Raw genomic sequence first — 230,686 nt, forward strand, 5'->3', positions numbered from 1 at the left:
AACTGCCTCATCATGGTGTTCAACATCATTGCCAGCCTTCGCCTCAACCGCCTGCACAACCGGTATAACTGGGTGCGGACGGCGCTTGTATATCCCCTGCTGGTCAAAAAGAAATTCTGGCAGTTCCGGCATCTGCAGTTATATGTGGTGTTCCGGAAACTGGCGCTGCCTATTTTGTTCACGGCCGTATGTTTTACCTTCTATACGCTGACGCGCGACGCGGCCCCGGCAGTTGTCCTCGACAACCGTAAAACACCCGGGGAAACGACTTTTTACACCGGCATCTACCACCCCGGAAATGTCAACGGCCTCAGCTCCGTGACGGAGGTTAAACAGCTGCAGGAGCGATACAACACCGGTTTTAATATCATCTCGCTGTACATTCCCTGGGGCGATGCGCCGCAGTGTTTTCCGCCGGCCGCGCTCATGGAGGATGTTTACCGCAACGGTTCCCTGCCGATGATTACCTGGGAACCCTGGACGGCATTGTTCCGGGATTCGGCGGCGCTGAACGAACAGCAGGTGATGGCGCGCATCGCTACTGGCACCTTCGATGCCTACCTTGAAACGTTTGCAGCGCAGATCAAAGCACTCGACCGGCCGGTGTTCCTGCGGTTCGCGCATGAACCGGAGAACCCCTCCTATCCATGGTCCGCAACGGGCGGCAATACGGCCGGCATGTACAAAGCAGCCTGGAAATACGTGCATACGTTCTTCATCCGCCGCAACGTGCATAATGCCATCTGGGTGTGGAACCCCTGGAGCGCGGAAACGGCGGAGGAATACTTTCCCGGCCATGCTTATGTGGACTGGATTGGCGTAACCTGCCTGAACTACGGCCCGCAGTTCGCCGACGGCCGCAGCCGCTCTTTCAGCCAGCTGTATAACCCCTTCCACCGCCTGCCGGTGTTCCGGTCCGGCCTGCCGGTGATGGTGGCGGAAATGGGCTCCCTGCCCACCGCAGATAACCAGCAAACATGGCTCGGCAACGCATTCCGCGACATCAGCGGCAATTTCAAAGAAATCCATGCCTGTATATTGTTCAACAGCGACAAGGATAAAAACACGCTGCGGCCATTGCCGGGCGGCGTGCTGAACTGGCGCCTGCAGGAACCCCGGCTGGTATTTGCCGCGCAAAAAAGTTATGCCCGCCTCGCCGATGCGAAACCGCAACATGCCGGGTTGCTGCACGACACCCTTACCCGCGACGTGCCCGCCGCTTACCTTCCATTGCCGGAAGGCATCCGCGGCATCAACTATCGCAAAGGCGACACCTGGTTCAGGAACCTGCATTCCCTTACCCGCCACGAAATTGCCAGCGATTTTCACAACATGAAAATCCTCGGCATCAACACCATCAAACGTTTCGGGCCTGGCGTGTACGACCGCAACCTGCTGGCGGAAGCGGCGGATAAAGAGATGGGCATCCACTACGGCTTCTGGCTGCCGGACATTACGGATATGGGAAAAGACGCCCGTCAGCTGGCGCGGGTAGAGAGAACCATCCTGCGAACCATTCGCGACCTCAAGCACAAGCCGCAGATCAAAGCCTGGAACATCGCCAACAACGGCTGGCAGCAGCTTGCCGGACAGTATTACAAACCTGCGCTGCTGTACCAGCAGAAACCTTTTATGGACTGGCTGCAACAACTCACCCGCCGCATCAAGGCCGCCGATCCTTCGCGGCCATTGACGGTCGACGTCAACCTCACCGACGATATGGACGGCACCCTCCGTTATTTCCGGCAACAGCTGCCGCTGGTGGATGCCTTCGGCGTGGTACAGACCGACAGTACCTCCCGGCTGCAGCAGATCGATTCCATCGGTGTGCCCGCTTTCATCAGCGAGGCGCCGGTGCGGACATTCGTGAAACTGCCGCCCAAACCACGAACTGCATTCCTCACGACCTGGCAGGATCTTGAAACGAGGGATTTTATCACCTTCAACGGCCTCACCGATCACTGGGGGCACTTCAAACCACCGTTTTACCAGCTGGGAGCTTACTGGGGCATACCGCTCGCGCAACCTCCCCTTCCCGAGGTCAGCATCCTGAAACCCGCGCTGACCCTTAATCCCGGCATCACGCTGGATTACCATGCCCTCATTTCGGTGAACGGCGAATGGAAACTCGCTGCCAAAGAAAAAACCGGGCTCCGCTACGAATGGCACCTGCTGAAAACGGACAAATACGGCAATGGTATTTTCCTGTCAAAACTCGGCGAAGGCCCGTCCGTTACCCTCACCGTCCCCGACGAACCGGAGTACTACCGGCTGTACCTGCTGGCAGTAAAGAACAACAATGTCCGTACCGCCAGAAGCACGCTCAATACCCTGCTGGTTGTGCTTTAGGGCTGTTCCCGGTGAAGCTTGCGCATATAAAGCGTCAGCAGCCGTAATACCGGCGCAATGAAGTACCGTGCAAACATGCTGGTGTTATCGATGGCGTACAGATTCCCGAAAATGGAAGTGGTCTCGATGTAAATCAGCAGGATCAGCAACCCGTCGTTCACATACTGCACCACCGGGTGCTCCTGCTGGAAAGTATTCATCAGGATCACGCTGACCATGATGCTGCCGATGTATTGCGTGAGCTTCCGCGCCGTTTTCCGGTAGCCCGACGAGGTGCGGGCATTGCGGTGGATGACGGCTTTGATGATGCCGGTGACCAGGTCGAGCACCATGGCTATGAATACCCAGGCGAGTAAGTTGTAGCTGGGATAAAAACTGATGGAAAAAGCGCTCCAGTCTGCTGCAAATAAAGTTTTCATAACAATCAATTTTTCAGTGACACAATTGCAATTCAAAAGTAGCAGGCCACTACCCCGCCCAATCTGCGTACTGAAAAAAATATACACTGTGGATAAAGATTCCGTTTCGCGCAGATAGGCTGCGCGGGCACATTACATAAAAAGCAGGCCCGTTGGAAGGTCTGCTTTTCTTATTGCCATGGGGCGGTGTATTCCGCCCGCTAAAAGTCCTGGAACTGCCGCGTTCGGTTTATCCGGAGGTCGCGCAGGATGCCGGCCTTGGGATTGATGGTGATGCTGAACTGGCGGTAGGTACCGAAAGGCACCAGGTTGATGCTCAACTGCCAGCAGTGCAGGTCGCGCGAAATCGTAAGGTTCGTATAGGCGATCTGTTTATTGACGAAATCGAAACCGCTGCTCATGATGATCTTCCATTTGGGCGTAAGGCTGAAATCGCCGCTGAAGCCCAGGTACTGGTTAAAGATGGTGGTATCGCGCAAGCGGTCCTGCGAGCGGCCGCGGGTATAGTTCAGGCTGTACGACAAGTCAAGGCGCCACGGAATATCGAAATCCACGTAGTCGCCGGGGTTGGCGCGCATCATCTGCGCCTGCCGCTGCTGCTCCAGGAGCATCGCGTCGGGCGACTGCTCCTCCTCTGCCAGTTCTTCTTTCTGCTGCTCCTTTTCCTTGCTTTTTTTATCCTGGCTCTGGAACGATGTGCTCATGGCGATATTGGCGTTGGTCAAACGGCCGATGCTGAACTTCTGGCCCTGCCATACATACTTGTCGATGCGGTATCCGTATTTGTCTACCTGGTATGGGTCGAGCGTGGCGCCGAAAGAAATGTTCACCTTGTCGAACAGGTTGGTGCGCGCGTTCAGCGCAAAAGGCGCGAGCCTGAAAGAATCCGCCACCAGGTTGTAACTGCTGGTGATGCCGAAACCGTCGAGCAGTTTGATCTTTTTCATGCCGGAGGTATCCTTGTCCGACTTCACCTTCATTTCCAGATTATTGTCGATCCCGAACGTAAGGCCGGCGAAGGTCTGCGAAGGTGATGGCCCGAAAGGCGCGCCGTCGTAGTACGAAAAGCGGGTCATGTGGCCCAGGGTATCGTTCTGCACCATGTAATAGTCCTTGCTGGCCAGGTCGGGCGAAAAGCTCATCCCGATGTTAGGCCGCATCACGTGGCGGATGGCCTGCACCTTCGCGTTTTTGTTTTTGAAAGTGTACATGCCGTACACGGCGGTGGCCAGCGACGCACCGGCGCTCATGGCGCTGCTGCGGTAGAAGCCGTTGTTATAGGAAGTGTCGTAATTGCGGTTTTTATTATCCCAGCTCAGCACCTGCTGACGGATGTACCACTTTTCCGTATAGTTGATGCTCGGGGAAAGGGTGAGATTCCGCGCCACGGGAATGGACAGGGTGATGGGTATCTGGTGCTGCACGCCGGCCTGCATATTGTCGAACATCGCAGGTTTGCCGAAAGTAGAGTCCACGAAACTCACGTTGTTCCGCAACAGGCCGTTGTAGCTGATGCCGATCTTCTCGAACCACCTGGGGGTACCCACCATTTCTTTTTTCTGGAAAGGATACAACGTGTTCACGTTGAACGACGCGTCCGGGAAATTGATATTCATTTTCCGGGTCTGGTTGTTCTGGTTATGCCCCGCCGCCAGCGTCAGGTTGTACGGTTTGCCCACCCAGCTTTTCGAGTAGTTGATGGAGGAGCTCATGTTATTGTTCAGCCTCGTGGCCGCGTCCGTTACGTTAAACTGGTTGTAGGAAGTGGTACCGAAGTTTACGCTGGCGCTGAAGTTGGTACCGGGCCTCGCCTTGCCGTCCATGCTGTGGCTCCAGGATACCCGGAAGTCTTTGGAGGTGCTGAACTCTTCCTTGATCTGCGGGTCGCCGCCGAACTTGCTGCTGGAAAACGCCAGGTTGAAGCCGCCGTTGTATTTATACCGTTTCCGGTAGGTGGGGCTGAAGGTGAGCCCCCAGCTGCCGTAAGAATATACTTCGCCACGCACCGTAAGGTCGAGGTACTCCCCCAGCCCGAAATAATAACCGCCGTTTTCGAGGCCGATGCCTTTTTGCTGGTTCACCACGTACTGCGGCGGCAAAAGGCCGGTACGCTGGCCGTGGCTGATCGGGAAAATGGCGAAGGGTATGAACAGCGGCGTGGGAATACCTTCGATTTCGAGGTTGGCCGGGCCGGAGACGATCAGTTTATCGGGGATTACCTTGATTTTGCGCGCCCGGAACGCAAAGTGCGGCGTATCCAGATTACAGGTGGTGTACCCGTTGCGGAAGCCGAACACGGTGTTGTCCGGCTGTTTTTTCACCTTGCGGCTGCTCACATAGCCTTCCCCGTACTGGGCACGGGTCTGGTAAATCATGGCCTTGGCCGAGTTAAAATTGTACTGCACGGAGTCCATTTCGGAACTGGTGGTACCATCGTTCAGCGCGGCCTTTTCAATTACCTTGCCGGCGGAATCAAGCCCCATCCGGGAAGTGAGAACGCCGGAAGCCTGGTTGAAATCCATGGTATGGCCCGTCAGCTGCGTTTGCTCGTATTTCACATCGGCCTTCGTATATAAATGGAATTCTTTCTTTTTGACGAACATCACGATGGAGTCCTGCGCCTTGTAATATACCGGGGCGGTCAGGCTGTCTTTCGAGATCCTCACCGGCCGGATGGTGGTGTCGGTCACCAGGCTATCGGCTCGGCTGGCAAGGCTGTCGGCCAGCGCCGCGGTGTCTGCCGCCCTCACGGGGATACTATCGTTGCCGGGCCGGGTGCGGCGGGGAAGCGTATCCTTCGCGGCAGGGGCCGGTACGGTTTTGGGTACGGTATCTGTGAAAATTTTGTTAAAGTAAAAGCCCGGAAGTACTGACGCATGCGCTATTTCGTCTTTTAAAAGGGCGGCTGCCGATAATAAAAGAAGAATCAAAGGCAGGAACAGCCGCCTTAAAAAGTTTTTATAATTATTTTTGCAGTGAGGGTCCATGTGTTAAGCGGGCACAAACCTACATGATTTTATACAATTTATTACATCGAAAGCTAATGCTTGAGGCAGGAAAAGTAGTATAAATCCAGTGTAGTCCGGCGATACCGACCTTTGCGGATTAGATACAACCCATTTAAAATAAAACGTTGACATGCGCTGGAAAAGAGTTTTACTTTCTGGACTGGGTATAGGATTACTCTATACTTTGTTCGTTCATGCAAAAACTACACCGGATTTCCCTGTACAGGACAAACCTATACGTACGATCGTGATTGATGCCGGCCACGGCGGAAGTGATGCAGGAGCGAAGGGCAGATATTCCTATGAAAAGGACATTGCGCTGGATGTGGCGCTGAAGCTGGGCAAGGTGCTGGAAGAGTCCATGCCCGATGTGAAGGTGGTCTATACGCGAAAAACAGACCGTTTTGATGAGGTGAAGCGCAAGGCCGCCATCGCCAACGAAGCCCAGGGCGACCTGTTCATTTCCATCCACTGTAACGCCGCCGCCCCCCTTTCCCGCGTGGTTGGGCATAAAACGGTGACTTACCGCGACAAGAGAAAAAAGAAACGGACCAAGAAGGTCCCCATCTACGAAAAGATCGCCAACCCCGCCAAAGGCACGGAAACGTATGTATGGGCCACCAGTAAGAATAACGCCAAGGCCGAAGCGCTGCGCAACAACTCCGTGATCGTGTTCGACGCCAATTCCGAGGAAACGCAGCAGCTGATGAACGCGGACGACCCGGAAACGCTCATCATGCTCAACACCCTTAAAAACGTGTATTTCGATCAGAGCCTCCGCCTGTCCGGCCTCGTGGAAGACGAATTCACCAAAGTGGGCCGCATCAGCCGCGGCGCGCGCCAGCGGAACGAAAAAGGCATCCTGGTACTGCATGCCACCGCCATGCCCAGCGTGCTGGTGGAACTGGGTTTCATCAGCAACCCGGAAGAAGAGGACTACCTGAACTCCAAGGACGGGCAGGAAGAAATGGCCAGCTGCATTTACCGCGCCGTGAAAAGATATAAGGAGCAGCTGGAAAAGGTCTATAACGCCGCCGAGGCCGTCCGCAAAAGCCAGGGGCCCGCAGCGGCGCCCCAGGCCCCTGCCCCCCAGCCCGCCCAAAATATACCCGCGGCCGTTAGCCTCCGGACCGAACAGCCGGCCGCTCCTCCGGCTGCCAACACCCACTACAAAATACAGCTCATGACCTCCGAAAAGGTGTATGCCCGCGGTTCTACCATGTTCAAAAAGCTCAACGGCACCATTGAACGGGAAGACGCCAAACAGGGCCGTAAAACCGTCCATAAATACATACTCGGTAACTTCCGCACCGAAGCGGAAGCCCATTCAGCCCTGAACAAAGCCCGCCAGCAAGGCTTCAAAGACGCCTTCGTGGTCACCTACCGCGACGGCGAGCGGGTAGACTGACCGTTCCGGCCCGCCTTTTGCATGATTTATGTTTTCCTACGACTGCGCACCGTTGTTTTTAACTATTTTTGCACGAACACCCTGAACCCGGTGAACGAAATGGATATCCGTTTGTCCATCGAAAAGACAAATAACTCAGATGAAAATATCTAACGAATCGAAAGTAGGCATTCTATCCGCAGTCGCCATCGTCTTGCTGGTCCTTGGGTTTAACATCCTCAAAGGCCGGAGCCTCTTTTCCAGTAAAAAAACAATCTACGCCATATACGGCCAGGTGAACGGCCTGGCGCCATCCAACGCCGTGATGGTGAACGGGCTGACCGTGGGCAACGTGTTGAGCCTCGAAGTGATGGACAAGCAGGCCGGCCGCATCCTGGTGACCCTGCAGATCAATAAAGACATCGAGATACCGAAGAACTCCGTGGCCCGCATCAGCTCCGACCTGCTGGGCACCCGCAAGGTGGAGATCGATTTCGGCAATACCACCGAAGTACTGAAGAATAAAGACACCATTTACGCGGCGGTAGACGGTTCCATCACCGATGCGCTGAAAGAGCAGCTCAGCCCGCTGGTGAAAAAACTGGAAGTGACCCTGGGCGCGGTGGATACCCTGCTCATCACCGTTAACTCCGTATTCGACACGACGACCAAAAACAACATCCGTACGGCGGTGGCCGGCCTCAACGGCACCATGCAGAACCTTTCCAGGGCCACCCATTCCATCAACGGCATGCTGGCCGAAAACGGGAAAATCGGCGGCACCTTCAGCAATTTCGAAGCCGTGTCTGCCAACCTGAAAAACAATAACGAAAAGATCTCCAACATACTCGGCAATTTCGACAAAGCCTCCGGCACGCTGGCAAACGGCGAGCTCGATACCGCCCTCTCCCAGTTGCGCAGCACCGTGTCGCAGCTGAACAGCGTGGTGGCGAAGGTGAACAGCACAGACGGTTCGCTGGGCTTGCTGATGAACGACAGAAAAGTGTACAACAACCTTCAGACTTCACTCGGCAGCCTCAACAAACTGCTGGAAGACCTCCGGTATAATCCCTGGAGATATGTGCACCTGAGCGTATTCGGAAGAAAAAATAAAGTGGTGCCCATCCCTTCAGATACGGCACAATTACAATAGACATGCTAAGAGTATTTATTCTGCTGGCAGGATTGGGCGCAACCGGGCTTTTGGCCGCCAATAGCCGGCACGCCGTTACATTACCTGCACAAACGCCGCAGCAAGACACCAGCAAAAGAATCCAGCTGGTGCAGGCGAAGTCGCTCATCAACATCACCAAAGACACCGTAGCGGAACGGCGCTTCCGCGGCGACGTGATCTTCCGGCAGGGCACCAGCCTGCTGTATTGCGACAGCGCCGTGCTGAACCAGAAAAAGAATATCATCGAAGCCTGGGGGCATGTGCACATCAACCAGGACGACAGCATTCATACTTATTCCGACGAACTGCTTTACATGGGCGATACCCGCATCGCCACCCTTACCGGCAACGCCAAACTTACCGATAACAAGATCGTGCTTACCAGCCCGCAGCTGAACTACGACATGAATACCAAGATCGGTACGTACGACAAAGGCGGCAAACTGGTCAACGGCGAATCCGTGCTTACCAGTAAAGAAGGATTCTATTACGCCGAAACCAAAGACGTTTATTTCAAGAAGGATGTGGTGATCGTGGATCCCGGTTTCACGCTCAGCACCGATACACTGCTGTACAACTCCACCACCAAAATAGCCACCATCATGGCCCCTACCACCATCAACGATGGCAAGGCGACCATGTACGTGAGCTCCGGTTTTTACAATACAGACAACGGGTACGGCAGCTTCGGGCAGCGGCCGGTGATCGAAGACAGCACCAACACCTTCACCGCCAACGAAATCCAGACCGATAAAGCCACCGGCATTTCCGTTGCCACGGGCAACATGATCTGGCGCGATACGGCGCAGAAAGTGGCCGTACTGGCCAACTACGGCATCGTGAACCAAAACCTCAAAACCGTACTGGCCACCCAGAAACCGGTGATGATGCTCGAAGGCAAAACGGATACCCTGTTCGTGGCGGCAGACACCCTGTTTTCCGGCATCGTCAAAAAACAGCCCGATACCGTGGCGGCCAAACCGGGTACCGCGAAGAAACCGGCCATCGCGGCCGCGGGCAAACCCTCTCCCGCCGACACTACCGGTCAGGCAGCGTTCAAACAACTGCTCGACTATTCTACCGACGAAAAAGATACCAGCAATATCATCGCGGCCAAAACGCAGCCCGATACCACCGGCCTCGCCGCAGTGAGAAGCGCGGCAGCCGTTGTGCCCGATACCGCGGCGCTGCTGAAGGCAGTAAAACCGCCAGACACCAGCCTCGTGGCCCGGACACCCGAGCTGAAAGCGCCTCCCGCCGCTCCCGCGGCTGAAAGGGACACTACCGAAAAAAGATACCTCATCGCCTATCACCACGTGAAAATCTATTCCGATTCTTTACAGGGCGTGGCAGACAGTGTGTATTATTCCGGCGTAGATTCCATTTTCCGCCTCTTCCGCGAGCCCGTGTTGTGGGCCAACGGCAACCAGCTGCTGGGCGATACCATCTTCCTGTTCACCAAAAACCAGAAGGCGGACCGGCTGCTGCTCGACCAGAACGCCCTCATCGTGAACGAAGCCGGGCCACAGATGTACAACCAGATCAAAGGCAACACCATCTTCGGTTACTTCGGCAATGAGAAACTCGATTCGATGTACGTGAACGGGAACGCAGAAAATATTTATTACGTGCAGGACGACGACAGTGCGTTCATATCCATCAACCGGCTGCAGTCGGCAGCCACCCGTGTGTATTTCCAGAACGGGGAGCTGGAGCGTGTAGTGTTCATCAAAGAGCCCGAGGCCACGATGTATCCCTTCACCCAGATGCCGGAAGACCAGAAGCTGCTGCAGGGCTTCCGCTGGGAGATACGCCGCAAACCAAAGTCCAAGTACGAACTGCTGGGACAATAATTTTTTCACCAAACCCTATGATGCATCATGGTATTCGGGAGAACGATCAACAAACTGCTTTCACCTATCTATCAATTTCTGAGTGACAGCCGGGCTGTCGGCATTATCCTGATCGTGTGCACCGTTCTTTCCCTTATCATCGCCAATTCTCCCTGGGAGACGGCGTATACCGGCTTTTTCAACACCCTCTTCGACCCGGCGGGCGGGCATCATTACGATTTCAACGGCCTGCACCTGCCCAATTCGTGGCTGCTGTGGATCAACGACGGGCTGATGGTGCTTTTCTTTTTCCTGGTAGGCATGGAGATCAAGCGGGAACTGACCACCGGCGAGCTCAAATCGTTCCGTAAATCGCTGCTGCCCGTATTGGGCGCCGTGGGCGGCATGCTGGCCCCTGCCCTGATCTATTCCATCTTTAACGCCGGTACGCCTTTCGGGCATGGCTGGGGCATTCCCATGGCCACCGACATCGCTTTTTCACTGGGCATCCTGTCGCTGCTCGGTAACCGCGTGCCGCTGCCCCTGAAAATATTCCTCACCGCGCTCGCCATCATCGACGACCTCGGCGCCATCCTGGCCATTGCCATTTTTTATACCGACGAACTGCACATGGCCTACCTGTACACCGGTGCGGGCATCCTTGTGGTGCTGGTGATACTGAATACACTGAAGGTCAGAAACCTCCTGTTTTATTTCATTCCCGGCATCATTCTCTGGTACTGCATCTTCAACTCCGGCATCCATGCCACCATTGCCGGTGTGCTGCTGGCCTTCTGCATACCGCTGAACAAGATCAATGCGCTGGAGCACCAGCTTCACGACCCGGTGAATTTCTTCATCATGCCTTTGTTCGCCCTGGCCAATACCGCCATCCACTTCCCCGCCGACATACTGCAGGCGTTTTCGCACAGCGTCAGTTTCGGCATCATCAGCGGGCTGGTGCTCGGCAAGCCGCTGGGGATTTTCGCTTTGTGTTTCATCGCCGTTAAACTGAAACTCGCCTCGCTGCCCTCCGGCGCCAGCTGGAAACAGCTTTGGGGTGTGGGCATGATCGCCGGCGTCGGTTTTACCATGAGCATATTCATTGCCACCCTCGCGTTTGATGAGGCCGAAACACAGATCGTGTCGATCATGTCGGTTATCGCCGCTTCGCTGATAGCCGGACTGGCCGGGTTCATTTTTTTGAAGGCGCTGCCTGCCCCGCAAAATAAAACACGCGGGTAACCGTTTCTGATCCGGCTTTTCCCCTGATCTGCCGCCCTCCATGCCTTTGGCATTGTTATTGCAAATATTTGTATTACATGAAACAACGCATTATTGCCGCTATGCTGACCATCTGCTGTGCAGGCGCCGCGCGTGCGCAACAGGCACCCGGTCAGCTGGAAGCGGGTGTAAGAGTAGGCCTGCCCCTTGGAGTAACCGGAAGGTATTTTTTTAACGAGCACAATGCCGTTGAGGGCATTGTGGGATTATATAACAGAACAGCGTCGCTGACCGCATTATACCAGTATCACTGGGATTTATCGGCGCTGACGTTTCCCGGCTTCGGCTGGTACGCGGGCGGAGGCGCCCACCTCGGCACCAGGCGGATAGACGGCAGCAGCAAGTTTCTTGCGGGCGTGGATGCGATAGCCGGTGTGAATTACGAATTTGAAAAGATACCGCTCAACCTGAGCCTCGACTGGAAGCCCGCCATCCATTTCACCACCTCTTCCGAACTGGCGGATTTCGGCGTATCGGCCCGGTATATTTTCGGGCGGAAGAAATAACACGAACGAATTTTTTCTAAATAAGACAATTATGAAAAGGATCCTGTTGCTCTTCGGAGTACTTTCTTTGATGGCCTTCCAGGCAAATGCACAACGCAGAAGCGGCGGCGGCGGTGGAAACCCCGGCGATTACAAAACAGCGCTGGGCCTCAGGGTGAACCCCTGGCTGGCTGGTTTCACCGTAAAGCATTTCCTGCAGGGGCCGCACGCCATCGAAGGCATCGTACACCATTACTTTGAAAACGGCGACGACGCGTCCAACGTGACCATCACCGGTTTGTATGAATACCACTGGAACGTATTCGGCAGATCCGAATGGAACATGTATGCCGGCGGCGGCGCCCATCTGGGTTTCTGGAACGACCGTTACTGGGACGACAATCGCCGGTACAACGACAATAAAGTGGTGGCCGGCCTCGACGGTATTTTCGGTGTGGAATACACCTTCAAAAACATTCCGCTTAACCTGAGCGCCGACCTCAAGCCGTACTTCAATTTTAACGGCTATAACGATTTCCTCGGTGAGCAGATCGGCGGTTTCTCTGTAAGGTATACCTTCAAATAAGCCCTGAAAGCTTTTTCAGACTGGGGTGCGCCATACCGGCGCACCCTTTTTTGTGCTGGCAATAAATCTTATATTTAGTTCCTATGAAAATACTGTCGGCCCAACAAATCCGCGAAGCAGACGCTTACACCATCGAACACGAACCGGTGAGCAGCCTGCAGCTCATGGAAAGAGCCGCTGCCGAATGCGCGGGCTGGCTGGTGCATACGTTTGGCGAAGCGCTCCCCTATTATATTTTCTGCGGCATGGGCAACAACGGCGGCGACGGGCTCGTGATCGCCCGGCTGCTGCACGAGGCCGGGTTGAGCGTGCATGCCTATATGGTGCATCATTCCGGCAAACCGTCGGCCGACAATGCGGCCAACCAGGAACGTTTCCCCGATGTATACCATATTCACGCCCTGCCCGAATTCCCCGATCTGCCTGAAGCAGGCATCATCGTGGACGCCATCTTCGGCACCGGCCTCTCGCGGCCCGTGGAAGGCTGGACGGCCGGCATCCTCCACAAGCTCAACGACCTCGGCACCAAACATACCATCGTATCGATCGATATGCCCTCCGGCCTGATGGCGGATCAAAGCAGCCTGCATGCCCCGTGTGTGCATGCCCGTTATACGCTCAGTTTCGAGTTTTACAAACTGGCATTCCTGCTGCCTGAAAATGCCGCGCGCGCGGGCAGCGTGGAAGTGCTGCGCATCGGCCTGCACCCAGATTATACGGCAACCGTGCAAACGCCTTACCACCTCACGGACGGGCACATTATCCGCACCATTTACCAGCCCCGCGACCCGTTCGCGCACAAAGGCACCTATGGCCATGCGCTCGTGATTGCCGGGAGCCATGGCAAAATGGGTGCGGCCATTCTCGCCACCAAAGCCTGTTTACGTGCAGGCGCGGGGCTCGTCAGCGTGCATGTGCCGCAGTGCGGATATAACATCCTGCAATCCACCGTGCCCGAAGCCATGTGCGTGACGGACGAAGAAATAACATTCAGCAGCCAGTTCCATGAGCCGTTCCGGCTGCACCAGGCGCCCGAATACGCCGCCATCGGCATCGGGCCCGGCATCGGCACCCACACCGCCACGGCCGGGGCGCTGGAAAAGCTGCTGCAGCTGTACCACAAACCCATGGTGCTGGATGCAGACGCGCTGAACATCATCAGCGCCTACCCCGCCCTGCTGGCGAAAATCCCTGAAGACTCCATCCTGACGCCGCATCCCAGGGAATTCGAGCGACTGTTCGGTGCTACGGACAACCAGTTCGACCGGCTGCGGCTGCTGTCCGCAAAAGCGGTGGAACTGCGGCTGTACATCCTGCTCAAAGGCCGCTACAGCGCCATGGCTTGTCCTGACGGCGCGGTGTATTTCAACCCCACCGGCAACCCCGGTATGGCCACCGGTGGCAGCGGCGATGTGCTCACCGGCATCCTGACCGGGCTGCTGAGCCAGGGGTACGCACCCAAAGCCGCCCTCCTTCTCGGTGCGTGGCTGCACGGCCTCGCGGGCGACCAGGCGGTCATCGACATCTCGGAAGAGGCACTGGTGGCTGAAGACATTGTTTATTACCTTGGCCAGGCCTGGCTAAACATTCAGAAATAATTCAATATGGCAGCACTAGTAAAATAAATTCTAATACATTATCTTCGTCAACCTTCTAACTTCAAAAGGCCAAATTCAAAGTATGAGTATAGTTTACATTGTTCCACTGTTCGGACTGATAGCACTGTTATTTACAGCCATCCAAAGCGCCTGGGTAACACGCCAGGATTCCGGTAATGAAAGGATGACGGAAATTGCCAAACATATTGCGGAAGGCGCTATGGCCTTTCTGAAGGCAGAGTACAAGATCCTCACTTATTTCGTAATTATAGCCGCCCTGCTGCTGGGTTACATGGGCTACTCCCATCCCAGTTCAGACTGGACGATCGCCGTTGCATTCATCATCGGCGCCATTTTCTCCGCCACGGCGGGTTTCATCGGAATGCGCATCGCCACCAAAGCCAACGTGCGCACGGCACAGGCCGCACGTACCAGCCTTGCCCGCGCACTGAAAGTATCTTTCACGGGCGGTTCCGTGATGGGCATGGGTGTGGCCGGATTGGCCGTACTGGGGCTCGGCGGGCTTTTTATCATCCTCAAGGCTTATTTCGGCGCCGAAGCCAATACCGCCGAAATGATCAAAACCATCGAAGTGCTCACGGGCTTTTCGCTGGGTGCTGAGAGCATCGCGCTGTTCGCACGCGTAGGCGGCGGTATCTATACCAAAGCAGCCGACGTAGGTGCCGACCTCGTAGGTAAAGTGGAAGCAGGCATCCCCGAGGACGACCCGCGTAACCCCGCTACCATCGCCGATAACGTGGGCGACAACGTGGGTGACGTGGCCGGTATGGGCGCCGACCTGTTCGGTTCTTACGTAGCCACGGTGCTGGCCACCATGGTGCTCGGCAGTGAAACCGTGGCAGCCGACAATTTCGGCGGGCTCTCGTTAGTGCTGCTGCCCATGCTGATCGCAGGCATCGGCATCGTATTTTCGATTTTAAGCACCTTTTTCGTGCGCATCAGTGAAAATGCAGGGCTGAACACCAACACCGTGCAGAAAGCGCTGAATATGGGCAACTGGGGCTCTATCGTGCTCACCGCCATCGCCAGTGCCGCGCTCGTGTATTATGTGCTACCCACCGAGGCGATTTACCTGAAACGTGACTATGCCGCAGACGGCAGCCTGAAAGAAGGCGTAAAAGCCATCACCCAGAACGGCGTCATGGGCGCCATTTTCGTGGGCCTGGGCGTAGGTACCCTCATGAGCATCATTACCGAATATTATACCGCCATGGGCAAACGCCCCGTGCTGTCAATCATCCGGCAGTCGTCCACCGGCCATGCCACCAACGTGATCGGCGGCCTGGCAGTGGGTATGGAATCCACCCTGCTGCCCATCATCGTGCTGGCAGCCGGCATCTACGGTTCTTTTGCCTGCGCCGGCCTGTACGGTGTAGCTATCGCAGCAGCCGGTATGATGGCCACCACGGCCATGCAGCTGGCGATCGACGCCTTCGGCCCGATTGCGGACAATGCCGGCGGTATCGCCGAAATGAGCGAACTGCCCAAAGAAGTGCGTGAAAAAACAGACATCCTCGATGCGGTGGGCAACACCACCGCCGCAACCGGTAAAGGTTTCGCCATCGCTTCCGCAGCCCTCACCGCCCTCGCGCTGTTTGCCGCGTTCGTAGGCGTTGCCGGCATCGACGGTATCGATATCTATCATGCGGACGTACTCGCCGGCCTGTTCATCGGCGCGATGATACCTTTCATCTTCTCTTCCCTGGCCATCCGCGCGGTGGGCGAGGCAGCGATGAGCATGGTGGAAGAAGTACGCCGCCAGTTCAGGACCATTCCCGGCATCATGGAAGGTACCGGCAAACCCGAATACGATAAATGCGTGGCGATTTCTACCGAGGCCTCCATCAAAAAAATGATGCTGCCCGGCGCCATCGCCCTCATCTCTCCCCTGCTGATGGGCTTTATTTTCGGCCCCGAGGTACTGGGCGGCTTCCTGGCCGGCGCTACCGTTAGCGGCGTGCTGATGGGCATGTTCCAGAACAACGCCGGCGGCGCCTGGGACAACGCCAAAAAATCGTTCGAAAAAGGCGTGGAGATCAACGGCGAGATGTATTACAAAAAATCAGAGCCGCACAAGGCTTCCGTAACCGGCGACACCGTAGGCGATCCGTTCAAAGACACCTCCGGCCCGTCTATGAACATCCTCATCAAACTGATGTCGATCGTATCGCTGGTAATTGCGCCAACCCTGGCTGAAATCCATCACGATAAAACAGCCGACGCCAAACCGGCGCCCAAAACCGAGCAGGTGGCTGTAGCCCCGGCTCCCGCTGAAGCGGCGGTAGCCGTGAAATAAGCTAAGCGGCTTTACCGATATAACAGCGGCCATTCCTTTCCGGAATGGCCGCTTTTTTTGTGCCTGTATGCCGGTTTGAGCGCTTATCCCGGTTGTCCCCTCAGGCTGCCTTCCCATGCTTTCAACACACCAATAATGCTGAAAACGGCATAAAATGGCCCGAAATCAGGGGCTGATCAGGCCACCACAAAGGGTTTCATTTGAGGATCGATACCCATACGCCACCCATACGCCATCTATACGCCACCTATACGTTACCTCCTATAGGGGTAACGTATCCGTATCGGAAGGGTAGCGAAGGGGTAGTGTTCGCCTATCGTGGTAAAAAAATCCGTTTTTTTGAAAGGCTTGGGGCTAGTCCTGATATAGGCTTACACCTTTGGTTAGAAAATCCTGTTATTGGTTGCCCCGTTTGGCTCGCTGTCCTAAAAGGGGTTTACAGGGTTGTTTTACAGCCCTCATCCGCTGCAGACGCCTGTTTAAAATTAATTTGGCCGGAATGTATCCCCTCCTTATCTTTGTACTGTAATCAAAAAAATTACAGAATTGATTCGCAGTAAATTTGCCACTTCCGTACATATTCTCAGTTTGCTGGTCGGCTTCCCGGAGCAATGGCTGTCGTCTGAGTTCATTGCCAGTTCGCTGAACAGCAATGCGGCCCTGGTGCGCAAGGAACTGAGCGCCCTGCGCGAGGCCGGGCTGGTGGAAAGCAAGGAAGGTAAAAACGGGGGGAACCGCCTCGCCAAACCGCCGTCACAAATCAAAATGTCCGACATCTTTGCCCTCGTCAAAAACGATCACGTATTCGGCTTCTCCCCCAACGAGCCCAACCCGAAATGCCCGGTAGGCGCACGGATCAAGGGAGCGCTGGACGGATTGTTCACTGAAATCGACGACGCCATCCTGCTGAAGCTCAAGCCGGTCACCCTGGAAGAGTTCGTCCGGCAGTACTTCTGATTTTTTTTATACTAAACTGTAACAATTTTCATAACAAATAAAGCAGCGGAAACGGATGGATTTTAACTGCTACATGGCAGTTCGACAGAAGCTGTATAGCATACACCCGTAGCGCATCAGGTCAATTACAGCAATCAAAGCACTCAAACTGTAACAATTTTCATAACAATACATCAAACGCCGGCTGCTGCCGGATGAATCGTTCAAATTATAACAAACAAAATCATCACACATGTCACAAACCATCCTGGTGCTCGGCGCCACCGGCATTGCCGGCAGAGAACTCGTCAAACTGCTGACCGCTGAAAACGTAACCGTAAAAGCCGCCACGCGGACGCCTGAAAAATATGCGGTGAAGGGCGCCACCGCGGTGCGCCTTGTGCAGGAAGACGCGTCTACCTTCGCTCCCGCGCTGAACGGCGTGGACAAGGTATTCCTCTCCGCCCTTCCGCTCGACGTGGACGCCCCTGCCAAACTGATCCCGTTTATCGATGTCGCCCAAAAAGCCGGCGTTAAAAAAATCGTGTTCCTCTCCGCTATCGGCGCGGAGCTCGACGAAAACTTCCCGCTCCGCAAAATCGAAAGGGCGGTGCAGGCATCCGGCATTGCGTATAACATCGTTCGCCCGAACTTCTTTATGGAGAACTTTTCCGAAGGGCCTTTCAGCGGCGCGGTGAAGGCGCAGGGGCAGATCATCGCCCCGGCGGAAGATGCAAAGGTGAGCATGATCTCTACGGAAGATATCGCCGCCGTGTCTGCCAGGCTGCTGCTCGACGATACCCTCAGCGGTAAGGAACTGGCACTGACCGGTCCCGCAGCGATCACGCATGAAGAAGCGGCCCAAACCATCACTGCGCTGGGCGGAAAGCCGGTGCAATACATCGCCGTTTCAGAAAACGACCTGATCAACGCGATGACCAGCCATGGTGCGCCGGAAAGCGCGGCGAATTACCTCGCGGGGCTGTTCCGCAACGTGAGAGCGGGGCACGCCGCTGTGGTGAATAATCATGTTGAAGCGTTTGCCGGCAGGCCGGCCCGCAGCTTCGAATATTTCGCCCAAGCGAACAGGCAGCATTTTCAATAAACCGCATTATGCCATCAAAAAGGCGCCGCAGTGATGACTGCGGCGCCTTTGCGTATTTATTGCACGTAATGTTACTGGACGGTGATAACCCGGTTTTATCAGCTGCTATTGCACGTAGATTTATTGGATGATGATAACCTGGTTCTATCAGCTGCGGTCTTCTTACGGGATGGGACCCTGCCCGTGGAACCAACTGCCATAGCGGGTTAATCATGTTCTATCTACACATGAAACTATACCCCGCAAACGGGCATTACAACGCCTTTTTGATCTCGCTCGGGCTAATCCCGAACTTCTTCCTGAACGCATTGCTGAAATGCTGTAACGACGAATATCCCAGCTCGCCGGCGATTTCGGTGAACGACATCCTCCCCTCCCGCACCATCTGGCGGCCCTGTTCGAGCCGGTAATCGCTCAGGTAACCGAACACCGTATTATCGAATACTTTCTTGAAACCGCTCTTCAGCTTGAATTCATTGATGCCCGCCTTACGCGCCAGTTCGCTGAGCGACAGCGGTTCCTGGGCATTGGCTAGCAGCAGGTCGCGCGCATGGACGATCCTTTCTTCATCCGACCTCGTTACCTTTCCTGCGTCCTGGCTGCGGCGGGTTTCCTGCTCGATCTGCTCGCATTGCAGCGCCAGCAACTCGATCGCTTTGGATTGCAGGAACAGTTTCTTCAACCCGCCGGTGAAATGACAATGGTTGACTTCCTCGATCACCTGCATCATTTTCGGTGTGATGCGGTACCCGCGCTTCAGGTACACCGGCAGTTTATTGACGACGCGCTCGGCGTACTTATCGAGTATGGGCCCATTGTTGGCCGCCAGTTCCACGAACCTGTCCGTGCAGAAGCTCAGCCCGAACACTTTCATGTCCGACTGTTTCTCCAGCTGCATATACTCCTGGGAGTCTGGGTTATAGACGATATTATGCTCGAAGTTGGAGGTGACCACATTGTCCGCCACACCTTTCAGATGGGAGGTGATTTCGCCCTGCAGCATGAAGTGCATGCCGATCAGGCTGAATTTTTCGTTGGCTTCCACATGCAGCCGCTGTTTGATCTCCATGGTGCCGTACCCCATGATGAACCCGTCGAAATGCATTTCACGGAACTTGCCGCTGCCGCAGGACAGGTCTATATGATGGTCCGTTTCCACCAACTGAGGAGCGGTGAATTGTTCCTCGGTGTGATGTTCCTCATAATGGTAGAGCACCTGCTTCAGATCGTTCTTGATGGTAACCGGCATAAAAATCCGTTATGTGTAAATAATAATCCGTTTAATATAAGCCGGAGTAACCGGGGGAAACGAATTTTGCTTAAAATTATCAATTAAAGGCACATGATCGGCATTTTCAAAACAAATATCAGCACCTTGCGGGATAAACAGGCAGTCGTTACCGCCATTGCCGGCCAATTCCGTCCTACTGCCTGCACCATCGACCTGGAAGACTGCGACAAGGTACTGCGCGTGGTTTGCCAGCAACTGGAAGAAAACCAGGTGATTGCGTTTGTCCGCAGCCTTGGTTACCAGTGCGCCAACCTCGACTGACGCCATATTGAAGTTGCGCTGTTTTTCACTGATAAAACATGATATTCATCAGTTAACCCCTTATTTTTCCCATTTATGTGATTTATTTCTTCCACATAGGGGTATCCTCTATTTTGCACGTCATATTCCCGGAAACACACAAGGCAAAATTCTAAAACACACGAACCAATATGAAAACAACAACAAAAGCGCTTATTTGCGCCTGCCTGTTGCTGCTGAGCACCCTGGGTGCCATGGCGCAGCAACAGCAGCGGTTCACCGTAAGCGGCTATGTTAAAGACGAACAATCCGGGGAATCCCTGATTGGCATTTCCATCGGCAAACCCGGCACCACGGTCGGCACCGTGACCAACGAATACGGATTTTATTCCCTCACCCTCCCCGCCGGCACCCACGAGCTGCAGTATTCCTACATGGGATATGCGCCTACGAGGATGACGATAGACCTCCGCAGCAACAAGCGGATCGACATCAAACTGGCCGCTTCCGACACCAAACTGAACGAAGTGGTGGTAACCGGCAAACACCAGGAAAAGAATATCAACACCCTCAGCACCAGCCTCAACAAGCTCGATATCGCCGAGATCAAAAAGCTGCCTACCCTCATGGGTGAGGTGGACGTGCTGCGCACCATCCAGACGCTGCCCGGTGTGAACACCGTGGGCGAAGGGGCCGCCAGCTTCAACGTACGGGGCGGTAACGGCGACGAGAACCTCATTCTGCTCGATGAGGCGCCGGTATACAACTCCACCCACATGCTCGGTTTCTTTTCCGTATTCAACCCCGACGCGGTAAAGAACATCAACCTGCTCAAAGGCGGCTTCCCCGCTGAATACGGCGGCAGAACCGCTTCCGTGCTCGACATCCGGATGAAAGACGGTAACAACCAGCGTTTCGGCGTTACCGGCGGCATCGGCAACATCTTCAGCCGCCTCGCCGTGGAAGGGCCGCTGAAAAAAGACAAAGCTTCCTTCATCGTGGCCGCCCGCCGCTCGTATATGGACGTGATCATGAAACCTTTCCTGAAAGGCGATATGAAAGACACGAAGCTCTACTTCTACGACCTGACCGCGAAAGTGAACTTCAACCTCAACAAAAACAACAGCCTCTTCGTGAGCACCTACCTGGGCCGCGACGTGTTCGGCTTCGGCAACCAGGCCAACCTGAACTGGGGTAACAATACCGCGTCCATCCGCTGGAACCACATCTTCAACGACCGCCTGTTCATGAACCTCTCCACGTATTACACCAAATACGACTACAGCCTGGAGTTCAAAAGCAAACCCGAAGAAGAGGTGAAACAGCGGTTCAAGTGGACGTCCAACATCATCAACTACGGCGTTAAACCGGCGTTCACCTATTACCTGAACGCCAGCAACACCCTGCACTTCGGCCTCCAGGGCACCTATTACACCTTCAAGCCCGGTACCGGCACCACGCAGGAAGACGACCGGCATGCGGCGATCACGGTGAAAGACAAACATGCGATCGAAGGCGGCGCTTACCTCGATCATGAGTGGAAAGCCGGCGACAAATTCGGTGTGCAATACGGCGTACGCCTGTCCGGCTTCCAGTTCCGCGGCAAAAGCACGGCGTATTATTATGCAGACACCACGCCCGGCATCCGCAAGCGTCTCGTTTCCGCGCAGGAGTTCGCGGCCGGTAAAAACATCGCCGATTATTATTTCCTGGAGCCCCGCCTCTCCGCCAAATATTCGCTCAACAGCACATCCGCCATCAAGGTGGCTTACAGCCGCTCCGCGCAGTATATGCACCAGCTGAGCAACACGGCTTCCCCTACCCCGGTGGATATCTGGACGCCCGTGACCAACAACGTCAAACCGCAGCTGACCGACCAGGTGACCGCCGGTTATTTCTACAGCGCGCCCGACGGACAGTTCGAAATATCGGGAGAGGTGTTCTACAAAACCATGAAAGACCAGCTCGACTATATCGACAATGCCGACCTGGATTTGAATGAACTGATCGAGGCCGACCTCCTGGCCGCCAAAGGCCGCGCTTACGGCCTGGAGCTGTACGCCAAAAAAGACGTGGGCAAAACGACCGGCTGGGTGAGCTACACCCTCTCCCGCTCTGAGCGCCAGACGCCCGGCATCAGTCTCAACGAATGGTTCCTGAACCGTTACGACCGTACGCACAACGTGAACATCGTGGTGAGCCACGAATTCTCCAAACGCGCCAGCCTCGGCGCCAACTGGGTATTCGCTTCGGGCACGCCCGCCACGTTCGCAGACAGCCGCCTCGAATACCAGGGCTGGGACATTCCTTACAACACCACCGAAAAAAGGAACAACTACCGTCTCAAACCCTTCCACCGCCTCGACCTGTCGTTTACCTACAAAGGCAAACAGACGAAACGCTGGAAAGGTGAATGGGTATTCTCATTGTACAACGTATATGCCCGCAGAAACGCTTACACCGTGTATTTCAGGCAGAACCAGGATGACTCCAGCAAAAAAGAAGCCGTGCGCCTGTCGATCATCGGCTCCATCATCCCCGGTATCACTTACAATTTCAAATTCTAACCGAACAGACCATTCATCATGAAAAAGATACTCAACATAGCCATCGTACTTGCAGCAGCAGCGGCTTTCACCGCCTGTGAAGATGTCATCGACCTGGAGGTGCCGAAAGGGAAAGTACTGCCGGTGGTAGACGCCTGGCTTACCGACGAGCCCGGCGCCCAACACATCCGCATCACCGAAACCGTGCCTTACACCAGCCAGGCCCCTGCTCCCGTGATAGGCGATGCGGTGGTGACTCTCACCGACCTCACCGACGGCAAGGTATATCCTTTCACCTTCGCCAACGGCCAGTACACCCACGACCCCGGCGCCGGTGTGCGCATCGGGAAGCTGAACCATGCGTACAAACTGCGCGTGGAGATCAAATCCAATGTGTTTGAAGCCATCGATACGGTGAAGCGTGTGCCGGAAATTGATTCCATCACTTACGAATACAAGTCCAAAGAAAACGACGGCGCTGAAGAAGACGGTTACCTGGCCCGTTTCCATGGCCGCGACCTCGCCGGCGCCACCGATTACTACTGGATCCGCAGCTTCCGCAATACCCGCGAGAACAAAAACAGGCTGGTGGATATGACCGCCATCGACGGTTCTTTCGCCGAAAACGTGTCTGACAGTTCCATCTTCATCCTGCCGCTCAGCGAAGGCATCACGCGGTACGACAAACCTTTCCAGCTCGATGAAACGGTGATCGTGCGGCTGTCGTCCTGCACCAAGGCCAGCCATGAATTCATCGGGCAGGTGAACAGCCAGTTGTCGAACGGCGGCCTGTTCGCCAAGATTCTTGAGAACGTAAAAAGTAATATCATCAACACCAACAACACCGGCAAAGAGCGCGTGCTGGGTTGGTTCGGCGCATCTTCGGTGCGGTATAAGGAAAAAAAGATAGCGCGCTAATAACATACTTCATCTAAAAAAACTTTTATGAAACTCCGTCAATTATGCCTGCTGGCAGCTGCCATGCTGCTGGCCCAGTACAGCTTTGCCCAGGATGCGGGTATCGAAAGCCTCGCCGGCAAAGGTCGTGGTAAAATAAGGGTGGGCGGTTTCGGCGCGCCTACCATCAAATACACCACCTTCGATAAAAAATCCGCGCTCATGCTGGGCGGCTACGCCGGCGTGATGCTCAACAGCCGGCTGATGCTGGGTGCGGGCGCCTATGGGCTGACCAACAATATCGATGCGCCACGCGCCAATGCGGCGGACCCGGAGCTTTTCTGGAACATGTGGTACACCGGTTTTGTGCCCGAATACACGATCAAATCCAACAAGCTGATACATGCTGCCGTAGGCGCTCTGATCGGCGGCGGCGGCGTGTACAAGAGCGCGCGCTGGTGGAGAGACGGCGACATCGACATCGATGATTCCATCGATCACAGCGGCTTTTTTGTGGCCGAGCCGCATGCCAGCGTGGAAGTGAACATTACCTCGTTTTTACGCATCGGCGTAGGCGGGTCGTACCGTTTTGTACAGGGCTCCAACACGCCCGGCATCACCGACGGGCGGCTGAGCGGACCCGCCGCCCATTTCACGATCAAGGCCGGCCGCTTCTAGCCGGCGGCGCATTACGGGTCACGAATGGTTACTTCGGGAAAATTCAGTAACTTTTGGCAAAGAGAATACCATCCCGTAACCGAACGTGATCCGTAATGCGCAATTGATTGAAGTATGCCAGATCTTATCCACTATGCAATCCCGGGCTTCGTACTGCTGCTGCTGGCAGAAATCATTTTCTCCGCCTGGGATAGACGACACCTCTACGAAACCAAAGACGCCGCCGGCAGCATCGCCATGGGCCTGGGCAACGTAGCCATCGGCCTCGTCACCAAAGGCGTGATCTACCTCGTATATGATTTTGTGTACCGCTTCCGCCTCTTCACCCTCGACGCCGGCCTCTGGTGGGTATGGGTGGCCTGTTTTTTTGCAGACGATTTCACCTATTACTGGTTCCACCGCATCAGCCACAACGTGCGCTTTTTCTGGGCTTCGCACGTGATACATCACTCCTCGCAGAAATATAACCTGTCTACCGCCCTCCGCCAGACCTGGACCGGCAATCTCTCCGGCACTTTCCTCTTCTGGTGCTGGATGCCGCTGATCGGCTTCCACCCTGCCATGGTGATGAGCATGCAGGCCATCAGTCTTATTTACCAGTTCTGGATACATACCGAGGCCATCCGCAAACTGCCGAAACCGTTGGAGTTTGTGCTCAACACGCCCTCCCATCACCGCGTACATCATGCCTCCGACCTCCAGTACCTCGATAAGAACCACGCCGGCGTGCTGATCATCTGGGACCGGCTGTTCGGCACCTTCCAGCCCGAGAAGGAAAAACCCACGTTCGGCCTCACCAGCAACATCCGGACGTATAATCCCCTCCGGATAGCCACCCACGAATGGGCCGCCATTTTCGGCGACCTGCGCAGGAGCCGCAGCTGGCGCCATGTGGTGCGTTACCTTTTCGGCCCGCCCGGCTGGAGCCACGATGGGAGCCGCCGTACCACCCGGCAGCTAAGGGAAGAAGCCTCCCGTAATTCATAAGCCTTAACCGCCGTTCATCCTTTTTTTCTAATCTTGATATTGTATTTACGAAAACTGTCGTACATTCGTTTACGAAGATATTCGTACAACAGGACATCATAATAAGAACAGATCATGAACAAGCACATCAAACCCACGGAAAGTGAATTGGAAATACTGGGGATCCTTTGGGAAAAGGGGGCCAGTACGGTAAGGGAAGTGCATGAGATACTGGAGCAAAGCAAAGAGGCCGGTTACACCACCACTTTGAAGCTGATGCAGATCATGCATGAAAAGGGTTTACTGACCCGGGATGCCAGTGCTAAAACACATATTTACGTAGCCGCCGTTTCCCGTGAGAACACGCAGCAGCAGTTGCTGAACAAGATGATCGACACGGTGTACAACGGTTCCGCCACGCAACTGGTGATGCAGGCATTGGGGCACCACCGCTCCTCTCCCGAGGAACTGGATCAGATTCGCCGTTACCTGAACGAAATGGAAAAAAAGCAGTCATAAAACTAGTACCATGACATCGTTGCTTCCTTTAACGCAAGACCTTATCCGCGCTTTCGGCTGGACGCTGCTGCATTCTTTCTGGCAGGCGTTCTGTATCTATGCCTGCCTGCGCATCGTGTTGAAAATATGGCCTCAGGCGAGTGCCGCCATCAAGTATCACTTGTCGTATCTCTCCCTGGCCGGTATTGCCGGGTGGTTCGGCGCTACATTTTTCAACCAGCTGCAGGCGATCAGGGAAACGAAAGAAATCATCGTAACGGCCGCCGGGTGGGATGCCGCCGCTATGGAAGCTGCGATGCGGCAGGCAGCTGTACCGCCCGCTTCAGGGCTGCAGACGCTGCTGCCCGGCATGGAAGCTTATTTTCCGTTTATCGTGGCGATCTACATTGCAGGTGTGGTGTTCATGACCATCAAACTCTGCATCGATCTCAGCCAGCTGCGGCTGATGCGCCGGCAGGGCGTAAGCTCCCCCGGCATGGAATGGGAACAGTATATGAAGGCGCTGGCCCTGCGCATGGGGATAACCCGCAAAGTGCAGCTCTTCATTTCACAGCATCTGCAGGTGCCCGTGATGATCGGTTTCCTCCGCCCCGTTATCCTGCTGCCGGCCGCCATGTTCACCAACCTGAGCCCCGAACAGCTGGAGGCCATCCTGCTGCATGAGCTGGCGCATGTCAAACGCAATGATTACCTGTTGAATATCTTCCAGTCCATTGTAGAAACCATCCTGTTCTTTAATCCTTTTGTATGGTGGATCAGCAAAAACATCCGCCTGGAAAGGGAGCACTGCTGCGACGACCTTGTTATTGCAGGCACCGTACAGCCGCTGCATTACGCCAGAGCCCTGGTTGCGCTGGAAGAATACCGCTTGACAGTCAACCCGATGGCCATGGCTGCGGCTGATGATAAACACCATTTATTTCATCGCATCAAACGCATCATGGAAATGAAAACAAAACATCTTAACTATAGCCAACGATTACTTGCACTGCTCATCATCGTGACCGGCCTGGTGTCTATCGCCTGGCTCAATCCCGCCCGCAAAGCGGACGAGAAAAAAAAGGAGGAGAAAAAGGAGGCACTGGCTGTAAAACCGCATCTGACCAACACTCCCGTAGCCGCACAGACGACCGCCACGATCTGCAGCGACACGGTTCCACCAGCACCACCGGTGCCGCCGGTAGCTCCCGCCCCCGCGCCTGAAGCACCGCCGGTACCGCCCGCTGCGCCCGACGTAGCTGCACTGCCTGCGCCGCCGCCGGCTCCCCTTCCGCCGTTGCCTGCCGCTACCCCGATACCGCCGCTGCCGCCCATGGCGCCTCTCCCACCCCTTGCCCCTATGTATTGGGATGGCGACACCACGAAGCCCATGCATAAAATCGTGATCAAAGATGAGAACGGCGAGCGCACGTACAAAAGCGTGGATGAAATGCCTGCGGCAGAACGCGAAAAATACCAGAAGCTGATGCAACAGCACAAAGCGCTGCAACAGAACCGGCACGAGCTTGCGCTGAAAATGAAAGCCGCGCAGGATGCCGTGAAAGACATCGACTGGAGCAAAATGAACGCGCAGGTCCAGGAAGCAATGAAGAAGGTGAACTGGAGCAAGATCAACGCGGACATGCGTGAATCCATGAAACACATGAACAAGGAAATGGCCGCCAAAATGAAAGAGGTGGACTGGGAAAAGATCAGCGCCGACGTCAATAAAAGCCTGAAGGAAGTGCAGTGGGAAAAGATTTCCGAGGAAGTGAAACAGAGCCTGAAAAACACCGACTGGCAGAAGGTTGAAAAAGAAATCAAGGAAAAAATCGACAAAATAGACTGGAAGAAGATCGAGGAAGACATCAAAAAGAATCCCGACGCCTATCACCAGGCTGAACGCGAAAAAGCGCTGGCCCGGGCCCATGAGCAACAGGAAAGGGCTGCCCGCCACCGCGAGCAGGCTATGGCCAGAAGCCGCGAAGCACGCGAACATGCGGAGCGTGATGGGGCTAAGGCCCGTGAAATGGCCGCGCGTGAAGGCGAAAGAGCCCGCCGTGAAGCCGAACGTGAAGGACAAAGAGCCAGGGCAAACGCGGAACGCGACGCAACCAGGGCCCGCCGTGAAGCTGAACGCCATGCGCAGCATGCCCAGGAACAGGCCCAGATTGCCCGTCGCCATGCGGCCGACGCAAAGGTGCATGCCGCCGAAGCAAAGGCCAACACCGACCGCTACAACGAGCTGATCGACAAAATGCAGGCCGACAACCTGCTCAACCGCAACGAAAACTTCGAGATCAACAAACAGGGAAATGATCTCTACATCAATGGTAAAAAACAATCAGATGATGTAAAAAAGAAGTATGAACAATATCTTAAAAACGATAACGTTAGTATAAAGGGTAATAAGGATAATCTGAATATCCATGCCCGGGACAACCGTTAAGCAGCAGCTTTTGGCTCTTTAACCGTCCGTGCTAACCATTTTTAGCCGCCATTCTATCAACTAAAAAACCGCTCACCTGCCCGGTGGCGGTTTTTTGTTATATTTGCTCCTCGTTTATTCACCATTAAAAACCCGTATATGCCCTCTTTCGACATTGTGAGCAAAGTAGATCTGCAAACCCTGGATAACGCCATCAATACAGTCAAGAAAGAAATCACCAACCGGTACGATTTTAAAGGGTCGCCGGTCAATATCGAGCTCGACAAAAAGGAGCTGGTGCTGAAACTGGAAGTGGAAACCGACATGAAGCTGGGCCAGGTGCTGGACGTGCTGATCAGCCAGACCATGCGCAAGGGCATGGACGCGTCGATTTATGACCTGAGCAAGGAACCCTACCAGAGCGGAAAAGTGTACAAGAAGGACGTGCCGGTACGCAACGGCATCAAACAGGAAGACGCCAAAAAGATCGTAAAACTCATCAAAGACGCCGGTTTAAAAGTGCAGGCCGCCATTATGGACGATATTGTACGGGTAACAGGCAAGAAAATAGATGATTTACAGGAAGTTATACAAAAGTGCAAAGAGGCCAACCTGGGTATTCCCCTGCAGTACCAGAATATGAAAAGTTAGATTTTTCTTGGCCGTTTTAAAAATATCTGTTACCTTTGCGCTCTGTATTTATTAACTTATTGATATGAAACAGGGAATTCATCCGGAAAATTATAGATTCGTAGTGTTTAAAGATATGTCAAACGGGCATAGCTTTCTGAGCCGTTCCACTACCCCCACCCGCGAAACCGTGAAATGGGAAGATGGTAACGAGTATCCGTTGATCAAGCTTGAGATCTCCAACACCTCTCACCCGTTTTATACTGGTAAGAACGTACTGGTGGATACTGCAGGCCGTATCGACAAGTTCAACAAACGTTACAAGAAAGACGCTAAATAAGCTGTCTGTAAATATTTGGAAGTCCCGCCGGTCAATAATCGGCGGGATTTCTTTATTTTAGCCGGTTATGAACCCGCATTACATCCTGTTCGACACGCCTGAGCGTGATCAGTTATACCCTTTCACACATACCCGCCCCGTAGCTGCCTGCCGGGTAGGGCTGCTGACCATCCGCGAAAAATGGGAGAAATGGCTGAAAGTAGCCCCTATCGGGTATTTCACGATGGACTACCTGCAGGAAAAATTTCCCTTCTTCAAAGCCCCCCAGAACGCTGTGACGATACTGGTGAACGGGCACCTGCTGCCTTCCGCGGGCCTCGTCAAGACCATCCGGAATATGCAGGCCGGGCAGGAACTGTATAAAAACGGCCGCCTACTGGCCAAAGCCGTGAGCGGCGACGACTTTTTCCTTCCAGCCGAACAGGCGCGCATTGATTATGAAGGCGATATCGTCCGTATCGACCAGCCCTGGCACATCGCCCAATATAACGATGCCGCCCTGCGCGACGACTTCGAACTGCTGACCAAAGGCCGCAAATCCGCCACAGCTACCGAAGGCAACACACTCCTGAACCACAAACAGATATTCATAGAGCCCGGCGCCCGGGTGAGCTGCAGCGTCCTCAATGCAGAAACCGGCCCCATTTACATCGGCAAAAACGCCGAAGTGATGGAGGGCTGCCTGATCCGCGGGCCCTTCGGGATGGGCACCGGCGCGGTGCTGAAAATGGGCGCGCGCGTGTATGGCGCCACCAGCCTCGGGGACCATTGCGTGGCCGGGGGCGAGATCAAGAATTCCGTATTCTTTGACCATTCCAACAAGGCGCACGACGGGTATCTCGGCGATGCCGTGATCGGCGAATGGTGCAACCTGGGGGCCAATACCAGCTGTTCCAACCTGAAAAACAATACCAGCGACGTAAAGGTGTGGATGGAAGCTAAAAACGAAGCCTGGAGCGCTGGTAAAAAATGCGGACTGCTGATGGGCGACTACAGCCGCTGCGGCATCAATACCATGTTCAATACAGGCACCGTGGTGGGCGTGAGTTGCAATGTGTTCGGGGGCGATTTTCCGCCCAAATACCTGCCTTCTTTCAGCTGGGGCGGCCGGGAGCTCACCGAAAAATACAGGCTGACGGAGGCCCTCCGTGATGCCGGCGCGTGGATGCAGTTAAAAGGAAAAGAACTGACGGCGGCGGACGAAAACATATTAACCCGGATTTTTAACGGGTAATTGTGTATTTTTCGCGCTCCTTTAAAAAAACAGTGTTACATATATGAGAAAAAAGATCGTAGCCGCCAACTGGAAAATGAACCTCACGCTCGATAAGGGCGAACAACTGGTCAACGACATCCTGGCTGCCGGCCTCAAACTGGCGGAGGGCCATGAAGTGGTGATTGCGCCTCCTTTCCCCTACCTGGTGAAGATAAAACAGCTGATCCGGAACTACCCCGGTATTTCTCTCGCAGCACAGAACTGCTACAGCGAAAAATCAGGCGCTTATACCGGTGAGGTATCTGCCGAGATGCTGCAGTCCATCGGCGTAGACTACGTTATCCTGGGCCACTCCGAGCGCAGGGAATATTTCGCGGAGAGCAACGCGCAGCTCGCTAAAAAAATCGACCTGGCGCTGGCCAACGGCATCAAGCCGATCTTTTGCTGCGGCGAGCCGCTGGAGATCCGGCAGGCTGAAACGCAGAATGATTATGTGTCCAAACAGCTCGAAGAAAGTCTTTTCCATCTGGATGCGGCGGCCCTGAAAAATATTGTGATCGCCTATGAGCCCATCTGGGCGATCGGCACCGGCTTAACGGCGAGCGCACAGCAGGCGCAGGACATGCATGCATTTATCCGCGCGAAGATTGCGGAGAAGTACGGGCGTGAGGCGGCACTGGGCCTGACTATCCTGTATGGCGGCAGCGCCAAGCCTTCCAACGCAAAGGAACTGTTTGCGTGCGCCGATGTGGACGGCGGGCTGATCGGCGGGGCATCGCTGGTGGCGGCCGACTTTACGGCGATCGTACAAAGCTTTTAATATTGTGTGAAGGTGGCTCCGGTAAAGCGGGGCCATTTTTTTTAGTATTTTTTGCTAATTTTATTAGTAAATCCAAAAAAGTTAGTATATTCGTGTTGTGAAAGAAGGGGTCATTATTGTTGATGCTGTAAATGATAATGATTGTTTCAATTTGATGGTTGCATAATCAAAAAGACATGGAAAACGAAGTATTCAATGATTACATGCTGGTGATACATCCCGATGCGCAGACGTTGCATGACATCAGTATATTCAGGCATCTGATATCGGAGGAGCTGGGTATTGACCAGGCTGCTTTTTCGCAGGCGCACATTGCGTTGTTCCGGTCGGAGTTTCCTGAAAAATATGAAGCGGATTTCATCAGCATGGTAGAAGAGATGGTGCAGGAGCAATCGGCTTTTACGATTTACACCTCCCGGATAGACCACAGCAAGCAGGGTGATTCAAAGCACCTCTTTTATGTGAATGTGGCGAACCCGAAACCGGTGGAAGAGTTGCATAAAAAGATCATGCACACCTTTGAGGTGAAACCGGGTACGTTCAGGCCGCACATTGCTCTGGCGCGGGCGGTCAACAGCCAGCAGTTCAATCAGCTGGCCCCCTACTTCGCCAACAAGATGTTTGTACGCAGCTTTCACTGCCACAGTTTCAGCCTGTTGAAGAAACAGCCGGACGGACGGCGCTACGAGGTGGTACGGGAGTTCCAGTTCGGCAAAGACAATGCGTCCGAGCATCCCCTGTTCACCCACGCGGCATAATGCATCCGGTGGCTTAAATGGGTGCCATACGGCATCGCTTAAGCTGGTTGCGGCTCCGATTAAGCTGGTTTTGTCTGCAGTCGACCGCAATTAAGCCCGGGCATTTGCAAACCGGTATTTAAGCAGCAAACGTGCCTGGATTTAATCTGATGCATAAAGCTGCTGATACATAGGGATTTAATCCGATGATTGAAGCCGGTGACATAGACCAGGATTTAGCGCGGTGTTTGAAATCGGTGATAAAGATCCAGATCCAGTCCGGTCGTTGAAGTGGCGACAAAAGCTGAAATTTAATCCAGTGTTTGAAACCGGTGATAGGGGCCAAGATTTAACTCAGTGTTTGAAGCTGTTGATAAAGCCCCGGAGCTAATCCGGTAGTTGAAGCGGCGACAAAAGCTAGGATCTGATATAGTGTTTGCAAAGACTAGGATTTAACCCAATGTTTGATGCTGGTGGCAAAGCTAGAATTAATCCGGTGTTTGAAGCCGGTGATAAAACCGATATTCACCCGCATTAGATCCACGGTCAAACGGTATTTTAAAAAGCCTTTTCAAGAGTCAGTATCAAATATCACTTGTATTGTCGGGGCGGGCGTTCGTCGCCCGGCCTCTTTCAAACTACTTACCCACCCCTGCTTACTACCCGACATTAAATTCAATTCGATGGCCCCGGTATCGCTGTATGAGCATGCTGGAGGAGAAGCGTGTGCTTCTGGCCTAGCATGCCTTTATTGTGGCAGTGCCAAGGCGTGACATGTGCAGTGTGGCATAGCCCTTCCGATGCAAACATGCTTGTTTGCGGGCATAGTTCTTTGCTATAAGGCGTGGCATATGCATCATAGAGCGTAGCCCATCCGGTGCGAGAATGTATGCTCGCCGACATGGTGCTTTGCCATAGCTGGCCGGCAATGCTATCATCGTGCTGTTGTTTGCCCGTTCATGTGGCTGGGCCACCATCAGACACCGCCACAATATTGTTTGCGCAAAACCGCATACAGCTGCGCTCCGGCAACCCGCCGGCCCACATCTGCGTAAACAAACACATGGTGCCATACATCCGACATACCTGCATGGAATGTTCGACGAATATCCGCAGGCAATATCAGGCTTTAAACAATTGTAACATGGAATGGATGTCTGTCAAACCAGTTTATCATAACGGAAGAATGCAGCATAACCCCGGGCAGGCGGTATTCTCCCTGTTAACCAAAGCCGGCTTCCAGCTGGAACAGGTGCGCAGGAACGTATCCCCCGCCGTCACAGAATATTTTTACTTTCATCCAGGTTTGCATATACAGGTGCATGAGGTGAGCGAATCGCCTCATCACCCATCCCGGTTCTTTATCTTTTACCCCGGAGGCAGCACGGCATACGCTGAAGGACACGACCAACTTCGGCTATGCTTTGCCGCCGGGTGAAAGCCCGCTGCCATCTTTGTTATATCTTTACATATATCTTCATTTAGCGTCATTTTATGATCCACAGGAAAATTACAGTCAAGGGAAAAGTACAGGGCGTGTATTTCAGGGCAACGGCACGTTCCATTGCCGTTAAACTCGGGCTTAAAGGAGCCGTAAAAAACCTCCCCGACGGCAACGTATGGATTGCTGCGGAAGGCCCGGAGACCGCCGTGCGGGAGTTTATCGACTGGTGCCGCATTGGTCCCACCGGTGCGGTGGTCACCTCCCTCGACATCACCGAAGGCACGCCCGAAAACTACCAGCAATTCGACATCCTCCATGAATAACCCCATAAAAAAAGCGGGGCGAATGCCCCGCTTTTACAAACCTATTTCGAAACCTTAATTAACCTGTTCGATTTTCCCCTTGCCGGAGATCATCTGGTTCACACGCGCACTGCCTTTATATTTGACATTGCCGGAGCCAGACACTGCGACATCGAGTTTCTTACTGGCATTCACAAAAGCGCTGCCGCTGCCGGAAATGCTCACTTCCATTTCCTCCGATTTCATCTCGGGCGCATCGATATCGCCGCTGCCGGAAATCGCGAATTCGGTATTGTCGGCGCGACCGGCCAGCTTCGCTTTACCGGTGCCCGAAATTGCCACTTCGAGCTTTTTGTATTGCAGATCCATTTCAGCGTCGCCCTTACCGCTCAGCGCGATTTCGAGTTTTTCGCCTTTAATGCTGCCCTGGGAATAAAAGCCCGTAGTACCGCTACCTGCAAGACTTTCCAACTGTCTTACCGTAACCCGCACGATAATATCGTTGGAGGGTTTGATGTTGAAACCGCGTTTCGGGTGGAGCCGCAGCTCATCGCCTTCTATTACGGTTTCGATGTAAGGCAGCAGGTTTTCGTCTGCTTCCACTTCGATCGAAGGGTTGTTACCTTGCGTAACGTACACCTTAAACTTGCCGGAGGTGCTGATCTCATCAACTTCGGCGCTGGCGTTGCGCTTTTCTTTTTTGATGCTGCCATTGCCTGCGATAGTTTCGCTGCGCTGTGCCTGGCCGGCAAACGGCGCGAGCAACAGCATTGCGAAGGACAGGGATGCTATCAGCCTGCATGTTGTTTTCATTCGTCAGAATTTTTTTCGGTTAGATGATTATTCTCCTGTCAATTTTACATCGCAGTAGGAGCCGTCGATTTTAATGACCCCTGACGCATCTGTAGCATTTGACGTTATGGCGGAAAAGGAGAGGCTACTGTTTTTGCGGACGTTCGAGATGTTTTTCCATTCGAACGAACCGGTATTGATATCACCGTGCCGGATGTTGGCGATCAGCCGGAAAGGTGTACTGCGCCCCACTCCCAGCCTCACATCGGAGTAACGAAGTACCGCGGTGATGGAAGTAAAGGAAGGCGCTATCTGCCGGAAGCTGACGTCGGTGTAATTCACGTTGATCACTGCATTCTTTTTCAGCAACTCGGCACGCAGGCTGGAATAATTACCGGATAGCGACACGTCACTCACACCTGCCAGGCGATACTCGTCGTAATTGGAATTCAGCCGCATGCTGCCGGCGTCGCCGAAGTTATAGGAACTGTTGTTGGAATTAACCTTCAGCTCTTTGGTGGCACCGCACCGGAGTGAGGAATAATTCGCATTCAGATCGAGTTTTTCCGCCTGCGAAATCCTTGCCTTATCGGTATAATTCATCGTTACACGCAGCACTTCCGCATTGCCGATATCGAAGAAACCGTAGTTCACATTGATGCTGGCTTCGAAGGGGAGTTCCCTTGCCAGGATGTCGCCGAACTGGTTCTCCAGCGCCACCCCTTTCATATTACGGGGCACATTCACCACGTAATTGATATTCACATAATCTTTCGAATCCTTTTTATTGAACGAAAACCATTTGCCGCTGCCTGCAGCGTTGTAGCGGGTTTCGAGCTTGATATTATTCCCGGACTCGGAGCCGTCGATGTTGACCATCTCCGCCATACTGCGGGCCTGTTCTTCGTTTTTACCGAAGCCCGTCACTTCCACTTCCGCGCGCACCATCGGTTTATCCCAGATGTTGATCACGATTTTGCCGTACTTGTTCTGTACTGAAAGCCTGGAAGAGGAGCCGGCCTTGAACTCTTTCACGATGCGGATCTTGTGCTCCTGATCTCCCTTCGCCGCCCATGCAGCCAAAGGAAACAATAACAATAAAAGGATGGTAGATTTACAGTACATCTTTTTTATTTGAAGGTGTGACGTTATGGTATTTGTCCTGCTCGGTCAGAATTTTATCCAACAACTCCAGCTTCATCTGGTAATAGCGTACCATCGCGGCGCGGATGCGCTCGTTGCCGGGATTGCTCATCAGTTCTTTTTCCAGCAGCAGGTATGTTTCATTTCTTAATTTCAGCTCTTCGCGGGTGGTGCTGTCGAGCCCCAGCTGTTCAGCGGGGTATTTATTCAGCTCTTCGAGCTTCTGCTCGATTTTGGATGTGTAGTACACCTGCATTTCTTCCATTTCAGGCACTACATACGCCACTTCCTGTTTGGCGTTGAGGAATTTTACAAGCAGCCCCGCGTTCACCACCAGCGCTACGATAATAGCGGCCTTCCACCAGTGCTTTGCCATCATGGAAACGATGCGGGCAGGTTGTTTTGCCGGCAGCTCTTTTTCCAATGCCGCCCATACCCGGGGCCCGGGCCCCTCCTCTTCAAATGCACTGCGGTTTTGATGTATAAAATCTTCCAGTTTCATCGTGTTGATCTTTTCGAGGGACTGACACACGTGCATCAGTTCCTGTGTATTATTTGAAAGTGCATCTCAATGCACTGTCTATTTTTTTATAGAATGATGAATATGCCATCATCAGTTCCGTTTCAATGGGCGTCTCAACAAATCATTCACACTGCTTTGATGAATGTGCTGTTGTCTGTTCTGTTTCAAAGCACCTCCCAACAAATTGTCCATGCGGTCTTTCATTGGAATGATGAATTTGTTGTCATCCGTCCCCTTTGAAGCGCGCCCGGCACCCGGTTTATTCTTTCAAAGCATGAAAACTCACACTTCTTTCGTTTTCACTTTTACCAGTTGCCGCACCTTTTCTTTTGCCCGCATGAACTGGGTTTTGGCGGTTGATTCCGAAATGCCCAGCATCTCCGCGATTTCCCGGTGGGAATACTCTTCAAAGATGTACAGGTTCAGCACGGTGCGGTAACCATCCGGCAGCTGGCCGATGGCCTCCTTAACCGCCGAAACGGTGAAGGCGTAGGCCCCTTCGTCCACCACGGCTTCTTCCGCCGCATCCATCTCTCCCACTTCTTCGAAGTATACCTTCTTTTTACGCAGGTAACTCAGGCAATGATTCACCACGATCCTTTTGATCCAGGCGGTCAGGCTACTGTCTGACGTGAGTTTTTCCAGGTTTTTGAACACCTGCACAAATGCCTCCTGCAGCACATCCTCCGCATCGGCGGCATGCCCCGTCATACGCAGGCAGATGTTATACATTGCCCTGGAATATGCCTCATACAGCTCACGGAAAGCCCGGACGTCGCCCTTGCGGCAGCGTACCACGATTTGATCTGTTACAGGCATATTTTCCAAAGTGTCAGGGTATAAACTCATATAAAAGACGGCGAAGGGGGAAAATGGTTGCACCGGGGGAACAACTTATTTTGAAAATACTGAAAATCATAGAGATATAAAAACAGAACGCGGCCCACAAGTGGCCGCGTCCCTTCCATCCTTATATACCTAAAACATGATTAGGTACGTGTTTGTACTACTTCACCCTGCTCTGCTCGTCTTCCAGGCCGGTTTTACGGTTGCGGGCCTCTTTTACGTTGGAGTTGCCGAAGCGGTAGGTGAAGGATGCCCTGAACTGGCGGCTATCCCAACGGGTAGCCAGGTTCACGTGGCGGTTGTTCACGTTATACGTGCCGCTGAAACGCTGGGTGTTGAAGACGTCGTTCACATTGAAGCGGATGGTGCCTTTTTTGTTCAGTACCTGCTTCTGCAGGCCGACGTTAAAGGCATACATATGGTTCATGCGGAACAGGCCTTCCTGTGAAATCTGCGGGGAAGTGTAGAAGAACGATGCTTCTGCGGAATACCCCTTATTAAAGGTAAACGTATGCTGGGTTTGCCCGAAAAAGCCGCCGGATGCACGTTTGATGTGCTCGTTGTTCACCGTGGTTTCGAAGGCGTTGTAGAATACAGACACCGTGGTGAAGCTTCTCCACCATTTGGTGATAGGCAGAGGCGCAGACACATTCAGGTTGATGTTGTCTTTTTTAGCCACGTTCATGTATTTGTATACTACGATGGTGGTGTCGCCGGTAGCGGGGTCTACCCCGTTTTCGAGGATGCGGGACAACATATCCGTTGTACGGCTATACCCGATAGCGGTCGTCAGGAATGATTTAAACGTATGGGTGAGGTCGAAATTGTGTGAATACTGCGGGCGCAGGTAAGGGTTGCCGCCGGCTTTGGTGTACCTGTCGAGGAAAAACTCGAACGGGTTCAGGTCGTCGTAGCTCGGGCGCTGCAGCCTGCGGCTGTAAGAAATGCCCCACTGGTTGTTCTTGTTGGCCGCATAACTCAGGAACACGCTCGGGAAGAAGTTGAGGTAACTGGTGTCGTTCACCTGCTTCATCGTCACGGAGTTCCCTTCCACATTGGTTTGCTCGGCACGCAGCCCGGCCTGGATCCCGAACTTCTTGAATTGTTTGGAGAAGTTCACATAGGCGGCATTCACGTTTTCCTTATAGATAAAGTAGTTGGAACGGTTGGCATCGTATTCCCAATTGGACCGTTTCAGGGAATCGAAGCGGGAATCGTTGTCGGAATCCACGAAACTCAGTTTGATGCCGGCCTCGATCTTCGCCTCCTTTTTCAGGGGATGGGTATAATCGATCTTCACGGTTTTGATGTTGATCACCGAAGGCTGCAGGCTGCGGGTGGTATCCCCTCTCCAGTACTGCTTGCCGGTACCGTCCATGTAGGCGGAAAAGAGGCGGCTGCCCTGATCTTCCGCATTGCGGGAATAATCCAGGTCGATGTTGAGCTCTTTACCGGTGGAGTCCAGCTTGCCTTTGTAGTTGATGTTGTACGACTGGCGGTTCCATTTGTTGTCGTTGTCGGTTTTGGTCCGCAGGGAGGAGTCGACAGACTCGCCGTTGCCGATGAACGTGTTGCTGATGCCCTTGCCCAGCCAGGTACTGGCGCCCAAGTTCACCATCACGCCTACCGTATGGTTTTTGTTGACGAAATAATCGACTCCGAATTTACCTCCATGGTAGTGGGACTCCTTGTCGAGATAAGTATTCTGGTCGAACGTGACACGCCCGGATTTTTCGAGGTTGTCCCTGAAAATGCCCAGCTGCTCGTAGTTGCGGTTGTAGTTATAGTTATACGAACCGTAAATATTCACGTTTTTGTTGCGATGGTTCAGGTTAAGGCCGCCGTTGAAACGGGGCAGCTTGCCCTGAATGTAACCCGCAGTCACGTTCCCGTTGGTACCGTAACTGGAATTCTTTTTCAATTTGATGTTGATAATCCCGGCGTTGCCCGCTGCATCGTATTTGGCGGAAGGATTGGCGATCAGCTCTATCTGGTCGATGTTGGAGCTGGGCATATTTTTCAGCAGCTGGGCAACGTCCTGGGGAGACATGTTCGTGACTTTGCCGTCGATCATAATGATCACACCGTTCTTGCCACGCATGGATATATTATCGTCTTTATCTACCTGTATTCCGGGCGACTGTTGCAGTACCTCGAGGGCGGTACCACCGGCGGCCACGATACTGTTTTCAACATTCACCACCATTTTATCTGCTTTCTGTTCGATGAACGGGCGTTTGGCCGTTACATTCACTTCTTTCAGGTTGCGGGATACTTCTTCGAGGGTGATGACCGGTACCTGCACCGGGGCCCCGTTTACGGTAAAGGGCTTGCTGAAAGCTTTTTTCATGCCCATGTTCACCGCGGCCACCAGGTACTGCCCTTCCCGGATGCCTTCAAACTCATATTTGCCTTCCACATTGGCCACCGCTCCTTTTACGAGGGTGGAGTCTTTTGCTTTTAAAAGGGTCACTGTGGCAAATTCTACGGGTTTATTGTCGGCGCGGGACACGAGACCGTTAATCTTTCCCTTCTGGCTGACGGAGCCGTTTTCATTCTGGGCCTGAGCCATGTTGCTTGCACTAATCAGTAAAGCGCTCAGGGTCAACAATTTAGAAATTGATTTCATATAAGGCGGAGGTTTAGAATCAGATGCTTTATGTGTGTTTTAAATTTATACAGTTCCTTTCTTACTTTAGTTCCTTTCTTTAACAACTACAGTGTAAAGGTAGGTAGTATGCTTTACATAGTACATAATTATACACAAGTGGTCGTATAATAGTGATGATTGGTAAAAAATAAAAAGGTGAACCGTTAGTTAGGTGATTGAAGGCGATTTTTCCGCTTTGCCATATATAGACGCGTGTGCAATCATTTTGTTACAAACTTTTTTCAAAGCTATGGCGGATGGGTGATACGGCGGGTTAAATGGGACGAAAAGCTCCCATATCGTTATAAAAAAGGCGGCGCCGGTGATGACCGGCGCCGCCTCGCTATATTAACATATACGGATTATGCTTTGGGCTCATCCTCTGGCTCCCCGCCTGCCGCGGCAACAGGCGCCGGTTCAGGTTGCACCTCTTCCTCTTTTCTGCGGCGGCCGGTAATGTACTTGTACGCAGCCGCACCAACACCGATAAGCCCCATCACGATGAACTTGCCGAATTTGGCGATGATGGCGAAGAAGCCCACTTTAGCCAGTACCTTGCCTGCCACGAGGCCGCCGATCGTCCAGGCTGCTACCTCGTCTACCTTGGGATCGAAGTCGGCATACGCATGCCCTGCTTCAAAGGTGGTGCTTTTGAGGATGGCGGGGATGTGCTGTTTGATTTCCGGCAGCTGGTTCATGACGCCGATCGCGTTCATCGACAGTACGCCCTTCCGGCCGAGTATCCGCACATTGTAATTCAGGGTATGCTCTTCCGACTCACCGAACTTGATTTCTTTCGCCCAGTGGAGGGTTTTGTTGGCTTTATCATAAAAAGGAGCGGCGGCCCAACCGATGAACTCGACGGAGGGATAACCTTCTTTAATCCGATCTGGGTTGGCTTCGGCGGTTTCTTTTTTCAGCTGCTTCAGCATGTCGTCATAGTCGATTTTGTCTGCATCTTCGTCTTTCACAAACCCGATGTCTTCAAAATCGATATTGAAAGCCCAGCCACTTTCGTCCATGGGCCCACGGTCTGCCGGGAAAAGCATGCCCAGGGTTTCGTTTTTCGGGTTGCCCCAGATTTCTTCGAGCACCCGGTGACTCTGCGGCACGTCGAGGTAGCGGAAACCTGCGGGCACTTCCAGCACCACGCCATTGCCGAGGATCACTTTGCCTGTTTTGTAGGTGAAGCTGGCGTTAATGGAATCGGTGAGTGCTTTCAGTTGGGCTTCGGTGAGTTCCGGCTCTTCTTCCGTTGCTGCTTCGGTGGCAGTACGGGGGCCGGTGGTGTCCAGCTGCGCATGGGCAGTGGTAAAGATGGCCAGGAAGGCGGCCAGGAGGGTCCAAATTTTCATGTTATATAGGTATTATAGGTAAATAGCGTTTATTCAAACCGGATGGCGGCAACAATAGCCGGTAATTCTTCCTGCATCCTTTCAAATACCACCCGCTCCTCTTTCCTGATATGGGCTTCAAGACTGCGGGCCAGCTGGTCCATGGCCTCCACAGGGTTGGCACTATCTACCAACGCACTGTACATGGCCGATATGGCACGGTGCTCTGCAATCAGTTCGTCGAGCAGGGTGTCGATTTCCGGATGGTGGCCGCGGCACTGCTCGAACAGGTAATCTTCTTTCTGGATGTGCGGCACCATGATTTCCTGGAACACCTTCACCATGTAGGCCATTTTGGACGGTGCATCCAGCGGGTAACCTTCAAACTCGGCCGCATCTTTTTTCAGGTACCTGCAAACGAACAGGAGGCTTTTATGCTCGTGCGAGAGCGGTACCAGGTTGGGATGGCGCTGCATCAAACTGTTTTTTGTACCGGTTGCGTTTTACGGGCGTACCAGATAAGGGCCGCACCGCCGATCACCAGCAGGCTCGCAATGATCTCCGCCTGTGTGGGATGGAAACCGAAGATATCATATTTTGTGTTGACCCGTATCTTCTCCACGAAAAATCGCTCAACACCATTAAGTATCAGGTAGATGCCGAAAATTACGCCGGGCGTGGTCACCTTTCTGCGAAGCCCCATCAGCACAAAAAAGAATATGCCGCATACAATGATCTCATACAACGGGGTAGGATACACGCCAATGGGAAGGGCGTTGCAATATTCACCCTGGCAGCCCTGGATCTGGATACCATCGTTCACCACGTTGTGCGGATAACTATAGGCAAAAAACCAGTCGGGCAGAAAGTTGAGAGAAGCGGGTTTTTCGTACCGCGCGTGTGGCACTTGGTCAATGCCGCCGAAGTGCCGGGTGAAATAGGCGGAGTCGCGGTGCAGCACATCCTGGTACTGCGCCTCGGAAATGATCTGCACTTTGCCGGTGGCGTTGGTGGCATAGGCGCTGTTATTAATACCCCAGTCGCCGTCGCCGGAAAACTGGCAGCCCATCCTGCCGATGGCATACGCCAGCATCAGTGCGGGCGCAGCACTGTCTACCAGGTGCTTCCAGTTAATATGTTTTTTATGGGCATACCGGATGATGACATACGCAGCCACGATGAGCCCACCGTAGAAAGTGAGCCCGCTGGCGGAGAAGATAGACCCCCAGGGATCGGCAACAAATTCGCCCCAGTTCTCGAGGTTATGAAACACCTTGGCCCCTATCAGTCCGGCTACAGCTGCCATGATCGTGAAATCCGGCACACGCTGGTGCGGCCATACTTTTACTTTCGCTTCTTTGGGTTTGGGTAACGCGGCTTTCTTTTTCGTATAGTACTTCCAGTAAGCCATGGCCGCAGCCGCCAGCAAACCGCCGATGATGCTCCCCTGCCCCGACAAAAAATAGGCGCGCAGATCGTCGTACTCGGCGCCAATCAACCCGATGAGTTTAAAACCCAGGATAAAACCGATCACCCCGCTGATGAGCATGTCGCCCACCGACGCCGGTGTGCCCGTCACCATGGTTTCCTCTACCGGCGCAAGCCAGCCCAGTTTTTCCCGCCGGCGCAATTCCGACGTCAACACGTAAGCCGCCGCCAGAAAGGCGAGCGCCACAAAAAAGCCAAACGTTTGTACAATCTTCAGAAAAGGTATCTCTATTCCAAACAGATCCTTAAATGCGTAATATAAATTAGGATACATAGGCAAAAAAAAATGGTGATCTGAGTTTTCCTATGAACAAAGCCGAATTATATCAAAAGGAAAATCAAACCACCAAGTTACATTTCAATTATGAATTACGAATTATTTTTTCGGGCCTTTTGCCCCGTAATTCATCCTGTGCTTAACAGTATTCGTCGAACGCAGCGAGCAGGTTGGTCGCGATCAGCTGCGCAGAACGCCCTTCGATCATATGGCGCTCTATGAAGTGAACCAGCTGCCCGTCTTTAAACAGCGCGATAGAAGGAGACGACGGCGGGTAAGGCATCAGATGTGTCCGGAGCTGGGTAACCGCATCTTTATCGAAACCGGCGAAGCTGGTAGCCAGCCTGTCGGGTTTCTTTTCGCTGGTAGCCACGGCCATCAGCACACCGGGGCGCGCAGTACCGGCCGAGCAGCCGCATACAGAGTTAATTACCACCAGGGTTGTGCCTTCCTTTGCCAGCACCTCATCCACCTTTGCAGGGGTGAGCAATTCTTCAAATCCATTATCTGTGAGTTCTGCCTTCATCGGCATCACGAGTTCCGCAGGGTACATAATAATTCTTTTTTGCAAAGTTAGTAATATATCGACATACTTAAATAAATAATACAAAACAGCCATTCTGTCTCACAAAATTAAGCAAGACTGCCTATTTGTCCTAATACAGCCCTCCTTTTCTGGCGAAATTTCAGCAAAACGGCATTGGTATCCCGTTTGATTCATACCCCATGTAACCGAAAAAAATGGTTTAACGCTAAAAAATATAACACTATGACACTCGTAAAATTTAATCATCAACCGGCCAGAACCTTCAGCAGCCTTGTAGACGACATTTTCAACGGCAAATTCATCAACAGGGATTTCGCCACCTCCGACTTCTTCGGCCAGCATGCCCCGGTGAACATCCACGAAAACAAAGAAAGTTATGTGCTGGATGTGGTAGCGCCCGGCTTCGACAAGGGCGATTTCAAAATCAACCTCGACGGCCAAACGCTGACCCTCAGCGCCGAAAAGAAAACGGAACAAACCGCTGAAGGCGACAAACAAATCCGCCGCGAGTTCAGCTTCCGCTCCTTCTCCCGTTCATTTACGGTGGACGAAAACATTGATGCGGACAAGATTAATGCGAAATACGAAAACGGCGTCCTGAAAGTAACCCTGCCTAAAAAAGAGGCAAAACAGGAAACCGTAAAAGAGATTACAGTTGCATAAGGGTTAGGAATAGGCACAGAGCCGCTCCGTTCGGGGCGGCTTTTTTTATGCAGTAAATTACCACAAACGTTGAATGTGCGGCAGCAGGGAGGATAGTACCTTGCTGGTATTATATCTTATTAAAGCCTGATGATTCCCGGTAGCCAAATATTAAAGAATTTTTCCATCTACATCTACAGGAGCACCGAGAAAGCGGTAACGGGCAGGCTAATATTAAGATCTACAGGCGCCTTTGAGCAGGCCCGGATCAAAATGCTGTTCGACTACCTGTTTTTCTTCGGCCTCACCATGCTGCCGATGCTATTCGTCCTGCTATACCTGCAGGACTATGTGAACCTGGCCATTACCGCCAGCTTCGTGGGTATATTCATGATGTGTGCCCTGGCGATGAGCTGGGGAGTGGGCACCGCCGCCACCGGCACCATTACCGCACTGAACACGCTGCTCATTCCCATGTTGTCTTCTTTTGCCAACGACCTCGACGTATCCCCCATATATGCCATGCCCTGGATGATGGCCTGCATGCTGGGGTACTTTGCGGTGAACCTGCGGACGGCACTCGGGCTCGGGGCATTGCTCTTCTTATACCTGGGCTTGGTGGCCTATATGAAAATCAATCACCTCGCGGTTTTCCTGCCGTCCAGCTACTCCGCGCCCGACCGGTACGTGGCCACCCCCTTCCTGATGGTGGGCTACCTGATCGTATTCCTGCGGGTATGGGGCGTATACTACCGGAACATCACCCGGCTGGAACAAAAACTCACGCTTGAAAAACAGCAACAATTTTCCGCCCTGATCAACCAGAACCTCACCAAACAGTTCCTTTTACTCAAAGGCCTATCGCGCTCCGGGAAAAATGAATACCTGGAAGGCAACCTGGAACTGCTCGACGCCTGCTTCTCCGAGATCGAAAAACAGTGCGACTCCGCCATCCACTTCCTGGATACCACAAAAAAGGAGGATTAATCCGTATTCAGACAATTGTCCTTCCGCCGGGTATCGATCAGGTACACGATCTTCCACCCTTTCTGCGATTTGACGAGCTGGAAAGAATTCACCCCGCAATGGCTGAACCGGTCGCCAACGTAAAAACGGTATGGGGTCCATACACTTGCGAGGTCTCCGTCGATGAGAATCTTATCAAATGCGATCCGCTCATCCCACACGTCCGTGTGAGGCGCCCCTACAGCTGTAAGGAACTTTTCGAGGCTGACAGTGCGTACCTCAGCCACCCCGCCGGAAGGCTGTGCAATGGTTTGCAGAACCGCCTTAACATCAAACACATCCTTTACCATGGCGCTATCACCTTTCCTCATCCCGTCAAACAGTTGACGGATGGCACTTTTTACCTCTTCTTCGCCTGAAGTCTGTGCTGACACTGGGCTAAAACATATGAGTAATAAACAGAACGGAATTAAATATAGTATTCTCATAAAGTTAAACAGGGAATAATTAGTAACTCATTTTAATATGGCGCAAGGGGTTGTAACGCGTTTTTTGTTAAAAAGTTGCAAAAAGATACAACTAATTGGTATTTGCCATCGATGCGGATAGACCTACTTTTACACTGAGCAGATTATCGTAACCTATTGCCACCTATACCGAGAATTATGCCTTTTTCCTTATGCCTTGAATTTTTCCTTTTACCTTATGCCTAGAAATTACCTGTATGGACTGCTCCCTACAGGTGTAATTCCCTTGCCATGAATGTTGGATCCGTCTATCCTATGAAATTATGGGCTCTCCCGCAAAGGAGGGCCTTATTTTATGTAAATGATGACTGCTTATGACAGACGGCAAAAAAGAAACCCCTCGGAGAACCGAGGGGTTTTTAAGTGGATTACTAACCCATTTTTTTAATAACCCAAAATTTTAAGCATGCTTTGGGAGGTTTGCTCCTTAGCGTATAGCCAGTCTTTTAATTGTCCGTTTTTGTCGTACCCCACTATCACATGTTTGGGGGATGGAATCAGGCAATGTTTGATACCACCGTACCCGCTCAACTGGTCCTGGTAAGCCCCGGTATGGAAGAACCCGATATAAAGCGGTTCGCCATTGGTGAGCTTGGGAAGGAACACGGCGTTGATGTGCTCTTCCGAGGTGTAGAAGTCGTAACCGTCACAGGTAAGTCCTCCCAAGTGCACCTCCTGATACTCCTGATCCCATTTGTTGATGGGCAGCATCAGGAACTTTTCCCCGATGCCCCAGGTGTCCGGCAGCGTTGTAATGAAAGAGCTGTCGATCATGTACCAGTTTTCCCGGTCGTTCTGCATCTTCTCGCCCAGCACGCTGTAAATTACTGCGCCGCTCTCTCCCACCGTAAACGAACCGAATTCCGTATAGATGTCCGGAACGGGTACTTTGTTCTTTTTACATACACTCTTGATGTTGGCCACGATCTCGTTCACGATGTAAGCGTAATCGTAGTCGAACCCGAGGGAGTGTTTGATCGGGAAGCCGCCGCCGAGGTTGATGCTCTCCAGTTCGGGACAGATCTTCTTCAGCTGGCAATAAAGGTTCAGCACCTTATTGAACTGGCTCCAGTAAAATATGTCGTCTTTGATCCCCTTGTTCATAAAGAAGTGGAGCATTTTCAGCTCGAACTTCGGATTGCCCTTCAGCTTGTCCACGTAAAACTCGAGGATGTCGCGGGAGGCGATGCCCAAACGGGAGGTATAAAAGTCGAATGTTGGCTCCTCTTCCGCGGCGATACGGATACCGAGTTTAACCGGCCCCTTGGCGCGCACGAACTTGGAATAGTCATCCAGCTCTTCCTTATTGTCCAGCACCGGCAGTACGTTGGTAAAACCGCTGTTGATCAGTTTGGCGATGCTGCGGGTATAGGTCTTTGTTTTATACCCGTTGCAGATGACGAATGTATCTTTTGTGATCTTCTTGCGTTCGTACAGTTTATGAATAATATCTATATCGTACGCAAAGGAAGTTTCGATATGCACGTTATGCTTCAACGTCTCCTCCATAATAAAGGAGAAGTGAGAACTTTTGGTACAGTAGCAATAATAGTAATTGCCATCGTACTTGTTTTTCTTGATCGCATCCTGGAACATTTTTTTCGCCCGGTTAACCTGCATCCCTATTTTGGGTAGATAGGTCAGCTTGAAAGGCGTTCCATACTTGTCGATCAAGGCCCGGATATCCAACCCGTTAAAAATAAGGTTGTTATCCTTCACTTCGAAACCCTCCTGGGGAAATTCGAAGGTTTGGTTAACGAGGTCGGTGTAGGTGTTGTTCATTTAACGCTGTGAATGAATTTTAGAGTTAGTAAAAAACTTAAACTACAGTATAAATGAGCTGGAAACTTCTGGTTTTAAGTTGATAGCAAATACAACACACCTACGTAAGTCGTCTGACCAGCAAAATCGGTTGCAAATCTACTATTTTGTTCCAATGCATTTCCAAAAAATTTCCATCTTTTTTATGGAAGGTGGAAAGTTTCTTTTTATAATTGAAAATTAATCAGTTAGACTCATTCAACTAAAGTATTAATTACAGTCACCCTACACCGCCGGCATCTATCCGGCTTCATTTACAACCCCTTCATTATCACTTCAGTAGTTCCAATGCCCTTTTTCCTTCACAGAATAACAGATCGAGGATGCTAAGGTTCGGGACAAACCCGGTTCTTTCTCCAAATACCTGGGCGTATACCGGTGAGCCTTCCGGCACGTGGCCCGGCTGCTGGTGGTCGCGCTTGTCGACAATCCCCAGGACCGGGTCATAGGTTTTCTCAAAGCGATCGGTGAAAGTGATCTCCGGCGAAATACCCAGTACGCCGTTGGCCCATTCGAGGCAGGCCATGTTCCAGTCGAGCAGGAAATCGAACTTTTTCTCATACAGCGCTTCCAGGTCGCTTTCGAAATATTCGAACCAGGGGGAACGGCGGTAAGCCGAAGTCAAAGTTTTCCAATGGAGGGCCTGCCAGTTTTCGAGGTTGCTGATGCGGACGTCCTTCATGATCGTGCGCTGATTTTTTCCTTTGGATAGGGGAACGCTCAAAAGGATGGTTCCGTTCGGCCCTGCGATGTAACAGCGATTGCGAAAACTTACCTTCTGGTAGTGTTCATATCTCTCAATCTTTAATATATTGACTTCAATTAAAGTTTTATAAAAGTAAATTGGCGGAAAATATTGAGATTCAATCAATAAAGTCTTGTTTTCGTATGGTTCTGTCATGTCGTCATAATTAAAGTTAAAAAGGTTCAAAATCTATCAAAAACGACCGTCTAACATTAAATATTAAGCTACAGTTATAACTCGTTAATTTATTGAAAAACAGTTCATAGAATGATTCAAAATATGCTATTTACTTTAGCAGAAAGCTGTTTTATGTTGAATATTAAAAGTTAACAAAAATACTAAAGTTATTAGTTCTAAAAATGACTGTTTTTGGGCCTGTTTCATTTAAAGTAAAATTTCAAATAAAAGGCCTCCTCCCAGCCTTCCGGCGATCATACTTTAACTTCGTTTTTGGTTAGAGTTTTGTAGGTTTGAGGGAATTTTAAAAAACCGCTATTCATGAAAAGGTACAGATGGGGCCTCCTGGTTTTCCTGCTTTGGGGGGCGATGAGTTCCTGCGACAAGATGAAAGACCTGGAATTTCTCCGGGTGGCCAGCTTCGATTTTGACAATCTGGGGTTCTCAAAAAGCATCGTCCGGATGGAGCTCGCCTACTTCAATCCCAATAATTTCTCCCTTTGGCTGAAGGACGCCGAGTTCGATATTTACCTGGACGACACCAAAGTGGGCCATTCGTTGCAGGATACCCTGATCGACATTCCGGCCCGGGATACTTTCTATTTTCCGGTAAAACTGGAGGTTGAAATGGGGAATGTTTTCAAGAATATGCTGGGCGCCCTCACCAACAAAGAGGTCACGATCAAGGCAGCGGGCAACTGTAAAGTGGGTAAAAAGGGCGTGTTTTTCCCCTTCCCGATCCGTTGTGAAACGAAACAAAAACTTGATTTTTTCTGATCGGCGGGTAAAAATATCATGATTTCAACGCGAAGATATTTTTCAATTTCACCATATAAGAGGTCGGTTTGACCTCTTTTTTGTTGCTCTTTTTTGAAGGGTCAGCGCGCTTTTCGATGAGATTTTTGAGGATCAGATGAGATGTTCGGGGTGATTTTACGGTCTGATTTGCGGAATTCTGCATGCCTGAAAAAGTAAATTTCGGCGAATTCTTTCCTTTTTTCGGCGGATAACGATCGTGATTTTGAGTCCCCGATATTTAATAAATCATTTATATGATGAGGCCATTTTGGTTGATTTTTGGGTTCATCAATGGCATTTCGGACGACCAGGTATCAGTGAAATTTTCCATTTGATGAGGCGATTTTTGGGTGGTTATGGGGTTGCTTTTTAGTCTGGCGAGGGCCTTTTGAGCGGCTGGACATTATAACAATTCAACATTTGATGAGGCTATTTGAGTGATTTTGGACTCCTCTTTTTAGTCCGTTGATGGCGTTTGGGCGCCTTCGCATTATCATAATTCCACATTTTACAAATCAATTTGTGGGGTTTTGGTTCTCCTTTTAGTTGGTCCATGGCGTTTTTGGTTGGCTTGATATTAGATGAATTTCCCATTTGATGAATCATTTTGGGGGGATTTTGGGGCCTTTTTTTGTCCGCCGATGGCGTTTTGGATGGCGCGATATTAGCAGAATTTTCCATTTGATGAGGTAAATGGAGATGATTTTGGCCTTTTTTTAGTCCGTCAATGAGGTTTAAGGCAACTTGATATTAGAGTCATTTTATACTTGATGAAGTAAATTGGGATGATTTCTCATTCATTTTTTTATATCTAAGAGTTATTCTCGAGTGTTGAATTAGACGTTTTGAGGCCGTTTAACCGCTACTTTAGGAAGTCTTAGATATCGATTCGACGATATTCCTCCCTCCATTCATATTAAATAAATATCCTGACCGTTAGAACCAAAACAGCATAATTTACTGCTGAAATGTGGTGGTTGCAGCGTTAATGAATGGTTAAGATCAGGTGAAACCGGCCACCTCTGCCAGCCGAATCTGTCCGGCTTCTTCCTCCAAGGCACTCCATTTCACTCAACAATTAAACGATCATCCTGATAATTGTCATCGCAACCCGGCTGTTGGTGCCCTCAAGATAACAGCGTCAGTTTCAAAATAAGCATCCAAACGAAGACCTTTCCAGCGGTAATATTTACAAAACAGCGCTCAACGATTACTTTCCGGCCTTGCCCGGCCATTTTTTGCTATCCAAAAAACGCAATCAGCCCCTCCGGGCACAAAAAACCGCCCCGGTATCCGGGGCGGTCATGTATAAATACGAACATCACTGATATTATCCTTTTTTCTTGGGCGGCGGGCCTCCCCCGTCTTCCGGCTTCTGGCAGCATTTCGGCAGCGCCTTGTAAGAATCCTCATTAGCCGTCACTTCATCCGCATCATACCCTACATTGGCGATGGAGGTTTTGATATTTTCAATATTGGTGCGGTCGGTATAATATTTAACGGTCGCTTCCTTCTTTTTCACGTCCACCACCATGGATTTGACGCCTTCTTCCCGCAGAAAATAGCGCTGGATAGCATCCTTGCACATATTACACTGCACCGTCGGCACCTTGATCTTGGCAGTAGCCAGCGTGCCTTTTTTCGCCTGGCCCATTGTTACACCGGTCCCGGCCAGCAACAGCACCAACATTAATTGAATGATACGCATAACAAGTCTTTTTTAACCCACACAATATACGATAAAATTAAATATATCGGCTATTTTCCCCACACATCCGGAGCGGCGCGCCAGGCTTGCAAAGTACCCAGTTCCGCTTCGGTTACCTGCCCTTTTTCAACCGCCAGTTCGATGAGCGCGCTATAATTACTCAGGGACTTGAACGGCACTCCGGCTGCTTCGAACGCCTTCACCGCCACATCAAACCCATAATTAAATATAGACACCATCCCGATCACCTCACCGCCGGCGGCGCGGATAGCCTGCACGGCCTCCAGGCTGCTTTTACCGGTAGAGATCAGGTCTTCCACCACTACCACAGGCTGTCCGGGTTGCAGCACCCCTTCAATCATATTGCCCATACCATGCTCTTTCGGCTTGGAACGTACATATATAAAAGGCAGCTTCAGCTGATCGGCCACCAGGGCGCCATGAGGGATACCTGCAGTGGCTACGCCCGCTATCACGGCTGCATCAGGGAAAGTCTCAAACACCACATTGCTCAGTTCGGACTTGATGAAGTCGCGGATATACGGAAAAGACAGCACCTTTCGGTTGTCGCAGTAAATGGGTGATTTCCATCCGGAAGCCCAGGTGAAGGGCTGGGCCGGGCTTAACTTTACGGCCTGTACCTGGAGCAGTTTCTCTGCTACCTGTTTTTCGCTGATATTGTTCATAACGGCGCAAAAGTACGATGAATAATGCAAAGGATTATTTTTGCAGCATGGAAATGCCCGTTATTATATATATCAGCGACAGACCGTTAATACTGACCGGAGAAAAAAGCACGCTGCCTCCCGAATATATCAATGCCGCCACCCTTTTTTCGCCAACGGACGAGGAAATCGCCCAAACCATTTCCCTGCTCGACAGAAACGAATTGCCACTGGCCGTATTCCGCCATCACAGCGTACCCGCCTTATTTGAAACGGTAAAAGGGCACTTTACGGTATACGAGGCGGCCGGTGGCCTGATCACCAACGACGCAGATGAAGTATTACTGATGTTCCGCCGTGGCAAATGGGACCTGCCCAAAGGCAAGCTCGACGACGGCGAAACGCTGGAAGCCTGCGCCCTGCGCGAAGTACAGGAAGAAACAGGCCTGCAGAACGTAAGCCTCAGCCATAAAATCACGGAAACCTTTCATTATTACCCGTTAAAGGACAAAAGAATCCTGAAACACAGCCACTGGTACCGCATGTTTTTCACCGGTACGGAGCTGACGGTGCCACAGATCGAAGAAGACATCCTCGATATCCAGTGGATACGCCCCGAAAACCTCGGCAAATACATGGCGTATTCATATGAGAATATCCGGGAAGTGTTCCTGAAGGCGGACTATAAACTATAACCTATGAGCGTGCAATCCCACTACGACAACCATCTGGCGGCTTTCTACGCCTGGATGACCGGCAATTTCGACACCAAACAGAAGGAACAGGAAACCTATTTCACCAGCAAACACATTGCACCGGCAGGCAATGGCCTGGCGCTCGACCTCGGCGCGGGGCACGGGTTACAAACGGTATCGCTGGCCAACCTGGGGTTTTCGGTGTTTGCGGTCGACTTCAACCAGCATCTCCTCTCCGAACTTAACGCCCGAACCAAAGGCCTTCCCGTCAGAACCATCCTGGCCAACCTCGCTAACACCGCCCAATACACCATGGATGCGGAACTGATCGTGTGTATGGGCGATACGCTCACGCACCTCGACAGTGTGGAGCAGGTTACCACCCTTATCGGCGAATGGTATAAGATGCTCTCCCCCAAAGGCAAGCTGGTATTGTCTTTCCGTGATCTGACGCAGGAACTGGTGCAGGAAGAACGGTTTATCCCGGTAAGGGCGGAAGATGACCGCATCCACTCCTGCTTCCTGGAGTATTTTCCGGGTTATGTGAAGGTGTTCGATATTTTGCTCGAAAAGCAGCAGGGACAGTGGATCCAGAAAGTGAGCAGTTACAGGAAACTGCGCCTGGGCATAGAACAGGTAAAAATGATGCTGACCGCCGCAGGATTTGCAGTGCAGGATCATGAGGTGATCAGCCGCATGCATTATGTGGTGGCGGCTAAGCCGGGCGCTTAACCAGGATGGCTACGGTGAGCCGGCTTACACAGACCAGCTTATGTTCGTCGTCAGTGATGCGGATGTCCCACACATGCGTGGTAGCGCCGATGTGCAGGGGTCTGGCAATGGCGTGCACATATCCTTCACGCACCCCGCGCAAGTGGTTGGCGTTGATCTCAAGGCCCACGCATATCTGTTTTGCCGGATCGATGATCAGCGCAGAAGCCACACTGCCCACGGTTTCTGCCAGGGCAGCGGAAGCGCCGCCGTGCAGCAGGCCGTAAGGCTGCACCGTCCGATGGTCTACCGGCATCATGGCCCGCAGATAATCGGGCCCGATTTCGGTGAATTCAATGCCCAGGTAACCGCCCATCGTGTTCTGGGCATTTTCGTTGAGCTGATCCAGTGATATATCCAGCGAAAACCAGATTGCCTTCATGATATTGCAGTTTTAACTCTTTTGCTGTTGGATGGTTCGGGCCACTTCCGCCGGCAGGAACTGCGCCGCATCTCCCCCGTTCCGGATCACATCGCGCACCAGCGTGGATGCGATCGTCGAGAACTCCGGTGAACAGGTCAGGAAGATGGTTTCCACTTCGGGATCCATTTTCCGGTTGATGTCTGCAATCGCCTTCTCATATTCAAAATCGGCCACATACCGGATGCCTCTTAAAATAAAATGCGCGTTCACCTTTTTACAGTACTGCACGGTAAGGCCTTCATAGGAGGTCACCTTTATTTTGGGCTCGTTTTTATAGATCTCCCGGATCCAATCCACCCGCTGCTCTACGGAATACATGGGCACTTTGCCGGAGTTGATGCCGATGCCGATGATCAGTTCGTCGAAAAGCGGCAGTGCACGGTCAATGATGTCGGTATGGCCAAGCGTTACCGGGTCGAAAGTGCCGGGAAATAAACAGATACGATGCATGGTATAAGTTATTATTGACCGGCGGCGGAGGGTTTCCTCAGCTCTTCCCGGTTAATGAATATGGAAAATATGGTGGTGCCGTAATTCCTTTCGGTGCGGTAGTAACTGAATTGCTGGTAGTTATTCCGTGGTGTGTGCTCCAGTACAAACCAGCCTTCGGGCCTGAGCAGCTGCTTCTCGAAAATGATCTTCGGCAACTCGTCGATAGTGCCCAGCGCGTAAGGCGGGCCGGCGAATATAAAGTCGAACTGCTCGGTGCACTGCTGCAGGTATTTGAACACATCCATCCGCACGAGCTTCAGCTTCACATCGAGCATGTCGGCCGTTTTGCTGATAAAATCGGCCATGGCCGGGTCTTTTTCCACGATGGTCTGATCGGTGGCGCCGCGCGAGGCCAGCTCGTAGCTGATGCTGCCGGTACCGCCGAATATGTCCAGGGTTTTGAGCGTGGATATGTCGAGATTGTTTTCTATGATGTTGAACAGCCCACCTTTTGCGATATCCGTAGTAGGGCGCGTGTGCGGCATGTTAGCCGGCGGGTTGATGCGGCGGCCGCTCATGGAACCTCCTATTATACGCATAAAGCCAGGGCATAAAGATTATGAAAATGATGCGCAGGCACTTCGTTCATGCGGGGAATGTACAGGAACCCGTCGGGTTTATGCACCCAGTCGAGCCGCGGCAGGAAGCGGTGCAGTTCATGATATACCTGTGAGTCCTGTGTGAGGGCGCCGCCCAGTTTTACCTTGGCCTGCAGCTCGTTGAGCCCCAGCTGGCGCAGGGAATTGACGATATAATATACGATGTCGAGGCCGCTGCGGTAGCTCAATTGCTGCTGCAGCAACAGTTTACCGGATGCAAAAATGGTGAGCGCAAACTGATTGGGTTGCACTTCCACATACACGATGCCATCGGAAAACTGCGTTTCACTGTCTTTCCGGTAAGCCTTCAGCAGGCCCGTATAGGCGTGCATCACACTGTCCGACGAGAATTCTTTCCGCAGGAAGCCCAGTACGTCTTTGTCTACGGCATACACATTCACCAGGCCCATATCGGGAATGGTGTCGAACAGCACGGCTTCCTGCATTTTTTCCAGCTGCGCCAGGTGCAGGTAGTCTTTTTTCAGCTGCGGCTGGAAAAGCGGCTCCGGCACGAGCGTGGTTTCGGGCGAGTCGAAAGCCAGCAATACCTGTTTGAACGCGGTAAAGAGCAGCTTATCCGCATCAAAAATCTCTTCAATCATCTCCAGATCGGCCATAGCCACCGTTTTAGGCTGGTAGCTATAACTTTTCAGCGCCAGGAACTTGCGATGAAGCGGTGATAATACGGCATAACTGAAAGTGCCGCTGCCCACCAGCACCAGCAGGGTGCAGGTAGTCAGATCCGTTTCCAGCAAAGTGGCGTCATCTATCGCGTACGTCGGTTGTATGGTATATGCCACGGGCATGTGTTTCAGTATTGTAAAGCACAATAATAATTAAAATAGTTGAGTTTGGACAAGAACGGGGGGACGGGGTATTTTCGTATTTTTGCGCACCTTTCTGTATGCAGGTCAGTCTTACCAACAAACAGGTCATCGCCATCGCCGCTCCCATCAGTCTTTCGCTGGTACTGCCGCAGATCAATCATATGACCAATGCCGCTTTCCTGGGCCACCTGGGAGAGTTCCCCTTTGCCGTCAACGGCATTGCGGGGATTTATTACCTCGTGATGCATATGATTGCTTACGGACTCAACAACGGCCTGCAGGTACTGTTTGCGCGCCGGGCGGGCGAGCTCAACTACGCAGGGATGGGACGGTATTTTTTCAATGGTTTCCTGCTGGCGCTGTTTTTTTCTTTTTTCGCCATTGCCATCACTTATACGCTGGCCCCGCTTTTTTTCGGCGGCAGCCTGCACGACCCACAGATCAGGGAGGCGGCGGTTTCGTTCATCCGCATCCGCATATGGGGCCTTCCCTTTCTCATGCTGATGGGCCTCTGCAACGCCTTTTATATAGGAACGGGCAACACGAAGCTGCTGGCCATCACTTCCCTTTTCCAGGAAATCACCAACATAGTGCTCGATTACGGGCTCATCTTCGGTAAAATGGGCCTGCCGGCCATGGGCCTCAACGGCGCCGCCGTAGCCTCCATCATCGCGGAGGGCGTGGGTTTCCTCGCGGCATACAGCATCCTGTTTGCGCTGAAGTTCCAGTTCAAATACCAGCTGTTCGCCCGCCTGAAACCCGACTTCGCCGCCATGCGCAACATTCTCACCATTGCGGCCCCGCTGATCATCCAGTTTCTCTTTGGCATCGGCAGCTGGCTGGTGTTTTTTATATTTATCGAACATCTCGGCCAAAGGCCGCTCGCCGTGTCGAATATGATGCGCAGCGTGTTCGGGCTGTTCGGCATCTTCACCTGGGCGCTGGCCGCCACCTGTAACACGATGGTGAGCAACCTCATCGGCCAGCAGCGGGAAGGCGATGTGCTGAAAATCGTCCGAAAAATCGCCGTTTTTGCATTCCTGTGCGCAGCTGTGGTGAGTCTGCTGATCAACCTGCTGCCGTACCAGCTGCTGCGGGTTTACACGGCAGACGCCTCTCTGATTACGGCGGCTATCCCTTCCATCCGTGTATGCACGGCCGTTACCCTGCTATCGTCCGTGACCGCCATCATATTTAATGGTGTAACAGGCACCGGCAATACACGTGTGAATTTGATGATAGAAGTAACGGCAGTAAGCATTTACCTCGTTTATTGCGTGGTGGTGGTGGAACGCTGGCGCAGCCCGCTGCATTGGGCCTGGGGCGCCGAATTCGTGTATTGGATCGTCATGGGAGGATTGGCCTTCTGGTACCTCAGAAGCGGCCGCTGGAAAGGAAAGGTGTTGAATTAACGGAGGGAGATATTTTTGGAACTGTGCAACCCCAGCCGTGATGTCGCACTGTTTTACTACTGCCGGAACAATTAACCGACCAGCCGGGCCTACTGCATCGCTTCCAGCATCTTTTTCATCTCCGCTTTGTAACCGGGGTCGTCCTGGTAAATGGGGCGCATCCGCAGGCCTTTGTTCAGTACCTCCATCGCCAGTGTTTCCTGGTTGTTCTGACGGTAGGCCAGTGCGAGGTCGTAATAATTCACCACAAAGGCAGGTTTCAGCTTGAGGCATTTCTCATACGCGGCAATGGCCTCTTCCATGGTGCCGGGCGGTACGCCGCCGAACAATACTTTGGCCGCCGCTTTTTCAATCGTGCTTAGGTTGTACAGGTCAAAGTTCCAGCGGCCGATGAGATGCCAGGCTTCCGCGTAATCCGGTTTGAATTTGAGCGCGAGGTCCGCATACTTTTTAACTTCCTTGGCCGCCGCTACTTTTTCCTTCGCCCCCGAAATCTGCCCGATGCGGTTCAGCGCCATGGCCATGGCATAGTTGGCTTCGGCGTTTTCCGGTTCCACCTTCAGCGCTTCGTAAGCATATACCTTGGCGTTGTTGTAAAATTCCTGTTTGGCTGCTTTGTCTTTCTGACGCGCCCCTTCCCTGCCGGCCAGCAGACTTGCCTGGGTAAAGGCCAGTACATGACCGGGCGACACCTGCACGGCTTCCCTGTATTTTTCGAGCGCCTCGCCTTCTTTCATCTGTTTGTCCAGCTGCTGCGCCTGTGCAATGATTTCTTCAATCGACTGTGCCTGCGCGCAAAGAGAAGCCCAGCAGGCGAAAAAGAGTATGATGGCTTTCTTAAGCATGGGATGAATTATATGGGTATCCAAAAATAAGTCATATTCTTTTACATCACATATTGTTTTTCGAGGGTCACGGCCGAGAAAGCCACGTCGCCGCCGAAGGGGGGCGACTGTTTGCGGAGCGCTACAGAGGAGGTCTGCACGCCGGGGTATTGTTGTTTGATGGCGACCGTGATATCGTGCACCACCTGTTCCAGTAGTGCCTGCGGCGTTTGCATCACCTTTTCGGCGATGGCGTACAGGCCTTCGTAGTTTACGGATTCGGTGAGCTGCGAGGGGTGCTCCGGCTCGTGGATGCTTACTTTGATATCCAGGATGAAGTGGTTGCCGATCACCTGTTCTTCTTTGTAAAAACCATGATAGGCATAAAACTTAACGCCTTCCAGTGCGATATGCAGCATAATAAACGGATTGCCTGAATAAAACAAACCGGCCACATCGGCGCTGCTGCGCCCTTCGCGACCGGTTTGCAAAAATGATATTAATGACCTTTCGCGGAAAGGTATCTTTCAGCATCCAGTGCGGCCATACAACCGCTGCCCGCGGCCGTTACAGCCTGACGGTAGTTTTTGTCCTGCACGTCGCCGCAGGCGAATACGCCTTCCACGCTGGTTTTGGTGGTGCCGGGGATAGTTTTGATGTATCCCTGCTCATCCATGTCCAGCTGGCCGGCAAAGATGCCGGAGTTCGGCTGGTGGCCGATGGCCACGAAGAAAGCGCTCACGGGGATCACTTTTTCCTCTTTGGTTTGGGTATTCAGGATACGGACCCCGTCCACCTTGTTTTCACCGGTTACTTCCAGCGTTTCGGTATTCCAGTACACCATGATGTTGGATGTTTTCAGCACACGGTCCTGCATTACCTTGGACGCTCTCATTTCGTGGCGGCGCACCAGCATATGCACGTTGGAGCATATTTTGGAGAGGTACAGCGCTTCTTCGGCGGCGGTATCGCCCGCACCTACGATCGCTGCTTCTTTGCCTCGGAAGAAAAAGCCGTCGCACACCGCGCAGGCAGATACGCCGCTGCCGTTGAGACGCTGCTCCGAGGGCAGGCCCAGCCATTTGGCGGAAGCCCCGGTGGCAATGATGATCGCGTCCGCGGTGATTGTTTTTTCTTCGTCGATTTCTACTGTATAAGGTTGGGAAGAAAAGTCCACTTTAGTGGCCATCCCGTAACGGATGTCCGCGCCCATGCGGCTAGCCTGCTTTTCGAAATCCACCATCATTTCCGGGCCCTGAATACCTTCGGGATAACCGGGATAGTTTTCAACTTCTGTAGTGATGGTCAGTTGACCGCCGGGCTGGATGCCCTGGTATAGAACGGGTTTCAGGTTGGCACGGGCTGCGTATATGGCTGCTGTGTATCCTGCGGGGCCCGAACCGATGATCAATACGTGAACATGTTCGGGTGTTGTGTTGTTTTCCATGCTGTTGTTGACTGTTGTTGGTTTTGATTTTGATTATTTTGGTATAGTAATGGTCTTGTATGTTACGCTGTACCCGCCCCAGTATCCCAATGCGCCCTGCACGTTCCCCTGTGTCCGGGTGGGCGTGGCGAAGGGATTGCCGGTGGCCGTAAAGGCGAAATCGGCCGTGCGCCAGAAATCGTAGGTGTTATGATCCACGTTACAGAATTTGAGGGTGACGGTGTCGCCCTTTTTAAAGTATCCGTAAGTGTCGAAGTCGATTTTCTGGTTTTTGTCGACACCCGCATCCAGCGGCACGTCGAAGGTAGTACCGTTGACGATGTGATCGTCGAACACCGAGTTCAGGCCGGGTAAAAACCGGTCGCCGTTGCGCGAGGTGAAATAACGTACATAATTCCCCCTCTCCGGCGGGTCCGTCACTTTCACCAGTACCCTGGCTTTTTCGGTGCTGCTGTTCCCCGAATCCATCCACCACATCGAATCCAGCCTGAGCTTGGGCTCGGGGATGGTGGTGACGGCGTGCAGCGTTTTTCCTTCCACTTCGATTTTGAGCGTGTAGCTGTTGCCCGGTTGTCCTGTAAAAGCCGTATGAAACTGCGCGGTATCTGCGGAATAGAAATACAGGGCGATGCCGTTGGTGGTATCTGTTCTGTACTCCCTCAGCTGGTGGGTACGCACGCCGTTAGATACGGTGACCACCGCATCATGTACGAACGACTCCAGCAGTTGCGCCGGTGTGATTTTGGAGAAGTAATTGAGGCTGCGGCTGATGGTGACCATCGGAAACCGCCCGTCTTCAATAATCCCTTCCACCACCAGGCGGTCTTCCTTGCTTTGCAGATCGACCGTTATTTCTTTTTCACACGCTGTGCAGGCCAGTACAACCATCAACAGCGGAAAGTATGCCTTTTGCATAGGATTGCAAAAATAAAGGGTTGAGAGGAGAAATTCGAATCGGGTATGATGAAAGGCATCTATATGCGTATAAACGCAGCCTATAGGCATAAAAAAAGCATCCCGCCCAGATTCATAGGGCGGGATGCTTCTATCCCAGATTCGAAAGAATTAAAATTTAAACCAATTATCCCAGATAGGATTTCAGTGCACCGCTGTAGCGGGCCTTCTGCAGCCGTTTAATGGCTCTTTCCTTGATTTGGCGGATACGTTCCTTCGTCAAATCGTATTTCTGTCCTATTTGTTCAATTGTTGCGCCGTTTTCACCATCCAGACCAAAGTACGCGTTCACGATTTCCGCTTCACGGGGGCTCAGGGACTTGAGCACGCGGCGGATCTCTTCACGAAGGGAGTCCTGCATGACATCGTCGTCGGTCACATCGCCGCCTTCCAGCAGATCCCCCATGGCAACATCTTCCGCTTCGTGCACGGGTGCATCGAGGGACATGTGGCGGGTATTGCTCTGGAAAATGTTGTTGATTTCCGATTCGGACATTTCCAGGATTTCGGCCAGTTCCTCGGTAGAAGGTTCCCGCTCGTTCTCCTGTTCAAATGCCATGTAAGCTTTATTCGCTTTATTATAAGTGCCAATTTTGTTTTGCGGCAGGCGAACCAGACGGCCCTGCTCTGCCAACGCCTGTAAAATGGACTGGCGAATCCACCATACTGCGTAAGAGATGAATTTAAAACCTTTGGTTTCGTCGAAACGCTGTGCAGCCTTGATCAACCCTAAATTGCCCTCATTGATGAGGTCGCTGAGGCTTAAGCCCTGGTGCTGATATTGTTTGGCCACGGAAACAACGAAACGAAGGTTTCCTGTAGTTAATCTTTCGAGAGCCCGCTGGTCGCCCATTTTGATGCGCTGTGCCAGAATGGTCTCTTCCTCTGGAGTTAACAAAGGGATCTTCGAGATTTCCTGCAGGTATTTTTCTACCGCCTGCGAATCACGATTGGTGATCTGGGTGGCAATTTTAAGTTGCCTCATATTTTAAAAGTATTGGTTTACGAATATATTAACAGCCGAAAGATAATTTTGTTGTAACATTTAAATGGTATATCTTACACGGTTGCGAAATAGCCTGCAAAGATCGTGCTAATCCCCCACTCTTCCAAATATCCGGATACGGTTAAAGATTGGGTTACAGCCACCGGGGCAAGACGCGCGTTACTCGTTCACTATCAATGGGTGCGCATTGTTTTAAGACAATCTCGATGCCTGTCTTATCAAACAAAGTACTCCATATAAACGGATTATTATAGCGTTTTCGTCAGTATTTCCGGTGCTTTATCTAAATTTTAACAATTGAAAAATAATCATATTCAGATTAAAAACTTCTCTAATTTATCTCACTCCTTATTGCAAATTATTTAATGGATTACAGAAGCGACACTTTTACGAAACCCACGCAGGCCATGCTGGAAGCCATGCTGCAGGCAGAAACGGGAGACGATGTTTTTGGGGAAGATCCCTCAGTGAACAAACTGGAAGCCATCATGTCAGCGCTTTTTGGCATGGAGGCAGCACTTTACTGCCCTTCCGGCACAATGAGCAACCAGATCGCCATCAAAGTGCATACGCAGCCCGGCGATGAAGTGATCTGCAGTTCCCTCGCCCACGTATACATCTATGAAGGCGGCGGCATCGCTTTCAACGCCGGCGCACAGGTGCGCCCGCTGGAAGGCGACCGCGGCATGATCACCGCAGCGGCCGTGGAAGCTGCCATCAACCCGGACGATGTGCACAAAGCCCGCACCTCCCTGGTGTGCCTGGAAAACACCGCCAACCGCGGCGGCGGCTGCTGTTACGACTTCGAAGAAATCCTGAAAATCCGCGAAGTCTGCAACAGCCATCAGCTCAAACTGCACCTCGACGGCGCCCGGCTGTTCAACGCGCTCCTGGCCACGGAACAGACCGCCCGCCAATTCGGCGAAGTATTCGACAGTATTTCCGTATGCCTGAATAAAGGGCTGGGCTGCCCCATGGGCTCCATACTGCTCGGCAGCAAAGCCTTCATCCGCGAAGCGCGCCGCGTGCGCAAAAAACTCGGCGGAGGCCTGCGCCAGGCCGGTTATATGGCCGCCACAGGGCTGTATGCGCTGGAACATCATGTAGACCGGCTCGCGGAAGACCACGCCCACGCCAAACGCATCGCCCACGTACTGTTGGAGCGGGAATTCACCGGCCACATGCTGCCCGTGGAAACGAACATCCTCATTTTTGAAGTGCTGGCGCCCTGGAGCCCGGTCACTTTCCGGGACTATCTCGCCAAAGAAGGCATCGCGGTGATGGCCATTTCACCTACGCAGGTACGGATGGTGACACATCTCGGCATTACGCCCGCCATGGTGGACAAAACAGTGGAGGTTATCCGCACGATGTCATAACCGGATGCATGACTCGTCACAACAACAAAGCGGTCGCTCATCCTCGGATGCGACCGCTTTGTTGTTGCTGTTCACCGGCCGGCAAGCAACCGGAGAACCGTTATTCGCTGAAGCCGTAATATTTCCGCACCGCTTCATAATCGTTCACATCGGGCCCGCCGGCGTGTTTCCCTCCCGGGAGAATTGAAGACGCAGGCACGATGAATATCCGGAACCTTGGCCAGGTCACCGGCTGGGGATACAGCGCAGAGTTGTCCGGCTTCATCACCCTCACACGATAGTAGTATGGCCAGGTGGGGCCGGGTTGATAGAACACCCCGTTTGTTTCGTACGCGCTCATCGGGCCGGGGCCGGGCACCAGGCGCCAGGCGCTGGGAATTTCCGTGCTGGCGTTAAAGTACGCGAGTACGATGCTGGAATCCGCCTTGCCTTTTGAAAGCCCGGTGATCAAATAGTCAGTCTCGCCGCTGAAGCTCACTGAGCCGTACGTATACTGCACCACGTTGGCATTTCCCGGCGCGCCCTGCACACCCTGCGGGCCAGTGGCGCCTACAGGACCTTGTGGCCCCTGCGGTCCCTGTGCACCGGTAGCGCCGGTTGCCCCCGCGGGGCCGGCCGGACCACCGGGCCCCTGCGCACCGCCCGGTCCTGGCGCGCCCGTTTCGCCGGGATTGCCCTGCGGGCCGGCAGGCCCTTCTTTCCTGCAGCCTGTCACGATCAGACAGGCCGATAAAATACCCAGGCAAATAATGTTCGAAAGTTTCATGGTAGTGACTTGCATTTTGAGGTTATAGTTGATGACGCGGCAAAACTAGTATCGGCCCTTCTGCCTGTTCCCGGCGGATTAACCATTGGAAGTTCTGGATTAATAAAAGCCGCTTTTCACTCATTCCTGCCGTGTTTTCCCCGATTTTTCGAAATGCAGCCCAGAATCAATATTTTTGCAATCCTGTAAAGAAATAGCATATATTAAAACAGCATGGAACTTTCGAAGAATTATATTCCTGCCACGGCAGAAGACAAATGGTACAAATATTGGCTCGACCAGCAATATTTCCGCTCCGTTCCCGACGAGCGGCCTCCCTTCACCATCGTCATTCCCCCGCCTAACGTCACCGGCGTGCTCCATATGGGCCACACCCTGAACGAAACGGTGCAGGATATCCTCGTCCGCCACGCCCGCATGAGCGGCTTCAACGCCTGCTGGGTGCCCGGCTCCGACCATGCTTCCATCGCCACCGAAACCAAGGTGGTGAATATGCTCAAAGAAGAAAAAGGAATAGAAAAAAGCCAGCTCAGCCGGGAAGAATTCCTGCGCTACGCCCATGAGTGGAAAGACAAATACGGCGGCATCATCTATCACCAGATCAAAAAACTGGGCTGCTCCGTAGACTGGGACCGGGTGAATTTCACCATGGACGACCATTATTATAAAGCGGTGATCAAAGTATTTGTGGACCTCTACAACAAGGGCCTCATCTACCGCGGCGCCCGTATGATCAACTGGGATCCCAAAGCCAAAACCGCGCTCAGCGACGAGGAGGTGGAATACAAAGAGCTCAACGGCAAACTCTATCATGTGAAATACGCCGTGGTCAACGCCGCCGGCGAAGCCACCGGGGAGTTCATCACCATCGCCACCCAGCGCCCCGAAACCATCATGGGCGATACGGCGATCTGCGTGAACCCGGACGATGAGCGGTATGCCCACCTGAAAGGCCACTTCGCCGTGGTGCCGCTGGTGAACCGCAAAGTACCCGTGATCTTCGACAGCTATGTAGATAAGGAATTCGGTACCGGTGCCCTCAAAGTGACGCCGGCGCACGATATCAACGACTACAACCTCGGTCTCAAACACAACCTGGAAGTGGTGGATACCCTCAACGAAGACGGTACCCTCAGCGCCGCAGCCGTGGTGTTCGTGGGCGAAGACCGCTTCCGCGCCAGGAAAAAAGTAGTGGCCGCGCTCCAGGAGCAGGGCCTGCTGGTAAAAGAGCAGGAATACGCCACCCGCCTCGGTTACAGCCAACGTAACCCCGACACGGTGGTGGAACCGCGCATTTCCACGCAGTGGTTCGTAAAAATGGCCGACCTCGCGCAACCTGCACTGGACGCGGTGGTGAACGGCGACGTAAAAATCCATCCCGGCGACCGTTTTATGGCCACCTATAAATACTGGATGGAGAACGTGAAAGACTGGTGTATTTCCCGCCAGCTCTGGTGGGGCCAGCAAATCCCCGCCTGGTACGACGATAACGGCCAGTTCGTAGTAGCCGCCACGCACGAAGAAGCGCTGGCGCTTTACGAGCAGCAGTTCGGCGTGACGCGGACATCCCTCCGCCAGGACGATGACTGCCTTGATACCTGGTTCTCTTCCTGGCTCTGGCCCGTGGAAGTGTTCCATGGCATCAGCCGGCCCGATAACGAAGACATCAACTACTACTACCCCACTTCCGTACTGGTAACGGGGCAGGATATCATTTTCTTCTGGGTGGCCCGTATGATCATGGCCGGCCTGGAATACAAACATGTAAAACCTTTCAGCGACGTATATTTCACCGGCATGGTGCGCGACAAGCTGGGCCGCAAGATGAGCAAGCAGCTGGGCAACTCGCCCGATCTGCTGGAGCTGATCGAACGTTTCGGCGCCGATGCCGTGCGTTTCGGCATCATGATTTCTTCGCCCGCCGGCAACGACCTGCTGTTCGACGAAGCCAGCTGTGAGCAGGGCCGCAACTTCAACAACAAGATGTGGAACGCGCTGAAGCTGGTGAAAATGTGGACGCCTGTTGAAAACACCGGCGCTCCCGTGCCGGAATTCGCGGTAGAGTGGTTCGAAAACAGGCTCAACGAAGTGCATGCCGAGGTGGAAAAACTGTTTAAGGACTTCCGTTTGAGCGAGGCCCTCAAAGCCATCTATAGCCTCATCTGGGACGATTTCTGCAGCTGGTACCTCGAATGGATCAAACCGGGCTTCGAACAACCTATCGACGCCGGGGTATATGAAAAGACCATCGGTTTCTACGAGCGTCTCGTGCAGCTGCTGCACCCCTTCATGCCGTTCGTTACGGAAGAACTGTACCACCTGCTGCGCGACCGTGAGGCCGGCGACGACCTGGTGATACGCCAGTTCCCCGCTCCCGCGCCTGCCCACCACGCCATTCTCGTAGAAGGCGCGCTGGCCAAAGAAGTGATCAGCAGCATCCGCGATGCCCGCAACAAAAACCAGGTCAAACCGAAAGACACCGTCGGCCTGCATATCGAAACCCGCCACGAGAATGCCTTCCACCGGATCGAGAGCATCATCGCCAAACAGGTGAATGCCAACGCCGTTGCATACACGAAAGAAGCCGTGAACGGCGCCATTGCGCTGGTAGTACAGAAAGACAAGTTCTACCTCGTAACGGAACGGGAAGTGGATACGGCCGCCCAGAAAGAACAGCTGCTGAAAGACCTGGAATACCAGAAAGGGTTCCTGAAATCAGTGGAAAACAAACTGGCGAACGAACGTTTTGTGCAGAATGCCAAACCCGAGATCGTGGAAGCGGAGCGCCGCAAACAATCCGACTGCCTCGCCAAAATACAGGCCATCGAAGAAAGTTTGAAAACTTTATAATTTTAAAGATCGTCCGGCGTTCAATAACCGGACGATCTTTTTTTCGCCTATGACCAAAAAACTCTTATATATCGCCCTGTTGCTCGGTTGCGCCACCACCGCGTTTGCACAAAACAAACCCGCGAGAAAATCCGCGCCGGCCAAACAGCAGGCAGCGGAGAAAAAACCGTTGCGTTTCACCACTTCCTGGCACATCTTCCTCAGCGACTCCATTCCCCGCCCGGAACTGTTGAAAATACTGGATTCCGGACTGGTGGTGAGAGACCATCAGAAAAACAAATTCCCCGTCGTTTCCTTTGATTTTACTTACGAAAAGAAAGAGCCCTACGTTAACGATACCACCCAGGAAGTGACCATCGCCACCGATCTTACCGGCGATTCGTTTAAATCCGACCGCCTCACCCCCGTATGGGTAAAGCGCCTCACGGAAGCGCTGGAAAAGGGCGATGTGCTGTTTTTCAACAACATCGTCATCCGTTACACCGGCGACAAACTTTATCGTGCGCCGGAATTAAAGATCATCGTGCGGTAATTATTCCCCCGAGCCCATCAGTATTCCCCAGGGTTTCATATTCGGTATGCGGTCGAAGATGATTTTCAGCAGCGCCATGGCCGGAATGGAAATGAACATGCCGGCAATGCCCCAAATCATGCTGCCGACAAACACGCCGAGCAGCGTGATCATCGCGTTGATGGATACTTTCGAGCCTACGATCCGCGGCAGCAGCACATTGGCGTCTACCAGGTGAATCCCGAACAGCGACACGGCCGCCCAGAAGGCCAGCGCAGGCGTACCGGTAGTAAGCGTCACCATCAGTACGATGATGATCGTCATCACCATGCCGAGATAAGGAATGATATTAAAAATCGCGCCCAGCGTACCCAAAAGGATGGCGTACTGCACACCCAGCAACAACAGCGCCGTGATATTCAGCACGGCCACCACCAGCATTTCGATAAACAAGCCCACCACATAACTTTTGATCACCGACCGTCCATGCGCGATCACTTCATGCACTTCTTCCGCATCCTCGCGGCGGAAAAGGCGCAGCAGGAACCGCACCAGCAGCCGGCGGTAGTACAGCAGGAAAAACGTGTACAGCGGGATGAATACAAGGAATATGAGAATGGAAGAGACGGACGACACGGCGTTCACCACGAACTGCGACACCGTGCTGATGCTCTTGGCCGCCGTTTCGTTGATCCAGGCCATCTGCTGGTCTGAATCGATCTTGAACTTTTCATCTATCCACAGGGTGAGATTGTTGGCCTGCAGCATCAGCCGCTTTTCCAACGAAGGCAGGTCGGTGAGGAACGACGAGGTTTGCCAGGAAATAAAATAGATCAACCCGAACATGCAGAGGATAAACAGTACCACCGAGAGCGTGGCCGCCAGGCCCCGCGACAGGCGCAGCTTTTCAAGCCCCTGTGCTACCGGCAGCAGCAGGATCGAGAATATAAAACCGAAGGCTACCGGCGCCAGGATGTCTTTCGTAGTACGGAGTATCACCACGATCAGCACCAGGCTCAACAGCGTATGACTGAGTTTGATGTAAAACGGCGGCTTGTTGCTCACTGGTTTCATTACAGGTAGTTTAATAAGCGAATAATTGTTGCAACGGCACGATCACCTCAAAACGGTTGCTCCGCGCAGGATCGACCGGATCGGTATCGAACAGGCGACTGTACCGCACGCCGAAACTGAAGGGCAACACGTTCCCCAGTTTGGTATCAAAAAACAGTTCCCCTCCCGCCGATGCATAAGTAACATCTTTACGGCTCCTAAAGTTGTACGCCACGCTGTGATCGTAAAACACATTGCCTCTCAGCCGCATGAAGTACAGGAGGTTGGCGAAACCCCAGTCGGGGTAACAGATGGGAAAATGATAGTTGGCGCCTGCCTTGTAGATGTGCTCGTAGAAAGGTTTTTCATACCCTCTTGCATAAACGAAATGATCGGTGAACGCATACCGCAGCATGGTATCGCGCTGCTGGTAGGCGCCCTGCAGCACCAGGCTGTGATTTGCTGAAAAGCCCGGCAGGTAAAGGTCTAACCGGCCGGTAAACTGTTCGCCCGGCACATTGTTTACCGTTTTATTATACCGCAGCACGAGCGATTGCGCGAAGTGCGAATAGATATTCTGCACCGCCCTTATCCGCTGGTTGCTGAACGTAAAGGCGGCATCCACGTATTGGATGTTATCATCCCGGAAGCGGTATTTGGAACTGGCCGTACGGGCGCGGGTAAGATGATGGAAATTGGCGCCCAGGCTGACGGACCGGAAATATTTACCGGCCGTGAAATTCAGGGGAACGGAGAAACCGGCGTACCAGTCGAGCTCATTCCATTCCAGGCTGATGGTATCGTTCACCCGCAGTTTGCGCTGCATCCGGTAATCCACGCCCGCGCGCAGATATGGGAACCAGGCGCCATACAGCACGCTCGCGCCCACTTCCGGGCTGTTTTCGTTGATGTTGTACGACGCGCCCACAGCGGTCTGCAGCGTTCCCAGCACGTTTTCGCCGTAGAGGTACAGCCCGTAATCCGGATCGTCGATGCGGGGAAGCCAGCTGTGGAAATTAAACAGGCGATGCGCTTTCGGGTATTTCCGCACCTCGTAGTCGCGGGCCGGCACTTTATCGAGAATATCTCCCCCTTCCCCGAAATCGGGCCGTAACCAGGCGCTGTGGCGGGGTTGCGACGCCACGGGCTGCAGCGGGCTTTTTAATAATTTATGACCGGAAGCCGTAAACTCACTGTAAATGATGCCCCCATCCGTCACCGCCATATGCTGCACGCCGTTGGGGCGGCGGGTGACCTGCTGAAGGGTGTTGTCGTCGAGGGTAACGCGGTACACGTTGTCCGCGTCACCGAAAGCAGCCGTGAAATAAACCGCGTTGCCTTCCACGCTGGCGATGCCGATGGTGGGCACGCCGAAAGGCACCAGCACTTTCGATTCCCCGGTTTCGACCGACTGGCTGATGAGGCCCATCCGGCCCGCTTTATCGCGCACCGCGCTGATCATCAGCCGGTCGCCCGCCGCGAATTTCGGATAGGTATAATACCAGTTTTCCGGGTTCGGCAGGCTTTGCAGGACGGCGCCCGATTGTGCATCAAGTATTTCCACCCGGTACGCCTGTTCGGGCGTAACCGCCACCACCGCTACTTTGCGCCCGTCGGCGGAAAGGTCGGGCGAAAAACAGCGGCGCTCGTGCCGCAGGCTGCGGGTTTGGCCGGACGCCCGGTCGTGGATTTTCACGATCGAATAATCCTTCCAGCCCCAGCGCGGGCTATAGCGGCTTTCCGTCCAGAGCAGCTGACCGTTCCGGTAGCTGAAATAGTCATCGAAACCCAGGCCGGGTGCGGTAATCCGCGATTCTTTCCCGTCGGGGCCTATTTCGTAGAAAGCCGGGATGGCTTTGAATGAGCTTTTCGATACGATGAGGCGGCCATTACCCGCAGCGTACACGTATTTGTAGTCGGTGTAGTGCTTCCCCACGGGCGTAAGCGTATCCGCCGCCTGTTCAGTTGCGGCGGGCCAATGCTGCGCATAACTGCCGAGCGCCGCCCTGAAGAAACCCGCGGCATTTTTACCCGTGCGGTGCTTCAGGCTTTGGGAGAAAGGATAAAACACCCGCCGGTAGCGCACGGCATCGTCGGTGACCCCGTTCCAGAACTGCGGCCCGTATTGCAGGCGGCCATAACTGGTCATAAGGTAACCCGTAGCGTAATGATCGGGCATATAACGGCGATAGGAGCCGTTTCTGAGTTGCATGTAGGTGTATGGCCTCCCGGCCAGTTGCAGGGCCCTGAAGCCGTTAAAAAAGGCCGGCAAACGCCCCCTGCCCTGGTTGCTCAACGCCGTTTCCGTCACCACGGCATCTCCCTCCCAGAACCAGTTGGGAACGGCGATATTCGTGGCGGCGGCCTGCCCCAGTTCACCGGAGAGGTAAAACACCACCTTGCTGATGCCTTTGCGGAAATTGCTGTTTTGCAGCACATGCCGGTATTCATGGAGCGCCAGCTGGTCGGCCCAGTTCAGGGAACCCACGTCGTTGCTGGAGGGCGGCGGCGTCATGAAGAACTCGGAACGGAAAGGCCCCAGCTGCACGTAGCCGTTCGACTGCAGCGTCTGGTTCTGCAGCACGATGTTCACCTTGCGCTGCAACGGCCCGATGGTGGCGCGGTGGTAACGGCTCACGTACCCGGTGATATCGGCTACCCGCCTGCCGTAGGCCTCCATGCCACGGGGGAAAATAACACGCACCGTGTCTGTATTTATCTGCTGCCATCTGAGGGAGGGCGGATTCCCGCCGAACTGCTGGGCGCCTGCCTGTTGAGCAAAGCCGGCCGCCAATACGAGGCCTAGTATTCTGCGCATATAAGTAACAAATTACATACATTTTTGAAGTATGCCCATTAAATTTCATATCTCCCCTGCCATATGGTTGTGGCAACATCCATCCGTGATTTTTTCGTATTTTTGTACGGATATAAACGTTTAAAGCATGGAAACAATCACACAATCTCCTATAAAATTGACCACCGGCGCCATCCAGGAGCTGCAACGCCTCCGTTCCGAAGAAGGTTTTGACCACTCACAGTACCTCCGCATCGGCGTAAAGGGCGGCGGTTGCTCCGGACTGTCTTACATCCTCGGTTTCGATGCCAGAATGGAAGACGATGAGGTGTACGAGATCGAAGGCATCCCGGTAGTAATGAAAAAAGCGCACGGCATGTATCTGCTGGGCATGGAAGTGGATTTTGCGCAGGGACTGAACGCCCGCGGGTTTACTTTCTCCAACCCCAACGCATCATCCAGCTGCGGCTGCGGTACGTCTTTCGCGGTGTAAACAGATTGAAAATCTTTTCCGAAAGCCTCTCCGGTACGGAGGGGCTTTTTTTTGCGCTACCCTGACAGGTTTTCCCGCGACGTATTCCTTTTACCGTTTCCACAGGAGAACCGGTTTCCCCCGGCAGGCTACTCCTTGCGGCTATTGGGGATAAATAGCTTGATCATGCTCTCTGCCAGGCCAGATTAACAATCAGCTCAGTACTATGCTGATACCCCGGCTGAATCCGTGACGTCCATGTCAAAAAAACTCTTTCGCCAGCATACATGGCTGATGCAAATAAAAAACGGCCGTCTATATGAGACGGCCGTTTTCAATATGCTGAACGAAAGGTTTATTTACCACCCACTAACGGCGGCGCCTTTTCGATTTTTACGGCTTCTTTCTCCTGGGAGAGCGTATTCTTCCGGTCGAAGTCTACCAGGATGGGGGCCGCTACGAAGATGGAAGAGTATGCACCGGTGAGCACGCCGATCAGCATTGCGAAGGCAAAGCCGCGGGTTACTTCACCGCCGAAGATGAAGAGGATGAGGATGGTGAGGAACACCGTTACAGAGGTCATGATCGTACGGCTCAGCGTTTCGTTGATCGCACGGTTGATCACTGTTTTGGTATCCCCGCCTTTGGTCAGGCGGAAGTTCTCACGGATCCTGTCGAACACGATCACGGTATCGTTCATCGAGAAACCGATCACGGTGAGGATGGCCGCAATGAAGTGCTGGTCGATTTCCAGCGCAAAAGGCACCCAGTTGCGGCAGAACGAGAACACGATCAATGTTACCAGTACGTCGTGCAGCAGCGATACGATGGTACCGATGGAGTACTGCCATTTGTTGAATCGCAGCAGGATGTACAGGAACACCACCAGCAGGGACAGGATGGTGGCTTTCACCGCACCCTGGCGAAGGTCGTCGGAGATAGTGGGTGCTACTGTCTGGGAACCCACCAGGTATTTGCTGACGAACGTCTGCTGGTCGATACTCCCATCGTAGTAAGGTTTCAGGCTGTTGTACAGTTTACCCAGTACTTCTGCGGATGCTTCGTCTGTATTTTCTTCCACTTTGTAAGAAGTGGTGATGTTCAGCTGGTTGTTTTCGCCGATGGTCTTTACAAAGGTTTCCGATTCGAACTCTTTGTTCAGCGCTTCGTGCACGGCAGTGCGGTTCACCGCTTTGTCGAAACGCACGGTGTAGCTGCGGCCGCCGCTGAAGTCCACGCCGCGGTCAAATCCGTTGAAGAAAGAACCGATACCGAGTACCAGCACGATCGCGGAGATGATGTAAGTGTATTTGCGCATGCCCACGAAATCGTATTTGGCATGTTTGAAAATACGGCGGCTGAGGGGGGTGAAATACTCCAGGTGCCTTTTTTTGCCGGTCCACCAGTCGGTGATCATACGGGATACGAGGATACCGCAGAACAGGGACAGCAACAGACCGATGATCTGCGTGGTGGCGAAGCCCAGTACGGGGCCGAGGCCGAAGTAGAACAGGATGCAGGCGGTGAGCAGGGAGGTGATGTGACCGTCCAGTACAGGTGCGTAAGACCGTTTATAACCGTCTTCCACGGCCTGCTGGTAAGTTTTACCACGGCTCAGCTCATCCTTGATCCTTTCAAAGATGATTACGTTCGTATCCACAGCCATACCGATGGTAAGCACCAGACCGGCGATACCAGGCATGGTGAGCGTGGCGCCCAGCGAAGCGAGGATACCTACGGTAAACAGCAGGTTGAGGATAAGTGCGATATTGGCTACCCAACCGCCGGTGTTGAAGTACACCAGCATCAGGATGAAGATCACGACAAAGGAAATGATGAATGATTTGGCGCCTGCTTCGATCGATTCCTGACCGAGCGTGGGGCCTACCACCTGTTCCTGTACGATCTTGGCGGGGGCAGGCATTCTGCCGCTCATCAGGATGTTCGCCAGGTCATCGGCTTCTTCCGTGGTGAAGTTACCGCTGATGGAAGAGTTGCCGTTCGGGATTTCGGTGTTGATGGAAGGCGCGGTGTACACCACGTTGTCCAGCACGATGGCTACGTAGTTGAACGTGCGGGGATCCTGCGGATTGGTGGGTTTCAGCGCGCGGGTGAGGTTCCTCCAGTCGCGGGTACCGGTGGGGTCCATGCTCATGGAAACTTCCACCTGGTTGTCCTGGCCGAAGTCGGCTTTCGCCCTGATCACCCTTTCACCGGTGATTTTAGCTTTCGGGTTGGCCGGGTTCACTTTGATACCGTATACCTGCAGGGGCTGGTTGCGGTCTTCTTTGTTGGACGGGCCGTATACGAACACGAGGTCTTTCGGGATCACTGCTTTCACAGCCGGTGTTTCCAGGTATTTCCGGAAAGTGGCGGTATCCCTGGGGGCCATGTAACCGAGCGTGGAGCTGGGTACGATGCCCTGTTGGGTGGCGTTCGGCATGAAGATGGTGAACAGCGGGTTTTCTTTGGCGGCCTGTGCTTCCAGCAGTTTGGCGGAATCACCGGCGCCTGCCAGTGTACCTTTGCCGGAATCTTTCGCCAGCAGGCTGTTCAGGCTGGCCGTAGAATCTGCGGATGCAGGCGCCGCGGCGGCGGTAGCGGTGGAATCGGCTTTTTTAGCGGTGGTATCCACTTTAGGCGCGTTGCCCTGGGAAGCTTTGATGGCTTCGTTCATGGGCTGCAGCACCGTTACATAAAACTCTTCGCTGCTTTTGTAGGTTTCGCGGAACTCGAGGTTCGCGCTGGCCTGCAGGTATTTACGAACACGCTCGGCATCGTCCACACCGGCCAGTTCCACGGAAATGATGCCGCGGTTCTCGTCGAGGTTGATGGAGGGAGATGCTACGCCGAACTTGTCGATACGGTTCTGCAGTACTTTATAGGTATTCCTGATCGCTGCTTTCGCTTCGTTGCGGATGATCGTCAGCACCTGGTCGTTGGTGCTGTTGAAAGTGATCTGCTTCTGGGCGGCGCTGGCGAAAATGGAAGACAGTTTGCCGGTGGGGGCCTCTTCTTTATAGGCCTCTCCGAAAAGGGTCACAAAATCAGACTGGCTGTTTTTCTTGCGCTCTCTCGCTTTCTCGATGGCTTTGTTGAATGCCGGATCTTTGGACTGGCCGGAAAGGCTCCGCACCACATCTTCCACGCTTACCTCCAGCACCACGTTCATACCGCCCTGGAGGTCGAGGCCCAGGTTCAGCTGTTTTTCTTTTGCTTTGGTGTAGGTGGTAAACCAGGGAAATCCAAAAATCTGCTTGCCGCTGGTGCTGTCGAGCACGGATTCCATTCTCTCTTTGACCAGGGAATTCAGCGTGTCCCTGTAATAAGATTGTAACTCTTTGTTACCGGGATACTTCTGTTCGGCAGAGGGATATTGTTTGGCCACAAAATCTTCTGCCTGGCTCTTAGTCTTTTTCTCATAGTTCTGCACCACAAACGTGAAGGACAATTGATACAAAGAGATAAGGATTAGTGCGACAGCAAAAAATCTAACCAGTCCTTTTAGTTGCATTTTCTTTACGGATTATGAATATAAATTTTTTAAGAGTTGCAAAGATAGAATTTAAATTGATATATTAAAGCCCGGTTTAAAACAGCTACAAATCCAATATGTACTTGGTTTTGAGCAGGATTTTGGCCTTAAAAATTTACCCCCTATGGTGCAACGCTGTTTATTGGCAGCTGCAATATTGGTTTTTTTTGCGAACTGCCAAACTTCCCGGACGATTAATTCTGCTGCCATGCACAAAAAAAACAACGGCCGGCTCGATTCGCTGCTGCAGGCCAATGCAGCCCGGCTGGGGCCGGTAATGGCTGATCCGGAGGCTTACCGGCTGCAGATCATCTATACGCAGATAGACCGGGATGCCCGTAACCGACCGGTTTTCACGGATTATTATTACCGCGATCTGCCCGCGGAGTACTTCTACCCCGCCTCTACCGTCAAAATGCCGGCGGCCCTGCTGGCACTGGAAAAGCTCAACCGGCTGGGCATCGACAAAAATACGCCCCTCCATACCGACAGCCTGTCAGGTATTTCGGCGGCGGTAACGGCCGACAGCAGCGCGGAAAACCTCGAGCCTTCCGTGGCGCATTACATTAAAAAAATCTTTCTGGTCAGTGATAACGACGCCTTTAACCGGCTGTACGAACTGCTGGGACAGGAGGAATTCAACCGCGGGCTCTGGGAAAAGGGCTACCCTTCCTCCCAAATCCGCCACCGCCTGGATGTGGCCCTCCCACAGGAAGCCAACCGCCGCACCAACCCCGTGAAATTCATGAGGAACGGTACGGTTGTTTACAGCCAGCCGGAACAGGTCAGCCGCCTCGAATTTCCGCCCCGGCACGATTCCGTGGGCCGCGCCCATTACGCCGGTAATCAGCTTGTGCGGGCGCCGTTCGACTTCTCCGTCAAAAACCGGCTGTTACTCAAAGACCTCCACCAGATACTCAGGAGTATAATTTTTCCGGAAAGTGTAACATCCGGGCAGTCATTTCGTTTAAAGGAGGATGACTACCGGTTTTTATACCGGTACATGTCGCAGCTGCCAACGGAAACCACCTTCCCGGTATACGATACCGCAGAATTCCACCGGAATTACGTGAAATACCTGATGGGCGGGGCAGATGCGGCAACGGCACTGCCCGCGGGGTTACGCATTTTCAACAAACCGGGCTGGGCATATGGCTTTTTGACGGACGTAGCCTATTTTGCGGATTTTGCCAACGGGGTGGAGTTTATGCTCTCGGCAACCTTGTACGCCAACTCTGACGGCATCATCGGCGACAATAAATACGACTTTGAAACCGCAGGCAAGCCTTTCCTGAAAGAACTGGGATGGCTGATTTACGAGGCGGAGCTGCAGCGGGCCAGGAAACATAAACCGGATTTGCAACGTTACAAAGTGACTTATGAAAAAGAACAACAACCGTAAACCAATATTTAAATTCATAAAACAAGAGAGCATGATCCTAGCAAAAAAGAACCGAATTCTCGCAGTATTGATGGCCGTAGCAGTTGTAACCGGTCTTTCTTCCTGTCTGAAAAACAACAACAACCCGGCGCCTGAAGCGTTTACGTATGCGTTTTTCGCCAACCTGGCCACCCCTACTTATAAGATCAGCGTTTTTCAGAACAATGCCGATCTGCTGGGCGGTGAAGGCATGGAATTCGGTACCGTACGCGCCGGCCGCCTGAAACCGGGCCCCGCGAAGTTCGATTTTAAAAGACTGGGCTCCGATACCCTCCTGAGCAGCTACAACACCACCCTCGATACGCTCCGGTATTTTTCCACCTTCATTTACGGTTCACAAACCTCCGGTGTTGAAACCTATCACTTCCGCGAAGATTTTTCCAACAACTCCACCTCCAAAGCGCACGTGCGTTTCTTTAACATGGTGGAAGGCTCCGAGCCCGTTGATTTCTATATCGGCGAAACCAAACTCAGCTCCAGCCGGATGTATGAAGACTTCCTGAGCGGTAGTTACAACAGCTTCACCCAGATCGATCCGAACGAAGTGAGCATCACCGTGAAGAATGCCGCAGGCACCGAACTGGCGAAAATAAGCAACGTTTCCCTGGCTGTCGCCGGCGGTGTGTACACCGTGGTATATGCAGGCACACAGGGCGATACCGGCAACAGAAAGCCCGCTATCAAAACATTCTCCCACTAATTTCCAGACACGAGAATATTTTTGAATGTCCCGGCCCGTCAAAGGCGCCGGGACATTTTATTTTATCCAACTTTTTGCAGTAGGTTTGCCCCGGTCAATCCAAAAAAAACCTATTGAGCATGCAATTAGCAGACAGATTAACGCGGATATCCGTACCGCAAACCATCAGGATGGCAAAACTCAGCCGGGAGCTGAAAGCACAGGGAATAGACATCGTAGACCTCAGCATCGGTGAACCGGATTTCGATACGCCCGCGCACATCCGCGAGGCCGCCAAAAAAGCCATAGATGAAGGGTATACGCATTATACCCCGGTAGCCGGGTACCTCGACCTGAAGCAGGCCGTGGCCTATAAGCTGAAAAGGGACAACGGGCTGGAATACAGCCCCGACGAAATCGTGGTCTCCACCGGCGCCAAACAAAGCATTGCCAACGCCGTGCTGAGCATCGTCAATCCCGGCGACGAAGTCATTATCCCTACCCCCTATTGGGTAACTTATTCGGAGTTGGTGAAACTCTGCCAGGGCGAAGTAAAATTCGTGACCTGCGGCATCGAGAACGATTACAAAATCACACCGGAGCAGCTCGAAGCGGCCATCACGCCGAAAACGAAACTGTTCATGTTTTCATCTCCCTGCAACCCTACCGGCTCCGTGTATTCGAAAGAAGAACTGGAAGCGCTGGCAGCCGTATTCGAAAAACACCCGCAGATCTTCATCATTTCCGACGAGATTTATGAATACATCAATTACGTAGGCGAACATACCAGCATTGCCACCATCGGCACGCTCAAAAACAGGACGGTGATCATCAACGGCCTGAGCAAGGGTTTTGCCATGACCGGCTGGCGCCTTGGCTACATGGCCGCCCCGCTGGAGATCGCCAAAGCGGCGGACATGGTGCAGAGCCAGTTCACCTCCGCCACCTGCTCCATCACCCAACGCTGCGCCATCACGGCCCTGCGCGGCGAGCTCGACACCGCCCGCGAGATGGTGGCCGCCTTCCGCGAGCGCCGCGCGTTTATTTTCCAGGCGCTCAAAGGCATTCCCGGCCTGCAGGTGAACGAACCAGACGGTGCTTTTTATATGTTCCCGAACGTCAGCGCGTTTTTCGGGAAATCGTACGAAGGCGAGAAAATCAATAATGCGGACGATCTCTGCATGTTCCTGCTGCACAAGGCCAACGTAACCGTGGTATCCGGCGCGGCTTTCCGCCAGCCGGAATGTATCCGCATATCGTATGCCACCGGCATGCCGCGGATAGAGGAAGGCATGAAAAGAATGAAAGAATGGCTGGGGAAACTCAGTTAAAATAACGAAAGGGCCGGTGGTTGCACCGGCCTTTTTTATTATGCCCTATCCATTCAGGAAAAAGCCAGGAATTGTTTGTGCAGCGAAAGCACCTGGGGTATCACCATCTGCTGTTCATCGTTATACACCACATAATCGGCGAGCTTCAATTTGATCTTCTCGTCGATCTGTTTGTGCATCCTTGCCAGCACCGCGTTCCGGTCCACGCCGTCGCGCTGCATCACCCGGTGGATGCGCAGGGCCTGCGGGGCGTACACCATAATCACCTTGTCTACATGATGGAACGATTCCGTTTCAAACATCAGCGCCGCTTCCTTGATCACATAAGGCGCCTGCTGCCGGCGGGCCCACTCTTCGGAGTCCCGGATGGTTGCGGGGTGCACGAGCTCGTTGAGCGCAGCCAGCTGGTCTTTGTCGTTGAAAACGATGTTGGAAAGAAAGGAACGGTTGAGGGTGCCGTCGTCGAAATAGGCCTCCCGGCCAAAATGGTCCTTGATCTGCTGCACGAGCAGGGGGTCTTTGACCATGATTTCCTTCGCGGCATCGTCTGCCGAATAAACGGGGATGCCAAGCAATGCGAATAATTTGGCTACCGTGGTTTTACCGGAGCCGATTCCGCCTGTTATGCCGATAATGCGCATGTCTAATGGAGTAAAAACTAAATATAAAAAATAAAACCGGTATCGATACACGAAGTTCCTTCATATATGGGTCGGGTTTAGCTACACCTGTATTTGCCTCCCGGTGGAACAGGGGCACATGAACGCTCAGGATAATGAAACAACTCACTTCAACGAAGGTTCAACGAAGCTTCCCTTTATGTTGAACGAACCTTCCCCGATGTTTTCATCCTTCGTTGGAGGTTCGTTGGTCCTTCGTTGAAGCTTCGTTGAACACCTACCATGCTCCCTGCAGGTAAGGGTTTCCGGGGCAATAGAAGGGCTATATCCGCTACAGTGAATGGTTTTCCGGTATAAAACAAACATATTTGTGGGTACATATAACAAAAAGAGGCGCTCCGGCAGATGCGGAGCGCCTCTTTTAAAAAAAGTGGAGGCTGTTATTTGGTTTCAGCGGCCTTGTTCACGGCACTGGTATATTCCATGCTAACGGCGGAGCGTTCGATGGTGATATAGGTACCGGCGCTTACTTCCAGTTGCAAAGTATTGTTATCGTTGATTTTCTTTACTTTACCGTGGATACCCGCGATGGTCACCACTTTATCCCCTTCTTTGAGGTTGTCGATAAACTGTTTCTGCAGTTTGGCTTTTTTAGTCTGGGGGCGAATCATGAACAGCCACATTACCAGGATCATACCGCCGAAGAACAGCAGGGAGCCCATTCCGCCGAAACCGCCCTGACCACCGCCAGCCTGCGGTGTCATCAATAAAACATTTAATAAGTTGTACATCGTATGTAGTTTGTTGATTTGAAGCTTGTAAAGTTACTATTTCTTGGCAACGATCACGCATTGAATTCTGGGACCGGTCACCAGGGGAGGATTGGTATTGGCCTGGATGAACAATTCCTTTTCGGTATAGCCTTCCGGCCGGCCATGGCTGTCGAATTTCACCTTCATGTAGCCGCTTTCGCCGGGTTTGATGGGCTCTTTGGGCCACTCCGGCACGGTGCAGCCGCAGCTGGCTTCCGCTTTCTGGATAAGCAGGTCTTTATTGCCGGTGTTGGTGAATTTAAAGGAGTATTCCACCACTTCGCCCTGCGTTACGTTCCCGAAATCGTGTGTTTGTTTTTCGAAGGTCATGCGGGCCACTTTGGTAGTGTCGTTCGCATCGGTGGCGGCCGCAGCCGGCTTTTTGCCGCCTCCGCCGTTACAGGCCGCCATGAGCAGGCCGGCAGCGAGGATGGGATATAAAAATAGTTTCATACTGAAAACTGCTTTATTTCTTGGTTCGGTCTACTTTCTGCACCAGGTTGGCCTGCTGCAGGTCCTTCAGGATGTTATCGAGTATGCCGTTCACGAACTGCCCGCTCTGGGGGGTGCTGTAAGCTTTGGCCAGGTCGATGTATTCGTTGATGGTCACTTTGGTGGGGATGGTGGGGAAATACAGGAATTCGCACACGCCCATTTCCATCAGCAGCATGTCTACCGCCGCGATCCGCTCGGGGTCCCAGTTCTGCAGTTTGGGTTTGATCAGCTCCAGGCAATAGTCCTTTTTATTGATGGCGGTGCTGAGCAGGTCCCTCGCATATTCCAGTTTTTCCCTGCTGATCAGCTGTAAGAAGTTGAACAGCTGCGGTTTAGAGAGGTAGTTACCTACCAGGATGCCCATCATCTCCTCGTCGTCGCCCCAGTGCAGGAAGCTGTCTTCCATATGCTGGCGGAACAATTCGTTCTTTTCCAGGATGTCCTTGTAGATATATTCGATAATCTGCTTTTCGGAGGCTTTTTCGCGGGAGGGCTCGGCGATGTATTTTTTATATATTTCGCTGTCTGCCAGCTGGTTGTACAGCTTCCGGGTCAGTTCCACATCTTCCAGGCGGCGCAGCTTCCACGTCTCCAGGTTGACCTGGAACCCTTTGTCGCCCAGCACCTGGAAAACAAAGTCGTTGCCGGCAATTTTGGTATTAACCGCCAGATCCTCCGCGCTGGGCAGGTGTTTGGAAGCCCTCGCCTGTGCATCTGTTTCGGCGTACTGGGCCACACGTGCGATCGTGTAGAGCAGATACGTGAAAATCTGACTGGTCTGGTCCAATTTCTCATTCAGCAAACTCGTGGCAGTGCCCGGTTTCACGGTGCCCTGCTCCATGGTGTCCATGGCATACAGTGTTTGCATAACTTTTACCCGGATGTTTCTTCTACTGATCATTGTACGCTTAGGAAAATGGCCGCAAATCTACTGTTTTACAGGGACTTTTAAAAAAATACTTCCGGAAGGCGTTCCCTGACAGTTGCGGAATCTGCCATGCGAGGGGCTTCTGACAGGTAAAAATGAAAAAATGTCATTTATTGACAGTCCCCCGGAAGTTTGTTTATATTTGCTTCCTGCAAATTTGACCCGATTCCCCGGTTGGCATAATCTTCGTAAAGGGAAACTCCGTCAATTGACAGCCTAATCACATCATATCAAGTCTTTAAAAATAGATCTACAATGGCAAAACAATTAAGTATTAAACCTCTGGCAGACAGGGTGATTGTAAAACCCGCAGCAGCAGAAGAAAAAACAGCAGGCGGCATCATCATCCCAGACACAGCAAAGGAAAAACCGCAGCGTGGTACAGTAGTAGCAGCAGGTCCCGGTAAAAAAGACGAGCCTGTGAGCGTAAAAGTAGGCGATACTGTATTGTATGGCAAATATTCCGGTACTGAAATCAGCCTGGAAGGAGACGATTACTTAATCATGCGCGAGTCTGACATCCTGGCTGTACTCTAAGCCCCTCCTGTAACGCAGCTTTTTTTCTAAAAACGACCAAGAAAAACTAATACTATTATGGCAAAGCAAATTTTCTTCAATACCGACGCCCGCAACAAAATGAAAAAAGGCGTTGACACCCTGGCAAACGCGGTGAAAGTGACCCTGGGCCCCAAAGGCCGTAACGTGGTGATTGAAAAGAAATTCGGCGCTCCCGGCGTAACCAAAGACGGTGTAACTGTAGCGAAAGAAATTGAACTGGAAGACCCTATCGAGAACATGGGCGCACAGATGGTGAAAGAAGTAGCCTCCAAAACCGCGGACATCGCAGGTGACGGTACTACCACTGCAACCGTGCTGGCACAGTCCATCATCGGCGAAGGCCTCAAAAACGTAGCCGCCGGTGCAAACCCGATGGACCTGAAACGCGGTATCGACAAAGCGGTTAAATCCGTGGTGGAGAACCTGCAGAAACAATCCGAAAAAGTTGGCAGCGACAACAAAAAGATCGAACAGGTTGCCGCTATCTCCGCTAATAACGACGCTGCGATCGGTAAACTGATCGCCGAAGCGATGCAGAAAGTGACCAAAGACGGTGTTATCACCGTTGAAGAAGCGAAAGGCACCGAAACTACCGTAGAAGTAGTGGAAGGTATGCAGTTCGACCGCGGTTACCTCTCCCCTTACTTCATCACCAACAGCGAAAAAATGCAGGCTGAACTGCAGAATCCTTACATCCTGATCTACGACAAAAAGATCAGCACCATGAAAGACATTCTGCACATCCTGGAGAAAGTGGCCCAGCAAGGCGCTCCCCTGCTAATCATTTCTGAAGACCTGGAAGGTGAAGCACTGGCTACCCTGGTGGTAAACAAACTCCGTGGTACCCTGAAAGTGGCGGCTGTGAAAGCTCCCGGCTTCGGCGACAGAAGGAAGGAAATGCTGCAGGACATCGCTACCCTCACCGCAGGTGTGGTAATCAGCGAAGAACAGGGTTTCAAACTGGAAAATGCCGACCTCACTTACCTGGGCCGCGCAGAATCCGTGACCATCGATAAAGACAACACCACTGTAGTAGGCGGTAAAGGCAAGAAAGAAGACATTTCTGCCCGTATCGGCCAGATCAAGGCGCAGATCGAAGTGACCACTTCCGACTACGACCGTGAGAAACTGCAGGAGCGCCTGGCGAAACTGAGCGGCGGTGTAGCCGTACTGTACGTTGGTGCCGCTACCGAAGTGGAAATGAAAGAAAAGAAAGACCGTGTTGACGACGCCCTGCACGCAACCCGCGCTGCCGTTGAAGAAGGTATCGTAGCTGGTGGCGGCGTAGCCTTCATCCGCTCTATCGAAAGCCTCGACAAGCTGAAAGGCGAAAACGAAGACGAACAAACCGGCATTGCCATCGTTAAACGCGCGATCGAAGAGCCCCTGCGCCAGATCACCGAAAACGCCGGCATCGAAGGTTCCATCGTGGTACAGAAAGTGAAGGAAGGTAAAGCCGATTTCGGTTTCAACGCCCGCACCGAAACTTACGAAAACATGCTGGCCGCCGGTGTAATCGACCCGACCAAAGTAACACGCATCGCCCTGGAAAACGCCGCATCCATCGCTGGTATGCTGCTCACCACCGAATGTGTGATTGCCGATAAACCGGAACCTAAATCCGCAGCCCCTGCAATGCCGGGCGGCCACGGGATGGGTATGGACTACTAGTCGCACCCGGTTATCCGATATTGCTGTCCCGCCCCGGTATTCCCGGGGCGGGATTTTTTTTGTAACATTATTTCCCTTCCGGCCGTTTAACTGTTGTATTTTTGACAAACTTTTTGTGAATTACGGCATGATGATCAAACGCCTGTTATATTTTTTCCTGCTTACCGCCTGTACCGCGCTGGTATTCAGCTCCTGCGCAAAGGAAGACAGCGATACGGGCTCGTACATGAACATGGACGGGCTTAACAAGGAAAACAGCGCCATCCGCGATTTCCTCCGGGAAAAGAAGCAGGATTCGGGACTGGTGATACATCCCAGCGGCATGTGCTACCGGATCATCGACAGGGGCACCGGCAGCCAGTACATCACCCGCGAAAACGTGCCAGTGGTGATTTACACCCGCCACCTGCTGCCCAGCGAAAAATTCGTGGAATCGTCCCTCAATCTGCCTACTTCGTTCGACGGGCGCCAGCTCAAGAACCACATCCTGGGTTGGCAGATCGGGTTGCCCCTCATCCCCAAGGGCGGCCGGATTATCATGTATATCCCTTCCTCCCTGGCCTTCGGTTCCACCGGCATCCCCGGCACCATTCCTCCCAACGCCATCCTGATTTGTGACGTAACCCTTGTGGATTTCAAATAATTAAACCAGTATAGTATAATGAGAATGAGACACTACTTTGGGCTGTTAAGCCTCCTGGCCGTAACTTTTTTCGCCGCCTGCAACAAAAACGACAAACCGGCGCAACCCTTCGACCCGGCCAAACAGGCCGAAACCGATGAACAGCTGATCCGGGAATACATCGCCAAAAATAACATCACCGGCACCGTCAAAGACGCCACCAGTGCCCTGCATTATAAAGTATTGGCGCCCGGCATCGGCGGCGATACCATGAAGCTCAACGACCGCATGAACGTCAGCTACAAAGGCACCCTGCTCAACGGCACCGTGTTCGACGAAGGCGATAAAACCAGACTGAGCGAGGCCCGCCTCGACCAGTTGATCGAAGGCTGGAAAATCGGGCTGCGCAAAATCACCAAAGAAGGCAAAATCCAGCTGTTCGTGCCCTCCGCCCTGGGGTATAAAAACTCGGCAACGGGTAAAATCCCGGCCAATTCCGTGCTCATTTTCGAAGTCACCCTCCACAATTATTATTACTAGCATCTGCTGTACGATAGAAAAATGCCCGCCCGTCACAAGGCGGGCATTTTTTATGGTCAGGGAATGATTTTTTTGTTATTTTTAATTGCCCCGCATCAGAATTACAGCGATCAACCAAAATGAGTGAGCGAATACCACATACCACCGCCGAAAACAGTGAGAAAACGCTCGAACTGATTTTTGTGGACATCTTCAGGCAGCACGAAAGCCGCCTGTATGCGCTTGCCCGCAAACTCACCAAATCGGACCTTTTCGCCGGCGACATCATCCAGGAAGTGTTTATCAAACTCTGGGAACAGCGCGGCCAGCTGTCAGAGATCGACAACATGGAAGCCTGGCTGTACCGCCTCACGGAAAACAAAGTCATTGATTTCCTGCGCAAAGCGGCGGCCGACGACCGCCTGCGCGAAGCCCTCTGGCAATCGCTCGCCCACAACGCCCAGGAAACGGAAAGCCAGGTGGCCACCCGCGAATACCACCGCATGCTCCAGAAAGCCATTAACAGCCTGCCGCCCCAGCGCCGCCTCATTTACCAATTGAACCGCGAAAAAGGCCTCAATTACCGCCAGATCGCCGAAGAGCTCCGGATCTCCCGGCACACCGTCAAAAACCAGCTGTCCACCGCCCTGCAATCCATCCGAAGCTTCATTCTCAAAACCTCCGGACCGCTGTCACTCCTTTTTGTAAAATATTTTTCAGGCGAATAGGAACATCTTCTTTTTGCTTCGTCTCCCCTATTGAAGGTTACAACTTTTCTAATCCACGTACACCAACACAAGCCCCGCGAGATGGAAGAACGGATCAAATATCTATTCAGGCAGTACGCTGCCGGCAAATGCTCCCGGAAGGAGTATGAAGAGTTTTTTGCGTACATCCGCCGGTCGTCGCACGATGATTCCATCCGGGCCCTCATACAGGAGGCTTATGCGGCAGACGGGCAGGTGCCCGCCGCTCCGCCTTATGTAGACGGCAACGGGGCGCTGGTGCTGAAAAAAACGAAGCGCAGCCTGCGCTGGAGCATGGCCGCGGCCGCGGTACTCGTACTGGGACTGGTGTTCTGGTGGAACAGCAGCCCGGAACTGAAACGCAATTTCACCGCCCGCTCCGAGTTCAAATACCTGCTGCTGCCGGACAGTACGCAGGTGTGGCTCAACGCCGCCAGCACGCTCGAGTATCCGCCGCAGTTCAAACCCGGCATCCGGGAAGTGTACCTGTCCGGCGAGGCCTATTTCGATGTGCAGCACGCCGATAAAGTACCGTTCGTGATCCACACCGGCACTGTATCTACCACCGTACTGGGCACCGCTTTTAATATCAAGGCCTACCCCGGCCTGAAGAATATCATCGTGGCGGTGAACCGCGGCAAGGTGAGCGTGCGCTACGGCAAACAGCAGGCCGCCACGCTCACGGAAGGCCAGCGGCTGAAAGTGGACCGGGAAGAAACCGTTGCGCCCGCGGCCGTTAAAACCCTCGTGACGGAAGCCGCTCCCTGGAAGCTGGGCAACCTCGCATACGACAACGAAACGCTGGACGACATCGTGAAAGACCTGGAGCGGGTGTACAACGTGCATATCCGAATTCTCGACGCAGGTGTGGGACAGACAAAAATATCGACTTCCTTCCGGCGCGACATCGGCGCCGAAAAAGCGCTCGAAGTGCTTTGCAGGCTGACGGACACGGACCTGAAACGTTCGGAAGGAATTTATCATATTCAGTAGTAGCAATCGGTATCATCAACCAAAATTCAAGTCATGAATACGTACCAACAATCCGGTTACGGATAATGGGCTGTTAAATGAAAAGAGCCGCTCCTGTTGCGACCAGGGTGCGGCTCTGTTTGCGTTAATAATCCCTGTTTTCAGAATCATTAAACTTACCAAAGCTATGAATTTGTATGCAAAACTGCATGGCGTTTCCGTGCTATGCTGTAAATCCAAAAGGTTATTTATGAGAATATCCATTCTGGCGGTATTGCTGACGATCAACGGGCTTTTAATGGCCGCATCCGGAACCGGCCAGGACCTGCGTAAACCCGTTTCCATAGAGCTTAAGAACGCCAGCCTGAAAACGGCGCTGCGCAAAATCGAATCACTCGGCAGGTTGTCGTTTACCTACAAAACGGCCGACATTGCGGCTTACGACAACATCACTTACCAGGCCACCGACAAACCGCTGGCCCTGATACTCGACGACCTGCTGCGCTCCACCGGCCTGCGGTACGAGCAGGTAGAGGCCAACATCATCATCAAAAAACAGGCCCCCGCAGGTACCCCTGCCGCGGCTGATGATAAGACCGCGACGCAGCCCGCGGCCGTTTATGACGGCGGCATCAAAGGCGTGGTGAAAGACCAGACCGGCGCGCCCGTTCCGTTCGCCACCATCACCGTCGTGGGCACCACCCGCGGCACCGTGGCCAACGCCAACGGCGAGTTCACCATTACCGGCCTGAAAGCCGGCGCTTACCAGCTGCAGGCCTCCGCCATGGGCTTCAGCGCCATGCAGCAGAACGTGACCGTGCAGGACAATGCCAACGCCACCCTTAATTTCCAGCTCAGCCTTGGCGACACCAACCTTAGCGAGGTAGTGGTGACCGCCCTGGGCATCAACAGGAACCAGCGCTCGCTGGGATACGCCACCCAACAGGTAGACGGCGATAACCTTACCCTCACCAAAGAACAGAACGTGCTCGGCTCCCTCGCCGGGAAAGTGGCCGGCGTGCAGGTGACAGGCTCGTCAGGCTCCAGCATGGGCGGTACGCAGAAGATCAAGATCAGGGGCGTCAACTCCATTTCCGGGGCAGACCAGCCGCTGATCGTTATCGACGGCACCCCTATCTCCAACGCCAACTTCGCCGCCAGCGACCGGGCCGACTATGGCAATATCGGACAGGACGTGAACCCTGAAGACATTGAAACCATCAACGTACTCAAAGGCCCCGCCGCGTCCGCCCTCTACGGTATCCGCGGGCAGTACGGCGTGATCATGATCACCACCAAAAAAGGAAAACGCGGCGCCAAAAAAGTGGACGTGCAGCTCAATAGCGCTTACTCCATCGAAAAAGCCGCCAATTTCATGGAGCTGCAAAACCTTTACGGTGCAGGCTCCACACAAACTTGGCGCACGCTCGCCAACGGACAGAAGTTCGTGCAGCTCGATTACGACGAAAGCTGGGGCCCGAAAATGGACGGCACGCCCGTTCGCCAGGTGTTCAGCTTTTACCCGCAGGATCCCGAGTATGGCAAAGAAACCCCCTTCGTGCCCCACCCCAGCAACATCGAGGATTTCTATGAAACCGGCCATACGTTCAACAACGGCATCAACGTTTCCGGCGGCAGCGAAAGCGCTTCTTTCCGGGTGAGTTACAACAATACCAACATCTCCGGCGTGGAGCCCAATACCTGGCTGAAAAGGAACAACCTCGGCATCAACGCTTCGCTCGACCTCACCCCGAAATGGACGGTATCCACCAATATCAACTACGCCAACAACAGCGCCCAGCGGCCCTCGCAGGGTTCCGAATGGGGTGCGCGCTACCTGGTGCAATGGTTCCAGCGCAACCTGGATATGAAACGCATGAAGGACTACCGGTATGCAGACGGTACCGTCAAACACTGGAACCTCGACCCGCCCGCCACCGGCAGCAGCGGCGTACTCACCGATTTCGGCGCGCTGTACTGGGACAACCCTTATTTCGACGCATTTGAAAATACCAGCAACGACAGCCGCGACCGCTTTTTCGGCGATCTCGGCCTCACCTGGAAAGTAACGCCCGAACTGAAGATCAGCGGTTTTGTGAGAGGCGATATGTACACCCAGAACATCGAAAGCCGCATCGCTTACGGCAGCCGGCGCGTGGCGCAGTATGCCACTGGTAAATACCAGAACCGCGAGCTCAACTACGAATTCCTGGCGCAATACACCAAAAACTGGGACGACTTTTCCTTTAACGCCAACCTCGGCGGCAACATCTACAGCCGCCGCTACAGCTATGTGACCGGCACCACACAGGGCGGCCTTTCCAGCCCCGGTTACTACAGCCTCGACGCTTCCGTAGACCGGCCCCTCAGCAGCTCTTACCTGCTCCGCAAACAAATCCGCAGCGGCTACGGCATGGCCTCGCTCGGTTATAAAAACACGTATTTCGCAGACGTCTCTTTAAGAAACGACAACTCTTCCGCCCTTCCGGCAAATAACAATTCTTACTGGTACCCGTCTATATCCGGCAGCTTTATTTTCAGCGAGGTGATGAAGTGGAAACCATTGTCGTACGGCAAGCTGCGCCTCAGCTACGCACAGGCCGGCTCCGACCTCGGCGTGTATGAAACATCCCTCAACTACGGGCAGGGCAATTATTACAAAGACGGCCCCAACCCCACCATCAACACGCTGTACATCCTCGACGACCTGGTGAATGAAAACATCAAACCCTCCTTCGCACATTCCTACGAAGCGGGCATCGACCTGAAGTTCCTCGACGGCAGGCTGGGTGCGGAATTCACCTATTACGTGCAGAAAAACAAAAACCAGATCATCCCCCTCGGCCTTTCCGGCACCAGCGGTTTTGCCCGCACCACCATCAACGCGGGGCTGATCGAAAACAAAGGGTTCGAGGTAACGCTAACGGCAACGCCCGTACGCAGCCAGTTCTTTACCTGGAACACCATCTTCAACCTGAACAGGAACCGCAGCATGGTAGTAGAGCTCGGTCCCGGCCAGGATGTGTACCCCCTGTATTCCACCACCTACTCGCAGGTAACCTCGTACCTGAACGCGTATAAGGGCCAGCCTTTCGGCAGCCTCATCGGCAAGGCTTACCAGCGCGATTCCGCCACCGGGCAGATTCTGCTGGGCGCCAACAACCAGCCGCTGTACACTTCCGAAACGCATAATTTCGGCAGCGTGCTGCCCGATGTGACGGGCGGTTTCCAGAACATGTTCCAGATCTGGAAATTCGACCTGGGCGTGATGATCGATTACCAGATCGGCGGGCAGTTCTTCAGCCGCTCCGCCATGCTGGCCGCCAAAACGGGGATGGCCGCAGAAACGGCGGCGTTCAACGACAAGGGCAAGAATGTAAGGGATCCGCTGGCCGACGGCGGAGGCGTAAAAGTGAGCGGCATTTCGTCCGTCACCAAACAGCCGGTTACTGCTTACGTGGATGCGCGTACCTATTACCGCACCACGCTCGGCACGCATGTGTATGAAGAATGGCTGTATGGCGCCGACTATATCAAGCTCCGCGAGATCCGGCTGGGATATACGCTGGACAAAGCGGCGCTCGGCAGACTGCCCTTCTCCAAAATCAACATCGCGCTGATCGCCCGCAACCCGGTCATGATTTGGCAGAAGGCGCCGAAGGGGCTCGACCCCACGGAGCTGTCCACCGGCGCACAGGCCATCAGCTGGTATGAGTCCGGGCAGTCCAACACCGTTCGTTCATTTGGCGCAAACCTTACTGTCAATTTCTAAAGTTACGATCATGAAAAAATCCTTCATCATAGCAGGTATCTGCATCGCACTGGGGGCCTGCAATAAATTCGGCGACATCAACGTAAACCCGAACCTGCCGCAGCAGGCGTCCAATACACAGCTGATCGCCAGCGCACAGCTGTACCTGCCCGTACTGGCGGAATCGCCCCAGGGCGAATATCTCGGCCAGTACCTGTCTGAAACGCAGTATCCCAACCTCTCCCTTTTCAACCAGGTGAGCGCGAGCTTTTACGGCATTTACTACGGGCCGCTGATGAACCTCGATTCGGTGCTGCGCGCCAAAGTGCACAATCCCGCCGAAGGGCCCGCCGCCAACCAGGTAGCCGTCGCGAAAATCCTGAAATCGTATTATTTCTGGCATATCACCGACCGTTGGGGCGATGTACCCTATTCCGCCGCATTGCAGGGGAAGAACGATTTTACGCCGGTATACGACAGGCAGGAGGCTATCTATACCGACCTGTTCCTGCGGCTGGATGAGGCTGTGAAAATGATCGTACCCGGCAGTATCACCAACGATATCAATTTCAAGGGGAACATGGACCAGTGGAAAAAATTCGCCAACACCATCCGTATGCTGATGGCGCTGCGTTTGTCCGAAGCCGCTCCCGAAAAGGCAAAAGCCGAATTCAACGCCGCGCTCGCCGGCGGTATCATGACCAGCAATGCCGACAACCTCGTATTCAAACACCTCGCCGAACAGGCCAACGAAAGTTACTGGTACGACCAGGTTACCGATCAGAACCGGAAATGGTGGGCCATCAGCCTTACCCTCATGAATAAAATGAAACCGGTGGATGATCCCCGCCTGCCCGTTTATGCCGACAAAAATTCCGGCGGCAACTATGTGGGGCTTGAATTCGGTAAAACCGAAGGCCTGAGCACCAGCGCATTTTCGCTGCTGGGTTTTGAAAACCGCAAGCAGGACGCCAGCGTGTACCTCGTTACCTACGCCCAGGCCCTGTTCGCGAAAGCCGAAGCCGCCAAACGCGGCTGGATAACCGGTGGCGAAGCCGAAGCAGAGAAGAACTACAAACTCGCCATCGAACATTCCGTGCGCCAGTGGAAAAACAACGACACCACCGGTTACGGCGTGATGATGTCCAAACCCGGCATGCCTTACAATGCGGCCACCGGGATGGAGCAGATCGCCACCCAGCGCTGGGTGCACCTGTTCCTGCACGGATACGAGGCCTGGGCCGAATGGAGAAGGACCGGTTTCCCCGTACTGCACAAACCCCAGGGTAAAGAAATACCCACGCGCCAGGGCTATCCCAGCGACGAGGTGTTCAACAACCGCGAAAATTACCTGAACGCCGTTAATACCCAGTTCGGCAGCGCCGGCGACGGCCTGTACGGTAAACTGTGGTGGGACAAATAACACTGGAAAACCCGTTTTATACACAACAAAGGGTGCATCAACAGCTGATGCACCCTTGTTTTTGAATGTTATTGCCCAGAACCCTTACCTTTGAAAATTAAATCATCTATTTGTGCCAAACGAGTGCATTTCCGTATTTGACATTTTCAAGATAGGCATAGGGCCTTCCAGTTCCCATACCCTTGGCCCCTGGCGCGCCGCCATGCGTTTCTGCGACGAACTGCAGGCCATGGGCATGCTGCAGATGGTCACCCAGGTAAAAGTGCTGCTGTACGGCTCGCTGGCCAAAACCGGCCACGGCCACGGCACCGATATTGCCGTGCAGCTGGGTCTTTCCGGCGACGATCCGGTGACATTCGACGTGAACAACATCCACTCCAAGATAGACGATATCCGCCGCCACCGCCTTCTTCAACTGCATGGCAGCCATACCGTTACATTCGACCCCGTTGAAGATATCGAATTCCTGTTCGAAGCTTCCCTTCCTTTCCACCCGAACGCTCTTACTTTCCTGGTAACGTTGTCTGACGGCGAACAGCTGGCTGCCACGTACTATTCCATCGGCGGCGGCTTTGTAGTGAAAGAAGGCGAATCTAACAGCGGCACCGGCGGCGTGGAGCTGCCCTTCCCGATCGACACCGCGCGGCAGTTGCTGCAATGGTGCATCAAAACCGGTTATTCCATTTCGGAGCTCGTGATGGAAAATGAACATGCGTGGCGCAGTGAGGCCGAGACGCGCGCCGGTGTGATGAAGATCTGGCAGGTGATGCAGGAATGTATTTACCGCGGCTGCCATACCACCGGCGAACTGCCCGGCGGCTTGCGCGTGGGCCGCAGAGCTGCGGCGCTCAATAAAAAATTGTTACAGGGCCGCGGTTACACCGATTACAACAGCTGGGTGAACGCCATCCGCGAAGGCGGCAGCCATTTTTCGTATACGCTCGACTGGGTGAGCTGTTTCGCACTGGCCGTGAATGAAGAAAACGCTTCGTTCGGCCGCGTGGTGACCGCCCCCACCAACGGCGCCGCGGGCGTGATACCTGCCGTATTGCAATACTACATTGCATTTTGCGACGGGCTGCATGATGAAAAAATCCTCCAGTTCATTCTCACTGCTTCCGAAATAGGCAGCATCTTTAAAAAACGCGCCACCATTTCAGCCGCAATGGGCGGTTGCCAGGCGGAGATCGGCGTGTCTTCCGCCATGGCCGCAGCCGCGCTCACAGAATGTTTGGGCGGCTCGCAGCGCCAGGTGCTGATGGCAGCCGAAATTGCGATGGAACATCACCTGGGCCTTACCTGCGACCCGATCGGCGGGCTGGTGCAGGTGCCTTGCATCGAGCGCAATACGATGGGCGCCATCAAAGCCATCACGGCATCACAGCTCGCGCTGCAGAGTAACCCCGAGCTGGCGAAAGTATCGCTCGACGCGGTGGTGAAAACCATGTGGGACACTGCGCTCGATATGAATTCCAAATACAAGGAAACCTCCGACGGCGGCCTCGCTGTGAATATCCCGATCAGTTTGCCGGAATGCTGATCAGGTCCGGTTTTCGGGTTAGCATATTTTGGCGGGAAATGATGTTCTTCATAAATTGTGTGAAACCCCATTTTATGAAATCATCAAAACCCAGTTTCGCAAAGGAAATATTAAAAGGGTACGGGGCCGCAGAGGCAATAATGGATGCTATCGACAAGAACAGGGAGGATTTCTTTAAAGGAAAAAAGATCATAGTTAAGATACCCGCTACCGAAACACGGCCAGAAAGGCTGATCACCATTAACAACAACCCTCCGGAATTCCGCTAGAAGCGGTAACTGCCGCCATTGTTTAATTGTAAAGTGTTAACCCATATGAATGTCGCCATCGGTGCCTTCATGCTCACGCTCCTTTTAATTCCTGCTATTTCGCTCAGACTGGCTTTATACCGCCACCGTTATTTAAAAGAAATGCTGCATACGCTTTCCGTGATGGATACCATGTGGCTGTTCATTATCGTTCCGGTAATGACCCACACCATTCTGCTGACCGGTTTTCACCTGCTGGATTATGAAGTAAATATGATCTGATCCTTCACATCATAAGCGGACACAAAGAACTGAACGTCCATCAGCAGGGTTTGGGGACGGACATCATTTGTTTTCTGTCGTACAATCTTCTGGCATTCGCGCTTTCCATGATGTTATGCTTTTGGGTGGCGAACGGCCGGGCATCCGGCCGGTATATAATGACTTTGCTGGGAGCAGATAATGAATGGCATGAGCTGCTCAATGGGAATTGTAGCGCATTGCATAAACATACCATAATACTCGATATGCTCACCGCCACCGGGGAATTTACATGCCTGTATTCCGGTATCCGGAACAACTATCATTTCCGGTCGAAATCGATGGAACTGGAATACCTGGTGCTCACCAAAGTAAAACGGAGGGACTTCGGCAGGCCTGGCAGCACGGTCATGCTATCGTCCAACTTTATCGTCATACCGGCAAAAGAGATCCTGAATATCAGTATTGCCTATGTAAATATGGATGACTATTTACAATCCGGGCTTGAACAAATACCAGACAGCCACCACATTACTCCTGTTGAGGAAACGCTTGCCCCTGCCTGACACAAAAAATAAACAGCTATTACAAATATAAAAATACCACTATATTTGTATTTCTAAAATCCATACAATTATGCCTTCCAGCCAGGAATTGCTGTTTATTCTGATTATTGCAGGCGCCGTAGTGCTCGTTATCTGGACGTTGAAAGACACCCTGAAAAAAAACGGCAAATCAGCAGACCCCGCCAAAGGGGATACCGCCGCCAAAGCCGGCCGGCAGGAAGTGGTGCTGCCCCTGCAGCTGCAGGCCTACGAAAGGCTGGTATTGTTCGTGGAAAGAATCAACCCGCAAAGCCTGATCAGCCGTGTCAACCAGCCGGGCTTTTCCGTGCTCGACATGCAGATCGGCATGGTATCGAATATCAAATCGGAATATGACCATAACGTTTCCCAGCAGATCTATGTAACACCCGCTGCCTGGGAAGCCGTAAAAACAGTGAAGGAACAAACCATCTCCATCATCAACCAGATAGCGCTGAAACTGCCGCCGGATGCACCTTCCATCGAGCTGAACAAACAAATCCTCGAGCTCTTCATGCACCAGCGCGAATCCCCTGCCGATATCGCGGCGGAGATCATCAATGCGGAAGCGCGTAAACTGATGAGGGAGCAGTAGGAATTACCACAGTATGCAATACGGGTAAAAGTGTGACGGCAGTAGCCTGTGACAAGTGTTCTCAGACCGAAAGTTTTTATAGAAAACGACGGTGTGGCAGGACAATCACATGCTGTTACATGATGCCCTCACGGAAAATGGCTGCTGTGCAGTGGGCAATTACGCTGATCCACAACGCCTTCATGAAAATCACGGCGTTTGCGATTTCCTCAGGGAAAATAGCCGTGCGAATTGGAAACTTCTCAAAGATCCTTCCGCTTGATCATCTCGTTCAACAAATACCCTTTCCCGTTAAAGTGAATATACAGGGGCGTTGAGCTATACCAGGGCTTCCCGTTTTCCCGCGCATGCACCTGGATGTGCAGGTGCGGCTCCGAACTGAAACCCGAATTACCGACCCGGCCCAACGGGTAGCCGGTTTTAACGGTATCGCCTTCTTTCACGAATACGCTCCCTTTTTTCAGGTGGGCCATGAATACGTAGTAATCCGGCGTTTCAATCAGTACAAGGTTGGTATTCTTGGGGCCGCGCTGCATGTTGGGCGGTATATTGTCCGGGTTGTCGCCGTAGGCGCGCGTCACCACTCCATCACAGGGAGCATATATCGTATCTCCGAAAATCGCATAATCTTCCAGCCGCCGCGAGAATACCGTGTTGGCCCGGCGGCCGAGGTCGTCCAGCTTCACGATGTCCATGGCATACACCGCGCCGCGCAGGCTGAAGTGAAAGAGGTTGGTGGGTAATCCCTTCCCGCCCTGCAAAACGAAATAACGGCCCTTTTTAAGCGGAAAATCCAGCTCTACCGTTCCCGGCTTGCCCATGGTGCCCGTGAAATACAAAACACAGCCCAGCGCCAGCAATAGGGTAAAAAACACCTTCACCGGTATCCACCCGTTACCGAGCGTCACTTTCCGCCGCAGCAGGAACAACAGCCCCAGCAACACGTACAGGCCGCCGAACACATATTTCGCGTAAATGGTGAGAAATACCCAGGTACCGTAGAGGTAGATAAACAGGCCCATCGACAGCGACAGCAGCGCCGTAAACACAGCCCCCGGAACGGGTTTGCGCGTAGCGCGGAAAAACAGCAGGATGCTCCATAAACCAATTCCCATCGTCAGTATCAGCAACAGGTACGTTATCATAACCAGGCAACAAAATTTGTCACAATTTATCGTTTTTAAAGTAACATTGTAAATATGGAAAAGAAGATCAGGACCGATTCGGGTATCGAGATACAGCCCCTGTACACCCGTCCCGTACCGATGGATGAAGTGCCGGGCAGCTTCCCTTTTACAAGGGGTATTCACGCCTCCATGTACCGCGATAAACTGTGGACCATGCGGCAGTATGCCGGCTTCAGCACCGCGGAGGAATCGAACAAACGTTACCATTACCTGCTCGGTCAGGGCGTGATGGGCCTCAGCGTGGCGTTCGATCTGCCTACCCAGATCGGTTACGATTCGGACCATGCCATGGCGGAAGGCGAAGTTGGCAAAGTAGGCGTGGCCATCGACTCCCTCGAAGATATGGAAGTGCTCTTTTCCAGGATCGACCTCGAAAAAGTGTCGACTTCCATGACCATCAACGCCACCGCCTATATCCTGCTGGCGCTCTACATCGCCCTTGCCAAAAAACAGGGGGCCGACCTGAAAAAGATCTCGGGCACCATTCAGAACGACATTCTCAAAGAATATGCCGCCAGGGGCACTTTCATTTATCCGCCCAAACCCTCCATGCGGCTCATCACCGATATTTTCGACTATTGCAGCCGCGAGGTGCCCAAATGGAATACCATTTCCATCAGCGGATATCACATCCGTGAAGCGGGCGCCAATGCGGTGCAGGAACTGGCGTTCACCCTCTCTAACGGCAAAGCCTACCTGCAGGCGGCGCTGGAAAAGGGGCTCGACATCAACGTATTCGCCAAAAGGCTCAGCTTTTTCTTCAACGCCCACAACCACCTTTTCGAAGAGGTGGCCAAATTCAGGGCGGCCCGCAACATGTGGGCCCACATCACCAAAAGCCTGGGCGCTACCGATCCCAAGGCGCAGATGCTTCGCTTCCACACCCAAACCGGCGGCAGCACCCTTACGGCGCAACAGCCGCATAACAACATTGTACGGGTAGCCGTTCAAACGCTGGCGGCTACACTCGGCGGTACGCAAAGCCTGCACACCAACGGGTTCGACGAAGCGATCTCCCTGCCCACCGAATCCGCCGCGCGCATTGCGCTGCGCACCCAGCAGATCATCGGCTACGAAAGCGGGGTGGCTGACACCGTAGACCCGCTCGGCGGCTCCTACTACGTGGAAGCGCTCACCCGCGAAGTGGAAACCCGCGCCTGGGAACTGATCGAGAAGATCGATGCCATGGGCGGCGCCGTGAGCGCCATCGAACAGGGGTTCGTACAGGACGAGATCGCCCGCAGCGCCTACCAGTACCAGAAAGAAATCGAAACGGGCGAAAGGGTGATCGTGGGGGTGAACAAATTCACCGTTAAGGAAGAAGCGGATACGGAAGTGTTCCGCATCGACGACAGCATCCGCAAACTGCAGTCGGAGAAACTGCAGTCGCTCCGCAGCCGCCGCGATAACGCCAAAGCCGCCGCCGCTCTCTCCGCCCTGGAAGCCGCCGCCGGCACCACGGCCAACCTGATGCCGCTGGTGGTGGACGCGGTGGAAGCTTATTGCACGCTCGGGGAAATTGCCGATACCCTCCGCAAAGTATGGGGAGAGTACAGCGGTATTTAAAATGGATGCTTATCTTGCAGCAGCTTTAACTACAACATGAGTCGAATTCATTACCAGCAATGCCCGTTGTGCGGTTCAGACCGGATTAGCAAAAAATTGACCGCGCGGGACCATACCGTATCGCAGGAAACATTTGACATCTGGGAATGCGCCACCTGCACCGGCCGCTTCACCCAGGATGTACCCGCAGTGACTGAAATCGGCCGCTATTACCAGTCGGCCGAATATATTTCCCACACCGAAACCCGCGAAGGCCTCATCAACCGCATGTACCACAGCGTGCGCAAAATCACCATGCGCTCGAAACAGAACTGGGTGAAAACCGCGGCGGGCGTCAAACAGGGCAAACTGCTCGACATCGGCAGCGGCACGGGCGCCTTCCTCTCCCACATGAAACAGCTGGGCTGGGATGTGACGGGCCTCGAACCGGATGCCACCGCCCGCGAAAACGCTTTCAAACACTACAAAATAGAAAGCAGCTCGGTGGAAGACCTCTTCCGGCTGGAACCGGCGCAATTCGACTGCATCACCATGTGGCACGTGCTGGAACATGTGCACGACCTGCACGCCTACCTCGACCAGATACGCACGCTGCTCAAACCGGGCGGCGCGCTGCTGATAGCGGTGCCCAACTACACCTCCACCGACGCCCGCATCTACGGCGCGGAATGGGCGGCGTACGATGTGCCCCGCCACCTGTACCACTTCTCCCCCGTTTCGATGGACATGCTCATGCAGCAACACGGTTTCAACATCGCGGCCAAACACCCGATGGTGTTCGACGCGTTTTACGTGAGCCTCCTCAGCGAAAAATATAAAACGGGTAAAAGCGGCCTGCTGGCAGGCGGTTTCAAAGGCCTCCGCTCCTACTGGAAGGCCTGGCGGCATGTTGATAAATGCAGCTCCATCGTCTACGAATGTAAACTGTTATAAGCGCAACGATTTTTGTCATACATAGAAAACGGGCCGGGAACTGACTTCCGGCCCGTTTTCTATGTATGAACGTTTGTTTAAGAAGCTTTCTTCAGCACCGGTTTCGCACCTTTTTTCGGGTGCACCAGTTTCATCTCATCCACGAGATGTTTCGCGCCCGCGAATTTATCGACGATGAACAGCACATACCGTATGTCTACCATGATGTTGCGGCAGATGGCGGCATCGTAGTTGATGTCGCTCATGGTGCCCTCCCAGGTACGGTCGAAGTTCAGGCCGATGAGGTTGCCGTACGCATCGAGCGCCGGGCTGCCGGAATTGCCGCCGGTGGTGTGGTTGGAGGCGATGAAACATACCGGCATTTTCCCGTTGGCGCCGTACGGGCCGTAATCTTTCGAGGCGTGTAGCTGGCGCAGTTTCTCCGGCACGTCAAACTCGTAATCGCCGGGTTTGTATTTTTCCATCACCCCGTCGAGCGTGGTGGCGAAATCATATTCCACCGCATCGCGGGGCGCATAACCGTTCACTTTGCCGTAAGTGAGGCGCAGTGTGCTGTTGGCATCGGGGTAAAAACGTTTGTCTTTCACCAGGTCCATCTGCGCCTGCATATAGCGGCGCTGCAGGCGGTTGATCTCCGGCTGGAGTTCGTCGTACGGCTTGTTCACAAAATCCGTGTACCCGTTCCGCAGGCCGATGAGCAGCTTCGTGGCAGGGTCTTTCCAGACGTCTGCCGATACCTGCTGGAAAGGGCGGTTCACAAACGCCTCCAGCTTTTCGTACGAAACGAGGGCCGACTGGCTGTACAGCTTCCCGGCGGTGGTTTTTCCGTCTTTGTTCGTTTCCATCCATACCTGGTACCCTTCTCCGCCGATGCGGCTGGAAGGCACCCCTTCAAAATAAATATCGAGCAGTACGGCCGCCACTTCGCGGTCTACGTCGTTGTTATAGTCCTTGTACGATGCTTTTGCTTTTTTGAGGAACTGCTCGCGGATGGTTTCCCACTGGTCCGCGCCTTTCAGGCGGGTGTCATGGAGCGCGGTAATGAGATTATTGGCAAACCCCAGCATCTCCGTATTGCGGAGCAGTTCGCTGTAATAATCGCGGCTGACGGCATAAGGGCCCTGTTGTTTGTACAGGTTGTTCAGCGAATCGAGGAGGCCGCGGTATTCCGGACGGCCCTGCGCCAGCTGCTGAAAACGTTTTTCGAAGTCGAGTTTGCGCTGGATGCCGTTGGTCTGTTTCACGCCCTGCATCTCGCCGATCCATTTTTTCCAGGCGTTGGCGGTGCTGGCGAATTTGGCGGCATACTGGATCTTGATCTTTTCATCTTTGCGCATAAAACCGTCGATCACTTTGAGCGCCGCGTCGCGCATTTTTACACGGGCGGGGTCCTGCCCTTCCACCGTCAGCTTAACGGCTTCCGAAGGCAGGTATTCGTTGGTGCGGCCGGGGAAGCCGAATACCATGGTGAAATCATCTTCCCGGATACCGTCGAGCGAAATGGGCAGGAAATGTTTCGGTTTTAAGGGCACATTGTCCTTCGAATATTCCGCCGGCAGATTGTCTTTTCCGGCGTAGATGCGGAAGATGGAGAAGTCGCCCGTATGGCGGGGCCACACCCAGTTATCCGTATCGGCGCCGAACTTCCCGATGGAAGAGGGCGGCGCGCCTACGAGGCGGACGTCCTTATAGGTTTCGGTGATGAACAGGAAGTACTGGTTACCGTCGAAGAACGGTTTGATGAGCGCATCCTGGTAGGTTTCTTTTTTCGCGTTGGCTTTGATGGCGTTGAGGTTTTTGTCGATGGCGCTCTGGCGGGCGCTTTCGCTCAGGTTGCCGGCTACTCCGCGGAGGGCTTCGGCGGTCACATCGTCGATCCGCACGATGAAAGTAGCTGTCAGGCCCGCGTTGGGCAGCTCTTCCGCTTTGTTTTTGGCCCAGAAGCCGTTGTCGAGGTAATTATGTTCTACCGAAGAATGCGTCTGGATGGCCGAATAGCCGCAGTGGTGGTTGGTGAGCAGCAGGCCCTGGGAGGAAATGATTTCGCCGGTGCAGAAACCGCCGAAACTCACGATGGCGTCTTTCAGGCTGCCTTTGTTCAGGTTATAGATATCGGCGGCGCTGATTTTCATGCCCATGCCCTTCATTTCCTTTTCATTCAGCTTCGTCAGCAGCTGCGGCAGCCACATGCCTTCCGTGGCGTAAACGGACAGGTGGCCGGCAAGCAACGCTGCCATCAGAAAAATCTTCCTCATAAGTAAGTGATGCTTTGGTGATTAGAAGGGGCAATTTAGGGAAATCCGCGGGGTTGGCAATAAAAGAAAGGATGTAAGGAAAAGCTCCTTACATCCCTTTCATACACAATTAGCACATCAATAGAGATATTTCAAAGCGATAATGTCGTTGGCGTTAAAGGTGCGGTCGCCGCCGTTGGAGCAGGCGAGCATCCAGGAACCCGCATCCGGACCGGTGGGGGTGCCGGGGATATGCACGGCGCCGATGTTGCTGGCGCCTTCGTTACCGCCGCTGCCGCAGCTGAACGCGCGGTTCATATAGTCGGTATGGCGGAAGCCGATGCAATGGCCCATTTCGTGCTGGATCACCGAGCCCACGTAAGTTACGCTCGGGTTTTCGCCGTACGCCTGCGGATGGGTGTTCATTTTGATGGTTTTGTAAGGATTCCCGTTACGGGTGGGGAAACCTGCAGAACCGAGGGTGATGAAGCCGCCGCTGGGGCCTTCATAGAACCCCTGAATGGTAATGTCCGCACGGCCGCTGGTAATGCGCTGGAACGTAAGGTCGAGGCCCTGCGCGTTGTACCGCTGGATGGCCAGGTCGGTGCCCTGCACATAAGCGCTGCCCAGGTCGGATACCATCACCGTGATCACACGGGGCAGACTTTTAACGAGGTTGTTGGTCCGGTACTGTTCCACCTCGGCGATACGCAGGTTGGGGGTAACGGATGCGTTGGCCAGGTTTTCCTCGTCGAGGAAAATATCCCCTTCCACCACCCAGCCGCCGTCGCGGGCCTGCACGTTCGCCGTGCTGAAACCCTGGGCTTTGATCTGGGCCAGTACATGTTCAGGTACCGCTTGCTGGTCGTTGCCGGTGGATGCCGCTTCTTTCTGGCAGGCGGAAAGACCGATGCCGAATGCGATGCTCATACAATAAAGAACAGATTTTGCTTGTTGCTTCATAGCGCTCTGATTTTGGATTTTTGGGTTTAGAAATAAAATGATTCATTCCCGCAGGAACGGAAAACAGTTTGACGCAGATCATTTCAGGATCGTTGAAAACAGATTGCATAGCACGTTGTTTTTTCGTACTTCGGGTCGATGCATCTGATAGTAAAAAATTCGAAAACGATTTGCTCTCTATACGGTTATTCAGATATAGTCGATTGCTCTGATGGTTTAGATTTGGTCTGTTATCCAATAATACTATTTTTTTGGTGATAAAAAAAATCGATAGTTTTAGTATATGCGCGTTACGCTTTCGCCCAGACTTTTTTTCACCGTTTCCTGCATCGTTGCCATACTCGCCACATGCAGGCTCAGCGCGCAATCCGACCCGTTCGTGCAACGCTACGCCGCCCCTGTTCCCGACACGCAGGAGCACCGTAAAAAACCCGATTTTTTTCTCGTCCGTTTTCCCGCTTTTCCCGGTGAAACGAATTTAAACCGATTGCAAAGAAAACGCTCCCTCTCCCCGCTATATCATATCGTCGGGACCATACCGGCAGACACCAGCGTAAAAAGCTGGCCGGCGAACGGTAACTGGAAAGCCACCGAAGCGGTGCTGGACAAACTGGACCAGCTCGCCGCGCGCGACAGCATCACCGTACTGGCCAACGCCGCGCCGCCCCCCGCCCGGCTGCTGCGCTGGGAAACACCGGATAAGCTCGCCTTCCTGAGAGTCGCCAAAAAAGACTGGGCCGCGTTCATTTCCCATCCGTCCGTCATCATTGTGGACCTGCAACGCCGCCCCCGCACGGAAACCGTGCTGAACACCGCCAATTACACCCTCAACCGCATTACCACGCTCCAGGCGCGGCTGCCCGCCTTGCGCGGCGAAAACATGCGCGTGTCGTTAAAAGAAACGCTGTACGACACGGCAGACATCGACCTGGTGCAACGCCATATTCCCACGGCCAATGAGCCCGCTGAAACCGCCGTGCACGCCACCATCATGGCCACCCTCATGGCCGGCGCCGGCAATTCCGGCACGAGCGGCAAAGGCGTGGCGCCCGCAGCCCGTATCGCCAGCGCCGATTTCCTGCGGCTGCTGCCGGATGCGCCGGGTTATTTCGCACAGTACAACCTGCATGCGCAAAACCATTCCTACGGCACCGGCCTCGAAAATTATTACGGACTGGAAGCGGTCGCATACGATGAACAGGTACATGCGGCCGACACGCTGGTGCATGTATTCTCTTCCGGCAATAGCGGCGCCGCCACTCCTACCGCCGGCCTCTATACGGGCCTGGCCGGTTTCGCAAACCTGACGGGCACTTTCAAACAGGCTAAAAACGTGATCGTGGTGGGCGGAACGGACAGTATCAATAATGTACCTGCCCTCAGTTCCGGCGGCCCGGCATACGACGGGCGCATCAAACCGGAGCTGGTGGCTTTCGGGGAAGAAGGCACTTCCGGCGCCGCGGCGCTCACCACCGGCGCGGTGCTGCTGCTGCAGGAAAGCTACCGCAGCACCCACGGCCAAATGCCACCCGCCGCGTTGATCAAGGCCGTGCTCGTCAACAGCGCGGACGATACCGGCGCACCCGGCCCGGGTTACCGCACCGGCTACGGTGCACTCAATGCCTGGGAAGCCGTGCAGACGATCCGCGAACAGCGTTTTTCTTCCGGCGCCGTTACTAACGGCAGCACCTATACGCAAACAATACCCGTACCCGCCGGACAGCAACTATTGAAAGTAACGATGAGTTACGCGGATGTGCCCGCCGCCGCCAACGCCGCCAAAGCGCTGGTGAACGATCTCGACCTGGAAATCACAGACGCCGCCGGCAACCGTTACGCGCCCTGGGTGCTGAGCACGGCGCCCTTCCGCGACTCCCTGCTGAAAGCCGCCCGCACGGGCCGCGACAGCCTGAACAATACCGAACAGGTCGGCATCATGTTACCGGCCGCCGGAAATTACACGGTCACCGTCCACGGCCGCGCCGTCGCCGCCGGCAGCCAGCGTTTCCACCTCGCCTGGCAAATGGTCCCCGCCGCGCACTTCGACTGGCAATACCCCGCCGCCAACGAGATCCTGCCCGCCCGCGAACCGGTTACCCTCCGCTGGCGCAGTACCTTCGGCGGTACGGGGCGGCTGCTCTACAGCCTGGATAAAGGCGCCAACTGGCGGCTGATCAACGGCAACGCCGATCTGGCGCAGGGATACGCCACCTGGGAAACACCCGATGTATTCGGCGAGGCGCTCCTCAAAATGGAACAGGGCGCCACCGCGGTGGTCAGCGCACCTTTCCTGGTTTCACCACGCATTCAGGTACAAACGGGGTTTAATTGCACCGATTCCGCGCTGCTGTACTGGAACAGGATACCGGGCGCCCGTTATTACCAGGTTTATGCCCTCAACGGGGCTTATTTTTCGCCTTTCAGTCAAACGGCGGACACTGTGCTGATCCTGAAGAAAAACGCCGCATTACCGCAGGTATTTGCCGTGAGCCCCGTTGCAGCGATGGAAGGTGCCCGCAGCCGGGGGATCGATTACACCAAACAGGGGCTCGACTGTTATATCCGCACCTTCACGGCCGACCTCGACAACAACGGCCAGGTGCAGCTCAGGCTGACGCTCGGCAGCACCTGGCAGCTCAAAAGCATTACCTGGGAAAGGCAGGGCGCAGCCCTGGCGCAAACACCCGTCAGCGGCGGACTCATCTATCAACACAACGATGCCGCGCCGCCCCAGGGTATTGTGTATTACCGCGTAAAACTGGAAACGGCGAACGGTCAGTTCATTTACTCGGCCGCGATCCCGGTGCGGGTGCTCACCGAAAGCGCCTATCTGCTCTTCCCCAACCCAGCCGCTGCAACGTTGCAGATACTGGCCGCGCGCCTGGAAGCACAGGAAATACGAATCATGGATGTACAGGGCCGCGTGGTGCGCACCTTGCTGCTGCAAAACCTGCTGCAGCCCGTCAGCCTCCAGGGCCTCAGCGCCGGCACTTACTGGTGCATCATCTACCGGAACGGGGAAAAAATATTCACGGGGCAATTCGTGAAGTTGTAAACAGAAGGGCAGACCTTGGGGGGGTTACTGCTCCGGGAGAAAATGTTCAACGGATAGTAAGTGAAGCACGGATGCCGGAACTCCATCTACCACGCACTTCATGCAGCCCTACAACGAAAAGGGCCACCCTGTGAGGACTTAAGGCTACGGATAGAAACAATCAGTAAAGCGCTGAAGCCGGCTCCATCCACCGAACATTTCATGCATAAAACGAAAAAAGGCCACTCCTGTGAGGAGCGGCCCGTTTCCGGTAAAAAACGCGTTTCGTTATTAAAGGTGAATCGCTTCGCCGTAAGCCACTTCGATGGCATCTTTCACCGCTTCGCTCATGGTCGGGTGCGGGTGGATGCTGTTGAGCACTTCCAGGTAAGTGGTTTCCAGGGTGCGGGCCGTTACGGTCTGCACGATGGCTTCGGTCACGTTCATGCCGATCATGTGCGTACCCAGCCACTCGCCGTATTTGGCGTCGAAGATCACTTTTACGAAACCTTCGGTAGCACCTGCGCCCACTGCCTTGCCGGAAGCGCTGAAGGGGAATTTGCCCACTTTCACTTCGTAACCGGCTTCTTTGGCCTGTTTCTCGGTGTAACCCACAGATGCGATCTCAGGCGTGCAATAAGTACAGCCGGGGATGTTGTTGTAATCGATGGGGGTGGGTTTGTGATGGAATTTCTTTTCGTTGTAAGCAATGGCTTCCACGCAAACGATGGCTTCTTTGGAAGCAACGTGGGCCAGTGCCTGACCGGGAACGATGTCGCCGATGGCGTAGATGCCCGGTACATTGGTGGCATAGAATTTATCAACGGGCACTTTGCCTTTTTCGGTTTTTACGCCGAGGGCTTCCAGGCCGATGTTTTCGATGTTGGCGGCAATGCCCACGGCGCTCAGCACCACGTCGGCTTCCAGGAAAATTTCGCCGGTGGCGGTTTTCACTTTGGCCTTCACGCCGGTTTTGGTCGCTTCCACCGCTTCCACGCTGGCGTTGGTCATTACTTCGATGCCTTTTTTCTTGTAGATTTTTTCGAGCTCCTTGGAGATGTCTTCATCTTCCACCGGAACGATGCGCGGCATGAATTCCACGATGGTCACCTTGGTGCCCATGGTCGCGTAGAAATAAGCGAATTCCACGCCGATGGCGCCGGAACCCACCACGATCATGCTTTTGGGCTGTGTGGGCAGGTTCATCGCCTCGCGGTAACCGATGATGGTTTTGCCGTCGATTTTCAGGTTCGGCAGTTCGCGTGAGCGCGCGCCGGTTGCCAGAATGATATGTTTAGCCTCATGCACGGCTGTTTTTCCGTCTTTATCCGTTACTTCCACCTGGCCTTTGGCTTTCAGCTTGCCGGAGCCCATGATCACGTCGATCTTGTTCTTCTTCATGAGGAACTGAACGCCCTTGCTCATTTTATCGGCAGCGCCACGGCTGCGTTTGATCACTGCAGGAAAATCCGCTTTGGCATCACCCACCGTTACACCGTAATCTTTGGAATGCTGAATGTATTCCATTACCTGTGCTGATTTTAACAATGCCTTGGTCGGGATACAGCCCCAGTTCAAACAGATACCGCCCAAACTCTCTCTTTCTACTATAGCTGTTTTAAATCCCAGTTGAGAAGCCCGGATAGCTGCCACGTATCCTCCGGGGCCACTACCAATTACGATTACGTCGTATGCCATATTGCTTGATTTTTAGAATAAAACTTGGCAAATGTAATAAAACTAAGAAGCAAAACGTAAAAACTAATATGATTGGGGTGTATTGAATTGATTCTTACTTGTTTAAAGGTTAAAAAAAAGGAGATCACCTTCGCGGTCATCTCCTTTTTATAGCTGGTGAATATCGTTGTTATCGCAGGTCCACCACTTCCACACCGGGGTGTTTCTTGGCGTCGAAAGTGAACATATCGTCCGTCACCGCGCCGTTGGGCGTAAAGCTGCTGATTTCGTAAGTGTAGCGGTTGCCGTTCTTTTCAAACACTTTCATGCGGGCCAGGGTCTGGTTCTTTTTGTCCACATCCACCAGCACCTTGAAGAAAGTCTTCGATTTGTCGGTCGGCGTCAGCTCGATGTTCTGCAGCACCTTGCCTTTTTCGGTGGTTTCACCGTTGAGGCGGTACAGGAAGTCCTTGTCGTAGAAATTGGTGAAGATCTTCGCGGGCGTCATGCTGTTGCCGCTCTGGTCCACGTTATTGATGGTCACCTCGTTCACGTCTTTGGCGTACGTCCAGGATGTTTTATTGTCGCTGATAATTTCCTGATCGCCCATCACCACTTTATACTTGGCGCCTTTGAGGTACACGGAGCCTTTTTTGGAATCGGAAACGCTGTTGTTGGCGCCTTCCACTTTCAGTACGAAATTAGCTATGACAGATTTCAGGGATTTGAATTTTTTGCTGACATTATCCAGTACTACTTTGGCTTTAGGGTCGCTCTGCCCGAGGGAACCGCGGGTCTGAGCCGTTGTGCCGAATGCCATTCCACACAAAATCAGGCCCATGCATACCGTTTTCTTCATCATCATAATTTTTAGTGTTACAGTTATAGGTAATTAGACAAATGTTGTGCCGTACCGTTTAAGCGGCCATGTTAAATAAATCCCAAATTTATCTAATATTCCAAAAGGTGCGATTATAGTCTTAAAGCGGCGAAATTATAACATACTGTTGAGAATTTCCTCGAGATCGGCCTCCGTTTTCACATTCACATCCCGGGCCTTGCTGCCCATGTTCGGCCCCACTATCCCGGCGGCTTCGAGCTGGTCCATCAGCCTGCCGGCCCTGTTGTAGCCGAGTTTCATCCGGCGCTGCAGCAGCGAGGTGGAGCCCTGCTGGTTCTGCACGATCACGCGGGCGGCTTCCTCGAACAGCGGATCGCGGTCGGCCAGACTGAAATCCTTGCCCTCCATGTCCTTTTCGTCGATGTACTCCGGCAGTAAAAACGCATCGGGATAACCGCGCTGGCCCCCGATGAATTCCGCCACGCCTTCCACTTCGGGCGTGTCCACGAATGCGCACTGGAGGCGCACCAGTTCGCCGTTGAAGGAAATGAGCATGTCGCCCTGCCCGATCAGCTGCTCTGCGCCGCCGATGTCGAGAATGGTGCGGGAGTCTATCTTAGACGACACTTTAAAGGCAATACGTGCGGGGAAGTTGGCTTTGATGGTACCGGTAATGATGTTCACGGACGGGCGCTGGGTGGCGATGATCAGGTGGATGCCCACGGCGCGCGCCAGCTGGGCAAGGCGGGCGATCGGCATTTCCACTTCCTTGCCGGCCGTCATGATCAGGTCGGCGAACTCGTCCACCACCAGCACGATGAACGGCAGGTAACGGTGCCCTTTCTGCGGGTTGAGGCGGCGCTGCGTGAACTTGCCGTTGTACTCGCGGATGTTACGGGTGCCGGCTTCCTTCAGCAGATCGTACCGCAGGTCCATTTCGATACACAGGGCGTTGAGGGTGTGCACCACCTTCTTCGTGTCTGTGATGATGGCGTCTTCTTCGCCGGGGAGTTTGGCGAGGAAGTGTTTTTCGATGAGTTTGTAGAGCGACAGCTCCACTTTCTTCGGATCCACCAGCACGAACTTCAGCTGCGACGGGTGTTTTTTATACAGCAACGACACCAGCAGGGTGTTGATGCCCACGGATTTACCCTGGCCGGTAGCCCCCGCCATCAGCAGGTGCGGCATTTTGGCCAGGTCCACGATAAAGTTCTCGTTGTCGATTTTTTTACCGATCGCGATGGGCAGGTCCATCTGGCTGTGCTGGAACTTGTCGGACGCCAGGATGTTGCGCAGCGACACGATCGTTTTCTTTACGTTCGGCACCTCGATGCCGATGGTGCCCCTGCCGGGGATAGGCGCGATGATACGGATGCCGAGGGCCGACAGGCTGAGGGCGATATCGTCTTCCAGGTTCTTGATCCGCGAAATACGCACGCCCGCCGCCGGTACGATCTCGTACAGGGTAACGGTGGGCCCCACGGTGGCGCTGATTTTCTGGATGGAGATATCGTAGTTCTTCAGCGTGTCGATGATCTGGTTTTTGTTCTTTTCCAGTTCGGTATTGTCCTGTACGATCTTGTCGGAACCATGGTTCTCGAGCAGGTCGAGCGCGGGATATTTGTAATCGCGGAGATCGAGGGTGGGCTCGTACGGATCAACCAGTACGGGCTCGCGCACGGGCTCGATCTGCTCTATTTCGTCCTCCGCCGGATCTTCATACACGGGTTTGATCTCGAACGCCACCTCGTTGGCCGCGCTGCTTTTCTTCGGCGGCGTCACTTCCCGGATGGGCTCTGGTTCAGGCTCTGGTTCAGGCTCCAACTCCGGTTCAGGTTCCGGCTCCGGTTCACGAACAGGCACGGGCTCCGGTTTCGGCGGGATGTATGCCACGTTGGGCGTGGTATCTTCTTTTTCGATGAGCTGCAGGCCGGCGTCGAATTCTTCTTCCTCCATCATCGGCAATACCGTGATGTTACCCGCCGCTTCGTTGTACTTGTTCAGCGCTCCCGCTGTTACCGGCGCGGCGCCGGGTCTGGCGAACGGCTCTTCGTCCTCTTCCGGCTCATCATCCCCGTCTTCTTCAACAGGCGCAAACGCTTTGGCCGGTTTCGGCTTCTTCTCGGGCCATTTGAAATCGACGTTGAATTTCCAGATGATCCAGGTGAGGCCGGCGAGCAGCAGCAGCAGCCCCTCTCCCGTTTTACCGAGGAATCCGCCCGTCCACCGGTTGAGTGCGTCGCCCATGGCGCCGCCCCAGGGGAAGACGGATTTGCCGGAAAGGAAAGAAAAACTCATGCTGATGAACAGCAGGCCGAAGAGGATGTATTTGACATTGCGCCAGAAGCGGAACACGCGGCGGCCGACAATGAAATTGATACCGATGATAAAAAAGAAATAGCAGAACAGGTACGAGGCCAGCCCGAAACCCTTGTAAAAAAACCAGTGGGAGGTATAAGCGCCGAGGCGGCCCAGAAGGTTATCGACCTCTATTTCGTGCATGAACAGCACGCGGGAAGAATAGCGGAACACCTTATCCTGGTCTTCTTCCCAGGTAAAGAGATAAGACGTGAAGGCAATAAAGGTATACAGCGCCAGCAGCAGGAAAAAAGCGCCCAGTACTTTATGGGTGCGCTCGTCCCTCACCAGCTCCTTTACCTTCACTTCCGGCTCTTTATCGGGCCGCAGAACGTCCGGGTTGGGTTGTTGTTCCTTTTTCTTTTTAGGTTCTTTCTTTTCTGATTTCAGTTTGTTACCTGCCATAATCGAAATCAAAATTAACTATTGCCCCGGCAATCGCAGAAAATTATTTCGCGGCCGCGGCGGTGAAACCTGCCCATGCGGTTATTTTTTCCGCAGGGCGGTCGATATGGTTGCTTTAAAGGCCCGGTATTCCCGCGGCATGCAGGTGCTGCACGACTGGAAAAGTTGGCCCGTCCCGGCTATTCCGGGCATCATCACTTTTTCAATATTCCCAGCAGCAGGCTCACCCAGCCGGCGATGAACAGCAGCCCGCCGATGGGCGTAATGGCGCCGATGCCGCGGAGGCCCACCGTTTCGGTGGCTTTCAGAAGGGTCAGTACGTACAGGGAACCGGAAAACAGCAGGATGCCGAACAGGAAAAAGCGGCCGGCCCATACCAGTTGCGGTGCAGGGATATGCGCGTACAGGATGCCTACGGCCAGCAGGGCGAACACATGGTAAAACTGGTACGTTACCCCGGTCTGGAAAGTGCTCACGGTTTCCGGGGGAACCAGTTCTTTCAGTTTATGCGCACCGAACGCGCCCAGTACCACCGCCAGGGCGCCTAACAGTGCCGCCCACACGAGAAATGATTTATGCATGCCTGATCAGTTTTTCAAATGTCTCCAAAGTTATTTCATCGTCGCTGATGATCACCTGACTTTGCTCATAAAAGGGCTGGCGCTCCGCTAATTTTTTCTCCGTGAAGGCGGTCAGCTCCTCCGTACCGAGGTCCTGGATGAGCGGCCGTTTGTACTGCTTGCGCTGCAAACGCTCCACCATCAGGGGAATGGAAGGGTTGAGCCATACGGTGACACCGTTGGCGTTCATGAAGTCCATGGTATCGGAAAAACAGGGGGTGCCGCCGCCGCAGGAAATGAGAAACCGGTCGTTTTCGGCGGCCAGCTCACGGAGCACGGCCGCTTCCCTTTTCCGGAAATAATCTTCCCCTTTGGTATTGAAGATATCCGCTACGGGCATGCCTTCCCGCTCAACGATCACCTCGTCGAGGTCGAAGTACGGGAGGTCCCAGTGCGCCGCCAGTTGTTTGCCCCAATAGGATTTGCCGGCTCCCATAAAACCGAGAAGAAATAATTTCAATATATAACGGTTTATAAATGTTAAAGCTAAATTTCTTAAAAGTACAAAATGCGGGGGAAATGGGAAAGAAAAGGAAGGGGAATCATGGGAAGTCTGCGGATTAGTACACCAACGGGTCCATTTTGGTATGGCGTACCCGGATTACAGTAACCTGATCTTCAGATACATGATATGTAATTCTATACTTTAAAAGTTCGTAAGCACGATAGGAACCATCGTTTTGCTGTCGGTATTTGTCAGGGGGATAAAAATGCGGGTTTATAGCAAGGGCCTTTATGGAAGCTAACAATTTATCTCTTACTTTTTCAGCACTCTTAACTGAATCTTTTTTAATATGTTCATATGCGTCCTTTAAGGCGCGCTTTGCTTTATCGGCGATTATTACCTTCACAGGGCCTTTCACCATGAACGCATCTCCTTTTCCAAGTCTTCCAAAGTGGTGAATTTCCCCTCTTTTACACGCACCATTGCTTCATCCAATTCTTCATTGTATTCCTTCAGTGTTTGACGGGAATGGGTGATTTCCCCACCCTTCAGAAAGCTTTTCAACATCTGGATAACACTTTTTTTCTGTGTGTCGTCCAAACGGGAAAAATGCTCAAACATCTCCTGATCCAAAGCTTTACCCATATGTATGGTTTTTATACAAATTTAAGGTATTATTCTTAATCAGAGTGGTCTCGCCCCTACCCCTTCCTTTCCCCTACCACCCACACCAGGCACAGTTCCCCGTCCATGAGATACTGCAGATCCAGGCAGGCCATCCGCTCGTCTTTCAGGAAGTCGCAGGTGATCATGCCGGCGTTCTGAAAGGGGAAAGCCTGCAGCTGCATGTTGGCCTTAAAATCCAGCCCGCCCATGCCGTACCATTTGTAAACCGCCTCCTTGGCGCTCCAGCAAACGGTCTGATGCGGCAGTTTATGGGTTCTGGAGATGAATTCGGCCTCCCGCAGCGCCAGGAACTTGTGCGCCACCCGCCCGATCTTGGGCTGCACCAGCTCGATGTCGATGCCCACATGCTCGCGGCGGCTCACGATGGCGGCGGCATAGTCGCCGCAATGGGAAATGGAAAAATAATAAGGATTACCGGGGATATAGGGCTTGCGGCTGTCCATGATGCGGATGTCGTTCACCGGCAGCTCCGGGAAGAGCTCCACCAGCAGGTAACGCCCGGCGAAATGCTGCAGCCGTTTATGAGGATGGTGCACTTCGGGCTCTATCGTAACGGTTTTCCTGAAAAAGGCTTCTTCTTCACCAATTTTCCACACTCCGAGCTTCGTATCCCGATCTATTTGAATTGTACGTATTAAAGCCATAAATTCGCCGCATTAAACGCGAATTTAACGGGAAATACCCAACTGGCCTAACCTAAACAAACACATCATGATTCTGTCGGATAAACGGATACTGGAGGAAATCGAAAAGGGCACGATCGTGATCAGCCCTTATGATCGCAAATATTTGGGGACCAACTCCTACGACGTACACCTCGGCAAACACCTGGCCACGTATGCAGACAGGGTGCTGGATGCCCGCAAACACAACGAAATCGTACACTTCGAAATACCGGAAGAGGGCTTCGTGCTGCAGCCGAATACCCTTTACCTCGGCGTAACGCTGGAATACACCGAAACGCACGCCCATGTGCCCTTCCTCGAAGGCAAATCGAGCACGGGCCGCCTGGGTATCGACATCCACGCCACCGCAGGCAAAGGCGACGTGGGTTTCTGCAACACCTGGACGCTCGAGATCTCCTGCGCCCAGCCGGTGAAAATCTACGCGGGCATGCCGATCGGACAACTCATCTACTTCGCCGTGGAAGGAGAAATCGAAACTTTCTACAACAAAAAAGGCAACGCCAAATACAACGGCAGAACGGTTCGCCCCGTAGAAAGCATGATGTGGAAAAACGAGTTCTAAAATAAAAAGCCCGGAGTGTGCAATACTCCAGGCCCGGATCTTAATGAAACGAATCAAAAAGATCCTTCAGTTTTTGCAAGAGGCCCGTTATGCGGGACAAACCATCCAGGATAACCGAAAACCTGGATGGTTTCTTTTTTCCATTCCCCATACTTCAACATGGACGTTTTTGAAAAGCCCACCATCTGCGTTTCATGCCTTGCATATCGAACGGGAGCATCAATATTAAGAGTTTCTCCCGGTATAAAAATCAAACCACGACACCCCGCCTCGCAGGTTGCAAAAGCGGGTCTCAACTATTTTTCAAACCGGCCATGGTAAAGGATTACAGCCATGAAATTTTTCTGTTAAAGGCATGAAAAAAGGCGTGGAGATACACGGTATGCATCTCCACGCCTCACTATACCGAAGCCGCTTGTTAACTCTCCTTCAATAACTCGTCCATCAACGCATTGAACTCATGTTTGTATTCCTCATAATGCTCGCCCGTACCCGGCCCGTTGAACCCGGTGTGCACCTTGCGCACGCGGCCCTGCCTGTCGAGGTAAATGGTGGTGGGGAAGCCCTTGATGGCCGTGATCTGCGGCAGCGTTTTTTCCGTTTTCTGCGGGTCTGCCGGTGTTACGCCGGTGATCAGGATGGGATACGCGATGTCGAACCGTTTGGTGAAACTTTCGAGCGCCTTCTTTGATTTCTCAAAATCGGTGGTGCGCTCATAGCTGAGCATCACGATCTCCGCGCCGCGGTCTTTATTCTGTTTATACCACTCGCTCAGGTACCTGGTTTCATCCATGCAGTTGGGGCACCAGGAACCGGAGATCTGTATCACCACGGCTTTGTTTTTGAAACGTTCGTCTTTGATCGACACGGGCTTGCCGTTGAGGTCGGGGAAGCTGAAATCGAGCGTGGCGTTCGCTTCCCTGACGGTCGAAATGGTGGTAGCGTCCTGCAAACGGGCGCTGCTGTCTTTCCGGGCGGTGAACGCCAGCCTGTTGGTGATGCCCTGCAGGAACACGCCGTTGCCGAGGGTGGAATCGTTCTCGATTCTGGCGGTGAACACATAGGCGAACGAGCCGTCGAAGGTGGAGATCTTCAGCGTATCGCCGTCTACCACGCCTTGCAGGTAACGGTAGTCGCCGGTGGTGGTGAGGAACGTGCCTTTCACGGCGCTGCCTTCCTGCACGAACTCACCGATGGCGAAAGTGGAATCTGCCTTGCCGGGGGCGGTGAAATGCGTGGGCCAGCGGCCGGTGATGTTGAATTTCGGCGGGTTCTTCGCGGGGAAACGTTCGGCGATGCCGGGCAATCCCTTAAAGGCGATGCTCACATCTTTGTCTGCCAGGTGCCGTATCCAGCGGCCTTCGAGGCTGCCGTCGGGTTGCAGCGCGGTGCGGAACTCGGAGTCGTAAAAAGGCATGCGGATGAAAACGGAGTCTCCCTCCTGCCGCACATCATCCACCAGCAAACGTTCGCCGGCGTTGAGGATGTGAATGGTCTTTTTGCCGGCGCTGTCCTGCACTTCGAAGTTGAACACGATATCGCCGCCGTCTTCGCGCAGCAGGTGGCCCTGCCAGTTGCCGGCGGTCAGATGTCCGGGTTGTTGTGCGCCGCAGGCCGCCAGGGCCAGCGCCGCACCGAATAAGAATACTGATTTCATGTGATTCGTAGTTTCCTGCGCGGGTGAAAGGCATCCCTTCATCCTGCGCTATTTTATGATCACCGCGTACGGTGGTTTAAGCATAGTTTCTTGCCCCGAACAGCAGGCTGCCGATACGCACCAGCGTACTGCCTTCTTCGAGGGCTATCGGGTAATCACCGCTCATGCCGGTGGATAATTCCTTAAACGTGCCGCTGCCGGCGAAATACTTTTCCGCCACGGCGGCGTGCAGTGTTTTCAGTGTACGGAACTCCGCCCGGATGCGGGCTTCATCGTCCGTATTGCTGGCCATGCCCATCAGGCCGGCGATGCGTACATGCTGCAGTTCCTTCGCACCGTCGAGCACCCCGTACAGCTCCGCTTCGTCAAGGCCGAACTTCGTTTCTTCGGTGGCGATGAACACCTGCAGCAGGCAGTCGATCACGCGGCCGTTCTTCGCAGCCTGTTTATTGATCTCCTGGAGCAGCTTCAGGCTGTCGACCCCATGGATCATGCTCACGAACGGCGCGATGTATTTAACCTTGTTGCTTTGCAGGTGGCCGATGAAATGCCATTGGATGTCTTTGGGCAGCTGGTTTTCCTTGTCCACCATTTCCTGCACGTAGTTCTCTCCGAATATGCGCTGGCCTGCATCGTACAGCGCCCGTATATCCTGTACGGGTTTGATTTTCGATACGGCTACCAGGCGGGCATGGTATGGTTCGATCGTTGAAAGCACCTGCCGGTAGTTCGCTAAATTCACTGCCATATTCCTACAAAAGTAATAGACTTTTCCCATTTCTGAGCAGTCTGTGTTTGTGAATTAACACATATTAAATGCCTCATTCATGCAAAATATTCAACAATAGGCAGAAAATGCTTGATAATGTCAAATCATTTTTTTACATCCTCATTTTAAAATAGGTTTGTAAGCACCAACAATCTTTTTTAAAACCAAATACGTATGCATTTTCAGTTAACGGAAGAACACCTGATGATTCAGAAGGCAGCACGGGATTTTGCGGTGAATGAACTGCTCCCCGGCGTGATTGAAAGGGACGAACAGCAGAAATTCCCCGCGGAACAAATTAAAAAACTGGGCGAACTGGGCTTTATGGGCATGATGGTAGACCCTCAATATGGTGGCGCCGGACTGGACACGGTTTCTTATGTACTGGCGATGGAAGAGATTTCAAAAATAGACGCATCGGCGTCTGTGGTGATGAGCGTGAACAACTCGCTCGTATGCTGGGGCCTCGAAGCCTTCGGCAATGAAGAACAGAAACAGAAATACCTCGTACCGCTGGCCAAAGGCGAGATCATCGGCGCCTTTCTGCTGAGCGAGCCGGAAGCGGGCTCCGACGCTACGTCGCAGCGCACCATCGGGGAAGACAAAGGCGACCATTACCTCGTGAACGGCACCAAAAACTGGATCACCAACGGCAACTCCGCCAGCGTGTACCTGGTGATGGTGCAAACGCATCCCGAAAAAGGCAGCAAAGGCATCAACGCCCTCATCATCGAAAAAAACACGCCGGGCGTGAGCATCGGCGCGAAGGAAAATAAACTCGGCATCCGCGGCAGCGATACGCACAGCGTGATGTTCCAGGACGTGAAAGTGCCCAAGGAAAACCGCATCGGCGAAGACGGCTTCGGTTTCAAGTTCGCGATGAAAACCCTGGGCGGCGGCCGCATCGGCATCGCCTCGCAGGCCCTCGGCATCGCCAGCGGCGCGTACGAACTGGCGCTGAAATATTCCAAAACGCGCAAGGCCTTCGGCAAGGAAATCAGCCAGCACCAGGCCATACAGTTCAAGCTGGCCGACATGGCCACCCGCATCGAAGCATCCCGCCTGCTGTGCCTGCGCGCGGCGTGGGAGAAAGATAACCACCTCGACTATACGCTCAGCGGCTCCATGGCCAAGGTGTATGCGTCCGAAACCGCCATGTGGGTCACCACCGAAGCGGTGCAGGTGCACGGCGGTTATGGGTACGTAAAGGAATACCACGTGGAAAGACTGATGCGCGACGCCAAGATCACGCAGATATACGAAGGCACCTCCGAAGTGCAGCGTATCGTGATCAGCCGCAGCATACTCGGCCACTAAAAAGACTACACCGCCGTACGGCGCCCTATCCGTGCGGCTGGTTACAACACCAGAACAATATGAAGAATATCAAGATCATTGAGGTTAAGTCCGAAATCGGGGCCGGTACCCGCGGGGCCAGCCTCGGCGTGGAAGCGATCAAGATCGCGGCGCTCGATTTCATGAGCAACTTCTTTGTACACTTTCCTACGGAATCGGTAGAAACGGAAAACAGGCTGCTGTTTGAGCCCATCGAAAGCCCTTACGCCAAACGCATCAAAGGCACCTATACCATGTACGAAAGAGTGAGCAAAGCCGTGTGCGATACCGTCAAGGCCAACTGGTTCCCCGTTGTACTGTCCGGCGACCACAGCACCGCCGGCGCCACCATTGCCGGTCTCAAAATAGCGCGGCCCAAAGCCAAACTCGGCGTCATCTGGATAGACGCGCACGCCGACCTCCACACCCCTTACACCACGCCTTCCGGCAACATGCACGGCATGCCGCTGGCAGTGTCCATCGCGGAAGACAATAAAGACCATATGGTGCATGAGGTGGACGATAACACCGTCCGGATGTGGAACGCCCTGAAGAACATCGGCAAGATCGCTCCCAAGGTACTGCCGGAAGATATCGTGTTCATTTCCCTGCGCGACTACGAAAAGGAAGAGGAGCACCTCATCAAGAAACACGGCATGAAGGTGATCACTACCGGCGAAGTGCGGCGCAAGGGCGCGGAAAGCGTGGCCCGCAGCATATTCCGGTACCTGAGCGACTGTGAGTACATCTATGTATCGTTCGATGTGGACAGCCTCGACGCATCCATCTCCCGCGGCACCGGCACCCCTGTCAGCAACGGCCTGCGGGAAAGGGAGGCGGAAGATCTCATCTCCAAATTCATGCAGCACCGCAAAATCTGCTGCTTCGAAATCACGGAAGTCAATCCCACCCTCGACCGCGAGAACCTCATGGCGGAGATCGCCTTTAACATCCTGCAGCGCAGCGTGAACGTGCTGATGATGAATTAAAGTTTGTAATACGCCATAAGCCAGCCCACCACTTCACTGTAACTGCGGATGCCCTGCTCCTGCCGGTTGGCCTTCAGGTACTGGTCGTACAGCACGGCGGAATAATCGTCCATCGGGCCCTCGTATTCCCGGTAGAACAGGATCACCGCGCGGGTATCTTCCCGGATGGCCGGCAGCGTGCGGCTCCACACCAGGCGGGCCAGGTAACCGTTGCGGCGCGCCAGCTGGCGGATGGTATAAGAAAGCATTTCAAAATTGGCGGCATAACGGAAACGCGGGTCCGGAGAGCGGCTCGCGGTAATATACCCCACGAAGTTCGCATCTTCTTCCGGCGCAAAACCCAGCTGGTGGGCAATTTCATGGCAGGTGGTAAAAGGCTGCAGGAAAGCGGGCACCGTCGTATTCACCTGCGCCTCGTTGGTGAAGGGGTTCAGGTAGCCGGTAACGCCGATGTAATTGAGGTATTCCCCGAACAGCGCCGGTTTGAGCGAAGGCGGCGTGTAGGTCAGCGAAGGCCAGGTGCGGGCGGCATCGGCATAACAGCCGGCCGCCGTTTTGAAGGTAATGCCGGGTAACGAATCCGGTTGGGCCGGCAGCGCCAGTTTATCGCGGTTGGTGAGCTGCACCAGCGTATCGGCCAGCAGGTACAGATCCGCGGTGGTGTATTTTTCCACCCCGAAACCCATCTCCTTCACATAGGTATGGCGGCGGTAATGGCCGCCCCAGAACAGCAGGAAAATAAAATAAAGTACCAGTACGGACTTCACCCCTTTGAGGGACAGCAGCAGCAGTTCGCTCCATCGCCCGCGCACCAGGCTGTACAACATTCTTAATAAAAATACTACACTGATTATTATCCAGACGCTGTATATTACATCGCCGATACTAAAGGGTATCTTGCCCAGTAATTTTCTTAAGACTGTACTGATGAAATGGTACCACCTATGAAAATACAAGTCAGCCAGCCAGCCTCCCGCTGCAAATACCGCATTCAGGATCAGAATGGCCAGTATGCTGACGGCTATACCTGTTAGTTGTTTTTTAACCGGGTCGGTTGTTTCCAATTTAACCTGACGGAACATGATAGATGACATTATAAAACGGGAATTGAGCGAAACCCTGTCCGCGCAATTATCGGTGAAAATACAGATTAATCGCGCTGAGCGGATACAGGGAGGCGATATTAATGAAACATTCCGGCTGGACACGAACGAGGGCAAATGGTTCCTGAAAATGAACGATGCCCGCAAATACCCCGATATGTTCGTGCGGGAGCACGACGGGCTGGAGGAGCTGCGCCACGCCGCCGCGCTGTTCGTACCGAAACCCCTCTGCACGGGCACGGCCGGCCACCGGGCGTTCCTCGTCACGGAGTTCGTTGAAAAAGGCGGCGCCGCGCCCGATTTCTGGGAGAGCTTCGCGGCCGGCATGGCCCGGCTGCACCAGCATACCAAACCTTTCTACGGCCTGCAGTCCGCCAACTATATCGGTTCCATCAAACAATACAACACACCCTACAGCACCTGGCCGGTGTTTTATGCGTTCAACCGCCTGACGCCGCTGGCGAAGATGGCGTATGACCGGCACCGGATGGACAAAGACATGCTGAAGCAGCTGGAATCGCTGTGCCGCCGCCTGCCGGAGCTGTTCCCCGACGAGCCGCCCGCATTGCTGCACGGCGATCTGTGGAGCGGTAATTTTTTGGTGGGGGCTAACGGCAAGGCCTGTATTTTCGACCCCGCCGTGTATTACGGCCATCGCGAAATGGACCTCGCCATGACGAGGCTGTTCGGGGGATTCGATACCCGTTTCTACTACACCTACCAGGCCATCCGCCCGCTGGAGAGCGGCTGGCAGCAACGCATAGGGCTATGCCAGCTGTACCCCCTGCTGGTACACCTGAACCTGTTCGGCGGCAGTTACTACAATGATGTAAAAGAGATTCTCGCTGTTACAAATTAAACGGGACGGGCTTATTGCTCCTGTCCTTTCACAAATGCCTGCATTTTCTGCAGCTCGCTTTCAATAGTGGGGAACTGTTTGTTCAGTTCGGTGGAAATTTCCTGCAGCATACCGGGAATCATATGCAGCTCATCCGCTTTGCGCAGATGGCCTTCCAGCTGTTCCATCCTGGCGGTTATCCAGGTAAGGCCCACCATCGAAAAGTTAGGTTTGATTTTATGTACCTGGAACTTCAGCTTCTCCCAGTCGTTATCTTTGGCTACGGCTTCCAGTTTGGCCATTTCTTCCCGGATGGTCATCACAAAAATCTCGAACAGGTCGATCGCGTAACCGATATTGCTTTCATACAGCGTGTTCAGGTATCTCACATCCAATGCAGGATGGAATTCGTATCCACTTATATTTTGCACTTCCATAATAATTTCTGTTTCGTCTTCATTGAGGTATTTGTTCAATACCTGCAACAGCTGATCAGGCGTATAGGGCTTGGTAAGGATGTCCGTGATGCCGATGCTGCGCGCCAGCGTCACCGTGCTCGGCATGGCCGCCGCCGTAGTGGCGATCACCGGTGTGGCCACATTGGGCCGGCTTTCATCTTCCCTGATCTTCCTGGCCAGCTCGAACCCGTCCATACCCGGTATCCGGATGTCCATCAGCACCAGGTCGTACTGCCTCGATTCGAGGAAATACAGCGCATCGGGACCGTTGGTGGCCAGCTGGTAATCTATTTTGTATTTCTCGAGCAGGCTGAGGATGTACTTCAGGTTCATCGGGTTGTCTTCCACCACCAGTACTCTCGACTGACCGAAGTCGATCCGGGAATACTTGTTTTCCATGTCCGGGTCTGCCGTGCCGGCAAGCGGCTTGCGGGTGTCGATGAAGGGCAGGTTGAAGCTGAAACAGGTCCGGAATTCCGGTCCTTCCTCTTCCACGCTGATCTGTCCGCCCTGCAGTTCTACCAGCTGTTTGGCGATGGCCAGGCCGAGGCCCGTGCCCCCGTACCGTTCGCGGATGTCTTTTTCCGCCTGCTTGTAGTTCTGGAATACCAGTTCCAGTTTATCCTTTTCAATTCCTATGCCGGTATCGCATACCTGGAATTTGAGCCAGAGCGTGTTCCCCTGCATATTGTCGAGGTACACGCGGATGGCAATTTCGCCTTCTTTGGTGAATTTCTCTGCATTTCCTAACAAATTCATCAGTATCTGGTTCAAAATCATATCATCACCAATCAGCAGTGAATCGATGCGTTTGTCCAGTTCCACCGTCAGTTTGACCGGTTTTTGCCCCAGTTTCAGCTGGAAGGTGTGGCGCATGCTCTGGATAAGCTCGCGCAGGTCGAACTCCCGGGGGTGCAGTTCCTGTTTGCCGGCCTCGATCTTGGAAATGTCGAGGATGTCGGTGATCAGGCCGTGCAGGATGCCGGAGGAATGTTTGAGTATTTTGATGTATTCTTTCTGTTCGTCGCTGAGGGCCGTTTCATCGAGCAGGTGAGCCATGCCGATGATGGCGTTGAGGGGCGTGCGGATTTCGTGGCTCATATTGGCCAGGAACTCCTTCTGGGTGCGCTGGGCGTCTTCCGCCGCCTGTTTGGCCGCCTCCAGCTCCTTTTGCAGGGCTTTCTGGGGGGTGATGTCCATATGGAGCCCCACCCCGCCGACGGGCACGCCGTCGCGGTCGTAAATGTTCCCCGAGCTGGCGAGCACCCATTTGCGGGTGCCGTCTTTCAGCACGATCTCCATATCATAGAGGAGGGCCACCTTTTTCTCCACCCGGTACCGGCGGAGGTTGCGGGCATATTCCCGGTTTTCCTCCGGTACGAATATATCGGTGATGTTGCGGCCGAGCAGTTCTTCCTCCGTGTAGCCGGACAGGCGGCAGAAACTCTCGTAAACCTTCACGATGTTGCCTTCCAAGTCCGTTTCGCAGAGGCCGGCGTTGAGATTGTCGAGGATGGTGCGGTATTTTTCATCCGTCCGGCGCAGTTCCTCCTGCCAGAGGCGGTGCCGGGTCACGTCCACGATCTGCCAGATGCTGCCGGCGAATGTGGCGCCGTCGAACACCGGTATATAGCTCACTTCCCGGATTTCGCCTGTTTTAAAGGTGAGTTCCCAGCCGAAGAATGGTTTTTTACGTTTACGCAACTCCTTCATTTTCACCTCAAAACCCGCCGGATCGGACAGGTAGGGCGCACAATAGTCGATCATGGCCCGGAAAGTTTTGTCGATGAGGTTACCTTTGTAGGGACGGCCGGTGTTGAAATAGCTCATGAACACGTCGTTTCCCCAGATGAAGCGGTGACGTTCATCGGAAACCAGCACGCCGGCGTTGGTATTCTGTAAATAAACGGCAATAGGCAGGGCAAAGATAGGCGGCAACCCTTCAGTTGGGGCAGCAGGTGACTTCAGCGTGTTTTTCGTCGTCCGTCCTATTCTTCCTTTGGGTGTCATATTATCTGCGGAATAGGGGGCTTTATAGGATTTCATCCGTTAGGTTCATATTTGATTGATTTTCAAGGGTCGGATGGAGCCCGGCACCAACTCGTCTGTCGAAACAGCTGCGCTAATGCTTGGCTTCATAAGGCATCGCGGTCTAATTTATTTATTTTGGAGTATGAAGGTAATCTATTTTGTGCTAAGTGGCTATCTGTAAATATCTGACATTTTTATAAATTTTTATATATAAAAATCAGATGAGAATCAGCAAAAGTAGGAAATTTTTGCTTTTGCAAATATTTGTTTACCTTTGCATCCCTCTAAAAGTGAGGTTTTTGATATGAAGCAACTCCGCGAATTCGACATAGCTTTTGTAGGTCTGACGCCCGGAGTGCATACATTCCAATACCAGATCACGGATAGTTTCTTTGAAAACTACGGCCAGCAGGATTTTTCGAACTGTAATGCCACCGTAAAGTTACAATTTGACAAGAAAAATAACCTTTTCCTGTTAAAATTCGAGGTGGGCGGTACGGTGACGGTTACCTGCGACCGGTGCGGACAGCCGTTCGAGATGCAGCTGTGGGACGATTTCAACCAGGTGGTAAAGCTGGTGGAGAATCCCGACGAGCTGAGCGGGGATGAAGATCCGGACATTACCTACATTTCCAGGACGGAATCGCACCTGAATGTGGCAGATTTTGTTTATGAATTCATCAACCTGAGCATTCCGATGCAAAGGATCCACCCGGACGATGCCAACGGCAAAAGCGGCTGCGACCCGAAAGTGCTCGAGATGCTGGAAAAATTGAACAAACAGGGCGAAGACACCACTAATCCGATCTGGAAAGGGTTGGAGAAGTTCCGGGACAATTAATTTAAGAACAAGTACAATTTAAAATTTAAATAAGATGCCGAATCCTAAACGTAGACATTCGCAGCAAAGATCAGCAAAAAGAAGAACGCACTACAAGGCTTTTGCTGAAACATTAAGCACAGACAGCGCTACGGGCGAAGTGCACCTGAGACACCGTGCTCATTGGGTAGAGAACAAACTGTTCTATAAAGGAAAAGTTGTTTTGGAAAAACAAGCTGCCGTTAAATAATAATTTTTACTAATTTTACACCCGAGAATAAGACAAAATACAGTTCATGAGAATCGGGCTTGATATGATGGGTGGCGATTACGCGCCCGCAGAAGCAGTAAAAGGAGTTAAATTATTTTTAGACAGTGTTGCAACAGATGTGCATCTGGTTTTAATTGGTGACGAGCAGGCCTTGACACCTTTACTGGCCGATGCGCAACTGGACCAATCAAGATATTCAGTTGTTCATTCATCCCAGCTCATCGGGATGAATGAACACCCTACCAAAGCGCTCAAAGAGAAGCCGCATTCTTCCATCGCTATCGGCTTTCATCTCCTGCACAACAAAAAGATTGGAGCTTTCATCAGCGCCGGTAACACCGGGGCCATGATGGTAGGCGCCATTTATTCCATTAAACTCATCGACGGGGTACAACGCCCCACCATTTCCACCATTTTACCACGGGAAAACGGTAACCCGGGCCTTTTGCTCGACGTTGGCATCAACGCCGACTGCAAACCCGAAAACCTGGTGCAGTTCGCCGTGCTCGGCTCCCTTTATTCCCAGTACGTGATGGGCACTCCCAACCCTAAAGTGGGCCTGCTCAATATCGGGGAAGAAGAAGGCAAGGGCAACCTGCTGGCACAGGCCACCTATCCCCTGCTGAAAGAATCCAGGCAGATCAACTTCATCGGTAACGTGGAAGGCCGCGACGCCTTCAAAGACACCGCCGACGTGATCGTTTGCGAGGGCTTCACCGGCAACGTGGTGCTCAAAATGGCGGAATCGTTCCATGATATTATGGTCCGCCGCAATATCAAAGACGAGTACATGGATAAATTCGACTTCGAGCAATACGGCGGAACGCCCGTACTCGGGGTGTCCGAACCGGTGATCATCGGCCACGGCATCTCCGGGGCCCGCGCTTTCTCCAACATGATCGTGCTGGCGCAGCGGATGATCGAAAGCAAACTCCTCGACAAAATCAAAGAAAGCTTTGTAGCGGTACAGGAAGGGTAAACCTCCCCCGCTGAAGATACCCGAACGGGCCGACCTCTTGGTCGGCCCGTTTTTTTTACCCGTACCCATCAGCCTGCCATACTGTCGTTTTATGGGTGGTAAGGCAGTGCTGCAACGGAATTATAACACTGCTTCCCCACAGATGTCCCACATCTTGTAAGAAGTGGAACATCTGTGGGACATTAGTGGCTTATCAGTGGGACATCTGTGGGACATCCTTCTGAAAAACAATACCAGTAACAGTTTCAGCCCAAATAAAGACCATAGTGCGCACGGTGAGCATCCGGTAAAAAGGTTTACGCCCAAGCCTGATGACCGGCCTGAAACACCGATGGCAGGCTATATCAGCCTGCCATCGGTGCAAACATGTATCAATAAATTACTTTACAAGCGGCAATCTCACAAAGAAAGTGGTGCCGATACCGGGGGAAGTTTCAAACCAGATTTCGCCGCCGGCCTGCTCCACGATGTTTTTACACATGGCGAGGCCCAGCCCGGTGCCGGACGATTTGGTGGTGAAGTTGGGCACAAAGATCTTCGGCCGCACCTCGGGCGGAATGCCCGTGCCATTATCGGTAACCTCCACGGTCACCTGCCCGTCTTCGTCCTTCATACTGATCGAAATATGCCCTTCCCGGCCCTCGGGGATGGCCTGGATGGCATTCTGCAGCAGGTTGGTGAAAAGGCGGTTGATCTGCGTCTTGTCCGCGGCGATGGGGTAGGGTTTGTCTTGCCGCCCGAAATAGATATGGCACTCCGGGCTGCTCATGTACAGGGCGGTGACCGACTGCAGCACCTCCCCCAGGGAAAACACCTCATTGTTCCCCTTGCTGATATAGGCAAAGGCCGCAAAATCGGAGGCGATGTTGGACAGGTGCTCGATCTGCTCCACCAGCGTGTTGGCCACGTTCCGGGAAAGGGCTTTCACATCGGGCGAATCATTGGCGATGGCCCGTTGCAGGTACTGGATGCTGAGTTTCATGGGGGTGAGGGGGTTCTTGATCTCGTGGGCCACCTGCCGTGCCATTTCGCGCCAGGCCCCTTCCCTTTCGCTTTTGGCCAGCATGGCCGCGCTCACTTCCAGCTTCTGCACCATCTTGTTGTATTCCTTCACCAGCAGGCCGATCTCGTCGTCTTTATCCCAGAGGATCTCTTCGTTATGCTGCCCCAGGTTCACATGGCGCAGCTTGTCGGTAATGAGCGAGAACGATTTGGTGATGGTATTGGAGATCAGCAGCACCAGCAGGCCCGCGATGAGGAAAATGAACGCGTTGATGGTGATGAGCGCCACCAGGAAGGTGGAGATCTGCTGGTTCAGCTCCGTCTGCGTCGCGAAATACGGCACGTTGAGGTAAGCGAACACGTTGCCTTTGTTGCGCAGGGGAATGTACCCGCTGATGTATTTCATATCGCCGATGCGCTCTTCCTGGATGTACTGTATCTTATCGAGCCGGGAGAGCTGGTAATAGGCCAGCGGGTTCATCACTTCGGAAAGCAGCCCCTTTTCGATCATCAGCGGCTGCGCGGATAATTCCAGCAGGCCGTTGACGTTGTACACGTTGATGTCTACGTTGTGCTCGGTGGCGATTTCGCCGATGGCGGACGAGAGGTCTTTCACGAAAATGGAATCGAAGATCATTTCCATTTCATCGAACTCGCGCTGCACGTGGAAGGCGCTTTCGATTTCGCGGCCGATGCCGTGTACGGTATTGCTCAGTTTCTCCGCGTTCTCCACGCGGTAACGGCCGATGAAAAAGAGGATCGTGGTGAGGCCCAGCGCCAGGAACGCGAAGGTGACCGCGAATATGATGGTGCCCTGCACCTTGCTGCGGATGCTCAGTTTGACGAGGTTGCGCAGGTTGGAAATGCGCATGCGCGCCTTGATGAGCAGGTCGAAAAGACTGTACAGGCCGATGATCAGCAGAAAGAGGCAGAACATGTAGGCGAACAGCGTGATGAACTCGAGGAAATTGCGCGTGGGTTTGGCGACCACCACCAGTTTGTCTTTCGACGCGCGGTAATACAACAGCGAATAACCGTCCACTTCCTCCACCACCAGGTCGGCCGCCGGTATTTCACGCGGGGCCAGCACGGTTTTAAAAGGATAGCTGCTGTGGTTGAGCACCAGCGCCCCCTTGTCGTACACGGCGGTGGAATACTGGTCCGCGTACGCCGCATCCACATCCTGCATGCCGCTTTCGATCAGCAGTTCGGGGTAAAGGCGGTCGCGCTGCGCGATCTCCGGTTCGGATCGCACTTCATAAAACAGGTATCCCGATACAAAATCGTTATAGCCGGTAAATTCCTTTTTGCCGATGTAGCTGTAATCGTTGAAGCTGCGCTCGTCGTAATACAGGTCGCGGCCCATGACATGCGGCAGTTCGCTCCCGGTCATGATGCGGGCGTTGAACTGTTCCAGCGTATCGAGCGAGCGGTTAAAGAGCGGGCGGCCTTCCGCGTCGAACGTATGGAAGGAGATGTTGAAACGGTTGAGGTAGCGCGAGAAATATTTTTCTTCCAGCGTTCTTTCGAGCACGCGTTTGCTTTCGAGCGTGGGCTGCACGAAAAACTGCCGTACTTCCGGGTCTTTCGCGAGGCGGTCGCCCACATCCGTCAGCAGCGTTTCGAGGTAGAGATCGCGCTGTTTGGAGAGGTTCCTCGCTACGTTGAGGCGGGTATCGAGCTCTTTCTGGTTATTGTAATAAATGAGCACGGCCGAGGTGGTCACCGTCATCATGAGCATCCACATGATAAACGGCAGCGAGGCCGATCCCTGGCTGAAGCGCAGCTCCAGCAGGTCGAGGATCACCACGTAGGCCAGCAGCCAGAAGAAGAGCACCACGGAAGCGCTGAAATCCGGCTGGTTGAAGCGGAAGGCCAGCCATACGAGGCCCACGGCCGCCAGCGCGATGTATTTGGAGCGGTACTGGAAATCGGTGAGCTGGTTGAGCAGGTAATTGACGATCTGTGAGAAGAACAGGAAGCTGATGGCGATGAAACCGAGGCACATGCTGCCGATCACGCTGTATTCGTTCAGGCTGAAGAAGTTCGTTACATCGTACGAGATCTTGGAGTCGATCACGAGGCTCCGGATAAGATCGAGCAGGAACTGCCCGGCGATGAACATCACAAGGCCCGCCGCGCCGATGATGAAGCGGCTCTGCCATTTCTTGCGGACCACGGGCGGGTGGATGGTGCGCACATGCTGGCGGAAAAACAGGATGAGCCAGAAGGTGAACAGCACGTTCAGCATCAGGTCGCCGAGCGAGCGGAACACATCGTCCTTTGCGTAAATCGTGGGCTGGAAAAGGTTGAGCGTGCCCAGGTCGATCGGGAACGCGTACAGGTAACTCAGCACCCGGAAAGTAAGCACGATGACCAGCAGGAAAACGAACCCCTTTACCGGCGATAATTTTTTGGCGATGAGGGTGGCGAACAGGTTGATGAAAATGAATACGCAGATGCAGCCCAGCGTGAGCAGCAGCACGCTCATAAGGCTGGGCGAGGCTTCGGATTTGGCCGGATCGTAATGCAGGTAAAACAGGATGGTATTGGCCGAATTGAGCACCGGCAGGCCCGGCGGGCGGCTGTTGATGGTATATTCCCGGCCGATGGCGGGGCGGCCGTAAAAATGCCCCGGCAGGTATTCGTTGTTGATGGCGTACTCCTGCTTCACGGGAATGAGCCCCACGAGGTAGCGGCCGGAGGAATACGGATGCGCCACCACCACGTAATAACCGTTGGCCAGTTTCCGGAAACTGGTGCCCGGCCGCAGTTCTTCGTGCAGGGGCGGCTGCACGGTATTGGTGCTCCAGAACACCATTTTATGCCCGTTCTCGACCGTATCGAAGGCGAACACGAAGTAGTTCTCGCGGTAGATGTCGTTGAGCGACGCCTCGCTGTACCGCCCGCTGAACAGCGTTCTGACGGCCGCCGTGTCGGTCGCGAGCTCCTGGAAAGACTGCTCCCGGGTACGGATGTCGCTTTCCAGGCTGCGCTGCACGCCATGGGGCGAGGAATAATAACTCCAGTAATTGTTGAACAGGAACGCGAACGTGAACAGCCATGCCGCTACGATGAGCAGGTAACCGTTCCGGAGGATGAACAATCTTATTTCCTTACTGTCGAGCATATTTTATTCGCCCTTTTTTATTTCGTTCCACAGGCCGTCCATTTCCATGAGGCTCATTTCATCGAGCGTTCTGCCGCTTTGGGCGGCCAGTGTTTCCATCGCCTTGAAGCGGCGGATGAACTTCTTATTCGTGCGTTCGAGGGCGTTTTCGGCGTCCACTTTCAGGAAACGGCTGTAATTGACCAGGGCGAACATCAGATCGCCGAATTCGGCCTCTATTTCGTTTTGATCACCCTTGGCCACGGCCTCTTCCAGCTCGCGGGTCTCTTCCTTCACTTTTTCCAGCACCTGGGCCGTATCGTCCCACTCAAACCCCACGGTTTTGGCTTTCGTTTGCAGCCGCATCGCTTTCACGAGGGCGGGCAGCGACACGGGCACCCCGCTCAGCACGGATTCCTTGCCTTCCTTCAGCTTCAGCTTCTCCCAGTTCTGTTTGACGTCTTCTTCGTTCTCCACTTTCACATCGCCGTAGATATGCGGGTGGCGGGCGATGAGTTTTTCGCAGATGCCGTTGAGCACGTCGGTGATGGTGAACGCCTGCTTCTCCGAGCCGATCTTGGCGTAAAACACGATATGCAGCATCAGGTCGCCCAGCTCTTCCCGGATGCTTTTATAGTCTTCCTCGGTGATCGCGTCCGTCAGTTCATACAATTCTTCGATGGTTTGCTGGCGGAGCGACTGAAGGGTCTGCTTCCTGTCCCAGGGGCATTTTTCCCGCAAATCGTCCATAATCTGCAATAACCGGCTAAAGGCTTTTTCGGGCTGCATAACATTAAATATTAAAGTTCCAGTGCTAAGAAACGGAAAAATAATGCAAATCCGGGATATCCCCGATTCCCCCCGGCAGCGGGGGGCTGGTGTTAATTTCTTTTTCTTGGCAGAAAAGCCAATTTAATTAGCTTTGCGGCCTTAGCAAAATCACAAAAGAAACGCATATGAATCCGAAACACGTGGCGCTCATTTCTGCTGAGCTGGGCATTTCGATGAAGCAGGCTGAGAGTACCATGGGCTTACTGGCCGAAGGCTCTACCGTACCGTTCATCAGCCGTTACCGCAAGGAGCAGACCGGCAGCCTGGACGAGGTACAGATCGGTAAAGTGGAAGACCTCTCCAAACGTTACCAGGAGGTGGACGACCGCCGTGCCTTCATTATCAAGACCATCACGGAGCAGGATAAAATGACGCCTGAGCTGCTGGAGAAACTGGAGGCCAGCTGGGTGCTGGCGGAGCTGGAGGACATGTACCTCCCCTACAAACCCAAGCGTAAGACCCGCGCTACCGTGGCCATCGAAAAAGGCCTGGAGCCCCTCGCCAGACTGATCTTCGAGCAGGATAATAACGAAGTGGCGGCGGCCGCCGAAACGTTCATCAACGAACAGGTGGCCAGCGGCGATGAAGCCCTCAAAGGCGCCCGCGACATCATCGCGGAATGGATCAATGAAAATGCGGAGCTGCGCGACAAACTGCGCAAGCTCTTTACCAATACCGGCGTGTTCACTTCCAAGGTGATCGAAGGCAAAGAAGCCGAGGGTGTGAAGTACAAGGATTATTTCGACTTCAACGAGCCCCTGCACAGCATTCCTTCCCACCGCGTACTGGCCATCCTGCGCGCGGAATCGGAAGGCATCCTGTTCGGCAACATCGCTCCCGCGGAAGAAGATGCCTCGGAGATCATCCACAAACAATTCGTAAAAGGCAACGGCGCCGCCGCCGAACAGGTGAGCAAGGCCGCCGCGGATGCCTACAAGCGCCTGCTGCGCCCCTCGCTCGAAAACGAGTTCAGGGCCACCGCCAAAGAACGCGCCGATACCGAGGCCATCGAAGTATTCGCCGAAAACCTGCGCCAGCTGCTGCTGGCCGCACCGCTCGGGCCCAAAGCCGTGATCGCCATCGACCCCGGATACCGTACCGGCTGTAAAACCGTGGCGCTCGACGAACAGGGCAACATGCTCGCGCACGACGTCATCTTCCCCCTTGAAAAGAACTACAAGAGCCAGGACGCGGAAAACCTGCTGCGCAACTGGGTGAACAAATATGAGACCGCGGCCATCGCCGTAGGCAACGGCACCGCCGGCCGCGAAACAGAAGAGTTCGTGAAAAAGATCGACTTCGGGCGCAAGGTGAACGTGTTCATGGTGAACGAAAGCGGCGCCTCCGTGTATTCCGCTTCCGAAGTGGCCCGTGAGGAATTCCCCAACGAGGACGTGACCGTGCGCGGCTCCGTATCCATCGGCCGCCGCCTCATCGACCCGCTGGCCGAACTGGTGAAGATCGACCCGAAAGCCATCGGCGTGGGCCAGTACCAGCACGACGTGAACCAGAGCCACCTCAAACAGAGCCTCGACCGCGTGGTGGTGAGCTGCGTGAACAACGTGGGCGTGAACCTGAACACCGCCTCCAAACACCTGCTGGCGTACGTTTCCGGCCTCGGCCCTTCCCTCGCGGAAAACATCGTGAAATACCGCAAGGAAAACGGCGCTTTCAAAAACAGGAAAGAACTGAAAAAAGTAAGCCGCCTCGGCGAAAAAGCATTCGAACAATGCGCCGGCTTCCTCCGTATCGAGAACGGCGACAACCCGCTCGATAACTCCGCCGTACACCCCGAACGTTATCCGCTGGTAGAGGCCATCGCCGCCAAACAGCAATGTTCCATCGAAGAACTGCTCGGCAAGGACGACCTCCGCAAACAGATCAATATCAAGGAATTCATCAGCGAAGAAGTAGGTCAGCTCACCATCGAAGACATTCTCAAGGAACTGGCCAAACCCAGCCGCGACCCGCGCGACGAGATCGCCATCTTCGAATATGCCGAAGGCATCAAGAGCATGGAAGACGTGAAACCCGGCATGACGCTGCCCGGCGTGGTGACCAACATCACCGCCTTCGGCGCCTTCGTCGACATCGGGGTGAAACAGGACGGCCTGGTGCACATCTCCCACCTGTCCAACAAATTCATCAGCAACCCCAACGAAGCCGTGAAACTGAACCAGAAGGTGATGGTAACGGTGCTGGAAGTGGACATCGCGCGCAAACGCATTTCACTCTCCATGAAAACCAACGAGCCCGCCACCGGCGGCGGCGGACAGCGCAGGGAACAACGCAAAGAGCAGAAACCCGCGAAAGAAGCGCCGCTGAACGACTTCCAGGCGAAACTGCTGGCGCTGAAGTCGAAGTTCAAATAGTGAAATTCAGGTAAACGATGCGAAGGATCATGCGGATGAATGGAGACGTGAGCGCAGTCATGGAATGAAGGATGAGTTTAGTCAATCAGCACATCGTACTACTCGAAATACAAGGGCCTGCCGGTTGGCGGGCCCTTTTTTAATGCCTCAAAGCGATACGGTATGGCGTTGATGTCTTTCGTGCCGCCGGGAAACCGTCTGTTACACCTTTTTGGCCCGGAGCATGTTGCGAATGACGCTTACGGCCCGGTCCGCCCCGCTTGGTGGAAGTTTAGCCCGATGAGCGTCTGTCAGCAACTGCGGGTTAAGCGTTACACGGATACTTTCGCCGCTGGAAACCGACAGGCGGAACTCCTGGAAATGCACGAATTTTTGGCCGTCAGGTAAATGAAAATTGGAAGAAGCCTCCACCGTGGCCACAGAAACCACATCTTTGTAATGGTATTCGTTGGTGGCCTCATTAAGCGAAGTGCCCCTCAGGAAATTGTAATCACAGCGGTAAGAAGCCAAAATGTATTCGTCAAGGTGAAAGATGGTGATATGATATACGGAAAATCTAAGCATTTTGTCCTTCCCCTTCCGCATTCCCAGGTCCTTAAAATCGACGCCTCTCGTGGACCAGTAAACAGGCGAGATGATAACCAGCGGATCGGGCATTTTTTCCGAAGGCGCTATACCAACCTTGTCGTAAGACTGCCGTACGAGCCGGTCAATGTCGTCTGCAAGCCATGCGTCAACAGATTCATCATCCGGGACGCTAAAATAACGATAGAGTTGGTAGCAGATAACCGCCAGGCTGCCGAGGGAAACTATTAGGCTAAGCTGACGTATCCCATTGAACTGGCTACCGATCATGATTAAAAAAGTGAAAAATGAGATGGCAAAAATAATAAGCGGGTTCTTGAGCCGCAGATGGTAAAAGTAGTTTTCCAGTTGTTTTCTTCTGTTTTGTTGCATGGGAATTAACGTTTGTTTATAAGCGTTGTCGGAGGAAATCAATGACGGGTGAGTCAGGGTTGTTGGTGTGCCGCAGCATTTCTTCGCATTGAGCAATGTCCAGCGGCAATGAAGCTGCCCTGCGCAGCAGCTGTTCGACTTCATCAACATTCCCACCAAAGCCATTCATGATATAGAAATCGTACTTCACGAGGGCAAGCAGGTAAAAATAATGAGCATGTCCGCTCTCCAGGCTGATAGCAGCCGACAGATCCCGACAGGCTTTGTCTGCGGTTGGCAGGATCGTTGCCTTTGGCCGCCTGCCCTCCAGAGCAGCTAATGCGCGGTAATAATATGCGTTAGGTATTTCCTCATCGGCCAGCAGCACTTTGTCGAGCAATTGGAGTGCTTCGTTATAGTGCCCCGTATGCAGCAGCCGCACCGCCTTTCCCAGCATAGCGGCCACATTTTCCGTAGCATGCACCTGCAGCACGATGCTGCCGATGTTAATCTGGAAATCCACTTTCTGTTGCTGTTGATGGAAAGTGTTCATATGAACCAGTCGGCAATGGATTTGACAAGTGACTTAATAGTACTGGCAATGCTTTCCGCTGCGGTGACTCCTTTCAGCATTTCGCCGGCTTTGTTGAGATGTTCTATGATGGATTTTCTTTCACCATTAGCGGCGCTTTCCAGTTCCCGTTGCAAAGTTTCCGCCGTCGGCTGATCAAACATACCCTGAGAAGTGGCCTGCTCCACCATACGGGAGATCTCGGCAATACATTTATTAAGCTCCTGCTGTTGTAAAGTGTTCAGGTGGATATCGCCGCCTGCATTATATTGATGCTGGACATGCTGGCCTTGCTGGTTGAAGATCGTCATATATATGGCGTTTTGAGGTGAATAAGGGTTAGGGTAACGTATGATTTGAAAACTCTTCGAGTTATTCTAAGATAACAAAAATATCGGAAAAGCCTGATGTCTGCAATTTTACGCAAATATGTTGGTGCCCTCGCGGTTTCAGTGATTATGACCCTGCTCGACGAACTTTCATTTATCCGTACGATTTGATTGACGAATTTATCAATAATTTACATTTTTGTTAATTATTTTTCGTATTTTCGTTAAAAGAATAAACATAGATGAATGACGGTAGAAAATCCATTGACAGGAGAGAAACTTGAGGTGATCATAGAGCCGGCGGCCAAGGAAGATTTTAAAGTTATCAGCAAGGATAAAATCCGGTTTAGTGCATTTGATTGGAATAAATATAAAGAAAAAGAGGTATATAAATTAAGATTAAAGACAGATCAGACAATACAAGGCTTAATGTGTTTAAGAGATTTTCCACCAGAAATGGGGGTCAATGCCTTGGAAATTGAATTATTGGAAGTGAGCGCAGAAAACAGGCAAGCAGGAAAGAAGCTGAGTGGAGTTGCGGGGTGCATGATCGCGTTCGCTTGCCGGGAGTCATTTAAGCGGGGATACCAGGGGTGGGTATTCCTGATCCCTAAAACCTATCTAATAGAGCATTATTCCAGCGCTTATGGATTTATTCATTTCCCTTTAATTACACCTGATCGGCCGGAAGGAATAATGGAACTGGATACTATCGGTGCTCACCTGCTGATAAAGAAATATCTGGCTTAATCCATGATATAAAGATTGTTTCACGCGCTCTGCAAGCGCACATGAAAACCGTGCATAGTATGAAATCGTTAAAAAATATAGAAAAAGAGCTTACTCCCAAAGAAATCGCTGAATCGTTGATTTTTCCTGATACCAGGTCTCCAAAACAAAGAGAGGCCTTATTGGAAGCATATAGCGAACATAGGAAAAAGGGTTCCGCCAAACAATCGGAGAAAGCTAAACTGATTGCATTGCTACTGCAATTGAAATTCTTGATTGAGGATTATATTGCTTCAGATAAGTTTAATAAAGAACTCTACTTCGGCTATTTTCTGAAAGAATATATACAACGGCTGGAAAAGAAAAATAAAGAATTCGCACAAGAAATAGATGTTGATCCGGCGGAGCTAAGTCAAATAATTAATCGGCATCGGAAGCCGACGGAAAAACTAATTTTCAGATTGGAAATCCATTCTAACAGAAATTTTCCGGCCCTTCTGTGGTTTAAAATACTGGAAAAAGAAAGAGCATATGAATTACAGCATAATAGGAATATTATAGAAGACGAGAAAAGACATGTAAAGCAAAGGCTAGAGTTTTCTTTTTAGTAAGTAGTTATTTAAAATACAAGGGCGTGCCGGTGGGCGTGCCCTTTTTTAATGCCGTTATCCGGTGCGCATACAGGCCGGGTATACGAGGCAGGCGGCAAAAAATACCTAGTTGTTGGTATTTGCCGTGGCTGCGGGCGCTGGTACTTTTAGCCCTCCGTAAAGCACCTGTCATGACCTATCGCCTGCTGACCAGCGCCCTTGCCTTTCTGCTGGTTCTCCTCTATACCACCGCCGCCGCGCAAACGGCCGGCACATCCATACTCGTCAGTATTGAATCCAAAGCCAGCCAGATTGCCGCCAACGATGAAAAGGTGGCCGAACTGAACCGTAAACGGATGGATTCTTACGCCGCGGAAACCGAAAAGCTGCAACAGCTCAAACAACAGCTGAAGGATTTGCAGGCGGAAAAAGTCAGGGCGCTGTACGAGCTGGAAAACGGTTTCTACTGCAGCCAGTGCAATACGCCGAAATCACAGTTCGAAGCCCGCGGCGAAAGTTTTACCGCCCACCTCCGTTCGGTGAACGGCCGCGCCGTACCGGCAAAGCCGGAAGTCGTAAAAGCGAAAATGGACGAATACGACCGGCGCATCAGCGACCTCGAAGCAGCCATCAAAAAATTCGAAACGGAAGAGAACGAATTTACCCGCAAGCGCGCGGACCTCGACCGGCAGATCAACGACCTGAAAGCCGCCAGTGAAAAACTGTGCGAGGAAATCGTTTCCCTCAGCAAATCGTACAAAGAAAAAGTACTGGAGGAAGCCAAATCCATGCACCTGTTCTGGGCCGGCGACCTGATGCGCACCGCCGCGGAAAAACACTTCGTGGAAGACCGCATCAACATCCTGCAGGTAAAACTGAACGACCTCGCCGCCGAAGAGTCCAAAGCCGTTTCGGAGCTGAAAGACAAAGTCGCCAGAAAGGTGGAAGAAGAAAAGAATAACCTGCGCAATAAAGTGGCCGCCAACAACCAGCGGTTGCCCGAGCTGGACAGAACGTACCGCGACCGCGCCGCCCGCCTGAACACGGAGCTGACGCAATGGAACACCCGCCTGCAGGCTGTGAATACGGAACTCGCCGCCAACAAATTCACCGCCGACGATTTGCCGAAGCTGCAGGCGGAAAAAAGCGACCTGGAAACGAAAATCTCCGCGGGCCGCGAGCAGCTCGCGGCATATGAAGCAGCATACAATAAAGAGCACCAGGCCATCCTCGACGAGAACAAATCGATGAACGACAGGATATGGGACCTGACGGTGAACCTGTCCAAAGCACAGGACGCCGCCCTGGAAGGTTTGCGGAACGCCTTCGCCGCCAAACGCAAGATCCTGCAGGACGGCATCGCCGGGCGCAGTGCTTATTTACAGTCGCTCGGCAGCACCCTGCTCAGTAAAAAGGAAGCCAGCCGGCAGAAGCACCTGCAATATGCGTCCAAAGTTGATGCGGAGCGCATCCGGTTGCTGCGCGCATGCCAGAAAGGCGGCTGCTCCTGCTACGGAACAGACACGCACGGCGAGGTGAACGCCAACTGGAACCGCACCATGGGCTGCATCGGCGAAATGGAAGGCGCCCATTTCAGCGGCGATCCCGTGTACGGCTGCATCGAAGAAGGCGCGCTATACAAACAGCATTACAACTCCCTGCTGGGCGGCCTTTCAGACTCCGATCTCGAAGCCCTGCAACGCACCAATTCCAAAGTGCGCTACGACCTGATCCTGAAAAAAGTAACCAATTAACGCCCTGTACATATGAAACCACTGTTCATTTCGCTGTTGCTGCTTTCCTGCAGCTTTGCTTACGGCCAGTCGAAAACTTTCCTGCAGCTGGAAAAGAAGATCAAGGAACACATTGCCGGCGGTCAATGGGACGAAGTGCTGGTAGCCGCGCCCGACCTGCTGATCGAAGACCCTGCGAAGGGCGACGGGTATTATTACACCGCCCTCGCCTTCCTGAAACTGAACCAGCCCGAAAAAGCCACCGAATACCTGGCCAAGGCCGAGTCGCTGGCCGACGACCGGCTCAAAAAGGAAACCGCCGCGCTGAGAACGGAAATCGACCGGCACAAGCAGGCCCATGCCGTGATGGAAAACGCGCAGAAGGAAGAACAAAGCGGCAGTAAAAAAGCCGCGGACGAATGGCAGAAACTCTGGGAAATAGACAAGACCCAGACAGCCTATGCCCTGAATGCCGTGGAGCTGTACGTGGAACAGAAAAACTATCCGCAGGCGCTGGAGATCCTCAACGATCCGGCACTGGCGAATGACGAAGGCGCGAAAACCCTCCGCTCCCGTATCAACCAGACGCCCGAAATGTACAAGATCAACGGCTATAACGATGCCATGGCGCTCGGGAAAAATAACATCAGCAAAGGCAACTACAAAACCGCCATCACGAACTTCGACGCGGCGCTGAAATTCAGTGCCGGCGATGCCGACGCCATACAGCAGAAAAAGACCGCGCAGGACGAACTGGCCTGGCAGGCGGCCCGCAACGAAAACACCATCGAATCGATTGAAGCGTACATCAAAGGCAATACCATCGGCCGGCACAAGGAACAGGGGAAAAAGATCGTGAAGGATGCCCTGATCCGTTTCGGACAACAATACGCGGACAAGAACGATATTCCGCAGATGGAATACTTCCTGTTCAAGTACCTCAAAGATTATCCCGGCGATGCCGATGCCCCGACAGTGAAAGCCGCCCTGTGCGCCGCCTACCTCAAAGCCGCCGACATCGAAAAACAGAAGAAATACGCCTCCTCGCAGGAGCAGGCGCTGACTTATTACAACAACATCAACCAGTACTGCCCCGGCACCTATTCGCTTAACGACGCCATCCGCACCGCCAAACGGAAAAAACTCCGGTACGGCCGGCCGGACCGTTTTTTCCTGTCGTACGTATACGACAGCCTGGCCCCTATCGGTCTTTCCCTCGGCACGCTGAACAATCGCGCCGTGGGCATGTACCTCACCTTCAGGATGAGCGAATCCTTCCTCACCAAATCCGCCTACTTCACCGTGAACAACCAGGGTGAGCTGGAAGGGAACGTATACAAGGATATCCGCCCCACCGGCGAAACCCTTAAGGGAAATGCAGACCTCATGCTCGGCCTCACCAAAAAGCTCACCTACCCGCTGTGGGTGTACGGCGGAGGCGGCGCAACGCTGCACCGGCATTGGGAGGAGATGTCCTCCTACCACGACAACGGCGCCCTCTATGAAACCGAATGGGTGAAGAACACGGACGAGCAATACATCAAACCCGTGGTGGAAGCCGGCCTCATCATAGACCTCAGCGGCTTCAACATCCGTGCGGGCGGCAAGATGATCGATTTCAAGGATATCTACTATTCGCTGGGGGTGGGATTTTCGTTTAAGCGATAGCAGCGTTTCTTGAGGCGGAAAAGTTTAAGTAACTGACATGCCGGTTCCGCGCACACGTATGAACAGGACACCGGCAGCGCTGAAATGATGTGGCGGGATGAGGTGCCGACTTCATGAAATGCCAGCCCGGTATTAGTCCTGGGGAATTCCACTTACCTGATATTCCCGCCTACGGGCAAGCCGCTCGGCACGGAAGCGGGCATCCTTTTGTCGTAGTTGGCATCGTTGAGCGTGTTCAGGAATTCCACAATTGTATTGACGTCATTAAACTCCACCCGTACCGCAGCGGCCAGGGGATCGAGCTGCGCGCATTCGACGTGCGGGTTGCGCAGTGGTTTGCCATGCAGGTCTTCGTAAAAAAGGAGCACTTCGTTGAGGGTTTGCAATTTACCACTGTGCATGTACGGCCTGGTGAACCGCAGGTTCCGAAGCGTCGGCGTGCGGAAGCCGTAACTGCGCTGAATGCCGGAATCGGATACCGGCAACTTTTCATTGTCGGGCGCTCCCAGTACATGCGATTGAAAATCAGACAGCATGGGCCCGCTGTGGCAACGTGCGCAGCCGGATTTAATAAACAGCCGCATGCCTTCCTGTTCCCTTGCCGAAAGGGCGGAGCGGTCGCCGCGCATAAACTGGTCGAACCGCGAGTTCACGGCCGTCAGCGAACGCTGGAACGCGCCGAGCGCTTTGGTGATATCGGTGAGCGTGACCGCATTGCTTTCCGGGAACGCTGTTTTGAAAAGCCGCCGGTATTGGGCAATGCCGTTCACACGTTTCACCACTTCTTCCGTAATACGCTCTTCACTGAAACCATGCCCGCGCATTTCTTCGAAAGTTTTTATCGGCATGGCAGCCTGCTCTTCAAGGCCCTTGGCGCGAAGGTCCCAGAACATGGGCGCCTCTTCGGGCGTATATTGCCCGTCTGAACGAATGCCGTTGAATGCCGTATTGAGAAGCGATTGGGAATTGCGTTTGGTGAAAGGGATATTGTTGCCCTCGTTGAAACGCCGCATTTCCCCCAGGCCTTTCCCGTTTACGCCGATGGACAGGTCGATGCTTTCCGCATAACCGAAATCCGGATGATGACAGGTGGCGCAGGCTACATCTTTTCCGCCGGACAATACCGGGTCGTAAAACAGCAATCGCCCCAGCTCCACTTTTTCGGGCGTGGACGGATTATCGGCGGGAGAACGGTAAGTAAGCGGCAATGCGTCTATCGACCCCAGGCCGGGCAGTTCTTTTTTTGCGGCGCCGGCAGTTTGGCCGGCCGGTTTGTCGGGCGAGTGGCAGGCATGCACAGTTACAATGCCGGCCAACAGGAATAGTATGACATGAGTAACACCCGGGCGCATAGGTTTGCTTATCATTAATTCCCGTCAAGATAATAAATAACGAGAAAATTATCCTTTATTTCCCACCGGATTGTTTTGCGATGGCCATATGGATAGGGCGCGATTTAGCGGGCGGGCATGTGAAATCCGGTACAACGAAAATACTTTCATATCTTTCAGTACAGGGAACCTGGATTGTAAATAAAAATGTGAACTTTGTCAATAAATGGTAAACGGTATGTCCGATAGCCGAAATCTCCTCTCCGGGAAACGCAGGTACCTGGCCGGATTGATATTACTCTCGTTTATCGCAGTAATCTGCGCGGCTTTCAGTATGACCGGCAGTGACGATTTTGTTACCGCCAGAAGGGAAGTTCTGCTCCGCCAGATCGGACATGAAATACTCCTGCAGTCGGGCGACAGTACCTCGAGGGTACTCCCGGTTAAAAAGATCGCGGAAAATGAATACCAGATCAGGTTTGAGAAAGATCTTACTTTTCAACCGGCATCCCTGGTGAATACGACCCGGCGTTTGCTGGCCAAAGATCCCCTCGCCAGTGATTATGTAGTTAATGTGCTGAATGCCGGCAACTCCAGCGTAACCTATGCATACGCTATATCCAAAAATAAAAAGGATGATATTGTAACATGCCTGGGCAGAAAGCAGCCCCGGGCATCCTACATGATCAACATCAAATTCAAACCGGCAGGAATACATACAGCAAGGAATGTATATCTTCTGGGAGGCCTGCCATTGTTGGCATTTGTGGGCTTTATTTTTTTGAGGTCTGTTAAGCCGCGAAAAGCTTTACCTGCTGATCAGGATACAGCAGCTACAAGTGATACCGAGCTATTCACTTTGGGCTCGGTGTTGTTCGATGTGAAGAACCGGCGTCTCATCATCAACGGAGAGACAACAGACCTGACCGAAACGGAAACCCGTGTATTGCACATTTTCGCATTATCTCCCAACGAGACCATCGCGCGAAGCCGGCTGCAAAAAGAGATATGGGAAGATGAAGGTGTTATTGTGGGGCGCAGCCTGGATATGTTCATATCAAAACTCAGAAAGAAACTGGAACCCGATCCGAACATCAGCATTGTTGTTATACGCGGAAAAGGATATAGGCTCGAAATTGGTGGTTAAGAGGAGTAGAATACGGCGGTTTATAAACGAAACTGCCCTTGTGGGACGAAGCAATGGTTTTTTTCTTTGATTATCCTCATAAGGAATATAGTCAACTGTATAAGCGAGAGTTTTACCAATGTGAAGTTGGTAATTGCTGGCTTTGACAAGAACGAGATTCTTAAAGATAAGATTCAGAATGACAGGATTTTTCATTTTGGTGAATTAAGTAAGGTTGCGCTTTTTGAACTCTATGCCATATCGGAGCTAGGCATTATTCCCTCCTTGTATGAGCAATGTAGCTATGTTGCACTGGAAATGATGATGCATGGACTTCCAACAATCGCAACGGACATTCCTGGGTTAAGTGAATTATTTTGCAATAATTTATCAGCTAAACTCGTTAATATAAAATTCGATAAGAGTGGATACGAATTTGAGCCAACTTGTATTACACAAGAGGTACTCAAACTTCTAAATGATCGAAATTTGGCCGCACGTTATAGGCGAAATGCATGTTTGCAGTTCCGTAAGCGCTTCTCTGCAAAAAGAATGGTAAACTTTACCTTTAGAACGTATGACCAAGTTGCCAATAAAAGCAGCTATAATGATTAATTTGAAATTCATATTCTGCATTTGCACCCTCACTTATTGCACCCAAGCAGCTTTATGCCAGAATTTAGTTGTGAATGGTGATTTCAATAGAGCCAACCTTTGCGAATTAAACTCACCATGTAGCCCCAAAGGATGGTATACATCATATGATATCGACTGGGCATATCAGAGGATTCACAACTTCGGCGTGGATGGAACTCATTGTATATTTGTTTCTGTAGGTGGCATATACTTTAACTACTGGCAGAGTGAATTAATGGCTCCGCTTTCTAAAGATCATACTTATAAACTTGACTATTATATCAAAAATGTGCAGGGAGTTACTGATATAAATGCGATTCAAGTAGGTTTCACTAGCTCGAGGACCCACCTCCTGGGGACTAAACAACTTCCTATTGGCAGAATTATTGACTATAAAACTGCCCGCTCAAGAAAGAAGAAAGAGGGCTGGATCAAGATGTCGATACAATTTCAGGCGGATGGTAGTGAAAAATGGATAATAATTGGAAGGAGCGCGGACAGAGGAAGTGTGGAAACAGATTCGAATCGTTACTTGTATGCGTTGGATGAATTGACACTTACCTCTGTACGAGAAATGGCTCTGGACGAGAATTTTATTCAGCAGAGAACAATGGAGTTAACAAGCAACAGGAAACGACATGAATTAGGAAATAAATCAGAAAAAAGCCAATCAGCTTCATTGAATGGTGGATTTTCTGATACGATTAAATATGCCAAATCATTGTCAATTACGGATACAATACGAATTTCGAATATTTTATTCGACGTTGATAGTTTTAAACTAAAGGTCAATGGTGATTTGTTTATTTTGGACAGCCTCGCAAGAGTGTTAAGGAGTCAGCGCTTTGTTAGAATATTCGTTAATGGACATACCGATGATTCGGGGGGGGACGAATACAATCTTAGCCTATCTGTAAAAAGAGCAGATGTAGTTCGCGAGTACCTTATACGCGCTGGTTTGCCGGCCGATAGAATAGAGGCTAAAGGATATGGGAGCAGAATGCCGCTAAATGAAAATACGTCCGAACATGGAAGAATAAAAAATCGCCGCGTGGAAATCCTGATATTGCGTGAATAGTTTTGGTATTTTCCTTCTGAATAAGTTCTTTACTTACCGCCGGAATCCACCAAACTATTTGTTTGCAAATTGTTTGCAAATCTCCTGAAAACAATAAAGGCCTCCTAACGGAAGCCTTTATAACGCCTTGGTATTCAGTACCCGGGACGGGAGTCGAACCCGTACGAGCCTTGCAGCTCACAGGATTTTAAGTCCGGCGTGTCTACCAATTCCACCACCCGGGTATCCTGCCTTGTAAATGTAGCCATTCACAAAGAACTTTAAACAAAAATTCCAAACCGCTTGCGACAGTTTGGAATACCTGTTTTTGAGCGGAAGACCGGGCTCGAACCGGCCACCCCGACCTTGGCAAGGTCGTGCTCTACCAAATGAGCTACTTCCGCTGATGTGTAAGAACTTTTTTCGTTGGGATTGCAAAGATATGAATTGTTTTAAATCTGCAAAGTATTTTTTTACCACTATTGAAAATACTCATACGTATACCGTATCATTCCCAACAGCTCCTGCCCTTTCCCATAGCACTCCTCCCGCGCGGGAAGCCCCTTGGCGTCGTAGCTGTATTTCCAGATCAGGTAATCGCCTTTCTCGATATTGATCACCGTCATCTGCGCAAGGCGGCCGTCGGCCCCATACTCGAAACTGTAATCGGGCAGCATGCGCTTGCGCACGGGATGGTACCGCAGCACGTCCGTCAGGCGGCCCTGGGCATCATAGTTATAATACACGCGGCTGCGCCCGGGGGCGGCCTCTTCCGTTACCCTGCCGGCCGTATCGGTTTTGAACTGCACCAGGGTGGAATCCAGCCCGCCTTTTTTAATGACCAGGCGCTGCAGGCGGCCGGTGGTGTCGTATTCGTAACGGCGGGTCTCGGTCATCCGGAACTTGTCTTCCCGGCCTTTGGACAGGGTCTGTATTTCCCCTAACCGCCCGTCGGCCGTATATTGATATTGCACCGTCCCGATCGTATTCACCGCACTGTCGACCGTTTTGGTAAGCCGGCCGGCGGTGTTGAACGTCGAAATCAGCACGGAACGCCCGCTCACACTGCTTTGCGTCACGGCCCGCATCTGCCGGTGACTGGGGTTCATGCCCCGGATACATACAAAATCATTGTCGGTTTGCTGGTTGGCGTCGAGCGACTTCACATGCTGGAAACTGACCTTATTGGCCTTGAAGCCGGCCATGGTGGCCGCCGTCTGACCGGTGCTGTAAATGTCCTGGTAATAATACTGCGCGCTGGCCCCGTGCAGCAACAGCAGCAGGGCGGCGGATAAAAGTGTGCTCAGTTTGATCATATATATCATCGGCTGTTCGCAAAAGTACTAACGTTCGGATCAATTCAAAACGTATGTTCATATAAATCTATATCTTTATCGCATCCAAAATCGCATTCCTGCTCGTGAAAACACAACACCTTAGAAAAGACAAAAACTGCCTGAACTGCGGAACCGAAGTGCCCGACCGCTTTTGTTCCCACTGCGGACAGGAAAACGTCGATACCAAAGAGTCGTTCGGGCACCTGGTAAGCCACTTCTTCCAGGATATCACCCACTACGACTCCAAACTGCTGCTGACCTTAAAATCGCTTTTTTTCTACCCCGGCCAGCTTACCAGGAAGTATGTGGCCGGCCACCGGGCGGATTACGTGAACCCTATCCGCCTGTACGTTTTTACCTCTTTCCTGTTTTTCCTCATGCTGGGCTCGCTGAACCACAGCGAAAGCCCGTACCTGCGTAAAAAACCGCACGAAATCAGCAAGGAGGAAAGCGATCGTAAAAAAGTAGTCAAAACGCTGGGCGCCGCCGGGGAAAGGCTCCGCGATACCGCCGGCAAGGTGCAGTCGGAAGACTCACTGGAATATAAAACGGCATCTGATGTGCTGCTCACTTTCAAAGACCTGGAGGAAGACACTACCGGGCGCTCGGCCATCCTGTACGACTCCCTCCAGGAGCTTAAACCGGAGTCCGCCCGGGACGCCTTCCTTCTCCGCAAGGTAATGCGCCGCCGCTTCGAAATGCGCGACAAATACGGCGATAACGCCAATGCCGTGCTCAAGGAAAAGATGTGGCACCATTACCCGAAACTGATGTTCCTGCTGCTGCCTTTCTTTGCGCTGCTCATGAAATGGATATACCGGCGCAAAGAGCTGTATTATGCGGACCATGCGATCTTCGCCATCCACATACACACGTTCATTTTTATGCTGTATATCCTCGGGATGCTGCTGAACATGCTCCTTCACAACGACGAAATATACGGCTGGCTGATGCTGATCGTATTCCTTTATTTTGTGCTGGCGTCGAGGAACATGTACAGCGTCAGCTGGGGAGGCGCCATCGGCCGCTCCATGCTGGTAGCGACGCTGTACGCGTTCGGAACTTTACTGGTAGGATTGCTGTTTCTCTTTTTGATGTTCGCAATTGTTTAAACGAAAATTATGGCCCCCGAATTCATTATCGTACACCCACAGGTTTTACCGCATATCGCGCATATCCAGCTGAACCGCCCGCAGGAGCTGAACGCGCTTAACCTGCAGCTGATGCTGGAGCTGCGCGACGCGCTCAGGGCGCTGGATGAAGACGAACAGGTGCGCTGCATCGTGCTCAGCGGCAACGAAAAAGCTTTCGCGGCCGGGGCAGACATCAAGCAGATGGCGGGCAAAACGGCCATCGACATGTACAATACCGACCAGTTCAGCACCTGGGATGCGATCAAAAAAATCAAAAAGCCTATTATTGCAGCGGTAAGCGGCTTCGCCCTCGGCGGCGGCTGCGAGCTGGCCATGCTCTGCGACATGATCGTGGCCAGCGAAACGGCGAAGTTCGGGCAGCCGGAAATCAAGATCGGCGTAATGCCGGGAGCGGGCGGCACCCAACGCCTCACCAGGGCCGTCGGCAAAGCGCTGGCCATGGAAATGGTGCTCACGGGGAAATTCATCACCGCGGAAGAAGCATTGCGCGCAGGGCTCATCAACCGGGTAGTGCCGCCGGACCTCTTCCTCAGTGAAGCGTTCCGCCTCGCCGAAACGATCGCCCAGCAAAGCCCGCTGGCCGTTAAAATGGCGAAAGAAGCGGTGCTCCGGGCCTTCGACAGCACCCTGGAAGAAGGGCTGCACTTCGAAAGAAAAAACTTTTACCTGCTCTTCGCCTCCGACGATCAGAAGGAAGGCATGCAGGCTTTTATAGAAAAACGCACACCGGTCTTTACAGGAAAATAATCGACATATGAATCCATTTGAACAGTTGCTGGAAAATAACAAAGTATGGGCCGCGCAGAAAGTGGCGGAGGACAAAGACTTTTTTAAACGGCTGCAGGACCAGCAGGCGCCGAAGTTCCTCTGGATTGGCTGCTCGGACAGCCGCGTGCCGGCCAACGAGATCACCAACACCGAACCGGGCGAAATATTCGTGCACCGCAACGTGGCCAACATGGTGGTGCATACGGACATGAACCTGCTCACCGTGCTGGAATACGCCATCAAGGTGCTGAAGGTGGAGCACATCCTCGTAGTGGGCCATTACGGTTGCGGCGGGGTGAAAGCGGCCATGACGAACCAGAACTACGGCATCATCAACCCCTGGCTGAAACATATCAAGGACGTGTATCGCTTCCATCGCGATGAGATCAACGCCCTGGAAACGGAAGAAGAACAGGTCAACCGCCTGACTGAACTGAACGTGAAGGAACAGGTCATGAACCTGGCCAAAACCAACACCATCCAGGAAGCCTGGCGCAAGGAAAACCGCCCGCATCTGCACGGCTGGGTATACGGCCTCAGCAACGGCCTCATCAACCCGGTATTCCACATGCCGCCGGACACGCACATCGACCCGATCTACGAATACGATATCCAATGAAAAACTGCCTGACGGGCCTGCTGCTGCTTGCCGTTGCCGCGTGCAACGCGCCGGAAAGCAACAAGGCCAAACAAAACAAACCGGACTCCGTGACCATGATTCCCGCGGATACGATGATCCACACCACGGATACGACCATCTCGCCGTCGCTGGTGGAGTCCTGGAAATCCTATGAGCATTACAACGGCAAATACGCGGCCGACGTGCGGCTGCTGGTACAACCGCCGCTGCGGCAGCGCCTGAAACAGATGCTGGGCGCGGAGGAAGCGGAGTTCGCCAAACGGTACAAAGTGATGCCGCCCATCGAGGTGGAAAACGGCGTGCTGTTCAACGAAGGCTGCAAACCGCACGACTGTTCGGTGGAGGAAGCGGCCATCGCCATCGATATGAAGCGGGATGTGATTTACATCGGCATCGCGCGCAGCCGGTCGGTGAAGCTGTATGGGGAAAGAGGCGACAGCGCCTACCCGGAGAAACTGCTGAAATGGATGATGAAGTTTGAAGAAACAACGAACTGATAAAGAAGAAAGCCGGTCATAGCGACCGGCTTTTTTTTTGCACCAGAATAGAAAGGCCGCAATTGCGACCAGGCGCTTCCATAAAGCGTCACCAAAGCGGGTTTTGCACCAGCAGCCTGCTTTTTTGAATTTCATCCAGGGGGATAGGATACAGGTACATGGCTTTCATGAATACCCTGTTTTCAACAAATGTTCTTTTGTAGAATCCTCCGATCGTAAGATCCGATGAATTCATGTTCATGCCGGTTGACGGCCCGCCTTGTCCACCCTGGCCTGCGGGCTTATCGGCAATCATCCATCTTCTCACATCAAAATACCTTTGCCCTTCCGTTGCCAGTTCAACACGGCGCTCATGCCGAATGGCTTCCCGTAATTGTTCCTGGTTGCCCAGCAATCCTGGCTTAATATTAGCCAGTTTAGGAATACCGGCTCTTTCTCTCACCTTATCCAGGTAGTCAAGAATTTTGGGATCGGCCGGTTCCACCTCATTGCATGCCTCTGCATACAGCAGGTAGAACTCAGCCAGGCGAAAAATAATGGCAGGCCGGAATTGCGAGCGGGGATAGGTACCTTCGTTGCGGATATTGCGGGCGAGGCGTTTATACAGCAGGTAACCTGTATAAGGATTATCGCCGGCGCTATTATCGTTTCCGCTCCCTTTCTGAAACTGTATGATATTATTGCTGATAGGCCAGCGTCTGTTCTGGAAGAAAACGGTCTGGTAAAACCGCGGCTCCCTGTTCACCCACATTTTAAATGTACCAGGTTCCGTTCGGCCTGAAGGGTCGTCGCCGGCAACAGAAAAGGACTGCTCATTGTACAAAGGCGACTCTTTGATTGGCAGGCCATCTATCATGAAGAAGTCGTCTACCAGTTCCTGTGTAACGCCTATTGAAGCGAAACCCGCCCTTTCGCTTCTGGGGGTTGCCCGCCGGTCGGTGCCCTCTTCGTTAACTGCGCCCCAGGATGTTACCGGGTTGGCCCAGATAATCTCCTTGTTGTTTTCCACGTCAATAAACAAGCGATACAAGCTCTCATCAGGATTGTACGAGCCCCCCGGCCCGGTATACAGCTTGAACAGTTCATATTTGCCATTGGCGAAACTCAGAAATTCTTCGAGCGCTGTTTTTGCCAGCTTCCATTTATTAGTATTCTTAGCGGGGAACAACTGCTTGCCATCGGTGTTGCTAAGCGTCAGCGCTTCAGGAAAGCCCCCGTTGAACAATGGGCTGGCAGCATATACCAGCAATTTTGCTTTCACTGCCATGGCAACTCCTTTGGTAGGGACCGTTCTTTCTTCGGGGCGTGGGGGAATTTCATCCAAAACAGGAATTACTGCCGTCAATTCGTCGTTGATAAATTTCACCACTTCATCCACGCTGTTCCGTGGAAAGTCCAGGCTGGTTTCCGCCGGATCAATAACTTTCGACATAATCGGTATGGGGCCATATAACTCAAAGAGCAAATAGTGATAATAGGCCCTGAAAAACCTTGCTACGTTCTTCATGCGCGTCATCTCCTCTTCATTGATGAAATCTGAAAGCCCGGTGTGCGGTATTGGATGTGCCTTGTCTATGAAAACATTTGTCTGCCTGATTAACCGATATAACGTCACCCATCTGCCTAATGTCGCATCGCCGGGATTATAACCGTTGCTTGCCAGCGATCGTACATTGTTCCAGGCTACCTTCAGCTCGTCGGACACGGCGGGCCAGGGGTTATCGAGCCCGTTCAGCGACCTGTAACTATCATCCAGTACCAAAAGGGATGAATTTGGTATCCCTGAAAAGATATTTGCGTAGAATTGCCTGGTAAGCGTGGGATCGGAAAACACTTTCTCCGTGGTGAGCTCCGGGGCCAGCTGATCAGAAACACCCAGGAAATTTTTTTTGCACGATACCAGCGTGCCCACCATGAACAGAAAGGCCAGTGCCGGGAAGTATATATATTGCTTTTTCATTTGTTTCTATTTTCAATTCATTAAAATGTAAACTCTGCACCGGCTGTGAAGGACCTGGATTGTGGATAAGTCAGTCCTGCCGTACCATTTCCCTGTTCGGGATCCCAGTATTTGAGTTTGTCCCAGGTTAACAGGTTGTAACCCAGCAGATAAACACGGGCATTGCTTATTCTCAGTCTGTTCAACATTTTTCTAGGGATGCTGTAACCTAATTCAGCGTTTTTCAAGCGCATGAAACCGGCATCACGCAACCACCATGTACTGGGTACTACATTGTTGGTAAATTTCTGGCTTCTCAGGCGCGGGAACAGCACCTGCTGGTTGTCTCCTTTTCCTTCCCGCCACCTGTCACGCGCCATAGTGCGTACATTTGATTCATCCATCCCCCGTTCATAGGGAAAAAGCAATCCTTCACCGTTTTCCAAAACGACGGAAGTGTTAGCGATCCCGGTAAAGAAACAGTTAATGCTAAAGCCTTTGCACTCATAACCAACGCCAAAACCGTAAGTGATTTCAGGGGTATAGGGATGACTTTCATATTTGGACTGATCAAACTGGTTAATTAATCCATCCCCGTTCAGGTCTTTGTACTTAATGTCTCCCGGGCGCACATCAGGGTTAAAGTAATTCTGGTTAGCCACGTCTTTCTTTAACTGGTAAACGGGATTGCCGCCCGGAACGGTAGTAATATCGAAATCACTGTCCCGGAACAAACGTTCCGCCACCCAGATATTGGGCATATTTAAGCGATTGCCGGTAGATGCCATCCACGGGAAAAGCGGCATGAGCTCATCCATCTCAATGACCTTGTTGCGGGCATAGGTAAAGTTGCCTCTGAATGTCACCATTGAAGATTGTCCCAGTGACTGACGGAAATTAATATTCGCCTCAACGCCTTTGTTCGTCACTTTCCCGAAATTCTGAAAAGGTGATTGCCGGAATCCCGCTGCCGCGGACACCGAGCGGCGCTGTACCAGTATATCGTACCTGTTGTTATCAAAATAGTCTGCGTTGATGTTCAGTTTGTTACCGAAAAATCCCAGTTCAATGCCGTAGTTCCTTTTGGTTTCGGTTTCCCAGGAAAGATGCGGGGCGCTGAAGCGATCTTCGGCGAGGCCGGAATAGCTGTTCAAACGGCCTCCTGCATTGTATCCAAAGGTGGCGCCGCGGATATCCGAGCTGGTGAATCCGCCTCTGTACAGAAACCGCTGGTTGCCATAATAATCGTTTCCGGTTAGCCCATACGAAAAGCGGAGTTTCATGTTCGAAAGCACATTCCTCAATGCTTCCGGGTAAAACGGTTCGTTGCTGGCTATCCAGGCGACACCGGCAGCGGGGAACACACCGTACCGGTAACCTTCAGCAAAGGCTTCGGAGCCGGTTATCCCTACGTTTACTTCTATGGAGTAGCGCCTGTCATAAGCATACGTTAACCGGCCCACATAGGCCATTTTTCTGAAGGGAAGGCGATCGCTGCTTACCTGCGATTCCTTTTGGTAGGCCAGGGCCATGCCTGTTACATCATGCTTCTGCGCAAATTGCCTGGTATAATTCAGCGATGCCTCCAAATAAATATTTTTAGTGGAACTCTGGCTTGTACCGGCATCCGTCAACTGGTCGGTACCCGATTTAATTTGCGTATACTTCAATTTGTCGTTGGCATCCCTGCCGGTAGCAAAGTAGGTATTGATCGATTTACCGGAACGGACGTTATAGTTTCCATAGAAATCATAACTCGCGCTTACTTTCGCTGAAAGCCCCGGAGTGATCATGTTGAGCTTTTGCTCCAGATCCACTCTTGATTGAATATTGGTTCGGAACTCATTGGTATACCCGGAATGATTTAACTGGTTAAAGGGGTTAACCCGGTTGTTACTGGAACGTGGATGATCGGCCAGTTTTCCATCCGAATAGACTGCGGGAAACAAATAAGAAGGGGTGATGGTTGCGCTGGTAAAGATAGTGCCGGCGCCTACGCCCGGATAATTTGTTTCGAGGTACTGGCCGCTTAGGTCGACCCGCAATAAAGTGGAAGGAGATACGTCAATGTCGATGTTACTCCTGAGATTATACCGCTTCAGATCAATATTGCTGCTGTACTGCGCTAACGCATTATTCTTAAACAATCCGCTTTCTTTGTAATAACTGCCCGCGACAAAAAAACGCGCTTTACTGGTGCCACCCCGGAAGGTCAGGTTATGGCGCATATTGTTCGTATGATCGCGCATCAGCATATCCAGCCAGTTTACGTCCGGATAGAGATCGGGATCAGCATGGTTCCTGTATTTTTCGATTAGTTGCTCATCAATAATAGGCGCTTTCCCTTCGTTGCGAAGCGCCTCGTTGTAAGTAGACAAATACTCGGCCGAGCCAACGAATTCAGGCATTCTTAATGGCGTTAAAACGCTGTATTCCCCGCGGTACGTAATCTCAGTCTTCTGAATACGGCCTCTTTTAGTTGTGACCAGGATCACCCCGTTGGCGCCCTCAGCACCAAACACCGCGGTAGCCGCAGCATCTTTCAAAATGCTGAAAGTGGCTATCTCGTTCGGATCAATATCGTTGAAGTTGCGCGGTACGCCGTCTACAAGGATCAACGGATTTTGAGCGCCATTGTAGGTACTGATACCCCTGATCCAAAAGGTAGCATTGTCATAACCCGGCTCTCCGCTCCGTTGAAACGAAATAATGCCGGGCAATTGCCCTTGCAGGTTATTGCTCAGATTGCGGCCGCCGAATTTCAGTTCTTCCCCGCTGACAGTGCTGACCGAACTGACCACGCTTGTCTTTTTCTGTGTGGCATACCCCACTACGACCACATCCGTATTAAGCGTTACGACCTTTTGCGCCAGTTTTATAAAAATATCGTCATTGTTTTTAACCTCGTAGTTGATATTTTCATAATTCATGTGCGTAATGACCAATTTATCGTCCAGCGACACTTTCAGGGTAAACCGCCCCTCCGGGTTGGTCTGGGTGCCTATCCCGGAATTGCGGTTTAAAATGGAAACGCCGGGGATGGGGGTATTGTCTTCCGCATTGGTGATCGTCCCTTTGATGGTAAACGTATCGGCTGCATGGTGTGGCGGCTGGTAACCCGGAGCCCTTATTTTGATGATTGTAATGGTCTTGTTTTGTACGGCGAAATCCAATCCCTCATATTTCAGGATTCTTTTCAAAACGTCCGCTATGTCTGCATCCTGCACCCGCATAGTGACCGGCTTCGCATTTTTTAGAATAGCGGCATCATAGAAAAATACATAACCGGTTTGCCGTTTGATCTCTAGTAATACCTTCTCAATTCTGGCATTCTTCTCCCGCAACGTGACTTTCTGGGCGAAGCCGTTGGCGCTTGCGGTAAGACAGGCAGAGATAAGAAAAAATGCGGCGATTTTCATACACAGCAATAATTTTGGCGGTACCGCAACATATTTGCGGTAAAGAGCGCTTAAATTCATAACTTGGTTTTGGTTTTAGGTGATACTGTTCATAGTCTTTTCCGGGACTTATTTTAATGGGGTCGCCTAAACTATTCGCAGGGAAGTGCGTCCAACACTTTCCTGTTTTTATTTTGACAGCCCTGATTTTGGTCGTTTAAATCGCCTGCTTTTAACTCAGCGGAGCACAATAATTTTCCTGCCCTGAATTTTAAAATGGATATTATTCTGTTCTAATATCTTCAGCACCTGTGAAAGGTGTAAATCTCTTTCTATTTCTCCAACAAACTCCCTGGATGGAATGTCACTGCCATACATCACTTCCACATCATACCACCTGGCCAGCTGCCGCATAACGGCCTTGATATCCGAGTTTTCAAACATGAATTTTCCGCTTGTCCAGGCAACAACGTTGTCCACATTCACAGACCTGACGGTTACCTCGTTGCTGGCATATTGCGTGGCCAATTGCTCCCCGGGCTTCAGCAACCTGGTAACATTGCCGGAAACTATTCTCACGGCGCCGTTCAGCAGTGTTGTGCTCACCATTGGCTCATCCGCATAGGCATTCACATTGAAGCGGGTACCCAGTACTTTGATCTCCTGTCTGGCAGCTTTTACGATAAATGGCGCAGTAGCATCATCGGCCACTTCAAAGTAAGTTTCACCCGTTACTTCCACCACCCGTTCATGCCCGGCAAAGGTAACGGGATATCGGATGGAAGAGCCCGCATTCAGCCAGACTTTCGTGCCATCCGACAGGACTATCCGGAACTGCCCACCGAGCGGGGTGCTCAGGGTATTATAAGCGACTGCCGGCCCCCGTTCTTCCTCATCATACTGCAAACTCCCGCCCTGTTTGCGCACGACCGTCGCTCCCTGCCGGATCACCTGGTTTCCGGCGCTGTCCAATGTAACTTTGGAGCCGTCTGATAAGATAAGAACGGCTTTGTTCTGGCCGGGCGGGACATCCTGTAGCCGGGCAACCGCTTCTGCGGGTTGGGCCCTATTGCGATAAACGGGGAAATAAATACTTCCCAAGACCATCACTCCAGCTAATATGGCCGCTGCGGCCCATCCCCAGCGGCGTAAAGATGGCTTGCCGCGCATTGGGTAGGATAAGTCTGCATCACTGTGAGCCGTTAATTGAATCGCATTATATATGATGTCCCGTGTAGCCTCATCACCCAGCGGCTGAATGGCAGGATCATGCAAATCCCTGTCCAGCTGCTCCGCCAGCTGTTTTTCATATACAGGCAGCCACTTAAAAAAAAGGGCTTTGTCCACCGGAGCAAGGGTCCCCTCCCTGTATGCTATTAAAAGTTGCTGAAATTCTTCTTGCGTCATTTTCCCACATTTTGATGCTTTCCTGTATTATAGACGCATTCAGATAGGAGTTGTAGGGATATGCCTCAAAAAAAACTTAATAGGGGTTAAAGAATAAAAAGAGCTATGATAGCCGGCAATTCATGCAGGTGCGCTGCCAGGTATTTACGGATAGATTTCAGGGCCAGGCTCATATATTCCCTGGCCGTAGCATAGGAGATGTTCATTTGAGCAGCAATTTCCTTTAAGGGCATTTCTTCTTTCCGGCTGAGTTGAAACACCTTTTTCTGCTGTGCCGGGAGCGCTTGTACCGCCTTTTCAATAGCTTCTGTCACCTCCTTGATATGCAGCAAACCGTCTGGGGAGGCGCCCCGTTCAGGTATATGTAACATCGCCTCCGTATTGTAACTACATTCAGCGGCTTTTTTGCGAAGGCGGGAAATGAGATAATTCCTGGCGGTTACATACAGGTACCCTCCGGGGTTTTCAATGTGCTGCATCGAAGTGCGGCTTGCCCAGAATTTCTCAAAAATATCCTGCACGGCGTCCTGTGCTACCAATACACTTTTCAGGTATTGCAAGGCCATCGTATAAACATTGTTCCAATGCGCATTATAAAATTCACGGAAGGCCCTCTCATCTCCACCCGCTATCCGCAAAAGCAATTGCTGCTCGTTATGTACCACGCTGTTTGGCAATTAGGTAGTCTGTTTTCGGTTTTGGATAAATTTAAACAAAAGGTTCGTATTGGTGTATGTTATTTCAAGCATTGCAGGATTAGCATGAAGCCGATACGATTTTGTTCGCTCCTGATATTTTCTTCTCCAATTTACATCCTGTTGAATGATAAAGTAGACGACACCACTGCATCTTTCTGTGGAATCACTTAAAATGTCCCCGAAAAGTCGGTCACTCCTTGGGGACATTACAGAAAAACGGACCCGACTCCCGCTGGAATGACCAGAATGTGATCAGGCCGCACAAGTTGCACTACCGATTGTTGATAACGTTGGCATAAAAACAACGGGGCGACGGATCGGTCATATTAACTAAAACCGGCACAAACAGCTATTTCGCGTAACCCATCGTACATCGCCCTGAAAATGGTCGCAAACTCCCCTTTTAAAGTCGCTTCCGTACCCCAGCTATCTCACCATCCCACGGTAACTTCGTTGTTAACTAAAAAGCATAGATATGAACCCGAAAATGATATGGGCCAATTTAACTGTCAGCGACCTGGACCGGACAACGAAATTTTATACGGCATTGGGATTTAAACCCAACGGGAGATCTGACGAGCTGACCAGCTTTTTTGCAGGCGGTAACAACTTCATCATGCACTTCTTTTTGAAAGACAAGCTGAAAGCGAATGTGGAGATTGAAATTTCCGATGCGCACATTGCGAACGAAATCATCTTTACCCTTTCCGCCGAAAGCAAAGACGAGGTGAACGAATGGGAGCAGGAAGTCCAGAACGCCGGCGGAAAAATCGTGTCAAAAGCCAAAGCGTTTGGAGCGGGATATTACGGCCTTGTATTTGCCGACCCCGACGGGCATAAATTCAACGTGTTTCATATGTGAATACGCCGCTGGAGCATGACAGGCGATCACTTTCAACCGGCAGCTGCCTTCGGGCGGATAAGCGCGAAATCAGTGCCGTGTTGAAGATCGACGTAAATTCCGTGAATGGTTTGAGGATGGAATATTGCGTGGTGTTGATCGCTATTGCTTTTCCTTTACACGCCTCAGAAGTGATATAGAAATACGACATCGCCGGTATAGGCCGGCTTTGTTTTGCCTTTAATACTGAGCGTGGCGGCGATCACCACTTTCGTAACACCTCTTAAATCCACTATGGATTTGAGTTTCGCTGATAATTGCACTTCATCGTTCACCAGCACCGCCTGGCCAAACTTGAACTGCTCTATGCCGTAGTTTATTTCCATTTTAACATTACGGATGTCTGCGATCTGCTTCCATAAATATGGAATCAACGCCAGGGTCAGGTAGCCGTGGGCGATAGTGCTTTTGAAAGGCCCTTCGTTTTTGGCTCTTTCTTCGTCCGTATGGATCCATTGATGATCAATTGTTGCATCTGCGAACTTGTTGATCTGCTCCTGGTCTATTTTATGCCACTGGGAGCTGCCTATTTCTTTACCCTCGTATGCTTGATACTCCGCGAAACTATTAATGATTACCATATTTTATTGATTGTTCAAATTTACAAACACCCGGCGATACAATGTAGACCATCAGGACAACGAATTTAACCTACTCCTATTTCCTCAAATATCCAAAGATTATTTGCTTTTTCATATTTAATATTCATTATCCGGTCATTTGATCAACCCGTACCACTCCCCTTTGCCGGTACACAAAAGCATCCCGCCGGATAAAGTTGTATTATCGAACAGCCCCAAAAAACAGGCCGGCCTTTCTGCGCGGATGGCATTGGGCCGGCCCTGTTAACGGTGCTGGAATGGTATCGCGGCTACGACTTGTCCTGTGAGCCGCCGCGTGCTTTCGCGCGGTTCTTTTTCTTTTGTTCCCTGTAGTTTGTATACTGTTCTTCGGTCAGTATCTTTTTTAATGCCTTCTCCAGGTCTTCGTCCATGGCCTTGAACTTCTTCAGCTTCGACAGCCGGCTGCCGCCGCCGTCTTTCAGCGCGGCCACCTGCGCGGCAAACTGCTCGTTGGCGGCCAGCACCCTGGGATATTGTTCTTCGGTCAGCGACAGTTCGGTCTTCATTTTGTCCGTCATCTTCTGCGCGTGGCTTTTTTCCTGCGCATGCCCGCTCAAAGCGGCAAACAGGATGGTTACGGTTAAAATGAACGGGCAGATGGACAGCTGTTTTCTTTTTTGCATGTTGACAGGATTTACGGTAATGTATAATGATGAAAAAAATCCCAGATCACGTTGGTGGCGTTGATGGCGGTCGACGGCGCATCGGCGCCCGGCCTGCTTTTGGGGCCGCCGGGCCAGGAGTGGCCACCGTCTTTGGTGAGGTAACGGATCACGGTGGTCCCCTCACGGCAGTCCTTCCACCGGACAGCCGTATATTTTTCGTTGTCCGTCAAGGTCTCCGGCGCCTGCGCGCAGCCGTCAACGCCGGCCCATACCCGCAGGGCGGAATCTGCCGGCGGAAAATAATACCCGCCGATACCGATGCCGCCCCGGTAAGGCACGATCGTATCCAGTGCGGAATGTATGTGCAGCACCGGCACCGGCCTGGAGGGGGTGCAGGGCGCGGTAGTGATGAGCGTTCCGCTGACGGGCGCAATGGCGGCGATCTTCCCGGGTATTTCGCAGGCCAGGCGGTAGCTCAGCATGGCGCCGTTGGACATGCCGGTTACATACACCCTTTTGGGATTGACGCGATAACGGGCTACCAGGTCATCGATCAGGGTGCTGATGAACCTGACGTCGTCGATCCGGTTTTCCTCCGCATAACCGCAGCAGCCGCCGGCATTCCACGTCCTGATACCCAACGCGCCCCTGCTGCGTACACCGTCGGGGTAGGCTACTATGAACCCTGCCTGCGCGGCTTTCTGCGACCACCCGTAATCCTTTTTGCATTGTTCGCCGCTGCCGCCTGTTCCGTGCAAAGCAATGACCAGGTCAAAGCCGCTGCTGTCGTAATAACCGGACGGCAGGTCCAGGAGGAATGTGCGCTCCAGCCCGTCTACCGTGATCTGTTCGCGCAGGCTGAACGGGCGTTCCCCGTCGCTCTTTTCACAGCTCATGAAAACAACGGGCACGCATGCCAGCAAAAGTTGAAATACTAAACGTTTCATTATTCGTGTTTTGATTTTTTATTGACATGGTTTAATCCGGGCGGTAAGCAAACAGGAGCCCGTTGAAGGTGGGCACGTAGACGTTGCCTTCCGGACCGATGGTGGTGCCGACGGTGAACAGGCCCTTTCCCGGCAGGCGTTCCCGGTCGAGCTCCCGGCCTGTGAGCACATCCACCACCAGCAGGTCGTAGCTGAACCTTTCGCTGCCGGCGGCCACCGTCGGATACACCAGTTTGCCGGCTACCTGTGTGGCCACGCCGCGGTTCTGCAGCGCCTCGTTACGCCATACCAGCGCTGCATGGTCGCCGGCATCCCGGATGCATAACAATGGGGCGTTACCCCCTCCTGCCGGCATGATGTATCCGTCGGGTGAAGTGGACTGGCTACCGCCGGGCTCATAGCCGATATCGTATTCCCAGATGGTGGCGCCCGTTTCCGCGTTCATGGCAAACAGGCCGCCCGTGTTGGCATTGACGTATATGCGCGAGCCGTCAGCGGAGATGTCCGGACTGGAAGCGCTGCCTCCCGGCAGTGCGCTGGTTTCCCATAACTTTTTTACAGCCGGGCCGCCTTCTTCCGTATACCGCATGCCCCATAAGGCGGCCTGCGGCGTGCCCGGTTTCCAGTAGGTAAAGAAAAAGCGGCCGCTCCGCTGGTCGAAAGCCAGGGTGTTGGCGCAGGGGCAGGCCTCGGTGCCGCGCATGCAGGCCTGCGGGTCGAAAGTGGAATCGGCGGGCATCCCGCCGGCCAGGCTGTACCGGTCGATCACCGCTTTGCCGGTATGCCTGTCGAGCACATACAGCAAACCGATATGGGTAATGAAGATCACCTTCCCGGTTTGCGTGAACTGCGCAGACAGGGGGAAGCCCGTGATGGGGGTTTCCCACAGCAGGCGGCCGGTATTGTCAAAGGCATGCATGGCCTCGTCGTCGGCCAGGTAGATGCGCCCTTCTTCGTCCAGCAGGGCGGAAGAAGCAACGGCGTATTGATTAACCGCGTCGGTACACCAGCGGGTGGCGCCGGTGCGGGCGTCCAGGGCATACAGGTGGCATCCTTCGGCGCTGGTGGTGACGTACACCTGCCCGTCCATGCCCGTGGTAGGGCCCAGGTTGATGGTGCCTTCGAATTTCCGCTGCCAGGCAAAGGCGATGTTCCTGGCGCCTTTCACCGGTGAGTAATCCGAGTTGTGGCCGTCTGCATGCGCCGCCGGCCAGCCGGGGCCGTATGCGGGGTCGCCGCTCCCGCCGTCTCCGCATCCCATCAGCCGCATGGAGGCCATCACGATGCAGGGCATGGCATAAAACAAAAATTTGTTCGTTCTCATAACTGTTCATTCGGGTTTAAACTTTTCAACGTATCACTATCCGGCGCCTTACGACCACCTTGGGCGCCACCACCGGCCCGGGTGCTATAACGACGCGCGGGGCCACGGTTATACGAACGGGAGGAGCCGCTACGATTACCCTGGGAACCGGCGGCCTTACCACCACCCACTGGGCTTTGACTGTTCCTGTGAAACTGCCTGACAGGAAGATCAGGGAGATGAATACTTTTTGCATGAGCATTTTCTTTTTAAGACGTTCCGGGAGGAAAGAAAGCAGGGCTCCGCAGATGAAAGGGACATTTTCGGGGATGAAGCGCCACGGCTACCGGCGGCTTCAACCGGGGCACGGTCGGTTCATGGGTCGGATTGTCCGTTTCATCCCGGCCATACCATACCTTACCGGTCTTTTCGATATTTTTGTGACATGACGCGATTTTATCCGCTTAAAGGCGCCGTGATCGCCGTTTTCATCGCCCTGCTGGGGCAGGTGCTGCGGGCGCACCGGGAAGAGATGTTATCTTCCTGGTCCACTTTCCCGGCTTCTTTCGCCAATGCTTTCTTCAGCTGGTTATGGATACAGTATATCATTCAACGGAACCGGCCGGCCGGCTACGGATGGAAAGCCCTGGTGTCGGTAACCGGTTGTATCGTCATCTCGATAGCGCTCTTTTACCTGTTGCGCGACGTGGCGGAGGTCAGGAACCGTATAGAAGCGCTGCAAATGGGCATGCGGGCCGTTTACGGCGTACTGGCCGCCAGGGGGTTGGTGGTGGGCGGTTTTTTATACTTCATCGCTTTCCTGCTACAGATGGCTGCCGTGAGCCAGCAGCCCAAACTGGAAAATGAACGCCTGAAGCAGGAGAACCTCCAGGCGCGGCTGAGCCTTTTGCAGGAGCAGATCAGTCCACACTTCCTGTTCAATTCCCTCGGCACCTTGCGCAGTATGGTGGAGGAACCGGCGGCCAGGGAGTTCATCCAGCGGCTCTCTGAAGTGTACCGTTACCTGCTGGGCAGCCGTATGGCCGACCTGGTGGAGCTGCGGGTAGAGCTGGATTTCATCGGGGCCTACCTCCATATACTCCGGGAACGTTTTGAAGACGCCCTGGTGGCGGACATCCGGATCCCCCCGCAGTATCACCACAAAAAAATTCCGCCTGCCACCCTGCAACTGCTGATCGAGAACGCCGTGAAGCACAACGTAGCCACCGCCGAAACGCCCCTGCGAATCAGCATACATGCGGAAGCACCCGACCGGCTGGTGGTCAGCAATTCCCTGCAACGGAAAACCGCGGCCGGTGAAAACACGGGCACCGGCACCGGCCTGAGCAATATCCGTGAACGATACAGGATACTCGCCGGCCGCGACATCAACATAACCGAACAGTCCCGTGAATTTTCAGTAAGCGTTTTTTTATTAGATGGCAAACCATGAACATCCTGATCATTGAAGACGAAGCCAAAACGGCCAGAGAGCTGAAGGCCATGGCGCAGCGCCTGCATAAAGGCTTGCAGGTCACCGACATCCTGCCTACCGTAAAAGCCGCCGTAGCGTGGTTCCAAAACCATCCGCCGCCGGACCTCGTGCTTTCCGATATCCAGCTGGCAGACGGGCTTTGTTTCGAGATCTTCCGGAGCGTGACGGTTACATGTCCGGTCATTTTCTGCACCGCATTCGACCAATACGCCATACAGGCCTTCGAGGCGAATGGTATCGATTATCTGCTGAAACCGGTAGACGAAAGCCGGCTGGCCGGCAGCCTCCGCAAATACGAGCAACTGAAACAGGTCCTGGGCGGCCAGGGCGCGACCGCGAATGACCGCCTCTCTGCGCTGATGGCCCAACTGCAACCCCATTATAAAGGCAGCCTGCTCGTGTTCAGGAATGACAAGATCATCCCCGTAAAAACAGCAGACATGGCCTTCATCCATTCCGCCGGCGGCACGGTAACCGTATACACACGCGACCTGCAGACCTACCTCCTGAAGGAAACGCTGGACGAGCTGGAGCCGCAGCTCGACCCGCAACTGTTCTTCAGAGCCAACCGCCAGTTCATCATTCACCGTGATGCGCTGGTAATGGCCGAGCATTTTTTCAACAGGCGGCTGGTGGTGAAGCTGGATGTAGGCACTCCCGAGCGCATCGTGGTAAGCAAAACAAAGGCCCCGGCGTTACTGGCCTGGATGGAAGGGAAACCATTACACTGAAGGAAGGCGCCCGCCATGAGGAGCATTACTATTCAAGCCCGTTTCTACAAAGTTCCCTTCCCCGCATCCCCACCGGGTTGTTAATCGCCGGAATACCAAATAAAGAACACCGCAAACCCGAAACTCTTTATTACATTTGCACCCATAATTGGTTCCCAGCCTGTCAACGCGGGCCGGGATTAAAAGGGAAACCGGTGTAAATCCGGTGCTATCCCCGTAGCTGTAAGTTTCATCAAGCTGTTCATTCTCCACACCACTGTCCTCTCAAACCGGACGGGAAGGTCATGAACAAGGAAACGAGCCAGAAGACCTGCCGGTTATCGTCAACAACATCAACGAGCTTTCGGGTGAAAGGCCGGGGTGAAACCGTCTTACTGCAGGAGACATTTCATTTCTGTTTCGTATTCATTTTTTTTCCGAAGGCTCATAGTTCGTCAATTCAAAAACTATGAGCATGACAAAAAGGTTACTCACGTTATCGGCCCTGCTGGCGGCAATGCACGCGCAGGCGCAGGATTCAACCGCAACAAGAGCGCTGGATGAAGTAGTGGTCACCGCTACGAAGTATCCCAAAAAAACATCGGAAACGGGCAAGGTGATCTCCGTGATCACCCGCGAGCAGCTCGACCGGAGCGGCGGCAAAGACCTCTCCCAGCTATTGAATGAACAAACCGGCTTGTCTGTCAGCGGCGCCAACAGCAATCCCGGGAAAGACAAATCGATCTTCCTCCGTGGTGCAAAATCGGATTATACGCTCATCATGATAGATGGCGCTCCTGTTTATGATGCTTCCGGCTCCAGCAGCAACTTTGATTTCAGGCTGATGCCCGTGGAAAACATCGAACGCATAGAAATCCTGAAAGGCAGCCAGTCTACCCTCTATGGCTCCGACGCCGTGGCCGGTGTGATCAACATCATTACCCGGCAGGGCGACAGCAGGAAAATCATCGCCCCCTTCGCCTCCGCCGCCTATGGCAGCTACAACACGAGGAAACTCAACGCGGGCCTCAACGGCAGCGCCGATTTCTTCAATTATAACGTAGGCTTTACCCATTACAAAACAGACGGCTTCAGCGAATCCACCGACAAAAACAACACCGGCAAGTTCGATAAAGACGGCTATGAGCAAAACGCCTTCATGGCCAACCTTGGCTTCAGGGTTAAAAACGTCGCGAAAATAACGCCCTTCCTGCGTTACACGAAATACAACGGCCGGCTGGATGCGGATGCTTTCACCGACGACAAGGACTACACCTACAATTTATCCAACCTGCAGACGGGTGTCCGCAATGAACTGACGCTGGGCAAAGTGAAGCTGAACCTCCTGTACAACTTTACGGCCACCAAAAGGAATTACCTCAACGACTCCCTGATCAGGGAATCCGCCTTTGACGGCTATAGCAAAGGGTTCTATGAAGGGAAGGAACATTTCCTGGATGCGTATGTACATGTGCCTGTTCTGCCGGCGCTGTCCTTTACCGGTGGTATCGATTACCGCAGCGGGTTAACGGATGTAAAAACTTCCGGCGTATATAAATACGAGATGGGCGGCGTGGTGTACAGCGGCGAATATGCGGGCGCCATCCACTCCGATTCGGCCAAACAGAACCAGACCGGCGTATACGGCGCGTTCACGTATGCCGCCAAAGGGCTGAACATTGAAGCAGGCGGGCGGTTCAACCATCACTCCGTATATGGCAACAACGGCGTGTTCAACATCAATCCGTCTTACCTGATCAACCGGCAGTTCAAGGTATTCGCCAACATCTCCACCGCCTATAAAGTGCCTACGCTGTACCAGATGCATTCCGAATACAAGAACCCGTTCACCAGCCTGAATCCGGAGAAAGCGATTACGTACGAAGCGGGGCTGCAATACTATTCCACCACCAACCTGGTGAATGTGCGCACAGCCGTATTCAAGCGTGATGTAAAGGACGGCATTGCATTCTATACGGATCCCAATACGTTCAGGAGCTATTACATCAACCAGGACAAACAAAATGACTGGGGCTTTGAAATCGAGCCCACTTTCAACTTCCGCGACAAAGGCCAGCTGATCCTGTCCTATGCTTTTGTAGATGGAGAGGTGACCACTAAAAAGGGCGAAAAGGATACTTCCTATTTCAACCTGATACGCCGGCCCAAAAGCATCTTCAACGCCACGGCGAATTACAATATCACCAAAAACTTGTTTGTCAGCATCGGGGTACAAAGCTTCGGCAAGCGCAGCGACCTGGACTTCAGCACCGCTCCCGCTTCCGTTGTTTCGCTGAAGGCCTATACCCTGCTGAATGCGTACGTGGAATACCGGTTCTTCAACAATCAACTGAGGGTGTTTGCGGATGCCAAAAACCTCACCGACGTTGATTATACCGAAGTATATGGTTATAACGCCCAGGGGATAAACGTACAGGGCGGATTCAGGTTCAGCCTGTAGTTTTTCAGCCACTAACATCAATCAAACATATGCCAGTTTCAACATTTAGTCAGAGGAACGCAGTAATACTGCTCATCATTGCGGTTGTGGCGGCGATACGCCTGTTATCATTCCTGGATGCGGGCCCGCTGGCCTATTTTACGCCGTTGGGCGCCATGGCGTTATTCGGCGCGGCGCATTTCAGCGGTTATGTAAAACCATACGCCTTTCCGCTGCTCGCCCTTTTTATCAGCGACCTGGTACTGTCTTTCACCGTGTTCGCCGAATTCCGGACCGGCCTTTTATACAGCGGCTGGTACTGGACGTACCTGGCGTTCGCCCTGATGACGGTAGCCGGCAAGCTGATGCTGAAAGAGGTCACCATTTCCAGGCTGATAGCGGCCACTATCACCGCCACCCTGATTCACTGGCTGGTGAGCGACATTGGCGCCTGCGCGGTGGAAAACAAACTCACTTTCGCCTTTTACCTGAACCGCCTGGTCACCGCCATTCCTTATGAGCTCAATTTCCTGGGCGGCACTGCATTCTTCAGCGCTATCATGTTTGGCATATTTGAGCTGGCGCAACGAAAATATGCTTCATTGAAGCCTGCCCGGTAAACCCGGCAACCATGGCCGGTGGTCAGCAGCAGGCAGCGTTCTCCGCGGCTCTCTGTTGACCACCGGCTTTTAAGTAACAGTATCCTTACAAAGAAATTTCTATCGGATGTCAACAATCGATCCGCAGCCCGGCATCATTTTTATTACGGGAGGCGCCCGCAGCGGCAAAAGCCGCTACGCACAGGATCTCGCGCTGCAGTTGAGCGCATCCCCCGTTTACGTTGCTACCGCCCGCCATTGGGACGGGGATTTCCAGCAACGCATCAGGCGGCACCAGGATGACCGCGACGGGCGCTGGACCTCGCTCGAGGAAGAAAAACACATCAGCCGGCTTGACCTGACGGGCAAGGTTGCCGTCATCGACTGTGTGACGCTCTGGCTCACCAATTTTTTCGTGGACAGTAAATACAATGTGGACGAATGCCTCGCGGCATGCAAACAGGAAATCAGCCAGCTATCGCAGCAGGCAGGCGCCTTCATTATCGTCAGCAATGAAATCGGCATGGGCGTGCATGCCGAAACGGCCATCGGCCGTCAATTCACGGACCTGCAGGGATGGATGAACCAGTACATCGCTTCACTGGCCCGCCGCGTCGTGTTCATGGTGAGCGGGATACCCATGGAGATCAAAAACATATCATGACAACAAATGCCGCTACACTGCGGGAGCAGCTCCTGCACAAGATCAACAATAAAACAAAACCGCTCGGCTCGCTGGGCCTGCTGGAAACCATCGCCATGCAGGTAGGGATGATACAGGGCACCACCTCACCGGCGATCAATCAACCACATATCGTTGTATTTGCCGGCGATCACGGCATTGCCGAGACCGGGCTGGTAAACCCCTACCCGCAGGCGGTAACGGCGCAGATGGTGCTGAACTTCCTGAACGGCGGGGCCGCCATCAATGTGTTCTGCCGGCAGCACAATATTACTTTACACGTGGTGGATGCGGGAGTCAACCATGCCTTTGGCCCTGCTCCAGCCGGGCAAAGCGGGGATCGCTTCATCGATGCAAAAATGGGTCTTGGTACCGCCAACTATCTCGAAGGGCCGGCGATGAGTGAAACCACCGCCACCGCCGCCATCGAAAAAGGAAAATCCATCGTACAGGCCATAGCGGGCAGCGGGGGCAACTGCGTCGGTTTTGGTGAAATGGGCATCGGCAACACATCGTCCGCTTCCCTTATCATGAGCGCTGTTACGGGTATTCCTCTTGCTGCCTGTGTCGGGCGGGGCACAGGTGTCAATGACGAACAGCTGCAAACGAAAATAAACACCCTCGGACAGGCATATGCGCTACACCGGCTGCCCGAACTTCGTCACCAGCCCGTTGCCCTGCTCTCCAGGGTGGGCGGTTTCGAGATCGCGATGATGGCGGGGGCTTATCTCCAGGCGGCGGAAGAAAAAATGGTGATCGTGGTGGATGGGTTTATCGCTTCCGCAGCGTTGCTGCTGGCGCAGCTGATCAATCCTTCCGTTGTTTCCCATTGCATCTTTGCGCATACCAGCGGAGAGCAGGGCCATGAAAAAATGCTGCAACACCTGCAGGCCACCACTTTACTGCACCTCGGCATGCGATTGGGAGAAGGCACCGGCGCCGCGCTGGCTATTCCGTTGATCCGGTCGGCTGTTAATTTTTTACAGGAGATGGCGTCGTTCGAATCCGCCGGCGTATCCAACATTGAGGCTACAACATGAAAAAAGAACTGCGTATATTCTTTACGGCATTGATGTTTCTTACCCGGTTGCCCGTACCGAAATTCACCGATCACTCGCAGGAGTACCTGGAAAAATCGGCGCGGTATTTCCCGCTCGTAGGCTGGATCGTGGCTGCTATCAGCGGCATTACCTTTCTTGTATTCAATCACCATGTAGGGGAAAACATTGCCATCCTGGCATCCATCGTGGCGGGCGTCTTTACGACCGGGGCTTTTCACGAAGACGGTTTCGCCGATGTGTGTGACGCCTTTGGCGGCGGATGGACCAAAGAAAAGATCCTTGCCATCATGAAAGACAGCCGGCTGGGCACATACGGCGTGACAGGCCTGACCGGCATACTGGCCGCGAAATTCCTGCTGCTGAAAGAGCTGGCTGCGTTCACGCCCGGCATGCATACCTCCTTCCTTGATATTGTTTCCCGCTACCAGCCTTTTTTGCTGGTACTGGTGGCAGCGCATGCCCTCAGCCGGCTGATGGGTGTATGGACCATCTATCTTTTCGACTATGTAACCGATCCCGACGGCAGTAAATCAAAACCGGTCACCAGCCTCAAACCCTCGTGGGCGACCCTGCTCCTGGCCAGTCTCTTCGCATTGTTCCCGTTTATTTTCCTGCCCTGGCAGTTCGCACTGGCCATCGTTCCGGTAGTGCTGATCGCTTACCGCCTCGCCAGGTATTTTAAAAAATGGATCGGGGGATATACCGGCGATTGCCTCGGCGCCATCCAGCAGGTGAGCGAACTGACCTTTTACCTCGCGGCAATAATCGTGTGGCGGTATATTGGCTGACGGTAAATATTATTTTATCATTGCATCATGAGTATTTATGTCATTCGCCATACAACGCCGCTGATCGAAAAAGGCACCTGCTATGGGCAGGCCGATATTGACGTGACCGCCACATTTGAAGATGAAGCGCAGATTATCCGGCGGCACCTTCCTGCCGGGCTGCAACGGGTTTACAGCAGTCCGCTGCAGCGTTGCCGGAAACTGGCGGAGCATCTGTTTCCCGGGCACGCCATCCACTTTGAGCACGACCTGAAAGAGATACACTGCGGGGAATGGGAACTGCAGCAGTGGAACGACATCCCGCGGGAAGAGATCGAGCCGTGGATGAATGACTTTGTGAATGTATGTATCCCGGGCGGGGAAAGTTATGTGCACCTGTTTACGCGCGTGACCCGCTGTTTCGAGGCCATGACCGCGAGCGGGAAAACAACCGCTATTGTGACGCATGGCGGCGTCATCCGGAGCATCCTGGCCCATATTACCCGAACGCCCCTGCATGAGTCCTTTTCGGCCTTTTCGGTGTATTATGGATGCGTGGTTAAAATAGACGCACACCATGACGGCTTTACCTATGAAATACTGTCCAACATCCCGACGGCAAAAGAGCAGCATCAGCCGAGCCGGTAGCTTACCGGGTTAAAATTGTCGGAATACCCTGCTATGATAGGCGCACTAACCAACATAGTTTGATAATACTGCCCGATATCTTTGTAATAAAAAAAGAAAGATGAACAAGTATAGAATTGAACTTAAATGGGCCCTTATCTTTGCCATAATGACATTGTTATGGGCGGTTATTGAAAAAGCAGCGGGATTTCACGACGAGCGTATCGCAGACCGGCCTGTTTTCGGGGCCTTTATCCTCGTCCCGGCGACCGTGATCTACTACTTCGCGCTGAATGAGAAAAAAAATAAGTACTACGGCGGGGGCATCACCTATAGGCAAGGCATTCTGAGCGGCATACTGTTAAGCCTTTTTATTGGCGTTATCAGCATTCTGACCAGCATCATCAATCTCAAGATCATATCGCCTGATTTTCTAAGCAACACCATCCATCATGCGGTATCAAGCGGCTCCCTCACGGCCGAACAGGCCAGCCGGCAATTTAATACCCCGGCTTTTATAACTACCGGCGCAATTGCGGCCGTTGTTACGGGCGCCGTCATTTCGGCAGTTGTCTCTTTGTTCATTACACGCAACAGACAAAAAGGATTAACGACTTAAATCTATCGAAATGAAGCACATCTCAATAGTCGTACCGATGGGTGGAATTCTGGGCGGTATAGAAATCGCCCGGGAGTTGTTTGGTGAGGCCAACAGCTACCTGCACAATAAAAGCAACAAAGCGCTGTTCAATATCCAGCTTGTCGGAGCGAAAAAGAACGTGCCGGTAAACGACGGACGGTATTTGCTAAAGCCGGACATTACCTTTAGTGAGCTGAAGAAAACGGACCTGATCATCATCCCCGCCCTGAATATTATCCGGGAGCTGAGCGACAGTCCCAACAAACAGCTGATCAGCTGGGTCAAAAAAATGCATACGCAGGGAGCAGAAGTCGCCAGTCTCTGCGTGGGCGCATTCCTGCTGGCAAAAACAGGTCTGCTGAAAGACAGAAGCTGCACAACGCATTGGAAGGCGTCCGATATCTTTAAAGAAACCTATCCGGACATCAGGCTGATGAAAGAGAAAATCATCACAGATGAGGACGGCGTGTACTCCAGCGCGGGGGGCTTTTCCATGCTGAACCTGCTCGTTTACCTGATCGAAAAATACGCGGGCAGAGAGGTGGCGCTATACTGTGCGAAATTTTTCCAGGTAGACCTGGGCAGAAGCGCGCAACTCCCGTTCATCATCTTCCAGGCGCAGAAAGAACACGGCGATCAGCAGGTAAAACAGGTACAGATCTTTATCGAAAAAAATTATTACAGGCGCATTACCGTAGATGAACTGGCGGAAATGCTGGCCATGGGGCGGCGTAGCCTTGAACGCAGGTTTAAGAAGGCAACCGCAAACACGCTCAACGAATACATTCAGCGCGTCAAGATAGAAATGGCCAAAAAACAGCTGGAGTCCGGGGAGAAAAAAATCAATGAAATCATGCTGGATGTAGGCTACTCCGACAAGAGCACTTTCAGGGCGTCGTTCAAGATGCTGACGGGGCTCCTCCCCAATGAGTACAGGAACAAATACCACAGCAGAATAGCGGAATAAGCCCTTATGCCCCCAAGGGCCATCGAAACGTATTTATGCGGTACTACCAGCATAACACTCCTCATTGTATATTTTTAAAAACCCTTTCTGGAATGAAAATCTCAGCCCCTCTTTTGCCTTTGGTTTTACTGATAGCGTTTTCAGGCTGTACCGTCAGCCGGAAAACCTATGACCCCACCGGTGCGGCATTTTCACAGGCTTATGGCATAAAAAACTTCAAGCGCCTCGTTTTTGTAAGCGGCCAGGTCCCGGAAGACGAAAAAGAGAACGTTCCGGGTGATTTCCGTTCACAGGCCGAATTGACCTGGAAGAATGTGGAGAAGCAGCTCAAAGCGGCCGGTATGGGCCTGAACGACATTGTGAAATACACGATCTACCTCTCCGACAGGAAGTACCGCAGGGAAAATTACGAGGTAAGATATAAGGTGCTGGGTAACCATCAACCAGCGATGTCGATCATTATTACCGGTATTTACGACGAAAAATGGCTTCTTGAAATTGAAGCGATAGCCGCAAAATGAAATGAAAAAGATCTGGTTCATCCTGTACGCAGCAGGTATCGCATCCTGCAATTCCGGGCATCAGGCCGGGCACCCCGGCAATCCCGGTTCCCGTGAGGCCTATTTTATTGCGCCTGTTTACAACGACAGCGTGTACTTCTCCGTGAACGCCCGCTATACGGACAAGGTCGTTGTACGGGGCTCATTGGGGAATTTTTCCAATATTGACAAAACCCTGCACGAGGTGTATTTTCAAAGATTCGTATCCAAATCCGGCCGTTTCCGGAAGATCCACGCGGTCGGGACCTCACTGGAAACCATCAGAACCGGTACGCTTGACTCTGTTCGTATGCACCAGTTCAATCAATACGTGGAATTCGATGAACTTGGAATATTCAATGGAGCGCCGACTGATCCCATCAGTTTAATACCGCTATATCCCGGCAGGAAGGTAAAGGTCCACGAATACTGGGATCCTGCCGTACAAGTCAAAGTCGGGTTCGGGGAAGGGCTTGCCCATTTCCGGTTTGACATTGATTCAGTGTACAGAGGCGAATACGGTTTTCTCTTTGCCCGCATCAATGTAAAATTCGATGGTGTGTTACAACCTGCAGCCGCCCTGAAGGGAGCCAACGTGACGATCAGCGGTAAAGGCTGGTTTACCTGGAACTGCACGATCCATCAGCGCCGCGACACGCATCTAACCGCGACGTACAGCGCCGTAAAAGGGAATAGCGAGGTCAAACAATACATTACGGCAGATGACAGCCTGATAGTACACAGGCAGCTGTCAAAATTCTAATATCCATATGTAACCGGCAGTGATCCCGCGATGCACGATCGCGCCGGGCCCTTGTGCTCCTGAGTTCCGGGAATCCATACTAATGGGCGTATTACCCGTCTACTATTGTCGTAATACCATGCACGTTATCATTCCGGTTCAAAATAATTTTGGCTTATGAAAGCAATTGAAAACATACTCATACCCGTCTCGGACCAGAAAATTTCAAAGGCATTTTACCTGAAGCTGGGTTTCCAGGTAATCGTGGAAATAGAAATGGGAGAAGGGCAGCAATGGATACAGTTGGGATTGGGCAATCAATATACCACGATAGCGCTGTTGAAAAACTGGCCTTACAGCGACCTGGTGGTCGGCAGCCTGCAGGGGCTCATCCTTGAAACAGACGACATTTTCAGAGACAAGGAAGAACTGACCAGGAAAGGGATCATTATGTCAGACATCAGGGAAACGCCCTCCGGGAGGATTGCTTTCATCAGGGACCCTGACAACAATGGTCTGACTATTCATCAATTCAATTATAACAAACAAAAATAAAAAGTTCACAATGGAGGCTAAAAGAAACCACAATAATTACCAACAATTCACATCATCAAAAAACGGGAACAATATGAAAAGATCAAAATGGCTATTCTGCTGCCTGGCATTGTTTGCATGCTCAGAGGCGGCAGATGCGCAGAACACAAACAACACAGCTGCAAAAACAGGCTACGCATCCGTAAACGGGCTGAAGATGTATTATGAGATACATGGCGATGGGCAACCGCTCCTGCTGCTGCATGGCTCTCATGCAACCATTGAAACGACTTTCGGCCCGATGATCCCGGCACTGAAGCAACATCACAAAGTAATAGCCGTAGAATTACAAGGGCATGGGCATACCGCCGATATTGACCGCCAAATTACCTGCGAAGCAATGGCCGATGATATCTCTGCGCTGATAAATCAGCTAAAGCTGGAGAAAGTAGACATTTTAGGCTATAGCATGGGCAGCGGTGTCGCTTTAAACGTCGCCATCAAACATCCAGAACTGATCCGAAAAATGGTGCTGTTATCACCGGTGTATAAATCCGAAGGCATCCAGCCGGATTACTGGCCGATGCTCCCAACCATCAAACCTGAAATATTCGAGGGATCGCCCGTAAAGCAGGCGTACGACAGTGTTGCTCCGGATCCGAAAAACTGGCCTGTATTGGTCGACAAACTTAAAACGATCTATACCCGGGGGTTCGATTGGAACAAACAAAAAATAAGTACGATCAAATCCCCTGTAATGGTCGTTATCGGGGATGCCGATATGGTGAAAGCAGAACATGCCGTTGAAATGTTCCGGATATTCGGAGGTGGGCAGTTCGGTGATTTAAAAGGCCTGCCCAATTCTCAACTGGCCATACTTCCGGCCACCACACATGTCGGCATGCTGTTCAGATCGGATTGGCTTCTCCCGATGATACAGTCATTTCTTGACCAGCCCGTTAAGTGATAATTTAAACCCATCAATCATGGCAACTTCAAAAAATAACATTAAAAATGTTGACGAGTATTTAGCGACGCTGAGCCCGGCTCAAAAAGAGCATGTCAAAAAGATCAGGCAATTAATCATAAACGTTTCCGCCGAACTCGAAGAAGGGCTTACTTATTCCACCCCCGCGTACAGGGTGAAAGGTAAATTGGTAGTCGGAATTGCGGCAGCCAAAACACATACGGGATTTTACGTAATGAGTGAGACTGTAATAGAGCAGTTCAAAGACAAACTTAGGGACTACGAATTAGCCAAAACAAGCTTCAAAATCCCCCTTTCTAAAACAATCTCAGCCACTTTGGTCAAACAGATTGTTCTGGCGAGAATAAATGAAAATAGCAGCACGCCGTTGAAAACTCCGGCTAAAAAGTAACGGCCTCTGCCGGGCTGGCCGCATTCTGCGGATGATACCAACCGGGTAAAGGGGGCGAAAGTTTCACAAAGAGAGAACGAACAAAGGCACGTTTTCAAACGGATCCGTGTTCGGGGTACGAAGGGCTGCTCTACACCAGGCAGCCCTCTTCCATTTTCAAACCCTCAGATATGAAAAACCCGCTCCAGGTTCCGGCCCCTCCTCAACCGGAAATGAACAAAGAGCAGCACCAGCGCAACGGGCGCCACGCAGGCCGCTACGATCACGCTCCAGTTCAGGCGCCAATATCCCCACATAAAATATGACAATATCCCTTCCACACAAAGGCATAACAGCGCTGCGGCCACAAAGGCGTATGCGATCAGGTTAACGCCTTTGTGCCTGGCGGAACGCTCCACCCGCATAAAGGCCATCACTACTACGTTTACACTCACCAGCAAAGGTATCGCCATCCGTGTTGCCCATGTAACGCCGCCGGTGAACCAATCCAGGACGATCAGGCCAAGCGACGCCAGGAAAAACCCCAGCCCCATTTCCGCCATGATACCGATGGAAAAGAACGCGAACACCGACGCGTAACAAAAAATCACCAGGCCCACGGCCGTAGTGTATTCGGACCAGGTGATGCTGCGGCTGATAATGTAATTGACGATGCCTGCCGCCGCCATCCCGGAGCCCAATATCAGCGATACTATGTCCCAGGTAAATTTCCGGCGTTTTTTGGTCATCCCGGGCTTCGGCACACGCAGCTCATGATCGGCGGCAGCTGCCGCTGCCGCAGGGCTCCCGTCAACCGGCTGCCCGCACAATGGACATACCAACATGTCGTTTTCCAGTTCCACGCCGCAGTTTTTACAATACATAGCTTGTTACTATTTAACGATTTTAACAGGTATTCCGTTCTTCGCCAGGAAGGAGAAGAAAAGCCGTTCCAGTTCTCTCGAATCCGTAATGTTGCCGAACGTCATCATCAGTTTATCTTCGAACCCCACCACCGCGCAGTTCACCCTGAGTATGTGATTGGGCGGCGGGGGAATGAATATGAAATTATCGATCAGTGCGTTCACATCCGCTCCCAGGTCTACTCTCCCGAGGTTGGTGACCACGCCGCTGTATTCCTTGGTGCCCAGGGTGTACAATTTCGCCATGATCAGCGATTTGATGAAGAGGGGCACCCTTCTTAAAAAAGGGTTGCGCTCCCCGCTTACGTTGCGTGAAATCATCTTGCTGATGAGCTTCCTGTCGGTTTCCAGTTCCATCTGGTGGTATACGGTTTTAACGATTTCCTCGAAGGTATAATGCCCTAACCGCAGGTCAATTCCCGGGAGCACATACAGCGAAAAATTGCGCATGGTGCGCGTGGGGAACATGCGGCGGAGATTCACCGGCACTTCGATCCGTACGATCTTGTTGCTGATGCGCTTCCCGATATCGGACGATTGTTCGTATATCTGCTGGAGGGCATACAGGTATACCGCCGTCAGGTATTCCGTCAGGCTTACCTGGAATTCTTTTGCCTTTTGGATGATGGCGGCCGTTGGCACAACGGCTTTCAGCACATCAAAACGCGGACTGCCTTTTAAACGGAAAGGCACATGAAAGGCGGCGGGTACTTTCACCGGGCGGGCATTAATCTTCTTGAAAAAGTGATTGTAGGCATCCGTGGATTCTTCGGCGTGCGGGGCTTCACGGGCATCAAAATGCGGGAATGCCGCAGTAACGGGCAGGCAACATTTCTCAAAATAGATCGCGAGCAATGTTTTCAGGTATTCGAATGCGCCGGTGCCGTCTGTCAGGATGTGAGAAAATTCCACGCTGATTTTGTTTTCCCGCACCAGCACCCTGAACATCAGTTCCCCCTTTTCAAATGCCCTGCAGGGCTGGCCGGTATCCGGCTCCACCGCCACCGGCAGTGAAACCGGCTCCAGGTAATACCAGAAAAAGCCCGCTTTCAGTTTTACCTTAAAATAGGGAAAGCGGTCTTCAATAGCCTTTACAGCCTCCAGGAGCGGCTTCACCCTTACCCGCGCTTTCAGGGCAACGCCTACCCTGAAAACGGACGTCAGTTCCCGGTCTTTGATGGCCGGGTAAATTTTCGCCGCGTTATCGAGGCGAAACCAGGTATCGTTGTACAAGTCCTTTTCCATAACAGCTGTAGTAATGGCGGTCCATTGATGATGATCAATTACGGTGCCTTTTTAGTACCTTGAGACAACTACCCGATTCCTGACAGAAATTATTTTCCTTGGCCAGTCTGCACAGCAGGATATTTACGCTTCTATTACGGCTGATAAACAAAAAGAGTTTTCTGCGCCGTCAGTTGAAAAAAGGCCGGTTCAACCGGTTTGACTGTCCCGAGCCGCCATCATCGTTATTCGGCCGGGTTATAAAAAAACAACTGGAGGGCCGGAATGTTTTCACTTTGTTGCCGCATACGGAGCCATTGAACGGCAAGCATGTTTTATACCTGCACGGGGGAGCTTATGTTCAGTGTTTTACGCTGCCGCACTGGTATTTCCTCGCCGATATCGTGAAAACTACGGGCGTTGCCATTACCGCGCCGGATTATCCCCTGGCGCCGGCGCATACGTACCGCGAAGCATTCAACGTTGTTGAAAAGATATACCTCCAACTGGTTGGCCTGTACGGCCCTGCCGCGATCATACTGATGGGCGATTCCGCTGGCGGAGGATTTGCACTGGCTTTGGCGCAGAAACTCAAAGAAGATCAGCTTCCGCTCCCCGGCCAGGTCATCCTGCTTTCACCCTGGCTCGACATCTCCCTGAAAAACCCCGCCATTGAACAGATCGCTCCCACCGATCCATTTCTCGACAAAGAAAGCCTGCAAACCGCCGGTGAACTGTATGCGGGCGGCACCAACCCCGAGCATTACCAGCTCAGCCCTATCAACGGAACGCTGGAGGGGCTCGGAAAAATCACCGTATTCGCCGGCTCCAATGAAATACTGGCGGCCGATGCCCGGAAACTGAAAGCGATGGCGCTGGAAAAGGGAACGGGCCTGGATTACTACGAATACCCGGAAATGGTCCACACCTGGATGTTGCTGAATTTCCCGGAATCCAAAAAAGCAAGGCAGCAGATCGTTCAGCTGCTCCGCGGTCATGCCTGATCCAGGACGGCCCTTCGTGGTACAGGGCCTGTATTTCATGAAAGCGGTGCACTGCCGGGATCACATGAACGCGAAAAGGATCGCAACGAATGCCACGCCCACCATCGCCGTCCCCAACGCATACGCCGCCACGATGCCCACCGACTTCAATAATGCAGTGCTGAACTGCACCTGGTAAGCGTTTCTTACGGCGAACACCAGGTACAGGAATAACGGCAGCATGAGCCAGACGTATAACGCATTGGAATGAAGGACCAGGTTGATCAGTACTGCCAGTATACCGGTCATAAAAATGAACGTATGGAAATGGATGGAGAAGATGGCATGATGTGCGTACATCCACGACTTCCGGGGGAAGAACCATTTCAGCAGCAAAGCAAAAAACGGCAGCAGCAGGAACATGAGTTTGGGATAATTGTGGAGGACTTTGTTCTCCAGGGCGTCCCGCATGTTGCCGCCGTATCTGTCACGAAGTTCGAGGGTGCGGGTCTGTATTGTCCGTTCCCACCATGGTTTACGCAGATGCGGCGGCAGGGATTGCTGCAGCGAGTCGTACAGGCGCACCGAATTGCGTACGGAATCGGTGCCCATGATGGTGAGAAGGTCCGCCTTTATCCGGACGGCGGCGGTATCTTCCGGGGCCACTTTTCCTCTCCGCAGGGAATCCCGCAGGCCGGCGGCCTGCCTGACCATCGAGTCGAGTTTCAGTTTCGGTATGACCTGCGCCTGCCGGTTGTACGGGTCGCCATGCTCCCCCGTCATGGCCAGCATCAGGAAAAAGACGAATGACGTGAACACGTAGAGGCGGATGGGATTGACGTACGACGTGCGTTTACCGGCGATATACTCCTTTGTGAGGAGGCCCGGATAAAAGAACAGGTATTTGAGCGTGGTGAGTAATTTGGAATCGTAATGGGTGATGTCCTGGAAAAAGTGGCTGACCAGGTGCCCGAACGACTCATTTACTTCGACGTTTTCCTGGCCGCAATGGCCGCAGAAACGGTCGGGCACGGGGTGGCCGCAATTGAGGCAGGTTTTGTTCTGCCGGAGGTGTTGTGTTTTCACGTGAGGTCAGTAACAGGTTAGGTCCGGTAAATATAACCAAATATGAAAAACCAATGGAAAATTGTCGCCCCGGTATCGGTCAAAAAAGGTACCGTCCAACATCCCGGCATCGGTAGAAAATGAGACCGTCGCCAAATTTCCCTTAATGGCCGAAATCGCTAAAACACGCACTCCCCTCCTACCATCCCTTAAGTATCCCTTAAGTAACCCTTAAGTAACATCGGAGGAACCCCGAAGGAGCCTGCTCTCAAAACAACTGTTAAAACCGGTGGGGTCTGGTCCTGCCATAGGTTGGTCTGGTCCTGATATAGGTTTACACCTTTTGTTAGAAAATCCTGTTATCTGTTGTCCAGTTTGGTTCGCTGTCCTACACGGGGTTTACAGGGTTGCTTTTTCATCTTTCTTAGGGTTATAAACGCATTGCGGGGCTCGCCGGGGCCTTTTTTGCCCTGTTAGCGGCGTTTACCTGCCTGTAACAGCAGCAGTGGTCATAATGGGGCTGGATAGCGCGGTTTGCCGTGTAGAGGCGTACTGTTGCACCGTCATTGCTATGTTTTTTGAATGTTGAGCATCCATTTTTCCGCGGTGGCTTCCCGGTTCCGGGTCGATCAACCCTCTTGCTCTGACTCCAGCCGTTGACCTATAGTGGTAGAAAAAGCGGGCCTCGTCGTCTGCAAAGCATATTTTACTGAAAAAAAGTGTCCGTTTTGTCCATGTTCGAGGGTCTGTCCGGTACCATTTTATGCGCTTGGTGCGTAGGGAGTGCGGCACATTTTTCACCGCAAACACCGGCCGGCTATTTTTCCGGTCGCATTTTCGGGACCGGCGAAAAAAGTACCCGGTATCGAAAAAGCGACCGGACCGGGCTCGCCTTTATTGATACACCCTCACCCAGTCCACGATCATATTGACCGGTAAAGTTTCGGGGTCCACCTTGCCTACCCAGCTCCCACCCAGCTGCTGATCGATCAGCAGATAAAAGGGTTGGTCGAAAGGCCATTGCGAAGGATCTACGTTTTTCAAACGGGGGTAGGTGAATGTTTCTTTACCATTGAGCACGTACACGATCTTGTCCGGATACCACTTAAGGCCGAATACATTAAAGTCGTCACGCTTGAACGGGGCGGTGCCGTGGTGCGGGGGAACATCTTTCTTTTTCAGCGTGAGCGTGTAATACGAATGGATGGTCTGATAGATGATGCTGTCGTAGTTCAGGTGCTCCATGATGTCGATTTCTCCATTCTTCGGATACCCGCCGTATTTGTCCGTTTCCGCCAGCATCCACATGGCGGGCCAGGCGCCCTGCGCACATTCCAGCTTCGCGCGTATTTCCACCATGCCGTACTGAAACGCGAATTTCCCCTTGCTCCAGATGCCGCCCGTTAAAAAGGGGCGTTTGTCGACGGAGGTATCGGGGTTCACCATGCCTTTGAGATACAGCAATCCGCCGCTCATATCATAACAAATGCCTTTATCGGTCATATGCCTGCCCCAGTCCGCTTTGTTGGGCTGAATCCTCGTCCATTTGGCCGTATCCAGCGAAGGCCCGTTGAATTCTTCCTGCCAGACGAGTTGCCATTTTTTCTGTTCCCTTCCATTTTTCTGCACGTACATGTAGCGATCTTTCACGGTATAGGTGGCCGTTTTACAGCCTGCAACGATCAATACCGCCGCCAGTAGCCATGTTGTTCTTTTCATCGGTTCTGTTTGTTGAAATCAGTGCTGATCAGGTAAAGGTACAGGTTTCATTGTCTTTTTAACAGTGGGCATCTGCGCGTCGTATTCCCGCAATTTCCCGGCCAGCAACCGCGACAAACGTTGCGTGACCTCCGGCATGCGCCGGGAAACATCCTGCTGCTCGCCGATATCAGTCTGAAGGTTATACAATTCCTTCGTGCCCGTTTTCTGATTGTACACCAGTTTCCAGTTTCCCTGCCGTATCGCGCTCCTGAAATTAATGCCGTGCTCATCGCTGCCAAGCCATTTGTTGGGGCAATGCCAAACCAGCGCCCTGGCCGTATCCCGGATGGAAGCGTCACGCAGCAGCGGGATAAAATTTTTTCCGTCTACCTGCTGTACCGTGGGTTTATTGTTTGCGCCGGCCATGCCGAGGATGGTCGGGAAAAAGTCTTCGATGACCAGGTATTGCTCACACACGGAAGCTGGTTTCACCACACCGGGCCATTTCACGAGCATGGGCTCGCGGATGCCGCCTTCGTATACGGAGCCTTTGCCTGCGCGCAGGGGAAGATTGTGCGTATAAAGTTGCCCGCCTCTGCCCTCGCCGCTGTAACCCCCGTTGTCGCTCATGAAAATGATCACGGTGTTATCATCGACCTTTTTCTTTTTGAGGTAGTCCATGATATCGCCGAGGCTTTTGTCCATGCCCTCCACCATCGCCGCGTACCTGGCTTCCGGTTCGGGAAGGCCCATGTCCCGGTATTTGCGGATGAAGCGCTCATCGGCGGCAAAGGGCACATGCACGGCGTAATGAGACATGTACAGGAAAAAAGGGTTTTGTTCGGCCACGGGTTTGTCCAGCGCCGCCAGCGCCTCTATCGTCAGTGCTTCGGTCAGAAAAGTAGCGGTGCCGTGATATTTTTTCAGCCCCGGCACACCCCAGGGCGGGGTGGGTCCGTCGCCTTTATTGCCATAATGCTGTTCGCCGAGAAAGCTGCCGGGGCCACCGGCGGCATGGCCGGCCACATTCACGTTGAAACCAATATTGAGCGGATCGGCGGCGGGCGTTTCCATCGCACCGAAATGAGCTTTCCCGCAGTGGATCGTATAGTATCCCGCATCCTGCAGCAATATGGGTAAGGGTGTGGCATGCACCGCGCGTTCCGTACCGGCCACGGGCGACATCCCGTTCACGTTCCACGCCGGCACGGCCAGCACGGAATCCGCCACATCCACACTCGCGTTTTTGCGGAGCGTCCAGTTGGTGACGCGGTGGCGGGCGGCATTCATGCCGGTCATCAGGCTGATGCGGCTCGGTGAACAAACCGGCGCGGCATACGCGTTGGTGAATTTCATGCCATCCCTGGCCAGGCGTTCCATGTTGGGCGTGTGATACCGACGGTTGAGGGGCGTCACTTCCGACCAGAAAGGAACGGAGCAATCCTGCCAGCCCATATCATCCACCAGGAACAATACGATATTCGGTTTACGCTGCGCCACAGCGGCTTGCAGCAGTACAAGGAAACAAAGAGACGTGAAGCATACTCTAATCATAACATACAATAAATAGTTCGCCATCATGGCAATCATCGTTGACGTGGAGATGTTTACCGGCAAAAAATAAGGCCAGGGCTCAAATTTCGACAATACCGCTTGCCTGAAGTTGCGTTAATTTAGCCAATACGCACAGTAAATTACCCATCTTGCCGGTAAAGTTTCGAGGGCCATGCGAGGTATCATCGCAGCGCATATCTTTACACGCATTCTTTATTTGTTCTGTATGAAAAAAACGATCTTATTACTGTTGGCCTGTCCGATATTGCAGGCCGGCGCGCAGCAGCCTGCCCTGCCCGTTCGCAATACGATAGCGGTGGAAGCTGCCGATTCACCGGCCGACATCATCCGCAAAGCGGCGCACGTGGTGCCTACCGCCAACCAGTACGCTGCGCTGCAAAATGAATTCATCGCATTCATTCACTTCGGCCCGAATACCTTCACGCGTATGGAGTGGGGCAACGGAAAAGAAGACCCTTCCATCTTCGCCCTGCAAAACCTCGACACCGATCAGTGGTGCGCGGCAATGAAAGCGGCCGGAATGAAAATGGTGATCCTCACGGTGAAACACCATGACGGGTTCGTGCTCTGGCAAAGCCGCTACACGCAACATGGCATCATGTCCACCAACTTTCGCGGCGGCAAAGGCGATGTGCTTCGCGACCTGTCTGCCTCCTGCCGGAAACATGGGCTGAAACTCGGTGTTTATCTTTCCCCGGCCGATCTGTACCAGATTGAAAACCCCCAGGGACTGTATGGCAATCTCAGCCGTTACACCAGAAGGGCTATCCCGAGGCCTGTGCCCGGCCGGCCGTTCCGCAACAAAACGACCTTCGAGTTTGAAGTGGATGATTATAACGAGTATTTCCTCAACCAGCTGTTTGAACTGCTGACGGAATACGGCCCGGTGCATGAAGTATGGTTCGACGGCGCTCATCCCAAAACCAAAGGCGGTCAGCAATACAATTACGCCGCCTGGAAAAAACTGATCCACACACTGGCCCCGAAAGCGGTGATTTTCGGAAGAGAAGATGTACGCTGGTGCGGCAACGAATCGGGGAAAACCCGTGCAGAAGAATGGAACGTGCTCCCCTACTCCACCAATCCCACAACAGCCAGTCATTTCCCGGACATGACAAAGGATTTCCTCGGCCAGCGCTCCGAACTGGCAGGCGCGCGTTTTCTGCACTACCAGCAGGCGGAAACGAATACCTCCATCCGTGAAGGATGGTTTTACCGCGACGATCACCGGCAGAAAGTGCGCAGCGCGGACGATGTGTTCGATATTTATGAACGCTCTGTAGGCGGCAATTCCACTTTCCTGCTCAACATCCCGCCCAACCGCGAAGGACGTTTCTCCCCTACCGATTCCGCAGTATTGTACGAAACCGGCCGCAGGATAAAAGCCACTTACGGCGCCAGCCTGTTCCGCGGCGCGAAAGGCCCGCAGGCGATACTCGACGGCAATGCCAACACGGCATTCAACCTCCCCGGCACTACCGGCGCGATCGACATCACGACACCTGCACCGGTCACGATCAACCGTATCGTCATCCAGGAAGCGGTGCGCACCAGCAGCGAACGGGTGGAAAAACATGCAGTGGATGCATGGATAGACGGGCAGTGGAAAGAGATCGCCACATCCACCAACATCGGATACAAACGTATTTTACGTTTCCCGGATGTGACAGCCGCCCGCTTCCGCGTGCGCATCATCGAATCACGGTTTGCACCGGCAATCAGTCATATATCGGCACATTATTTCAAAAGCCGTCCACCGCAGCTGTCCATCACCCAGTCGGTTGACGGGCTTGTTGCCATTGCGCCGCTGCAACAGGAATTCAACTGGAAGCCCCATGGAGAGAATGCCACAAAAAACCTCTCCACGTTCGACATCTATTACACCACAGACGGTTCTGCGCCCGGCACCGGCTCCGCGAAATACACCGCGCCGTTCCGCATGCCGCCTGGTGAAGTGAGGGCTGTTTCGGTGCAGGGGAAAGATCAAAGCGACGTGTTCCGCCAGGCCATCGGTCTGATCAAACAACACTGGAAATTATCAGCCGCCAGCAGCGAACGCAACAGGCGCCCCGCAACCGCGGCATTCGACGCCAACAGCAAAACGTTCTGGCAATCGGCCGACGGCGGGCCGCACAGTATCACGATCGATCTCGGCGCAACGCACCAGTTGAAAGGGTTTGCTTACACGCCGCAAACCGTGAACGCAGAAGGCATGATGGCCAAAGGCCGCCTGATGGTGAGCCAGGACGGGCAACAATGGCAGCTGGCGGAGCCATTCGAATTCGGGAACCTCATCAACGATCCCGTTACCCGGCACCACTACTTCCGTAATAGCGTATCTGCACGATATGTAAGGATCGAAGCCACTGAAACGGCGGCGGGCAGCCCCTCGCTGACGATCGCGGAACTCGATTTCTTCGAGTAGCTGCATGTGCGGCAAAGATATTGTAACAAAAAAGGCGGGAGTTTCATCCCGCCTTTTCTGTTACATCTTTTTATAATTCGAATATTCGTTGACCGTGATCATTTCCACCGGCCTGCCCAACACCCGCAAGCTGCTCGAAACTTCCTCCCGCAGCGGCAGGTAACGTTTCCTGTCTTCCATATACCGATAGGTAACATTACGGCAGGTACGTCATGAACGGAATACCGTTTGTTCCTGAGATCGCAGACGCGGCTGCTGTCGATAAAGCAGTGAAAAGACAGGGCTACACCGTTGTAGCCGGTATTCCGTACAAAATAGATCTTGCCCGTTCCGGCTGCATCCTGTGCGAAAGCGGATACAGATAAGCACAGTGCAACAAATGCCGTCAGGGTGGTTTTTAAAAATTCCATACGACGAATGAGGGATTTTATTTCGTGTAAAGTGGAGAGCGTTTCAACAGATATTCCAGGGTGTTTTTATAGGCATCCTGTGTGTTCCAGAATGAAGTTCTGTCCTGGTCGTACACGCTGGTGCCCTTGTCGTTATATATGGCCAGGCTGAGTTTGGTCTGGAAATTCTGCGTGGCTGTGCCATAGGAATATGCATTGACCTTGCGGTCTTTGTCGTCGTCCTTGGATTTGGCGGTACCGGAAACGGACTGGTAAGTTGTTTGTGTGGTTTTATTCATATTCACGACGCCATCCACCACATATTCAACACCAAGCATATTGCACAGATCATCCATCGTATACCCCTTGATATTCTGACGGTTGATGCCGGCTTTGATCAGCATGGCGTTGGTAGTGCGGGGATTAAGGATGGTGAAGACGCCCGCATGTTTGCTCATATAGGAAAAACATTCGTTCTGCACCTGCTCGCTGATAGCATCGTCTGCCGGCTGACCATCGCGGACGAAAGTAAAAGGCAGTATCGCCACTTTGTTGTGGTGGTCTTCCAGGCCCGGGCTGTTCTGCGGTTTTTCAGCGGATGCCTGCGGCTGGTTGTTGAAAACCTGGATACGGCCGCTACCGAAAGTGATCTTCATGATTTCGGCCTTTTTGATATTGTATACCAGCGTTTCGCCGGCATAGGCGAATTCCACGTCGCCGTCGTTGATTTTAACCACCTTACCGGTGAGCTCTTCCCCGTTGAGTTTGAGAATAACGTCGTTTTTAAGGGATTGGGCAAAAGAGATCAATACCGCCAGCAAAAGCGTGATAGATGCGAAAATTTTTTTCATGCTATTTTAAATTAGGGTTGATGCAAATATAAAGAAATACGGCTTATCCAATCCGCCGTGACTGCCATACTACAACTGCAAAGGCATTAAACCAGGCGCCGGGCGCCGCCCCGAAGCCGCGCCCAGTATGGCAACAGCGCTGCAAAAGGCGATCACCGCCACAGCGGGAAATATCACCGCTTTGTCGCCGGTCGCGTCGATCAGCCGGCCCATCAACGGCTCGCCGATAGCGGCGAACACATACGCCACCATGTTCATGACGCCTGTGCCGGTGCCCACGTAACTTTGCCCCAGCAGTTCCGGGGCCAGCGGCCAGAAGTTCGCCTGCGGGCCGTAGGAAAAGAAACCAGCACAAAACACCAGCACACCGATGGTGACGCCGCTTTTCACGTTGAGCATATAGATCAATGCAGACAGCAGGCCGCAGATCATCATGCCGGTAAAGATCGACGCCACCCGGTTACCGCCGAACAGCCGGTCGGAGATGAACCCGAACGCAAACGCGCCCACCGCCATACCTGCCGGCAACAGCACACTGATCCAGACTTTCGAAGGGGCGCCGGTGAAATCAGTGCTCAGGAAATATAACGGGATCCAGAAGATCAGCGCATAACGCGCCATGCTTTGAAAACCCAGCGACAGGCATACGACCAGGAAACGTTTGTTGCCCAGCACGGCAGCATATGCCTGTTGCCAGCCCGGGCGGGTGTTACGCTCTACTTCTTCCGGCGAGATTTCCCGTGGGGCGTTCCGCACGAAAATGAAGAAGATGATCACCACGCCTGCAAGAAATAATACCGGGATGCGGAAAACACTGCGCCAGTTTTCTTCCACGAGAAGGATGGAGAAGACATAGGTAACAACAGACGACAAACCCGCGGACATGGTGTACAGACCGTACGCCAGCCCTTTGTTACCGCTGCGCCACCAGTTGGCGATGATGCGGCTGCCGGAGGCCCAGGCCATCGACTGAAAATATCCATTCAGGCACCACAGCACCAGTATCACTATATACGAATCCGAAAAACTGATCAGGATGTTTGCCGCTGCGGATAACAAACCGCCAACCGCGATCATGTGTTTCGGGCTGAACCTGTCTGCCAGGTTGCCGTTGATCAGCTGCCCTACCGCATAGCCCGCCAGCATGGCGAAACTGATCCACCCTATTTTTTCGAACGAAATATGCAATGTGTCTGCCAGCTGGTGCGAAGCCCAGCCGAAGTTATGGCGGCCCGTATAAAAAAACAGGTAGCAGCACATTGTGAGCAACAGCATCCTCCACCGCCCGCTTTCCTCGGGCGTGCGCATGTTTTGTGGTTCCATGAGGCAAATGATTTAAGAGAGCATTCCTGTTATCCGAATACTCCGAAAACTGATCATACAAACGAGGTTCACTGTGGCGTGCAGCGACTTAACTATTTCCTGACACGAAACTATATTTCTTATTCGTTAATTTAGCGGTGTTATTCTTAAATAATCGTTAAGTCATATGCACGAGGAATCACAACAGGATGCGGTGAACAGCGGGCACCTTGTCTATCACCGGATAGGCGGGCTGATCCGCCGCTACAGAAAGGAAAAAGGCCTGAAGCTGCTGGATCTTTCCGGTGTTACCGGCATTAAATCGGCGATGCTTTCAAAGATCGAGAACGGCCGCATGCTCCCCACCATCCCCACACTTTTTACCATTATCCAGAAACTGGGCATCAAAACAGAAACCTTTTTCGCCGAGCTGAGCGCGGAGGACAATTTTCCCGGGTATATTTTTATCCCGAAAGACAGTTATACGGCTTACGAAAAAGAAGAAGGCGCTACCGGCTTCGAATATCAATCCATCTTCGAAAACAACTTTGCAGGCGGCGCGTTCCAGATCTCGCTATTGACGCTGCGACCCGGTGCACGGCGGCAACAGGTCACTACTTCCGCTTACGAATACCTGTATGTACTGAGCGGCAAGCTGCAATACCAGCTCGAAGACAAAACCTTCGATCTTTCTGAAGGCGATTCACTGTTTTTCGACGGCAACATTGCCCACGTGCCCATCAATCATAAGAAAAACACCACCGTACGCCTGTTGGTCATGTATTTCTTTGGTGAATTGAGCCGGTAACAAATTTACTGAATGGAAATTAATTTTCCTATAAAGAAATTTCTGTTTTATCTTGACCGGAAATTTTTATTGTTATGATATCAGTAAAATCCACCCGGTTGCTGGTGGCATGCCTCTTCATCTTGTGCCACCAGGCCATCGCCCAGCGCACACCGAAGCACATTATCCTGATCGGTTCGGACGGGTTCGGGGCCTATGCATTTCAACAATCTCAGACGCCGGTGCTGCGCGGAATGATGCAAAAAGGTTCCTGGACGTTGCATGCCAGGACCGTACTTCCTTCCTCCAGTGCTCCCAACTGGGCGTCAATGGTAATGGGCGCCGGGCCTGAGTTACATGGGTATACCACCTGGGGCAGTAAAAAGCCCGATCTGCCGGCAAGAGTGCTGGATGAATACGGCATGTTCCCCACCGTGTATGCCCTGCTGCGCAAGGCCCGGCCGCAAAGCGAGATTGGTGTCATTTACGAGTGGGACGGCATCGGCTACCTTTTCCCGAAAGCAGCCGTGAATAAAGATCAAAATTCAGATGGCGATGTAGCGGTTGCCGCGGCCGCCTGCGATTACATCAAATCAAAGAAGCCGGCCTTCCTTTTTGTGCACCTGCACGATGTGGACAGCGTGGGTCATAAAGTAGGTCACGGCACGCCGGAATATTATGCCGCCATCGAGCGCACCGATACGCACGTCGGAGAAATTCTACAGGCCATCCGCGACGCCGGCATGGAGCAAAACACCGTTGTTATTTTCACGGCCGACCATGGCGGCATCAATAAAGGCCACGGCGCGATTTCGATGAATGAAATGGAAATCCCATGGATCGTAAAGGGCCCCGGCATCCGGCAGAACCATGAGGTACAGGGCAGCGTCATGACCTTCGACACGGCCGCCACCATTGCCCGGCTCTTCGGGCTGGTGCAGCCGCAGGTCTGGATTGGCAAGGCCATTACGGAAATTTTCAAATAGACAAAGCCGCGCCTGTCAAGCGCGGCTTTTTGTTTTTTCATTACCAGTTCCGGATGGGCCATCATCTGATTCAAATCACGGACATCGCCGTATATACGTTTCCGTTTGTTTTCGTCGTCTATAGCCTGACACCCACACGCAGGGGCCTGTTCGCCAGGGCATATTCAAACGCCTCTTTCGCCGCTTCGAGCGGAAATTCCTTTTCCACCAAGCTGCCGAATGGATATTTCTCCCAATTCCCCCGCATAAAATCAAAGGCATATCTGAAGTCGTCGAAATTATAGTTGTGCAGGCCTTTAATGGTCAGCAGGTTGCGGATAATGTATTCGGGACTGAACTGCAAAGGCCGTGTGTTGAACACTGCGCCGATCCACACCGCGCATCCGCCGATGCCCAGGCACGACAAGCCAAACTCCATAGCCTCCGGCGAACCGCTCATATCGAAAGCGATGTCGATCCCTTTTCCGCCGGTGCGTTCACGAAGGATTCCGCGCAGTTCCGCCTGATCGTTTTTCATGTCGAACAGCCCGTCGGCGCCAAAGCGCTGTGCATCGTCCACTCTTTTCGCCGTAATATCTGCCGCCGCAATCCATGCCGCACCAGCCTCCCTGCACATCGCTGCACAGGTAATGCCCAAATGTCCCATACCGGTGATGAGGATGTTTTTATCCTTCACATCGCCCGCCATGCGCAACGCGCCGGCTACGGTGGCTACCGAACAGTTGATGGTAGCCGCCACGGATGCCGGCATGTTTTCCGGGAGTTTGATAATGCCGGTATGCGCTTTCAACACACAAAATTCCGCCAGCCCCCCATGAAAGGCCTCCTCGCCCGACACCCGCACGTGCCCATATTTATAGAGGCCGTCCCCTTTTTGCGGCATGCCGCGCAGCGAATGAAACGATGCCGGGTCGCTCGAAAAAATCGTCCACGTTACACGATCGCCGGGCTGCAATGGTTCTCCAAACAAATCAACACCGGGATGATCTGGATGCAGTTGTACGATCTCCCCTACGATCTCGTGCCCAAGCACCGTGGGACAAGGTTCCTGCCGCAGGCCGCAATAGGTGTGCAGATCGCTGCCGCAGATGGTGGTGTAGATGTTTCGTACGAGCATTTCGCCGGGCTGCAATGCCCGAACACGCAGCTCTTTGAGGCGGAACGGCTCCCCCGGGCCGTCGAACAGGGCCAGTTTGCCGTGTAATGCGGAATGTTCTGTCATGGGTGCGGGTGCCCACTTTTGTTGGAGTACCTGAAGACAAAGATGGGAAAATTATTTCCTTAAAAGAAAATAATATTTCCTGTTAGGAAAAATTATTTTCATTCAAGCCACGGTTTTCATGCCGAAATCCAGGCATGGGATAACCGAAATACTTTAGCACGACGGTTAATCCAATTGTCCATTTCCCAGGCTGGATTCAACTTCTTCGACTGTAGGGAGCTGTGACTTCAATTCCTCCGAAATAACTTGCGATAATTCGAAAGCGCTCACGCCGATGGGCTTATTCATATCCCGTAAAGCATATTCCACTTCAATTTTGTCTTTCGACCTGCAAAGCAAATTCCAATTGAGCAATGATCGGACGGATGCTTTAACATGGAATCAACCGCAGAAAGATAAAAGTTCAATTTTCCGGCATACTCCGGCTTGAATCGACCTGCTTTCAACTCAATCACGACAAAACACCGGAGATGCAAATGATAAAAGAGCAGGTCGATAAAATAGTCAGTTTCATTTACCCCTATTTTATACTGCCTCCCGACAAAAGCAAATCCTTTCCCCAACTCCAGCATGAATTCCGTTATCTTTTGAGTAAGTGCGTACTCTATTTCACGTTCCTGGGCATCCATTTCAAGTCCCAAAAAATCAAAGTGGTACGGATCTTTAATCGTTTCTTTTGCAAGATCCGACTGAGGACGGGGCAAAGTGAGCTCAAAATTATGATCTGCACTCCCCAGCCTTGCATGAAATCCATTTTTAATATTTATATCCAACGTATCGCGCGACCAGCCGTACTTGTGCGTGGCTTTAGCGTAAATAATCACAATGTCTATATCTTTTACCCTCGATATCAGGAGTGTCTGATACGACCAGGGCAATTGTGCCACAGGCTGCGGCACAAATTCGCAGGTAGATGAAAAGAACAGGTACCATTGTCTTATCGTGTATAGATTTCTACGAGAGAACCCATTAATTTTCGGGAAGCTGCTTTTAAGATCCAATGAAAGCCGTTGCAAGAAGTTATCGCCCCATTTAAATTCCGCCTGCCTGTCTACTATTTCTTTCCCTAGCTGCCAATACAGGTCAATAAGGACGAGGTTAAAATTTGATGCCGCTTTTAGTTGAGCACGGTGAACTTTGGCCTTAATCTCTAAAAACCATTCTTTATATGCCTTTTCAAAAACAGGTTTGTTCATAGCAATTGCTGAGTTAACAGATCGCTCTTTAGTTCAAAGATCCTACCAGGCACGTTAAAAGTTCGTTATCGAATGCAGCCCACTCACCCCAACGGAAACTCCTCTATGCTCCTGAACAACGGCTTTTTCAGCTTCTTCCCTTCAGCAATGGCCCAGTTCGCCATGGCATGCAGCACCGGCCGCAGCGCCATGCCCATCTCCGTTAAACTGTACGTCACATGCGGCGGCACTACCGGCATCGCCACGCGCAATATCAGCCCATCGGCCTCCAGTTGTTTGAGATGCTGCACCAGCATCTTTTCGGTCACATGCGGCATCGCTTTCTTCAGCTCGCTGTACCGCTTGCTGCCAGACAGCAAATGAAACAGGATAATAGGCTTCCAGTAGCCGCCGATCTTCTCCATCACATACGTAATGGGGCACAGCTTGAATACCGTTTGTTTGTTGAGCTGGATGGTGGATTGTTCTTTCGCCTTCGTCATGATACATACTTTAGGGTAAGTACTTGTCAAAAAGTAAGTACGAAGATACTTTTGCATCAGCAAATCACCAAACAACAAAAGTATGAACATCACCCTCACCGGTTCTTTAGGGAACATCAGCAGCAAACTAACGGAAATCCTTGTCGGGAAAGGGCATCAGGTAACCCTCATCAGTCAGCAGCCTTCACGCGCGGCCCAGATCGAAGCAATGGGAGCAACGGCGGCCATCGGTTCCGTGGAAGACGAGTCCTTTCTCCGGAGCGCTTTCAGCGGGGCCGATGCCGTGTACACGATGGTGCCGCCGAATTTCAGCGCACCGGACTACAACGCCTTCGTGCGGAATGTACAGGACCGGTATGCCGCAGCCATCGAAGCAACGGGCATTTCACATGTGGTGAACCTGAGCAGCAGCGGGTCACCCCTCTCCGGCAGCGCGCCGCTGCAGGGTTATGAAAACCTGGAAACACGGCTTGATCGGCTGACCGGCACCAGCATCCTGCACCTCCGGCCCGGCGGCTTTTATTCCAACTTCTATGGCAGTATTCCGCTTATCCGCCATCAGGGCATTATCGGCAATAACTTCGACGCATCCGCCACCATGATCATGAGCCACCCGCACGACATCGCGGAAGCGGCGGCAACAGCACTGCACACACGGTCGTTTGCAGGAAAAGAAATCCTTTACATCGTCAGTGACCGGAAAACAGGCCACGAAGCGGCCCAGATAATCGGCCACGCCGTTGGTCGCCCGGAACTGCAATGGGTGCGATTCCCGGACGATCAGTTACTCGATGCCCTCGTCGCCGGCGGATTTTCCCGCGATGCGGCGCAGCACTACATCGTAGACATGGGCATCGCCATCCGCGAAGGCCTGCTTGACGCGCACTATCAGCAGAACACGCACGAAGAATGGGGGACGCGCAGCTTCGATGTATTCGCATCGGAATTTGCGCAGGCTTATGCCCATTCCTGAGCCACCGGTTCATTTCTGGCAGAAATGTTGTGCTGTAATGATCCATCAAAACAACGGCGCAATGGCTTCGAATCAACAACCATGGTGGCAGACGGGCATCATTTACCAGGTATATCCCCGTTCTTTCCAGGACAGCAACGGCGACGGTGTAGGCGACCTGAAAGGTATCCGCCGGCGGCTCGATCATCTGCAATGGCTGGGTATCGACGCCATCTGGCTGTCGCCGATCTTTCCCTCTCCCATGGCTGATTTCGGTTATGACGTCAGCAACTATACGGATATACACCCGCTGTTCGGCAACCTCGCCGATTTCGATGAACTGCTGCAAGCCGTACATGCACGGGGCATGAAGCTGCTGTTGGATCTCGTTCCCAATCATACCTCGCATCAGCATCCCTGGTTCCTGGAATCCCGTTCCAGCCGCGATAACCCGAAACGCGACTGGTATATCTGGAAAGATCCGCAGCCGGACGGCTCCCTGCCGAATAACTGGCTGAGCGTGTTCGGTGGCAGTGGATGGGAATGGGACGAGCGCACGGAGCAGTATTATTACCACGCTTTTCTCAAAGAACAGCCGGACCTCAACTGGCGGAATCCGGAAGTACAGGAAGCGATGTTCAACGTCATGCGCTTCTGGCTGGATAAAGGAGTAGACGGGTTCAGGGTGGATGTACTCTGGTTCATTTTTAAAGACGAACAGTTGCGCGACAACCCGGTGAACCCCGACTATGCGCCGCATCTGCCCACTTTCGACCAGCTGCTGCCGGTGTATTCCACCGATCAGCCGGAAGTGCAGGACATTACGCGTAAAATGCGGAGCGTGCTGGAAGAATACGAAGGGGACCGGGTTTTGATAGCGGAAGTATACCTGCCCATTCCCAGGTTGATGGCGTACTACGGAGAAAACAACAACGGCGCCCATCTGCCATTTAATTTCCTGCTGATGGCGCTGCCCTGGGATGCCCGGCAGATCGCCGCCACCATCGACGAATACGAAGGCGCGTTACCGCCTGGCGGATGGCCGAACTGGGTGCTCAGCAATCACGACCGGCCGCGCATCGCCAGCCGCGTCGGCATGCACCAGGCCGCGGTGGCAGCCATGCTGTTGCTGACGCTTCGCGGCACGCCCACCATTTACTACGGCGATGAAATCGCCATGCGTGATGTAGCCATTCCCCGGGAGGAGATACAGGATCCGCAGGGCCTCAATATGCCGGATAAAAACCTGAGCAGGGACCCGGCACGCACCCCCATGCAGTGGGACGAGGGCAAAAATGCGGGGTTCTCCCCGGGCAAACCCTGGCTGAGGCTGGATAAAGCATATGCGCGGACGAATGTGCAATCGCAACGGGCCGACGCCCATTCCATGCTACGCCTCTTTCACCGCCTGATTCAGTTGCGGCGGAAGGAGCCTGCCCTCTCGGCCGGCAGTTACAATGCCGTGTATGCAGACAGCCAGGTGATGGCCTTTACCCGGCGCAGCGAAGGCCATCCATCGTTCCTCATCGTGCTCAACCTGACGCACCGGCCGGGTTATTTTCGCCCGGATAATTTTTCATTTAACGGAACAGTGGAGATCGCCGTTTCCCGCGAGCTAGAAGGCGGCAAAGTCAGCCATACGATCAGCCTCGACGGGGACGAAGGCCTGCTGATCCGGCTGCACGAACCTTCCTGACAAACTATCATTTCAATTGCCGGAGATAAAATTTTCCCCCACGTGAAACTTTTATCCCGTATTGCCATCGCGCGCCATGCCGGCTAACTTGCAGGCATTATCAAAACAGTTGAAGATGACAGGAACAAACAACAAAGTAAGTGTAATCGGTTTGGGAGTGATGGGCTCGGCCATCGCCCGCGCATTCATCGCAAAAGGATTTGAGGTGACCATCTGGAACAGGGATCACACGAAGGCGGCCCCGCTCATCGCGAAAGGCGCCACACTGGCCGCAAACGTCAGTGAGGCCGTGGAAGCCAGCCCGGTGCTGGTGATCTGCGTAGCGGACTATAAAGTCACCCGTAAAATATTCGAAGCTGCCGGCGCTACTGCCGCACTGAACGGACGCACCATCGTGCAGCTGAGCACAGGCACCCCCAAGGAAGCCCGCGAGCTGGAAGTATGGGCGAAACAGCATGGCGCACATGCTTTGAATGGCGACATACTCGCCTGGCCCAGGCAGATCGGCACGGATGAAGCGACCATCACCGTTTCCGGCAACGAAAACAAATTCAAACTGCATGAAACAGTACTGAAGGCGCTGGGCGGATCAGTCAGCTATCTCGGCGAAGAAGCCGGCGCTTCGGCGGTACAGTTTTCAGCCGTGATGGCCTACCTGGCAGGCAGCTGGATAGGTTTTACGCATGGCGCGCTGATCATGGAAAACGAAGGCATGCGGACGGATGAATTCGGTGCGCTGATCGAGCACATCTCTCCCATCCTCGCTGTGGAATCAAGACATATGGGAACAGTGATCCAGCACAGTCAATTCACCGATCCCGAGAGCACGATCCAGACCACCGGCAACGACCTGCACCTGCTGGTGCAGCAGGCGGCGGAAGCGGGCATCAGCAGTGAACTGCCGAAGTTTGCCGCGGATATCTTCCAGCGGGCGATTGACGCGGGTTACGGCGCGGAAGAACATGCTGCGATTATCAAAGTACTGAGAAAACCAGTCTGACTGCGGCGGCCGGGCTCTTTTGGGCGAGGGCCCGGCCTGCCTTTTCAGGCATGTTTCCGCAACTCCTCTGGGAGAAACTCGCAGGAGCCTGCGGTGTATGCGGCGTTGTTGCGGTGAATGTACTCTTTATGCGTATTGCCCCACTCCTCCAGCACATCAATCACCGGCAGCACGCTCTGACCGACCGTGGTAAAATGGTACTCCACCCGCGCAGGCACTTCGGCATAGATCTCTTTGTAAATCATCCCGTATTCTTCCAGTTCCTTCAGGTGGAGGTTGATGATGCGGGGATTGACCTCCTGCATCTCACGATGAATGGCGCTCGGCCGCCGCACGCCGCGGCGGATGCAATCCATGATCCAGGCTTTCCATTTGCCGCCGATCACCTTGATGGCTACCGCCAGCCCGCAATCCAGCATTTCGGGTATTTTCTTTTCGTACATGGTGGAAAGATTTCCTCCAAAGATATAACCTAACAGGCAGGCCGGGCATACTGAAAAAATTATCCCTATGGCTTGCGGCTATTTAATTGCTACATCCCAGGAGTCTGTACGGAACGGAGACACCGGCAGCCCTTCCCCGCTGAAAAGATTGCCCATGGCGGCATCCCTGAATCCGTAACGAACGGCTACAGGTGCTTTTACCATCGGGCTCGATACGGTGACCTGCTGGCCGCGGATGGAGATGGTGGCAGGATGGAATATTCTGTCCGGCCCGGCCATCAGCCATTCCGTCGCTACCGGTCCTTTTATTTTCAATCCCTTGTCGCCCGTGAATGTCACCACGGCTTTCTTCCCCTGTATGTCCATATTCCTGAAAACCGGGCTTTGGAACGGGATGCCCTGTTTGTGATACGTATTCACGAGGGCCATATTCGCGAGGCGCCATCCCACATCATGTTTATTCGCCGGGTGAACGTTGTGGGTGTCGGCCACGAGGTCGGTAACGACCACCATCCCGGTTTTATGATGCGTGGCGCTTTGCAGCTGCGCCTCCCGCAGCAGGGCGCCTGTGTTTTTGAGGCGGTACACAAACGGCGCGATCTGCACGAAATAAAATGGCAGGTCCCTTTGCCAGGCATCGCGCCAGCTGTCGATCATCGCCGTGAATAAGCGGCGGTATGTGGAGGCCGCGCCGGTATTGTTCTCTCCCTGGTACCAGATGACGCCGGCAATGGCATAGTGGGTTACGGGCGCGATCATCGCGTTGAATGCGTATCCGGGCTCGTAGGGGCACATGCCGCTGGGCTCTATTTTTTTTGCCGCCTGCGCCAACACCGGGTCTTTGTGCACGATGCCGCCCGGCGTCCAGATTTCCGCGGCGGTACCGCCCCAGCTGGCAGCAATGAGCCCAACGGGCACGTTGAGCTCTTTACTTAAACGTTTTCCGAAAAAATAGGCGACTGCGCTGAAAGACGGCAACGTGGCGCTGTCGCAGGCCGTCCATTGCCCTTCGCAGTTTTCCTGCGGGTAAGGAGCGGTTGTTTTCGGGATGTGAAAAAAGCGGACGTTTTGCAGATGCGCCGTGGGCAGTTCCGCTTTGATATCCTGCAGCCCCCATTGCCCGCACATCTCCATATTGCTCTGCCCGGAGCAGATCCATACTTCCCCTACCATCACGTTGGTCAGCACGATCGTGTTTTTCCCTTTCAGGGTGATGGTGTGCGGGCCACCGGCCGCCGGCGTCGCGATGTTGATTTCCCAGCGGGCATCGCGGGAGCCGGTGGTTTCATATGTTTTTTTATCCCATGATGGCGTCAGGGTGATTTTTTCATGCGGATCCGCCCAGCCCCATATTTTGACACTGTCGCGCTGCTGTAACACCATATTGCTGGCGATTACGGCCGGCAGGCGGATGTTGCCGCGGCTGCACAATGCGGCGCACATCAGGATGATCAGACTAACTCCGCGCATGTATTCATTTTAAAGTGGGAAGAATGTAACTGTACACGTCGTATTTCAGTTCGCTCCAAACGCTTTTGCGGGGGAAGGGATGACCTGGGTACAGTTCCTGTGTATCGGGAACGAATTGGATTTTCACCCGGATGGCATCGCGCCCTTTTGTAAGCGAAGCGGGGATCAGGAACTCATCGTCACGGAAACGCCGGTTGGAGGTTTCGACTTTGTATTGCCGCGGCGCCAGTTCTCCCGGCGGCCGTGAAATCACATACGTGTTCGCGCCGGCCAGGTACCAGGTGCCCGCCTTCTGCCATTTGTCCGTTCCCGCCGGGGCAACGAATACTTCCGCCGTCTGGTTGGGATAACCGTAGTCGAGCGTCCGGCGTAACAGTGCGCCCAGGTTGTTTTTCCGGAGGCGGACGGTGAACTCTGAAGTACCCGTAGTCGTGCGCCCGTCTTCTTTATGCGCCGGGTAAATTTCCTTGCCGATCAACTCCTTGTAACCCGGCCGTTTGGGCAGATCATATCCCCACGCGTGCGCGGGATAGGCATCCGGTCCCCATTCATATCTTGAAAGGATGGTATCTACAGCAGAAGCCTGGGGAGACGTATAATCATGCGCCTGTTCGTCGGCAATTTTGCCCACATCCAGCGAATCCGTTTTCACCAGCGATGGCGACGGCAGGCCGTACCAGTAACACACCGTTTCGTAATGTTCCTGCGCCACATTTTCATTATGCTCGAAGCGGATGACGGCGCGTTTTCCAAACGGCATCAGGTCGGCCAGCAGGAAGCGGTACGCGGATTGGATGAGGTCCTTGTCGTTGACGGCCGTTTTCTTTTCAGTAGACCCGCAGGGATGACCGGCGAGCGGAAGCGTCATGTTCTCCCCTCCCCAATAGTCGCCCCCGCCGGCCCATTCTTCGGTACCCGTGCCGTATGCCTGGGGTGTTTGACTATCGTCGAAGAAGAAGCGCGGGTCGCCTTCCAGCGTGCTCAGATTGGCGTTGTGCGAGAAAATGAAAGAAGTGCCCAGAAAGCTGCCGGACCATTCGGCGTGGCCCTCAGCACCCTGCGTATCGAGCCAGGTCATATCCCTGCCCAGTTCCGGTTTCGGGATGTTTCGATAAGTGGCATGGAAATAAGCGCTCCGCGCCGCAGGCAGCCTCGAGCGTTCATACCGCACCTCATAGCCGATTTCCGTATCACCGGGACGAATATCCGTCAGTTCGAACCTGGCGGATTTGAAAAACGGCATCGGGTAATAACAGGCCAGCTCCACTTTATTGGCGGCATAATCAAAACGGATATTGACAGGCAGCCCCTTCACGAGGTATGTTTTCTTTTCCCGGTTGAAAAAGGTACCGGCGCCGAAAAACAGGCATAACGGCGCGTCGATGGAAGGATGCGCCGCATCGTCCCAGGTCACCCGCAGCCGCACCCGCTCCAGCGTTTCCGCTTTATCCAGCGGCAGTGTCAGCTTTAAAGCTCTCACCGCCGATGGGCCTGATTTGATTTCGCCCAGTGATACAACTTCTTTATCGAGCTTCACCCGGCCGCTGATCTTTTTGATGTTTTGCGGCGCAAAGTCCGTTCCGGCACGCTGCAAAAGTGCGGTAACGTCCTGATCGGGCGCTTGGCCGATATGCCAGCTGCGAAGCGGGGCAGACAAATCGTCCCTGTTCGCATACAGGTGATAAATGTAATACCCCGTTCCGTAAAACGTTCTCGAATAAGCGATCCGCATCGACTGTTGAAAACCCAGCGGCGCCCAGATGAGGTTGGCGCCTTTGGTGGTGCCCCACGTCCACGCAATCGGCTCCGGGAACGTTGCCGCCGGTATGAACGCCGTACCCTTGAACTTTTTGACGGCATCCACGGGATCGGCGGTGGCAGTTTCGGACACGATGTTATCCTTTCCATCCACCGTAAAATGCCAGGGGCTGCCATGCCAGTGATTGGCGCGGAAGAAATACAGCACGCCGGCGCCTTTCACATCAAGCGTCACGTTTTCATCTTCCCTGTTCATAAACAGGAAATTCGACGCATCATAACCGCCGCCGTTACGCGCGTAAGTGCTGCGCATGTAAGCGCGTACGCCGATGCGCTGCAACGGTAACTGCTCCCATGCACGGAAAGCATCGTAGCCCATTGGAATTTTATGCTGCTGCGCGGGCGCATCCATCGCCGCACAACAGCCTATCAGCAATAAAATCCGGAATATTCGAGTCATGGTCTGTGCGTTTTAATTCATTGTTGCTTTTTCCATTTGAGGGGGGCGAGATACAGCCCTTTTTTATCCCAGCCCGTATTCGTAATGAACCATCCTTCTTTTTCATCAAAAATCACTTCGGCAGCATGCACGGGCAATGTGCAAACGAGCTGCTCTATCGGGAAATGTTCCGGGTCTTTCGACCAATACACTGCCGTGAGGTTGTAAGCGGTCATCGCCTTGCAGATGAACAGGTAAAACAATCCGTCTTTGCGCACCACAAAAGGGCTTTCGGCATCGCCGCCCCAGTAGATCTCGTACGGCTGCACGTGCGCGATCTTTGGGCCGCTCCAGTGCAGCAAATCCGGGCTGGTGCGCACGGCCACGGCGGAACGGAGGTCGGTTTCGTTCACCACCCGCGTGTAATAGTAATAATACCGGTGGTTATATTGAAGGATGTAAGAATCCCGGGCATGCCCGGGATCACTGAAGAGCGGGTTCCTGTCGTGCCGCTTCCAGTTAAAAAGATCTTTGCTCGTGGCGAGCCGCAGTTGCCCCCACGAAGCATATTCAGGCGCATTTTTCTGCATATTGCCGGTATTGTAAAACATGTAATACGTTCCCTTTTCCCGGATCACGTGGGGCGCCCACAACACCCGCTCCTCCCCGCGCCGGGCGCTCATGGCATACCCGTGATCTTCCCATTTGGCCTGGCGGATGGAAGTTGCCGAAGCGTGAAAGAACCGTGTTTCATCCCAGGGCCGTACGGGCAAATGATGGATGATACCATACGCATGCCAGCTGCCGTCGGCGCCTTTGATCAAAGTATGGTCATTCGTGTACCAGGCGCTGTCCCCTTCCTTGCGGGTGTCGTTCGGGTTGAAGATGTGCGTAAAGGGGCCGCTGATCTCCGGAACGAGATAAGGAACGGTTTGCGCGTTTACTTCCGAACAAGCGCACAGGATGCTGATCAACAAAAAAATATACCTGTTGTGCATGGCCGCTTATTTTTCGCCGACGGTTTCTTTCTGATAACGTTTTACCCGCAGGGCCGCCTGCTCTCGGTGGCCGGCAAACCCTTCCAGGTCGCAGAGGCGCATGGCATATTCACCGATCGTTACGCTGGCTTCGGGTGTGCAGCGCTGGTAAGTGCAGTTCTTCAGAAACTTGCCCACCCACAGGCCGCCGGTGTAACGGGCTGCTTTCATCGTGGGCAGCGTATGGTTCGTGCCGATCACTTTGTCGCCGTACGCCACATTGGTTTCCGGGCCGAGGAAAAGCGCGCCGTAATTGGTCATATTGTCGAGAAAATACTGCGGGTCTTTCGTCAGTACTTCCACATGCTCGCAAGCCAGCGCATCGGCCTCCCGGAGCGCCTCTTCCAGGTCGTCCACGATCATCACGGTACCGCATTCGTCCCAGGCCACGCGGGCAATATCGGCGGTGGACAAGGTTTTCAGCTGCCGCTGAATTTCCGCCAATGTACCGGCGGCCAGTTCGGCCGAGGTGGTGATGAGTGTTGCCGGTGAAGTGGGGCCATGTTCCGCCTGCCCTAACAGGTCGCAGGCCACCATTTCCGCATCGGCGGTTTCATCGGCGATCACCAGTATTTCGGTGGGCCCGGCAAACAGGTCGATGCCCACGCGGCCGAACAATTGCCGTTTTGCTTCGGCCACATACGCGTTGCCCGGCCCCACGATCATATCCACCGCGGCCATCGACGGGGTACCGATCGCCATGGCGCACATGGCCTGCACGCCACCCAGGATATAGATTTCGTCCGCGCCCGCAAAATGCATGGCGCACACCGTGGCTTCAGGGATTTTGCCGTTGATGGGCGGCGTACAGGCGATGACCCTTTTTACGCCGGCTACCCGCGCGGTGAGCACGCTCATATGCGCGGAGGCCACCATCGGGTAGCGCCCGCCCGGAATGTAACAGCCCACACTGTTAACGGGAATATTTTTATGCCCGAGAAATACGCCGGGCAATGTTTCTATTTCGATGTCCAGAATGGAAGCGCGCTGCTGCTCCGCGAAAAAGCGGATCTGCTGCTGCGCAAAACGGATGTCGTCTTTCACCTGTTGCGGCGTGCGGTCCACGATCTCCCTGATCTGACCGTCCGTCAGCCGGAAAGATTCGGGCAACCAGTTATCGAACGACGCGGCGAACCTGCGCACGGCGGCATCGCCTTCCTCTTCCACGGCTTTGATCATATCCGCCACGGTTTTCCTGGTATCCGCATCTGCGTTCCTGATATCGGATTCGCTTTTCCCTTTTTTCAAATACCTGCTCATTGGTTTGATTTAATCGCCCGGAGGCTTGGTTAACTTTTTTATGATTAATTCCCCCATAAGGCGGGATCGTTTCCTTTACTTTTTCGCCATTCGTTCCGCCACCGGTGAATGTCTGCCGGCCCTATCAGCGGCCGCGGCCTGCGGGCCGCCGCATCCGGGATAGCGGGTATCCGTGATGCGACGGACTGGTACCAGTAAGCCACGCTGGCCAGGTCGAGGGTCAGCACATTCATGCTGCCATGCTCGATGGTGAAGCGGAAGGAGTCATCGAAATAAACCGGGTCCTGGATATGGAAACGGTAGATGTGCGTTCTGCCCAAAAAGCCTTTTTCACCGTTCACTTTGGGATAACCGAAATAAGGCGTGGAATACGGCGCCTGCGGCGCGCCCCAGGATGTGTTGAAATAATCTTCGGTACCGGTGCCATGCAGAGCAGGCAGTTCCCCGCCGTCGATGAATATCATGTCGTCTCCTTCCCCATACCAGTATGGCGTGGGCGAATGCACATAGTAGTTCACGCCGGCGAAATGCCCCTTTCCCTTGATATCTGCGATGAGATAGTTGTGCCGTCCGTTTTTATTGGGTTTGCCCGGCCCGAACATCCAGTGCTCATTCTCTACACTGTCTTCCGCAGCGGTCAGCTCCCGGTTGTACCAGGCGTGGAAGCGACCGGTATTCGGGGGCAGCTGCTTCATCTCCGCGTAGTCGATATAGAAGTACAGGGTACTGATTTCGGTGGCCGACTGGTTCTCTATTGCTATCCTTGCCCCGTTCGAAAACGGCATCGCAAAATAGCAGACCAGTCCCATGCCGTTGGCCGGCGTTGCCGCCAGCGGAGCGGATGTAAAAAGATAGGTATCGTTCCAGCCCTGGCCGAAGAAGGGGCCGATGGGCGACTGCACGGAAGGGAAATCATTGCCGTCCCAGTACATGCTGATGACCACATCGTTCCGGCTGAGTTTATCCGGCTCCGGCCCCATCGTGATCCAGATATGCTGGATGATGCCCGCGCCTTTCACGTCGAAGATCGTCCGCTTCCCGCCGGGCGCGATGCGCCGGAGGTTGTCGTGATTATCGCCCGAGCGGTCGTAACTGCTGACACGCCTGGAACGCACGTTCTCACGGATGCGCGTCAGGTCCGTCATCTCCTGCGCAATGGATTGCACGGAGCATAGGATGCATACAACGATATAGCAGAAAGTTCTTTTCATAACCAGCTAATTAGTTGCCCCACAGTTGGGGGTCGTTGCCTTTGCTTTTTCGCCATTCGTTCCGCCAGCGGTGGAAATCACCGATGTTGATCAGCGGTTTCGGCGCGCGGGCGGCTTTGTCCGGAATGGGCGGCACAGCCGTCGCCTCGTGCTGGTACCAGTAGGCCACGCTGGCCAGGTCGAGCGTCAGTACGTTGTTATGGCCGTGCTCTATCGTGAACTTAAATGCCTTGTTGAAGTACAGCGGGTCGGTGATGTGAAAGCGGTACAGGTGCGTTCTGCCCAGCCATCCCATATCGTTGTTCACACGCGGATAACCGTAATAGGCATGCTGGAAAACGTTCTTCGGGCAGAAAGCCGTATTGAAATAATCTTCCGTGCCGGTGCCGTGCAGCGTGGGAGAAGGCGCGCCGTCGATATAGATCATGTCGTCGCCTTCGCCATACCATACCGGGGTTGGACAATGCACGTAATAGTTCACGCCCACGAAATGCCCTTTCCCTTTGATGTCGGCAAACACATAATTGTCTTTACCGGTGGTATTGTAACCTGTTTTACCGAGGATGCCCCATTCATTCTCTCCGCCGTCACCGGCAGAACCGGCGAGCTGTTTGTTGTACCAGCTGTGGAAGCGGCCGGAGTTGGGCGGCAGTTTGTCCATCGCCACATAATCCACGTAGTAATAAAAATTGTCAATGGCCCTGCCCGTCTGGTTTTCGATTTCTATTCTGGCGCCGTTCGCGAAGGGCATGCTGAAATAACTCACCAGGCCTTTGCCGCGGTCGGGGCCGGCAATGAGCGGCAGGGAACTGAACTCATACGATTCTCCCCAGCCTTGCCCGAAGAAAGGGCCGATGGGCGCCACCACGGAGGCTTCCGGCTTGCCGTCCCAGTACATCCGGATGATGATGTCGTTACGGTTCAGGGCGCCCGGCTCCGGCGCCATGGTGATCCAGATATGGTTGATGATGCCCACGCCTTTCACGTCGAACACCACTTTCTTTTCATCTTTTTCTATCCGCAGGAAATCGCCGTTGCCGCCGGTTTTATCGTAACTGCTGACCCGCCTGGAGGTCATGCCCTGTTGTATCTGCGCCAGTGCGGCGAGGTCGGTGGCGGGTGTTTGTCCTTTTACGCATATCGCCGCGATGCACAGCAGGGCGATGGTCATTCCTTTTTTCATGTGTCTTTTATTTTCGCATCATTGATTCGATCACTGCGCCGGCAGGCTGGCCGATGGCGGAGTGTTTGGTAACGTCCCAGAAATTTTCCCGCTGCTGTATCTGCGCCAGCGTAGTCACTATCCAGCTCTGTATCCAGCCGGAAAGCGTGCACCAGGTGCCCCAGCCCGCATCGGAATTGGACGCCCAGTAATCCCATCGCCCGAAATCAAAACCCCTGAACCAGGCGCCGTCGAGATCTTTGTGTTTTTCGCTTTGCACCTGGATGCGGACGAGAAAATCCGCCAGTTTGTTCACAGCCGCCTGGTATTTCTTATCCCCTGTAGCGGCGGCGGCCTCATTCAGGCTGAACACCGCGAAGTTGCAGGTGTATATCATACAGGCGGCTTTTTCGCCGTTGCGGAAGATCAGCGAGCCTTCATCGGAGCCGTAGTCGTTGTTCGTTTTCAATTCTTTGAACATGCCCTTGCCTTTGCCGAGCTCCTCCATGATGGCGCCGCTTTCGTCCTGGTATTTCAATATTTCGTTCACCATTTTGTCGAGCCACTGCCGGTGTTCCGGTGTGTCTTCCACCCGCACCAGCCAGGCCAGCGGGAGAATGATGCGCGCACGTTGCGTTTGCATGCTGCTGCCCCACAACCATTTGCCGGGGTAACCTTCCATGGTGATCCGGAGCGCTTCTTTCGTTTGGGTCAGAAGCGGCGCGTACCTGGTTTTATCATACAGCCATAAATAACAGGCCCACATCCATGATTCGAAATGAGGGGAGATATGAATGAGATCGCGGTTCTGGTAGAACGGTAAACCGTTTTTGATGATATCCGCTTCTTCCAGCCGCTCGCCGCGGAAACCTTTGCGGCCGGTGGTCCTGAAGTTGCCCATGATGGCTTCCGTCAGTTCTTTGTCCCAGCGGCCGCTGTTCAGATATGAAGCCGCCCCGATGGCGCCTAGAATGGCCCTTGCATTATCGTCGCCATAGAAAGTGCCCGCGGCGGTGGTGGCCCAGCCGATGAGCCCGTACGCGGGGCTCGCGGGATCATTCTTTGCGCCGGCCCGCATATTGGAGGTGCGGAACATATAATCGATCAGGCGCGCAGATTTATCTTTATACGCCTGGTTCCCGAACAACCGCCCTGCCGCTGCGAGCGCCATACTGGCTTCGCCCTGCACATCCGCCCGCATCCAGTAGCGATATTGCTGGTTGCCGTTGTAATAAATGGTTGACGTGTGGCCTTCGATGATGCCGAGGCTGCCATCGCCGTTCGGTTTGCCGCCCACCGGCGGGCCTACGGGAGGATTGGCGCTGTTGTATCGCTGCCAGTCTTTTTCCCAGGCAGGATGCACAAAAAAGCGGCCGTTATCGAACCAGGCGGTTCCTCTCCGCACACTGTTCAGCCGGGCATTTGCGGGCAGCGCCGCCGTTCTCCCGAACATGGGACGCACGTCTTCTTCCCACCGGTTCAACCGGACATTCTGCTCCCCGGTGATACGCGACAGAATATAGGCCCACACCGCTTTTACGGAAACCGTCGGTTCGTAGCGCCCGGTCTGGAAATTACTCAGGCCGGTCATCGCCACCAGGGCGTTTTCCTTTTCGAATAACAGGGGATACGTTTTGGTATCGGCCAGCCCGTATTCCGCTTTATCGAAGCCTACTACTTTCGCCAGCACGATCATTGGCCGGGCCGCCGCAACGGGTAACACATGGCAGTTCTGTATGCCGAGCAAACTCATCGGTGCGAGCGAGGCGCCGAAAACGTCCGCCGTCACTACCCCGCGTTCCAGCTGTGTTTCCACCGGCTTCGCGGGAATGTCGAGGCCGGGGAATGCCGATGGATATTCCACGTACAGCCGGAGTGATTTTTTTGCGGCATCGTCGAGCAGCTGGCGGGAGATGCGGTTCACCGGATCCGGCTGCGGATAATTATCCGCCAGCAAAAAAACGCCGGCTCCTTTGGGCGCCGCTTCCACCGCGGCTTCCGGCGTGGGAAATTTTTTAACGGTGAACCCTTCACGTTGTAAAAGCCTGTACAGGTCGTTGCGCGCATTGCCGTAGAAGTATACGGTTTTCGGTGCGGCGGCCGCAGCCGTCATACAAAGGGCGCACAACCATATGATCAGTGTTGCTTGTATTGTTTTCATCTTGCTGTGTTATTGGAATGTAACGCCGCCAGCATCTGTGATGCGGCAACGGTGATCAGCGCATCCGCTTCTTCGCCGAGGTACGACCATTTACCCGGGCCGGTTTCATAACCGCCTTCTTCAAATGCTGTGGGCGTTGGTATGTAACCGATGGTATTTTCCGCGTATGCCGCCACGATGGTATGTTCGAAAGGAGATGCCCGTTCGATCGCCAGTGCGGTTTGGGTGAAGGGCTCGCCGGGAATGAATACAATCGCCAGCGAACCGATGGCGATGGCATTCAGCCGTGCGAGCGCTTCCGGTTCCTGCGGCATGCCGGCTTCCGGCCGCACCGGCAGGAGTATTTCACGATGGATATAACGGAACGCCTCATCGCACAGTGTACCCTCGTGCCGCCGCACCAGCGCCGCCAATGCCCTGCCGTGCTCCTGCGCATACGCGGGGCCGCCGGAGACGGTAGGCGGATTGATATCGCCCGCGGCGCCGTTCAGGAAAAGGGGCATACCGAATTCTCCCGATGCTTCCAGCGCCACGCACATTTCGCCGGGAAACTCCGATGAAATATGCGGCATACACATTTCATGCACAGGGTGGCAGACGGCATGCACCAATGTGGCGATCGCCTCGCCGCGCACACCGTGGAAGATCACCGTATGCACACGCCGGTCGACCGGCCCGCGTGCCATCAGTTCCGGCGCGATGGGTTGCAGCGAATCGGACATCACGACGCCTTCCGGCGTGGGAATGCGGCGCTGCATGGAATATCCTGCCAGCTCCTCCACCGCCACGGATGGGTAACAGGGTCGTGCATTGGTAGCCGCCTGCAGGATGGCGTCCCTGATTTTCCGTTCCACATCGGCCAGCCAGCTTTTGTAAACCGGCGTGCGGTAGAGGCCGGAGAGCGCCACCGATTCAGGGCCGTTATGGGTATGCGTGCAGGCGATGATGATCTTGTCGGGCGGGATGATGTCTGACAAAGCCCGTTTGAAACGCCGCCAGCCGCCTGCGGCCGCATCGTTCAGCGCCAGCAGGTCGAGCGACACGATCGCCACCAAATCCTTCACCGTGCCCAGCACCAGCACCCGCGCCTTCAGTGGCAGCCGCACCGACTCAAAAGGTTCGTACAACCCGTTCACCGACGACGTTAGCAAACCCACTTCCAGCGGTGGTGTAATATCCGTTACCGAAGTACCGGCGAGTAATTGCGATGGTTCCATATAGTCGGTTACGCGGTTTGTTTTTTAACCCAGTCGAGCGACTGCTGCCAGAATGCGTCATAGCTGTCCCACAATTCGAAATTCAGGCCCCAGTGCGGCGCGGGATCGGACATATAGGTCAGAATGCGGCCCTTGCCGTATTCGCCCGCCACTACCAGCGGGTGGCCCGTTTCTTTCACACGCACCAACACTTCGCCTTCTGGTTTGGCGGTTACTTCGTTATAACCGAAAATCGGCGGGAAATTTTTCCAGTTCAGACCTTTTACTGCCGGATGATCCGGCACCAGCACCTCGGCCGTAAACCCTGCGGACGATTCCACGAGGTCTTCCGTAGCAAGGCATTGCACCGGTAATGCGTTGGAGAATGAGCTCCTGCCCCAGCCGCCTTTACCGAACGCTCCGCTGAACGACAGCCAGCCGCCCAACATCAGCAGCCCGCCACCGTCCGCGATCCAGTTCTTCACCGTCGTCAGCCTGTCCGGGAAAGTCACCACCGTATCCTTGCGCTGCGCGCGGTCGAAGAAACTGGGGAAAAGGTGAAAACATTTTGCTTCCACATCGCTGATGATGAGGCCGGTTGAAGTGCCGAGAATTTCCTCGAGGCGGCCGGGCTGCATGCGGTACAATTCCCAGTTGGCCATGCTGGTTACATCCACCACCGGGTCGATGGCTTTTACCAGTCTTTTTCCGTAGAAGTGGAGATCTGCGTCTTTGGTTTCCGTTCCGAAAGGTGTTTCGATAAATAAAGGTCCTACGCTGAATACCCAGTCGCCCAGGTACAGCACGTGCCCACGTTTTACATCCGTCGTTTGTTGCATGTTATCTTGATTTTATGAGTTAATTCGTTTGAGTGACTGCGGCCTCTTCCATTTCTACACCGGCAGCAGCCGTATTATCCGCCGCCCTTCGGGCGAGCACCGCCAGGTATCGTTGCGCCATTTTCCAGAAAATGATGAAGCTGATCACCGCCGCCGCGATGGTCCATACGCCGGTGAGATACCGCGCGAACCATGCATGGGTAAGCCCCAGCATCAGCATCGATACGGACGCGGTTCCGATGATGGCGATGAATATCCCGCGGAAGACCAGTTTGAATGAACCGGCACTGCCTGGCTGATCAAGGTGCTGATAGGGCGTCCAGCAGCCGAGCGGATGCGCGCGGAGGTAGAACTTCCGCAGCAGTTCGTCGGGATCCGGTTTGGTGAGCAGCGCAACGGCGACCCATAATACCGTGGTCAGCCCCATCACCAGCAGCGTTTGCCAGTACCAGGCGATGTTCAGGCTATCCGCCCAGGGCACGCCCAGGAATGCCAGCAGTTTCGGCCCCAGCACCACGAGGCAGAATATGGCGGCGCCGCCGAAAGAAGCCGCTACGCGGGCGGGGCCGTTAAAGCGCCACCACCACCACTGCGCCCAGTTGGCGGGCAGTTCCGCCGCACTGAGCGACAGCATAAATATGGCCACGTCGGTGATGATGAGCACATTGAATACTACCGCGACAGATAATGCGAGGATGATGATCATACCCACTTTTCCCATCAGCATGTAATGACTTTCTTTTGCTTTGGGCACGAACCAGCGGCGGTAGATATCGCTCACCAGCACCTGGCTGCCGAAGTTGAGGTTATCGCCAACGGTCGACATCGTAGCCGCCAGCATCGCCGCCACCATCAATCCCATCGCGCCCACGGGCAGCAGTGTTTTCATCAGCCGCCCGTATACCAGTTCCCTGTCCGCATCGATCTGCCGCAGTTCCGGCCACATCACCGCCGCGCTGATGCTCGGCAGCGTAACCAGCAGCAGCAGGAGGAACATACTGATAGCCGCCACCACGTACATGGTCAATGCTTCAGAGGGTGTGCGCGTGGAGAGGATGCGTTGCCCTTCCATGGCTCCGCCCATCGGGGCCGCATCTCCGCCGTAGCCGATGCTCTGGCCCAGCAGCCATCCCAGTGCGGCGGCCAGCGGGAACACGGCATGATTCTCCGGGGGCACGGAGCCGAGTATTTCGGCACCTGCAGGGCCGAATTGTGCACGAATGGCGGTCACCATCGCCTCCGCGCCGCCGAAGTGTTCCAGCGTGAGCCAGGCCAGCATCAGCGTGCCTGCCAGGAAAATGATCATCTGGATAAAATTGGAGATCACCACGCCTTTATAACCCGAAGAGAATACGAACAGCAGCGAGATCGGCACTACCAGGCAAAGCGTTTGCAGTTTGGTGAGGTCGAATGCCGGCCCCATGATCTTGCAGGCTGCCAGCAGTGTAATGCCCGTCCATGCCGGCATCGCCACCATCGATGTACGGATGGCTATCCAGAGCCGCATGGCGGCGGCCGCTCCCTTCGGGAAGCGCAGGTCATAAAATTCAAGCGAGGTGAACAGGTTCAGGCGCCGCCAGAAAACGGCGAACAATACGCCGCCGAGAAAGAGCGCGAGGCCGAACCGGCTCAGGTACCACCAGCAGATGAAACCGCCGGTGGCCACGGCGAGGCCGCCGTAGCCCGTGGCCGCATCCGGACTTACCAGCGCGGCCGTATAGGAAATACCGTTCAGCCAGCCGGGAATTTTCCGGCCGCCGAGAAAGAAGTTGTCCATGCTTTTGTTCGCGAAACGGCGGTGCCAGAAGCCGGTGCCGAGCATCAGCAAAATGTAAACCACTACGATCCAGATGTCTATTTGATGCCAGTTCATATGTGACGATGCCTGTTGATCAGAGAATGCCTTTTAAACGTTGCGCCAGCGGGGCCAGCGGCGGCAGGTTATTCTGCGGTTTATTGAGGTAGAAATAAGCCGTGGCGGAATAATGATCCACCCTGTAAAAATTCACCCACTCATCTGCCGGAAAACGGTCGTCCGTATAATCCGGGTAGTTGGGCTCTTCCAGCAGTTTCACGAGGCCCTGCTGCGTCATCACGGAGATGGGCTTCACTTTCCCGCCGGCTTTTGCAATGGCCCTGATTTTATCTCTTCCGCCGCCGCCCATTTCCTGTATGGTCACTTTGCACGACGACTGGAAGTACACGGGGTCAGGGATGTGATAACGGTAAAAGGCGTACTGCCCCTTTTGTTTATCGACAACCGGCGCGCCCTGGTACAGCTGCGCGAAAGGGCCGAGGTTCCAGGCGGAGCCTACGTAATCTTCCGTACCGGTGCCCGCGAGCGTAGGATGTTCCTTATCCCCGTCGAGGTACATTTTTACTTCGCCTTCACCGAACCAGGTATCACCGTAAATCCTATCCGGCACGATGCTGAGATTGGTTCCCAGGAAACGCCCTCTCCCGCTCACTTCCGGCAGTATTTCAAAATCCTCGCCCAGCTGATTGTTGTCGCTGCTGTTCCAGTATGCGTGGAAGTAGGCGATATTATCCGGGTGTTTTTTCACTTTGGTGAGGTTCACATCGAAGAACAGCAGCTGGTTATGTTTTGACTCGTTCACAAAAACGATCTTCGCATGTTTTTTAAACGGCATGGGAATAACACAGTTGAAGGATTTGCCTTCCGGATCGGAGAACAGCGCGTTTTGAAACGGCGTTCTCCTGCCGAGACCGATGCCGAAGAAATCGCCCAGCGGTACCGCCACGGCCGGCTTTTCGGCCCCGTCCCAATACATTTCGATGTAGATGGAACGGAGCGACGCCGGGCTTCTTTCGATGATGGTCATCCAGATGCGGTTGATCGTGCCCGCGCCTTCGTAATCCATCATCACCTTCCGTTCGCCCGGTTTCACCCATTCCGCAGCGCGCCCTTTCGCGCCTTTATTTTCCATCCCACCTTTCCCTTTCGCGCCGGTCGGGTTTTCGAGGCTGATCCATTGTGTTTCCGTGCCGGCAGGCAATTCGAACAGCTGCTGGGCAGTGGCCGCTGCCGGTAAAAGGCAGCATAACAATAGCAGCTTGCCTGCATTACATAATCTGATCATTCGTACGTTGTTGTTTGATGATATTTACCAGCCGGGATTCTGTACCAGCTTCCGGTTTTTCTCGAGTTCGCGCTGCTGTATGGGCCAGAGGTAATGTTTCTTCTCGAACACTCTTTTTTCCATCACCCTCCGGGCGTAAAATGCATTGCTGGAAATATTGTACCCGTCCATCAGCACATCGATGCCGTAAATATTGCCGTTATCGGTGGTTTCCGCGGTTTTCCAGCGGTGCGTATCAAAATAGCGGTGTGTTTCAAATGCCAGTTCTATCCTTCTTTCGTGGCGGATCCTTTCGCGCATATCGGCCTGCGACAACCCCGTGGGCAATCCCGGCAGCCCGGCGCGCTCACGTATCAGGTTCACATACTTGTACACGTCCGCCACGGGGCCCTGCGCTTCGTTCAATGCTTCGGCGTAGTTGAGGTACTGTTCGCCGAGGCGGAAAAACACCCAGGTGCGGATGGGGCCCGCTTTCGGTTGCATGACGTAAAAGGGGTTCGTCAGTTTCCTCATAAGATACCCCGTTTCGCTGAAATTTGCACCGGCATCGAACGGCCTTCCATCCAGCCCGCCTTTCCAGAACTGCAGCGGCGTAACCCTGTTCTGCGGAGCGCCCGTCTTGAATTTCGCGCCGGTGAAGCTGATGCTGGCATAAAAGCGGGGCTCCCTGCCTACATACATGCCCCGTGTACCCGCGTAATAATAATCGGTGGCGGCAGGCGCCTGTGTGCTTTCGTTGTACGCGGATGCCGGGTTGACAATGGGTGTCAGGTTGGCGTTATATCCCAGGATGGGGCGGGTGCCATCAGCCATTTCATAATCGTCCACGATGTTCTGTGTGGCGGCCTGCAGGGGCCAGTTGGCGCCGGGCATGCCGCGGGGCTCGCTGTATGCGTCGATGTTGAGGTAACCGGGATCGTTGCTCGTAAAAAACACCTCGTCGTTGAAGTTGACGTAAAATATTTCACTGTAGTTCTTCACCGGGTTACTGCCGGAGCGGTGCAATTTATGCCCGGCGGATTCGGCCAGGTCGATGCAGGCTTTGGCGGCGGTGGCGGCATCCTGCCACCGCGTCGGCACGGCGTCAGGGAACAGGCGTACCCCGTCTTTATCTTTGAAAGCCGCATAATCCGGGTTGCCGTTCCAGAGCGGGCTGGCCATATACAGCAGCACCCTTGCCTTCAGCGCCGCGCAGGTTGCCTTGGAAGGCTTTCCGTAGTCGGTGGTCGCCGTTACCCGTGCGGGGAGCAACGCAGCCGCTTTATCGCATTCGGCAACGATGAACTCCACGCATTTTTCAATCGGCTGCCGTTTGAACGCCACCAGGTCTTCATCGAGCAGCAGCGTTCTATCGATGACCGGCACGGGACCGTACACGCGGATGAGGAAAAAATGATTGAGCGCGCGCAGGAAAAGCGCCTCCCCTTTCCAGTTACTGATACGGTCGGCCGAGGCCAGCTCCGAAGGCGCGAGTCTGTCGATATTTTCGAGGAAGATGTTGGCTTTACGAATGGCGAAATAGCTGTGCGACCAGATATCCTGCACATATGAATCCGCATTCCAGTTCCCGTTGTTCATCGCATTGCTGAAATTCGGCTCATGCCCGATCTCCAGCTCGTCAGAAGCAGCGTTGAACACGTTATTCGGGGCGCAGCCGTTGCAGGGATTATCCACCATCGCCAGCTCTTTCGGGAGGTGGGAATAGATATTGGCCAGGAATTGTTCGGCAAATACAGGATTGGTAAACACCTGCTCCTGCGTCAGATCTTCATCCGGTGTTTTCTCCAGGTAGTCCTTTGAACACGACGGCGCTACCAGCAGGAACACAGTCGCGAGCACGGGGATGATATATGATTTCATGATACCAGTTTTTTTGATTGACTAAAAATTAGCTTCCAGCCCGAAGTTGTAGTTGCGGGGGATGGGATAACCGCCCGTGCCGAAATCGGATTCCGGGTCGATGACCTTGATCTTGTCCCAGGTGGCGAGGTTCGTTCCCTGTATAAATACCCGCACGCTTTTGAGCGACGCTTTTTTGGTGACGTTGACAGGGATGGTGTAACCGATCTCCGCGTTTTTGATCCGCAGGTAGTCGCCGCTCCGCTGCCAGAGCGTGGAACCGGTGTAATTGTTGGTACTGCCCGCCCGCACTGCCGGGAATTCCGCATGGGCGTTGTTGCCGCCCACGACAAACCGTTTGTCGTACACCTGCTGCATCACGTTGTAATAACCGGCCTGTCCGGAGAAAGCCCAGGCCGTCCAGCCCTGCGTGAAAAAGAAGTCGCGGCGTGCCGCGCCGGTGAAAAAGATGGTGGCGTCGAAACCTTTCCAGGCCGCAGTAGCACCGAAGCCGTACATGATCTGCGGTTCTGTGCCGTAGCTGCCGATGATGGTACGGTCGGCCGTGGTGATCTTGCCGTCTTTGTTGATGTCCTCGTATTTGATATCGCCGGGGCGGATAACCGACTGGAGGGCCGTTTGCGAGGGACTGTTGTCGATGTCGCGCTGGTCCTGGAAAAACCCGAGCGCGCGGTAACCGAGGTTGGAGCCGATGGCGCTGCCCCTGAAATCCTGGTAGGGATACAATGCCGGCGGCGCGTCGTTTTCGATGATGGTATTTTTCGCGAAAGTGAAGTTGCCGGTGAAGGAATAATACAATCCTTTTTTAGTGGTGTTGCGGAGCTGGAGGTTCGCTTCAAATCCCTTGTTCTCGGTAATGCCCACGTTGCCGAAAGGTACGGTGCCCGGCGGGTAACCGGCATAGATCGGGATGGTCCTGCGCTCGAGCAACTGCCCGTCGCGGCGTTCGTGGAAAAGGGTGGAAGATAGCACCACTTTCCCGTTGAACATTTCCAGGTCGAATCCCAGATCTGTTTTGTATGCGGTTTCCCAGGTTACGTTCACGTTCCCGATGCGCGCTTCGCTTTTGCCGCCGGGGTTCGTATTCTGATCGATGCCGAACACGTATCCCCCTGCCGATTTATTGTACGTGCTCAGGTAGAGGAAACGGGCGCCGCCGATGCGGTCGTTCCCCACGATCCCGTAGTTACCGCGCAGTTTCAGCAAACTGATCACGTTCCTGTTCCAGAATTTTTCGCCCGATACGATCCAGCCGGCGCCGATGGCCGGGAAGAACCCGTAGCGTTTGCCTTTCGGGAAATTTTCAGAACCGTTATAACCCGCGCTCAGCTGCAGGAGGTAACGGTAATCGTAGTTGTAGGTTACCCTGCCGATGAGGCCCTGCCGCCTTTCGGGCAGGTTCTGCACGGAATTGCCGGCGTTGACGTTGGTGAATTCCCGCCTTTCCGCCGTGAGCATGCCCGTTACCTGGTGCGCACCGAAAGAACGCTCATAGTCCACGCCCACCTGCCCGTACATGGTTCTGTAGGTTTCGTTGCGGTTCTCGAAGCCCAGCGGGGTTTCGGTGGACCATTGTTTGTAAGTTTCCACGCCCGTTACCGGATCTTTCGCATAAGAATAGGTAGCCGGTGATTTGCGCCGGATGTTCTGCGTGATGTCCACCACGTCGAACGCCACGAGGCCGCGGGCGGACAGGCCTTTGGTGATGTACGAAAGGTCCCACTTCGCCGAAAGGTTGCTCACCAGGGTGTTATAGAATTGTTTGGTATAGCCCGTTTGTGTCACCAGTGCGTACGGGTTCAGCAGCAGGTCGCCGAAAGCGCCCGGCTGGCTGCCGTTCGGGTTTTTCACCGGGTAAGTGTTCGGTGCGGTGAGTTTCAGGTTGGCCAGGATGTTACCCGCATCCCTGCCCGGAAAATTGGTGTTGGAAATGATGCCCGACAGCCCTAATGCCAATGAAAATCTTTTGCTGAGTTTCACGTCCACGTTCGACCGGAAATTGTAGCGTTTCAGCGCCGCGTTGGTTTTGTAGCTGTTGGCCGGGTCTTCGTTGTAGATGCCTTCCTGAATGGTGTAACCGAGGTTGAGGTAATATTTTACCACCTCCGTACCGCCCGATACGCCGAGGTTATTGATGAGCTGGCGTGTTCTTTTTTTCAGCACCACGTCGTACCAGTTCACGTTGGGATACATGTACGGGTCGGAGCCGTCTTTGTACTTCTGGATTTCCGCGTCGGTGAATTTCGGCCGCTCTCCTACGTTGGTCAACGCTTCATTGTGAAGCAGCGCATATTCGTACCCGTCGATATTGTCTTCGATGCGCATCGGCACCACGATGGCCGCTTCCGAACGGAAGGTGATATTCGGTTTGCCCACCGTGCCTTTCCGCGTGGTGATCATGATCACGCCGTTGGCGCCCCTGTTGCCGTACACGGCGGTGGAAGCCGCGTCTTTCAGTACGGAGAAACTTTCTATTTCCTGGATGTTCATCGTCGTCCAGTAATCCTGCAGTTCACGTTCCACACCATCCACGATGATCAGTGGTTTGTTGGTGCCGCTTTGCGACACGAGCCCGCGGATGAATACTTTCGCCGCGTCGTAGCCCGGTTCGCCGGAGGTCTGCCGTGTGATGATGCCTGCGAGTTTACCGCCGATCGCGTTGGTCAGCGAAGGTGTGGCGTATTTCTGTATCTCCCTGGCGGATACGGACGATACGGCGCCCACCATCGTGATCTTTTTCTGGGTACCGTAGCCTACTACCTGTACCTCGTTGAGTTTGCGGCTTTCTTCGTCCGGCGCCAGCTTGATCGTCATTGTTTTTTGCGCGCCCACCTTTACGGTAGTGTTGTAATAACCGAGAAAGCTGAAGATGAGGGAGTCTTCCTCACGCGCCACTTCGATCATGAACTTGCCGTTCATATCGGTGGTAACGCCTGTTTGGGTGCCCTTCACCCGTACCGACGCCCCGGGCAGGGCCTCGTCGTTTTCGTTGAACACCGTTCCGGACACAACGAATGAGCGCTGTTGCATGGCTGCGGTTGTTGTGGTGCTACCCGTCTTTGCGGCCGCCGGTGTCATAAAAAAGATGAGCAGTAAAGATGTGGTGATGCTGGCGGCAGCGATGCGCCGGCCGCCGGAGATTTGTCCGAACAAAAGATCGGTGAACCTGAATCCCGTAGAGAATTGCATAAATAATAGGTTTAAAGGGTTCGGCGTTTGTTCAATTTTTGCATTAACGTGAAAAACATGGAAGGCCTGAGGCCCGGCTACGATCTTATCCTGTCTAAGGAGCATACGATTGCTTCATAGCGGCGGCTGCGCTATGGAGATTCTGGCTGATAGGCGGAGCGCTGCAATACGGCACCGCGTATGGTCATTCAACGAACATTCAATCTATAAATGAATACGTATTCAAAAAATAAAATGGCAAAAAAATATTTACTTCCTGGACTTCACGGTGTTCCGCACCACGAGATGGCCTTTCATCATGATGATCTGCGGTTGGGCGGATTGATCGCCGATTTCCTGTGTCAGCAGTTCAACCGTACTGTCTACCATTTCTTCCAGCGGCTGTTCCCAGGTGGTGAGGGAATAGGACGGCCATTCGGACATACGGATGTTATCAAATCCGACTACGGACACGTCTTCGGGGATACGGAGGCCCATCGTCCGGATGGCGTCCATGACGCCGAGGGCGATGATGTCGTTCCCGCAAAAGATACAATCGATGTGTTTATTTCTGGTGATCAGTTCCTGGGCAGCTTTAAAACCGCTCTCAAACGTGTAATTGCCCGGTTCGATCATGAGATTTTTGATTTTTCTTTCCTGCAGCACTTCCCTGAAACCCTTCAGCCGGTCGATGGTGGTAGAGGTATCGGAGGGACCGGAGACAAAGGCGAACGACTGATGGCCCAGTTCCACAAGGTACGTGGCGATCTGCTTGGCGGCCAGGTAGTTGTCGCAGAACACGGCGCTGCTTTCCAGGTGCTCGGTATACCGGTTGAACAGCACCACGGCGATCCCGTAGCGCTTGAATTTTTCCGAGGCGGAGGAAGATAACAGGGCATCGGTGATGATCACCCCGTCTATATTATATTCCAGGAGCTGCGTGATTTCGCTTTCCTGTATTTCTTCGTTTTCCGAATTGATGAAGATGAGATGGTACCCGAGAGCGGAAAAGCGGTTGTGGAAGATTTCCAGCACGGCGGAATAAAAAGGATTGCGGATGTTGCGCATCACAATCCCGATCATCATGCTTTTCCGGGTGATCAGGCTCCGGGCATGGGCATTGGGCTTGTAGCCCAGCTTTTCGGCGGCAGCCAGTATTTTCTTCCGCTTTTTCTCGGATACGTTCGTATTGCCGGCAAATACCCTGGAAACGGTAGACTGCGAAACCCCTGCGGCTTCGGCTACGTCGAGAGAAGTGTAATTCTTTCTTTCCAAGGTTTGCTTTTTATTGAAAATCAGGTGATTTGAAAAATGACTGCGTATTCATTTCTACAAATATAATAGGCTTTTTTAAAAAAGAAGAGAAATTTTTTAATTGCCTGTTATTTTTTTGGATAAAGCGGGCATGTTAATCCCGCCTGGCCTCCATTTCCTTCCCGTTCTGAAACAGCGTCAGCTTTTTAGCCACGCCGGCGCTGTCTTTTTCGAACCTGAGCCGGGCGGTCACTACCGTATAGAAGAATTCGTTTTCAGAAGACGGATAGATTTCCACTTTCGGTTGCCCCGTCAGTTGTGCGTATGCCTGGTTCAACTCGGTGGTAATAGTAAATTTGAAGCCCGGCGCCAGGGTGTATACACCCTCTATGGTTTTCAGCTGGGCGGGACTGAGCGCAACGCTTTTCATGAACGGCGTGGGCGTGGGCATGCTGAACGGTTTATCAAACAATATGTTCTCCGTTGCGCCGCACAACTGGTACAAGCTGACGACATTGTAAATGTTGGTCAGGATGATGATGGTCTTCTTTTTTTCCGGGTAACGCGCGATGATGGTCATGTATCCGGGGTATCCGCCTGAATGCATATATCTGCGCCCGGTGGTTTCATCGGGTGGCAGGATGAGCCAGCCATAACCGTAAGCCAGGCCGGCAAACGCCGCCACGCTACCGTTATTAAGCCTGCCCGGTACATAGGCCAGCTGTTGCCGGCTTTCCCTGATCAGTCTGCCTGTGTACAGGGCGTGGTCCCACTTGAGCAGGTCTTCCGTGTTGCTGCTGATGCCGTAGGGGCCTGCCACACCGTCGAAATAATACTGGTACCGATTTGCCTTCACGCTGTCGTTGATCACGAAACGGCCGGCGGCCGGACTGTAAACATGCCCAAGGGCGTAATTGTCCAGCACCTTGCTGGCGGCTCTCCTCGCATACACACGGGAATCGGTCATGTTCAGGGGACGGAAAATGTTTTTATCAAGATAATCCGCGAACGGCATCCCCGATATTTTCTCCACAATGAGCGCCAGCAATACATAGTTGGTATTGGAATACGCCAGCATTTCGCCTGGCTTAAAAAGCGCCGGCAGCTTGCTCTTCACCATGGCATCCAGGATGTCTTTGTTATAATTGATGCGTGTCACATCCACCCTTGTTTCATCCCACGGCAAAAATTCCGGAATGCCGGACGTATGCCGCAGCAGGTTGTCGATGGTAACGCCGGGATAGTGCAGCGACGGGAAATATTGTCCGATATCGTCCTGGTAACTGAGTTTACCCCGGTCCTGCAACTGCATGATGGCCATGGCCGTAAATTGTTTGGCAACGGACGCGAGCTCAAAAACGCTCCCCTCATGCAACAACTGTTTCGTTTCAAAATTGGCGTACCCGAAAGCCTTTTTATAAACAGGCCGCCCCTCTTCGGCAATCAGCACACAACCATTGAATACACCTTGCCGGTGCAGGGTTTCAAACAGGGAATCCAGCTTCTTCTTCGTTTGGGCAAAGCCGGGGAGAATGGGTAACATCAGCAGGGAACAAGCGAGCAGCGTCCGGAAAGGGCTGTAAAATTGACGGTTCATACCCGAATTTAATTAATTCTGCGGTAAATCGCTAGGATACCTGCCCCACTCCTTCCGTCGTCATCACCACCCGTTTGAGCGTACCATCGGCGTTATAATACAGATGGTCGACGCACACGGAACGCCGGTGGCTTCCGCCATCGGGAGGCAATGCGCCGTTGTGATAGATGAAATAACTCTGTCCGTTGTATTCAAGGATGCTGCCCCGGTTGGTGGCGCAGTTGCCTGCCACCTCGTTGAGAATACCTTTGAATACCCAGGGCCCGTCTACGCGGCGGCTCATGGCATAGGCCACTTTTTCGGGGAATTGATAACCGTACAAAAGGTAATACCAGCCATTGCGCTGATGCAGCCACGCCCCTTCCGAAAAAGATGGCAGGTATACCTGGTGGATTTCACCTTCTACCTCGATCATGTTGTTTTTCAGACGGGTGTAAAAACACTGGTTCTTGCCCCAGAAAAGATAGGCCTGACCGGTGTTGTCGATCAGTACGGTGGGGTCGATGCTAAAGATATCATCCGCTGTGTACGGCAACATATCACTGCTGATCAGCGCGCTGCCGCGCGCGTCTTTGAAAGGACCTTCGGGCCTGTCGGCCACCGCGACGGCAATGGCTCGCCCGGGAATGTCTTTATGATCTACGGCGGCGTACCAATAGAACACATCGTCGCGCTGCACCACCTGCGAGGCCCAGGCCCCTCCCTTCACCCAGCTGAAATCTCTCGCTCGCAGCGGCGAGCGGTGCTCTTCCCAGTATACCAAATCCACCGACGAAAAACAAAGCCACTCGTGCATGATGTATTCTTCGGTGCCCGGCGGGGCTTCATCGTGCCCCGTGTACATATATACTTTTCCGTTAGCTACGAGCGCGTTGGCATCTGCCGTGTATTTGTGCCTGATCACCGGGTTGCCGGATGCTGGTTGCTGTTGCATGATAGTTATTCTTTGTTGTCCGGGAAAGCCTCAATTATTATGCCCGCGCGTACCAACGGTCTGTTTGAGGAAATGACCGGCGCCGCTGGTCAACGGGTTTGTGCAATAAAAGGAATGACTGCCGGCACCAACGAACGGTGGAAGTTTTCATGTATCATGATCAATACGCCAATAACCGCCCGCATGCGATGATCGCGATCCACAACATGATGGAACAAACGGCGATTGCTTTTGCCGGGATGGGCATCTCCGTGCTGTTGTGCCACCGGGAACGGAAAACCGCGAACAGCCAGGCATTGCAGGCAGCGAGCACCAGCAGGATCAGCTTCGTCCGGAAAACAGGATCATAACCCAGGGTATGGGCGTTTGTCATAAACAGCAGTATGCCGGAAGGTATGATGAGCCACAGGCCGCGCCGCGACCACGACAGTAAGTGTTTTGCCAGTCCTGCTACCGGCAGGTGTTTGGCGAATCCCAGCAAACGGAAGTCAAACAGCAGTGCGGGGCCTACCAGCAATACGATCCCCACAATATGGATAATCTCGATGACAGGATACAGCCAGGCAGCCTGGCGGATATGCACCGCCAGCGGGGTGTTTTCCAGCCATTGCAGCCAATCCGCAACAGCCATCAGCGCAGTTCGTATTTGTTGCCGTCGATAAAAATACGCTCGGCGCGCATTTCATCCTTGATTTCCTTGTGGGGATATCCCACCACGCGCAGCGACCTCCCTTTCTTTACCATATCAGCCTTCACACCACGGTCGCGCATGCGGGTGACCGGTGCAAGTATGACCGTCCACACTTTTTTATCCTGCACCACTTTGATGGTAGCGTGTGGATTTTCATACACAGATGATTCAATAACACCGGTGTAATCGAGGGTTTTGGTTTGATCGTAGTTCGCCCAGCCGTGGTGAGGCGGTGTGAAGGAAACGCAGAGCGTAAAGAGCAGGACTGCGAAGAGATTTTTTAGTACAATCATACAGCAGTATTTAATGATGACTAATGGATTCCCGTCTGTATAAATATACCAAATTCCGCCATCATTCCTACCAGCTGAAATCCTTCAGGCTTACGCTACCGCTCATATGGATGTTTTTCAGGTCCGCCCCCTTGCAGGCCAGCTCTTTCAGTGTATGAAGCCTGCACACAACAACAATCCGGCAACATACCAGGAAACGCGCTACAACTTGAGGCTCACCGTCAACCCGCTGTTTTCCGTGCCGTAAAACGGCGATACGGATACGCGGTTGTTCTTTTTCAAGCGGCGGTGAAATTCCGGTACAAATATCCCGGAGCCGGCGCCGATCACCAGACCAAGCAGCACATCGGTCCTGAAATGTTTGCCGGCCCGCATCCGGTAGTAGCCTACCAGCGAGGGCGGGATGGCTGCGGCGGTATAGATCGCGGCCCTTTTCAGGCCTTTGATCTGGTGGTAGTCGGTGAAGACCTTCGCGAAGAAAAACGTGGAGGTGGCGGCAAAAGAAACGTGGCCGCTGAAGAAGGAATTGCTTTTTGCGATACCGACTTTCTGCTCCAGCGGGATGTCGGTATTATACACGTACGGCCTGGTGCGGCGCACGGGGAATGCCGCCGCGAAATAAATCGCATTATCGACCGTATGGGAAACAAGGTACATCGTGATCAGGTCGAGCCAGTCTTTGCGTATCTGCTTGTCTGCCGCCAGCAGCAGGGGACTGAGGATGGAAATATTCAGGAAAAGATCGGAATACTCCTGCGCTTTGGTGAAATAGGCGGGATTGGAAAAGATGACCGGCCGGTCGAAGCCGTTCACGTTGCCGGGGTTCAGATGCGCCACGTCAGACGCGTTGTACGCCGAGGTACGGTCGAGCGCCGCAAAGCCAAAATATGAGGTACCCAATGCCAGCACGGAGGCGGGCAGTTCATACTTCAATGTAACCTGGTATATTTTTTCTCTTTTTGCGGTCACCACGGAATCCGACTGACCGGAAGCGGCGCCGGCGATAAAAATCAAAAAGAGGCACAGCACACTGTGCATCCTGCTGCAATTGAACCCAAACATAGGCGGAATACTTTTCTGCGGGTAAATATAAAGAATATTCCGGCCTATCTTTTATCCAGGTCGATCACGGATATCTCATAAATGGAAGGCGGCGCACTGGCTTTAAGGACCCTGAAGCGCAGGCTGCCGGTTTTATAACTCCGCGGCAGTCGTATCACCTTGCAGTCGCCCATCGGCTCATGCCCGAGGAAAATCGTTTCCCAGCGGCCGTTCTGCAGGATGTCCACCGTGTATTCCTGTATGCGGGGTAACCTCACCTGCGAAAACCCGTCGGGCAGGTTTTTCGTGTCTTTATATTCGAAGATGCTGATCTTGTTGAAGGGCTCGTTGGCATTCAGCGTTATCTCCAGGCTGGCCAGCGTGTCCCTGGATGCCCAGCGACTGTCGAGGTTGCCATCGGTCACCAGTGCTCCTTCGTACCGCTTCCCTTTTTCTTCCCATACGCTCGAAGCCTGCACGGGTTTTAACGCAGAGATGAAGCGGCCGTTTCCTGGAAGGGGTTTGTTCATGGCGAGGCCGAGGCGCTTACCCAGGCTGATGGCCGTCAGGGCTTCGTATTCCCGGATGCGGCCGGTTTGATCGGGCGGGATGTTCACCACCAGTGCGTTATCGTTATCGGTGCACCAGTAGAACAGCTCCTCCAGTTCATCCAGTTCGCGGGCGGGCAGCTGCGCCGACTTCTGGAACCAGTTCCAGCGGTGGCTGATACACAGCGTATGCTCGAAAGGCATATAGTACGATTTGCCTTCGTGCAGGTATTGTTTTTTATCGAAACGGGTGATGATCTTCGGATCCCACAGCCGGAAATCCGACGGAAAGTACTGGAAGAAATATTTATCGTCCACCGTCATTTCGGAAGGCGGTGTGTACTTCCGCTTGCCTTCTTCGTTCACGATGGTGTGATTGACGCTCACCGCACAGGCAGGGTTGAACTTTTTCACCAGCCGGTAAATCTGGTCGATACCCCAATCCTGCGGCTTGCGGTCCCATCCCCCATCGAGCCACAGTTCGCAGATGGGCCCGTATTGTGTAAAGAGCTCGGTGAGCTGTTTCAGCATATAGTCGATGTATACCTGCGGATTTTTGTCTTTATACGACGGTTCATGCCGGTCCCACAGCGAATAATACACCGCAAACTGCAGCCCGTATTTGCGGCAGGCATCAGCGACGGCTTTCACCACATCCGTTTTAACGGGGGAAGCCGCCACGTCGTAGGTAGTGTACTGACTGTTCCAGAGGCAGAACCCGTCGTGATGTTTGGTGATGAGCAGCACATAACGGAAACCCGCATCCCGGGCCGTACGCACCCACTGGTCCGGGTCGAGCTGTGTGGGATTGTATTTTTCCGCGGGGATGGTGCCGTCCGACCATTCCACATCGGCAAAGGTATTGACGCCGAAGTGGATGAACATGCCGTAGCCGCGTTTGATCATCGCCTGCTGGGCGGGATTGGGCCGGGTACCCGGTTGTTGTATCTGTGCAGAGAGGCCCATGCAGGTCAGCATCAGTACCAGGAGGCTGCCAATGTGTTTTTTCAGATCGGTCATTTTGTTCGTCATCTTAAAAGTATCCGGAGTAAGGATTGGATGTTCGTTTTTGTGTCCGGCAACAAAAGAAAGGGATTTTTCCCCTATTCCGCAACATCCGCTAATATGGAACCGGTTTTGGTTAAAATACGGTAAACCGCCCCAAAAGGCAGCCGGGGCCATTTTTGTTTATCTTTTTGGTGAAATTACCTCATATTGCAACCTTATATATCTTTTACACCTTGAAATCAGCAAACGAAAAAGCGGACGCACAGCAACTCAGAAGAGGTTTACAAAACCGGCATATCCAGCTCATTGCGCTGGGCGGGGCCATCGGTACGGGGCTGTTCCTCGGCATTGGTCCGGCGGCGGTGCTGGCCGGCCCTTCCGTCATTTTAGGCTACGCCATGGGCGGCATCATTGCGTTTTTCATCATGCGCCAGCTGGGCGAGATGGTGGTAGACGAGCCGGTATCCGGCAGTTTCAGCCATTTTGCCTATAAGTACTGGGGCAGCTTCGCCGGGTTTGCTTCCGGCTGGAATTACTGGGTGCTTTACATCCTGGTGAGCATGTCGGAACTGACGGCCATCGGCATATACGTGCAGTTCTGGTGGCCCGAAATCCCGCTATGGGCGTCGAGCCTTTTCTTTTTCCTTGCCATCAATGCGCTGAACCTCAGTTCTGTAAAAGTATACGGAGAAGCGGAGTTCTGGTTTTCGATCATCAAGGTGATCGCCATCATCGCCATGATCATTTTCGGCGTGTACCTGCTGCTGAGCGGTACCGGCGGCCCGGGCGCCGGCATACAGAACCTTTGGAACGACGGCGGCTTTTTCCCGAAAGGCCTGATGACGGCCGACGGACAGGGCGGTTATCAGGGGCTCCTGGCGGCCATCGCCCTTATCATGTTTTCATTCGGGGGGCTCGAGCTCATCGGCATCACTGCAGCAGAAGCGGAGCAACCGGAAAAAACCATTCCCAAAGCCACCAACCAGGTGATCTACCGCATCCTGATCTTTTACGTGGGTGCACTCGTGATACTTTTTGCACTGTCGCCGTGGAAGAGCATCACCACCGACAGCAGCCCGTTCGTGATGGTGTTCGAAAGCCTGAAAGGTTTCCAGTTCAGCCTCTTCGGCAAAACCATTTATTTCACCAGCCTCATCGCCAATGCCCTCAACCTCATCGTACTGACCGCCGCGCTGTCTGTTTACAACAGCTGTGTGTACAGCAACAGCAGGATGTTATACGGACTGGCGGAGCAGGGCAATGCCCCTTCGTTTTTATCGAAGCTGAACAAAAACCACGTGCCGGTTAATGCCACGCTGATATCGGGCCTGTTTGCCGCGGTGTGCATCATCGTCAATAAACTCATGCCGGAAAAAGCGCTGGAAGTACTGATGTCGCTGGTAGTATCGTGCCTGATACTCAACTGGCTCATGATCAGCGTGGTGCACCTGAAGTTCAAAAAACACAAACGCGAAGCGCAAATACGGACGAAATTCCCATCCTTTCTTTACCCGGTGTCGAACTACATCTGCCTGATATTCCTGACCGGCATACTGGTGCTGATGTGGATTACCGGTATGACGACCCCCGTGGCGCTGATCCCGGGCTGGCTGGTGTTCTTGTACCTGTGTTACCTTGGCGTGAAGCGAAACAAATCTTATACCCCCGGGTATTAAAAAAGAGGGCTGCTCCATGAGCGGCCCTCTTTTTTTAGGCAGTAGGTGGAGATATTTACCCGATTATCGGTATATTACTATACTTATTTATCTCCCTGACCCGCTATGCTTAACTATTATGAAATACTCGGAGTAGCCGATTTTTCAGCACCGGAAGTCGTCAGGAAAGCACACCGGATGCTTTCCAAACAGCACCACCCCGATCTCAATAACAGCGATAAATTTCATGAGGAAAGGTTCAAGGAAATCCAGCATGCTTATGAGCAGCTGCGCAATCCCGACCAGAAGGCCGCATTCGACACACGGCTGCGCTATTACTATTCCATCCGCGATCATCATCAATATACCGCGCAGGAAAGCTACCATCAATACGCTCCTCCTCCGCAGCCCGACAGCTCTTATACGCCCACGGGAAAAGGGCAATCACCGGTGATGGCAATCGTGTTTTTTTTGATCTTTTTTTCCCTGTTGAAAATATTCCTGGCGCAGCCCTGGGACGATAATGCACCGCCGCCAAGGCAAGCCCCATTCAAATTCCAGACAAGCGAGCCTCTTTTTTCACCTGAAAACAAAACACCGGAAGCCAGTCAGGAGCAATCTGTTTTCCAAAGGGAAGCTTCCCCTTTCCAGCCAACTACCACTGCTTTTCCCGCTCTAAAAGACACAACGGTGGTACAAAAAACCTTCAGAACCGGTTCATCGAGAGATGCGGTAAGGGCCGCTCAGGGCACACCGGAATGGGTGACGATACACAATGGTTCGGAAATGTGGACCTATGGCAATAGCGTGGTCATCTTTAAAAACAACGCGGTGGACAGTTATCACAACATCGGCAGGAACCTCCATGTTGAAAACTGAGTGGTATCTTACTCCTTCAGGAATGTTTCAATCATGTCTACCACGAACGCCGGCATGCCCGGTTGTTTGGGAGGAGCGCAGATTTCGGCGATATATTCCCCGTGAACACCGGGCAGTATCGCCAGTTTCGCATGCTGCAGCGTACGCGATAATTCGAGTGCGTGTGCAGGCTGCACAGCGTCCGCATCGCCACCGATCACGAGCGCAGGCGCCGCAATGCCTTTGATCGATGCATCGGGGATATCCTTGAACGCAATCATTCTTTCCGAGTCGCGCTTAAACATGGCCTGTAAGCCTTTCGGATCGGGATTGATGGCTTTATACGCCTCTTGCAGCGGGGTGGGCATCTGGTCGAGCGTGGCCTTTTCCATCATATCGAAAAAGCCTGGCGGCATGCCGCTCCGTTTGTAGAGCGTAGATGCGAGTACCAGTTTATTGACGAGTTGGGGATGCCTGATAGCGATCTGCAGGCAGGTGGTGCCGCCGTTGCTGAAGCCCATAAAATCCGCCCTGGCGATATTGAGCTGGCCCAATAAAGCGGCTACGTCATCCGCATCCTGTTCAAAACTGTAAGGCCGGTCGATGTCTGCCGTATGGCCGTGCGATTGTGTTTCCACCGCAATCACACGATGATTCCTGGAGAGCTCCGGCAGGATGCGGCCAAACGTGGTGTAGATAGTAGAACCTCCGCCGTGTATCAACACGAGCGGACTGCCGCTGCCGTGAATCTCATAGTACATCTTCAAGCCGTTCACCGTGGCAAAGTGGCCTGTTGGTTGCTGCTGTGCTTTCATCTGGAAAAATGTCAATACTAAAAATGTAAAAATGGCGAGTGTCCGTTTCATGGGTTCATCTGTTTTTCGAAAACACAAACTTAAGCCCGATTCAGGAACAGCAGCATACCTGAACTCGCCAATCTGCGGGGTGATTTGCGTCATTTTTTATCTTCGGGCACCACGGCTACGGCTTCAATTCCCACAAGGTAGTCGGGGTTCGCCAAACCGGCTACAAACTGCATGGTGACCACCGGCGGGTTAGGCCGGTTGCCCCACACTTTCTGGAAGCCTTCAAAACCGGCGCGGAGATCCTGTCCGTGCACCACATACACCGTCCATTTGACCAGGTTCTCCCAATCGCCGCCGGCTGCGTGCAAAGCTGTTTCCACGTTCTTCAGCGCCTGCTCCGTCTGCGCTTTCAGGTCGCCCTTCCCCACAATTTCACCGGCAGCATTGTTGGCGTTCATCTCGCCGATGTAAATCGTTTTGGCATTTCCCTGTATGGTAATCACATTGGTAAATGCAGGGTTCTTTATCAATCCGTCTGGATTAATGTGTTTGATTGTCAGCGTGTCCATGATGTGAACGGTTTGAGGATGCGTGTTTTTGTTTGCCTGGCCACAGAAAGCAAAAAGCGGAATGAGTATGATCAGTTTTTGCATGACCGTATGCTTTTGCGGGAAAGGGCACAATCATCATGCCAGCGGATTTTTACTATTTCACTGCTACCACATAACAGCCGTCGAGCGAATGCACATAATCGGTATCATACCCTACCGTCAACAGCTGAAAGTTGCAACCGGGCAGCGGGAAATAATCCAGTTTCCCCCATTTGTACGATTCATAAAAAGCCGGCCAGCTGCCGTTTTTGGGATAATACTGGCAGGGGTGTTTAAATACCAGGGAATCGTTCGGGAAAGTGAGGCTGAAATACCCCGTGCCGTCCCAGTTCGCAGGAGTATTGGTGGGCGCAGGCGCCATAATGCCCGCCCTGCGGGCGGGATTGTAATCTTCCCTGAGGAAGTAGCGGATACGGAGCGGCGATTTTTCACCGGTCCAGTTATAGCGGCGTCCGTCCTCATATGAATGGGCCGTTATCGGGATCAGTGTTCTGAAGCGTGTACCGAATTTCGTATCGATATCAATGTTGTTAGGAGAAGGCGCATACACCTTCTGTACTTTTCCTTTGATGGAAAAGAAAAACACCTGCCGGCTGCCGCTGCTGTCGTATTCATGATCGCTGAGGCTGGCATCCGCGGCGTCATACAGGGCATTGACCAGTGTTTTTAACTGATACGCCTCCATCTTGAGCGCGGCATTGGTTTCTTTGTAAGGAAGCTGCGCTGCGCCGCCACCGGTGAGATAATTGGTGTAATGATTTTTATACAGGAGATGACCGTTAAATTCACGGCCCCAGTCCTCTTCACCGGCGCCATCCGCCAATGTATCGATCACATTGCCGTTCACATCGAGGCGATAGTACGTGGTATTCAGCAAGGTTTTCCGGATCTCGCCTTCCTGTTCGGTATCCATCTTCCCGATTACCACCGTCTGCGTAGTGTCGTCCACCGCAACGAGGCTGATCCTGCCTGTGCATAGCGGTTTGATGCGATGATGCTGCGATGCGACCTCCTCCCCGAGCGACGGATATTGTTTGTATTCCTCGGGAAGACGGGATAAAAAATAGGCGGCTGAGTGGAAGTACCGGTACACATACCAGCCTGCGATACCAACGGCGACAAGGGCAACAATGTACAGGATAAACATCGGTTTTCGTTTCATTAAACACAATGGGTTAATAATGGGGCTTAAGGTAACAAATTTTATTGGTTGTGAAATGCCTGCCGTTGTAGTTGCGGTGATGCAACGCCCAGGCCTTTATCAATTCTGCGACAGGTAAAGGCTCACAGGCCCAGGCTATATACTTAAAAAGGGAAGCTGCATTCGCCGCAGCTTCCCTCCGGAATAAATGAGTTGTTTTAAAGCGCCGTCCAACCAGTAGTACCGGTGCCGGATTCTTTTATGTAAAAAGTACTGCCGGTTCCTCCGTCTGTACGCCGGTAGGTAGAGCCAACAGCCGCTGTCACCGCGCCTTCGGGAGTACCGGGACCGGCAAGGTCGAGCACATTGCCGCCGAAATTGGTTTTCACGGAGAAAGTTTCCCCGGCGAAGGGCACGATCACAAAGTAGGCCACATCGAGGCCGGTAGTGGCAGGGGTTAACAGCAGCTCACCGTTGAGGCCGTCCGGCGCGGTGCGGTGATCGGCTTCCACGCTGATGATCTGCCAGTTCGTGCCCACGGAGTGGGTTTGAGACACGTTGTAAGTCGTGCTGCCCGCAACATCCGCGAAGGCTAGCGTCACATCTTTGGTACCGCTTATACTTCTGACTTTGGCGTACAGCATCCAACGCATTTTAGGAAAATAGCGCCCGATCGTCAGCGTGTTCGCCAGTGTGCCAAACGGATTGCGGAGGCGCAGTGCGCCGGTTGCGGAGAAACGCACATAAGCATTCGCATCAAGCGCTGGGTCCGTCAGGTATTGCAATGCCGGACTGCCCACGTAAATCTGCGTGGCGGCCGGGAAAAACAGCACCTGGTCGCTCTGGTGCGGCGCACCGGCATTGCCTTTGAACACGTGATCGGGCCAGAAGCCACCGACCGCTTTCGACAAAGAGAAACGCGACAGGTAAGCAAAACTCTGCTGGGAATCGCCGCCCGTCTCATCCCGATGGAAGGTGATCTGGTTGTTCAGCCCCTGGTTATCGAGGTTGCTTTCTTTCCCCATCAGCCTGCCTTTGATGATGTTGCCGTCGCCCGGTACTTTCAGCTTGCTGTTTAGGTTGATACCAACGGCATTGAATACACTGTAATTGGTGTCGAAGGTGATGTAATTGTTCAGGGCGTTGTCCTGGATACTGCCGGCAGTAATGTGCCGCGGGCCGCTGTGCACGGTAATACCAAAACCCTCTATCCGTACGTATTCCCGGTTTTTCATGTAAGCAATGTCGAAGGGGCCTTCGGTGTACATTTCATCGAAAGAAACATTGGCGTTGGCATACCGGATCTTTGAATCGTAATTCAATACGCGGATAGCCGCGCGGCTCGACTGGCAGCCGAACGTACCGAACCCGCACTGGTAGATGTTGGTCACGCTCAGCCCGCAGCGCATGGTTTGCGCGGTGATCAGTTGCTGAATAGACCATTCATCGGCGGCAAATTCGATGCTTTTAGGATGGCCGCCGGCGGGTATCATAAACGTCTGCGGCGGCAATGCCCTCGGCGGTGCAGGGGGTTCGGAAGGATCGGGGGTGGGCTCCACCTCGGGATTGTCGGCCACGTTGAAGGCAATGGCAGCACCTCCCGCTGAAGCAGCCAGCTGGAAGGTGCCTGCACCGGCGTTGACGCCGGTCACGTAATAACGCTTGCGGGGCCGTATGGCCAATACACTCGCATCCGTGTCCGATACCAGCTGGCGCTCATTGACGTCGTAAAGCAGGGCCACCTGGTCGCCGTTGGCGGGCAGCGGCGTTCCAGTGAACGTGTTGGCCGCCGCGTCGATAGCCGTGATCTGCGTGGGCGAAAGGTCTTTGTGCGTTTCGGAAACCCCCATCACAAAACCGTAGTCGCACGACCGGATTTCAAGGCGGCCGTTGACGTTTACTTTGTAAGGCGCACCGGTGAAGAACACCCCGCAACCGCCGTAACCTGCGATGGTGCCGCCGCCGGATTTGGTGATGAACACATCTTCAAACAGGTAGCCCACGCCTTCGCCGGGCAGGTGGATGGCGCAGTTGCCGATCCGTTCACCGCCGAAGCCGACTCTTTTGTAGGTAGCACGACTGTCTGCGGAAGTTTCCAGCGTGATGGTGAAGTTTTTAATGGTGAGCTCTTCCACCTTGATGTAACCGGCTTCGCCGGCGCCTTTCCAGTAGAAGATGTCCTGCAGCTGCTTGCCGCGGATCCATACCTTGTTGCTGAGCCCTTCCAGCGAACGCACGCCGGTGATGTCGACCTTGCCGAGCTCATAAGTGCCGTCCGGGAAGAGCAGGCGTTTGCGCACGCCGGTGGTCCGGCAATAATCGAGCGCTTTCTGTACTGCCTGCGTGTCGTCAGTATTCACACCTTTGGCCCCGAACCATTTTACATTGACGGGGAATGTCTCTATCCGTATCCACCTGCCCGTGGGCTGGCCGGTGGTGAAAACGGTGCCGCCGTCTTCCCCGGCAGCTGACGTGGCGTTCCAGTAAAAATCTCCGCCGCCGCCGTCTGCCGGGGCATGATATCCCAGTACGGTTACCAGTTCATTGGGCGTTGTGCCCGTGTAGGCTTTCAAATCTGCAATGGTGTTTTTCGTCATGTTAACAAACATTTTGAGGTTATTGTATGCAGATCAAAAGTAACCGCGGGCTACGCAGTGAACGTACGCAGCAAGAATGTATTTATTTTTTCACGGCATCCTTTGCAATCACCGTCCAGTCGCTGCTGCCGAACCCTTTGGCAATCCAGCGATCCATTTCTTCCGCAATCGCCGGTATCACGGCCAGCGTACCGTTTTTCTCCTGCACGGAATTGATGAACAGCTGCGTGTCTTTGCGGGCCATATTCAGTTCCCACGATGGTTTGCTGTAGTCGCCGGCGCTCATGCGCTGCAGACGGGCTGGCATCATCTGCGCGGGGTTCCAGAGACTGAACAGATCGCCCACATCCTGCACGGACACGTTTAAGGCTTTGCCCAGTGCAAGCGTATCGGACAGGCCGGCGGTAAATGCCACGAGGAAGCAGTTCCCCACCAGTTTCATAGCCGCCGCCTTGCCTTCCTCCGCACCAAAGTTGATCACCTTACCGGTCATCTGGTCGAGCAGCGGTTGCACTTTTTCGATCACTTCCTGGTTGCCGGATACGAGCATAAAACCGCTGCCTTCCCTGGCGTTGGCCGGGCCCATGAACACCGGGGCGTGCAGGTAGGTGAAGCCGCGCGATTTCCATTCCGCGGTGCGCTGGATGGCGCCGGTGGCTGAAGTGGTGGTATGATCGATGATCATGGCGCCCGCTTTAAAACCGGGTGCGGCGGCGGCCAGCACATCATTCACGCTGTCGTCGTCTTTCAGCGTTACGTGGATATAATCGGCGCTTTTTACGGCCGCAGCCACGTCTGCCGACACAGCCGCGCCCAGCGCTTCCAGCGCGGCGGCTTTTTCAGGGCTTCTGTTCCATACCTGCACCTTTTCTCCCCTGTCCAGCATCGCTTTTACGAAATTTGTCCCCAGCAGGCCCATGCCCAGGAATGCTCTTGCCATATCTTTTTTTGTTTAAAGTTAAGCGAATCAGGGAAATCAGCCGTGTTACCGCCTCTCCCTCCGCTGTACGAATTTGAATACATTGCTTACATTCGTTGTGTACAGCAACCGTGCGAGTGGCCATATCTTACCCTGTTTAACGAACTATATGACCGGCAATCAACGTATCAAAGGGCTCATCAGCATTATATTCGTAATGCTCATCTGGGGCAGTTCCTTTACCGTCACAAAAATCGTGGTCACCGAAGTACCGCCCGTTATTTTCGCCGTCATCCGCAACATCATCGGTTGCCTCGCCCTCCTGCCGTTTTACCTGATACAGCGAACGAAAGTCAAACAGCCGCTGCCGTATGGAAAGCTGGTATTGATGGGGCTGGCTGGCACTACCTTCTATTATTTTGTTTTTAATACCGGGATGAAATATGTATCCGCCTCCACCGGCGCTTTGATCGAAGGCCTGGTCCCGGTAGCCATTGCCGTGCCAGCTGCGCTGATCCTAAAAGAGCATCTGCGGAAAACCACTATCGCCGGCATTGTGCTGTCTGTGACGGGGGTGATACTGGTGGGGTTCGTGGGGAATGCTTCCAAATCGTCCAACGCATTGCTGGGCAGTACCCTCGTGGTGTGCGCGGTGTGTCTGTGGAGCGTGTACACATTGCTGTCGAGAAGCCTCAAAGATGCAGATACCGTGCTGGTAACGACGGTAAGCACTTTTATCGGAACAGCGCTTTCCGTACCCGTAGGCATATACGAAGTGGTGCAGCACGGCATGCCGGAGATTCCGATGAAGGCCTGGCTGGGTATGACTTACCTCGGCATCTTCGCATCCGCCGTGGCATACTTTCTTTATAACCGGGCGCTGGAAAGCCTGCCGGCGGCGCAGGTGGGCAACTTCCTGAACCTTAACCCCGTGATCGGCACCACCATCGCTTTTATTTTCCTGAAAGAAACGTTTACCGGCTGGCAATTTGCCGGAAGCGTGCTGGTGCTGGCGGGCATATGGCTCAGCAGTATGCAGGGGAAGCGGGGAAAAACGATGAATATACCGCAATAGCAAAACGGCCCGCTCAAAAGAACGGGCCGTTTTCATTTTCATCAAAAACAAAATCAATTAGAATCTTGCAGCGATGCCCACTTTAATAACCGCCAGGTCGTAACCCACTTCAGAGAAAGCGGCAAAGTTGCGATGGAAGAAATAACGTGCTCCCACCAGTAAACCGGCATGCACCCTTGTATTTTTATCGGTCCGCTCTGCGGTTTCACCGCTGAGTTTGAATTTATTCTTTTCGAAACGGAGACCCAGTTGGGCAGCACCGTACACGTCGAGATTTTCAGGCAGATATTTTTCGAGATGCCAGGTGCCTCTCAGTGCGAACAGGGAGTTGTTCCATTTGCTTTCGTAGCCTGCAATACCACCATCATATTTTTCACTCTGGAAAGCAACGATAGCACCCACGCCTATACGGCCCGGGCCCGTCTGGAACGGCAGCATATGCTCATATGAAAGGCTCACGGCCGGAGTGGATTTGTAATTACCGGCATAACCCAGTGTGCTGGCGAAACCGACACCAAGCTGCAAAGATTGTTTGAAGTAAGCTGACTGAGCGCTTGCGGTAGTCATTCCGCAGAAAAGGGCGCAAACAAATAATACATGTTTCATGATAGAATTAGCACTTTAATGTGCGCGCAAAAATATTACAACCAGCCGTGTTATTCAAAAAAAATTAGCATGAGCGGTGAAAATACGGGGCTGAAGTGTTATCAGGCCGGATTAAGCCGCTATCTCCAAAGCCTTCACCCACAGCCACTTCGTATATGGTTCCGGGTTATGCCCCCTGTTTTCCGTTATAAAAAATTACCTGTTTCCTGGTATACGGCCGATTAACATACTGGTGCATGGCGATATACTTTTCATGTGGCCGGATGCCATACCTGAAAACCTGATCTTCCCGCCCAGACACCATAAAAAAGGGACAGCCTGTTATGGCTATCCCTTTTTTTTTATGGCAAAAAAGTTTACACTTTATAATACTGCTCCCAGCCTTTGCGAGGCGGCGGGCCTACCAGCAACTCGTTTGCGTGTTTATTATTGGTGATGATCTTTTTCTCGCGGTCGAATTCCAGTTTGGTATTCGTCCATTGTGCGAGCACACCGAGGCAGAATACCTGGCTCAACGGGCCTGCGATGGCAAACGGCGAGCGGGTCTGCTCTTGTCCCTTGCAGGCCAGC

General features: G+C 53.2%; 201 protein-coding genes, 2 tRNA genes, 1 pseudogene and 1 riboswitch (2 of these 205 only partly in view). Of the genes and pseudogenes, 98 read left to right on the plus strand and 106 right to left on the minus strand.

What is annotated here, in order from left to right; genetic code table 11:
- Nucleotides 1–2,349 carry the 3' portion of a glycosyltransferase gene (locus EGT74_RS18460; RefSeq protein ID WP_123848043.1) on the plus strand. Its footprint begins 1,431 nt before the window's first position, so the window shows 2,349 of its 3,780 coding nt (coding positions 1,432–3,780); its start codon lies beyond the left edge, outside the window; its stop codon occupies nucleotides 2,347–2,349.
- On the opposite strand, the gene EGT74_RS18465 is transcribed toward EGT74_RS18460, so the two are convergent.
- Both EGT74_RS18465 and EGT74_RS18470 read right to left on the minus strand, forming a co-directional pair.
- On the minus strand, nucleotides 2,346–2,768 hold the full coding sequence (locus EGT74_RS18465; protein ID WP_123848044.1) for a phage holin family protein: 423 nt from the start codon (nucleotides 2,766–2,768) through the stop codon (nucleotides 2,346–2,348). The two genes, EGT74_RS18460 and EGT74_RS18465, sit on opposite strands and share 4 nt — an antisense overlap.
- A gap of 200 nt (nucleotides 2,769–2,968) precedes the next feature.
- Nucleotides 2,969–5,755 (minus strand): putative LPS assembly protein LptD, encoded by a 2,787-nt coding sequence (locus tag EGT74_RS18470; protein WP_123848045.1) that lies wholly within the window; start codon nucleotides 5,753–5,755, stop codon nucleotides 2,969–2,971.
- 268 nt (nucleotides 5,756–6,023) lie between these two features.
- Here EGT74_RS18470 and EGT74_RS18475 point away from each other — a divergent pair, with 268 nt between their 5' ends.
- From EGT74_RS18475 to EGT74_RS18520, 10 genes are all read left to right on the plus strand, one after another.
- Entirely contained in the window at nucleotides 6,024–7,184 is a 1,161-nt protein-coding gene (locus tag EGT74_RS18475; RefSeq protein ID WP_158618218.1) for an N-acetylmuramoyl-L-alanine amidase, read from the plus strand.
- A 139-nt stretch (nucleotides 7,185–7,323) separates the two neighbouring features.
- Nucleotides 7,324–8,316, plus strand: a complete 993-nt coding sequence (locus EGT74_RS18480; protein WP_123848047.1) for an MlaD family protein — start codon at nucleotides 7,324–7,326, stop codon at nucleotides 8,314–8,316.
- A 2-nt stretch (nucleotides 8,317–8,318) separates the two neighbouring features.
- Complete coding sequence (locus EGT74_RS18485) at nucleotides 8,319–10,190, plus strand: OstA-like protein (RefSeq protein ID WP_123848048.1); 1,872 nt, start codon at nucleotides 8,319–8,321, stop codon at nucleotides 10,188–10,190.
- 27 nt (nucleotides 10,191–10,217) lie between these two features.
- Nucleotides 10,218–11,414, plus strand: coding sequence for a Na+/H+ antiporter NhaA (nhaA, locus tag EGT74_RS18490; RefSeq protein ID WP_123848049.1), 1,197 nt, complete (start codon nucleotides 10,218–10,220; stop codon nucleotides 11,412–11,414).
- A gap of 77 nt (nucleotides 11,415–11,491) precedes the next feature.
- Complete coding sequence (locus tag EGT74_RS18495; protein WP_123848050.1) at nucleotides 11,492–11,959, plus strand: hypothetical protein; 468 nt, start codon at nucleotides 11,492–11,494, stop codon at nucleotides 11,957–11,959.
- A gap of 31 nt (nucleotides 11,960–11,990) precedes the next feature.
- On the plus strand, nucleotides 11,991–12,524 hold the full coding sequence (locus tag EGT74_RS18500; RefSeq protein WP_123848051.1) for a hypothetical protein: 534 nt from the start codon (nucleotides 11,991–11,993) through the stop codon (nucleotides 12,522–12,524).
- A gap of 83 nt (nucleotides 12,525–12,607) precedes the next feature.
- Nucleotides 12,608–14,122, plus strand: a complete 1,515-nt coding sequence (locus EGT74_RS18505; RefSeq protein ID WP_123848052.1) for an NAD(P)H-hydrate dehydratase — start codon at nucleotides 12,608–12,610, stop codon at nucleotides 14,120–14,122.
- 82 nt (nucleotides 14,123–14,204) lie between these two features.
- Entirely contained in the window at nucleotides 14,205–16,439 is a 2,235-nt protein-coding gene (locus tag EGT74_RS18510; RefSeq protein ID WP_123848053.1) for a sodium-translocating pyrophosphatase, read from the plus strand.
- A 546-nt stretch (nucleotides 16,440–16,985) separates the two neighbouring features.
- Nucleotides 16,986–17,396, plus strand: a complete 411-nt coding sequence (locus tag EGT74_RS18515; protein ID WP_158618219.1) for an Rrf2 family transcriptional regulator — start codon at nucleotides 16,986–16,988, stop codon at nucleotides 17,394–17,396.
- 232 nt (nucleotides 17,397–17,628) lie between these two features.
- The gene (locus EGT74_RS18520) at nucleotides 17,629–18,480 is read left to right on the plus strand and encodes an NmrA family NAD(P)-binding protein (RefSeq protein WP_123848055.1); all 852 of its coding nucleotides are present in this window, start codon (nucleotides 17,629–17,631) and stop codon (nucleotides 18,478–18,480) included.
- Between the two features lie 253 nt (nucleotides 18,481–18,733).
- On the opposite strand, the gene EGT74_RS18525 is transcribed toward EGT74_RS18520, so the two are convergent.
- Complete coding sequence (locus EGT74_RS18525; RefSeq protein ID WP_123848056.1) at nucleotides 18,734–19,729, minus strand: helix-turn-helix domain-containing protein; 996 nt, start codon at nucleotides 19,727–19,729, stop codon at nucleotides 18,734–18,736.
- 93 nt (nucleotides 19,730–19,822) lie between these two features.
- Here EGT74_RS18525 and EGT74_RS18530 point away from each other — a divergent pair, with 93 nt between their 5' ends.
- From EGT74_RS18530 to EGT74_RS18585, 12 genes are all read left to right on the plus strand, one after another.
- Entirely contained in the window at nucleotides 19,823–20,032 is a 210-nt protein-coding gene (locus tag EGT74_RS18530) for a hypothetical protein (protein ID WP_123848057.1), read from the plus strand.
- A gap of 170 nt (nucleotides 20,033–20,202) precedes the next feature.
- On the plus strand, nucleotides 20,203–22,578 hold the full coding sequence (locus EGT74_RS18535; RefSeq protein ID WP_123848058.1) for a TonB-dependent receptor: 2,376 nt from the start codon (nucleotides 20,203–20,205) through the stop codon (nucleotides 22,576–22,578).
- An 18-nt stretch (nucleotides 22,579–22,596) separates the two neighbouring features.
- The gene (locus EGT74_RS18540; protein WP_123848059.1) at nucleotides 22,597–23,475 is read left to right on the plus strand and encodes a DUF4249 domain-containing protein; all 879 of its coding nucleotides are present in this window, start codon (nucleotides 22,597–22,599) and stop codon (nucleotides 23,473–23,475) included.
- A 27-nt stretch (nucleotides 23,476–23,502) separates the two neighbouring features.
- Nucleotides 23,503–24,132: a hypothetical protein gene (locus EGT74_RS18545; protein ID WP_123848060.1), complete on the plus strand. Its 630-nt coding sequence runs from the start codon at nucleotides 23,503–23,505 to the stop codon at nucleotides 24,130–24,132.
- A gap of 114 nt (nucleotides 24,133–24,246) precedes the next feature.
- Entirely contained in the window at nucleotides 24,247–25,119 is an 873-nt protein-coding gene (locus EGT74_RS18550) for a sterol desaturase family protein (RefSeq protein WP_123848061.1), read from the plus strand.
- 114 nt (nucleotides 25,120–25,233) lie between these two features.
- Nucleotides 25,234–25,617, plus strand: coding sequence for a BlaI/MecI/CopY family transcriptional regulator (locus EGT74_RS18555; protein WP_123848062.1), 384 nt, complete (start codon nucleotides 25,234–25,236; stop codon nucleotides 25,615–25,617).
- A gap of 10 nt (nucleotides 25,618–25,627) precedes the next feature.
- The gene (locus tag EGT74_RS18560; protein WP_123848063.1) at nucleotides 25,628–28,045 is read left to right on the plus strand and encodes a M56 family metallopeptidase; all 2,418 of its coding nucleotides are present in this window, start codon (nucleotides 25,628–25,630) and stop codon (nucleotides 28,043–28,045) included.
- Between the two features lie 138 nt (nucleotides 28,046–28,183).
- Nucleotides 28,184–28,675 carry a YajQ family cyclic di-GMP-binding protein gene (locus EGT74_RS18565; protein WP_123848064.1) on the plus strand — a complete coding sequence of 164 codons (492 nt, stop codon included), beginning with the start codon at nucleotides 28,184–28,186 and terminating at the stop codon, nucleotides 28,673–28,675.
- Between the two features lie 64 nt (nucleotides 28,676–28,739).
- On the plus strand, nucleotides 28,740–28,994 hold the full coding sequence (locus EGT74_RS18570; RefSeq protein ID WP_120516061.1) for a type B 50S ribosomal protein L31: 255 nt from the start codon (nucleotides 28,740–28,742) through the stop codon (nucleotides 28,992–28,994).
- Nucleotides 28,995–29,061: 67 nt separating this feature from the next.
- The gene (locus EGT74_RS18575; protein ID WP_123848065.1) at nucleotides 29,062–30,228 is read left to right on the plus strand and encodes a putative sugar nucleotidyl transferase; all 1,167 of its coding nucleotides are present in this window, start codon (nucleotides 29,062–29,064) and stop codon (nucleotides 30,226–30,228) included.
- A 43-nt stretch (nucleotides 30,229–30,271) separates the two neighbouring features.
- Complete coding sequence (tpiA, locus tag EGT74_RS18580; protein ID WP_123848066.1) at nucleotides 30,272–31,030, plus strand: triose-phosphate isomerase; 759 nt, start codon at nucleotides 30,272–30,274, stop codon at nucleotides 31,028–31,030.
- Between the two features lie 176 nt (nucleotides 31,031–31,206).
- A complete protein-coding gene (locus tag EGT74_RS18585; protein ID WP_123848067.1) occupies nucleotides 31,207–31,788 on the plus strand; it encodes a 2'-5' RNA ligase family protein in 582 nt (193 codons plus the stop codon).
- A gap of 1,201 nt (nucleotides 31,789–32,989) precedes the next feature.
- Here EGT74_RS18585 and EGT74_RS27275 read toward each other — a convergent pair.
- On the minus strand, nucleotides 32,990–33,112 hold the full coding sequence (locus EGT74_RS27275) for a hypothetical protein (RefSeq protein ID WP_262697124.1): 123 nt from the start codon (nucleotides 33,110–33,112) through the stop codon (nucleotides 32,990–32,992).
- A 149-nt stretch (nucleotides 33,113–33,261) separates the two neighbouring features.
- Between EGT74_RS27275 and EGT74_RS18590 the strand changes: the two genes are divergently transcribed.
- Nucleotides 33,262–33,534 (plus strand): acylphosphatase, encoded by a 273-nt coding sequence (locus tag EGT74_RS18590; RefSeq protein ID WP_123848068.1) that lies wholly within the window; start codon nucleotides 33,262–33,264, stop codon nucleotides 33,532–33,534.
- Nucleotides 33,535–33,588: 54 nt separating this feature from the next.
- On the opposite strand, the gene EGT74_RS18595 is transcribed toward EGT74_RS18590, so the two are convergent.
- From EGT74_RS18595 to EGT74_RS18635, 9 genes are all read right to left on the minus strand, one after another.
- Entirely contained in the window at nucleotides 33,589–34,326 is a 738-nt protein-coding gene (locus EGT74_RS18595) for a head GIN domain-containing protein (RefSeq protein WP_123848069.1), read from the minus strand.
- A 27-nt stretch (nucleotides 34,327–34,353) separates the two neighbouring features.
- Nucleotides 34,354–35,430: a hypothetical protein gene (locus EGT74_RS18600; protein ID WP_123848070.1), complete on the minus strand. Its 1,077-nt coding sequence runs from the start codon at nucleotides 35,428–35,430 to the stop codon at nucleotides 34,354–34,356.
- On the minus strand, nucleotides 35,420–35,986 hold the full coding sequence (locus EGT74_RS18605) for a hypothetical protein (protein WP_123848071.1): 567 nt from the start codon (nucleotides 35,984–35,986) through the stop codon (nucleotides 35,420–35,422). The genes EGT74_RS18600 and EGT74_RS18605 overlap by 11 nt, the downstream gene beginning before the upstream one ends.
- 267 nt (nucleotides 35,987–36,253) lie before the next feature.
- The gene (locus tag EGT74_RS18610; protein WP_158618220.1) at nucleotides 36,254–36,790 is read right to left on the minus strand and encodes an RNA polymerase sigma factor; all 537 of its coding nucleotides are present in this window, start codon (nucleotides 36,788–36,790) and stop codon (nucleotides 36,254–36,256) included.
- A gap of 187 nt (nucleotides 36,791–36,977) precedes the next feature.
- A complete protein-coding gene (locus tag EGT74_RS18615) occupies nucleotides 36,978–39,446 on the minus strand; it encodes an outer membrane beta-barrel family protein (RefSeq protein ID WP_123848073.1) in 2,469 nt (822 codons plus the stop codon).
- A 383-nt stretch (nucleotides 39,447–39,829) separates the two neighbouring features.
- Nucleotides 39,830–40,822 carry a DUF2167 domain-containing protein gene (locus tag EGT74_RS18620; protein ID WP_123848074.1) on the minus strand — a complete coding sequence of 331 codons (993 nt, stop codon included), beginning with the start codon at nucleotides 40,820–40,822 and terminating at the stop codon, nucleotides 39,830–39,832.
- 29 nt (nucleotides 40,823–40,851) lie between these two features.
- Complete coding sequence (locus EGT74_RS18625) at nucleotides 40,852–41,277, minus strand: hemerythrin domain-containing protein (protein ID WP_123848075.1); 426 nt, start codon at nucleotides 41,275–41,277, stop codon at nucleotides 40,852–40,854.
- Nucleotides 41,277–42,476 carry a prolipoprotein diacylglyceryl transferase gene (locus EGT74_RS18630; RefSeq protein ID WP_246008246.1) on the minus strand — a complete coding sequence of 400 codons (1,200 nt, stop codon included), beginning with the start codon at nucleotides 42,474–42,476 and terminating at the stop codon, nucleotides 41,277–41,279. The genes EGT74_RS18625 and EGT74_RS18630 overlap by 1 nt, the downstream gene beginning before the upstream one ends.
- A gap of 229 nt (nucleotides 42,477–42,705) precedes the next feature.
- Complete coding sequence (locus tag EGT74_RS18635) at nucleotides 42,706–43,119, minus strand: BrxA/BrxB family bacilliredoxin (protein ID WP_123848077.1); 414 nt, start codon at nucleotides 43,117–43,119, stop codon at nucleotides 42,706–42,708.
- 216 nt (nucleotides 43,120–43,335) lie between these two features.
- On the opposite strand from EGT74_RS18635, the gene EGT74_RS18640 reads away from it, so the two are divergent.
- Together EGT74_RS18640 and EGT74_RS18645 are read left to right on the plus strand one after the other, a co-directional pair.
- Nucleotides 43,336–43,776, plus strand: coding sequence for an Hsp20/alpha crystallin family protein (locus EGT74_RS18640; RefSeq protein ID WP_123848078.1), 441 nt, complete (start codon nucleotides 43,336–43,338; stop codon nucleotides 43,774–43,776).
- Between the two features lie 129 nt (nucleotides 43,777–43,905).
- Nucleotides 43,906–44,742 carry a hypothetical protein gene (locus EGT74_RS18645; protein WP_123848079.1) on the plus strand — a complete coding sequence of 279 codons (837 nt, stop codon included), beginning with the start codon at nucleotides 43,906–43,908 and terminating at the stop codon, nucleotides 44,740–44,742.
- Here EGT74_RS18645 and EGT74_RS18650 read toward each other — a convergent pair.
- The 3 genes from EGT74_RS18650 to EGT74_RS18660 all read right to left on the minus strand — a co-directional run bounded on the left by EGT74_RS18650 (nucleotide 44,739) and on the right by EGT74_RS18660 (nucleotide 47,970).
- A complete protein-coding gene (locus EGT74_RS18650; RefSeq protein WP_123848080.1) occupies nucleotides 44,739–45,209 on the minus strand; it encodes a nuclear transport factor 2 family protein in 471 nt (156 codons plus the stop codon). The genes EGT74_RS18645 and EGT74_RS18650 overlap by 4 nt on opposite strands.
- Nucleotides 45,210–45,632: 423 nt before the next feature.
- Complete coding sequence (locus EGT74_RS18655; protein ID WP_123848081.1) at nucleotides 45,633–47,030, minus strand: type III PLP-dependent enzyme domain-containing protein; 1,398 nt, start codon at nucleotides 47,028–47,030, stop codon at nucleotides 45,633–45,635.
- 310 nt (nucleotides 47,031–47,340) lie between these two features.
- Nucleotides 47,341–47,970, minus strand: a complete 630-nt coding sequence (locus EGT74_RS18660) for a WbqC family protein (protein ID WP_123848082.1) — start codon at nucleotides 47,968–47,970, stop codon at nucleotides 47,341–47,343.
- A gap of 342 nt (nucleotides 47,971–48,312) precedes the next feature.
- Between EGT74_RS18660 and EGT74_RS18665 the strand changes: the two genes are divergently transcribed.
- On the plus strand, nucleotides 48,313–48,768 hold the full coding sequence (locus EGT74_RS18665; RefSeq protein WP_123848083.1) for an LEA type 2 family protein: 456 nt from the start codon (nucleotides 48,313–48,315) through the stop codon (nucleotides 48,766–48,768).
- Between the two features lie 1,351 nt (nucleotides 48,769–50,119).
- On the opposite strand, the gene EGT74_RS18670 is transcribed toward EGT74_RS18665, so the two are convergent.
- Both EGT74_RS18670 and pyrE read right to left on the minus strand, forming a co-directional pair.
- Nucleotides 50,120–50,497, minus strand: coding sequence for a heavy-metal-associated domain-containing protein (locus tag EGT74_RS18670; protein ID WP_123848084.1), 378 nt, complete (start codon nucleotides 50,495–50,497; stop codon nucleotides 50,120–50,122).
- A 50-nt stretch (nucleotides 50,498–50,547) separates the two neighbouring features.
- Complete coding sequence (pyrE, locus tag EGT74_RS18675) at nucleotides 50,548–51,183, minus strand: orotate phosphoribosyltransferase (protein ID WP_123848085.1); 636 nt, start codon at nucleotides 51,181–51,183, stop codon at nucleotides 50,548–50,550.
- Nucleotides 51,184–51,200: 17 nt separating this feature from the next.
- On the opposite strand from pyrE, the gene EGT74_RS18680 reads away from it, so the two are divergent.
- Nucleotides 51,201–51,857: an NUDIX hydrolase gene (locus EGT74_RS18680; RefSeq protein WP_123848086.1), complete on the plus strand. Its 657-nt coding sequence runs from the start codon at nucleotides 51,201–51,203 to the stop codon at nucleotides 51,855–51,857.
- A gap of 3 nt (nucleotides 51,858–51,860) precedes the next feature.
- A complete protein-coding gene (locus tag EGT74_RS18685; protein ID WP_123848087.1) occupies nucleotides 51,861–52,589 on the plus strand; it encodes a class I SAM-dependent methyltransferase in 729 nt (242 codons plus the stop codon).
- Here EGT74_RS18685 and EGT74_RS18690 read toward each other — a convergent pair.
- From EGT74_RS18690 to EGT74_RS18705, 4 genes are read right to left on the minus strand one after another with little or no spacing between them, the layout of a single operon-like run.
- On the minus strand, nucleotides 52,573–53,010 hold the full coding sequence (locus EGT74_RS18690; protein WP_123848088.1) for a hotdog fold thioesterase: 438 nt from the start codon (nucleotides 53,008–53,010) through the stop codon (nucleotides 52,573–52,575). The genes EGT74_RS18685 and EGT74_RS18690 overlap by 17 nt on opposite strands.
- 12 nt (nucleotides 53,011–53,022) lie before the next feature.
- A complete protein-coding gene (gene coaD, locus EGT74_RS18695) occupies nucleotides 53,023–53,502 on the minus strand; it encodes a pantetheine-phosphate adenylyltransferase (protein ID WP_123848089.1) in 480 nt (159 codons plus the stop codon).
- Between the two features lie 11 nt (nucleotides 53,503–53,513).
- Nucleotides 53,514–54,083: an RsmD family RNA methyltransferase gene (locus EGT74_RS18700; protein ID WP_123848090.1), complete on the minus strand. Its 570-nt coding sequence runs from the start codon at nucleotides 54,081–54,083 to the stop codon at nucleotides 53,514–53,516.
- Complete coding sequence (locus EGT74_RS18705) at nucleotides 54,074–54,949, minus strand: DUF3822 family protein (RefSeq protein ID WP_123848091.1); 876 nt, start codon at nucleotides 54,947–54,949, stop codon at nucleotides 54,074–54,076. Before EGT74_RS18705 ends, EGT74_RS18700 begins: the two co-directional genes overlap by 10 nt.
- Before the next feature lie 98 nt (nucleotides 54,950–55,047).
- Here EGT74_RS18705 and EGT74_RS18710 point away from each other — a divergent pair, with 98 nt between their 5' ends.
- The gene (locus EGT74_RS18710) at nucleotides 55,048–56,382 is read left to right on the plus strand and encodes an MATE family efflux transporter (protein WP_123848092.1); all 1,335 of its coding nucleotides are present in this window, start codon (nucleotides 55,048–55,050) and stop codon (nucleotides 56,380–56,382) included.
- Nucleotides 56,383–56,471: 89 nt separating this feature from the next.
- Here EGT74_RS18710 and EGT74_RS18715 read toward each other — a convergent pair whose 3' ends face one another.
- From EGT74_RS18715 to EGT74_RS18735, 5 genes are all read right to left on the minus strand, one after another.
- The gene (locus tag EGT74_RS18715) at nucleotides 56,472–57,227 is read right to left on the minus strand and encodes a tetratricopeptide repeat protein (protein ID WP_123848093.1); all 756 of its coding nucleotides are present in this window, start codon (nucleotides 57,225–57,227) and stop codon (nucleotides 56,472–56,474) included.
- 41 nt (nucleotides 57,228–57,268) lie between these two features.
- Entirely contained in the window at nucleotides 57,269–57,697 is a 429-nt protein-coding gene (gene folB / locus EGT74_RS18720; RefSeq protein WP_123848094.1) for a dihydroneopterin aldolase, read from the minus strand.
- A gap of 8 nt (nucleotides 57,698–57,705) precedes the next feature.
- The gene (gene trxB / locus EGT74_RS18725) at nucleotides 57,706–58,653 is read right to left on the minus strand and encodes a thioredoxin-disulfide reductase (protein WP_123848095.1); all 948 of its coding nucleotides are present in this window, start codon (nucleotides 58,651–58,653) and stop codon (nucleotides 57,706–57,708) included.
- A gap of 33 nt (nucleotides 58,654–58,686) precedes the next feature.
- Complete coding sequence (locus tag EGT74_RS18730; protein WP_158618221.1) at nucleotides 58,687–59,568, minus strand: DUF4249 domain-containing protein; 882 nt, start codon at nucleotides 59,566–59,568, stop codon at nucleotides 58,687–58,689.
- 166 nt (nucleotides 59,569–59,734) lie between these two features.
- Nucleotides 59,735–60,592: a sigma-70 family RNA polymerase sigma factor gene (locus EGT74_RS18735; protein ID WP_109698810.1), complete on the minus strand. Its 858-nt coding sequence runs from the start codon at nucleotides 60,590–60,592 to the stop codon at nucleotides 59,735–59,737.
- Between the two features lie 386 nt (nucleotides 60,593–60,978).
- Here EGT74_RS18735 and EGT74_RS18740 point away from each other — a divergent pair, with 386 nt between their 5' ends.
- Nucleotides 60,979–61,992 carry a threonine aldolase family protein gene (locus tag EGT74_RS18740; protein WP_123848097.1) on the plus strand — a complete coding sequence of 338 codons (1,014 nt, stop codon included), beginning with the start codon at nucleotides 60,979–60,981 and terminating at the stop codon, nucleotides 61,990–61,992.
- A gap of 100 nt (nucleotides 61,993–62,092) precedes the next feature.
- Here EGT74_RS18740 and EGT74_RS18745 read toward each other — a convergent pair whose 3' ends face one another.
- Nucleotides 62,093–62,758: a hypothetical protein gene (locus EGT74_RS18745; RefSeq protein WP_123848098.1), complete on the minus strand. Its 666-nt coding sequence runs from the start codon at nucleotides 62,756–62,758 to the stop codon at nucleotides 62,093–62,095.
- Nucleotides 62,759–62,971: 213 nt separating this feature from the next.
- On the opposite strand from EGT74_RS18745, the gene EGT74_RS18750 reads away from it, so the two are divergent.
- Nucleotides 62,972–65,608 (plus strand): valine--tRNA ligase, encoded by a 2,637-nt coding sequence (locus EGT74_RS18750; protein ID WP_123848099.1) that lies wholly within the window; start codon nucleotides 62,972–62,974, stop codon nucleotides 65,606–65,608.
- A 49-nt stretch (nucleotides 65,609–65,657) separates the two neighbouring features.
- The gene (locus EGT74_RS18755; protein WP_123848100.1) at nucleotides 65,658–66,140 is read left to right on the plus strand and encodes a hypothetical protein; all 483 of its coding nucleotides are present in this window, start codon (nucleotides 65,658–65,660) and stop codon (nucleotides 66,138–66,140) included.
- Here the strand turns inward: EGT74_RS18755 and EGT74_RS18760 are convergent, their stop codons facing one another.
- A complete protein-coding gene (locus EGT74_RS18760; RefSeq protein WP_123848101.1) occupies nucleotides 66,141–67,193 on the minus strand; it encodes an AI-2E family transporter in 1,053 nt (350 codons plus the stop codon).
- A gap of 10 nt (nucleotides 67,194–67,203) precedes the next feature.
- Entirely contained in the window at nucleotides 67,204–69,990 is a 2,787-nt protein-coding gene (locus tag EGT74_RS18765; protein WP_123848102.1) for a TolB-like translocation protein, read from the minus strand.
- A 127-nt stretch (nucleotides 69,991–70,117) separates the two neighbouring features.
- Between EGT74_RS18765 and EGT74_RS18770 the strand changes: the two genes are divergently transcribed.
- A complete protein-coding gene (locus EGT74_RS18770; RefSeq protein ID WP_123848103.1) occupies nucleotides 70,118–70,462 on the plus strand; it encodes a HesB/IscA family protein in 345 nt (114 codons plus the stop codon).
- 334 nt (nucleotides 70,463–70,796) lie between these two features.
- Here the strand turns inward: EGT74_RS18770 and secDF are convergent, their stop codons facing one another.
- Nucleotides 70,797–73,955 carry a protein translocase subunit SecDF gene (gene secDF, locus EGT74_RS18775; RefSeq protein ID WP_123848104.1) on the minus strand — a complete coding sequence of 1,053 codons (3,159 nt, stop codon included), beginning with the start codon at nucleotides 73,953–73,955 and terminating at the stop codon, nucleotides 70,797–70,799.
- Between the two features lie 229 nt (nucleotides 73,956–74,184).
- On the opposite strand from secDF, the gene EGT74_RS18780 reads away from it, so the two are divergent.
- The 3 genes from EGT74_RS18780 to EGT74_RS18790 all read left to right on the plus strand — a co-directional run bounded on the left by EGT74_RS18780 (nucleotide 74,185) and on the right by EGT74_RS18790 (nucleotide 77,427).
- On the plus strand, nucleotides 74,185–75,378 hold the full coding sequence (locus tag EGT74_RS18780; protein ID WP_123848105.1) for a serine hydrolase: 1,194 nt from the start codon (nucleotides 74,185–74,187) through the stop codon (nucleotides 75,376–75,378).
- 31 nt (nucleotides 75,379–75,409) lie between these two features.
- Nucleotides 75,410–76,117: a DUF4397 domain-containing protein gene (locus EGT74_RS18785; protein WP_123848106.1), complete on the plus strand. Its 708-nt coding sequence runs from the start codon at nucleotides 75,410–75,412 to the stop codon at nucleotides 76,115–76,117.
- 119 nt (nucleotides 76,118–76,236) lie between these two features.
- Nucleotides 76,237–77,427, plus strand: coding sequence for a pyridoxal phosphate-dependent aminotransferase (locus EGT74_RS18790; protein ID WP_123848107.1), 1,191 nt, complete (start codon nucleotides 76,237–76,239; stop codon nucleotides 77,425–77,427).
- A 53-nt stretch (nucleotides 77,428–77,480) separates the two neighbouring features.
- On the opposite strand, the gene coaE is transcribed toward EGT74_RS18790, so the two are convergent.
- From coaE to nusB, 4 genes are all read right to left on the minus strand, one after another.
- Nucleotides 77,481–78,068, minus strand: coding sequence for a dephospho-CoA kinase (gene coaE, locus EGT74_RS18795; RefSeq protein ID WP_123848108.1), 588 nt, complete (start codon nucleotides 78,066–78,068; stop codon nucleotides 77,481–77,483).
- A 419-nt stretch (nucleotides 78,069–78,487) separates the two neighbouring features.
- Complete coding sequence (yajC, locus tag EGT74_RS18800; RefSeq protein ID WP_246008249.1) at nucleotides 78,488–78,811, minus strand: preprotein translocase subunit YajC; 324 nt, start codon at nucleotides 78,809–78,811, stop codon at nucleotides 78,488–78,490.
- Between the two features lie 63 nt (nucleotides 78,812–78,874).
- Complete coding sequence (locus EGT74_RS18805) at nucleotides 78,875–79,312, minus strand: DUF1573 domain-containing protein (RefSeq protein ID WP_123848110.1); 438 nt, start codon at nucleotides 79,310–79,312, stop codon at nucleotides 78,875–78,877.
- A 13-nt stretch (nucleotides 79,313–79,325) separates the two neighbouring features.
- The gene (nusB, locus tag EGT74_RS18810) at nucleotides 79,326–80,222 is read right to left on the minus strand and encodes a transcription antitermination factor NusB (RefSeq protein WP_246008250.1); all 897 of its coding nucleotides are present in this window, start codon (nucleotides 80,220–80,222) and stop codon (nucleotides 79,326–79,328) included.
- Between the two features lie 315 nt (nucleotides 80,223–80,537).
- Between nusB and EGT74_RS18815 the strand changes: the two genes are divergently transcribed.
- The 13 genes from EGT74_RS18815 to EGT74_RS18875 all read left to right on the plus strand — a co-directional run bounded on the left by EGT74_RS18815 (nucleotide 80,538) and on the right by EGT74_RS18875 (nucleotide 93,772).
- The gene (locus EGT74_RS18815) at nucleotides 80,538–80,819 is read left to right on the plus strand and encodes a co-chaperone GroES (RefSeq protein WP_119079287.1); all 282 of its coding nucleotides are present in this window, start codon (nucleotides 80,538–80,540) and stop codon (nucleotides 80,817–80,819) included.
- Nucleotides 80,820–80,876: 57 nt separating this feature from the next.
- Entirely contained in the window at nucleotides 80,877–82,511 is a 1,635-nt protein-coding gene (groL, locus tag EGT74_RS18820) for a chaperonin GroEL (RefSeq protein ID WP_123848112.1), read from the plus strand.
- A gap of 127 nt (nucleotides 82,512–82,638) precedes the next feature.
- Nucleotides 82,639–83,154 (plus strand): FKBP-type peptidyl-prolyl cis-trans isomerase, encoded by a 516-nt coding sequence (locus tag EGT74_RS18825; protein WP_123848113.1) that lies wholly within the window; start codon nucleotides 82,639–82,641, stop codon nucleotides 83,152–83,154.
- Nucleotides 83,155–83,172: 18 nt separating this feature from the next.
- Complete coding sequence (locus EGT74_RS18830) at nucleotides 83,173–83,673, plus strand: FKBP-type peptidyl-prolyl cis-trans isomerase (RefSeq protein WP_123848114.1); 501 nt, start codon at nucleotides 83,173–83,175, stop codon at nucleotides 83,671–83,673.
- Nucleotides 83,674–83,792: 119 nt separating this feature from the next.
- Nucleotides 83,793–84,380 carry an RNA polymerase sigma-70 factor gene (locus EGT74_RS18835; protein WP_123848115.1) on the plus strand — a complete coding sequence of 196 codons (588 nt, stop codon included), beginning with the start codon at nucleotides 83,793–83,795 and terminating at the stop codon, nucleotides 84,378–84,380.
- A gap of 81 nt (nucleotides 84,381–84,461) precedes the next feature.
- Nucleotides 84,462–85,391 carry a FecR family protein gene (locus tag EGT74_RS18840; RefSeq protein ID WP_123848116.1) on the plus strand — a complete coding sequence of 310 codons (930 nt, stop codon included), beginning with the start codon at nucleotides 84,462–84,464 and terminating at the stop codon, nucleotides 85,389–85,391.
- Between the two features lie 229 nt (nucleotides 85,392–85,620).
- A complete protein-coding gene (locus EGT74_RS18845) occupies nucleotides 85,621–89,142 on the plus strand; it encodes a SusC/RagA family TonB-linked outer membrane protein (RefSeq protein ID WP_220392905.1) in 3,522 nt (1,173 codons plus the stop codon).
- A 10-nt stretch (nucleotides 89,143–89,152) separates the two neighbouring features.
- The gene (locus EGT74_RS18850) at nucleotides 89,153–90,544 is read left to right on the plus strand and encodes a SusD/RagB family nutrient-binding outer membrane lipoprotein (RefSeq protein ID WP_123848117.1); all 1,392 of its coding nucleotides are present in this window, start codon (nucleotides 89,153–89,155) and stop codon (nucleotides 90,542–90,544) included.
- 112 nt (nucleotides 90,545–90,656) lie between these two features.
- Complete coding sequence (locus tag EGT74_RS18855) at nucleotides 90,657–92,084, plus strand: L-serine ammonia-lyase (RefSeq protein WP_123848118.1); 1,428 nt, start codon at nucleotides 90,657–90,659, stop codon at nucleotides 92,082–92,084.
- Between the two features lie 74 nt (nucleotides 92,085–92,158).
- Nucleotides 92,159–92,353, plus strand: a complete 195-nt coding sequence (locus tag EGT74_RS18860; protein WP_123848119.1) for a hypothetical protein — start codon at nucleotides 92,159–92,161, stop codon at nucleotides 92,351–92,353.
- Between the two features lie 45 nt (nucleotides 92,354–92,398).
- Complete coding sequence (locus EGT74_RS18865; protein ID WP_123848120.1) at nucleotides 92,399–92,614, plus strand: hypothetical protein; 216 nt, start codon at nucleotides 92,399–92,401, stop codon at nucleotides 92,612–92,614.
- Nucleotides 92,615–92,859: 245 nt separating this feature from the next.
- Nucleotides 92,860–93,159, plus strand: coding sequence for a hypothetical protein (locus EGT74_RS18870; protein WP_123848121.1), 300 nt, complete (start codon nucleotides 92,860–92,862; stop codon nucleotides 93,157–93,159).
- Nucleotides 93,160–93,229: 70 nt separating this feature from the next.
- Nucleotides 93,230–93,772 carry a DUF7935 family protein gene (locus tag EGT74_RS18875; RefSeq protein WP_123848122.1) on the plus strand — a complete coding sequence of 181 codons (543 nt, stop codon included), beginning with the start codon at nucleotides 93,230–93,232 and terminating at the stop codon, nucleotides 93,770–93,772.
- A 242-nt stretch (nucleotides 93,773–94,014) separates the two neighbouring features.
- Here EGT74_RS18875 and EGT74_RS18880 read toward each other — a convergent pair whose 3' ends face one another.
- Nucleotides 94,015–94,917: a M23 family metallopeptidase gene (locus tag EGT74_RS18880; protein ID WP_123848123.1), complete on the minus strand. Its 903-nt coding sequence runs from the start codon at nucleotides 94,915–94,917 to the stop codon at nucleotides 94,015–94,017.
- A 54-nt stretch (nucleotides 94,918–94,971) separates the two neighbouring features.
- On the opposite strand from EGT74_RS18880, the gene EGT74_RS18885 reads away from it, so the two are divergent.
- The gene (locus EGT74_RS18885) at nucleotides 94,972–96,525 is read left to right on the plus strand and encodes an acyl-CoA mutase large subunit family protein (RefSeq protein ID WP_123848124.1); all 1,554 of its coding nucleotides are present in this window, start codon (nucleotides 94,972–94,974) and stop codon (nucleotides 96,523–96,525) included.
- A gap of 36 nt (nucleotides 96,526–96,561) precedes the next feature.
- On the plus strand, nucleotides 96,562–97,458 hold the full coding sequence (locus EGT74_RS18890; RefSeq protein WP_123848125.1) for a class I SAM-dependent methyltransferase: 897 nt from the start codon (nucleotides 96,562–96,564) through the stop codon (nucleotides 97,456–97,458).
- A gap of 77 nt (nucleotides 97,459–97,535) precedes the next feature.
- Here EGT74_RS18890 and EGT74_RS18895 read toward each other — a convergent pair whose 3' ends face one another.
- Both EGT74_RS18895 and EGT74_RS18900 read right to left on the minus strand, forming a co-directional pair.
- Complete coding sequence (locus EGT74_RS18895) at nucleotides 97,536–99,713, minus strand: S46 family peptidase (protein WP_123848126.1); 2,178 nt, start codon at nucleotides 99,711–99,713, stop codon at nucleotides 97,536–97,538.
- Nucleotides 99,714–99,830: 117 nt separating this feature from the next.
- Entirely contained in the window at nucleotides 99,831–100,622 is a 792-nt protein-coding gene (locus tag EGT74_RS18900; protein ID WP_123848127.1) for a M57 family metalloprotease, read from the minus strand.
- A gap of 316 nt (nucleotides 100,623–100,938) precedes the next feature.
- Between EGT74_RS18900 and EGT74_RS18905 the strand changes: the two genes are divergently transcribed.
- Nucleotides 100,939–103,710, plus strand: coding sequence for a S8 family serine peptidase (locus EGT74_RS18905; RefSeq protein WP_123848128.1), 2,772 nt, complete (start codon nucleotides 100,939–100,941; stop codon nucleotides 103,708–103,710).
- A 270-nt stretch (nucleotides 103,711–103,980) separates the two neighbouring features.
- Here EGT74_RS18905 and lpdA read toward each other — a convergent pair whose 3' ends face one another.
- From lpdA to EGT74_RS18945, 8 genes are all read right to left on the minus strand, one after another.
- Nucleotides 103,981–105,387 carry a dihydrolipoyl dehydrogenase gene (lpdA, locus tag EGT74_RS18910; protein WP_123848129.1) on the minus strand — a complete coding sequence of 469 codons (1,407 nt, stop codon included), beginning with the start codon at nucleotides 105,385–105,387 and terminating at the stop codon, nucleotides 103,981–103,983.
- 169 nt (nucleotides 105,388–105,556) lie between these two features.
- Nucleotides 105,557–106,231 carry a LolA family protein gene (locus tag EGT74_RS18915; RefSeq protein ID WP_123848130.1) on the minus strand — a complete coding sequence of 225 codons (675 nt, stop codon included), beginning with the start codon at nucleotides 106,229–106,231 and terminating at the stop codon, nucleotides 105,557–105,559.
- 129 nt (nucleotides 106,232–106,360) lie between these two features.
- Complete coding sequence (locus tag EGT74_RS18920) at nucleotides 106,361–108,970, minus strand: FtsK/SpoIIIE family DNA translocase (protein WP_123848131.1); 2,610 nt, start codon at nucleotides 108,968–108,970, stop codon at nucleotides 106,361–106,363.
- Nucleotides 108,971–109,164: 194 nt separating this feature from the next.
- Nucleotides 109,165–109,551: a DUF423 domain-containing protein gene (locus EGT74_RS18925; protein ID WP_123848132.1), complete on the minus strand. Its 387-nt coding sequence runs from the start codon at nucleotides 109,549–109,551 to the stop codon at nucleotides 109,165–109,167.
- Complete coding sequence (locus EGT74_RS18930) at nucleotides 109,544–110,050, minus strand: shikimate kinase (RefSeq protein ID WP_123848133.1); 507 nt, start codon at nucleotides 110,048–110,050, stop codon at nucleotides 109,544–109,546. Before EGT74_RS18930 ends, EGT74_RS18925 begins: the two co-directional genes overlap by 8 nt.
- Nucleotides 110,051–110,150: 100 nt before the next feature.
- On the minus strand, nucleotides 110,151–110,456 hold the full coding sequence (locus EGT74_RS27390) for a type II toxin-antitoxin system RelE/ParE family toxin (RefSeq protein WP_123848134.1): 306 nt from the start codon (nucleotides 110,454–110,456) through the stop codon (nucleotides 110,151–110,153).
- On the minus strand, nucleotides 110,450–110,680 hold the full coding sequence (locus EGT74_RS18940; protein WP_123848135.1) for a hypothetical protein: 231 nt from the start codon (nucleotides 110,678–110,680) through the stop codon (nucleotides 110,450–110,452). Before EGT74_RS18940 ends, EGT74_RS27390 begins: the two co-directional genes overlap by 7 nt.
- 56 nt (nucleotides 110,681–110,736) lie before the next feature.
- Nucleotides 110,737–111,318: a 4'-phosphopantetheinyl transferase family protein gene (locus tag EGT74_RS18945; protein ID WP_158618222.1), complete on the minus strand. Its 582-nt coding sequence runs from the start codon at nucleotides 111,316–111,318 to the stop codon at nucleotides 110,737–110,739.
- Nucleotides 111,319–111,433: 115 nt separating this feature from the next.
- Between EGT74_RS18945 and dcd the strand changes: the two genes are divergently transcribed.
- Nucleotides 111,434–111,970 carry a dCTP deaminase gene (gene dcd, locus EGT74_RS18950; RefSeq protein WP_123848137.1) on the plus strand — a complete coding sequence of 179 codons (537 nt, stop codon included), beginning with the start codon at nucleotides 111,434–111,436 and terminating at the stop codon, nucleotides 111,968–111,970.
- A 418-nt stretch (nucleotides 111,971–112,388) separates the two neighbouring features.
- On the opposite strand, the gene EGT74_RS18955 is transcribed toward dcd, so the two are convergent.
- Nucleotides 112,389–113,627 (minus strand): peroxiredoxin family protein, encoded by a 1,239-nt coding sequence (locus EGT74_RS18955; protein WP_246008251.1) that lies wholly within the window; start codon nucleotides 113,625–113,627, stop codon nucleotides 112,389–112,391.
- Between the two features lie 76 nt (nucleotides 113,628–113,703).
- Nucleotides 113,704–114,375 (minus strand): YggS family pyridoxal phosphate-dependent enzyme, encoded by a 672-nt coding sequence (locus tag EGT74_RS18960; protein ID WP_123848139.1) that lies wholly within the window; start codon nucleotides 114,373–114,375, stop codon nucleotides 113,704–113,706.
- Nucleotides 114,376–114,570: 195 nt separating this feature from the next.
- Here EGT74_RS18960 and EGT74_RS18965 point away from each other — a divergent pair, with 195 nt between their 5' ends.
- Both EGT74_RS18965 and EGT74_RS18970 read left to right on the plus strand, forming a co-directional pair.
- Nucleotides 114,571–115,713, plus strand: a complete 1,143-nt coding sequence (locus EGT74_RS18965) for an acyl-CoA dehydrogenase (RefSeq protein WP_123848140.1) — start codon at nucleotides 114,571–114,573, stop codon at nucleotides 115,711–115,713.
- A gap of 59 nt (nucleotides 115,714–115,772) precedes the next feature.
- On the plus strand, nucleotides 115,773–116,720 hold the full coding sequence (locus tag EGT74_RS18970) for an arginase (protein WP_123848141.1): 948 nt from the start codon (nucleotides 115,773–115,775) through the stop codon (nucleotides 116,718–116,720).
- On the opposite strand, the gene EGT74_RS18975 is transcribed toward EGT74_RS18970, so the two are convergent.
- Complete coding sequence (locus EGT74_RS18975; RefSeq protein ID WP_123848142.1) at nucleotides 116,717–117,814, minus strand: DUF3810 domain-containing protein; 1,098 nt, start codon at nucleotides 117,812–117,814, stop codon at nucleotides 116,717–116,719. The genes EGT74_RS18970 and EGT74_RS18975 overlap by 4 nt on opposite strands.
- Here EGT74_RS18975 and EGT74_RS18980 point away from each other — a divergent pair.
- The gene (locus EGT74_RS18980; RefSeq protein WP_123848143.1) at nucleotides 117,801–118,682 is read left to right on the plus strand and encodes a fructosamine kinase family protein; all 882 of its coding nucleotides are present in this window, start codon (nucleotides 117,801–117,803) and stop codon (nucleotides 118,680–118,682) included. The two genes, EGT74_RS18975 and EGT74_RS18980, sit on opposite strands and share 14 nt — an antisense overlap.
- A gap of 11 nt (nucleotides 118,683–118,693) precedes the next feature.
- Here EGT74_RS18980 and EGT74_RS18985 read toward each other — a convergent pair whose 3' ends face one another.
- Nucleotides 118,694–121,165, minus strand: coding sequence for a PAS domain-containing hybrid sensor histidine kinase/response regulator (locus EGT74_RS18985; RefSeq protein WP_123848144.1), 2,472 nt, complete (start codon nucleotides 121,163–121,165; stop codon nucleotides 118,694–118,696).
- Nucleotides 121,166–121,454: 289 nt separating this feature from the next.
- Between EGT74_RS18985 and EGT74_RS18990 the strand changes: the two genes are divergently transcribed.
- Genes EGT74_RS18990 through plsX form a run of 3 tightly spaced genes read left to right on the plus strand, consistent with a single transcriptional unit; the run spans nucleotide 121,455 to nucleotide 123,220 of the window.
- Nucleotides 121,455–121,991, plus strand: coding sequence for a YceD family protein (locus EGT74_RS18990; protein ID WP_123848145.1), 537 nt, complete (start codon nucleotides 121,455–121,457; stop codon nucleotides 121,989–121,991).
- A 34-nt stretch (nucleotides 121,992–122,025) separates the two neighbouring features.
- Nucleotides 122,026–122,220, plus strand: a complete 195-nt coding sequence (gene rpmF, locus EGT74_RS18995; protein ID WP_119079258.1) for a 50S ribosomal protein L32 — start codon at nucleotides 122,026–122,028, stop codon at nucleotides 122,218–122,220.
- A gap of 46 nt (nucleotides 122,221–122,266) precedes the next feature.
- Nucleotides 122,267–123,220 (plus strand): phosphate acyltransferase PlsX, encoded by a 954-nt coding sequence (gene plsX, locus EGT74_RS19000; RefSeq protein ID WP_123848146.1) that lies wholly within the window; start codon nucleotides 122,267–122,269, stop codon nucleotides 123,218–123,220.
- Between the two features lie 379 nt (nucleotides 123,221–123,599).
- Here the strand turns inward: plsX and EGT74_RS19005 are convergent, their stop codons facing one another.
- Together EGT74_RS19005 and mazG are read right to left on the minus strand one after the other, a co-directional pair.
- Nucleotides 123,600–127,352: a sensor histidine kinase gene (locus EGT74_RS19005; protein ID WP_123848147.1), complete on the minus strand. Its 3,753-nt coding sequence runs from the start codon at nucleotides 127,350–127,352 to the stop codon at nucleotides 123,600–123,602.
- Nucleotides 127,353–127,355: 3 nt separating this feature from the next.
- On the minus strand, nucleotides 127,356–128,120 hold the full coding sequence (gene mazG, locus EGT74_RS19010; RefSeq protein WP_123848148.1) for a nucleoside triphosphate pyrophosphohydrolase: 765 nt from the start codon (nucleotides 128,118–128,120) through the stop codon (nucleotides 127,356–127,358).
- Between the two features lie 167 nt (nucleotides 128,121–128,287).
- Here mazG and EGT74_RS19015 point away from each other — a divergent pair, with 167 nt between their 5' ends.
- A complete protein-coding gene (locus EGT74_RS19015) occupies nucleotides 128,288–130,534 on the plus strand; it encodes a Tex family protein (RefSeq protein WP_123848149.1) in 2,247 nt (748 codons plus the stop codon).
- 201 nt (nucleotides 130,535–130,735) lie between these two features.
- Here EGT74_RS19015 and EGT74_RS19020 read toward each other — a convergent pair whose 3' ends face one another.
- Genes EGT74_RS19020 through EGT74_RS19030 form a run of 3 tightly spaced genes read right to left on the minus strand, consistent with a single transcriptional unit; the run spans nucleotide 130,736 to nucleotide 132,352 of the window.
- Nucleotides 130,736–131,491, minus strand: coding sequence for a hypothetical protein (locus EGT74_RS19020; protein ID WP_123848150.1), 756 nt, complete (start codon nucleotides 131,489–131,491; stop codon nucleotides 130,736–130,738).
- 16 nt (nucleotides 131,492–131,507) lie between these two features.
- Nucleotides 131,508–132,023 carry a hypothetical protein gene (locus EGT74_RS19025; RefSeq protein ID WP_123848151.1) on the minus strand — a complete coding sequence of 172 codons (516 nt, stop codon included), beginning with the start codon at nucleotides 132,021–132,023 and terminating at the stop codon, nucleotides 131,508–131,510.
- Nucleotides 132,020–132,352, minus strand: coding sequence for a hypothetical protein (locus tag EGT74_RS19030; protein ID WP_123848152.1), 333 nt, complete (start codon nucleotides 132,350–132,352; stop codon nucleotides 132,020–132,022). Before EGT74_RS19030 ends, EGT74_RS19025 begins: the two co-directional genes overlap by 4 nt.
- Before the next feature lie 264 nt (nucleotides 132,353–132,616).
- Here EGT74_RS19030 and EGT74_RS19035 point away from each other — a divergent pair, with 264 nt between their 5' ends.
- The 4 genes from EGT74_RS19035 (at nucleotide 132,617) to EGT74_RS19050 (ending at nucleotide 137,090) form a co-directional block, all read left to right on the plus strand.
- A complete protein-coding gene (locus EGT74_RS19035; RefSeq protein ID WP_123848153.1) occupies nucleotides 132,617–133,120 on the plus strand; it encodes a hypothetical protein in 504 nt (167 codons plus the stop codon).
- Nucleotides 133,121–133,179: 59 nt separating this feature from the next.
- Nucleotides 133,180–133,707, plus strand: coding sequence for a helix-turn-helix domain-containing protein (locus EGT74_RS19040; protein ID WP_123848154.1), 528 nt, complete (start codon nucleotides 133,180–133,182; stop codon nucleotides 133,705–133,707).
- Nucleotides 133,708–133,880: 173 nt separating this feature from the next.
- Nucleotides 133,881–135,443, plus strand: coding sequence for a coiled-coil domain-containing protein (locus tag EGT74_RS19045; protein ID WP_123848155.1), 1,563 nt, complete (start codon nucleotides 133,881–133,883; stop codon nucleotides 135,441–135,443).
- 12 nt (nucleotides 135,444–135,455) lie between these two features.
- Nucleotides 135,456–137,090: a tetratricopeptide repeat protein gene (locus EGT74_RS19050; protein WP_123848156.1), complete on the plus strand. Its 1,635-nt coding sequence runs from the start codon at nucleotides 135,456–135,458 to the stop codon at nucleotides 137,088–137,090.
- Between the two features lie 152 nt (nucleotides 137,091–137,242).
- Here EGT74_RS19050 and EGT74_RS19055 read toward each other — a convergent pair whose 3' ends face one another.
- Nucleotides 137,243–138,406 (minus strand): cytochrome-c peroxidase, encoded by a 1,164-nt coding sequence (locus EGT74_RS19055; protein ID WP_220392906.1) that lies wholly within the window; start codon nucleotides 138,404–138,406, stop codon nucleotides 137,243–137,245.
- A gap of 253 nt (nucleotides 138,407–138,659) precedes the next feature.
- Between EGT74_RS19055 and EGT74_RS19060 the strand changes: the two genes are divergently transcribed.
- The 3 genes from EGT74_RS19060 (at nucleotide 138,660) to EGT74_RS19070 (ending at nucleotide 141,261) form a co-directional block, all read left to right on the plus strand.
- Nucleotides 138,660–139,568, plus strand: coding sequence for a winged helix-turn-helix domain-containing protein (locus tag EGT74_RS19060; protein WP_123848158.1), 909 nt, complete (start codon nucleotides 138,660–138,662; stop codon nucleotides 139,566–139,568).
- A gap of 66 nt (nucleotides 139,569–139,634) precedes the next feature.
- Nucleotides 139,635–140,162, plus strand: coding sequence for a glycosyltransferase (locus EGT74_RS19065; RefSeq protein WP_123848159.1), 528 nt, complete (start codon nucleotides 139,635–139,637; stop codon nucleotides 140,160–140,162).
- Nucleotides 140,125–141,261 (plus strand): OmpA family protein, encoded by a 1,137-nt coding sequence (locus EGT74_RS19070; protein WP_123848160.1) that lies wholly within the window; start codon nucleotides 140,125–140,127, stop codon nucleotides 141,259–141,261. The genes EGT74_RS19065 and EGT74_RS19070 overlap by 38 nt, the downstream gene beginning before the upstream one ends.
- 138 nt (nucleotides 141,262–141,399) lie before the next feature.
- On the opposite strand, the gene EGT74_RS19075 is transcribed toward EGT74_RS19070, so the two are convergent.
- The 3 genes from EGT74_RS19075 to EGT74_RS19085 all read right to left on the minus strand — a co-directional run bounded on the left by EGT74_RS19075 (nucleotide 141,400) and on the right by EGT74_RS19085 (nucleotide 142,556).
- A tRNA-Leu gene (locus tag EGT74_RS19075) sits at nucleotides 141,400–141,485 on the minus strand.
- Nucleotides 141,486–141,571: 86 nt separating this feature from the next.
- Nucleotides 141,572–141,644, minus strand: a tRNA-Gly gene (locus EGT74_RS19080).
- Nucleotides 141,645–141,719: 75 nt separating this feature from the next.
- The gene (locus tag EGT74_RS19085; protein WP_158618224.1) at nucleotides 141,720–142,556 is read right to left on the minus strand and encodes a hypothetical protein; all 837 of its coding nucleotides are present in this window, start codon (nucleotides 142,554–142,556) and stop codon (nucleotides 141,720–141,722) included.
- Nucleotides 142,557–142,660: 104 nt separating this feature from the next.
- Here EGT74_RS19085 and EGT74_RS19090 point away from each other — a divergent pair, with 104 nt between their 5' ends.
- Genes EGT74_RS19090 through EGT74_RS19105 form a run of 4 tightly spaced genes read left to right on the plus strand, consistent with a single transcriptional unit; the run spans nucleotide 142,661 to nucleotide 145,636 of the window.
- On the plus strand, nucleotides 142,661–143,689 hold the full coding sequence (locus tag EGT74_RS19090; protein WP_158618225.1) for a DUF3667 domain-containing protein: 1,029 nt from the start codon (nucleotides 142,661–142,663) through the stop codon (nucleotides 143,687–143,689).
- Nucleotides 143,690–143,698: 9 nt separating this feature from the next.
- Entirely contained in the window at nucleotides 143,699–144,478 is a 780-nt protein-coding gene (locus tag EGT74_RS19095) for an enoyl-CoA hydratase-related protein (RefSeq protein ID WP_123848163.1), read from the plus strand.
- Nucleotides 144,479–144,485: 7 nt separating this feature from the next.
- Nucleotides 144,486–145,118: a carbonic anhydrase gene (locus tag EGT74_RS19100; protein ID WP_123848164.1), complete on the plus strand. Its 633-nt coding sequence runs from the start codon at nucleotides 144,486–144,488 to the stop codon at nucleotides 145,116–145,118.
- Nucleotides 145,115–145,636 carry a hypothetical protein gene (locus EGT74_RS19105; RefSeq protein ID WP_123848165.1) on the plus strand — a complete coding sequence of 174 codons (522 nt, stop codon included), beginning with the start codon at nucleotides 145,115–145,117 and terminating at the stop codon, nucleotides 145,634–145,636. Before EGT74_RS19100 ends, EGT74_RS19105 begins: the two co-directional genes overlap by 4 nt.
- Before the next feature lie 88 nt (nucleotides 145,637–145,724).
- On the opposite strand, the gene EGT74_RS19110 is transcribed toward EGT74_RS19105, so the two are convergent.
- From EGT74_RS19110 to EGT74_RS19125, 4 genes are all read right to left on the minus strand, one after another.
- The gene (locus EGT74_RS19110) at nucleotides 145,725–147,596 is read right to left on the minus strand and encodes a RagB/SusD family nutrient uptake outer membrane protein (protein ID WP_123848166.1); all 1,872 of its coding nucleotides are present in this window, start codon (nucleotides 147,594–147,596) and stop codon (nucleotides 145,725–145,727) included.
- A 20-nt stretch (nucleotides 147,597–147,616) separates the two neighbouring features.
- Nucleotides 147,617–150,994: a TonB-dependent receptor gene (locus EGT74_RS19115; RefSeq protein WP_158618226.1), complete on the minus strand. Its 3,378-nt coding sequence runs from the start codon at nucleotides 150,992–150,994 to the stop codon at nucleotides 147,617–147,619.
- A 216-nt stretch (nucleotides 150,995–151,210) separates the two neighbouring features.
- Nucleotides 151,211–152,380, minus strand: coding sequence for a FecR family protein (locus tag EGT74_RS19120; protein ID WP_123848168.1), 1,170 nt, complete (start codon nucleotides 152,378–152,380; stop codon nucleotides 151,211–151,213).
- An 86-nt stretch (nucleotides 152,381–152,466) separates the two neighbouring features.
- Nucleotides 152,467–153,045 (minus strand): RNA polymerase sigma factor, encoded by a 579-nt coding sequence (locus tag EGT74_RS19125; protein ID WP_123848169.1) that lies wholly within the window; start codon nucleotides 153,043–153,045, stop codon nucleotides 152,467–152,469.
- 508 nt (nucleotides 153,046–153,553) lie between these two features.
- Between EGT74_RS19125 and EGT74_RS19130 the strand changes: the two genes are divergently transcribed.
- On the plus strand, nucleotides 153,554–153,940 hold the full coding sequence (locus EGT74_RS19130; protein ID WP_123848170.1) for a VOC family protein: 387 nt from the start codon (nucleotides 153,554–153,556) through the stop codon (nucleotides 153,938–153,940).
- Between the two features lie 164 nt (nucleotides 153,941–154,104).
- On the opposite strand, the gene EGT74_RS19135 is transcribed toward EGT74_RS19130, so the two are convergent.
- From EGT74_RS19135 to EGT74_RS19155, 5 genes are all read right to left on the minus strand, one after another.
- Nucleotides 154,105–154,560, minus strand: a complete 456-nt coding sequence (locus tag EGT74_RS19135) for a MaoC family dehydratase (protein ID WP_123848171.1) — start codon at nucleotides 154,558–154,560, stop codon at nucleotides 154,105–154,107.
- Between the two features lie 290 nt (nucleotides 154,561–154,850).
- A complete protein-coding gene (locus tag EGT74_RS19140) occupies nucleotides 154,851–155,225 on the minus strand; it encodes a hypothetical protein (RefSeq protein WP_123848172.1) in 375 nt (124 codons plus the stop codon).
- 11 nt (nucleotides 155,226–155,236) lie between these two features.
- Nucleotides 155,237–156,154: an extracellular catalytic domain type 1 short-chain-length polyhydroxyalkanoate depolymerase gene (locus tag EGT74_RS19145; RefSeq protein ID WP_123848173.1), complete on the minus strand. Its 918-nt coding sequence runs from the start codon at nucleotides 156,152–156,154 to the stop codon at nucleotides 155,237–155,239.
- 31 nt (nucleotides 156,155–156,185) lie between these two features.
- Nucleotides 156,186–157,478: an outer membrane protein assembly factor BamB family protein gene (locus EGT74_RS19150; RefSeq protein WP_123848174.1), complete on the minus strand. Its 1,293-nt coding sequence runs from the start codon at nucleotides 157,476–157,478 to the stop codon at nucleotides 156,186–156,188.
- Nucleotides 157,479–157,503: 25 nt separating this feature from the next.
- Nucleotides 157,504–157,713, minus strand: a complete 210-nt coding sequence (locus tag EGT74_RS19155; protein ID WP_123848175.1) for a hypothetical protein — start codon at nucleotides 157,711–157,713, stop codon at nucleotides 157,504–157,506.
- Nucleotides 157,714–157,902: 189 nt separating this feature from the next.
- Here EGT74_RS19155 and EGT74_RS19160 point away from each other — a divergent pair, with 189 nt between their 5' ends.
- The 15 genes from EGT74_RS19160 (at nucleotide 157,903) to EGT74_RS19230 (ending at nucleotide 170,639) form a co-directional block, all read left to right on the plus strand.
- On the plus strand, nucleotides 157,903–158,910 hold the full coding sequence (locus EGT74_RS19160) for a sensor histidine kinase (protein WP_123848176.1): 1,008 nt from the start codon (nucleotides 157,903–157,905) through the stop codon (nucleotides 158,908–158,910).
- Nucleotides 158,907–159,683, plus strand: coding sequence for a LytR/AlgR family response regulator transcription factor (locus EGT74_RS19165; protein WP_123848177.1), 777 nt, complete (start codon nucleotides 158,907–158,909; stop codon nucleotides 159,681–159,683). Before EGT74_RS19160 ends, EGT74_RS19165 begins: the two co-directional genes overlap by 4 nt.
- Nucleotides 159,684–159,815: 132 nt before the next feature.
- Nucleotides 159,816–160,015, plus strand: a riboswitch (cobalamin riboswitch).
- A 122-nt stretch (nucleotides 160,016–160,137) separates the two neighbouring features.
- Nucleotides 160,138–162,123 carry a TonB-dependent receptor plug domain-containing protein gene (locus tag EGT74_RS19170; protein ID WP_158618227.1) on the plus strand — a complete coding sequence of 662 codons (1,986 nt, stop codon included), beginning with the start codon at nucleotides 160,138–160,140 and terminating at the stop codon, nucleotides 162,121–162,123.
- Nucleotides 162,124–162,152: 29 nt separating this feature from the next.
- The gene (locus EGT74_RS19175) at nucleotides 162,153–162,722 is read left to right on the plus strand and encodes a DUF6580 family putative transport protein (protein ID WP_123848179.1); all 570 of its coding nucleotides are present in this window, start codon (nucleotides 162,153–162,155) and stop codon (nucleotides 162,720–162,722) included.
- A 106-nt stretch (nucleotides 162,723–162,828) separates the two neighbouring features.
- Nucleotides 162,829–163,365 carry a bifunctional adenosylcobinamide kinase/adenosylcobinamide-phosphate guanylyltransferase gene (locus EGT74_RS19180; RefSeq protein ID WP_123848180.1) on the plus strand — a complete coding sequence of 179 codons (537 nt, stop codon included), beginning with the start codon at nucleotides 162,829–162,831 and terminating at the stop codon, nucleotides 163,363–163,365.
- Nucleotides 163,362–164,423 carry a nicotinate-nucleotide--dimethylbenzimidazole phosphoribosyltransferase gene (cobT, locus tag EGT74_RS19185; protein WP_181954759.1) on the plus strand — a complete coding sequence of 354 codons (1,062 nt, stop codon included), beginning with the start codon at nucleotides 163,362–163,364 and terminating at the stop codon, nucleotides 164,421–164,423. The genes EGT74_RS19180 and cobT overlap by 4 nt, the downstream gene beginning before the upstream one ends.
- Nucleotides 164,420–165,232 (plus strand): adenosylcobinamide-GDP ribazoletransferase, encoded by an 813-nt coding sequence (locus EGT74_RS19190; protein ID WP_123848181.1) that lies wholly within the window; start codon nucleotides 164,420–164,422, stop codon nucleotides 165,230–165,232. The genes cobT and EGT74_RS19190 overlap by 4 nt, the downstream gene beginning before the upstream one ends.
- 27 nt (nucleotides 165,233–165,259) lie before the next feature.
- On the plus strand, nucleotides 165,260–165,859 hold the full coding sequence (gene cobC / locus EGT74_RS19195) for an alpha-ribazole phosphatase (protein ID WP_123848182.1): 600 nt from the start codon (nucleotides 165,260–165,262) through the stop codon (nucleotides 165,857–165,859).
- Between the two features lie 100 nt (nucleotides 165,860–165,959).
- A complete protein-coding gene (locus tag EGT74_RS19200) occupies nucleotides 165,960–166,457 on the plus strand; it encodes a DUF4199 domain-containing protein (protein WP_123848183.1) in 498 nt (165 codons plus the stop codon).
- A gap of 10 nt (nucleotides 166,458–166,467) precedes the next feature.
- Nucleotides 166,468–167,445, plus strand: coding sequence for a GlxA family transcriptional regulator (locus tag EGT74_RS19205; protein ID WP_123848184.1), 978 nt, complete (start codon nucleotides 166,468–166,470; stop codon nucleotides 167,443–167,445).
- A gap of 92 nt (nucleotides 167,446–167,537) precedes the next feature.
- A complete protein-coding gene (locus tag EGT74_RS19210) occupies nucleotides 167,538–167,966 on the plus strand; it encodes a RidA family protein (RefSeq protein WP_123848185.1) in 429 nt (142 codons plus the stop codon).
- A gap of 1 nt (nucleotide 167,967) precedes the next feature.
- On the plus strand, nucleotides 167,968–168,747 hold the full coding sequence (locus EGT74_RS19215) for a hypothetical protein (protein ID WP_123848186.1): 780 nt from the start codon (nucleotides 167,968–167,970) through the stop codon (nucleotides 168,745–168,747).
- Nucleotides 168,748–168,903: 156 nt separating this feature from the next.
- The gene (locus EGT74_RS19220) at nucleotides 168,904–169,281 is read left to right on the plus strand and encodes a VOC family protein (RefSeq protein ID WP_123848187.1); all 378 of its coding nucleotides are present in this window, start codon (nucleotides 168,904–168,906) and stop codon (nucleotides 169,279–169,281) included.
- A gap of 73 nt (nucleotides 169,282–169,354) precedes the next feature.
- Entirely contained in the window at nucleotides 169,355–170,227 is an 873-nt protein-coding gene (locus EGT74_RS19225) for an alpha/beta fold hydrolase (RefSeq protein ID WP_123848188.1), read from the plus strand.
- Nucleotides 170,228–170,246: 19 nt separating this feature from the next.
- Nucleotides 170,247–170,639 (plus strand): iron chaperone, encoded by a 393-nt coding sequence (locus EGT74_RS19230; RefSeq protein ID WP_123848189.1) that lies wholly within the window; start codon nucleotides 170,247–170,249, stop codon nucleotides 170,637–170,639.
- 164 nt (nucleotides 170,640–170,803) lie between these two features.
- Here EGT74_RS19230 and EGT74_RS19235 read toward each other — a convergent pair whose 3' ends face one another.
- Together EGT74_RS19235 and EGT74_RS19240 are read right to left on the minus strand one after the other, a co-directional pair.
- On the minus strand, nucleotides 170,804–171,502 hold the full coding sequence (locus EGT74_RS19235) for a DUF6320 domain-containing protein (protein ID WP_123848190.1): 699 nt from the start codon (nucleotides 171,500–171,502) through the stop codon (nucleotides 170,804–170,806).
- A 9-nt stretch (nucleotides 171,503–171,511) separates the two neighbouring features.
- A complete protein-coding gene (locus tag EGT74_RS19240) occupies nucleotides 171,512–172,786 on the minus strand; it encodes a hypothetical protein (RefSeq protein ID WP_123848191.1) in 1,275 nt (424 codons plus the stop codon).
- A gap of 278 nt (nucleotides 172,787–173,064) precedes the next feature.
- Between EGT74_RS19240 and EGT74_RS19245 the strand changes: the two genes are divergently transcribed.
- Complete coding sequence (locus EGT74_RS19245) at nucleotides 173,065–173,769, plus strand: alpha/beta hydrolase fold domain-containing protein (RefSeq protein WP_262697168.1); 705 nt, start codon at nucleotides 173,065–173,067, stop codon at nucleotides 173,767–173,769.
- A gap of 60 nt (nucleotides 173,770–173,829) precedes the next feature.
- Here EGT74_RS19245 and EGT74_RS19250 read toward each other — a convergent pair whose 3' ends face one another.
- The 3 genes from EGT74_RS19250 to EGT74_RS19260 form a co-directional block, all read right to left on the minus strand.
- Nucleotides 173,830–174,834 (minus strand): DUF3667 domain-containing protein, encoded by a 1,005-nt coding sequence (locus tag EGT74_RS19250; RefSeq protein WP_123848193.1) that lies wholly within the window; start codon nucleotides 174,832–174,834, stop codon nucleotides 173,830–173,832.
- Nucleotides 174,835–175,707: 873 nt separating this feature from the next.
- The gene (locus EGT74_RS19255) at nucleotides 175,708–176,532 is read right to left on the minus strand and encodes a glycoside hydrolase family 16 protein (RefSeq protein WP_123848194.1); all 825 of its coding nucleotides are present in this window, start codon (nucleotides 176,530–176,532) and stop codon (nucleotides 175,708–175,710) included.
- An 18-nt stretch (nucleotides 176,533–176,550) separates the two neighbouring features.
- On the minus strand, nucleotides 176,551–178,068 hold the full coding sequence (locus EGT74_RS19260) for a sulfatase (RefSeq protein WP_220392909.1): 1,518 nt from the start codon (nucleotides 178,066–178,068) through the stop codon (nucleotides 176,551–176,553).
- 226 nt (nucleotides 178,069–178,294) lie between these two features.
- On the opposite strand from EGT74_RS19260, the gene EGT74_RS19265 reads away from it, so the two are divergent.
- Nucleotides 178,295–180,514 carry an alpha-L-fucosidase gene (locus tag EGT74_RS19265; RefSeq protein ID WP_123848196.1) on the plus strand — a complete coding sequence of 740 codons (2,220 nt, stop codon included), beginning with the start codon at nucleotides 178,295–178,297 and terminating at the stop codon, nucleotides 180,512–180,514.
- 427 nt (nucleotides 180,515–180,941) lie between these two features.
- On the opposite strand, the gene EGT74_RS19270 is transcribed toward EGT74_RS19265, so the two are convergent.
- Both EGT74_RS19270 and EGT74_RS19275 read right to left on the minus strand, forming a co-directional pair.
- Nucleotides 180,942–181,754: a hypothetical protein gene (locus tag EGT74_RS19270; RefSeq protein ID WP_123848197.1), complete on the minus strand. Its 813-nt coding sequence runs from the start codon at nucleotides 181,752–181,754 to the stop codon at nucleotides 180,942–180,944.
- A gap of 69 nt (nucleotides 181,755–181,823) precedes the next feature.
- A complete protein-coding gene (locus EGT74_RS19275) occupies nucleotides 181,824–183,077 on the minus strand; it encodes an MFS transporter (RefSeq protein ID WP_123848198.1) in 1,254 nt (417 codons plus the stop codon).
- Nucleotides 183,078–183,243: 166 nt separating this feature from the next.
- Here EGT74_RS19275 and EGT74_RS19280 point away from each other — a divergent pair, with 166 nt between their 5' ends.
- Together EGT74_RS19280 and EGT74_RS19285 are read left to right on the plus strand one after the other, a co-directional pair.
- Nucleotides 183,244–183,864: a helix-turn-helix domain-containing protein gene (locus tag EGT74_RS19280; RefSeq protein ID WP_123848199.1), complete on the plus strand. Its 621-nt coding sequence runs from the start codon at nucleotides 183,244–183,246 to the stop codon at nucleotides 183,862–183,864.
- Nucleotides 183,865–183,938: 74 nt separating this feature from the next.
- Complete coding sequence (locus EGT74_RS19285; RefSeq protein WP_123848200.1) at nucleotides 183,939–184,829, plus strand: alkaline phosphatase; 891 nt, start codon at nucleotides 183,939–183,941, stop codon at nucleotides 184,827–184,829.
- A 118-nt stretch (nucleotides 184,830–184,947) separates the two neighbouring features.
- On the opposite strand, the gene EGT74_RS19290 is transcribed toward EGT74_RS19285, so the two are convergent.
- The 3 genes and pseudogenes from EGT74_RS19290 to EGT74_RS19300 form a co-directional block, all read right to left on the minus strand.
- A complete protein-coding gene (locus tag EGT74_RS19290; protein ID WP_123848201.1) occupies nucleotides 184,948–186,051 on the minus strand; it encodes a zinc-binding dehydrogenase in 1,104 nt (367 codons plus the stop codon).
- 165 nt (nucleotides 186,052–186,216) lie between these two features.
- Nucleotides 186,217–187,247: pseudogene (locus EGT74_RS19295) on the minus strand (PDDEXK nuclease domain-containing protein).
- Between the two features lie 83 nt (nucleotides 187,248–187,330).
- The gene (locus EGT74_RS19300; protein WP_123848202.1) at nucleotides 187,331–187,729 is read right to left on the minus strand and encodes a winged helix-turn-helix transcriptional regulator; all 399 of its coding nucleotides are present in this window, start codon (nucleotides 187,727–187,729) and stop codon (nucleotides 187,331–187,333) included.
- Between the two features lie 82 nt (nucleotides 187,730–187,811).
- Between EGT74_RS19300 and EGT74_RS19305 the strand changes: the two genes are divergently transcribed.
- The 3 genes from EGT74_RS19305 (at nucleotide 187,812) to EGT74_RS19315 (ending at nucleotide 191,377) form a co-directional block, all read left to right on the plus strand.
- Nucleotides 187,812–188,702, plus strand: a complete 891-nt coding sequence (locus tag EGT74_RS19305; protein ID WP_123848203.1) for an NAD(P)H-binding protein — start codon at nucleotides 187,812–187,814, stop codon at nucleotides 188,700–188,702.
- Nucleotides 188,703–188,763: 61 nt separating this feature from the next.
- On the plus strand, nucleotides 188,764–190,377 hold the full coding sequence (locus tag EGT74_RS19310) for an alpha-amylase family glycosyl hydrolase (RefSeq protein ID WP_123848204.1): 1,614 nt from the start codon (nucleotides 188,764–188,766) through the stop codon (nucleotides 190,375–190,377).
- A gap of 115 nt (nucleotides 190,378–190,492) precedes the next feature.
- Nucleotides 190,493–191,377, plus strand: coding sequence for an NAD(P)-dependent oxidoreductase (locus EGT74_RS19315; RefSeq protein WP_123848205.1), 885 nt, complete (start codon nucleotides 190,493–190,495; stop codon nucleotides 191,375–191,377).
- Between the two features lie 44 nt (nucleotides 191,378–191,421).
- Here EGT74_RS19315 and EGT74_RS19320 read toward each other — a convergent pair whose 3' ends face one another.
- The 21 genes from EGT74_RS19320 to EGT74_RS19420 all read right to left on the minus strand — a co-directional run bounded on the left by EGT74_RS19320 (nucleotide 191,422) and on the right by EGT74_RS19420 (nucleotide 219,872).
- A complete protein-coding gene (locus EGT74_RS19320; RefSeq protein ID WP_123848206.1) occupies nucleotides 191,422–191,820 on the minus strand; it encodes a winged helix-turn-helix transcriptional regulator in 399 nt (132 codons plus the stop codon).
- A gap of 78 nt (nucleotides 191,821–191,898) precedes the next feature.
- Nucleotides 191,899–193,290: a sialate O-acetylesterase gene (locus EGT74_RS19325; RefSeq protein WP_123848207.1), complete on the minus strand. Its 1,392-nt coding sequence runs from the start codon at nucleotides 193,288–193,290 to the stop codon at nucleotides 191,899–191,901.
- Nucleotides 193,291–193,294: 4 nt separating this feature from the next.
- Complete coding sequence (locus EGT74_RS19330) at nucleotides 193,295–195,508, minus strand: DUF2961 domain-containing protein (RefSeq protein WP_123848208.1); 2,214 nt, start codon at nucleotides 195,506–195,508, stop codon at nucleotides 193,295–193,297.
- A 17-nt stretch (nucleotides 195,509–195,525) separates the two neighbouring features.
- On the minus strand, nucleotides 195,526–196,485 hold the full coding sequence (locus tag EGT74_RS19335) for a family 43 glycosylhydrolase (RefSeq protein ID WP_123848209.1): 960 nt from the start codon (nucleotides 196,483–196,485) through the stop codon (nucleotides 195,526–195,528).
- Between the two features lie 6 nt (nucleotides 196,486–196,491).
- Nucleotides 196,492–197,784, minus strand: a complete 1,293-nt coding sequence (gene hisD, locus EGT74_RS19340; protein WP_123848210.1) for a histidinol dehydrogenase — start codon at nucleotides 197,782–197,784, stop codon at nucleotides 196,492–196,494.
- Between the two features lie 44 nt (nucleotides 197,785–197,828).
- A complete protein-coding gene (locus EGT74_RS19345; RefSeq protein WP_123848211.1) occupies nucleotides 197,829–198,995 on the minus strand; it encodes a glycoside hydrolase family 172 protein in 1,167 nt (388 codons plus the stop codon).
- 10 nt (nucleotides 198,996–199,005) lie between these two features.
- Nucleotides 199,006–200,178 carry a glycoside hydrolase family 172 protein gene (locus EGT74_RS19350; protein WP_123848212.1) on the minus strand — a complete coding sequence of 391 codons (1,173 nt, stop codon included), beginning with the start codon at nucleotides 200,176–200,178 and terminating at the stop codon, nucleotides 199,006–199,008.
- 7 nt (nucleotides 200,179–200,185) lie between these two features.
- A complete protein-coding gene (locus EGT74_RS19355; protein ID WP_246008255.1) occupies nucleotides 200,186–202,318 on the minus strand; it encodes a hypothetical protein in 2,133 nt (710 codons plus the stop codon).
- On the minus strand, nucleotides 202,315–203,535 hold the full coding sequence (locus EGT74_RS19360) for a hypothetical protein (RefSeq protein ID WP_123848213.1): 1,221 nt from the start codon (nucleotides 203,533–203,535) through the stop codon (nucleotides 202,315–202,317). Before EGT74_RS19360 ends, EGT74_RS19355 begins: the two co-directional genes overlap by 4 nt.
- 8 nt (nucleotides 203,536–203,543) lie before the next feature.
- Entirely contained in the window at nucleotides 203,544–204,353 is an 810-nt protein-coding gene (locus EGT74_RS19365; RefSeq protein WP_123848214.1) for a glutamine amidotransferase, read from the minus strand.
- Nucleotides 204,354–204,372: 19 nt separating this feature from the next.
- Complete coding sequence (locus EGT74_RS19370) at nucleotides 204,373–206,226, minus strand: sodium:solute symporter family transporter (RefSeq protein ID WP_123848215.1); 1,854 nt, start codon at nucleotides 206,224–206,226, stop codon at nucleotides 204,373–204,375.
- Nucleotides 206,227–206,245: 19 nt separating this feature from the next.
- Nucleotides 206,246–207,454 carry a glycoside hydrolase family 172 protein gene (locus EGT74_RS19375; protein ID WP_123848216.1) on the minus strand — a complete coding sequence of 403 codons (1,209 nt, stop codon included), beginning with the start codon at nucleotides 207,452–207,454 and terminating at the stop codon, nucleotides 206,246–206,248.
- 24 nt (nucleotides 207,455–207,478) lie between these two features.
- A complete protein-coding gene (locus EGT74_RS19380) occupies nucleotides 207,479–209,314 on the minus strand; it encodes a RagB/SusD family nutrient uptake outer membrane protein (protein WP_123848217.1) in 1,836 nt (611 codons plus the stop codon).
- 21 nt (nucleotides 209,315–209,335) lie between these two features.
- Nucleotides 209,336–212,503: a SusC/RagA family TonB-linked outer membrane protein gene (locus EGT74_RS19385; RefSeq protein ID WP_220392910.1), complete on the minus strand. Its 3,168-nt coding sequence runs from the start codon at nucleotides 212,501–212,503 to the stop codon at nucleotides 209,336–209,338.
- Nucleotides 212,504–212,752: 249 nt separating this feature from the next.
- Nucleotides 212,753–213,757, minus strand: a complete 1,005-nt coding sequence (locus EGT74_RS19390) for a LacI family DNA-binding transcriptional regulator (protein ID WP_123848218.1) — start codon at nucleotides 213,755–213,757, stop codon at nucleotides 212,753–212,755.
- Nucleotides 213,758–213,890: 133 nt separating this feature from the next.
- Nucleotides 213,891–215,333, minus strand: coding sequence for a serine hydrolase (locus EGT74_RS19395; protein WP_123848219.1), 1,443 nt, complete (start codon nucleotides 215,331–215,333; stop codon nucleotides 213,891–213,893).
- A gap of 31 nt (nucleotides 215,334–215,364) precedes the next feature.
- Nucleotides 215,365–216,267 carry a glycoside hydrolase family 43 protein gene (locus tag EGT74_RS19400; protein ID WP_123848220.1) on the minus strand — a complete coding sequence of 301 codons (903 nt, stop codon included), beginning with the start codon at nucleotides 216,265–216,267 and terminating at the stop codon, nucleotides 215,365–215,367.
- Between the two features lie 160 nt (nucleotides 216,268–216,427).
- The gene (locus tag EGT74_RS19405; RefSeq protein WP_123848221.1) at nucleotides 216,428–216,898 is read right to left on the minus strand and encodes a DUF6644 family protein; all 471 of its coding nucleotides are present in this window, start codon (nucleotides 216,896–216,898) and stop codon (nucleotides 216,428–216,430) included.
- The gene (locus tag EGT74_RS19410; protein ID WP_123848222.1) at nucleotides 216,898–217,251 is read right to left on the minus strand and encodes a DUF6152 family protein; all 354 of its coding nucleotides are present in this window, start codon (nucleotides 217,249–217,251) and stop codon (nucleotides 216,898–216,900) included. The genes EGT74_RS19405 and EGT74_RS19410 overlap by 1 nt, the downstream gene beginning before the upstream one ends.
- A 201-nt stretch (nucleotides 217,252–217,452) precedes the next feature.
- A complete protein-coding gene (locus tag EGT74_RS19415; RefSeq protein WP_158618229.1) occupies nucleotides 217,453–218,289 on the minus strand; it encodes a phosphatase PAP2 family protein in 837 nt (278 codons plus the stop codon).
- Nucleotides 218,290–218,357: 68 nt separating this feature from the next.
- A complete protein-coding gene (locus EGT74_RS19420; protein WP_246008256.1) occupies nucleotides 218,358–219,872 on the minus strand; it encodes an alpha-L-fucosidase in 1,515 nt (504 codons plus the stop codon).
- Between the two features lie 209 nt (nucleotides 219,873–220,081).
- Between EGT74_RS19420 and EGT74_RS19425 the strand changes: the two genes are divergently transcribed.
- Both EGT74_RS19425 and EGT74_RS19430 read left to right on the plus strand, forming a co-directional pair.
- Complete coding sequence (locus tag EGT74_RS19425) at nucleotides 220,082–221,524, plus strand: amino acid permease (protein WP_123848224.1); 1,443 nt, start codon at nucleotides 220,082–220,084, stop codon at nucleotides 221,522–221,524.
- Between the two features lie 105 nt (nucleotides 221,525–221,629).
- Nucleotides 221,630–222,382 (plus strand): J domain-containing protein, encoded by a 753-nt coding sequence (locus EGT74_RS19430; RefSeq protein WP_123848225.1) that lies wholly within the window; start codon nucleotides 221,630–221,632, stop codon nucleotides 222,380–222,382.
- Nucleotides 222,383–222,390: 8 nt separating this feature from the next.
- Here EGT74_RS19430 and EGT74_RS19435 read toward each other — a convergent pair whose 3' ends face one another.
- The 5 genes from EGT74_RS19435 to EGT74_RS19455 form a co-directional block, all read right to left on the minus strand.
- Nucleotides 222,391–223,227: an alpha/beta fold hydrolase gene (locus EGT74_RS19435; protein ID WP_123848226.1), complete on the minus strand. Its 837-nt coding sequence runs from the start codon at nucleotides 223,225–223,227 to the stop codon at nucleotides 222,391–222,393.
- 89 nt (nucleotides 223,228–223,316) lie between these two features.
- On the minus strand, nucleotides 223,317–223,736 hold the full coding sequence (locus tag EGT74_RS19440; protein WP_181954760.1) for a RidA family protein: 420 nt from the start codon (nucleotides 223,734–223,736) through the stop codon (nucleotides 223,317–223,319).
- Nucleotides 223,737–223,872: 136 nt separating this feature from the next.
- Nucleotides 223,873–224,940 (minus strand): hypothetical protein, encoded by a 1,068-nt coding sequence (locus tag EGT74_RS19445; protein ID WP_123848227.1) that lies wholly within the window; start codon nucleotides 224,938–224,940, stop codon nucleotides 223,873–223,875.
- A 197-nt stretch (nucleotides 224,941–225,137) separates the two neighbouring features.
- Nucleotides 225,138–227,516 carry a hypothetical protein gene (locus EGT74_RS19450; protein WP_123848228.1) on the minus strand — a complete coding sequence of 793 codons (2,379 nt, stop codon included), beginning with the start codon at nucleotides 227,514–227,516 and terminating at the stop codon, nucleotides 225,138–225,140.
- A gap of 82 nt (nucleotides 227,517–227,598) precedes the next feature.
- Nucleotides 227,599–228,456, minus strand: coding sequence for an NAD(P)-dependent oxidoreductase (locus EGT74_RS19455; protein ID WP_123848229.1), 858 nt, complete (start codon nucleotides 228,454–228,456; stop codon nucleotides 227,599–227,601).
- Between the two features lie 148 nt (nucleotides 228,457–228,604).
- On the opposite strand from EGT74_RS19455, the gene EGT74_RS19460 reads away from it, so the two are divergent.
- On the plus strand, nucleotides 228,605–229,510 hold the full coding sequence (locus tag EGT74_RS19460; protein WP_123848230.1) for a DMT family transporter: 906 nt from the start codon (nucleotides 228,605–228,607) through the stop codon (nucleotides 229,508–229,510).
- A 57-nt stretch (nucleotides 229,511–229,567) separates the two neighbouring features.
- Here the strand turns inward: EGT74_RS19460 and EGT74_RS19465 are convergent, their stop codons facing one another.
- The gene (locus EGT74_RS19465) at nucleotides 229,568–230,116 is read right to left on the minus strand and encodes an outer membrane beta-barrel protein (RefSeq protein WP_123848231.1); all 549 of its coding nucleotides are present in this window, start codon (nucleotides 230,114–230,116) and stop codon (nucleotides 229,568–229,570) included.
- A 356-nt stretch (nucleotides 230,117–230,472) separates the two neighbouring features.
- Nucleotides 230,473–230,686: the final stretch of a Gfo/Idh/MocA family protein gene (locus EGT74_RS19470; protein WP_123848232.1), read on the minus strand. 1,214 nt of this gene lie beyond the right edge of the window; the window shows 214 of its 1,428 coding nt (coding positions 1,215–1,428); its start codon lies off the right edge, out of view — the gene reads right to left on this strand; its stop codon occupies nucleotides 230,473–230,475.

The organism is Chitinophaga lutea (genome assembly GCF_003813775.1).
In the GTDB taxonomy this organism is placed as follows: domain Bacteria; phylum Bacteroidota; class Bacteroidia; order Chitinophagales; family Chitinophagaceae; genus Chitinophaga; species Chitinophaga lutea.

Coding starts and splice junctions, on each gene's coding strand:
- EGT74_RS18700 (WP_123848090.1), bottom strand. CDS start 54,083: ATGCGTATAATAGGAGGTTCCATGAGCGGCCGCCGCATCAACCCGCCG.
- EGT74_RS18550 (WP_123848061.1), top strand. CDS start 24,247: ATGCCAGATCTTATCCACTATGCAATCCCGGGCTTCGTACTGCTGCTG.
- EGT74_RS19150 (WP_123848174.1), bottom strand. CDS start 157,478: ATGAGAACGAACAAATTTTTGTTTTATGCCATGCCCTGCATCGTGATG.
- EGT74_RS18685 (WP_123848087.1), top strand. CDS start 51,861: ATGAGCGTGCAATCCCACTACGACAACCATCTGGCGGCTTTCTACGCC.
- EGT74_RS19370 (WP_123848215.1), bottom strand. CDS start 206,226: ATGAACTGGCATCAAATAGACATCTGGATCGTAGTGGTTTACATTTTG.
- EGT74_RS19095 (WP_123848163.1), top strand. CDS start 143,699: ATGGCCCCCGAATTCATTATCGTACACCCACAGGTTTTACCGCATATC.
- EGT74_RS18745 (WP_123848098.1), bottom strand. CDS start 62,758: ATGAAACTTTCGAACATTATTTGCCTGGGTATTTTATCGGCCTGTCTG.
- cobT (WP_181954759.1), top strand. CDS start 163,362: ATGACAACAAATGCCGCTACACTGCGGGAGCAGCTCCTGCACAAGATC.
- EGT74_RS19155 (WP_123848175.1), bottom strand. CDS start 157,713: ATGCAAAAAGTATTCATCTCCCTGATCTTCCTGTCAGGCAGTTTCACA.
- EGT74_RS19380 (WP_123848217.1), bottom strand. CDS start 209,314: ATGAAATCATATATCATCCCCGTGCTCGCGACTGTGTTCCTGCTGGTA.
- EGT74_RS18790 (WP_123848107.1), top strand. CDS start 76,237: ATGCAATTAGCAGACAGATTAACGCGGATATCCGTACCGCAAACCATC.
- EGT74_RS19430 (WP_123848225.1), top strand. CDS start 221,630: ATGCTTAACTATTATGAAATACTCGGAGTAGCCGATTTTTCAGCACCG.
- EGT74_RS18730 (WP_158618221.1), bottom strand. CDS start 59,568: ATGCAAAAGGCATACTTTCCGCTGTTGATGGTTGTACTGGCCTGCACA.
- EGT74_RS19130 (WP_123848170.1), top strand. CDS start 153,554: ATGAACCCGAAAATGATATGGGCCAATTTAACTGTCAGCGACCTGGAC.
- EGT74_RS19395 (WP_123848219.1), bottom strand. CDS start 215,333: ATGAACCGTCAATTTTACAGCCCTTTCCGGACGCTGCTCGCTTGTTCC.
- EGT74_RS19420 (WP_246008256.1), bottom strand. CDS start 219,872: ATGACGAACAAAATGACCGATCTGAAAAAACACATTGGCAGCCTCCTG.
- EGT74_RS18525 (WP_123848056.1), bottom strand. CDS start 19,729: ATGCCGGTTACCATCAAGAACGATCTGAAGCAGGTGCTCTACCATTAT.
- lpdA (WP_123848129.1), bottom strand. CDS start 105,387: ATGGCATACGACGTAATCGTAATTGGTAGTGGCCCCGGAGGATACGTG.
- EGT74_RS19355 (WP_246008255.1), bottom strand. CDS start 202,318: ATGAAAACAATACAAGCAACACTGATCATATGGTTGTGCGCCCTTTGT.
- EGT74_RS18955 (WP_246008251.1), bottom strand. CDS start 113,627: ATGAAATCAGTATTCTTATTCGGTGCGGCGCTGGCCCTGGCGGCCTGC.
- EGT74_RS18575 (WP_123848065.1), top strand. CDS start 29,062: ATGAACCCGCATTACATCCTGTTCGACACGCCTGAGCGTGATCAGTTA.
- EGT74_RS19345 (WP_123848211.1), bottom strand. CDS start 198,995: ATGAAAAGAACTTTCTGCTATATCGTTGTATGCATCCTATGCTCCGTG.
- EGT74_RS19135 (WP_123848171.1), bottom strand. CDS start 154,560: ATGGTAATCATTAATAGTTTCGCGGAGTATCAAGCATACGAGGGTAAA.
- EGT74_RS19375 (WP_123848216.1), bottom strand. CDS start 207,454: ATGATCAGATTATGTAATGCAGGCAAGCTGCTATTGTTATGCTGCCTT.
- EGT74_RS19330 (WP_123848208.1), bottom strand. CDS start 195,508: ATGACTCGAATATTCCGGATTTTATTGCTGATAGGCTGTTGTGCGGCG.
- EGT74_RS18765 (WP_123848102.1), bottom strand. CDS start 69,990: ATGCGCAGAATACTAGGCCTCGTATTGGCGGCCGGCTTTGCTCAACAG.
- EGT74_RS18920 (WP_123848131.1), bottom strand. CDS start 108,970: ATGGCAGGTAACAAACTGAAATCAGAAAAGAAAGAACCTAAAAAGAAA.
- EGT74_RS19290 (WP_123848201.1), bottom strand. CDS start 186,051: ATGACAGAACATTCCGCATTACACGGCAAACTGGCCCTGTTCGACGGC.
- EGT74_RS18975 (WP_123848142.1), bottom strand. CDS start 117,814: ATGTCATCTATCATGTTCCGTCAGGTTAAATTGGAAACAACCGACCCG.
- EGT74_RS19310 (WP_123848204.1), top strand. CDS start 188,764: ATGGCTTCGAATCAACAACCATGGTGGCAGACGGGCATCATTTACCAG.
- EGT74_RS18665 (WP_123848083.1), top strand. CDS start 48,313: ATGAAAAGGTACAGATGGGGCCTCCTGGTTTTCCTGCTTTGGGGGGCG.
- EGT74_RS18865 (WP_123848120.1), top strand. CDS start 92,399: ATGAATGTCGCCATCGGTGCCTTCATGCTCACGCTCCTTTTAATTCCT.
- EGT74_RS19120 (WP_123848168.1), bottom strand. CDS start 152,380: ATGACGCAAGAAGAATTTCAGCAACTTTTAATAGCATACAGGGAGGGG.
- EGT74_RS18650 (WP_123848080.1), bottom strand. CDS start 45,209: ATGAGAATACTATATTTAATTCCGTTCTGTTTATTACTCATATGTTTT.
- mazG (WP_123848148.1), bottom strand. CDS start 128,120: ATGCAGCCCGAAAAAGCCTTTAGCCGGTTATTGCAGATTATGGACGAT.
- yajC (WP_246008249.1), bottom strand. CDS start 78,811: ATGACACCGCAGGCTGGCGGTGGTCAGGGCGGTTTCGGCGGAATGGGC.
- EGT74_RS18875 (WP_123848122.1), top strand. CDS start 93,230: ATGCCTTCCAGCCAGGAATTGCTGTTTATTCTGATTATTGCAGGCGCC.
- EGT74_RS19030 (WP_123848152.1), bottom strand. CDS start 132,352: ATGACGATCTTCAACCAGCAAGGCCAGCATGTCCAGCATCAATATAAT.
- EGT74_RS19205 (WP_123848184.1), top strand. CDS start 166,468: ATGAAGCACATCTCAATAGTCGTACCGATGGGTGGAATTCTGGGCGGT.
- EGT74_RS19350 (WP_123848212.1), bottom strand. CDS start 200,178: ATGAAAAAAGGAATGACCATCGCCCTGCTGTGCATCGCGGCGATATGC.
- EGT74_RS18805 (WP_123848110.1), bottom strand. CDS start 79,312: ATGAAACTATTTTTATATCCCATCCTCGCTGCCGGCCTGCTCATGGCG.
- EGT74_RS18925 (WP_123848132.1), bottom strand. CDS start 109,551: ATGCATAAATCATTTCTCGTGTGGGCGGCACTGTTAGGCGCCCTGGCG.
- EGT74_RS18595 (WP_123848069.1), bottom strand. CDS start 34,326: ATGAAAACAACATGCAGGCTGATAGCATCCCTGTCCTTCGCAATGCTG.
- EGT74_RS18605 (WP_123848071.1), bottom strand. CDS start 35,986: ATGCACGTGTGTCAGTCCCTCGAAAAGATCAACACGATGAAACTGGAA.
- EGT74_RS18520 (WP_123848055.1), top strand. CDS start 17,629: ATGTCACAAACCATCCTGGTGCTCGGCGCCACCGGCATTGCCGGCAGA.
- EGT74_RS18480 (WP_123848047.1), top strand. CDS start 7,324: ATGAAAATATCTAACGAATCGAAAGTAGGCATTCTATCCGCAGTCGCC.
- EGT74_RS18815 (WP_119079287.1), top strand. CDS start 80,538: ATGGCAAAACAATTAAGTATTAAACCTCTGGCAGACAGGGTGATTGTA.
- EGT74_RS19450 (WP_123848228.1), bottom strand. CDS start 227,516: ATGACGAAAAACACCATTGCAGATTTGAAAGCCTACACGGGCACAACG.
- nusB (WP_246008250.1), bottom strand. CDS start 80,222: ATGCAAACACTGTATGCCATGGACACCATGGAGCAGGGCACCGTGAAA.
- EGT74_RS18770 (WP_123848103.1), top strand. CDS start 70,118: ATGGAAACAATCACACAATCTCCTATAAAATTGACCACCGGCGCCATC.
- EGT74_RS18900 (WP_123848127.1), bottom strand. CDS start 100,622: ATGAGCATCGCATTCGGCATCGGTCTTTCCGCCTGCCAGAAAGAAGCG.
- EGT74_RS18540 (WP_123848059.1), top strand. CDS start 22,597: ATGAAAAAGATACTCAACATAGCCATCGTACTTGCAGCAGCAGCGGCT.
- EGT74_RS19335 (WP_123848209.1), bottom strand. CDS start 196,485: ATGCACAACAGGTATATTTTTTTGTTGATCAGCATCCTGTGCGCTTGT.
- EGT74_RS18625 (WP_123848075.1), bottom strand. CDS start 41,277: ATGCAGCGCCATCCCAACCTGGTACCGCTCTCGCACGAGCATAAAAGC.
- EGT74_RS18640 (WP_123848078.1), top strand. CDS start 43,336: ATGACACTCGTAAAATTTAATCATCAACCGGCCAGAACCTTCAGCAGC.
- EGT74_RS18710 (WP_123848092.1), top strand. CDS start 55,048: ATGCAGGTCAGTCTTACCAACAAACAGGTCATCGCCATCGCCGCTCCC.
- EGT74_RS18600 (WP_123848070.1), bottom strand. CDS start 35,430: ATGTACTGTAAATCTACCATCCTTTTATTGTTATTGTTTCCTTTGGCT.
- EGT74_RS19210 (WP_123848185.1), top strand. CDS start 167,538: ATGAAAATCTCAGCCCCTCTTTTGCCTTTGGTTTTACTGATAGCGTTT.
- EGT74_RS18470 (WP_123848045.1), bottom strand. CDS start 5,755: ATGGACCCTCACTGCAAAAATAATTATAAAAACTTTTTAAGGCGGCTG.
- EGT74_RS19255 (WP_123848194.1), bottom strand. CDS start 176,532: ATGAAAAGAACAACATGGCTACTGGCGGCGGTATTGATCGTTGCAGGC.
- EGT74_RS19165 (WP_123848177.1), top strand. CDS start 158,907: ATGAACATCCTGATCATTGAAGACGAAGCCAAAACGGCCAGAGAGCTG.
- EGT74_RS18750 (WP_123848099.1), top strand. CDS start 62,972: ATGGAACTTTCGAAGAATTATATTCCTGCCACGGCAGAAGACAAATGG.
- EGT74_RS19170 (WP_158618227.1), top strand. CDS start 160,138: ATGACAAAAAGGTTACTCACGTTATCGGCCCTGCTGGCGGCAATGCAC.
- EGT74_RS19005 (WP_123848147.1), bottom strand. CDS start 127,352: ATGCTCGACAGTAAGGAAATAAGATTGTTCATCCTCCGGAACGGTTAC.
- EGT74_RS18985 (WP_123848144.1), bottom strand. CDS start 121,165: ATGAAATCCTATAAAGCCCCCTATTCCGCAGATAATATGACACCCAAA.
- EGT74_RS27390 (WP_123848134.1), bottom strand. CDS start 110,456: ATGGTGAAAGGCCCTGTGAAGGTAATAATCGCCGATAAAGCAAAGCGC.
- EGT74_RS18825 (WP_123848113.1), top strand. CDS start 82,639: ATGATGATCAAACGCCTGTTATATTTTTTCCTGCTTACCGCCTGTACC.
- EGT74_RS18845 (WP_220392905.1), top strand. CDS start 85,621: ATGAGAATATCCATTCTGGCGGTATTGCTGACGATCAACGGGCTTTTA.
- EGT74_RS18660 (WP_123848082.1), bottom strand. CDS start 47,970: ATGACAGAACCATACGAAAACAAGACTTTATTGATTGAATCTCAATAT.
- EGT74_RS18535 (WP_123848058.1), top strand. CDS start 20,203: ATGAAAACAACAACAAAAGCGCTTATTTGCGCCTGCCTGTTGCTGCTG.
- EGT74_RS19020 (WP_123848150.1), bottom strand. CDS start 131,491: ATGCAACAAAACAGAAGAAAACAACTGGAAAACTACTTTTACCATCTG.
- EGT74_RS19360 (WP_123848213.1), bottom strand. CDS start 203,535: ATGGAACCATCGCAATTACTCGCCGGTACTTCGGTAACGGATATTACA.
- EGT74_RS18785 (WP_123848106.1), top strand. CDS start 75,410: ATGATCCTAGCAAAAAAGAACCGAATTCTCGCAGTATTGATGGCCGTA.
- EGT74_RS19100 (WP_123848164.1), top strand. CDS start 144,486: ATGAATCCATTTGAACAGTTGCTGGAAAATAACAAAGTATGGGCCGCG.
- EGT74_RS18635 (WP_123848077.1), bottom strand. CDS start 43,119: ATGTACCCTGCGGAACTCGTGATGCCGATGAAGGCAGAACTCACAGAT.
- cobC (WP_123848182.1), top strand. CDS start 165,260: ATGAGTATTTATGTCATTCGCCATACAACGCCGCTGATCGAAAAAGGC.
- plsX (WP_123848146.1), top strand. CDS start 122,267: ATGAGAATCGGGCTTGATATGATGGGTGGCGATTACGCGCCCGCAGAA.
- EGT74_RS19230 (WP_123848189.1), top strand. CDS start 170,247: ATGGCAACTTCAAAAAATAACATTAAAAATGTTGACGAGTATTTAGCG.
- EGT74_RS19410 (WP_123848222.1), bottom strand. CDS start 217,251: ATGATTGTACTAAAAAATCTCTTCGCAGTCCTGCTCTTTACGCTCTGC.
- EGT74_RS18615 (WP_123848073.1), bottom strand. CDS start 39,446: ATGAAATCAATTTCTAAATTGTTGACCCTGAGCGCTTTACTGATTAGT.
- EGT74_RS19085 (WP_158618224.1), bottom strand. CDS start 142,556: ATGATCAAACTGAGCACACTTTTATCCGCCGCCCTGCTGCTGTTGCTG.
- EGT74_RS19200 (WP_123848183.1), top strand. CDS start 165,960: ATGAACAAGTATAGAATTGAACTTAAATGGGCCCTTATCTTTGCCATA.
- EGT74_RS19285 (WP_123848200.1), top strand. CDS start 183,939: ATGATATCAGTAAAATCCACCCGGTTGCTGGTGGCATGCCTCTTCATC.
- EGT74_RS18715 (WP_123848093.1), bottom strand. CDS start 57,227: ATGCTTAAGAAAGCCATCATACTCTTTTTCGCCTGCTGGGCTTCTCTT.
- EGT74_RS19225 (WP_123848188.1), top strand. CDS start 169,355: ATGAAAAGATCAAAATGGCTATTCTGCTGCCTGGCATTGTTTGCATGC.
- EGT74_RS18545 (WP_123848060.1), top strand. CDS start 23,503: ATGAAACTCCGTCAATTATGCCTGCTGGCAGCTGCCATGCTGCTGGCC.
- EGT74_RS19040 (WP_123848154.1), top strand. CDS start 133,180: ATGAAATCGTTAAAAAATATAGAAAAAGAGCTTACTCCCAAAGAAATC.
- EGT74_RS19045 (WP_123848155.1), top strand. CDS start 133,881: ATGACCTATCGCCTGCTGACCAGCGCCCTTGCCTTTCTGCTGGTTCTC.
- EGT74_RS19315 (WP_123848205.1), top strand. CDS start 190,493: ATGACAGGAACAAACAACAAAGTAAGTGTAATCGGTTTGGGAGTGATG.
- EGT74_RS18500 (WP_123848051.1), top strand. CDS start 11,991: ATGAAAAGGATCCTGTTGCTCTTCGGAGTACTTTCTTTGATGGCCTTC.
- EGT74_RS19300 (WP_123848202.1), bottom strand. CDS start 187,729: ATGACGAAGGCGAAAGAACAATCCACCATCCAGCTCAACAAACAAACG.
- EGT74_RS18740 (WP_123848097.1), top strand. CDS start 60,979: ATGGATTACAGAAGCGACACTTTTACGAAACCCACGCAGGCCATGCTG.
- EGT74_RS18705 (WP_123848091.1), bottom strand. CDS start 54,949: ATGCCCGTGGCATATACCATACAACCGACGTACGCGATAGATGACGCC.
- EGT74_RS18755 (WP_123848100.1), top strand. CDS start 65,658: ATGACCAAAAAACTCTTATATATCGCCCTGTTGCTCGGTTGCGCCACC.
- EGT74_RS19140 (WP_123848172.1), bottom strand. CDS start 155,225: ATGCAAAAAAGAAAACAGCTGTCCATCTGCCCGTTCATTTTAACCGTA.
- EGT74_RS19050 (WP_123848156.1), top strand. CDS start 135,456: ATGAAACCACTGTTCATTTCGCTGTTGCTGCTTTCCTGCAGCTTTGCT.
- EGT74_RS18980 (WP_123848143.1), top strand. CDS start 117,801: ATGATAGATGACATTATAAAACGGGAATTGAGCGAAACCCTGTCCGCG.
- EGT74_RS18530 (WP_123848057.1), top strand. CDS start 19,823: ATGATCGGCATTTTCAAAACAAATATCAGCACCTTGCGGGATAAACAG.
- EGT74_RS18860 (WP_123848119.1), top strand. CDS start 92,159: ATGAAATCATCAAAACCCAGTTTCGCAAAGGAAATATTAAAAGGGTAC.
- EGT74_RS18915 (WP_123848130.1), bottom strand. CDS start 106,231: ATGATGATGAAGAAAACGGTATGCATGGGCCTGATTTTGTGTGGAATG.
- groL (WP_123848112.1), top strand. CDS start 80,877: ATGGCAAAGCAAATTTTCTTCAATACCGACGCCCGCAACAAAATGAAA.
- pyrE (WP_123848085.1), bottom strand. CDS start 51,183: ATGAACAATATCAGCGAAAAACAGGTAGCAGAGAAACTGCTCCAGGTA.
- EGT74_RS18555 (WP_123848062.1), top strand. CDS start 25,234: ATGAACAAGCACATCAAACCCACGGAAAGTGAATTGGAAATACTGGGG.
- EGT74_RS18645 (WP_123848079.1), top strand. CDS start 43,906: ATGATTCCCGGTAGCCAAATATTAAAGAATTTTTCCATCTACATCTAC.
- EGT74_RS19265 (WP_123848196.1), top strand. CDS start 178,295: ATGAAAAAAACGATCTTATTACTGTTGGCCTGTCCGATATTGCAGGCC.
- secDF (WP_123848104.1), bottom strand. CDS start 73,955: ATGCAACTAAAAGGACTGGTTAGATTTTTTGCTGTCGCACTAATCCTT.
- EGT74_RS19455 (WP_123848229.1), bottom strand. CDS start 228,456: ATGGCAAGAGCATTCCTGGGCATGGGCCTGCTGGGGACAAATTTCGTA.
- EGT74_RS19115 (WP_158618226.1), bottom strand. CDS start 150,994: ATGAAAATCGCCGCATTTTTTCTTATCTCTGCCTGTCTTACCGCAAGC.
- EGT74_RS18835 (WP_123848115.1), top strand. CDS start 83,793: ATGAGTGAGCGAATACCACATACCACCGCCGAAAACAGTGAGAAAACG.
- EGT74_RS18970 (WP_123848141.1), top strand. CDS start 115,773: ATGAAGAATATCAAGATCATTGAGGTTAAGTCCGAAATCGGGGCCGGT.
- EGT74_RS18780 (WP_123848105.1), top strand. CDS start 74,185: ATGCACAAAAAAAACAACGGCCGGCTCGATTCGCTGCTGCAGGCCAAT.
- EGT74_RS19110 (WP_123848166.1), bottom strand. CDS start 147,596: ATGAAAAAGCAATATATATACTTCCCGGCACTGGCCTTTCTGTTCATG.
- EGT74_RS18880 (WP_123848123.1), bottom strand. CDS start 94,917: ATGATAACGTACCTGTTGCTGATACTGACGATGGGAATTGGTTTATGG.
- EGT74_RS18760 (WP_123848101.1), bottom strand. CDS start 67,193: ATGAAACCAGTGAGCAACAAGCCGCCGTTTTACATCAAACTCAGTCAT.
- EGT74_RS18960 (WP_123848139.1), bottom strand. CDS start 114,375: ATGGCAGTGAATTTAGCGAACTACCGGCAGGTGCTTTCAACGATCGAA.
- EGT74_RS18850 (WP_123848117.1), top strand. CDS start 89,153: ATGAAAAAATCCTTCATCATAGCAGGTATCTGCATCGCACTGGGGGCC.
- EGT74_RS18655 (WP_123848081.1), bottom strand. CDS start 47,030: ATGAACAACACCTACACCGACCTCGTTAACCAAACCTTCGAATTTCCC.
- EGT74_RS19385 (WP_220392910.1), bottom strand. CDS start 212,503: ATGCAATTCTCTACGGGATTCAGGTTCACCGATCTTTTGTTCGGACAA.
- nhaA (WP_123848049.1), top strand. CDS start 10,218: ATGGTATTCGGGAGAACGATCAACAAACTGCTTTCACCTATCTATCAA.
- EGT74_RS18565 (WP_123848064.1), top strand. CDS start 28,184: ATGCCCTCTTTCGACATTGTGAGCAAAGTAGATCTGCAAACCCTGGAT.
- coaE (WP_123848108.1), bottom strand. CDS start 78,068: ATGCGCATTATCGGCATAACAGGCGGAATCGGCTCCGGTAAAACCACG.
- EGT74_RS18940 (WP_123848135.1), bottom strand. CDS start 110,680: ATGGGTAAAGCTTTGGATCAGGAGATGTTTGAGCATTTTTCCCGTTTG.
- EGT74_RS18885 (WP_123848124.1), top strand. CDS start 94,972: ATGGAAAAGAAGATCAGGACCGATTCGGGTATCGAGATACAGCCCCTG.
- rpmF (WP_119079258.1), top strand. CDS start 122,026: ATGCCGAATCCTAAACGTAGACATTCGCAGCAAAGATCAGCAAAAAGA.
- EGT74_RS18895 (WP_123848126.1), bottom strand. CDS start 99,713: ATGAGGAAGATTTTTCTGATGGCAGCGTTGCTTGCCGGCCACCTGTCC.
- EGT74_RS18890 (WP_123848125.1), top strand. CDS start 96,562: ATGAGTCGAATTCATTACCAGCAATGCCCGTTGTGCGGTTCAGACCGG.
- EGT74_RS18735 (WP_109698810.1), bottom strand. CDS start 60,592: ATGAGGCAACTTAAAATTGCCACCCAGATCACCAATCGTGATTCGCAG.
- EGT74_RS18990 (WP_123848145.1), top strand. CDS start 121,455: ATGAAGCAACTCCGCGAATTCGACATAGCTTTTGTAGGTCTGACGCCC.
- EGT74_RS19070 (WP_123848160.1), top strand. CDS start 140,125: ATGACCAAGTTGCCAATAAAAGCAGCTATAATGATTAATTTGAAATTC.
- EGT74_RS18510 (WP_123848053.1), top strand. CDS start 14,205: ATGAGTATAGTTTACATTGTTCCACTGTTCGGACTGATAGCACTGTTA.
- EGT74_RS19160 (WP_123848176.1), top strand. CDS start 157,903: ATGACGCGATTTTATCCGCTTAAAGGCGCCGTGATCGCCGTTTTCATC.
- EGT74_RS18590 (WP_123848068.1), top strand. CDS start 33,262: ATGATCCACAGGAAAATTACAGTCAAGGGAAAAGTACAGGGCGTGTAT.
- EGT74_RS18495 (WP_123848050.1), top strand. CDS start 11,492: ATGAAACAACGCATTATTGCCGCTATGCTGACCATCTGCTGTGCAGGC.
- EGT74_RS19240 (WP_123848191.1), bottom strand. CDS start 172,786: ATGGAAAAGGACTTGTACAACGATACCTGGTTTCGCCTCGATAACGCG.
- EGT74_RS18840 (WP_123848116.1), top strand. CDS start 84,462: ATGGAAGAACGGATCAAATATCTATTCAGGCAGTACGCTGCCGGCAAA.
- EGT74_RS19275 (WP_123848198.1), bottom strand. CDS start 183,077: ATGGAACCACAAAACATGCGCACGCCCGAGGAAAGCGGGCGGTGGAGG.
- EGT74_RS18585 (WP_123848067.1), top strand. CDS start 31,207: ATGGAAAACGAAGTATTCAATGATTACATGCTGGTGATACATCCCGAT.
- EGT74_RS18870 (WP_123848121.1), top strand. CDS start 92,860: ATGCTCACCGCCACCGGGGAATTTACATGCCTGTATTCCGGTATCCGG.
- EGT74_RS19260 (WP_220392909.1), bottom strand. CDS start 178,068: ATGATTAGAGTATGCTTCACGTCTCTTTGTTTCCTTGTACTGCTGCAA.
- EGT74_RS19220 (WP_123848187.1), top strand. CDS start 168,904: ATGAAAGCAATTGAAAACATACTCATACCCGTCTCGGACCAGAAAATT.
- EGT74_RS19175 (WP_123848179.1), top strand. CDS start 162,153: ATGCCAGTTTCAACATTTAGTCAGAGGAACGCAGTAATACTGCTCATC.
- EGT74_RS19465 (WP_123848231.1), bottom strand. CDS start 230,116: ATGAAACATGTATTATTTGTTTGCGCCCTTTTCTGCGGAATGACTACC.
- EGT74_RS18905 (WP_123848128.1), top strand. CDS start 100,939: ATGCGCGTTACGCTTTCGCCCAGACTTTTTTTCACCGTTTCCTGCATC.
- EGT74_RS19400 (WP_123848220.1), bottom strand. CDS start 216,267: ATGCAACAGCAACCAGCATCCGGCAACCCGGTGATCAGGCACAAATAC.
- EGT74_RS19035 (WP_123848153.1), top strand. CDS start 132,617: ATGACGGTAGAAAATCCATTGACAGGAGAGAAACTTGAGGTGATCATA.
- EGT74_RS18505 (WP_123848052.1), top strand. CDS start 12,608: ATGAAAATACTGTCGGCCCAACAAATCCGCGAAGCAGACGCTTACACC.
- EGT74_RS19145 (WP_123848173.1), bottom strand. CDS start 156,154: ATGAAACGTTTAGTATTTCAACTTTTGCTGGCATGCGTGCCCGTTGTT.
- EGT74_RS19270 (WP_123848197.1), bottom strand. CDS start 181,754: ATGAAAAAAATTTTCGCATCTATCACGCTTTTGCTGGCGGTATTGATC.
- EGT74_RS18570 (WP_120516061.1), top strand. CDS start 28,740: ATGAAACAGGGAATTCATCCGGAAAATTATAGATTCGTAGTGTTTAAA.
- EGT74_RS18670 (WP_123848084.1), bottom strand. CDS start 50,497: ATGCGTATCATTCAATTAATGTTGGTGCTGTTGCTGGCCGGGACCGGT.
- EGT74_RS19015 (WP_123848149.1), top strand. CDS start 128,288: ATGAATCCGAAACACGTGGCGCTCATTTCTGCTGAGCTGGGCATTTCG.
- EGT74_RS19435 (WP_123848226.1), bottom strand. CDS start 223,227: ATGAAACGGACACTCGCCATTTTTACATTTTTAGTATTGACATTTTTC.
- EGT74_RS18560 (WP_123848063.1), top strand. CDS start 25,628: ATGACATCGTTGCTTCCTTTAACGCAAGACCTTATCCGCGCTTTCGGC.
- EGT74_RS19280 (WP_123848199.1), top strand. CDS start 183,244: ATGCACGAGGAATCACAACAGGATGCGGTGAACAGCGGGCACCTTGTC.
- EGT74_RS19460 (WP_123848230.1), top strand. CDS start 228,605: ATGACCGGCAATCAACGTATCAAAGGGCTCATCAGCATTATATTCGTA.
- EGT74_RS27275 (WP_262697124.1), bottom strand. CDS start 33,112: ATGAGGCGATTCGCTCACCTCATGCACCTGTATATGCAAACCTGGATG.
- EGT74_RS18610 (WP_158618220.1), bottom strand. CDS start 36,790: ATGCCTGTAACAGATCAAATCGTGGTACGCTGCCGCAAGGGCGACGTC.
- EGT74_RS19215 (WP_123848186.1), top strand. CDS start 167,968: ATGAAAAAGATCTGGTTCATCCTGTACGCAGCAGGTATCGCATCCTGC.
- EGT74_RS19235 (WP_123848190.1), bottom strand. CDS start 171,502: ATGTATTGTAAAAACTGCGGCGTGGAACTGGAAAACGACATGTTGGTA.
- EGT74_RS18965 (WP_123848140.1), top strand. CDS start 114,571: ATGCATTTTCAGTTAACGGAAGAACACCTGATGATTCAGAAGGCAGCA.
- EGT74_RS19440 (WP_181954760.1), bottom strand. CDS start 223,736: ATGGACACGCTGACAATCAAACACATTAATCCAGACGGATTGATAAAG.
- EGT74_RS19305 (WP_123848203.1), top strand. CDS start 187,812: ATGAACATCACCCTCACCGGTTCTTTAGGGAACATCAGCAGCAAACTA.
- dcd (WP_123848137.1), top strand. CDS start 111,434: ATGATTCTGTCGGATAAACGGATACTGGAGGAAATCGAAAAGGGCACG.
- EGT74_RS19105 (WP_123848165.1), top strand. CDS start 145,115: ATGAAAAACTGCCTGACGGGCCTGCTGCTGCTTGCCGTTGCCGCGTGC.
- EGT74_RS19325 (WP_123848207.1), bottom strand. CDS start 193,290: ATGCGCGGAGTTAGTCTGATCATCCTGATGTGCGCCGCATTGTGCAGC.
- coaD (WP_123848089.1), bottom strand. CDS start 53,502: ATGCATCGTATCTGTTTATTTCCCGGCACTTTCGACCCGGTAACGCTT.
- trxB (WP_123848095.1), bottom strand. CDS start 58,653: ATGGAAAACAACACAACACCCGAACATGTTCACGTATTGATCATCGGT.
- EGT74_RS19415 (WP_158618229.1), bottom strand. CDS start 218,289: ATGCACAGTGTGCTGTGCCTCTTTTTGATTTTTATCGCCGGCGCCGCT.
- EGT74_RS18680 (WP_123848086.1), top strand. CDS start 51,201: ATGAATAATGCAAAGGATTATTTTTGCAGCATGGAAATGCCCGTTATT.
- EGT74_RS18690 (WP_123848088.1), bottom strand. CDS start 53,010: ATGAAGGCAATCTGGTTTTCGCTGGATATATCACTGGATCAGCTCAAC.
- EGT74_RS19180 (WP_123848180.1), top strand. CDS start 162,829: ATGTCAACAATCGATCCGCAGCCCGGCATCATTTTTATTACGGGAGGC.
- tpiA (WP_123848066.1), top strand. CDS start 30,272: ATGAGAAAAAAGATCGTAGCCGCCAACTGGAAAATGAACCTCACGCTC.
- EGT74_RS19190 (WP_123848181.1), top strand. CDS start 164,420: ATGAAAAAAGAACTGCGTATATTCTTTACGGCATTGATGTTTCTTACC.
- EGT74_RS19365 (WP_123848214.1), bottom strand. CDS start 204,353: ATGCAACAAACGACGGATGTAAAACGTGGGCACGTGCTGTACCTGGGC.
- EGT74_RS18485 (WP_123848048.1), top strand. CDS start 8,319: ATGCTAAGAGTATTTATTCTGCTGGCAGGATTGGGCGCAACCGGGCTT.
- EGT74_RS19060 (WP_123848158.1), top strand. CDS start 138,660: ATGTCCGATAGCCGAAATCTCCTCTCCGGGAAACGCAGGTACCTGGCC.
- EGT74_RS18830 (WP_123848114.1), top strand. CDS start 83,173: ATGAGAATGAGACACTACTTTGGGCTGTTAAGCCTCCTGGCCGTAACT.
- hisD (WP_123848210.1), bottom strand. CDS start 197,784: ATGAGCAGGTATTTGAAAAAAGGGAAAAGCGAATCCGATATCAGGAAC.
- EGT74_RS18465 (WP_123848044.1), bottom strand. CDS start 2,768: ATGAAAACTTTATTTGCAGCAGACTGGAGCGCTTTTTCCATCAGTTTT.
- EGT74_RS19025 (WP_123848151.1), bottom strand. CDS start 132,023: ATGAACACTTTCCATCAACAGCAACAGAAAGTGGATTTCCAGATTAAC.
- EGT74_RS19320 (WP_123848206.1), bottom strand. CDS start 191,820: ATGTACGAAAAGAAAATACCCGAAATGCTGGATTGCGGGCTGGCGGTA.
- EGT74_RS19445 (WP_123848227.1), bottom strand. CDS start 224,940: ATGAAACGAAAACCGATGTTTATCCTGTACATTGTTGCCCTTGTCGCC.
- EGT74_RS19405 (WP_123848221.1), bottom strand. CDS start 216,898: ATGGCTGTTGCGGATTGGCTGCAATGGCTGGAAAACACCCCGCTGGCG.
- EGT74_RS18620 (WP_123848074.1), bottom strand. CDS start 40,822: ATGAAAATTTGGACCCTCCTGGCCGCCTTCCTGGCCATCTTTACCACT.